The organism is Streptomyces sp. NPDC053432, assembly GCF_055585365.1.
This window is the reverse complement of record NZ_JBVJKF010000006.1, coordinates 64,382-295,067: the sequence shown is the minus strand read 5'-3', so window position 1 is coordinate 295,067 and position 230,686 is coordinate 64,382. Positions and strand designations below refer to the sequence as shown.

The 230,686-nt window shown below is 71.9% G+C and carries 178 protein-coding genes, 1 pseudogene and 1 riboswitch (1 of these 180 only partly in view); of the genes and pseudogenes, 115 read left to right on the top strand and 64 right to left on the bottom strand.

The genetic code is table 11. The features are described 5' to 3' along the window. Positions 1-167: 167 nt before the first annotated feature. A complete protein-coding gene (locus ACZ6Y1_RS13430) occupies positions 168-878 on the top strand; it encodes a ribonuclease HII (RefSeq protein WP_469627280.1) in 711 nt (236 codons plus the stop codon). Positions 879-929: 51 nt separating this feature from the next. After that, the gene (locus ACZ6Y1_RS13425) at positions 930-1,577 is read left to right on the top strand and encodes a hypothetical protein (protein WP_469627476.1); all 648 of its coding nucleotides are present in this window, start codon (positions 930-932) and stop codon (positions 1,575-1,577) included. A 177-nt stretch (positions 1,578-1,754) separates the two neighbouring features. Here the strand turns inward: ACZ6Y1_RS13425 and ACZ6Y1_RS13420 are convergent, their stop codons facing one another. Together ACZ6Y1_RS13420 and ACZ6Y1_RS13415 are read right to left on the bottom strand one after the other, a co-directional pair. Beyond that, the gene (locus ACZ6Y1_RS13420; protein WP_469627277.1) at positions 1,755-2,384 is read right to left on the bottom strand and encodes a hypothetical protein; all 630 of its coding nucleotides are present in this window, start codon (positions 2,382-2,384) and stop codon (positions 1,755-1,757) included. A 214-nt stretch (positions 2,385-2,598) separates the two neighbouring features. Then, a complete protein-coding gene (locus tag ACZ6Y1_RS13415) occupies positions 2,599-4,758 on the bottom strand; it encodes a RecQ family ATP-dependent DNA helicase (protein ID WP_469627275.1) in 2,160 nt (719 codons plus the stop codon). Positions 4,759-4,880: 122 nt separating this feature from the next. Here ACZ6Y1_RS13415 and ACZ6Y1_RS13410 point away from each other — a divergent pair, with 122 nt between their 5' ends. The 7 genes from ACZ6Y1_RS13410 (at position 4,881) to ACZ6Y1_RS13380 (ending at position 15,204) form a co-directional block, all read left to right on the top strand. Beyond that, on the top strand, positions 4,881-6,146 hold the full coding sequence (locus ACZ6Y1_RS13410; protein ID WP_469627273.1) for a DUF4192 domain-containing protein: 1,266 nt from the start codon (positions 4,881-4,883) through the stop codon (positions 6,144-6,146). Positions 6,147-6,355: 209 nt separating this feature from the next. Then, a complete protein-coding gene (locus ACZ6Y1_RS13405) occupies positions 6,356-8,344 on the top strand; it encodes a glycogen debranching N-terminal domain-containing protein (RefSeq protein ID WP_469627270.1) in 1,989 nt (662 codons plus the stop codon). A 69-nt stretch (positions 8,345-8,413) separates the two neighbouring features. After that, positions 8,414-9,160, top strand: coding sequence for an NUDIX hydrolase (locus ACZ6Y1_RS13400; RefSeq protein ID WP_469627267.1), 747 nt, complete (start codon positions 8,414-8,416; stop codon positions 9,158-9,160). A 102-nt stretch (positions 9,161-9,262) separates the two neighbouring features. Further along, positions 9,263-11,104 (top strand): ATP-binding cassette domain-containing protein, encoded by a 1,842-nt coding sequence (locus ACZ6Y1_RS13395; RefSeq protein ID WP_469627264.1) that lies wholly within the window; start codon positions 9,263-9,265, stop codon positions 11,102-11,104. A gap of 191 nt (positions 11,105-11,295) precedes the next feature. Continuing rightward, positions 11,296-12,183, top strand: coding sequence for a FadR/GntR family transcriptional regulator (locus ACZ6Y1_RS13390; RefSeq protein WP_469627261.1), 888 nt, complete (start codon positions 11,296-11,298; stop codon positions 12,181-12,183). 389 nt (positions 12,184-12,572) lie between these two features. Beyond that, on the top strand, positions 12,573-14,156 hold the full coding sequence (locus ACZ6Y1_RS13385) for an RNA polymerase sigma factor (protein WP_469627258.1): 1,584 nt from the start codon (positions 12,573-12,575) through the stop codon (positions 14,154-14,156). 109 nt (positions 14,157-14,265) lie between these two features. Beyond that, a complete protein-coding gene (locus ACZ6Y1_RS13380) occupies positions 14,266-15,204 on the top strand; it encodes a serine protease (RefSeq protein WP_469627254.1) in 939 nt (312 codons plus the stop codon). 155 nt (positions 15,205-15,359) lie between these two features. Here ACZ6Y1_RS13380 and ACZ6Y1_RS13375 read toward each other — a convergent pair whose 3' ends face one another. Continuing rightward, a complete protein-coding gene (locus ACZ6Y1_RS13375; protein ID WP_243631750.1) occupies positions 15,360-15,593 on the bottom strand; it encodes a DUF7455 domain-containing protein in 234 nt (77 codons plus the stop codon). Between the two features lie 447 nt (positions 15,594-16,040). Between ACZ6Y1_RS13375 and ACZ6Y1_RS13370 the strand changes: the two genes are divergently transcribed. The 3 genes from ACZ6Y1_RS13370 (at position 16,041) to ACZ6Y1_RS13360 (ending at position 20,367) form a co-directional block, all read left to right on the top strand. Continuing rightward, on the top strand, positions 16,041-18,161 hold the full coding sequence (locus ACZ6Y1_RS13370) for a DNA gyrase/topoisomerase IV subunit B (RefSeq protein ID WP_469627251.1): 2,121 nt from the start codon (positions 16,041-16,043) through the stop codon (positions 18,159-18,161). 137 nt (positions 18,162-18,298) lie between these two features. After that, complete coding sequence (locus tag ACZ6Y1_RS13365; protein ID WP_469627248.1) at positions 18,299-18,778, top strand: DUF485 domain-containing protein; 480 nt, start codon at positions 18,299-18,301, stop codon at positions 18,776-18,778. Continuing rightward, on the top strand, positions 18,775-20,367 hold the full coding sequence (locus tag ACZ6Y1_RS13360) for a solute symporter family protein (RefSeq protein WP_469627245.1): 1,593 nt from the start codon (positions 18,775-18,777) through the stop codon (positions 20,365-20,367). Before ACZ6Y1_RS13365 ends, ACZ6Y1_RS13360 begins: the two co-directional genes overlap by 4 nt. Positions 20,368-20,371: 4 nt before the next feature. Here ACZ6Y1_RS13360 and ACZ6Y1_RS13355 read toward each other — a convergent pair whose 3' ends face one another. The 3 genes from ACZ6Y1_RS13355 to ACZ6Y1_RS13345 form a co-directional block, all read right to left on the bottom strand. Then, positions 20,372-21,076, bottom strand: coding sequence for a response regulator (locus tag ACZ6Y1_RS13355; RefSeq protein WP_469627242.1), 705 nt, complete (start codon positions 21,074-21,076; stop codon positions 20,372-20,374). Further along, positions 21,073-22,746: a sensor histidine kinase gene (locus ACZ6Y1_RS13350; RefSeq protein ID WP_469627238.1), complete on the bottom strand. Its 1,674-nt coding sequence runs from the start codon at positions 22,744-22,746 to the stop codon at positions 21,073-21,075. Before ACZ6Y1_RS13350 ends, ACZ6Y1_RS13355 begins: the two co-directional genes overlap by 4 nt. Positions 22,747-22,927: 181 nt before the next feature. Beyond that, complete coding sequence (locus tag ACZ6Y1_RS13345; protein ID WP_469627235.1) at positions 22,928-24,190, bottom strand: citrate/2-methylcitrate synthase; 1,263 nt, start codon at positions 24,188-24,190, stop codon at positions 22,928-22,930. A 65-nt stretch (positions 24,191-24,255) separates the two neighbouring features. On the opposite strand from ACZ6Y1_RS13345, the gene ACZ6Y1_RS13340 reads away from it, so the two are divergent. Beyond that, on the top strand, positions 24,256-25,422 hold the full coding sequence (locus ACZ6Y1_RS13340; RefSeq protein ID WP_469627232.1) for a citrate synthase/methylcitrate synthase: 1,167 nt from the start codon (positions 24,256-24,258) through the stop codon (positions 25,420-25,422). 24 nt (positions 25,423-25,446) lie between these two features. After that, positions 25,447-26,550 carry a CobW family GTP-binding protein gene (locus ACZ6Y1_RS13335; RefSeq protein ID WP_469627229.1) on the top strand — a complete coding sequence of 368 codons (1,104 nt, stop codon included), beginning with the start codon at positions 25,447-25,449 and terminating at the stop codon, positions 26,548-26,550. A 19-nt stretch (positions 26,551-26,569) separates the two neighbouring features. On the opposite strand, the gene ACZ6Y1_RS13330 is transcribed toward ACZ6Y1_RS13335, so the two are convergent. After that, positions 26,570-28,315, bottom strand: coding sequence for a restriction endonuclease (locus ACZ6Y1_RS13330; RefSeq protein WP_469627226.1), 1,746 nt, complete (start codon positions 28,313-28,315; stop codon positions 26,570-26,572). 21 nt (positions 28,316-28,336) lie between these two features. On the opposite strand from ACZ6Y1_RS13330, the gene ACZ6Y1_RS13325 reads away from it, so the two are divergent. Continuing rightward, the gene (locus ACZ6Y1_RS13325) at positions 28,337-28,651 is read left to right on the top strand and encodes a RuvC family protein (RefSeq protein WP_469627224.1); all 315 of its coding nucleotides are present in this window, start codon (positions 28,337-28,339) and stop codon (positions 28,649-28,651) included. Between the two features lie 90 nt (positions 28,652-28,741). Here ACZ6Y1_RS13325 and ACZ6Y1_RS13320 read toward each other — a convergent pair whose 3' ends face one another. Next, entirely contained in the window at positions 28,742-31,198 is a 2,457-nt protein-coding gene (locus ACZ6Y1_RS13320) for a DNA gyrase/topoisomerase IV subunit A (RefSeq protein ID WP_469627221.1), read from the bottom strand. Positions 31,199-31,478: 280 nt separating this feature from the next. Here ACZ6Y1_RS13320 and ACZ6Y1_RS13315 point away from each other — a divergent pair, with 280 nt between their 5' ends. The 4 genes from ACZ6Y1_RS13315 (at position 31,479) to ACZ6Y1_RS13300 (ending at position 36,297) form a co-directional block, all read left to right on the top strand. Beyond that, a complete protein-coding gene (locus tag ACZ6Y1_RS13315) occupies positions 31,479-32,834 on the top strand; it encodes a M16 family metallopeptidase (RefSeq protein ID WP_469627218.1) in 1,356 nt (451 codons plus the stop codon). A gap of 20 nt (positions 32,835-32,854) precedes the next feature. Then, entirely contained in the window at positions 32,855-34,222 is a 1,368-nt protein-coding gene (locus tag ACZ6Y1_RS13310) for a M16 family metallopeptidase (RefSeq protein WP_469627473.1), read from the top strand. A gap of 220 nt (positions 34,223-34,442) precedes the next feature. Then, positions 34,443-34,601: riboswitch (cyclic di-AMP (ydaO/yuaA leader) on the top strand. A 13-nt stretch (positions 34,602-34,614) separates the two neighbouring features. Then, the gene (locus ACZ6Y1_RS13305) at positions 34,615-35,418 is read left to right on the top strand and encodes a M23 family metallopeptidase (protein WP_469627216.1); all 804 of its coding nucleotides are present in this window, start codon (positions 34,615-34,617) and stop codon (positions 35,416-35,418) included. Positions 35,419-35,619: 201 nt separating this feature from the next. After that, positions 35,620-36,297: a GntR family transcriptional regulator gene (locus ACZ6Y1_RS13300; RefSeq protein ID WP_469627213.1), complete on the top strand. Its 678-nt coding sequence runs from the start codon at positions 35,620-35,622 to the stop codon at positions 36,295-36,297. 508 nt (positions 36,298-36,805) lie between these two features. Here the strand turns inward: ACZ6Y1_RS13300 and ACZ6Y1_RS13295 are convergent. Next, positions 36,806-37,087 carry an HPr family phosphocarrier protein gene (locus tag ACZ6Y1_RS13295; protein ID WP_376656735.1) on the bottom strand — a complete coding sequence of 94 codons (282 nt, stop codon included), beginning with the start codon at positions 37,085-37,087 and terminating at the stop codon, positions 36,806-36,808. A 190-nt stretch (positions 37,088-37,277) separates the two neighbouring features. On the opposite strand from ACZ6Y1_RS13295, the gene ACZ6Y1_RS13290 reads away from it, so the two are divergent. From ACZ6Y1_RS13290 to ACZ6Y1_RS13275, 4 genes are read left to right on the top strand one after another with little or no spacing between them, the layout of a single operon-like run. Then, positions 37,278-40,154 carry a bifunctional acetate--CoA ligase family protein/GNAT family N-acetyltransferase gene (locus tag ACZ6Y1_RS13290; RefSeq protein WP_469627209.1) on the top strand — a complete coding sequence of 959 codons (2,877 nt, stop codon included), beginning with the start codon at positions 37,278-37,280 and terminating at the stop codon, positions 40,152-40,154. Between the two features lie 53 nt (positions 40,155-40,207). After that, positions 40,208-40,804, top strand: a complete 597-nt coding sequence (locus tag ACZ6Y1_RS13285; RefSeq protein ID WP_329378429.1) for a DUF5998 family protein — start codon at positions 40,208-40,210, stop codon at positions 40,802-40,804. Beyond that, positions 40,804-42,006 carry an alkaline phosphatase family protein gene (locus ACZ6Y1_RS13280; RefSeq protein ID WP_469627206.1) on the top strand — a complete coding sequence of 401 codons (1,203 nt, stop codon included), beginning with the start codon at positions 40,804-40,806 and terminating at the stop codon, positions 42,004-42,006. The genes ACZ6Y1_RS13285 and ACZ6Y1_RS13280 overlap by 1 nt, the downstream gene beginning before the upstream one ends. 47 nt (positions 42,007-42,053) lie before the next feature. Next, complete coding sequence (locus ACZ6Y1_RS13275; RefSeq protein ID WP_469627203.1) at positions 42,054-42,704, top strand: thymidine kinase; 651 nt, start codon at positions 42,054-42,056, stop codon at positions 42,702-42,704. A gap of 55 nt (positions 42,705-42,759) precedes the next feature. On the opposite strand, the gene ACZ6Y1_RS13270 is transcribed toward ACZ6Y1_RS13275, so the two are convergent. Beyond that, positions 42,760-43,551, bottom strand: a complete 792-nt coding sequence (locus ACZ6Y1_RS13270) for a VOC family protein (protein ID WP_469627201.1) — start codon at positions 43,549-43,551, stop codon at positions 42,760-42,762. 182 nt (positions 43,552-43,733) lie between these two features. On the opposite strand from ACZ6Y1_RS13270, the gene ACZ6Y1_RS13265 reads away from it, so the two are divergent. Further along, complete coding sequence (locus ACZ6Y1_RS13265) at positions 43,734-44,579, top strand: sulfurtransferase (RefSeq protein WP_469627199.1); 846 nt, start codon at positions 43,734-43,736, stop codon at positions 44,577-44,579. Between the two features lie 73 nt (positions 44,580-44,652). Here the strand turns inward: ACZ6Y1_RS13265 and sepH are convergent, their stop codons facing one another. Beyond that, entirely contained in the window at positions 44,653-45,705 is a 1,053-nt protein-coding gene (gene sepH, locus ACZ6Y1_RS13260) for a septation protein SepH (RefSeq protein ID WP_469627196.1), read from the bottom strand. A 527-nt stretch (positions 45,706-46,232) separates the two neighbouring features. Here sepH and ACZ6Y1_RS13255 point away from each other — a divergent pair. Further along, complete coding sequence (locus ACZ6Y1_RS13255; RefSeq protein ID WP_469627192.1) at positions 46,233-47,042, top strand: hypothetical protein; 810 nt, start codon at positions 46,233-46,235, stop codon at positions 47,040-47,042. 32 nt (positions 47,043-47,074) lie between these two features. Here ACZ6Y1_RS13255 and ACZ6Y1_RS13250 read toward each other — a convergent pair whose 3' ends face one another. Both ACZ6Y1_RS13250 and ACZ6Y1_RS13245 read right to left on the bottom strand, forming a co-directional pair. Then, a complete protein-coding gene (locus ACZ6Y1_RS13250) occupies positions 47,075-48,400 on the bottom strand; it encodes a D-arabinono-1,4-lactone oxidase (RefSeq protein WP_469627189.1) in 1,326 nt (441 codons plus the stop codon). Beyond that, complete coding sequence (locus ACZ6Y1_RS13245) at positions 48,354-49,607, bottom strand: MFS transporter (protein ID WP_469627186.1); 1,254 nt, start codon at positions 49,605-49,607, stop codon at positions 48,354-48,356. The genes ACZ6Y1_RS13250 and ACZ6Y1_RS13245 overlap by 47 nt, the downstream gene beginning before the upstream one ends. A 169-nt stretch (positions 49,608-49,776) precedes the next feature. On the opposite strand from ACZ6Y1_RS13245, the gene ACZ6Y1_RS13240 reads away from it, so the two are divergent. Both ACZ6Y1_RS13240 and ACZ6Y1_RS13235 read left to right on the top strand, forming a co-directional pair. Continuing rightward, a complete protein-coding gene (locus ACZ6Y1_RS13240; RefSeq protein WP_469627183.1) occupies positions 49,777-50,934 on the top strand; it encodes a ferrochelatase in 1,158 nt (385 codons plus the stop codon). A 27-nt stretch (positions 50,935-50,961) separates the two neighbouring features. Beyond that, entirely contained in the window at positions 50,962-51,762 is an 801-nt protein-coding gene (locus ACZ6Y1_RS13235) for an inositol monophosphatase family protein (RefSeq protein WP_469627470.1), read from the top strand. Positions 51,763-52,026: 264 nt separating this feature from the next. On the opposite strand, the gene ACZ6Y1_RS13230 is transcribed toward ACZ6Y1_RS13235, so the two are convergent. Further along, complete coding sequence (locus ACZ6Y1_RS13230; RefSeq protein WP_469627180.1) at positions 52,027-52,194, bottom strand: hypothetical protein; 168 nt, start codon at positions 52,192-52,194, stop codon at positions 52,027-52,029. A gap of 257 nt (positions 52,195-52,451) precedes the next feature. Here ACZ6Y1_RS13230 and ACZ6Y1_RS13225 point away from each other — a divergent pair, with 257 nt between their 5' ends. From ACZ6Y1_RS13225 to ACZ6Y1_RS13210, 4 genes are all read left to right on the top strand, one after another. Then, positions 52,452-53,105 carry a response regulator transcription factor gene (locus ACZ6Y1_RS13225; RefSeq protein WP_030036265.1) on the top strand — a complete coding sequence of 218 codons (654 nt, stop codon included), beginning with the start codon at positions 52,452-52,454 and terminating at the stop codon, positions 53,103-53,105. Positions 53,106-53,110: 5 nt separating this feature from the next. Then, positions 53,111-54,355 carry a sensor histidine kinase gene (locus tag ACZ6Y1_RS13220; RefSeq protein WP_469627177.1) on the top strand — a complete coding sequence of 415 codons (1,245 nt, stop codon included), beginning with the start codon at positions 53,111-53,113 and terminating at the stop codon, positions 54,353-54,355. A gap of 382 nt (positions 54,356-54,737) precedes the next feature. Beyond that, positions 54,738-55,034, top strand: a complete 297-nt coding sequence (locus tag ACZ6Y1_RS13215; RefSeq protein WP_403887474.1) for a DUF4193 domain-containing protein — start codon at positions 54,738-54,740, stop codon at positions 55,032-55,034. A gap of 12 nt (positions 55,035-55,046) precedes the next feature. Beyond that, complete coding sequence (locus ACZ6Y1_RS13210; RefSeq protein WP_469627173.1) at positions 55,047-55,955, top strand: hypothetical protein; 909 nt, start codon at positions 55,047-55,049, stop codon at positions 55,953-55,955. Here the strand turns inward: ACZ6Y1_RS13210 and ACZ6Y1_RS13205 are convergent. Beyond that, positions 55,952-56,422, bottom strand: coding sequence for a DUF3093 domain-containing protein (locus tag ACZ6Y1_RS13205; protein ID WP_469627170.1), 471 nt, complete (start codon positions 56,420-56,422; stop codon positions 55,952-55,954). The genes ACZ6Y1_RS13210 and ACZ6Y1_RS13205 overlap by 4 nt on opposite strands. Before the next feature lie 58 nt (positions 56,423-56,480). On the opposite strand from ACZ6Y1_RS13205, the gene ACZ6Y1_RS13200 reads away from it, so the two are divergent. From ACZ6Y1_RS13200 to ACZ6Y1_RS13170, 7 genes are all read left to right on the top strand, one after another. Then, positions 56,481-57,065 (top strand): PaaI family thioesterase, encoded by a 585-nt coding sequence (locus tag ACZ6Y1_RS13200; RefSeq protein ID WP_469627167.1) that lies wholly within the window; start codon positions 56,481-56,483, stop codon positions 57,063-57,065. Then, the gene (gene dut / locus ACZ6Y1_RS13195; protein WP_469627164.1) at positions 57,065-57,601 is read left to right on the top strand and encodes a dUTP diphosphatase; all 537 of its coding nucleotides are present in this window, start codon (positions 57,065-57,067) and stop codon (positions 57,599-57,601) included. Before ACZ6Y1_RS13200 ends, dut begins: the two co-directional genes overlap by 1 nt. 1 nt (position 57,602) lies before the next feature. Then, positions 57,603-58,379: a DUF3710 domain-containing protein gene (locus tag ACZ6Y1_RS13190; protein WP_469627161.1), complete on the top strand. Its 777-nt coding sequence runs from the start codon at positions 57,603-57,605 to the stop codon at positions 58,377-58,379. Positions 58,380-58,541: 162 nt separating this feature from the next. Beyond that, entirely contained in the window at positions 58,542-61,202 is a 2,661-nt protein-coding gene (locus tag ACZ6Y1_RS13185; protein WP_469627158.1) for a DUF4118 domain-containing protein, read from the top strand. Continuing rightward, complete coding sequence (locus ACZ6Y1_RS13180; RefSeq protein WP_384757016.1) at positions 61,199-61,885, top strand: response regulator; 687 nt, start codon at positions 61,199-61,201, stop codon at positions 61,883-61,885. The genes ACZ6Y1_RS13185 and ACZ6Y1_RS13180 overlap by 4 nt, the downstream gene beginning before the upstream one ends. Before the next feature lie 38 nt (positions 61,886-61,923). Continuing rightward, on the top strand, positions 61,924-62,352 hold the full coding sequence (locus tag ACZ6Y1_RS13175; protein WP_376656708.1) for an OB-fold nucleic acid binding domain-containing protein: 429 nt from the start codon (positions 61,924-61,926) through the stop codon (positions 62,350-62,352). Positions 62,353-62,355: 3 nt separating this feature from the next. Beyond that, complete coding sequence (locus ACZ6Y1_RS13170) at positions 62,356-63,084, top strand: DUF3159 domain-containing protein (RefSeq protein ID WP_469627154.1); 729 nt, start codon at positions 62,356-62,358, stop codon at positions 63,082-63,084. Between the two features lie 146 nt (positions 63,085-63,230). Here the strand turns inward: ACZ6Y1_RS13170 and ACZ6Y1_RS13165 are convergent, their stop codons facing one another. Both ACZ6Y1_RS13165 and ACZ6Y1_RS13160 read right to left on the bottom strand, forming a co-directional pair. After that, complete coding sequence (locus ACZ6Y1_RS13165) at positions 63,231-63,893, bottom strand: potassium channel family protein (protein ID WP_469627151.1); 663 nt, start codon at positions 63,891-63,893, stop codon at positions 63,231-63,233. After that, positions 63,890-64,558 carry a potassium channel family protein gene (locus ACZ6Y1_RS13160; protein ID WP_403878762.1) on the bottom strand — a complete coding sequence of 223 codons (669 nt, stop codon included), beginning with the start codon at positions 64,556-64,558 and terminating at the stop codon, positions 63,890-63,892. The genes ACZ6Y1_RS13165 and ACZ6Y1_RS13160 overlap by 4 nt, the downstream gene beginning before the upstream one ends. Before the next feature lie 220 nt (positions 64,559-64,778). On the opposite strand from ACZ6Y1_RS13160, the gene ACZ6Y1_RS13155 reads away from it, so the two are divergent. From ACZ6Y1_RS13155 to menC, 13 genes and pseudogenes are all read left to right on the top strand, one after another. After that, complete coding sequence (locus tag ACZ6Y1_RS13155; protein ID WP_469627148.1) at positions 64,779-66,830, top strand: APC family permease; 2,052 nt, start codon at positions 64,779-64,781, stop codon at positions 66,828-66,830. Positions 66,831-66,954: 124 nt separating this feature from the next. Beyond that, the gene (locus tag ACZ6Y1_RS13150) at positions 66,955-68,286 is read left to right on the top strand and encodes a class I SAM-dependent RNA methyltransferase (protein WP_469627145.1); all 1,332 of its coding nucleotides are present in this window, start codon (positions 66,955-66,957) and stop codon (positions 68,284-68,286) included. Between the two features lie 406 nt (positions 68,287-68,692). Then, positions 68,693-69,859: a serine/threonine-protein kinase gene (locus tag ACZ6Y1_RS13145; RefSeq protein ID WP_469627142.1), complete on the top strand. Its 1,167-nt coding sequence runs from the start codon at positions 68,693-68,695 to the stop codon at positions 69,857-69,859. Positions 69,860-69,944: 85 nt separating this feature from the next. Then, positions 69,945-72,926, top strand: a complete 2,982-nt coding sequence (locus ACZ6Y1_RS13140) for an SNF2-related protein (RefSeq protein ID WP_469627138.1) — start codon at positions 69,945-69,947, stop codon at positions 72,924-72,926. A 4-nt stretch (positions 72,927-72,930) separates the two neighbouring features. Beyond that, the gene (locus ACZ6Y1_RS13135; protein WP_469627135.1) at positions 72,931-77,859 is read left to right on the top strand and encodes an Eco57I restriction-modification methylase domain-containing protein; all 4,929 of its coding nucleotides are present in this window, start codon (positions 72,931-72,933) and stop codon (positions 77,857-77,859) included. A 9-nt stretch (positions 77,860-77,868) separates the two neighbouring features. Continuing rightward, positions 77,869-84,600 (top strand): DEAD/DEAH box helicase, encoded by a 6,732-nt coding sequence (locus ACZ6Y1_RS13130; RefSeq protein WP_469627132.1) that lies wholly within the window; start codon positions 77,869-77,871, stop codon positions 84,598-84,600. Next, positions 84,600-86,756, top strand: coding sequence for a UvrD-helicase domain-containing protein (locus ACZ6Y1_RS13125; protein ID WP_469627129.1), 2,157 nt, complete (start codon positions 84,600-84,602; stop codon positions 86,754-86,756). Before ACZ6Y1_RS13130 ends, ACZ6Y1_RS13125 begins: the two co-directional genes overlap by 1 nt. An 84-nt stretch (positions 86,757-86,840) precedes the next feature. Then, entirely contained in the window at positions 86,841-88,217 is a 1,377-nt protein-coding gene (locus ACZ6Y1_RS13120) for an AAA family ATPase (RefSeq protein WP_469627124.1), read from the top strand. Positions 88,218-88,261: 44 nt separating this feature from the next. After that, positions 88,262-88,960 (top strand): HNH endonuclease family protein, encoded by a 699-nt coding sequence (locus ACZ6Y1_RS13115; protein ID WP_469627122.1) that lies wholly within the window; start codon positions 88,262-88,264, stop codon positions 88,958-88,960. 194 nt (positions 88,961-89,154) lie between these two features. Next, positions 89,155-89,262, top strand: a pseudogene (locus ACZ6Y1_RS13110) (helix-turn-helix domain-containing protein); the annotation flags it as partial. A 221-nt stretch (positions 89,263-89,483) separates the two neighbouring features. After that, a complete protein-coding gene (locus tag ACZ6Y1_RS13105) occupies positions 89,484-90,566 on the top strand; it encodes a M20 family metallopeptidase (protein ID WP_469627467.1) in 1,083 nt (360 codons plus the stop codon). Then, entirely contained in the window at positions 90,563-91,333 is a 771-nt protein-coding gene (locus ACZ6Y1_RS13100) for a GNAT family N-acetyltransferase (protein WP_469627120.1), read from the top strand. Before ACZ6Y1_RS13105 ends, ACZ6Y1_RS13100 begins: the two co-directional genes overlap by 4 nt. A 25-nt stretch (positions 91,334-91,358) precedes the next feature. Beyond that, on the top strand, positions 91,359-92,471 hold the full coding sequence (menC, locus tag ACZ6Y1_RS13095; protein ID WP_469627117.1) for an o-succinylbenzoate synthase: 1,113 nt from the start codon (positions 91,359-91,361) through the stop codon (positions 92,469-92,471). A gap of 358 nt (positions 92,472-92,829) precedes the next feature. On the opposite strand, the gene ACZ6Y1_RS13090 is transcribed toward menC, so the two are convergent. From ACZ6Y1_RS13090 to ACZ6Y1_RS13065, 6 genes are all read right to left on the bottom strand, one after another. After that, positions 92,830-93,228 (bottom strand): PIN domain-containing protein, encoded by a 399-nt coding sequence (locus ACZ6Y1_RS13090; protein ID WP_469627113.1) that lies wholly within the window; start codon positions 93,226-93,228, stop codon positions 92,830-92,832. Then, positions 93,225-93,509 (bottom strand): hypothetical protein, encoded by a 285-nt coding sequence (locus ACZ6Y1_RS13085; RefSeq protein ID WP_469627111.1) that lies wholly within the window; start codon positions 93,507-93,509, stop codon positions 93,225-93,227. Before ACZ6Y1_RS13085 ends, ACZ6Y1_RS13090 begins: the two co-directional genes overlap by 4 nt. A gap of 344 nt (positions 93,510-93,853) precedes the next feature. After that, the gene (locus ACZ6Y1_RS13080; protein WP_469627109.1) at positions 93,854-96,055 is read right to left on the bottom strand and encodes a protein kinase domain-containing protein; all 2,202 of its coding nucleotides are present in this window, start codon (positions 96,053-96,055) and stop codon (positions 93,854-93,856) included. Between the two features lie 5 nt (positions 96,056-96,060). Continuing rightward, positions 96,061-96,996 (bottom strand): protein kinase family protein, encoded by a 936-nt coding sequence (locus ACZ6Y1_RS13075; RefSeq protein ID WP_469627106.1) that lies wholly within the window; start codon positions 96,994-96,996, stop codon positions 96,061-96,063. Positions 96,997-97,043: 47 nt separating this feature from the next. Further along, complete coding sequence (locus ACZ6Y1_RS13070) at positions 97,044-99,131, bottom strand: protein kinase domain-containing protein (RefSeq protein WP_469627104.1); 2,088 nt, start codon at positions 99,129-99,131, stop codon at positions 97,044-97,046. Positions 99,132-99,194: 63 nt separating this feature from the next. Next, positions 99,195-99,650 (bottom strand): Lrp/AsnC family transcriptional regulator, encoded by a 456-nt coding sequence (locus ACZ6Y1_RS13065; RefSeq protein WP_469627101.1) that lies wholly within the window; start codon positions 99,648-99,650, stop codon positions 99,195-99,197. Positions 99,651-99,789: 139 nt separating this feature from the next. Here ACZ6Y1_RS13065 and ACZ6Y1_RS13060 point away from each other — a divergent pair, with 139 nt between their 5' ends. Then, positions 99,790-100,791: an asparaginase gene (locus tag ACZ6Y1_RS13060; protein WP_469627098.1), complete on the top strand. Its 1,002-nt coding sequence runs from the start codon at positions 99,790-99,792 to the stop codon at positions 100,789-100,791. Positions 100,792-100,979: 188 nt separating this feature from the next. After that, entirely contained in the window at positions 100,980-101,816 is an 837-nt protein-coding gene (locus tag ACZ6Y1_RS13055; protein WP_469627095.1) for an alpha/beta fold hydrolase, read from the top strand. On the opposite strand, the gene meaB is transcribed toward ACZ6Y1_RS13055, so the two are convergent. The 4 genes from meaB to ACZ6Y1_RS13035 form a co-directional block, all read right to left on the bottom strand. After that, positions 101,804-102,796 carry a methylmalonyl Co-A mutase-associated GTPase MeaB gene (meaB, locus tag ACZ6Y1_RS13050; RefSeq protein WP_469627091.1) on the bottom strand — a complete coding sequence of 331 codons (993 nt, stop codon included), beginning with the start codon at positions 102,794-102,796 and terminating at the stop codon, positions 101,804-101,806. The two genes, ACZ6Y1_RS13055 and meaB, sit on opposite strands and share 13 nt — an antisense overlap. A gap of 7 nt (positions 102,797-102,803) precedes the next feature. Beyond that, a complete protein-coding gene (gene scpA / locus ACZ6Y1_RS13045) occupies positions 102,804-104,990 on the bottom strand; it encodes a methylmalonyl-CoA mutase (RefSeq protein WP_469627089.1) in 2,187 nt (728 codons plus the stop codon). Next, a complete protein-coding gene (gene mutA / locus ACZ6Y1_RS13040; RefSeq protein ID WP_469627086.1) occupies positions 104,987-106,858 on the bottom strand; it encodes a methylmalonyl-CoA mutase small subunit in 1,872 nt (623 codons plus the stop codon). The genes scpA and mutA overlap by 4 nt, the downstream gene beginning before the upstream one ends. 62 nt (positions 106,859-106,920) lie before the next feature. Then, on the bottom strand, positions 106,921-108,099 hold the full coding sequence (locus ACZ6Y1_RS13035) for an ROK family protein (RefSeq protein WP_469627083.1): 1,179 nt from the start codon (positions 108,097-108,099) through the stop codon (positions 106,921-106,923). Between the two features lie 1,270 nt (positions 108,100-109,369). On the opposite strand from ACZ6Y1_RS13035, the gene ACZ6Y1_RS13030 reads away from it, so the two are divergent. The 8 genes from ACZ6Y1_RS13030 (at position 109,370) to ACZ6Y1_RS12995 (ending at position 117,490) form a co-directional block, all read left to right on the top strand. Next, positions 109,370-110,338 (top strand): TauD/TfdA dioxygenase family protein, encoded by a 969-nt coding sequence (locus ACZ6Y1_RS13030; protein WP_469627080.1) that lies wholly within the window; start codon positions 109,370-109,372, stop codon positions 110,336-110,338. A 20-nt stretch (positions 110,339-110,358) separates the two neighbouring features. Further along, positions 110,359-110,916: an NADPH-dependent FMN reductase gene (gene ssuE, locus ACZ6Y1_RS13025; protein ID WP_469627078.1), complete on the top strand. Its 558-nt coding sequence runs from the start codon at positions 110,359-110,361 to the stop codon at positions 110,914-110,916. A 36-nt stretch (positions 110,917-110,952) separates the two neighbouring features. Beyond that, complete coding sequence (locus tag ACZ6Y1_RS13020) at positions 110,953-111,999, top strand: ABC transporter substrate-binding protein (RefSeq protein ID WP_469627075.1); 1,047 nt, start codon at positions 110,953-110,955, stop codon at positions 111,997-111,999. Positions 112,000-112,005: 6 nt separating this feature from the next. Further along, positions 112,006-112,830 (top strand): ABC transporter ATP-binding protein, encoded by an 825-nt coding sequence (locus ACZ6Y1_RS13015; protein WP_469627072.1) that lies wholly within the window; start codon positions 112,006-112,008, stop codon positions 112,828-112,830. Then, positions 112,827-113,828: an ABC transporter permease gene (locus ACZ6Y1_RS13010; RefSeq protein WP_469627069.1), complete on the top strand. Its 1,002-nt coding sequence runs from the start codon at positions 112,827-112,829 to the stop codon at positions 113,826-113,828. Before ACZ6Y1_RS13015 ends, ACZ6Y1_RS13010 begins: the two co-directional genes overlap by 4 nt. A gap of 412 nt (positions 113,829-114,240) precedes the next feature. After that, positions 114,241-115,572 (top strand): LLM class flavin-dependent oxidoreductase, encoded by a 1,332-nt coding sequence (locus tag ACZ6Y1_RS13005; protein ID WP_469627066.1) that lies wholly within the window; start codon positions 114,241-114,243, stop codon positions 115,570-115,572. Further along, entirely contained in the window at positions 115,569-117,140 is a 1,572-nt protein-coding gene (locus ACZ6Y1_RS13000) for an FAD-dependent oxidoreductase (protein ID WP_469627062.1), read from the top strand. Before ACZ6Y1_RS13005 ends, ACZ6Y1_RS13000 begins: the two co-directional genes overlap by 4 nt. Then, a complete protein-coding gene (locus ACZ6Y1_RS12995; protein WP_469627059.1) occupies positions 117,137-117,490 on the top strand; it encodes a 4Fe-4S binding protein in 354 nt (117 codons plus the stop codon). Before ACZ6Y1_RS13000 ends, ACZ6Y1_RS12995 begins: the two co-directional genes overlap by 4 nt. A 46-nt stretch (positions 117,491-117,536) precedes the next feature. On the opposite strand, the gene ACZ6Y1_RS12990 is transcribed toward ACZ6Y1_RS12995, so the two are convergent. Both ACZ6Y1_RS12990 and ACZ6Y1_RS12985 read right to left on the bottom strand, forming a co-directional pair. Further along, positions 117,537-118,457: an NADP-dependent oxidoreductase gene (locus ACZ6Y1_RS12990; RefSeq protein ID WP_469627057.1), complete on the bottom strand. Its 921-nt coding sequence runs from the start codon at positions 118,455-118,457 to the stop codon at positions 117,537-117,539. Positions 118,458-118,493: 36 nt separating this feature from the next. Further along, positions 118,494-119,198: a DUF2470 domain-containing protein gene (locus ACZ6Y1_RS12985; RefSeq protein WP_469627054.1), complete on the bottom strand. Its 705-nt coding sequence runs from the start codon at positions 119,196-119,198 to the stop codon at positions 118,494-118,496. 158 nt (positions 119,199-119,356) lie between these two features. Between ACZ6Y1_RS12985 and ACZ6Y1_RS12980 the strand changes: the two genes are divergently transcribed. From ACZ6Y1_RS12980 to ACZ6Y1_RS12965, 4 genes are all read left to right on the top strand, one after another. Then, the gene (locus ACZ6Y1_RS12980) at positions 119,357-119,752 is read left to right on the top strand and encodes a cell division protein SepF (protein ID WP_362055203.1); all 396 of its coding nucleotides are present in this window, start codon (positions 119,357-119,359) and stop codon (positions 119,750-119,752) included. Between the two features lie 67 nt (positions 119,753-119,819). Continuing rightward, positions 119,820-121,079: an AAA family ATPase gene (locus tag ACZ6Y1_RS12975; protein WP_469627051.1), complete on the top strand. Its 1,260-nt coding sequence runs from the start codon at positions 119,820-119,822 to the stop codon at positions 121,077-121,079. 75 nt (positions 121,080-121,154) lie between these two features. Then, positions 121,155-121,571 carry a nucleotide pyrophosphohydrolase gene (locus ACZ6Y1_RS12970; protein WP_469627048.1) on the top strand — a complete coding sequence of 139 codons (417 nt, stop codon included), beginning with the start codon at positions 121,155-121,157 and terminating at the stop codon, positions 121,569-121,571. Between the two features lie 123 nt (positions 121,572-121,694). Further along, complete coding sequence (locus ACZ6Y1_RS12965; protein ID WP_469627045.1) at positions 121,695-122,180, top strand: DUF6099 family protein; 486 nt, start codon at positions 121,695-121,697, stop codon at positions 122,178-122,180. A 72-nt stretch (positions 122,181-122,252) separates the two neighbouring features. Here ACZ6Y1_RS12965 and ACZ6Y1_RS12960 read toward each other — a convergent pair whose 3' ends face one another. Further along, a complete protein-coding gene (locus ACZ6Y1_RS12960; protein WP_469627042.1) occupies positions 122,253-122,522 on the bottom strand; it encodes a hypothetical protein in 270 nt (89 codons plus the stop codon). 273 nt (positions 122,523-122,795) lie between these two features. On the opposite strand from ACZ6Y1_RS12960, the gene mmuM reads away from it, so the two are divergent. From mmuM to argF, 8 genes are all read left to right on the top strand, one after another. Further along, positions 122,796-123,704, top strand: a complete 909-nt coding sequence (gene mmuM / locus ACZ6Y1_RS12955; protein ID WP_469627039.1) for a homocysteine S-methyltransferase — start codon at positions 122,796-122,798, stop codon at positions 123,702-123,704. Positions 123,705-123,898: 194 nt separating this feature from the next. Further along, positions 123,899-124,021, top strand: coding sequence for a hypothetical protein (locus ACZ6Y1_RS12950; protein ID WP_469627037.1), 123 nt, complete (start codon positions 123,899-123,901; stop codon positions 124,019-124,021). Between the two features lie 12 nt (positions 124,022-124,033). Beyond that, positions 124,034-124,447 carry a hypothetical protein gene (locus tag ACZ6Y1_RS12945; protein ID WP_469627034.1) on the top strand — a complete coding sequence of 138 codons (414 nt, stop codon included), beginning with the start codon at positions 124,034-124,036 and terminating at the stop codon, positions 124,445-124,447. A gap of 177 nt (positions 124,448-124,624) precedes the next feature. Then, positions 124,625-126,094 carry a 3' terminal RNA ribose 2'-O-methyltransferase Hen1 gene (locus ACZ6Y1_RS12940; RefSeq protein WP_469627030.1) on the top strand — a complete coding sequence of 490 codons (1,470 nt, stop codon included), beginning with the start codon at positions 124,625-124,627 and terminating at the stop codon, positions 126,092-126,094. Next, complete coding sequence (locus ACZ6Y1_RS12935) at positions 126,091-128,661, top strand: polynucleotide kinase-phosphatase (protein ID WP_469627027.1); 2,571 nt, start codon at positions 126,091-126,093, stop codon at positions 128,659-128,661. Before ACZ6Y1_RS12940 ends, ACZ6Y1_RS12935 begins: the two co-directional genes overlap by 4 nt. 179 nt (positions 128,662-128,840) lie before the next feature. Then, positions 128,841-129,347 (top strand): hypothetical protein, encoded by a 507-nt coding sequence (locus ACZ6Y1_RS12930; RefSeq protein WP_469627024.1) that lies wholly within the window; start codon positions 128,841-128,843, stop codon positions 129,345-129,347. A 44-nt stretch (positions 129,348-129,391) separates the two neighbouring features. Next, positions 129,392-130,621, top strand: a complete 1,230-nt coding sequence (locus ACZ6Y1_RS12925; RefSeq protein ID WP_469627020.1) for an arginine deiminase — start codon at positions 129,392-129,394, stop codon at positions 130,619-130,621. A 429-nt stretch (positions 130,622-131,050) separates the two neighbouring features. Further along, positions 131,051-132,067 carry an ornithine carbamoyltransferase gene (argF, locus tag ACZ6Y1_RS12920; protein WP_469627017.1) on the top strand — a complete coding sequence of 339 codons (1,017 nt, stop codon included), beginning with the start codon at positions 131,051-131,053 and terminating at the stop codon, positions 132,065-132,067. Here argF and ACZ6Y1_RS12915 read toward each other — a convergent pair whose 3' ends face one another. After that, positions 132,068-132,478, bottom strand: coding sequence for an ATP-binding protein (locus ACZ6Y1_RS12915; protein ID WP_469627014.1), 411 nt, complete (start codon positions 132,476-132,478; stop codon positions 132,068-132,070). It abuts the gene before it with no gap. A gap of 226 nt (positions 132,479-132,704) precedes the next feature. On the opposite strand from ACZ6Y1_RS12915, the gene ACZ6Y1_RS12910 reads away from it, so the two are divergent. Both ACZ6Y1_RS12910 and ACZ6Y1_RS12905 read left to right on the top strand, forming a co-directional pair. Next, the gene (locus tag ACZ6Y1_RS12910) at positions 132,705-133,532 is read left to right on the top strand and encodes an enoyl-CoA hydratase family protein (RefSeq protein WP_469627011.1); all 828 of its coding nucleotides are present in this window, start codon (positions 132,705-132,707) and stop codon (positions 133,530-133,532) included. A gap of 5 nt (positions 133,533-133,537) precedes the next feature. Further along, complete coding sequence (locus tag ACZ6Y1_RS12905; protein WP_469627464.1) at positions 133,538-135,772, top strand: bifunctional salicylyl-CoA 5-hydroxylase/oxidoreductase; 2,235 nt, start codon at positions 133,538-133,540, stop codon at positions 135,770-135,772. On the opposite strand, the gene ACZ6Y1_RS12900 is transcribed toward ACZ6Y1_RS12905, so the two are convergent. The 5 genes from ACZ6Y1_RS12900 to ACZ6Y1_RS12880 all read right to left on the bottom strand — a co-directional run bounded on the left by ACZ6Y1_RS12900 (position 135,756) and on the right by ACZ6Y1_RS12880 (position 140,047). Further along, a complete protein-coding gene (locus tag ACZ6Y1_RS12900) occupies positions 135,756-136,208 on the bottom strand; it encodes a hypothetical protein (protein WP_469627008.1) in 453 nt (150 codons plus the stop codon). The genes ACZ6Y1_RS12905 and ACZ6Y1_RS12900 overlap by 17 nt on opposite strands. Beyond that, the gene (locus ACZ6Y1_RS12895) at positions 136,205-137,044 is read right to left on the bottom strand and encodes a GNAT family N-acetyltransferase (RefSeq protein WP_469627005.1); all 840 of its coding nucleotides are present in this window, start codon (positions 137,042-137,044) and stop codon (positions 136,205-136,207) included. The genes ACZ6Y1_RS12900 and ACZ6Y1_RS12895 overlap by 4 nt, the downstream gene beginning before the upstream one ends. Positions 137,045-137,145: 101 nt before the next feature. Continuing rightward, positions 137,146-137,355 carry a hypothetical protein gene (locus tag ACZ6Y1_RS12890; RefSeq protein WP_469627002.1) on the bottom strand — a complete coding sequence of 70 codons (210 nt, stop codon included), beginning with the start codon at positions 137,353-137,355 and terminating at the stop codon, positions 137,146-137,148. A 220-nt stretch (positions 137,356-137,575) separates the two neighbouring features. Next, the gene (locus tag ACZ6Y1_RS12885) at positions 137,576-138,376 is read right to left on the bottom strand and encodes a PaaX family transcriptional regulator (RefSeq protein ID WP_469626999.1); all 801 of its coding nucleotides are present in this window, start codon (positions 138,374-138,376) and stop codon (positions 137,576-137,578) included. A 39-nt stretch (positions 138,377-138,415) separates the two neighbouring features. Further along, complete coding sequence (locus tag ACZ6Y1_RS12880) at positions 138,416-140,047, bottom strand: AMP-binding protein (RefSeq protein WP_469626996.1); 1,632 nt, start codon at positions 140,045-140,047, stop codon at positions 138,416-138,418. Positions 140,048-140,168: 121 nt separating this feature from the next. Here ACZ6Y1_RS12880 and ACZ6Y1_RS12875 point away from each other — a divergent pair, with 121 nt between their 5' ends. Both ACZ6Y1_RS12875 and ACZ6Y1_RS12870 read left to right on the top strand, forming a co-directional pair. After that, positions 140,169-141,296, top strand: a complete 1,128-nt coding sequence (locus ACZ6Y1_RS12875; protein WP_469626991.1) for an acyl-CoA dehydrogenase family protein — start codon at positions 140,169-140,171, stop codon at positions 141,294-141,296. Then, a complete protein-coding gene (locus ACZ6Y1_RS12870; RefSeq protein ID WP_469626989.1) occupies positions 141,293-141,691 on the top strand; it encodes a RidA family protein in 399 nt (132 codons plus the stop codon). The genes ACZ6Y1_RS12875 and ACZ6Y1_RS12870 overlap by 4 nt, the downstream gene beginning before the upstream one ends. A gap of 174 nt (positions 141,692-141,865) precedes the next feature. Here the strand turns inward: ACZ6Y1_RS12870 and ACZ6Y1_RS12865 are convergent, their stop codons facing one another. Further along, a complete protein-coding gene (locus tag ACZ6Y1_RS12865; protein ID WP_469626986.1) occupies positions 141,866-142,597 on the bottom strand; it encodes an SDR family NAD(P)-dependent oxidoreductase in 732 nt (243 codons plus the stop codon). Positions 142,598-142,702: 105 nt separating this feature from the next. Between ACZ6Y1_RS12865 and ACZ6Y1_RS12860 the strand changes: the two genes are divergently transcribed. Beyond that, positions 142,703-143,635, top strand: a complete 933-nt coding sequence (locus tag ACZ6Y1_RS12860; protein ID WP_469626983.1) for a LysR family transcriptional regulator — start codon at positions 142,703-142,705, stop codon at positions 143,633-143,635. Between the two features lie 17 nt (positions 143,636-143,652). On the opposite strand, the gene ACZ6Y1_RS12855 is transcribed toward ACZ6Y1_RS12860, so the two are convergent. Then, entirely contained in the window at positions 143,653-145,023 is a 1,371-nt protein-coding gene (locus tag ACZ6Y1_RS12855) for an aminopeptidase P family protein (protein ID WP_469626980.1), read from the bottom strand. A 196-nt stretch (positions 145,024-145,219) separates the two neighbouring features. On the opposite strand from ACZ6Y1_RS12855, the gene ACZ6Y1_RS12850 reads away from it, so the two are divergent. The 14 genes from ACZ6Y1_RS12850 to ACZ6Y1_RS12785 all read left to right on the top strand — a co-directional run bounded on the left by ACZ6Y1_RS12850 (position 145,220) and on the right by ACZ6Y1_RS12785 (position 161,714). Next, the gene (locus tag ACZ6Y1_RS12850; protein WP_469626978.1) at positions 145,220-147,601 is read left to right on the top strand and encodes a collagenase; all 2,382 of its coding nucleotides are present in this window, start codon (positions 145,220-145,222) and stop codon (positions 147,599-147,601) included. Positions 147,602-147,691: 90 nt separating this feature from the next. Further along, positions 147,692-148,831: an NAD(P)/FAD-dependent oxidoreductase gene (locus ACZ6Y1_RS12845; RefSeq protein WP_469626974.1), complete on the top strand. Its 1,140-nt coding sequence runs from the start codon at positions 147,692-147,694 to the stop codon at positions 148,829-148,831. Between the two features lie 223 nt (positions 148,832-149,054). Continuing rightward, positions 149,055-149,366 (top strand): (2Fe-2S)-binding protein, encoded by a 312-nt coding sequence (locus ACZ6Y1_RS12840; RefSeq protein ID WP_469626972.1) that lies wholly within the window; start codon positions 149,055-149,057, stop codon positions 149,364-149,366. Further along, complete coding sequence (locus ACZ6Y1_RS12835) at positions 149,347-150,816, top strand: FAD-dependent oxidoreductase (RefSeq protein WP_469626968.1); 1,470 nt, start codon at positions 149,347-149,349, stop codon at positions 150,814-150,816. The genes ACZ6Y1_RS12840 and ACZ6Y1_RS12835 overlap by 20 nt, the downstream gene beginning before the upstream one ends. Positions 150,817-150,892: 76 nt before the next feature. Next, positions 150,893-151,816 (top strand): dihydrodipicolinate synthase family protein, encoded by a 924-nt coding sequence (locus ACZ6Y1_RS12830; RefSeq protein WP_469626964.1) that lies wholly within the window; start codon positions 150,893-150,895, stop codon positions 151,814-151,816. Positions 151,817-151,832: 16 nt separating this feature from the next. Then, the gene (locus tag ACZ6Y1_RS12825; RefSeq protein ID WP_469626961.1) at positions 151,833-152,837 is read left to right on the top strand and encodes a proline racemase family protein; all 1,005 of its coding nucleotides are present in this window, start codon (positions 151,833-151,835) and stop codon (positions 152,835-152,837) included. Then, complete coding sequence (locus tag ACZ6Y1_RS12820) at positions 152,834-153,853, top strand: proline racemase family protein (RefSeq protein ID WP_469626959.1); 1,020 nt, start codon at positions 152,834-152,836, stop codon at positions 153,851-153,853. Before ACZ6Y1_RS12825 ends, ACZ6Y1_RS12820 begins: the two co-directional genes overlap by 4 nt. Positions 153,854-153,933: 80 nt before the next feature. Further along, positions 153,934-154,857 carry an ornithine cyclodeaminase family protein gene (locus tag ACZ6Y1_RS12815; RefSeq protein WP_469627461.1) on the top strand — a complete coding sequence of 308 codons (924 nt, stop codon included), beginning with the start codon at positions 153,934-153,936 and terminating at the stop codon, positions 154,855-154,857. A 56-nt stretch (positions 154,858-154,913) separates the two neighbouring features. Continuing rightward, the gene (locus ACZ6Y1_RS12810; protein WP_469626956.1) at positions 154,914-155,630 is read left to right on the top strand and encodes a GntR family transcriptional regulator; all 717 of its coding nucleotides are present in this window, start codon (positions 154,914-154,916) and stop codon (positions 155,628-155,630) included. A 244-nt stretch (positions 155,631-155,874) separates the two neighbouring features. Beyond that, positions 155,875-157,617: an ABC transporter substrate-binding protein gene (locus ACZ6Y1_RS12805; protein WP_469626953.1), complete on the top strand. Its 1,743-nt coding sequence runs from the start codon at positions 155,875-155,877 to the stop codon at positions 157,615-157,617. A 20-nt stretch (positions 157,618-157,637) separates the two neighbouring features. Then, positions 157,638-158,684, top strand: coding sequence for an ABC transporter permease (locus ACZ6Y1_RS12800; protein ID WP_469626949.1), 1,047 nt, complete (start codon positions 157,638-157,640; stop codon positions 158,682-158,684). Continuing rightward, positions 158,681-159,667 (top strand): ABC transporter permease, encoded by a 987-nt coding sequence (locus ACZ6Y1_RS12795; RefSeq protein ID WP_469626946.1) that lies wholly within the window; start codon positions 158,681-158,683, stop codon positions 159,665-159,667. The genes ACZ6Y1_RS12800 and ACZ6Y1_RS12795 overlap by 4 nt, the downstream gene beginning before the upstream one ends. Beyond that, entirely contained in the window at positions 159,667-160,695 is a 1,029-nt protein-coding gene (locus ACZ6Y1_RS12790; protein WP_469626944.1) for an ABC transporter ATP-binding protein, read from the top strand. Before ACZ6Y1_RS12795 ends, ACZ6Y1_RS12790 begins: the two co-directional genes overlap by 1 nt. Next, positions 160,692-161,714 carry an ABC transporter ATP-binding protein gene (locus ACZ6Y1_RS12785; RefSeq protein ID WP_469626941.1) on the top strand — a complete coding sequence of 341 codons (1,023 nt, stop codon included), beginning with the start codon at positions 160,692-160,694 and terminating at the stop codon, positions 161,712-161,714. The genes ACZ6Y1_RS12790 and ACZ6Y1_RS12785 overlap by 4 nt, the downstream gene beginning before the upstream one ends. Before the next feature lie 75 nt (positions 161,715-161,789). Here ACZ6Y1_RS12785 and ACZ6Y1_RS12780 read toward each other — a convergent pair whose 3' ends face one another. Next, a complete protein-coding gene (locus ACZ6Y1_RS12780) occupies positions 161,790-163,847 on the bottom strand; it encodes a S9 family peptidase (protein ID WP_469626938.1) in 2,058 nt (685 codons plus the stop codon). A gap of 116 nt (positions 163,848-163,963) precedes the next feature. Here ACZ6Y1_RS12780 and ACZ6Y1_RS12775 point away from each other — a divergent pair, with 116 nt between their 5' ends. Continuing rightward, complete coding sequence (locus ACZ6Y1_RS12775) at positions 163,964-165,511, top strand: MFS transporter (protein ID WP_469626935.1); 1,548 nt, start codon at positions 163,964-163,966, stop codon at positions 165,509-165,511. 57 nt (positions 165,512-165,568) lie between these two features. Here the strand turns inward: ACZ6Y1_RS12775 and ACZ6Y1_RS12770 are convergent, their stop codons facing one another. The 3 genes from ACZ6Y1_RS12770 to ACZ6Y1_RS12760 all read right to left on the bottom strand — a co-directional run bounded on the left by ACZ6Y1_RS12770 (position 165,569) and on the right by ACZ6Y1_RS12760 (position 168,018). Then, positions 165,569-166,117 carry a hypothetical protein gene (locus ACZ6Y1_RS12770; protein WP_469626933.1) on the bottom strand — a complete coding sequence of 183 codons (549 nt, stop codon included), beginning with the start codon at positions 166,115-166,117 and terminating at the stop codon, positions 165,569-165,571. Positions 166,118-166,140: 23 nt separating this feature from the next. Continuing rightward, positions 166,141-167,532: a cytochrome P450 gene (locus tag ACZ6Y1_RS12765; protein WP_469626930.1), complete on the bottom strand. Its 1,392-nt coding sequence runs from the start codon at positions 167,530-167,532 to the stop codon at positions 166,141-166,143. Between the two features lie 99 nt (positions 167,533-167,631). Then, positions 167,632-168,018 (bottom strand): hypothetical protein, encoded by a 387-nt coding sequence (locus ACZ6Y1_RS12760; RefSeq protein WP_469626926.1) that lies wholly within the window; start codon positions 168,016-168,018, stop codon positions 167,632-167,634. Positions 168,019-168,795: 777 nt separating this feature from the next. Here ACZ6Y1_RS12760 and ACZ6Y1_RS12755 point away from each other — a divergent pair. Further along, positions 168,796-169,710, top strand: coding sequence for a tyrosine-protein phosphatase (locus ACZ6Y1_RS12755; protein WP_469626923.1), 915 nt, complete (start codon positions 168,796-168,798; stop codon positions 169,708-169,710). 140 nt (positions 169,711-169,850) lie between these two features. Here ACZ6Y1_RS12755 and ACZ6Y1_RS12750 read toward each other — a convergent pair whose 3' ends face one another. Continuing rightward, positions 169,851-171,380, bottom strand: coding sequence for a helix-turn-helix domain-containing protein (locus ACZ6Y1_RS12750; RefSeq protein ID WP_469626920.1), 1,530 nt, complete (start codon positions 171,378-171,380; stop codon positions 169,851-169,853). A gap of 57 nt (positions 171,381-171,437) precedes the next feature. Further along, positions 171,438-171,920, bottom strand: a complete 483-nt coding sequence (locus ACZ6Y1_RS12745) for a MarR family winged helix-turn-helix transcriptional regulator (protein WP_469626917.1) — start codon at positions 171,918-171,920, stop codon at positions 171,438-171,440. 97 nt (positions 171,921-172,017) lie between these two features. On the opposite strand from ACZ6Y1_RS12745, the gene ACZ6Y1_RS12740 reads away from it, so the two are divergent. From ACZ6Y1_RS12740 to ACZ6Y1_RS12720, 5 genes are all read left to right on the top strand, one after another. Then, positions 172,018-172,887 carry a haloalkane dehalogenase gene (locus ACZ6Y1_RS12740; RefSeq protein WP_469626914.1) on the top strand — a complete coding sequence of 290 codons (870 nt, stop codon included), beginning with the start codon at positions 172,018-172,020 and terminating at the stop codon, positions 172,885-172,887. A 450-nt stretch (positions 172,888-173,337) separates the two neighbouring features. After that, a complete protein-coding gene (gene acnA / locus ACZ6Y1_RS12735; protein WP_469626911.1) occupies positions 173,338-176,055 on the top strand; it encodes an aconitate hydratase AcnA in 2,718 nt (905 codons plus the stop codon). Between the two features lie 303 nt (positions 176,056-176,358). Next, positions 176,359-177,783, top strand: a complete 1,425-nt coding sequence (gene ngcE / locus ACZ6Y1_RS12730; RefSeq protein ID WP_469627458.1) for an N-acetylglucosamine/diacetylchitobiose ABC transporter substrate-binding protein — start codon at positions 176,359-176,361, stop codon at positions 177,781-177,783. A 20-nt stretch (positions 177,784-177,803) separates the two neighbouring features. Beyond that, entirely contained in the window at positions 177,804-178,748 is a 945-nt protein-coding gene (locus tag ACZ6Y1_RS12725; RefSeq protein ID WP_469626909.1) for a carbohydrate ABC transporter permease, read from the top strand. 13 nt (positions 178,749-178,761) lie between these two features. Then, positions 178,762-179,688: a carbohydrate ABC transporter permease gene (locus ACZ6Y1_RS12720; protein ID WP_469626906.1), complete on the top strand. Its 927-nt coding sequence runs from the start codon at positions 178,762-178,764 to the stop codon at positions 179,686-179,688. Positions 179,689-179,695: 7 nt separating this feature from the next. Here the strand turns inward: ACZ6Y1_RS12720 and ACZ6Y1_RS12715 are convergent, their stop codons facing one another. Both ACZ6Y1_RS12715 and mgtA read right to left on the bottom strand, forming a co-directional pair. Next, positions 179,696-180,577 carry a hypothetical protein gene (locus ACZ6Y1_RS12715; protein WP_469626903.1) on the bottom strand — a complete coding sequence of 294 codons (882 nt, stop codon included), beginning with the start codon at positions 180,575-180,577 and terminating at the stop codon, positions 179,696-179,698. Between the two features lie 92 nt (positions 180,578-180,669). Beyond that, positions 180,670-183,390: a magnesium-translocating P-type ATPase gene (gene mgtA / locus ACZ6Y1_RS12710; RefSeq protein WP_469626900.1), complete on the bottom strand. Its 2,721-nt coding sequence runs from the start codon at positions 183,388-183,390 to the stop codon at positions 180,670-180,672. 562 nt (positions 183,391-183,952) lie between these two features. On the opposite strand from mgtA, the gene ACZ6Y1_RS12705 reads away from it, so the two are divergent. The 6 genes from ACZ6Y1_RS12705 to ACZ6Y1_RS12680 all read left to right on the top strand — a co-directional run bounded on the left by ACZ6Y1_RS12705 (position 183,953) and on the right by ACZ6Y1_RS12680 (position 192,432). Beyond that, positions 183,953-185,167, top strand: coding sequence for an ROK family transcriptional regulator (locus tag ACZ6Y1_RS12705; protein ID WP_469626897.1), 1,215 nt, complete (start codon positions 183,953-183,955; stop codon positions 185,165-185,167). Positions 185,168-185,284: 117 nt separating this feature from the next. After that, complete coding sequence (locus ACZ6Y1_RS12700) at positions 185,285-186,394, top strand: sugar ABC transporter substrate-binding protein (protein ID WP_469626894.1); 1,110 nt, start codon at positions 185,285-185,287, stop codon at positions 186,392-186,394. 161 nt (positions 186,395-186,555) lie between these two features. Continuing rightward, positions 186,556-187,344: an ATP-binding cassette domain-containing protein gene (locus ACZ6Y1_RS12695; protein WP_469626891.1), complete on the top strand. Its 789-nt coding sequence runs from the start codon at positions 186,556-186,558 to the stop codon at positions 187,342-187,344. A gap of 26 nt (positions 187,345-187,370) precedes the next feature. Further along, a complete protein-coding gene (locus ACZ6Y1_RS12690) occupies positions 187,371-188,660 on the top strand; it encodes a sugar ABC transporter permease (RefSeq protein ID WP_469627455.1) in 1,290 nt (429 codons plus the stop codon). 240 nt (positions 188,661-188,900) lie between these two features. Next, positions 188,901-190,817, top strand: coding sequence for a 1-deoxy-D-xylulose-5-phosphate synthase (dxs, locus tag ACZ6Y1_RS12685; protein ID WP_469626887.1), 1,917 nt, complete (start codon positions 188,901-188,903; stop codon positions 190,815-190,817). A 118-nt stretch (positions 190,818-190,935) separates the two neighbouring features. After that, on the top strand, positions 190,936-192,432 hold the full coding sequence (locus ACZ6Y1_RS12680) for an amino acid permease (RefSeq protein WP_469626883.1): 1,497 nt from the start codon (positions 190,936-190,938) through the stop codon (positions 192,430-192,432). A gap of 89 nt (positions 192,433-192,521) precedes the next feature. Here ACZ6Y1_RS12680 and ACZ6Y1_RS12675 read toward each other — a convergent pair whose 3' ends face one another. Beyond that, the gene (locus ACZ6Y1_RS12675) at positions 192,522-193,598 is read right to left on the bottom strand and encodes an LCP family protein (RefSeq protein ID WP_469626880.1); all 1,077 of its coding nucleotides are present in this window, start codon (positions 193,596-193,598) and stop codon (positions 192,522-192,524) included. Between the two features lie 173 nt (positions 193,599-193,771). Here ACZ6Y1_RS12675 and ACZ6Y1_RS12670 point away from each other — a divergent pair, with 173 nt between their 5' ends. The 4 genes from ACZ6Y1_RS12670 (at position 193,772) to ACZ6Y1_RS12655 (ending at position 202,457) form a co-directional block, all read left to right on the top strand. Next, positions 193,772-195,367: a PLL family lectin gene (locus ACZ6Y1_RS12670; protein WP_469626877.1), complete on the top strand. Its 1,596-nt coding sequence runs from the start codon at positions 193,772-193,774 to the stop codon at positions 195,365-195,367. Between the two features lie 159 nt (positions 195,368-195,526). After that, positions 195,527-196,711: a CDP-alcohol phosphatidyltransferase family protein gene (locus ACZ6Y1_RS12665; protein WP_469626874.1), complete on the top strand. Its 1,185-nt coding sequence runs from the start codon at positions 195,527-195,529 to the stop codon at positions 196,709-196,711. Continuing rightward, positions 196,708-201,147: a glycosyltransferase gene (locus ACZ6Y1_RS12660; RefSeq protein WP_469626871.1), complete on the top strand. Its 4,440-nt coding sequence runs from the start codon at positions 196,708-196,710 to the stop codon at positions 201,145-201,147. The genes ACZ6Y1_RS12665 and ACZ6Y1_RS12660 overlap by 4 nt, the downstream gene beginning before the upstream one ends. A 17-nt stretch (positions 201,148-201,164) precedes the next feature. Beyond that, the gene (locus ACZ6Y1_RS12655) at positions 201,165-202,457 is read left to right on the top strand and encodes a phosphodiester glycosidase family protein (protein ID WP_469626869.1); all 1,293 of its coding nucleotides are present in this window, start codon (positions 201,165-201,167) and stop codon (positions 202,455-202,457) included. Between the two features lie 72 nt (positions 202,458-202,529). On the opposite strand, the gene ACZ6Y1_RS12650 is transcribed toward ACZ6Y1_RS12655, so the two are convergent. The 3 genes from ACZ6Y1_RS12650 to ACZ6Y1_RS12640 form a co-directional block, all read right to left on the bottom strand. Next, entirely contained in the window at positions 202,530-204,218 is a 1,689-nt protein-coding gene (locus ACZ6Y1_RS12650) for a hypothetical protein (protein ID WP_469626866.1), read from the bottom strand. Positions 204,219-204,429: 211 nt separating this feature from the next. Then, positions 204,430-206,559, bottom strand: coding sequence for a 3-hydroxyacyl-CoA dehydrogenase NAD-binding domain-containing protein (locus ACZ6Y1_RS12645; RefSeq protein ID WP_469626863.1), 2,130 nt, complete (start codon positions 206,557-206,559; stop codon positions 204,430-204,432). Then, positions 206,556-207,782: a thiolase family protein gene (locus ACZ6Y1_RS12640; RefSeq protein ID WP_030960473.1), complete on the bottom strand. Its 1,227-nt coding sequence runs from the start codon at positions 207,780-207,782 to the stop codon at positions 206,556-206,558. Before ACZ6Y1_RS12640 ends, ACZ6Y1_RS12645 begins: the two co-directional genes overlap by 4 nt. A 344-nt stretch (positions 207,783-208,126) precedes the next feature. On the opposite strand from ACZ6Y1_RS12640, the gene ACZ6Y1_RS12635 reads away from it, so the two are divergent. Then, positions 208,127-209,320, top strand: coding sequence for an alpha/beta hydrolase (locus ACZ6Y1_RS12635; protein ID WP_469626860.1), 1,194 nt, complete (start codon positions 208,127-208,129; stop codon positions 209,318-209,320). Between the two features lie 38 nt (positions 209,321-209,358). Here ACZ6Y1_RS12635 and ACZ6Y1_RS12630 read toward each other — a convergent pair whose 3' ends face one another. The 3 genes from ACZ6Y1_RS12630 to ACZ6Y1_RS12620 all read right to left on the bottom strand — a co-directional run bounded on the left by ACZ6Y1_RS12630 (position 209,359) and on the right by ACZ6Y1_RS12620 (position 212,377). Further along, the gene (locus ACZ6Y1_RS12630; protein WP_469626857.1) at positions 209,359-210,642 is read right to left on the bottom strand and encodes an HRDC domain-containing protein; all 1,284 of its coding nucleotides are present in this window, start codon (positions 210,640-210,642) and stop codon (positions 209,359-209,361) included. Positions 210,643-210,769: 127 nt separating this feature from the next. Further along, positions 210,770-211,432, bottom strand: coding sequence for a helix-turn-helix transcriptional regulator (locus ACZ6Y1_RS12625; RefSeq protein ID WP_007267191.1), 663 nt, complete (start codon positions 211,430-211,432; stop codon positions 210,770-210,772). Between the two features lie 288 nt (positions 211,433-211,720). Next, positions 211,721-212,377: a DUF3000 domain-containing protein gene (locus ACZ6Y1_RS12620; protein ID WP_469626853.1), complete on the bottom strand. Its 657-nt coding sequence runs from the start codon at positions 212,375-212,377 to the stop codon at positions 211,721-211,723. Between the two features lie 91 nt (positions 212,378-212,468). Here ACZ6Y1_RS12620 and hemE point away from each other — a divergent pair, with 91 nt between their 5' ends. Next, positions 212,469-213,533, top strand: a complete 1,065-nt coding sequence (hemE, locus tag ACZ6Y1_RS12615) for a uroporphyrinogen decarboxylase (protein WP_469626850.1) — start codon at positions 212,469-212,471, stop codon at positions 213,531-213,533. A gap of 174 nt (positions 213,534-213,707) precedes the next feature. Here the strand turns inward: hemE and ACZ6Y1_RS12610 are convergent, their stop codons facing one another. Together ACZ6Y1_RS12610 and ACZ6Y1_RS12605 are read right to left on the bottom strand one after the other, a co-directional pair. Next, on the bottom strand, positions 213,708-215,120 hold the full coding sequence (locus ACZ6Y1_RS12610) for an FAD-dependent oxidoreductase (RefSeq protein WP_469626847.1): 1,413 nt from the start codon (positions 215,118-215,120) through the stop codon (positions 213,708-213,710). A 54-nt stretch (positions 215,121-215,174) separates the two neighbouring features. Next, positions 215,175-216,170 (bottom strand): DUF4349 domain-containing protein, encoded by a 996-nt coding sequence (locus ACZ6Y1_RS12605; RefSeq protein ID WP_469626844.1) that lies wholly within the window; start codon positions 216,168-216,170, stop codon positions 215,175-215,177. 138 nt (positions 216,171-216,308) lie between these two features. Here ACZ6Y1_RS12605 and hemG point away from each other — a divergent pair, with 138 nt between their 5' ends. Both hemG and hemQ read left to right on the top strand, forming a co-directional pair. Further along, positions 216,309-217,826 (top strand): protoporphyrinogen oxidase, encoded by a 1,518-nt coding sequence (hemG, locus tag ACZ6Y1_RS12600; protein WP_469626841.1) that lies wholly within the window; start codon positions 216,309-216,311, stop codon positions 217,824-217,826. Positions 217,827-217,830: 4 nt separating this feature from the next. Continuing rightward, positions 217,831-218,544 carry a hydrogen peroxide-dependent heme synthase gene (gene hemQ / locus ACZ6Y1_RS12595; protein WP_376656955.1) on the top strand — a complete coding sequence of 238 codons (714 nt, stop codon included), beginning with the start codon at positions 217,831-217,833 and terminating at the stop codon, positions 218,542-218,544. 113 nt (positions 218,545-218,657) lie between these two features. On the opposite strand, the gene ACZ6Y1_RS12590 is transcribed toward hemQ, so the two are convergent. From ACZ6Y1_RS12590 to ACZ6Y1_RS12570, 5 genes are all read right to left on the bottom strand, one after another. Continuing rightward, the gene (locus ACZ6Y1_RS12590) at positions 218,658-220,469 is read right to left on the bottom strand and encodes an alpha/beta hydrolase (RefSeq protein ID WP_469626837.1); all 1,812 of its coding nucleotides are present in this window, start codon (positions 220,467-220,469) and stop codon (positions 218,658-218,660) included. A gap of 85 nt (positions 220,470-220,554) precedes the next feature. Next, positions 220,555-221,355, bottom strand: coding sequence for a TIGR04222 domain-containing membrane protein (locus ACZ6Y1_RS12585; RefSeq protein WP_469626834.1), 801 nt, complete (start codon positions 221,353-221,355; stop codon positions 220,555-220,557). Between the two features lie 74 nt (positions 221,356-221,429). Beyond that, entirely contained in the window at positions 221,430-222,515 is a 1,086-nt protein-coding gene (locus tag ACZ6Y1_RS12580; RefSeq protein WP_469626831.1) for a TIGR04222 domain-containing membrane protein, read from the bottom strand. Beyond that, positions 222,512-223,807 carry an MbnB/TglH/ChrH family RiPP precursor modification enzyme gene (locus ACZ6Y1_RS12575; RefSeq protein ID WP_469626827.1) on the bottom strand — a complete coding sequence of 432 codons (1,296 nt, stop codon included), beginning with the start codon at positions 223,805-223,807 and terminating at the stop codon, positions 222,512-222,514. The genes ACZ6Y1_RS12580 and ACZ6Y1_RS12575 overlap by 4 nt, the downstream gene beginning before the upstream one ends. Positions 223,808-223,927: 120 nt before the next feature. Beyond that, positions 223,928-224,680, bottom strand: coding sequence for a peptidyl-tRNA hydrolase (locus tag ACZ6Y1_RS12570; protein WP_469626824.1), 753 nt, complete (start codon positions 224,678-224,680; stop codon positions 223,928-223,930). A 71-nt stretch (positions 224,681-224,751) separates the two neighbouring features. Between ACZ6Y1_RS12570 and ACZ6Y1_RS12565 the strand changes: the two genes are divergently transcribed. Both ACZ6Y1_RS12565 and ACZ6Y1_RS12560 read left to right on the top strand, forming a co-directional pair. Continuing rightward, complete coding sequence (locus ACZ6Y1_RS12565; protein WP_469626821.1) at positions 224,752-225,561, top strand: ATP-binding cassette domain-containing protein; 810 nt, start codon at positions 224,752-224,754, stop codon at positions 225,559-225,561. After that, complete coding sequence (locus ACZ6Y1_RS12560; RefSeq protein ID WP_469626817.1) at positions 225,558-226,196, top strand: ABC transporter; 639 nt, start codon at positions 225,558-225,560, stop codon at positions 226,194-226,196. Before ACZ6Y1_RS12565 ends, ACZ6Y1_RS12560 begins: the two co-directional genes overlap by 4 nt. On the opposite strand, the gene ACZ6Y1_RS12555 is transcribed toward ACZ6Y1_RS12560, so the two are convergent. The 4 genes from ACZ6Y1_RS12555 to ACZ6Y1_RS12540 all read right to left on the bottom strand — a co-directional run. After that, on the bottom strand, positions 226,197-227,186 hold the full coding sequence (locus ACZ6Y1_RS12555; RefSeq protein WP_469626814.1) for a hypothetical protein: 990 nt from the start codon (positions 227,184-227,186) through the stop codon (positions 226,197-226,199). It abuts the gene before it with no gap. Next, entirely contained in the window at positions 227,183-228,490 is a 1,308-nt protein-coding gene (locus ACZ6Y1_RS12550) for an MFS transporter (RefSeq protein WP_469626811.1), read from the bottom strand. Before ACZ6Y1_RS12550 ends, ACZ6Y1_RS12555 begins: the two co-directional genes overlap by 4 nt. Then, on the bottom strand, positions 228,490-229,839 hold the full coding sequence (locus tag ACZ6Y1_RS12545; RefSeq protein ID WP_469626808.1) for a discoidin domain-containing protein: 1,350 nt from the start codon (positions 229,837-229,839) through the stop codon (positions 228,490-228,492). The genes ACZ6Y1_RS12550 and ACZ6Y1_RS12545 overlap by 1 nt, the downstream gene beginning before the upstream one ends. Before the next feature lie 210 nt (positions 229,840-230,049). Then, positions 230,050-230,686, bottom strand: partial view of a polysaccharide deacetylase family protein gene (locus ACZ6Y1_RS12540; RefSeq protein WP_469626805.1) — the 3' portion only. Its footprint extends 281 nt past the window's final position; 637 of the gene's 918 nt are visible here — the last part of the coding sequence; its start codon lies beyond the right edge, outside the window; its stop codon occupies positions 230,050-230,052.

Sequence of the window (230,686 nt, the reverse complement as noted above, 5' to 3'; positions counted from 1 at the left end):
CTCCCGGCGGTCCCGCGGTCGTCTCACGGTGGCCTGTCGGCGGCTTGTCGGCGGCCCCGGAAAGGGACTCGCGGCAGCCCGGACGGGGCCCCGTCGCGGGCCGCGCCGCTGCGGGAGCCGGGCCGGGGTGTGCAGGCGGCGCGGGGCGGCGTAATCTTGCTGGCGCCATGCCGTACGAAGCACCCACCCACACCGTCGAACGCTCCCTCCGTGCAACCACCGGCGCCAAGGTCATCGCCGGGGTCGACGAGGTCGGACGAGGGGCCTGGGCCGGCCCCGTCACCGTGTGCGCGGCGATCACCGGTCTGCGCCGGCCGCCCGCCGGGCTCACCGACTCCAAACTGCTCACGCCCAAGCGGCGCGACGCCCTTGTCGGGGTCCTGGAGGAGTGGGTCACGGCGTACGCCCTCGGCGACGCCTCCCCGGAGGAGATCGACGAGCTGGGCATGACCGCGGCCCTGAGGCTGGCGGCGGAGCGGGCCCTGGAGGCCCTCCCCGTGCGGCCCGACGCGGTGATACTCGACGGCAAGCACGACTATCTCGGCCCGCCCTGGCGGGTTCGGACGGTGATCAAGGGCGACCAGTCCTGCGTCGCCGTCGCGGCGGCCTCGGTCATCGCCAAGGTGAGGCGTGACCGGATGATGGCCGGACTCGGCCAACAGGGCGACGGGATCGAAGACTTCGGTTTCGCCGCCAACGCCGGATATCCCTCGCCCGTACACCGGGCGGCACTTGAGGAACGGGGACCCACCCCGTACCACCGGCTCTCGTGGTCGTACCTCGACGCGCTGCCCCGGTGGCGCCACTTGAAGAAGGTGCGCCGCAGCGAGGAATCGATGGAGCTGGAAATCGGAGGCCAACTCGGCTTCGATTTCTGATCGCACCCATGTGCCACCAGCCGGTACTTTTCGTACCGGTGTCTGACAGACATCAACCCGCCTCTCACCCCCGCCATCGAGGAGCCTCAGATTCACGAGAGTGCCCAGGGTCCCCGCGTCACGCCGGCCGCCAGCCGCACCGCGCCGACCCCCCGTCCCGTCCCTGGTCCGCGTCCCGTAGCCGTACCTCGGCCCGGACGCCCCGGTCCCGCCCGGCCCGCACCGCCCGCGCAGCGTGCGCCGCAGGCCACCCCCGGACCCGTCCCCGCAGCCCCTGCCGCTCCCGCCGCGCCGTCCGTCTCGGCCGCGGTGCCGCAGATCCAGCTGATCCCGGCCTCCGCCGAGGGCGCGCTGGACGCGGCCGAAGAGGCCGTCGACCTGCTGCTCGACACCGGGCGCGCGCCCGGCGACATCCTGGTGCTCACGACCGGCGACCCGCACCCGTGGGCCGCGCATGAGCTGTCCTTCGGTGAGGCCGCGTACTGGGCCCTCCACGACGCCGGGGACGACGTCTTCTACGCGGACGCGGCGCAGGTCCAGCGCGCCGCCGGGCGCCCTGTCGTGGTCCTCGCGGCCAACGGCGGTGTGGTCGGCACGCTCGCCGGAACCCTGCCGGTCGCGCTCGCGCGGGCCGGTGCGCTGCTGATCGTGTGCGGCGATCCGCAGCAGATCAACTCCGTGCTGGGTGCGGGCGTCTGACGCCCCGTACCCAGGTGCGGGGCGTGGGGCGGGGCGGGGCGTGAGCCCGCCCCGCTGAAGCCCTGGGCCTGATCCGCCGTACGCCCGCTCCAGGGTGTACGGCCGTTGGGCCCGCCTACGTGCGGGGGCTCGCGGTGGACGGCTCCGCCTCGCGGCAGGGGCGGCCGCGCGTGGTGCTCAGCGTGCCGCGGTCCGGCGCAGGGCCTCGGCCGCCCCGCCACCGGTGTGCAGGGCGAGAGGGGCGAACTCGGCCACGGTGTCGCCGAGACGCTGCGGCCGCGAATCCGAGCTGGGCCGTCGGCCGCCCCGGCCCTCACCCAGTACCTGCCAGCCGTCGCGGGTCAGTGTGATGTACGCGCCGCACCGCAGGCCGTGCAGGGTGCAGGCGTCGCGCAGCCCCCACATCCAGGCCCCGTCCTCCTCGGTCCACCGCTCGTCGCCGTCGCGGCAGTAGAGGAGCACCGCGGTCCGCACCGGGGTGCGTCGCCGCAAGTCGTGCGGGAGGACGCGGCGCAGTCGGGACAGGAGGGCGTTGCGGTACTCCCAGCCGTCGGCCGAGACCGACCGCTGCACGAACGAAGCGCTCGCGACGAGTTGCTCCTCCGGGCCGAGGACGGCGATGACCGCCGTCGACGGGACCGGGGCGTGCCGGGAGTGCAGACCGCTGACGACTTCACGGGGATTGCGGAGCAGGGGAATGCCCGACGCCGTCCATTCGGCGGGTTCCAGCAGTCTGCCGTGCCGGCTGGTGCCGCCGGCGGCCATGGTCAGTGACGTGGTCGAGGGCGGGGCGGATCCGAAGGTCACGGTCCTCCCTTCGTGTACCGCCCGCGGACGGGCACTGCTGGAGTTCGGGCGCGCCGCAGCACGGCCCAGGAGAGCGCCGGGGAGCCGAGCGGGAGCAGTGCAATTCTCGCGTGGCCTCCGAGCATGCGGCAACGAGCAATTGCCGTCGCCGACCGGAATCCAACGGTATGCCGTTCATATCCTTGCCCCGCCGCGCCCGGGATGACGCATTCGGCTACCCCTGGAGCGCCAGTACCAGGGGGAACACCTCGCGCGCGCCCGCCCGTCGGAGCAGCCGGGCGGCCACGGCCAGGGTCCAGCCGCTCTCCGCGCGGTCGTCCACGAGGAGCACGGGACCTGCTGCCTCCGTGAGTGTCGCGGCCAGGGCAGGCGGCACGGTCAAGGCCTGGTGGAGTCCGCGCACCCGCTGAGCGCTGTTGGAGGACGGCAGGCCGAACTCCGGTGCCTGATCCGTGTACGCCATCGTCCCGAGCAGTGGAATCCGCCCGATCTCCGCGATCCGCGCGGCCAGCGAGCCGACCAGCTGGGGCCGGGAGCGCGAAGGCAGGGCGACCACACCCACCGGCCTCGGGGGTGCCTCGGGCGCCCCCGAGGCCCAGCCGCCCGGGCCCCGGGCCCAGTCGGCCAGGACCGCCACCACGGCCTGTGTCACATCGTCCGGAATCGGCTGGTCCACGGAGTGCGGGGCGAGCATCGGGCGCAGCCGGTTGCCCCAGCCGATGTCCGACAGCCGGCCCAAGGCCCGTCCCGTCGAGGCCTGTTCCCCGGCGGGGATCCGTCCCTTGAGGTCCACGCCGACCGCCGCGAGACCGGTCGGCCACATCTTGCGGGGCTCCAGCTCCACGCCGGGCCGGCCGAGTTCACCGCGGGCGGTGTCCAGGGCGGTGGTGGAGACGTCCGCGGTGAACCGGGCCCCCGCGCAGTTGTCGCAGCGGCCGCAGGGCGCGGCCTCCTCGTCGTCGAGCTGGCGGCGCAGGAACTCCATCCGGCATCCGGTGGCCGCCGCGTAGTCACGCATCGCCTGCTGCTCGGCGGCCCGTTGGCGGGCCACCCACGCGTAGCGCTCGGCGTCGTACACCCAGGGCTCACCCGTCGAGGTCCAGCCGCCCTTGACCCGGTGCACGGCGCCGTCCACGTCGAGCACCTTGAGCATCGTCTCCAGGCGGGTGCGGCGCAGGTCGACCAGCGGTTCCAGGGCGGGCAGCGACATCGGGCGGCCGGCCTGGGCGAGGACGTCGAGGGTGCGGCGCACCTGCTCCTCCGGCGGGAAGGCCACGGAGGCGAAGTACTGCCAGATCGCCTCGTCCTCGCGCCCCGGCAGCAACAGCACCTCCGCGTGCTCCACTCCACGGCCCGCGCGGCCGACCTGCTGGTAGTAGGCGATGGGGGAGGAGGGCGAGCCCAGGTGGACGACGAAACCGAGGTCGGGCTTGTCGAAGCCCATGCCGAGGGCGGAGGTCGCCACCAGGGCCTTGACCCGGTTGGCCTGCAGGTCCTCCTCGGCCTGCTGCCGGTCGGCGTTCTCCGTCTTGCCCGTGTACGAGGCGACGGTGTGTCCGCGGTGGCGCAGGTACGCGGTGACCTCCTCGGCGGCCGCCACCGTCAGCGTGTAGATGATTCCGGAGCCGGGGAGCTCCCCGAGGTGGTCGGCCAGCCAGGCCAGCCGGTGCGCGGCGTCGGGCAGGGTCAGCACGGCCAGGCTCAGGCTCTCGCGGTCCAGCGGGCCGCGGAGCACCAGCGCGTCCGTACCCGCGCCGGTGCCCAGCTGTTCGGCGACGTCGGCGGTCACCCGGGCATTGGCCGTGGCGGTCGTGGCCAGGACCGGGACGCCCGGGGGCAGATCGGCGAGCATGGTGCGCAGCCGGCGGTAGTCGGGACGGAAATCGTGTCCCCAGTCCGAGATGCAGTGCGCCTCGTCCACCACCAGCAGTCCCGTCGCGGCGGACAGCTTGGGCAGCACCTGGTCACGGAAGTCGGGGTTGTTGAGCCGTTCCGGGCTCACGAGCAGGACGTCGACCTCGCCCGCCGCGACCTCGGCCTGGATCCCCTCCCACTCCTCGGGATTGGCCGAATTGATGGTGTGGGCGCGGATTCCGGCCCGGGCCGCGGCCTCGACCTGGTTGCGCATCAGCGCGAGGAGCGGGGAGACGATCACGGTGGGGCCGGCGCCGGCCGCGCGGAGCAGCGAAGTGGCGACGAAGTAGACGGCGGACTTGCCCCAGCCCGTGCGCTGCACCACCAGCGCCCGCCGCTTGTGCGCGACGAGGGCTTCGATCGCCAGCCACTGGTCCTCGCGCAGCCGGGCGGTGCCCGTGGGGTCGCCCACGAGACGGGCCAGTACGGAGTCGGCCGAGGACCTCAGGTCTGCGTTCATGCCCCCATGCAACCCGATGCCTCTGACATCGCGCCAATGCGGACCCGACCCTGAGGATGTTGAACTGTAAACAGTTATCCACAGGGCTTTCGGGATCGGACCGGCGCCGGGATCTTCGTGGCATGACGAACAGCCACGAATCACGCACCCCGTCCGAGCGGCCCTCCGCCAGCGTGCCGGGAGCCGCGAGCGAACCGCAGATCACCCTGCGCAGCCCGGCCGAACTGGCCGACGCGCTGCCCTACATGCTCGGGTTCCACCCGACCGACTCCCTCGTCATGGTCGCCGTCCACGGTGAGGGCGGCCGCTTCGGCGGCCGGCTCCGCGTCGGCATCCCCACCTCCACCACCGAATGGGAGGACACCGCACGGCAGGTCGCGGACTGCCTGATCCGCGGCAGCGCACGGCGCGGCGGCAAGCCCGACGGCATCGTCGTCTTCCTCTGCCAGGAGCCGCGCGGGGAGGAGAGCGGGCAGCGGGTAATGACCCGGCTGCGCCCCCTCGCCCAGCGGATCAGGCTGGCCTGCGGCGAGCTGGAGGTGCCCGTACTGGAGGCCCTGTGCCTCTCCGCGGGCCGGTACTGGTCCTACGTCTGCCCCGACGGGCACTGCTGCCCGGCCGAAGGCAGCCCGATGCCCGCGGCGGGGACCTCGGTGCTGGCCGCCGAGGCCACGTACGCGGGGCTCCAGGTCCGGGGTTCCCTCAGGGAGATCGAACGGCGGCTGGCGCCGCTGAGCGGGACCGTCGCAGAGGAGATGGAGCGGGCCCTCGACCGGGCCGCCGGGGCCCTCGTGCCCAAGATCCTCGATGGGGCGACCAGGGAGGAGGTCGGAGCCGAGACCGTCGCACTGGCCGGGACCCTGATGCGGCGCATGGCCCTCGCCCTGCCCGCCGAGGGCGGACCGCTCGGCGACGACCGGGACGACGCACTGCTCACCCACGACGAGGCCGCCGCACTCATCCTCGGCCTCCAGGACCGCCAGATCCGGGACGTCGCGGCCGAATGGATGGAGGGCGACGAGGCGGCCCCCGCCCTGAGGCTCTGGCGGGCCCTGGCCCGGCGCTGTGTCGGAGCCTACGGCGAGCACGCGGCCGCCCCTCTCACCCTCGCCGGCTGGGTCTCCTGGTCCACCGGGGACGAACCGACCGCCCGCATCGCCCTGGCCCTCGCCCTGCGGGCCGACGCCGAATACCGCTTCGCCCAACTGCTCCACCACGCCTGCAACGAGGGCATCGACCCCGAGGGGCTGAGGCAGTGCCTCCGGGAGGAGCGCAGCCGCCGCGAGCCGCGGCGCAAGCGCCCGAAGCCGGGCAGCCGCCCTCCCGGCCGCCGGGAGCGAAGCACCACCCGCCGCGACTCCCGCCGCACCTCGAGGAGCGACCGGTGAGCCCGAGCCGACAGGTCCCCCGCGGCACCCCGGTGCGCCGCCTGCGGAGCAGCCTGAGCCTGATCCTGCGGCGCGGCCGGCGACCCGCTCTTCCGCGCCCGGGGCCGGGGCCCGTGACCCGCGCGGGGGTGGGGGCGTTCCCACGGAAGGCGGCGGTGGCCCGGCCGCGCCGCCCAGCCGAACCGACCGGAGCGCAGACAAGGCGACACATGTCCCACCCCGCACCTCCCCGCCCCGCAACGGTTCCCGGCGCCCGCAGGGCCGAGCTGCCGCCCGTGCACGGAGCCGTCATCTGCGTCGCCGCGCCCTGCCTGGTCATCTCCCCGGAGCACGGCCAGCTGACCGGGCGCGGTACCGACGGGATCTACCGCTCCGGACGGCGGCTGCTGTCCCGCTGCGTCCTGAGGGTCGGCGGCCGGGACCCCGTCTCCGTCCAGGGGCGCAGCCTCGGTGCCGACCGCGCGGCCTTCACCGCGACGGTCCGCACCGGGGCCGAGCCCGGCCCCGACCCCGACATCGGTGTGGAACGGGTCCGGCACGCGGACGGCACCGAGCGGATCACCCTGCGTAGCTTCGCCCTGCGGCCGGTGCGCCTTCCGGTGGAGGTGCTGCTCGGTACCGACCTGGCCGAGCTGGCCGCGGTGGCCGCCGGCCGTACCGGGCCGGAACTGCCCGCCGGGGTGCACGCCGCAGGGCTGCGCTGGAGCACGGGGGAGGCCCAGGCCGTCACCGCCGCCGACCCGCCGCCGGACGACGCGCTGGCCTCGGCCGGACTGCTGCGCTGGCAGCTCGAACTGGGCCCCGGCGAGTCCCGCACCATCGAACTGCGGACCACGCAGGACCGCTCGACGCGGGCGCCCGCCGGACAGGTGGCCAACCCGCTCGCCGAAGCCCGGGCCGAGGGGGACGATCCGAGGGCCGCGGCGTGGTTCGCCGGCAGCGTCGCCGACCTGGGTGCGCTGCTCCTCAGGGACCCGGAGGAGCCGGGTGACTGCTTCGCCGCGGCGGGCGCGCCATGGCGGCTGGGACTGGCCCCGCCCGAGGCGCTCTGGGCCGCGCGGATGGCGCTGCCCCTGGGTACCGGCCTCGCGGCCGCCACCTTGAGGGTCCTGGCCCGGACCCAGGCAGGCGGACGGGGCCTCGGGGCAGGGAAGATCCCCGGCCCCCTGCGCGGGGCCGGCCCGCAGCTCCCCCCGGGGTGCACCGGCACGGAAGCCACGCTGGCCTTCCCCACCGTCCTCGCCGAAGCCCGGCTGTGGGGCATGCCGGAGGAGGAGCTGGCCCGGCTGCTGCCGGCCGCCGAGAGGTGCCTGGAATGGCTCCGCGGAGCGCTGGGGGAGGACGGCTTCCTCGCCGACCCCGATCCGGGGCCGCGGCGCTGCGAGACCCAGGCCCACGCCCACCGGGCCGCCCTGCTGGGGGCCGACCTCCTCGACGCGTGCGGGCGCCCCGGGGCCGAGGAGTGGCGGGAGCGCGCGGCACGGCTGCGGGAGCGGTTCCGGGCCGCGTTCTGGATCGACGGCCCCGACGGCGGCCGGCCCGCGGCGGCCCTGCACCCCGACGGACGCCCGCTGCCCCGGCTCACGGGGGCCGCCGCCCACCTCCTCGACACCGGCCTGCTCGGGGGCGGCCGCCTCGCCCCGGGGCTCCTGGACGGGACCCGCACCGAGCAGCTGGCCCGGTTGTTCGGAGCCCCCGCCATGGACTGCGGATGGGGGCTGCGGAGCATGGCCGTCAAGGAGCCGGGGCACAACCCGTTCGGCCACCGCTCCGGTGCGGTGCGCGCGCACGAGAGCGCCGTGGCCGTGGCCGGCCTGGCCCAGGCGGGCTTCGAGAAGGAGGCGGCGGGTCTGCTCGGAGGCCTGCTCGACGCGGCCGAGGCCTTCGGGTACCGGCTGCCCGAGATGTTCGCCTCCGAGCAGCGCACCACGGCCGGTGTCCCGCTCCCGCATCCGGCGGCCTGCAGGCCCGCGGCCGTGGCGGCGGCGGCCGGGATCCACGCGCTCAGCGCCCTCGTCGGAATCCGCCCCGACGCCCCCGCCGGCACGGTCGCCCTGGTCCCGCTCCCCGGCGCTCCCCTCGGAGCGCTGCGGCTCTCGGGGCTGCGGGTGGCGGGAGAGCCCTTCGCCGTACGGATCAGCAGGATGGGGCTGGCCATGGTGGAGGAGGCGGCCGATGCGCTCCAACTGGGAGGCTAGCCTCCAGAACAGTGGTTCCAAGGTCACCAAAGAGCTGTTTATCGTCAGGCAGACGACTATGATCGCGTCATGTCGCCCTACGACCCGTCGGCCTATCCGCCCTTTGCAGTCACCGTCGACCTGGTCGTGCTCACCGTGCGGCGCCACGCGCTCTGCGCGCTGGTGGTCCGCAGGGGTGAGGCACCGTTCCAGGGGCGCTGGGCGCTGCCCGGCGGATTCGTCCGGGGGGACGAGGACCTGGGGGCTGCCGCGGCCCGGGAGCTCTCCGAGGAGACCGGTCTGTGCGCGCACGACCCCGCGGTACCGGGCGTGGACAACGGGGCGCATCTCGAACAGCTGGCGACCTACGGCGATCCGAAGCGGGATCCGCGGATGCGCGTCGTCAGCGTGGCGCACCTGGTGCTGGCTCCGGACCTGCCTGCGCCGCGGGCAGGGGGAGACGCCAACAGCGCCCGCTGGGCCCCGGTCGACGAGCTGCTGGCTCCCCCGGACCAGGCGTCCGCCGGGCTCGCCTTCGACCACGCGCGGATCCTCGCCGACGGTGTCGAGCGGGCCCGCTCGAAAATCGAGTACTCCTCGCTGGCCACCGCTTTCTGCCCGGCCGAGTTCACCGTCGGCGAGCTCCGCAGGGTCTACGAGGCCGTCTGGGGCGTCGCTCTGGATCCACGCAACTTCCACCGCAAGGTCACCGGGACGCCCGGATTCCTCGTACCGGCCGGAGGGACGACGACCCGTCAGGGCGGGCGCCCGGCACAGCTGTTCCGGGCCGGCGGGGCCACACTGCTCAACCCGCCGATGCTGCGCCCCGAAGTCTGACGCTCCGACGGGCCGGTTGCGTCGAAAATCGGACATATCGCGTTATCTTGTTTGCGGTACTCACGCTGCCGCAGAGCGGTCTCACACCCCGCGAGAGAAGCGATGCTCCAGGCCATCGGACTCACCAGCACCTCCCGCCACGACGGCCGGCCCCTCGTGGACGACCTCACCTTCGAGGCTCGCCCGGGGACCGTGACCGCCCTGCTCGGCGAGCCGGGATCGGGCAAGACCACCGCGCTGCGGCTCATGCTCGAACTCGAACCGGGCCGCGGCGTCACCTACTTCAGAGGCCGGCCGCTCCACCGGATCCCGCATCCCGGCCGTGAGGTCGGCGTGCTGCTCGGCGATGTCCCCGGCAACCCGGCGCGGACAGTCCGCAACCAGCTGCGGATGCTCTGCGCCGCCGCGGGCGTGCCGGCCTCACGGGCCGACACCATGCTGGAGGTCGTCGGCGCGGCGGGGCTGCGCGACCAGCGGCTCGGCTCCCTCTCCCTCGGCATGGAGCGCCGAGTGGCGCTGGCCGCGGCGCTGATCGCCGATCCGTGCACCCTGCTCCTCGACGAACCGGGCGCCGGGCTCTCCCCGCGCGAACGGGGCTGGCTGCACGGGTTGCTGCGCGGTCACGCCTCCCTCGGTGGAGCGGTGCTGTTCACCACCGACGACGCCAAGGAGGCCGCCCGCAGCGCGGACCGCGTGGTCAGTATCGCGGCGGGCAGGCTCATCGCCGACCAGGAGGCCGCCGAGTTCGCCCGGACCCGGCTGCGGCCGAGGGTCGCGGTGCGCACCCCGCACGCGGCCCGGCTGGCCGACGTACTGGGCCGCGAGGCCCGGGCCGCGCATCGAATGGTGGAGATCGTCGAGGAGAGCGGCAGCCGCCTGTCGGTGTACGGGAGCAACTGCGCCGAGGTCGGCGAAGCGGCGTTCCGGCACGGGGTGCTGGTCCACCGCCTCGCCGATGAAACGGGCGACGCCGGCGCGCCGCCGGCACTCCCGCACGCCCGCGCCGCGACCGGATCGCCGCCCCATTCCGGTCCTGCCCCCGACACCGCCTCCGCTTCCGATTTGCCGGGCGAGGGATCGGGGCCTGCGGCCGGGGAGGCCGCCGCAGGGGCGGTCGACGGTCGACCGGGGCGCGCCCGCTCGAGGCGGCCCGGCTCGGAGGTACGCCGCGTGGGCGGACCGCTCCGGCCGCTGCGCTACGAACTGCTCCGCGTCTTCGGAACCGCCACGCCCGCCCTCACCGCCGCCCTGGTCGTCGCCGTCTCCGTCCTCACCACCCTGGTGCTGGCCAGGGCCGGACACACACCGCAGAACCGGCTGCTCGCCGCCTGGCCGGGGCTGTTCCCGCTGCCGCCGGCCGCGCTCGGGGCGGGGCTGCTCGGCGCCCTGGCCTTCGGCGAGGAGTACCGCTACCCGGCGCTCGCCGCGGACCGCGGCACCGTGCCCCGCCGGATGGGGCTGCTCACGGCCAAGCTCGGCGTGGCCGCAGCCCTGGCCCTCCTGGTGGGCGCCCTGGCCGTCACGGCGGACGCGGCCGCGCTGGCCCTCGTCTTCGACAGCGGTCCGCTGCGCACCCCGGCGGAGTGGCTCGCCCCGGCCGCCAGCTGGGCCGGCCTGCTCATCGGCTGCGCCTGGGCCGGCGTCCTCGCCTCGGGCGTCTTCCGGTCCGCCACCGCCGGCCTGGCGGCGGTGCTCGCCGTACCGGTGGGTGTGGTCCCGCTCGTGCGCCGGGCGCTGGAGGGCTCGTCCGCGTACCCGATGACCGGACTCGGCCCCCGGCTGCGGGGTCTGGCCTGGGTGCAGTGGCCGCCGGAGGCCGACCGCCTGCTCCTCGGGGCCCTGCGGGTGATGGCCCAGCCCGTCGGAACCGCGCTCATGCTCTCGCTGATGGTCCTGTTGTGCGCCTATGGGTTCACCGGACTGCGCAGCAGGGTCCGTTGGTGATCGTTCCGGAGCAGGAGGAGTCGCGTGCGGGACCATTGCGTTCCGCCTCGCGTCAACCAGACCGCAACTCCCCGTAAAAGGCCCGGTTCTTTACGATAAGTCGTCAATTGCGTAGGTGGCACCGATCACCCTTTCGTGTGCTTTTCACCAAAGACCTCAAGGGCGGTGGAGGCACGGCCGACAAAGGATTCGTGAGTACCCTTGCGCACACCATGATGACCGCCGCCCGCCATGCCGATTCCGGCCTCGCCGGCCCGGGCGAACTCGACCGCTACCCCTACGCGGAGACCCCCGGGTCCGACCGCCCCGGCGCGCCCCAATGGGACGGCGGCGACGTCGAGTTGAGCCGTGTCGGCCGGCGCGCGGCGGGCAGCCGCGGCCGCGGCCTGCACGGCCAACTCGTCCAGCAGCTCGGCCAGATGATCGTCTCCGGCGACCTCGGCGCGGACCGCCCCCTGGTCCCCGAGGAGATCGGCCAGCGCTTCGAGGTCTCCCGCACGGTCGTCCGCGAATCGCTGCGGGTCCTGGAGGCCAAGGGCCTCGTCAGCGCCCGCCCCAACGTGGGCACCCGGGTCCGTCCCGTCGCCGACTGGAACCTGCTCGACCCCGACATCATCGAGTGGCGGGCCTTCGGCCCGCAGCGCGACGACCAGCGCCGCGAGCTGAACGAGCTGCGCTGGACCATCGAACCGCTCGCCGCCCGCCTCGCCGCGGGCCACGGCCGCCCCGACATCCAGCAGCGGCTCGCGGACATGGTCGAGATCATGGGCCACGCCCTCGGTCAGGGCGACGCGATCACCTTCGCGCGCGCCGACAACGAATTCCACTCGCTGCTCATCCAGGTCGCGGGCAACCGCATGCTGGAGCACCTCTCCGGCATCGTCTCCGCCGCCCTCCAGGTCTCCGGCAGCCCGGTCACCGCCTGCGACCGGCCGAGCGAGACCTGCGTCGCGCATCACGCCCGCATGGTCGAGGCCCTCGCCTCCGGTGACGCGGCGGGTGCGGAGAGCGCCATGCGCCAGCTCCTGACGGTGCACCCGGAGGTCGAGCGTGTGGTCCCGGCCCCGCGCGAGCACTGAGGAGTGGACGGACGGGGGTGCACGACCAGTCGCCGGGCCCGGTCGGGTCCGGCGACACCGGTGTGCGGCACCTTTCCGGCGCCCGCCGCACGGCCTGCCGTGCGCTCCGTCGGGGCTCCGGCGCGCCACGACCCGGGCGTATGACCCTATGACCGGCATCTATCCCCGGGTGGTGTGACTTGGGCCACGAATATTGGGCGTAACGCTCCGCGAGGTCCCGCGATGACCTAAGAGGTGATGGCCGACGGAGGGAACAGCAGCCCTTGTGGGTGCTGTGCAGCTCCCCGGCCCCTGCCCGCGCCCCCGGCCCATCCCCAGTCGGTGGTCGTCGGCTCCGGTCCAGCACCACGAGGCCCGGGGTCGGAAGCCGTTTCCATCGTTCCGAGAGGTTGTTCGTGTCGGCCAGCACATCCCGTACGCTCCCGCCGGAGATCGCCGATTCCGAGTCTGTGATGGCGCTCATCGAGCGGGGCAAGGCCGAGGGGCAGATCGCCGGCGATGACGTGCGTCGGGCCTTCGAGGCTGACCAGATTCCTGCGACCCAGTGGAAGAATGTTCTGCGCAGCCTCAACCAGATCCTCGAGGAAGAGGGTGTGACGCTGATGGTCAGTGCCGCGGAGTCGCCCAAGCGCACCACCCGCAAGAGCGTCGCAGCGAAGAGCCCGGCCAAGCGGACGGCCACCGAACCCGTAGCCAGGAAGACGGCGGCGAAGACGACGGCGAGCGCCGCCGAGGCCGCCGCGCCCGGGGCCGTGGACCCGGAGACCGCGGACGCCCTCGCGGAGGAGCCCGGAACCGAGCCCGTCGCGAAGAAGGCGGCGGCGAAGAAGACCACGGCGAAGAAGGCCGCGCCCGCCAGGAAGACCGCCGCGAAGAAGACCGCGGCGAAGAAGACCGCGGCCAAGAAGGACGCCGACGAGGCCGGTGACGAGGAGACCCCCGAGGAGGGTCCCGACGCCGTGAAGGCCGAGGCGGACGAGGAGGAGGAGGGCGGCGAGAACAAGGGCTTCGTCATCTCGGACGACGAGGACGACGCCCCCGCCCAGCAGGTCGTGGTGGCCGGCGCCACCGCGGACCCGGTCAAGGACTACCTCAAGCAGATCGGCAAGGTCCCCCTCCTCAACGCCGAGCAGGAGGTCGAGCTCGCCAAGCGCATCGAGGCGGGCCTCTTCGCCGAGGACAAGCTGGCGAACTCCGACAAGCTGGCGCCCAAGCTCAAGCGCGAGCTGGAGATCATCTCCGAGGACGGCCGCCGCGCGAAGAACCACCTGCTGGAGGCCAACCTCCGCCTCGTGGTCTCCCTCGCCAAGCGCTACACCGGCCGCGGCATGCTCTTCCTGGACCTGATCCAGGAGGGCAACCTGGGTCTCATCCGCGCGGTCGAGAAGTTCGACTACACCAAGGGCTACAAGTTCTCCACCTACGCGACGTGGTGGATCCGCCAGGCGATCACCCGGGCCATGGCCGACCAGGCCCGCACCATCCGCATCCCGGTCCACATGGTCGAGGTCATCAACAAGCTCGCCCGCGTGCAGCGCCAGATGCTCCAGGACCTGGGCCGCGAGCCCACCCCGGAGGAGCTGGCCAAGGAACTCGACATGACCCCCGAGAAGGTCATCGAGGTCCAGAAGTACGGCCGCGAGCCGATCTCCCTGCACACGCCGCTCGGCGAGGACGGCGACAGCGAGTTCGGCGACCTCATCGAGGACTCCGAGGCCGTCGTGCCTGCCGACGCCGTGAGCTTCACGCTCCTGCAGGAGCAGCTGCACTCGGTGCTGGACACCCTGAGCGAGCGGGAGGCCGGCGTGGTCTCGATGCGCTTCGGCCTCACGGACGGCCAGCCCAAGACCCTCGACGAGATCGGCAAGGTCTACGGCGTCACCCGCGAGCGGATCCGCCAGATCGAGTCGAAGACCATGTCGAAGCTGCGCCACCCGTCGCGCTCGCAGGTGCTGCGCGACTACCTGGACTGACCGGCGAACGACGCCGGGGACCGCCGTCGAGTGGCCGTGCGCGGGTGCGCACGGCCACTGGTCATCCCACTCTGAGTGGAGTCATGCACACTCGGAGTCAGGAGGCCTCATGCGTCGTCCCATTGCCCGTGCTCTGGCGGGAGCGCTGACCCTGGCGGCGGGAGCGGTCGCGGCGCCGCTGGCCCAGGCGCCGCGGGCGGCCGCGGACAGCGTGGTGATCGGCGGGAAGCCGGTGAAGGCGGCGGACAGCCCGTGGGTCGTGGCCCTCGCCAGCCGTGACCGGTTCGGCGGTACGCGGGGCGGGCAGTTCTGCGGAGGCGTCGTCGTGGCCCCGACCACGGTCCTGACCGCGGCGCACTGCCTGGGCAGCCAGGTGCTGGGCGGCCCCGTCGAGTCCGTTCCCGACCTCCGGGTGATCGCCGGGCGTACGGAGCTGCGGGCGACCGACGGCAGGGAGATCGCGGTGCGCGCGGCCCGGGTGAACCCCGCGTACGACCCCGGGAGCAACGCCGGAGACCTCGCCGTGCTGGAGCTCGTCGAGGCGGTACCCGCGCAGCACGTGATCCCGATGGCCGGCCCGGGGGACACCGCCTACGCGGCGGGGACGGAGGCCGCGGTGTACGGCTGGGGCGACACGAGCGGCTTTGGTGACTACGCGTACGCACTGCGTGCCGCCCGGGTGACGGTCCTTGCCGACGACATCTGCGGGCGGGCCTACCCGGGGGACGCCGACGGGCAGTACCGCGCCGAGTCCATGGTCTGCGCGGGGAGCGACCGGGGAGGCAGGGACGCCTGCCAGGGCGACAGCGGGGGCCCGCTCGTGGCGAGGGGGCGGCTGATCGGGCTGGTGTCGTGGGGGCGCGGCTGCGGGCGGGCCGACAGCCCCGGCGTGTACACGCGGATCGCTCCGCTGACGGAGTTCGTGACGGGCCCGCAGGCGGGCGCGCGGCCGGCCGGGGTCCAGGACCTCACGGCGGACGCCGCGAGGGGCTCCGTACCGGCAGCAGGGCCCGTGGAGGGGCATCGAACGAATGAGCCCGTCCTGTAGAACGGCCGGAGGCCGGCGGCCCTCGTCGGGCGGCCGGCCTCCGGGCGCGGACGGGCTTGGATGTGAGGACGGGCGGCCTCCCCGGGTCTCGGGGGTGCCGCCCGTCGACCGGCATGGCCGGTCCTGGCTCGTCGGATGCGAGGTACAGGCCTGTGTCAGCGGTCCTCGGTGTCGGCATTGGCAGCCGGAGCGGACGTGAGCCGCTCGGTCTCATCCTGTATTTCCGCGGCGATCTTCTTGAGTTCCGGCTCGAACTTACGCCCGTGGTGGGCGCAGAAGAGCAGTTCACCGCCGCTCAGCAGGACGACGCGCAGATATGCCTGGGCGCCGCAACGGTCGCATCGGTCAGCGGCCGTCAGCGGGGTCGCGGGTGTCAGAACAGTAGTCACGTCGCCTCTTCTCTAGCTCGACGAGCTGTCGTACCAGGGTCAACATCCAACCAGGCCGAAAACGTTCCCGCTCGCGGCTTTTCCTCGAAACTTCCTTCCGAAGCTGGCCGGCTGTTGCCGGTTGGCGGCGAAGGAGCCGTATTGCGTTGCTTTACGGTTTCGCGTTGTCAGTCGTGCGCTTGTCGCAGTTCCATCCTCCCCCGGCTGGGTGCCAGGTTGTTCATGAGGACGTGCCCGAACCCTAAATGGTTCATGCGCGGAAGGGAACGTGATGTTTGCTTCACCCCCACGGGGGATCGAACATCCGTGCGGATCTGGACTAGGCTGAAGAATGCGCGAGGGTGGCGTTGCATCGGCTCTACCTGGCCTCGGTACCCTTCGACCGGCACCCCAGCCACCCCTGCGCCCGACCGGGCCAGAAAAGAAATTCAGCGAGGAGCGAACTGCGTGACCGCCGACACGTCCGTGCCTTCCAGCGCGCTGCTGTCCGGAGCAGACCGGGACGGTTCCAACTACACCGCGCGGCACCTCCTCGTCCTCGAAGGGCTGGAGGCCGTCCGCAAGCGCCCCGGCATGTACATCGGCTCCACGGACAGCCGGGGCCTCATGCACTGCCTCTGGGAGATCATCGACAATTCCGTCGACGAGGCCCTGGGCGGCTACTGCGACCACATCGAGGTGATCCTCCACGAGGACGCCTCCGTGGAGGTCCGCGACAACGGCCGCGGCATCCCCGTGGACGTCGAGCCCAAGACGGGTCTGTCCGGCGTCGAGGTCGTCATGACCAAGCTGCACGCCGGCGGAAAGTTCGGCGGCGGCTCCTACGCGGCCTCCGGCGGTCTGCACGGCGTCGGCGCCTCCGTGGTCAACGCCCTCTCCGCCCGGCTGGACGTCGAGGTCGACCGGGGCAGCTCGACGCACGCCATCAGCTTCCGCCGCGGTGTCCCGGGCATGTTCACCGAGCAGGGCCCCGACAGCCCCTTCGATCCGGCCAACGGCCTGCGCAAGGTCAAGCGGATCCCCAAGGGCAGGACGGGCACCCGGATCCGCTACTGGGCCGACCGCCAGATCTTCCTCAAGGACGCCCGGCTCTCCCTGGACACGCTCTACCAGCGTGCCCGCCAGACCGCCTTCCTCGTCCCCGGCCTGACCCTGGTCGTCCGCGACGAGCGCGGCATCGACGGGGCCGGCAAGACCGAGGAGGTCTTCCGCTACGACGGGGGCATCAGCGAGTTCTGCGACTACCTCGCCCAGGACAAGGCCGTCTGCGACGTGCTGCGCCTGACCGGCTCGGGCACCTTCAAGGAGACGGTGCCGGTCCTCGACGACCGCGGTCACATGACGCCCACCGAGGTCACGCGCGAGCTCGGCGTGGACATCGCCCTGCGCTGGGGCACGGGCTACGAGACCAGCCTGAAGTCCTTCGTGAACATCATCGCCACCCCCAAGGGCGGCACCCACGTCACCGGCTTCGAGCGCTCCGTCACCAAGACCGTGAACGAGGTGCTGCGCTCGGCGAAGCTGCTGCGCGTCGCCGAGGACGACGTGGTCAAGGACGACGCGCTGGAGGGTCTGACCGCCGTCGTCACCGTCCGTCTCGCCGAGCCGCAGTTCGAGGGGCAGACCAAGGAGGTGCTCGGCACCTCGGCGGCCACCCGCATCGTCGCCGCCGTGGTCGCCAAGGAACTCAAAGCCTTCCTGACCTCCACCAAGCGCGACGACAAGCAGCAGGCCCGCGCCGTGATGGAGAAGATCGTCGCGGCCGCCCGGACGAGGATCGCCGCCCGCCAGCACAAGGAGGCGCAGCGCCGCAAGACGGCGCTGGAGACCTCCTCCCTGCCCGCGAAGCTGGCCGACTGCCGCAGCGACGACGTGGAGCGCAGCGAGCTCTTCATCGTCGAGGGCGACTCCGCGCTGGGTACCGCCAAACTCGCGCGGAACTCGGAATTCCAGGCGCTCCTGCCCATCCGGGGCAAGATCCTCAACGTCCAGAAGTCGTCCGTCTCGGACATGCTCAAGAACGCCGAGTGCGGGGCGATCATCCAGGTCATAGGAGCCGGCTCGGGCCGCACCTTCGACCTCGACGCCGCCCGGTACGGCAAGATCGTCCTGCTCGTCGACGCCGACGTGGACGGCGCGCACATCCGCTGCCTGCTGCTGACGCTCTTCCAGCGGTACATGCGGCCCATGGTCGAGGCGGGCCGGGTCTTCGCCGCGGTGCCGCCACTGCACCGGATCGAGCTGGTCCAGCCCAAGAAGGGCCAGGACAAGTACGTGTACACGTACTCGGACAACGAACTGCGCCAGACCCTGCTGGAGTACCAGCGGAAGAACATCCGCTACAAGGACTCGATCCAGCGCTACAAGGGTCTGGGCGAGATGGACGCGGACCAGCTGGCGGAGACCACCATGGACCCGCGCTTCCGCACCCTGCGCCGGATCAACATCGGCGACCTGGATTCGGCCGAGACGGTCTTCGACCTGCTGATGGGCAATGAGGTCGCCCCGCGCAAGGAGTTCATCACCAGCTCCGCGGCCACTCTCGACCGCTCGCGCATCGACGCCTGACGGGTCCGCCCGGATACGGGGGCCCTTCACTCCATCACCTGAAGGAGTGAAGAGCCCCCGGACACCGGTCTCGAAACGTCCGTTCCGCACATCCTTGTCAGCACGCGGCCAGTGCGGCGGCGGACAAGGAGAGTTCGGTGGACAAGCACGACGGTCCCGATGCCGGAACGATCCGGCTCGACGACCCCTGGTACGACGCGCTGGCCGTCGGGTGGGGTGAGAGCGAGAGCGAGCCGCCCGGCGCGGCCCCGGAACCCCCCACCCCCGGCGCGTCCGACATCTACCTCGAAGTGCAGCGCAGCGCGGCCTTCCAGGAAGTGCGCAGCCGCTACCGCGGGTTCGTCGTCCCCGCGACGGCGGGGTTCCTGCTCTGGTACGTGGCCTACGTGGTCGCCGCGACCGTCGCGCCCGGCGTCATGGCCCGGCCCGTGCACGGCGCGATCAACGTCGCCATGCTGGCGGGGCTCGGGCAGTTCCTCAGCACCTTCCTCCTGACCTGGGCCTACTCCCGGCACGCGCGGCTGCGCAGGGACCGGGCGGCGCTCGACCTGCGCTGGACCGTGTTCGAGCAGGAGCGCGGTCAGGAGCGGACCCGCGCGAGGAGGACCGGCCGGTGACCACCGAGCACCAGAGTCTCGCGCTGATCCTGTTCAGCGCCTTCATCGCGGTCACGCTGGGCATCACCACCTGGGTCAGCCGCAACCGGCACGGATCGGCGGAGGAGTTCTACGCGGGCGGCAGACTCTTCTCGCCGATGGAGAACGGTTTCGCCATCGCGGGCGACTACATGTCCGCCGCCTCCTTCCTCGGAATCTCCGGGCTGATCGCCCTCTTCGGATACGACGGCATGCTCTACTCGGTCGGCTTCCTCGTCGCCTGGCTCGTCGTGCTGTTCCTCGTCGCCGAACTCGTCCGCAACTGCGGGCGCTTCACCCTCGCCGACGTGGTCGCCGCGCGCATGAGCGAGCGGCCGGTGCGGATCGCGGCCGGCACCTCATCGGTCGTCGTCTCCGTGCTCTACCTGGTCGCCCAGATGGTCGGCGCGGGCAGTCTCGTCGGTCTGCTGCTGGGGAGTTCGAGCGCCGCCGCCCGGACGCTGGCCGTGGTCGGGGTGGGCGCGCTGATGGTGGTGTACGTGTCCTTCGGCGGGATGCGGGCCACGACCTGGATCCAGATCGTCAAGGCCGTCCTGCTGATGGGCGGGGCGATCGCCCTGACCGGACTCGTGCTGCTCCGCTTCCACGGGAACTTCGGCCAGCTGCTCAGCAGCGCCGCCGAACGCAGCGGGCACGGGGCCCGCTTCCTCGCCCCGGGTCTCAAGTACGGCGGGGACTGGACCGCCCGCGTCGACTTCATCAGCCTGGGTCTCGCCCTGGTCCTCGGGACCGCGGGCCTGCCGCACATCCTGTCGCGCTTCTACACCGTGCCCACCGCGAGGGCGGCCCGCCGTTCGGTGGTGTGGGCGATCGGCCTGATCGGCGGCTTCTACCTGATGACCATCGTGCTCGGCTTCGGGGCGGCCGCGCTGCTCGGGCCGGAGCAGGTACGGGCCTCCAACGCCTCGGGGAACACGGCCGTCCCGCTGCTGGCGGCGTTCCTGGGCGGCGGTGCAGGTTCCACCGGTGGCACGGTGCTGTTCGCCTTCGTGGCCGCCATCGCCTTCGCCACCATCCTCGCCGTCGTCGCCGGGATCACGCTCGCCTCCTCGGCCTCCGTCGCGCACGACCTGTACGCCTCCCTCAAGCGGCGGCACGCCAGGCAGCGCAGTGAGGTCGCGGTGGCCCGGGTCGCGGCCGTGGGCATCGGGGCGGTGGCCATCGCGGTCGGGCTGATCGCCCAGAACCTCAACGTGGCCTTCCTGGTGGGGCTGGCCTTCGCGGTGGCGGCCTCGGCCAATCTGCCGGTGCTGCTGTACTCGCTGTTCTGGCGCGGGTTCACCACCCGGGGAGCCGTCTGGTCGGTCTACGGTGGACTGATCCCCGCGGTACTGCTGGTCCTGCTCTCGCCGGTGGTGTCAGGCAGCCCGGAGTCGCTCTTCCCCGGGGCGGACTTCCAGTACTTCCCGCTCCAGAACCCGGGGATCGTCTCCATCCCCCTGGGCTTCCTGTCGGGCTGGCTGGGCACGGTCACCTCGGTGGAGGAACCGGACGAGGCCAAGCACGCCGAGATCGAAGTGCGTTCCCTGACCGGCGCCGGGGCCGTGTGAGCCGTCACGCCCCCTCGGACTGGGCCGGCAGCCAGGTGTACCGGTGCTCCGGGCGGCCGGTCTCGCCGTAGCGCAGGGCCAGGCTCACGCGGCCGGTGCGTTCGAGGAGCTTCAGGTAGCGCTGGGCGGTCTGGCGGCTGATGCCCGCGCGGTCCGCGATCTCCTGGGTGGACAGGGGACCTCCGGCGGAGCGCAGTACCTGGCGGACCAGTTCCGAGGTGGCGTGGGAGTGGCCCTTGGGAAGCTCGTTGCGGGACGCGGCTGTGGCCAGGGTCGCGAAGAGCCGGTCGACCACCGCCTGTTCGGCCTCACCGCCGGTGTCCAGGGTGCGGCGCAGGGCCCCGTACGCCTCCAGACGCGTGAGCAGGCCGGCGAACGTGAACGGCTTGACCAGGTACTGGAGCGCCCCGAGGCGCATGGCGGCCTGGACGGTCGCGAGGTCCCGCGCGGCCGTGACCATGATCACGTCGGTGCCGTGGCCGAGCTGGCGCATCCGGCGTACCAGGTCCAGGCCGTTCTCGTCCGGCAGGTAGTGGTCCAGCAGGACCAGGTCCACCCGGTGCGCGCCGAGGAACTCCAGCGCCTCGGTGGCGGAATGGGCCCGGGCCACCACGCGGAAGCCGGGAACCATCTCCACGTACGCCGCGTTGATCAGGGCAACACGCACGTCGTCGTCGACGACCAATACGTGGATCGGGGTCTCGTTCATCGCAGGGCCTCCGGGAGTACGACGGAGAATTCCGCCCCTCCGTCCTCTGTCCCGCCGGCCCGGGCCGTGCCGCCCTGCCGCTCAGCGAGGCGGCGTACGAGGGCGAGGCCCAGCCCGCGCTCGCGGTGGGCTTCGGGCTGCTTGGTCGACCATCCCTCGGTGAATATCTCCTCGCGGTGCGCGGCCGGCACCCCGGGGCCGCTGTCGCGCACCCTCAGGACCGCCGTCCGGCCTTCGGCGCGCAGCTCCACCTCGACCAGGGGCGAGGCCGAGCCGACGGCGGCGTCCAAGGCGTTGTCCACCAGGTTCCCGACGATCGTGACGAGGCCGCCGGGATCCACCAGGCGGTCGGGGAGGAGGCTGGCCGGGGCCAGACGCAGCGGGACCCCGCGCTCCGCGGCCACCGTGGCCTTGCCCACCAGGAGGGAGGCCAGCAGGGGGTCGTGGATCTTCTCGGTGACCTGCTCGGCGGTGCTGCGGTGCACTCCGACGACCTCCGTCACGAACTCCACCGCCTCCTCGTGCAGACCCAGCTCCAGCAGGCCGAGGAGGGTGTGGAGGCGGTTGGCGTGCTCGTGGTCCTGGGCGCGCAGCGCGTCGATCAGGCCCCGGGTGGAGTCGAGCTCGCGGCTGAGGTGCTCCAGCTCGGTGCGGTCGCGCAGGGTGGCGACGGCCCCGCCGTCCTCGGTGGGCATCCGGTTGGCGACCAGGACCCGGGGGCCCTGGACGGTCAGCAGGTCCCGGCCCGTGACCCGGCCGGACAGTACGTCGGCCGTGCGACCGGCGCCTAGCACCTCGTCGAGCGGGCGTCCGGTGAGACCGTCCGTCCGGTCCGGGGTGCCAGTGGTGGCTGCGCCGTGCGCCGTGCCGGGCGAGGCGGGGGAGTGCTGCGGGGGGAGGCCGAGCAGGCGGACGGCCTCGTCGTTGACCAGGCGGACCCGGCCGTGCCGGTCGAGGGCGATCACGCCCTCGCGGATGGAGTGCAGCATGGCCTCGCGCTCCGTGAGCAGCCCGGCGATGTCGGAGAAGGCCAGGTCCCGGGTCTGCCGCTGGATCCTGCGGGACAGCAGGTAGGCGACGAGCGCGCCGGCCGCGAGGGCGCCACCGGCGTAGGCGAGGAGGCCGGGGATGGCGCCGAGCAGCCGGTCGCGGACGCCGTCGTAGGCGATGCCGACCGAGACGGCGCCGACGATCTCTCCGTCGGCGGCGATCAGCGGGACCTTGCCGCGGGCCGAGCGCCCCAGGGTGCCTTCGTCGATCTCCATGACCTCGTGGCCGGCCAGGGCCTCGCTCGGATCGGTCGAGACGCGCAGGCCGATGCGTTCGGGGCTGGGGTGCGAGTGGCGGATCCCGTTCAGGTCGAGGACGACCACGTACTCGGCCCCGGTGGCCCGGCGCAGCCGCTCGGCGGTGGCCTGCACCGGGCTGTCCTCCGTCGGTTCGGAGGCCAGGAGGTCGGCGGCCAGGGACGGGTCCGCCGCCGTGCTCTGCGCGATGGCCAGGGCGCGGCGCATGGCCTGGTCGTCGAGCTGTGCGCCGAGCGGTGCCAGGAACAGTCCGGTGGCCAGCACGACGACCCCGGCGGCGATGGCCAGTTGGGTCAGCAGGATCTGTGAGACGGCCCGTCTGGGCAGCCCGAGGCGCCGAACGCTCGTGAGGGGGAACCGCATGGGTACCCACGGTAGGTCGGCTCCGGCGCAAGCGGAATGTCCCGGGTGCGCCGCCCATGTCACATCCCGGCGGGTGGGCCGGGCGCGGAGCGGCGGGGCGTGGCCGACGTGCTGGGCGACGAGCCGGGCGCCCCCGGCGACGACGGCCCGGGCCGGCGACGCCGCGGGGCCTCCCCGCGGGTCACGGGGTCGGCGTCGGCATCGGCTGCGGCGGTCGGGGGCCCTGGTACTGGCCGCTGGGCCGCATGCGCAGGGGGCGTTCCTGGTACTCCTCCAGCGCGTGCGCGATCCAGCCCGCCGTACGGGACACCGCGAAGACCGTCTCCCCCGCCTCGGCCTCCATCCCGCAGGACACCGTCAGCACCGCCAGCGCCAGGTCCACATTGGGGTGCAGCCCGCCCTGCCGGGCCATCAGCGCGGCCACCTCGCGTGCGGCGGCCAGGGCCGGAGCGGCCTGCGGGAGGCCCTCCAGCCGGTCGAACAGGGCCCGCGCCCGCGGGTCCTCGCCGCGGTACAGCCGGTGCCCCAGGCCCGGCACCCGGCGGCCCGCCCTGAGGTATTCCGCCACCACCGGCGCGGCCCCGCCGCGTTCCAGGACCTCGACGAGCATCCGGTGCGCGAGACGTCCGGCCGCGCCGTGCAGCGGACCCTCCAGCGCTCCGAGGCCCGCGGACACCGCCGCGTACGGATGGGCCCGCGCAGACGCGGCCACGCGCACGGCCAGCGTCGAGGCGGCCAGGTCGTGGTCCACCAGCAGCCCGAGCGCCAGGTCCAGCGCGCCGAGCGCGTCCGGGTCCGGCTCCCGCGCGGTCAGGCGCGACCACAACTGCCGGGTGATGCGGCCGTCCCCGGCCCACTGGGCGGGGCCGACCACCGGCAGCGCGCCGACCAGCGTGGGGATCAGGCAGCGCGCCGAGCCCAGTACCGACGTCTCCGAGAGGTCGAAGCGCAGTGGATCCGCCACGGCCGCGGCGGCGACCGCCACCCGGAGCCGGTCGAGCGGCCCGCAGTGCTCGGGCAGCGCGGCCACCGCCTTCCGGGCCGCGGCCAGCGGCTCCGGGGGAGCGGCGAACCGGGTGCCGGTACCGACCGCCCCCGTCCAGAGCCACTCCGCCACTTCCTCGAACCGGTACCGGGAAGCCAGGGCCACGGCGTCCACGCCCCGGAACCAGTACCGGTCGGACTCGATGAGCGTGAGGGAGGTGCGCACGGCCAGCTCCCCGCCCGCGGGCGCAGCCGCCTCCCGGCGGCTGCGCCGGGCCAGCTCCTCGACCTCGGCCGCATCGAAGGTGCTGCCCCGGCCCGCGGGATCGCGGCGGCTGGTGAGCTGGCCGCGGCTGACGTACGCGTACACCGTCGCCGGCTTCACCCCGAGCAGCCGGGCCGCGTCCTGCGTGCCGATCCTGCGCCCGTGATCCGTGCCGGCGTCGCTCTCGTCGCTCATGGCGGACACCTTACAGAGTCAGAGTTATATTGATCTAATCAACATTGACAAGGATTCAATCCATCATGGATGGTCGATCCATGAACACCACCGTCGAAGTACCCCGCGGTCTCGCGGGAGTCGTGGTCACCGAAACCGAGCTCGGTGACGTCCGGGGCCGTGAGGGCTTCTACCACTACCGCCAGTACTCGGCCGTGGAGCTCGCGGCCGGCCGCGGCTTCGAGGACGTATGGCACCTGATGTTCCGCGGCGCCCTGCCTGCGGACGCCGCCGAGCGCGCCGCCTTCACCGCCGAGATCGCCCCGCTGCGCCGGCTCCCCGAAGAGGTGCGCGACGCCCTCCCCGCCCTCGCGCGGGCCACCGCGCTCTCCGGCCCCCTCGCCGGTCTGCGCACCGGCCTCTCGCTGCTCGGCGCCTCCGCCGGCTTCCGCCCCGTCTACGACATCGACCCGGCCCGCCGGGCCGCCGACGCGCTCGCCGCCTGCGCCGCCGTACCGACCCTGCTCACCGCCCTGCACCGGCTGGGCCAGGGCCTCGAACCGGTCGAGCCGCGCGACGACCTGCCGTACGCCGAGAACTACCTGTACATGCTCACCGGGCGGGAACCCGACCCGGCCAAGGCCCGCGCGGTCGAGCGCTACCTCATCTGCACCATCGACCACGGCTTCAACGCCTCGACCTTCACCGCCCGCGTCATCGCCTCCACCGGCGCCGATGTCGCCGCCTGCCTGACCGGTGCGATCGGCGCGCTCTCCGGCCCGCTGCACGGCGGCGCGCCCAGTCGCGCCCTCGACACCCTCGACGCCATCGGTACCGCCGACCGGATCGGGCCGTGGATCCGCGAGCGGGTCCTGGCGGGGGACCGGATCATGGGCTTCGGTCACCCCGTCTACCGCACCGAGGACCCCCGCTCCCGCATGCTGCGTGACATCGCGCGCCAGTTCGGCGGCCCGCTCGTGGACTTCGCCGTCGAGGTCGAGCGCCAGGTGGAGGAGATCCTCGCCGAGCTCAAGCCGGGCCGGGAACTGCACACCAACGTGGAGTTCTACGCGGGCGTGGTCATGGAGCTGTGCGGACTGCCCCGGGAGATGTTCACCCCCACCTTCTGCGCGGCCCGCGTGGTCGGCTGGAGCGCCAATGTGCTCGAACAGGCCGCCGACTCGAAGATCATCCGCCCGGCCGCCCGCTACACCGGTCCCACTCCGCCGCAGCCGGTGCCGCCCCTCCAGTGACCGGTCCTGGCTACGATCGACCGGGTGAGCAGCAGTCAGACCATCCAGCCCATCCCCGTCATCGTCCTCTCCGGCTTCCTCGGATCCGGCAAGACCACCGTGCTGAACCACCTCCTCGCCCACCGGGGAGGCACCCGGATCGGAGTCGTCGTCAACGACTTCGGGTCGATCGAGATCGACGCCATGTCGGTGGCCGGGCAGCTCGGTGACTCGATGGTCTCCCTCGGCGGCGGCTGCCTGTGCTGCGCGGTCGACGGCAGCGAGCTCGACACGTACCTGGAGAAGCTCGCCGCACCCGTCCACCGCATCGACGTGATCGTCATCGAGGCGAGCGGGCTGGCCGAGCCCCAGGAGATGGTCCGGATGCTCGTCGCCAACGAGAACCCGGCCGTCCGTTACGGCGGACTGGTGCAGGTCGTGGACGCGGCGGAGTTCGACGCGACCCGGACCGCGCACCCGGAGTCCGACCGCCACCTCGCCGTCTCCGACCTCGTGGTGCTCAACAAGACCGACCGGGTGGACGCGGCCGAGCGCGCCCGCATCGAGGGACTCCTGGCCACCCTGTGCGCCCCGGGCACACCGGTCGTCGGCGCCGATCACGGCCGGATCGACCCCGAGCTGCTCTTCGACCGCCGCCCCTGGACCGAGACGCGCGGCCAGCTCTCCTTCGAGGACCTGCTGGCGGAGGCCGAGGACCACGGCGACGACCACGGCACACACGCGCACGCCGCCTACGAGGCCGTCGAGTTCGTCTCCGGGCAGGCCCTCTCGCCGCGCCGGTTCATCGACTTCCTCGACCGCCGGCCGGCCGGGCTCTACCGGATCAAGGGCTTCGTCCACTTCGGCGTCCCCGGGCACGAGGAGAAGTACGAGGTCCACGCGGTCGGCCGCTTCCTCCGCTTCGCCCCCGGGCCCTGGGAGCGGGGCGAGGAACGCCTGACCCAGCTCGTCCTGATCGGCTGCGGCACGGACGGGCCGGGCCTGCTCCGCGAGCTGGAGGCCTGCCGGGAGGAGGCGCCGCACGAGCTCGGCCCGGAGAGCATGTGGGGAGTGCTGCGGTACGTGGCGCGGCCCGCGCAGCACGCGCCGGAGGCCCCGGACTCCGCGGATCGGGCGGAGACCGCTTAGACGTGCTGTCCCGCCGCCCCTACTCCACCTCGACGCCGAACTCCCGCAGCAGGTCCTCCAGCCCGCCCCGGTAGCCCTTGCCGCCGATCACGAAGTCCCAGTCGCCGTTGGCCCGGCGCCGGAACGAGCCCAGCACCAGCGCGGTCTCACCCGCCCGCCCGTCGGAGACCTCCAGCTGCCCGAGCTCCGAGCCGGCCGCGTCGAGGAGCCGGATCCGGGCGTCCGTGAACCCCGCCAGGTCGGCGTGCGGATCGACCTCCGGGTCGACCGCGGCGACCAGGACCAGCCGGTCCGCCTCGCGCGGCAGGTCGTCGAAGGCGACCTCGACCGCCGCCTTGTCGGGCGCCGCGTGCGCGCGGGCCCGTACCGAACCGTCCGGCGTGCGCGGGTTGTTGAAGAACACGAAGTGCTCCTCGCTCAGCACCCGGTTGCCCGTGCAGACGAGAGCGCACACGTCGAGGGCGACCGAGCCGGCCCAGGACATGCCGAGCACGTTGTGCTCCGACGCGGGGGCCGCCGGCTCGGGCGTCCGCCGGGCCGGGCCGCCACCGAGGCGGCCGCGCAGGCCGTACTGGTGCAGCAGTTCCACGAGCTTGACGCCGGGGACCAACTCCAATGGCTTGCCGCTTGCGAAGGTGTACGACGTCGGCCCGAAGGACGCGGTGGTGACCAGCACCCCCTTGTTCGCCCCCTTGTCCTGGACCGTTCCGTACAGATCACGTACGGCTGTCGGCGACACGGTGTGCCGATAGCGCTTGACCTGCACCACGATCCGTCCGCCTCGGATCGGGGTGGGGTCGAAGGCCTCGACGTCGACCCCGCCGTCACCCGACCGCTGTGTCGTCACAGCCTCCATGCCCATGGCCCGGAAGAGCTCCGCCACCAGGTTCTCGAAGGCGATCGGGTCCATCGCGAAAAGGTCGGGCTCGTTCTCGTCGTCCGCGTGACCACCGTGGCTCACCACGGTGCCGACTTCGTCGGGCCTGCGCCCGGGGCGGACCGCCGTCAGCTGGTCGGGCCGCGCCGACAGCTGCCCACCCAGGCCCGAGACCAGACAGTCCACCCCGCTGACCTGTTCCAGCCGCAGCTCTTCGAAGGCCCGCCGGGGCGCCGACACCGTGGCGAGCACCAGTTGTGCCTCGCGGCCCGTCACCGGGTCGTGGTCGTCCACGAAACCGTTGACCACGACCGAGTCCAGCATGCCGAACTCGTCCGCCGCGTAAAGCTCGCGCACCACCAGCAGCACGCATTGCGCCAGCAGGTCCCGGTAGAGCGCCCGCCGTTGCGTGACCGGGCGGGCTGTTTCCTTGTCCTGGTCCGTGCTCGGCACGTACCGGACCGACTTCGTCTCCGGCACGACCTCGTACCGCGGCAGCTCCCAGTCGAGCACCAGCTGGCGCGCCGCCGGGTCGTAGGCTGCGGTCAGCTGCCTCGGCAAGTGGCCGGGCCACGCAGTGGACGCATAGAGGGCGGCCGAGAAATATTCGACCGCCGCCTCGGCGTCGCCGCCGCGCAACGCAGTGGTCAGCTCCGTGAGACCGGCGTTGTGGTCGCGGATCTCGGCGAGCCGCTCGGCCGCCCGCCGGTCGTACTGCCGGCGGTACTCGGCCAGCCGCTCCTGGCGTCGCGTCTCCGCCGCCTGTGCCTTCTGCAGGGCACGTGTGTACTGGGCGTTCGCCTCACGCTCCGCCTGGGTTCGACGGTAGGAACCGAGCGCCATGCCGCTGCTCTGCTGCAGGAATTGCTCCAGGCGGGGTGTCGGCACAGGATGTGCCAAGTCACCCGGATGGAAAGGTTCGAGCTGCTCGCTCCGGACCAGGGACGCCATCCGGAACGCCGCCGCCCGACAGCCATCGGCCAACAGGTTCTGCAACGCCGTGACCTCGGCCTCGATCCCGGCCGTACGGCGGAGAGCCTCGGCCTCGCGGTGCTGACGGTAGGCGGCCTGCTGCTCGCGCTCACCGCGGGCCACGTCCCGGTCCCACGCCCGTCGGCGGCGCTCTGCCTCGCGCTGCTGCACCAGCTGAGTCCGCTGCTGCCGGCGCTGGGACTCGGCCCAATCCCCGATCAATCCGCCCGACCGACGACTCATCAGCTGTGACTCCCCCCACCAACGCCAAGAGGGAAAACACTAGTCGCCATTCGGGTGGTACGTCCCCCGAGCCGTACCACCCGAATGCCGTCGTCCGCCCTACAGCGCCGGACCCGCCAGCGCCGCGACCACCGCCGGCAGTGCGGTGCCCGAGCCGTCGCGGCGCGGGTCCGGGGCCGGGAGTTCGGCCGGGGTGCCGTTCGCCGAGGCCGCGCGGGCCGGGGTGCCGCCCGCCCAGGCCAGCACCAGCATGTCCTCGCCCTTCAGGAACCGCTGGCAGCGCACACCGCCGGTGGCCCGGCCCTTGCGCGGGTACTGGTCGAAGGGGGTCAGCTTGCCCGACAGCACCGAGCCGTCCAGCGTCCCCTGCGAGCCCGCCACCGTGAACACCACCGCGTCCCGGGCCGGGTCCACGGCCGAGAAGTGGATCACCTTGGCGTTGTCGGAGAGCTTGATGCCCGCCATACCGCCCGCCGGGCGGCCCTGCGGGCGCACCTGGCCCGCCGGGTAGCGCAGCAGCTGGGCGTCGTCGGTGATGAAGACCAGGTCCTCCTCACCCGTGCGCAGCTCGACCGCGCCCACGATGCGGTCGCCCTCCTTGAGGGTGATGACCTCCAGCTCGTCCTTGTTGGCCGGGTAGTCGGGCACGACCCGCTTGACCACACCCTGCTCGGTGCCCAGCGCCAGGCCCTGCGAGGACTCGTCCAGCGAGGTCAGGCAGACCACCTTCTCGTCCGCCTCCAGCCCGGAGAGGAACTCCGAGACCGGGGCGCCGCCCGCCAGGTTCGGCGCGGCGTGCGTGTCCGGCAGCTGCGGCAGGTCGATCACCGACAGCCGCAGCAGCCGCCCGTACGAGGTGACCACGCCGACGTCGGCCCGTGCGGTCGCCGCCACCTGGGAGACGATCAGGTCGTGCTTCGCGCGGGCGCCGCCCTCGTCCGCGGGGAGCGGGTCACCGGTCGCCGTGCGCGCCAGCAGGCCCGTCGAGGACAGCAGCACCCGGCACGGGTCGTCCGCGACCTCCAGCGGAACCGCCGCCACCGCGGTGCCCGCCGACTCCAGCAGGACCGTACGGCGCTCGGTGCCGAACTTCTTCGCGACCGCCGCCAGCTCTGTGGAGACCAGCTTGCGCAGCTCGGTGTCGGACTCCAGGATCCCGGTGAGCTCGTCGATCTCGCCGTTCAGCCGGTCGCGCTCGGACTCCAGCTCGATCCGGTCGAAGCGGGTGAGCCGGCGCAGCGGCGTGTCCAGGATGTACTGGGTCTGCGTCTCGCTCAGGGAGAAACGCTCCATCAGGCGTTCCTTCGCCTGGGCGGAGTTGTCGCTGTCCCGGATGAGGCGGATGACCTCGTCGATGTCGAGCAGGGCCACCAGCAGGCCCTCGACCAGGTGCAGCCGGTCGCGGCGCTTGCCGCGGCGGAACTCGCTGCGGCGCCGGACGACCTCGAAGCGGTGGTCGAGGTAGACCTCCAGCAGCTCCTTGAGGCCCAGGGTCAGCGGCTGGCCGTCCACGAGCGCCACGTTGTTGATGCCGAAGGACTCCTCCATCGGCGTCAGCTTGTACAGCTGCTCCAGCACCGCCTCGGGGTGGAAGCCGTTCTTGATCTCGATGACCAGGCGCAGGCCGTGCGCGCGGTCGGTGAGGTCCTTGACGTCGGCGATGCCCTGGAGCTTCTTCGAACCGACCAGGTCCTTGATCTTCGCGATGACCTTCTCGGGGCCGACCGTGAAGGGCAGTTCGGTGACGACCAGGCCCTTGCGGCGCGCCGTGACGTTCTCCACGGTCACCGTCGCGCGGATCTTGAAGGTGCCGCGGCCGTTCTCGTAGGCGTCCTTGATGCCCGAGAGCCCGACGATCCGGCCGCCCGTGGGCAGGTCGGGACCCGGCACGAAGCGCATCAGCGCCTCCAGGTCCGCCTGCGGGTAGCGGATCAGGTGGCGGGCCGCCGCGATGACCTCGCCGAGGTTGTGCGGGGGCATGTTGGTGGCCATGCCGACCGCGATCCCGGAGGCGCCGTTGACCAGCAGGTTCGGGTACGCCGCGGGCAGCGCGACCGGTTCCCGCTCCTGGCCGTCGTAGTTGGCGGTGAAGTCGACGGTGTCCTCGTCGATCGACTCCGTCATCAGCGACGTGGCGTCCGCCATCTTGCACTCGGTGTAACGCATGGCGGCCGGCGGGTCGTCGTTGCCGAGCGAACCGAAGTTGCCGTGCCCGTCGACCAGCGGGAGGCGCATCGAGAAGGGCTGGGCCATGCGCACGAGGGCGTCGTAGATCGACGCGTCACCGTGCGGGTGGAGCTTGCCCATGACCTCGCCGACGACGCGCGCGCACTTCACGTAGCCGCGGTCGGGGCGGAGCCCCATCTCGTTCATCTGGTAGACGATGCGCCGGTGGACCGGCTTCATGCCGTCCCGGGCGTCGGGCAGGGCACGGGAGTAGATCACCGAGTACGCGTACTCGAGGAAGGAGCCCTGCATTTCGTCGACGACGTCGATGTCGAGGATCTTCTCCTCGAAATCCTCCGGCGGCGGGGTCTTCGTGCTGCGGCGGGCCATCGCTGCGCGGCTCCTTAACCAAGAATGGGTGTGCTGGGGTGCGGCTCGGTCTTGCTGAGTGTGACGGGTGTGGCGTCGTCTGGCTGATTCGGGGCTGTCGGTCGGTACGACGCGGACCATTGTGTCCCGAGGCACCGACAACGCCGACTCCGACCCCGGGGGTCCCCCCATACGGAGTGCGGGGGAGTGACCCGGGAACTTATCCGGTGGGCGACGCGCTTGCATACAGTGGCAGGTCGAGAAGAAATCTCTGCATCGCGATCGAAGGGACCACATGCCCATGGGTCACACGGCCACAGCTCAGGCCGGCTCCGGCGGCCTGACAGCGACCGAGCACCGGCTGGCCAACGGCCTGCGCGTGGTGCTCTCCGAGGACCACCTGACCCCGGTCGCCGCGGTCTGCCTGTGGTACGACGTCGGTTCGCGCCACGAAGTCAAGGGGCGTACCGGTCTTGCTCACCTCTTCGAGCACCTGATGTTCCAGGGCTCGAAGCAGGTACCGGGCAACGGTCACTTCGAGCTCGTCCAGGGCGCCGGCGGCTCCCTCAACGGCACCACCAGCTTCGAGCGCACCAACTACTTCGAGACCATGCCGGCCCACCAGCTGGAGCTCGCGCTGTGGCTGGAGGCGGACCGGATGGGTTCGCTGCTGGCCGCCCTGGACGAGGAGTCCATGGAGAACCAGCGCGACGTCGTCAAGAACGAGCGCCGCCAGCGGTACGACAACGTCCCCTACGGCACGGCGTTCGAGAAGCTGACCGCCCTCGCCTACCCGGAGGGCCACCCGTACCACCACACCCCGATCGGCTCCATGGCCGACCTGGACGCCGCGTCCCTGGAGGACGCCCGCAACTTCTTCCGTACGTACTACGCGCCCAACAACGCCGTGCTGTCGGTCGTCGGCGACATCGACCCCGAGCAGACCCTGGCGTGGGTCGAGAAGTACTTCGGCTCCATCCCCGCGCACGACGGCAAGCAGCCGCCCCGCGACGGCACGCTGCCCGAGATCATGGGCGGGCAGCTGCGCGAGGAGATCGTCGAGGAGGTCCCGGCGCGTGCGCTGATGGCCGCCTACCGGCTCCCGCACGACGGCACGCGCGAGTGCGACGCGGCGGACGTGGCGCTGACGATCCTGGGCGGCGGGGAGTCCTCCCTGCTGCACAACCGTCTGGTACGCCGCGACCAGACGGCCGTGGCGGCCGGCTTCGGCATGCTGCGGCTGGCGGGGGCGCCCTCGCTGGGCTGGCTGGACATCAAGACCTCCAGCGGGGTCGAGGTGCCCGTCATCGAGGCCGCCGTGGACGAGGAGCTCGCCCGGTTCGCCGCCGAGGGCCCCACCGCCGAGGAGATGGAGCGCGCGCAGGCGCAGCTGGAGCGCGAGTGGCTGGACCGGCTGAGCACGGTGGCCGGCCGCGCGGACGAACTGTGCCGGTTCGCGGTGCTGTTCGGCGACCCGCAGCTGGCGCTGACCGCCGTCCAGCGGGTGCTCTCCGTCACCGCGGAGGAGGTGCAGGCCGTGGCCGCTGCCCGGCTGCGCCCCGACAACCGCGCGGTGCTGGTCTACGAGCCGCTGCCGGGCTCCGAGGAGTCCGCCGAGTCCGACGAGAGCGACGAGAACGAGGGGGCGGAGCAGTGAGCGACACCGCAGCCGTCACGATGACCTTCCACCCGCGGCCGCAGGCCGGCGAGGCCAAGCCGTGGGCCTTCCCCGCCCCCGAGCGGAGCGTGCTGCCCAACGGCCTCACCCTGCTGCGCTGCCACCGGCCGGGCCAGCAGGTCGTCGCCGTCGAGATCAACCTCGCCGCCCCGCTGGACGCGGAGCCCGAGGGCCTGGACGGCGTGGCCACCATCATGGCCCGCGCGCTCTCCGAGGGCACCGACAAGCACTCCGCCGAGGAGTTCGCCGCCGAGCTGGAGCGCTGCGGCGCCACCCTCGACGCGCACGCCGACCACCCGGGCCTGCGGGTCTCCCTGGAGGTCCCGGCCTCCCGCCTGCACAAGGCGCTGGGCCTGCTCGCCGAGGCGCTGCGCGCGCCCGCCTTCGCCGACAGCGAGGTCGACCGGCTGGTGCGCAACCGGCTCGACGAGATCCCGCACGAGCAGGCCAACCCGCAGCGCCGGGCCGCCAAGCAGCTCTCCAAGGAGCTCTTCCCGGCCACCCTGCGGATGTCCCGCCCGCGCCAGGGCACCGAGGAGACGGTCGCCCGGATCGACGCGACCGCCGTACGCGCCTTCTACGAGGCCCACGTACGCCCCGCCACCGCCACCGCGGTGATCGTCGGCGACCTGACCGGCATCGACCTGGACGCCGTGCTGGCGGACACCCTGGGCACCTGGACGGGCGACCTCGCCGACCCGCTCCCGGTGCCCGCCGTCACCGCGGACGACACCGGCCGTGTGGTCATCGTGGACCGTCCCGGCGCGGTCCAGACGCAGCTGCTGATCGGCCGCATCGGGCCGGACCGCCACGACCGGGTCTGGGCGGCCCAGGTGCTCGGCACCTACTGCCTGGGCGGCACCCTCACCTCACGCCTGGACAAGGTGCTGCGCGAGGAGAAGGGGTACACCTACGGCGTGCGCGCCTTCGGCCAGGTGCTGCGTTCCACCGCGGACGGCAAGGGCGCCTCCATGCTCGCCATCAGCGGCTCGGTGGACACCCCGAACACCGGACCGGCCCTGGAGGACCTCTGGAAGGTGCTCCGCACCCTCGCGGAGGGCGGACTGACCGACGCCGAACGGGACGTGGCGGTGCAGAACCTGGTGGGCGTGGCCCCGCTGAAGTTCGAGACGGCGGCCTCGGTCGCCGGCACCCTCGCCGACCAGGTCGAGCAGGAACTTCCGGACGACTTCCAGGCGCAGTTGTACGCCCGGCTCGCCGAAACCGGCACCGTGGAGGCCACTTCCGCGGTCGTGAGCGCCTTCCCGGCGGACCGGCTCGTCACGGTCCTGGTGGGTGACGCGTCGCTGATCGAGGAGCCGGTGCGCGCCCTCGGTATCGGTGAAGTGAGCGTCGTCACCAACTGAGATACCCCACCGGCGTCCTCAACTGGCGCTTGAACGGCGGTCCTTGGAGGGGCCCGGGCGGCTTGGCCGCTCGGGCCCCTTTTGTCCGTTTGGTGGCGAGGTTGCTTGTTTGCGGTGTGGCGTACGCAACAAAAGGGCGTGTCTGTTTGGTGATTGGCTGATGATCCGCCTAGCGTCGGCCGTGCTGTCCGTCAGTTGTACGCGCCGCATCCGCGGCACCGGGCAGCGATCGCCGAGTCCCCGTCAGGCGCGAGCCTGGGGAGCCGGGGACCCACATCAGTCCCTGGGGTGAATCGGACCGCCTCGCAAGAGGGGGCCCGTAGGAGACCTTCCTGCTCCGAACCCGTCAGCTAACCCGGTAGGCGAGAAGGAAGGAAAGGATCAGCCCCTTCATGGCGTTTGGCAGTCGTCCCGCCGGCTCCGGCAAGCACCGTGGTTCCAGCCGTCTGAGCCGCAAGACCGCCGGTTACGCCGGCATAGCCGCCCTCGCCACGACCGGCGTCGTCGGCACCATCGCCGCCCCGGCCTTCGCCGCGGACAACGGTGGCAACAACCACTCCCAGGACAACACGCTCGGTGCCGTGGTCGTCGCCGAGGAGCTCCCGAGCGACATCGCCGAGCAGGCCGACTCCCAGCAGCGCGCAGCCGAGCACGCCGCCGCCAAGGCGCAGGCCGAGGCCGACGCCAGGCAGCAGGCGGCGGAGGCCAAGCGTCTCGCCGAGGCCAAGGCGAAGGCCGAGCGCGAGGCCGCCGAGCGCGCGGCCCGCGAGGAGGAGCGCAAGCGCCTCAACACCTTCGTCGCCCCGGTCGAGGGCTCCTACGTCTCCACGCAGTACCACGCGGGCGGCGGCATGTGGTCCTCCGGCAGCCACACGGGCATCGACTTCCACGCCGACGAGGGCACCTCGGTCCACGCGGTCGGCGCCGGTGTCGTCGTCGAGGCGGGCTGGGGCGGTGCGTACGGCAACAACGTCGTCATCAAGCACAACGACGGCACGTACACGCAGTACGGCCACCTGCTGCAGCTGAACGTCTCCGTCGGCCAGCAGGTCACCGCGGGCCAGCAGATCGGCCTGTCGGGCTCCACGGGCAACTCCAGCGGCCCGCACCTGCACTTCGAGGCCCGTACCGGCGCGAAGTACGGCTCGGACATCAACCCCCTGGCCTACCTGCGCTCGCACGGCGTCGACCTCTGATCGACTCCACCGCACCGCTGCGCCACCGAAAGACCCCGGCTCCCCGAGCCGGGGTCTTCGTGTTTCGGCAGGCTTCCCGGGGCTGCCCCGGGTTTCCCATTTCCGGCCGCTCTCGGAAATCATCGTGTGTTGCAATAGAGTCGCAGCAGTAGTGGCACGGCACCGATGAGGGTGTGAGTCGGAAAAGGCGGAGGTCCGGTCTTGCGTATTCCTGCGCACGCGGTATGCACGGCAATTCGCGACGACATCGTCTCCGGGGTCTTCGGGCCGGGCAGCAGACTGACGGAGGAGGTGTTGGCCCGCCGGTACGGGGTCTCCCGCGTCCCGGTCCGTGAGGCGCTGCGGACCCTGGAGTCCGAGGGGTTCGTGACCACGCGGCGGCACGCGGGGGCCTGCGTGGCCGAGCCGACGGAGCAGGAGGCCGCCGATCTGCTGGAGCTGCGGATGCTGCTGGAGCCGCTCGCCGCGGCCAGGGCCGCGCGGCGGCGCACCGAGGCGCACCTCAAGGTGCTGCGGGGCCTGGTCAGGCTGGGTCAGGAGCGCGCCAGGCGGGGCCAGGGGGAGGACCTGAGGTCCCTGGGCGGCTGGTTCCACGAGACGCTCGCGCAGGCCTCGGGCAGCCCGGGGCTGATCGCGCTGCTCACGCAGATGCGGCACAAGGTCGCCTGGATGTACGTGGTGGAGGCGCCGGCCCGGCCGGTGGAGTCCTGGGCGGAGCACGGGGCGGTGGTGGACGCGGTGGCCCGGGGCGACGCCGAGCGGGCCCGGGCGCTGGCGGCGGTCCACGCCGAGCGGGCGGCGGGGGCGCACCGGCTGCGGATCAGGGCGGCGGTGAGCACTTCGCAACCTGCCGTAAACATGTCGAGCGGCCGGCATTAACAGGCGCCGTATACAAAGGTCAGGTATCCCGGTCCCGCGGGCGGAATTCCGGTCCCCGTTTAATTCGGTGCGGGCCGCCGCCCAGGGCCGGTGAATTCGGGCGCACGGAATTCCGGTGTGTGTAATTCGGCTGCGCTTTTACGGGGCCAGGCCCGGGTCGGCGGGTCGGCGAGCCGGCGGGTCCGGGTGCGGCTCCGCCGCCGGGGGTCCGCCCCGGACCCCGCTCCTCAAACGCCGGAGCGGCTGGATCGTCCTCGCTGCCGGCTCGCAGGTGCGGGCCGGAGAGGTGGGTCGTGCTCCCGAAACCGGCAGATGCGCGCCCGCCCCGGCAAAGGCGGGCAAGAGGTGCCGGCCGCGCCCGGAGGCGTGCGCGCCGACCCCACCTCAGCCCCTCGGGCGTTCGAGGAGCGGCGTCGCGCCGGACAGGGGTGCCGGCGGACGCGCCGAAGCCGCGGCCTCCACGAGGAGGGCGCGGCTTCGACGGGTGCGGTGTGGCGAACCCGAAGGGTCAGACGGTCTCGGGGAGCTCCTCGAGACCCTCGGCGACCAGCTTCGCGAGGCGGTCCAGCGCGGCCTCCGCGCCATCGGCCTCGGAGGCGAGGACGATCTCCTCGCCGCCCTGGGCGCCCAGGCCCAGAACCGCCAGCATGGAACCGGCGTTGACCGGGTCGCCGCCGGCCTTCGCGATGGTCACCGGGACGCCGGAAGCGGTCGTCGCACGGACGAAGATCGAGGCGGGACGAGCGTGCAGGCCCTCGGCCCAACCGACGTTGACGCGGCGCTCTGCCATGGTGATGCCCTTCAGGTTCTTACGGTTGTCTAGACCAGTCTCTCACGAAGCCCGGAATGCTCGGACCGACCTTCGTCACGAACCTCCCGCCGTTCGGCCCTCCCCAGCTTGCACCGCTTCGTCCCGGATTGCCTAGAGCGCCGCGCGAGCGCGACCCGCCCCGCCCAGGCGCCCGTCAGGCCCGTAAGGTATGGGCATGACCAACGAGTCGGACCCCTCGTACCCGGCCCACTGGGAAGCGGACGTCGTCCTGCGCGACGGCGGCACCGCCCGCATCAGGCCGATCACCACCGCGGACGCGGGCCGCCTGGTCAGCTTCTACGAGCAGGTCTCCGACGAGTCGAAGTACTACCGCTTCTTCGCGCCCTACCCCCGCCTCTCCGACCGCGACGTGCACCGCTTCACGCACCACGACTACGTCGACCGCGTCGGACTCGCCGCGACCATCGGCGGCGAGTTCATCGGCACCGTCCGCTACGACCGCATCGGCCCCGACGGGCGGCCCTCCTCCGCCCCCGCCGACGAAGCCGAGGTCGCCTTCCTCGTCCAGGACGCCCACCAGGGCCGCGGCGTCGCCTCCGCCCTCCTGGAACACATCGGCGCCGTGGCCCGGGAGCGCGGCATCCGCCGCTTCGCCGCCGAGGTGCTGCCCGCCAACAGCAAGATGATCAAGGTGTTCACCGACGTCGGCTACGAGCAGAAGCGCAGCTTCGAGGACGGCTCGGTCCACCTCACCCTCGACCTCGAACCCACCGCCGCATCCCTCGCCGTGCAGCGCGCCCGCGAACAGCGCGCCGAGGCGCGCTCGGTGCAGCGCCTGCTCGCCCCCGGCTCGGTGGCGGTCGTCGGCGTCAGCCGCTCCGGAGCGGGCGTCGGCGCCGCCGCCCTGCGCAACCTGCGCGACAGCGGTTTCCACGGCCACCTCTACGCCGTCAACGAAGCCGTCACCCGCGACCTGCTCGACGGCGTCCGCGCCTACCGCACCGTCGAGGCCATCGGTGCGCCCGTCGACCTCGCCGTGATCGCCGTCCCCGCCGACCGGGTCCCGGAGGCCGTGGCCGCCTGCGGCGAGCACGGGGTGCAGGGCCTCGTCGTGCTGTCCGCCGGATACGGGGAGAGCGGCCCCGAGGGGCTGGCGCGCCAGCGCGAACTGGTGCGCCAGGTGCGCTCGTACGGGATGAGGCTGATCGGCCCGAACGCCTACGGGGTGATCAACACCGCCCCGGAGGTGGAGCTCAACGCCTCCCTCACCCCGGCGCCGATGCCCATGCGCGGCCGGATCGGCCTGTTCACGCAGTCCGGGGCTATCGGCATCGCCCTGCTCTCGGCCCTCCTCCGGCGCGGCGAGGGGCTGTCGTCCTTCGTCTCGGCGGGCAACCGGGCCGACGTCTCCGGCAACGACATCCTCCAGTACTGGTACGACGACGAGGCGACCGACGTCGCCCTCATGTACCTGGAAACCCTCGGCAACCCGCGGAAGTTCACCCGCCTCGCCCGCCGCACCGCCGCCGTCAAACCGGTGGTCGTCGCCAAGGGCGGCCGGCACACCCCGGCCGGCCATGTCGTCCCCGGCACCCGGCTGCCCGACGCCACCGTCTCCGACCTGCTGCGGCAGGCGGGCGTCATCCGGGTCGACACCGTGACGGAGCTGGTGGACGTCGGCCTGCTGCTGGCCGCGCAGCCGCTGCCCGCCGGGCCCCGGATCGCGATCCTCGGCAACTCCGAGTCCCTCGGCGTCCTCACCTACGACGCCTGCCTCACCCAGGGCCTGAGCCCGCTGCCGCCGCTGGACCTGACGACCGCGGCCTCCCCGGCCGATTTCCGCGACGCGCTGGCCGCCGCGCTCGCCTCCCCGGACAACGACGCCGTCGTCGTCACCGCCATCCCCTGGGTGAGCGAGCGCGCCCTCGCCGACGACCTGGCCGATGCCCTGCGGGACGCCGTCACCGAGGTGCCGGGCAAGCCCGTCGCGGTCGTGCACGTGGAACTCGGCGAACTGGTGGCCGCCCTCTCCGCCGCCCGGGCCTCCGACCCCGAAGAGCCCCTCCCGGCCGGGCCGGTCCCCGAGGTGCGCACCCCCGCCGCGCCGCCGGCCGGGGCCAGGTCCGCACCGCAGGCCGGGGCGCCCGCCCCCGCCGCGCTCCCGCCCTTCGCCACCGCCCCCGCCGAGCCGGCGGCCGGGTACCCCGGCCGGATCCCGAGCTACCCCGCCGCAGAGCGGGCCGTACGGGCCCTCGCCGAGGCCGTCCGCTACGGCCAGTGGCGGCGGGCCGCCGCGGACACGGCCGGGCAGGTCCCCGAGTACGAGGACATCGACGAGGCCGGCGCCGCCGCCCAGCTGACCGCGCTGCTGGCCGGCCTCGACCCCGACGGCGGAGGCGTGCTGACCCTGCCCGACTGGGACGGCCGCGAGCTGCTCGCCCGCTACGGGATCCGCGTGCTGCCCGCCCTGCCCGCGCCCAGCCCCGACGCCGCCGTCCGGGCCGCCGGGGTCCTCGGCTACCCCGTGGCCCTCAAGACCACCGCCCCGCACCTGCGCCACCGCGCGGACCTGGGCGGCGTACGGCTCGACCTCGCCAACGAGACCGAGCTGCGGCGTTCGTACGAGGAGCTCACCGAGGGGCTCGGCAAGCCCGCGGAGCTCCTGCCCGTGGTGCAGGCCATGGTGCCGCGCGGGGTCGACACCGTCGTCCGGTCCGTCGTGGACCCGGCCGTCGGCGCGGTCCTGTCCTTCGGGCTGGCGGGCGTCGCCTCGGAGCTGCTCGGTGACACCGCCCACAGGCTCGTCCCCGCCACCGACCGGGACGCCGCGGGACTGATCCGGTCCATCCGGACCGCTCCCCTCCTCTTCGGCTGGCGCGGCAGCGACCCCGTCGACACCCCCGCCCTGGAGGAGCTGCTCCTGCGCGTGTCCCGCCTGGTGGACGACCACCCCGAGGTGGTCGGGGTCGCCCTGGAGCCTGTGGTGGTCGCGACCGAGGGGTTCTCCGTGCTCAGCGCCACCGTGCGGATCGCGCACCCGCCGGCCCGCGGCGACCTCGGCCCTCGGACCCTTCCCAGCTACTGAGCGCGGTGCGCAGGAAGGCCGGGGCGCCCCGAACGGGCCTTAGGATGGACCTCATGGCGAAATCCGGTACGACGACCCAGGGGCTGCGCACGGCGATCGAGCGCAGCGGCTACTACCCGGCCCTCGTGGCCGAGGCGGTGGAGGCCGCGGTGGGCGGCGAGCCGATTTCGTCGTACCTGGTCCACCAGGAGACGACCTTCGACTCCAACGAGGTGCGCCGCCACGTCACCGTGCTCGTCCTGACGGGCAACCGTTTCATCGTCAGCCACACCGACGAGCAGGCCGCCGACGCCGGGTCCCCCTCCCCGTACGCGACCACCTCCACCGAGTCGGTCAAGCTGTCCAGCATCTCCTCCGTGGTCCTCAGCCGGGTCGTCGCGAACCCGGAGTCCTACACCCCCGGGACCCTGCCCCGCGAGGTCGTCCTGACCATCGGCTGGGGCGCGGTCTCCCGGATCGACCTGGAGCCGGCCGCCTGCGGCGACCCGAACTGCGACTCCGACCACGGCTACACCGGCAACTCCACCGCCGACGACCTGAGCCTGCGCGTCAGCGAGGCCGGCGACGGCCCGGAGGCGGTGCGCCAGACGCTCGTCTTCGCGCAGGCACTCTCCGAGGCGACCGCGGCGACGTCCTCCTCCGCCCGCTGATGTCCTACTCCGCACCGCAGGACTGGGACGAACCGGAGCTGCTGGACCTGGCCGCCGCGCCCGTCCCGCACTACGGCACCGGTTCGCTCGCCGACCTGCTGCCCACTCTCGTGGCGGGCCAGGGCGTACCCGGTTTCACCGCGTCCATCGCCGAGCTGACGCCGGCCGACCGGAACTGCGTGTTCCTGGTCGACGGCATGGGCTGGGAGCAGATCAAGGCCCACCCGGACGAGGCCCCGTACCTCACCTCCCTCCTCGGGAGCTCGCGCGGCGGCACCGGCCGCCCGATCACCGCGGGCTTCCCGGCGACCACCGCCACCTCGCTCGCCTCCGTGGGCACCGGTCTGCCGCCGGCCCTCCACGGCCTGCCCGGCTACGCCGTCCGCAACCCGGCCAGCGGCGAGCTGATGAACCAGCTGCGCTGGCAGCCGTGGACCCCGCCGAAGCCCTGGCAGCCGTACCCGACCGTCTTCCAGCTGGCCGACAAGGCCGGGGTGCACACCGCGCAGGTGTCCTCGCCCGCCTTCCAGACCACCCCGCTCACCAAGATCGCGCTGTCCGGGGGCACCTTCCACGGCCGGATGACCGGCGAGGAGCGGATGGACCTCGCGGCGATCCAGCTCGCGGAGGGCGACCGCTCGCTCGTGTACACGTACTTCAGCGAGCTCGACGGGGCCGGCCACCGGCACGGCGTCGACTCCGACGCCTGGCGCGGCCAGCTGATGTACGTCGACCGGCTCGTCCAGCGCCTCGCCGAGCAGCTGCCGCCGCGCACCGCGCTGTACGTGACCGCCGACCACGGCATGGTCGACGTCCCCTTCGACGAGGAATCGCGCATCGACTTCGACGAGGACTGGGAGCTCGGCGCGGGCGTGGCCCTGCTCGGCGGCGAGGGCCGGGCCCGGCACGTGTACGCGGTACCGGGTGCCGAGGCCGACGTCCTGACCGTGTGGCGCGAAGTGCTCGGCGACCGCTTCTGGGTCGCGGGCCGCGAAGAGGCCCTCGAACTGGGCTGGTTCGGCGCACCGGGCGAGTGCGACGAGCGCGTGCTCGGCCGTATCGGCGACGTCGTCGCGGCCGCCCAGGCCGACGTCGCGATCACCGCCTCCCGCAACGAGCCCAACGAGTCGGCGCTCGCCGGAATGCACGGCTCGATGACGGCGGCGGAGCAGCTGGTCCCGCTGCTCGAAGTCCGCTCCTGACCCTTCCTCCCCCTCCCGCCCACGACCCGAAAGGTCCCGCACTTCCCATGCCCGAGCTGGTGTTCTTCTCCGGAACGATGGACTGCGGAAAGAGCACTCTGGCTCTGCAGATCACCCACAACCGCTCGGCGCGCGGACTGCAGGGCGTGATCTTCACGCGGCAGGACCGGGCGGGCGAGGGCAAGCTGTCCTCGCGCCTGGGCCTGGTGACGGACGCGGTCGAGGTCACGGACACCATGGACGTGTACGCGTACCTGGTGGCGGAGCTCTCGGCGGGCGGCAGGGCGGACTACGTGATCGTGGACGAGGCGCAGTTCCTGGCCCCCGACCAGATCGACCAGCTGGCCCGCATCGTCGACGAGCTCGGCATGGACGTCTTCGCCTTCGGCATCACGACCGACTTCCGCACCAAGCTGTTCCCGGGCTCGCAGCGCCTCATCGAGCTGGCCGACCGCCTGGAGCAGCTCCAGGTCGAGGCCCTGTGCTGGTGCGGAGCCCGCGCCACGCACAACGCCCGTACGGTGGGCGGCGACATGGTCGTGGAAGGCGCACAGGTGGTGGTGGGGGACGTCAACCGCCCCTCGGAGGAGATCGGTTACGAGGTCCTCTGCCGTCGGCACCACCGCAAGCGGATGACCTCCGCCTCCGCCCACGCGGGTGCGCTCTCCCCGGACGTCCTTCCCGTCAACCACAGCTGACGGGCCGCGCCGGTCCCCGTCGTCCGCGCCCGGCGGCCGGCCCGCGCCCCCGAAGTCAGTCCCGGTCGCGCGAGCGCACGAGGGTGAACACCGCGCCCTCCGGGTCCGCGACCGTGGCCACGCGTCCCCGGGCGCCCTCGCGGGGCGGTTCGACGACGCGCCCGCCGAGCTCGGCGACCCGGGCGGCGGCCGCGTCGGTGTCCTCCACCTCGAAGTACGCCATCCAGTGCGGCCCCCGGTCGTGCGGCAGCGAGCGGCCGACCCCGTGCACGGCGGCGACCGGCCGGCCGCCCAGCTGGAGGGTCAGCTGGTCGAAGTCTTCGCTGCCCGTGTCGTCGGCCGGCACCTCGTGGCCGAAGACGTGCTGGTAGAACTTGCCGACCGTCGAGGTGTCCTGGGTGATCAGCTCGTTCCACACCGGGGTGCCCGGCGGGCCCGGCAGCCGGGTGCCCGGGTGCTCCAGCGCCTGCCACAGCCCGAAGATCGCCCCCAGCGGGTCGGAGCAGATGGCCATCCGCCCCGCCCTGCCGCCGTCCAGCGGACCCACCGCCACCGTGCCGCCGCACGAGCGGATCGCCTCCGCACTCGCGTCGGCGTCGTCGGTGGCGAAATACGTGGTCCAGGCCACCGGCAGGTGCCGGTCCGGCGGCATCTCGCCGATCCCGGCGACCTCCCGCCCGTTCAGCACGGCCCGGACGTACGGGCCCAGTTGCTCGGGGCCCGGCTCGTACTCCCAGCCGAACAGATCGGCGTAGAAGTCCTCGGTCGTCCCGAGGCCGTGCACCATGAGACTCACCCAGCACGGGGTGCCGGGCGTGTGCCGGGTCGATGTCGCTGGCTCGGTCATGTGAGCCGTCTCCTCTGTCGAGTTCGAGTCCCTCGCCGGTGCTGATGCTTCCACTCCGGAAGGCCCGGCGCGCCCCGACCGGGCCGCATGGACGAGCCCGGGGACATAGATGACCGGATCGGTGCGCCCGTGCGGTGACGGGCGTGTTACGCGGGGCCCGGGCGGGGAGGAAGATGGGCCGCATGACTGCGAATTCTGCGATCCTCTCCGCCGCCGAGCTCCAGACCGAGCTGGCCGGCCCCAGGCCGCCGGTGCTGCTGGACGTCCGCTGGCAGCTCGGTGGCCCCGACCAGCGCCCCGCCTACGAGGCCGGGCACCTCCCCGGCGCCGTGTACGTCGACCTCGACCGCGAACTGGCAGGTCCGCCCGGTGCGGGCGGCCGCCACCCGCTCCCCGACACGGACGCCTTCGGCGCGGTGATGCGCCGGGCCGGCGTCACTTCCGACGGGCCCGTGGTCGTGTACGACGGCGGCCAGGGCTGGGCCGCGGCCCGCGCGTGGTGGCTGCTGCGCTGGACGGGCCACCCGGACGTGCGGGTGCTGGACGGGGGCCTGGCCGCGTGGGTGGCGGCCGGCGGCACCGTCTCGGCCGACCGGGTGACGTCCATGGAGGGCGATTTCAAGCCAACTCCGGCGACTTCGGGTCTGCTGGACGCCGACGGCGCGGCCGCACGGGCGCGCGCGGGGCTGCTCCTGGACGCCCGGGCGGGGGAGCGGTACCGCGGCGAGGTCGAGCCGATCGACCCGGTCGGCGGCCACATCCCGGGCGCGGTGTCGGCCCCGACCACGGAGAACGTCACGGGGGACGGCCGTTTCCGCCCGGCGGACGAGCTGCGCGCCCGCTTCGAGGCGCTCGGCGTCAGCGAGGGCACGGCGGTGGGCGTGTACTGCGGCTCGGGCGTGTCCGGGGCCCACGAGGTCCTGGCCCTGGCCGTGGCCGGCATCGATTCCGACCTGTACGCGGGCAGCTGGTCGGAGTGGTCCTCCGACCCGGCCCGCCCGGTGGCCACGGGCCCGGACCCGCAGTAACCGCGCACCACATGGGCCGAGCCGCCGCCGGGAGGTCCCGGCAGCGGCCCGGCCGACGCGCGTCGCTCCCGCGCTACTCCTGCTTCTTGCGCCGCGTCCCGAAGACGATCTCGTCCCAGCTCGGCACGGCCGCGCGGCGGCCCGGACGGACCCCGTCCGCCTCGGCCTGGCGGTCCGTGGTGCCGGTCAGGCGGTCCCGGTGGCCCGCCACCGTGCGGGGCATCAGGACGTCCGCGTACGCCGCGCCCGCGCCCGCCGAGGCGGCCGGGGCCGGCGGCTCCTCCACCTCGGACTCCGTCGCGGGAGTCTCGGTGCGGTCGGGCACCACCAGGTCGCCGCGGAAGCTCGGGACGGCCTCCAGCAGGCTCGTCAGGGTGTCCCGTTCCTCCTCCGGCTCCGGCTGGGGGGCGGCGGCCCTGGCCTCGGCCCGTTCCAGCTGGCGGTCGAGGGCGCGGTCCAGCGGCCGGTCGAGGGTGCGGTCGAGCGGGCGGTCGCGCGGCAGCCGCGCGATCCTCGGCACGAACGGGAAACTCGGCTCCGGTGCCGCCGGGAGGTCCTCCGCCTCGCCGATGAGGGAGCGGGCCTCGTCGTCCACGGCCACCACCAGCCGGCGGGGCGGATCGTAGGTCCAGCTCGCCGAGTGCGGCTCGCCCGCGACCCGGTAGACGAGGAGGACCTCCCAGGTGCCGTCGTCGCGGCGCCACGAGTCCCACTGGACGGATTCCTTCTCGGCCCCGCGCAGGGTGAGCCGTTCCTGCACGGCCTCGCCGAGCTGCGGCCCGGTGTTCTCGCCGGGACGGCGCACGGGCGTCTTGCGGGCGCGCTCGGCCATGAACGCGCGCTCCGCGAGCACCGGGCCCTCGAAGCGCCGTACGCGGTCGACGGGGATGCCGGCGAGTTGAGCGACCTCCTCAGCGGAGGCACCGGCCCGTATGCGGGCCTGGATGTCGCGGGGGCGGAGGTGGCTCTCGACCTCGATCTCGATCTGGTTCAGGCGTGCTCGATCGTTGCGTACGGCGGCCCGAAGCCGCTCGTCGATCGGAAGCGTGTACTCCGTGCTGTCCGCAGCCTTGAGCACCAGTCGTGTGCCGTCATTGGAGACGGCCACGACACGCAGTTCGGGCATGGGGACCTCCCGGGTGGTGCCTGCCGACGTCACGTGCGTCGCTGCTTCCGCTAGTCGAGTGTGGCCTGCCCGGGTGCAGCCTGCCACAACCTTGCCGAGTTAAACCGGCGTGTCGGGCATGCGCCCTTGATCGCCGTTATGGCACGGTTACCTGTTGGGCACGCACAGTGACCGACTGGTTACTGTGCGCAGCAGGAGCCCGTGCGATATCGCGGCATCACCGGTCTTCGAGTGCCGTTTTCCATCAATCGGCCCCCTCTCCCGAGTCCGGACATCCGTAAGGAAGGACAGCCCCAGGGATCGCCACAGTACTCCATTCGGGCCACCTGGGTGGACCGCCGCGCCGCCGAACTTCTCCCGGACGGCGGGAGTTGGCGTGCCCTCTGGCGGGTCCCACCTGCACCCGTGTCCGATTCGGGGTGTCTTGCTTCACAGAATCCACAGAAACGGAACTTTTCATTTCGTTCAGCTGTCAGTAACCGCTGAGGGATTCGACACGCAAGGGGCGCGACGCGCAGGGGATGGCGATGGGTCAGAAAGCAGCGCACGAGACCGAACCGGACATACGGCGGCCGGCGGAGCCGGCGGAGAAGAAGAAGCTCGACCTGAGCGCGACCCAGGTGGCGGGCAGTTCCCTCGCCACCGTCGCGGCCGCGCTGCTGGCCTCCAAGATGGGCGTCTACGGGACGATCCTGGGCGCGGGCGTGGTGAGCGTGGTCGCGACCGCCGGCGGACCGGTCATCCAGCACCTCTTCCGGCGCACGGGCGACCAGCTGCGCGCGAGCGCCCGCCCCGGGGCCCGCCGGGTGCCGGTCCCGGCTCCGGAGGGGGAGTTCGGCGAAGCCACCGTGCACGGCACCCGGGTACGGGGCCGGAAGCGCACGGCGGTCGCGGCCGGCGCCGCCTTCGCCATCTCGCTCGGCGCCCTCGGGACGTACGAGGCCGTCGCCGGAACCTCCGTCAGCAGCGGCGGCGGGACCATCTTCTCCGGCGGTACGCGCACCGCGGGCCGGGAACGGCACGACCCGGGGCCCGAGTCGGGCACCGGCGGCAAGCGGGAGGGCGGTGAGAACGGGCGGGGCAAGGAGCCGGAGGACGGGCGCAGCCCCGGCGCCGGCGCCTCCCCGGACCCCTCCGGCGGGGCGGACGGCACCGGCGCCGGCCGCGGCCCGACCCCGGACCCGGGCCGCTCGCGGTCCGGCACCCCGGCGCCCACCGCCACGCCCACCCCCACGCCGACCCCGTCCGCCCCCACCACCGCACCGGCACCCAGCCGGACACCGGCCGCGGACCCGTCACCGCAGACGGGCCCGGGGCGGCCGGGCGCCACTCCCTGAACCGGAAGGGGCTGACCCGGACGGCCCGCGGCTCAGTCGCCCAGGACCCGCCGCAGGTAGTCGTTGCCGAACACCCGGTCCGGGTCCAGGCGGTCGCGCAGCGCGGTGAACTCGCCGAACCGCGGATAGGCCTGCGCGAAGTACTCCGCGTCGCGCGTGTGCACCTTGCCCCAGTGCGGACGGCCGCCGTGCGCGGTGAAGATGCGCTCGGCCGCCGTGAAGTAGGCCTGGTACGGGGTGCCCTTGTACATGTGCACCGCCACGTACGCCGACTCGCGCCCCGAGGCCGTCGACAGGGTGATGTCGTCCGCCGGAGCCGTCCGCACCTCCACGGGGAAGCTGATCCGCAGGTTCGAGCGGTCGACCATGGCCCGCAGCTCCCGCAGGGCCTCGACGAGCCGCTCGCGCGGGAGGGCGTACTCCATCTCCACGAACCGCACCCGGCGCGGGCTGGTGAACACCTTGTACGGGATGTCCGTGTAGGTGCGCGCCGAGAGGGCGCGGCTGGCGACGCGGGCGATGGAGGGGATCGTGGCCGGGACCGCGCGGCCCAGCGAGTTGACGGCCTGGAAGAGGCCGTTGGACAGCAGCTCGTCCTCGATCCAGGCGCTGACCGGTCCGGGCGGGGCGGCGGGGCCCTGGCTGCGGTTGTTCCGCTTGGTGTTGCAGTTGCCGGTGTGCGGGAACCAGTAGAACTCGAAGTGCTCGTTCTCCGCGAAGTGCTGGTCGAACTCCGCCGTCACCCGGTCGAAGCGCATGGGCTCCTCACGGGCGGTCAGGAAGAAGAGCGGCTCCACGGCGAAGGTGATCGCGGTGACGATGCCGAGCGCCCCGATGCCGACCCGGGCCGCCGCGAAGACCTCCGGATTCTCCTTCTCCGAGCAGGTCAGCAGTTCACCGTCGGCCGTGACCAGCTCCAGGCCGCGGATCTGGGCGGCGATCGAGGCCGAGTCGCGGCCGGTGCCGTGCGTTCCCGTGCTGGTGGCGCCGGAGACGGTCTGCTCCATGATGTCGCCCATGTTGGTGAGCGAGAGGCCCTCCCTGGCCAGGGCCGCGTTCAGGTCCTTGAGGACCGTGCCCGCCGCCACCGTCACCGTGCCGGCGGCCCGGTCGATCTCCCGGATCCCGGCCAGTGCCTGCGGCCGTACGAGCAGGCCGTCGGTCGCGGCGGCCGAGGTGAAGGAGTGGCCGGTGCCGACCGCCTTCACCCGCATGCCCTCCTGGGCCGCCCGGCGCACCGCCTCCTGAAGCTCCCCGACCGAAGCCGGGGTGACGGTGCGGGCGGGCGTGGCGGTGACGTTCCCCGCCCAGTTACGCCACGCGGTCTGCGCGCTCTTCCCTGCTGTCGCCGTCGCCATCGCTGACGCGCTCCTCCCCTTGCGCCGGCCTCGTCAGCCGGCGGTATCCCGCGAACGCCACCGCCGCCGCGGCCACCCCCGCCGAGATGGAGACGACGTACCCGCTGCGCGCCCCGGCGGCGTCGATGACCAGCCCGGTCACGGACGAGCCGACGGCGACGCCGACCGCGAGGCCGGTGCTGATCCAGGTCATGCCCTCGGTCAGCTTCGCGCGTGGGACGTGCGCCTCTATCAGGGCCATCGTGGTGATCATCGTGGGAGCGATGGCGAGGCCCGAGACGAAGAGCGCCACGGCCAGAAACGGCAAGTTCCCGGCCAGTAGGAGGGGGATCATACTCACGGCCATCGCACATATGCCCAGTACCCAACGGCGTTCCGCCCGGCCCTTGAGGTGGAGCAGGCCGAAGACGATTCCGGCGATACAGGACCCGAACGCCCAGATGGCCAGGACGACGCTGGCGGCGGACTTGTGGCCCTGCTCCTCGGCGAAGGCCAGCGTGGACACGTCGATGGAGCCGAAGATCGCTCCGGTCGCCACGAAGGTGGCCGTGAGTACCTGCAGGCCGGGGGAGCGCAGGGCCGAGGTGTGCTTGCCGGTGGTCCCGCGCGGGTGCGGCTCCGGCTCGGTGGAGCGCTGCGCGGTGAGCAGCCAGACGCCGGTCATGAGGCAGACCGCGGCGATGAGCGGGCCCGCCTCCGGGAACCAGGTGGTGGACAGGCCGATGGCGATGATCGGGCCGAAGATGAAGCAGATCTCGTCCACCACGGACTCGAAGGAGTACGCGGTGTGCAGCTCGCGCGGGGAGTCCGCGTAGAGCACCGTCCAGCGGGCGCGGACCATCGAGCCCACGCTCGGCACGCAGCCGGCGACGGCGGTGAGGACGAAGAGGGTCCAGTCCGGCAGCCCGTTCGCGGCGGCGAGCAGCAGACCGGCGACGGCCGCCACCGAGATCAGGGTGGCGGGCCGCAGGACCCGGCGCTGCCCGTACTGGTCCACCAGGCGGGACACCTGCGGGCCGATGACGGCGGCGGAGAGCGCGAGGGTGCCGGTGAGGGCGCTGGCCATGGCGTAGCGGCCGGTGATCTCGGAGATCATCGTCAGGATGCCGACGCCGACCATCGAGATCGGCAGCCGGCCGATCAGCCCCGCGGCGCTGAAGGCCTTGGTTCCGGGCGCCGTGAAGATGGCGCGGTAGGGACTGGGCAAGGGCTCTCCGTAAGGGACGTAATCGACCGGTACAGCTTACGACCGGTGGGTGGACGCCGCACGCGGATCTTCCGGATCATGGAACTTAGGCTGACCTTACCTGCTCACCGGGGCGCGCCGGGGCCGGGCCGGTTCCCGCGCGAGGACGCCGGGTGGCAGGATTCGGGGCATGTCAGACCAGCTCCTCCCGCCCGCCGGCGGGCCCGCCGCCCCGTACGACGCCCTCCTGCTGCTGTCCTTCGGCGGCCCCGAGGGGCCCGACGACGTCGTTCCGTTCCTGGAGAACGTCACGCGCGGCCGCGGCATCCCGCGCGAGCGCCTCAAGGAGGTCGGGCAGCACTACTTCGGCTTCGGCGGGGTCAGCCCCATCAACGCCCAGAACCGCGAGCTGCTGGACGCCCTGCGCAAGGACTTCGCCCAGCACGGGCTGGACCTCCCGGTCTACTGGGGCAACCGCAACTGGGCCCCGTACCTGACCGACGTGATGCGGGAGATGGCCGCCGACGGGCGGCGCCGCATCGCGGTCCTCGCGACCAGCGCGTACGCCTCGTACTCGGGCTGCCGCCAGTACCGCGAGAACCTCGCCGACGCGCTCGCCGCGCTCGCCGGGGAGGGCGTGACCGAGCTGCCGAAGGTGGACAAGCTGCGGCACTACTTCAACCACCCCGGCTTCGTGCAGCCCATGATCGACGGGGTGCTCGCCTCGCTGGAGTCCCTGCCGGAGGAGGTCCGGGCCGACGCCCGGCTGGTCTTCACCACGCACTCCATCCCCACCGCGGCGGCCGACGCCTCCGGCCCGGTCGAGGAGCACACGCAGGACGGCGAGGGCGGGGCCTACGTCAAGCAGCACCTGGACGTGGCCAAGGTGATCGCGGACGCGGTGCGGGCCGAGACGGGCACCGAACTGCCCTGGGACCTCGTCTACCAGTCGCGCAGCGGCGCCCCGCACATCCCGTGGCTGGAGCCGGACATCTGCGACCACCTGGAGGCCCTGCACGGGGCGGGCACCCCTGCGGTGGTCATGGTCCCGATCGGCTTCGTCTCGGACCACATGGAGGTGCTGTACGACCTCGACACCGAGGCGACTGCGAAGGCCGCGGAGCTCGGCCTGCCGATCGCCCGCTCGGCCACGGTCGGGGCCGACCCGCGGTTCGCGGCGGCGGTGCGGGAGCTCGTGCTGGAGCGGGCCGCGGCCGAACGGGGCGAGAGCGTCGAGCGGTGCGCGCTCGGGCTGCTGGGCGCGAGCCATGACCTGTGCGCGGTGGGCTGCTGCCCGGCGCGCAGCCTCCGGCCGGCGGCCGCGGGCGCGGACAGTCCGTACGCGTAGGGAACGCAGAGGGGTAGCGGGACCGTGATCTCTGAAGAGCTGAAGGCCGAACTGCTGGCCGTGGGCCTGGACGCCGCCCGGCAGGCGGGTGCGCTGCTGCGCGACGGGCGGCCGGCCGACCTGGCGGTGGCCGCGACCAAGACCAGCCCGATCGACGTGGTGACCGAGATGGACATCGCGGCGGAGAAGCTGATCACCGGCATCCTCGCGGAGCGGCGGCCCGCGGACGGGCTGCTCGGCGAGGAGGGGGCCGACACCGCGGGCACGAGCGGGGTGCGGTGGGTCGTGGACCCGCTGGACGGCACGGTGAACTACCTCTACGGGCTGCCGAGCTGGGGCGTGTCCATCGCGGCCGAGTACGGGGGCGAGACCGTGGTCGGCGTCGTGGCGGCGCCGATGCGCGGGGAGACGTACCACGCGGTGCTCGGCGGCGGGGCGTGGCTGGAGGGAGCGCGGCTCGCGTGCCGGGCGGCCGCGCCGCTGGACCAGGCGCTGGTGGGGACCGGCTTCGGGTACCTGCAGAGCCGGCGGGCCCACCAGGCGGAGGTGGTGGCGCGGATCATCCCGCTGGTCCGCGACATCCGGCGGGGCGGGTCGGCGGCGCTGGACCTGTGCGACGTGGCCGCCGGGCGGCTGGACGGGTACTACGAGCGCGGGCTGAACCCGTGGGACCTCGCGGCGGGTGACCTGATCGCCCGCGAGGCGGGGGCCCTTACGGGCGGCCGGCCGGGGGAGCGGGCGTCGGGCGAGCTGGTCCTCGCCGCCACGCCCGCCGTCTTCGCCTTGCTGCAGCCGCTGCTCGACGAGGCGGGGGCCTGGCACGACTGACCCCGCGGCCCGGCTTCCCGGGGCTCCGCCCCGGGCCCCGCTCCTCGAACGCCGGAGGGGCTGGCTTCGCCGCCGGGCCCAGGCCCCCCGGGGGTGTCGAACGCCGGACGGGCCGGAGCCCCGGCGGTGGAGCGGGCCGTGCGCAGCGGGACCCCGGTCGCCCTCGGGGCGGGCCGGAGGCCGGGGCGGCGGAGGACCCGGACAGCGCCGAACCCCGGCGCCCGAGAGGGGCGGCCGGGGTTCGGCGGTGTACCTGACCGGAGGTCAGACGGCGGACACGGCTACGCCGTGTTCCGCGGCGAGCCGCTGGAGGTCCTCCAGCTCCGCCTGTTCCACTTCCGCGAGGAAGTCGTCGCCCGTCTCGCGGGCCTGCCTGAGGTCCGACTGCGTGGCCCTGATGCGCTGCAGGAGACCCGCGGTGAATGCGTCCATGATGGGTTCGCCCCCTCTTCGTGGGTCGGCGGCGGCACGTGGCTCTCCGCCGTCAGGGAGTGGATGGGGTGTGCTGTCGTCCTCCCCAGCGCCCCGGGCCGGGAAACCTCACCACGTGAGCCAATCCTCACTCCCGCCCCGCCCGCACCCCTCCGCGCGGTGCCTTACAGCCGGTTTACCGGCGAAAAGGGCAGGATGGACGACGCAACAGACGCAATACACGTGTGCCCTGAAGGGGCCCGGAGGAAGGAAACGACGTGCGCGTACTCGTCGTCGAGGACGAGCAGCTGCTCGCCGATGCGGTGGCCACCGGGCTGCGCCGGGAGGCCATGGCCGTGGACGTCGTGTACGACGGCGCCGCCGCCCTGGAGCGGGTCGGCGTGAACGACTACGACGTGGTCGTGCTCGACCGGGACCTCCCGCTCGTGCACGGCGACGACGTGTGCCGGAAGATCGTCGAGCTCGGCATGCCCACGCGCGTGCTGATGCTGACCGCCTCCGGGGACGTCAGCGACCGCGTGGAGGGCCTGGAGCTCGGGGCGGACGACTACCTGCCCAAGCCCTTCGCCTTCACCGAGCTGACCGCCCGCGTACGGGCGCTCGGGCGGCGTACCACCGTCGCCCTGCCGCCCGTGCTGGAGCGGGCCGGGATCAAGCTGGACCCGAACCGTCGCGAGGTGTTCCGCGAGGGCAGGGAGGTGCAGCTCGCGCCCAAGGAGTTCGCGGTGCTGGAGGTCCTCATGCGCAGCGAGGGGACCGTCGTTTCCGCCGAGCAGCTGCTGGAGAAGGCATGGGACGAGAACACCGATCCCTTCACGAACGTGGTGCGGGTGACGGTCATGACCTTGCGTCGCAAGCTGGGGGAGCCCCCGGTCATCGTGACCGTCCCTGGCTCCGGGTACCGGATCTGACGAGGGTGGCGACGACTCCGGCGCCGCCCGCGGCGCCACCGAAACCGACCTGGGACCCCGGCCAGCCCGAGGGTCCCTTCCCATGGCTGAGGCCGACCATCCGGATACGGCTCACGCTGCTGTACGGCGGAATGTTCCTGATCGCCGGCATCCTCCTGCTGTCGATCATCTACCTGCTCGCGGCGCAGGCCCTCCGCGAGGGCAACATGATCCCGTACAAGATCATCAGCGGTCAGAACGTGCAGGTCACCAGCGATTCCTGCCCCGGTGTCGCGAACATCAAGCAGTGGGACCAGTTCGACGTCGCGATCAACCAGTGCATGGCCGCACAGCGCCGGCACTCGCTGGACGATCTGCTGAGCCGGTCGCTGATGGCCCTGCTGGGCCTGAGCATCATCGCCTTCGCCTTCGGCTACGCGATGGCCGGCCGGGTGCTCTCTCCGCTGGGCAGGATCACCCGCACCGCCCGCAGGGTGGTCGGCTCCGACCTGACCCGGCGCATCGAGCTGGACGGGCCGGACGACGAGCTCAAGGAGCTCGCCGACACCTTCGACGAGATGCTCGACCGGCTGGAGCGGGCCTTCACGGCCCAGCAGAGGTTCGTGGCGAACGCCTCGCACGAGCTGAGGACGCCACTGGCGATCAACCGGACCCTGCTGGAGGTGCACCTCTCCGATCCCGGGGCCCCGGTCGAGCTCCAGCAGCTCGGCAAGACCCTGCTCGCCACCAACGAGCGCAGCGAGCAGCTGGTCGAGGGCCTGCTGCTGCTCGCCCGCAGCGAGAACCAGATCGTCGAGCGCAAGCCCGTGGACCTGGCGGAGGTCGCCTCGCGCGCCGTCGACCAGGTGCACGGGGAGGCCGAGGCGAAGGGCGTGGAGATCCGCGGCGAGCGCGCGCTGGCCGTCGTGCAGGGCAACGGTGTGCTGCTGGAGCGGATCGCCCTCAACCTGGTGCAGAACGCCGTGCGGTACAACGTGCCGGAGGGCGGCTGGGTGGAGGTGACGACCGGCGTCCAGCACGGGCAGGCGGTGCTCCTGGTGTCGAACACGGGTCCCGTCGTTCCCGCGTACGAGGTGGACAACCTCTTCGAGCCCTTCAGGCGGCTGCGTACGGAGCGAACGGGCAGCGACAAGGGTGTCGGGCTCGGCCTGTCGATCGCGCGCTCCGTGGCGCGCGCACACGGCGGGCGGATCCAGGCGGTGCCCAGGGAGGGCGGTGGCCTCGTGATGCGTGTCACTCTCCCCTTGTGAGAACCCACCCGCGTGTTCGCTGTTGGCTGAATACTTGCCCTGTGCAGTCGGTCGCCCTTGTGTGATCGATCACAGTGTCACGTGTCCGGCCATGTGCGTTCGGTGACCCCCGGGGAGCCGGAAAGCCCGCAAAGTCCGGGTTTCCGGCCCCCCTGATGGCGGGAAATAGACGGGGTGGCGTTTGTGCGCGACGGCCCCCGGACCGTGTACGGTCCCGGTCGTCATCCCAGCCAATCGGCTCTTCAGGCGTGCGGCTGGGTGTCGATTGAGTAACAGACCTTGATGTGAGGCAAAATCTCCGCCTCAGGTCGGGCACAAGTCCGGCCTCTCGCGCGTTACCTGCGCTGAGACACCGCTAACACCCAGAGGGGGAGAGCGAAAAATGGCAACGGACTACGACACCCCACGCAAGACCGACGACGACGTCGACAACGACAGCATCGAAGAGCTGAAGGCGCGGCGCAACGAGAAGTCGTCCTCGTCTTCGGACATGGACGAGTTCGACTCGGTCGAGAGCATGGACCTGCCCGGTGCGGACCTCTCCAACGAGGAACTGGCCGTCCGGGTCCTGCCCAAGCAGGCCGACGAGTTCACCTGCATGAGCTGCTTCCTGGTCCACCACCGCAGCCAGCTCGCACGAGAGAAGAACGGTCAGCCGATCTGCCGCGACTGCGACTGAGAGGCGTCGGCCGTGGCTGGCTCGACACCGTTTCGCAGGCTCGGCTTGCGCAAACGTGGTGAATCGGCGGAGACGCAGGTGGGAACCACGGACCCGGAAACGGGTCCTGGAGCCCCCGGCGGATCCGCCGTGTCCTCGGGCGCCGCGACAGTGGTGCCGTCGGCCACAGGGGCCGACGAGGCGTCCGGACAAGGGTCCGGGGCCCGTCGGCTGCAAGCCGTCAAGAACGGTGTACGCAAGGGCGGCGCGGGCGTCAGGGCCGCCGCCCTGTACATCGCCGACCGGGTCATCGAGATCGCGCCTCGCGTTCCGGTCAGAGACCTCGCGACCCTGCGCGCCCAGTTTCCGGGCCTCGACGCCGATCAGCTCGCCGACAAACTGATCACCGGCGCCGCCAACGGCACCTCCACCGTCGGTGCCGGCATCGGAGCGGCGGCCATGCTGCCCGTCCCGCCCGCCATGCCGATGGAACTGGCCGCCGAGATCACCGGAGTCGCGGCCATCGAGCTGAAGCTCATCGCCGAGCTCCACGAGGTGTACGGCCTGCGGGCACCCGGCACCCTCACGCAGCGCAGCTTCGCCTACCTCACCTCCTGGACCGAGGAGCGCGGGGTGGACCTGACCAAGCCGACGACGCTGAACGCGGCACTCGGCGGCCAGATGAAGCGCGAACTGCGCCAGCAGATCATGAAGCGGATGTTCCGCAACCTGCCGAACCTGATGCCGTTCATGATCGGTGCGGCGGTCGGCGCGGTGATGAACCGCCGCGACACCCGCAAACTCGCCGAGAAGGTCCGTGGCGACCTCCAAAGACGCGCGGTGCCCTGGGACGCCCTGCCGCAGCTGCCGCCCCTGGAACAGCCCTCCCAGCCCCTTCCCGAGGCCGCCAGGGCCGCACTCGAAGGGTCCACCGACCACTAGGGGGTCAGGCGGTCCGTCTTCGCGGCGAGGACGGCCGCCCGCAGGGCCTCCGGCTCGCGGGTGGAGACGTAGACGTACGGTGTCGGGTCCGCCGGGTCGGTGACCTCGATGCGGAGCGCCGTGGGCACGTAGCTCCGCATCAGCATGAAGGCGCGGGTGTCGGCCTTGTACGTGCGCCAGGCGCGGGCCTCCTCGGCGTCCAGGACCTCGGGCTCGCCCAGGGCCGTCACCGGGATCCGCGCCTCCCCGGCCGCCAGCGCGCCGTTCACCACGCGCACGCGCGCGGAGCCGTACGAACTCACCAGCAGCCCCGCCAGCGCGGTACCGCCCACCAGCCCGGCCAGCAGCGGCAGCGTGCCCAGCGGCAGCAGCATCAACGCGCAGGCCAGTCCGATGAGTACGGAGATGAACCACCAGGAGCGGGGGGCGGTCAGGCGTTCGTCGTGGTGCGCGGGGGAGAGCTGCATGCCGTCAAGCCTGCCACGAGGCGACCGGCGGGTAGCCGCGCGGGTAAGGTCTGCGGCTGTGAGTGGACGAAACACAGCGTTGACGCCCCCGGCCGATGCCGTCGCACCGGTCCGGCACCCCGACGCCCCGGCGCCCGGTGAGCTGCTCGGTGCGCACTACGAGCACTGCTTCGGCTGCGGCGGAGGCCAGCCGCACGGACTCCACCTGGAGGCCCGAGCGGGCGAGGGCGTGCGCGTCACCGCCGAGTTCACCGTCAAGCCCGCACACCAGGGCGCCCCGGGTCTCGCCCACGGCGGGGTGCTGGCCACCGCGCTCGACGAGACGCTGGGTTCCCTGAACTGGCTGCTGCGCGTCATCGCCGTGACGGGCCGGCTGGAGACCGACTTCGTGCGGCCGGTGCCCGTGGACACCGTGCTGTACCTGGAGGCCGAGGTCACCGCCGTGGCCGGGCGCAAGATCTACTGCAGTGCGGTCGGCCGCATAGGCGGGCCGGAGGGACCGGTCGCCGTGCGCGCGGACGCGCTGTTCATCGAGGTGAAGGTCGACCACTTCATCGACAACGGTCGGCCCGAGGAGATCCAGGCGGCGATGGCCGACCCGGACCAGGTCAGGCGCGCACGCGCCTTCGAGGTGAACCCCTGATGGCTCTGAACAACCACGCTCCCGTCGACGTGCTGATCCGCCGCGTCGACCCCGAGGTGCCCATCCCGGCCTACGGCCACCCCGGTGACGCCGGCTGCGACCTGGTGACCACCCAGGCCGCCGAGCTCGCCCCCGGTGAGCGGGCGGTCCTGCCCACCGGAGTGTCCATCGCGCTGCCCGACGGGTACGCCGCGTTCGTGCACCCGCGCTCCGGGCTCGCCGCCCGCTGCGGGCTCGCGCTCGTGAATGCCCCGGGGACGGTGGATGCCGGGTACCGTGGGGAGATCAAGGTGATCGTGGTCAATCTCGACCCTCGCGACAGCGTCCGGTTCGAGCGTTTCGACCGCATTGCCCAGCTGGTTGTCCAGCGGGTCGAGAAGGTGCGCTTCCACGAGGTGGCGGAACTTCCCGGCTCGGCCCGGGCCGAGGGGGGTTTCGGCTCCACCGGCGGTCATGCGGCCGTGGCCGGATCAGGCGCTGGTCAGCAGGGTGGGAATGGCTACGCTTCGGTCGTAACCGACCGGGAAGGACAGTGACGTGTTCGGACGTCGCAAGAAGAACGACTCCGCCAAGGACGGCGGCGCGGCCGAGCAGGTCGTCGACAGCGTGGACGGCGCTGCGGCCGACGCCGATGAGCAGGATGCCGCGCCCCGCCGTGTGAACCTGCCGCCGGCCCCGCGGCCGGACGGCCCCTGGGACGTCTCCGAGGTACCCGGCAACCCGGCCGAGGGCCGGGTCGACCTCGGCGGCATCCTCGTACCCGGTGTCGAGGGCATGGAGCTGCGCGTCGAGGTCGCCGGTGACGCGATCGTGGCCGCGACCGTGGTGCTGCGCGACAGCGCCGTACAGCTGCAGGCCTTCGCCGCTCCCAAGAAGGAAGGCATCTGGGGGGAGGTCCGCGAGGAGATCGCCGCGGGCATCACCCAGCAGGGCGGCATCATCGACGAGGTCGAGGGTCCGCTGGGCTGGGAGCTGCGCGCGCAGGTCCCCGTACCGCTCCCGGACGGGCAGACCGGCGCCCAGCTGGTCCGCTTCGTCGGCGTCGACGGCCCGCGCTGGTTCCTGCGCGGTGTGATCTCCGGCCAGGGCGCGGTGCGCCCCGAGTCGGCCGGCCTGCTGGAGACGATCTTCCGGGACACCGTCGTCGTCCGCGGCGACGGCCCGATGGCCCCGCGTGACCCCATCGTCCTGAAACTGCCGAACGACGCCCAGATGGTGCCGGACGGCGTGCAGACGGAGGAGCAGGAAGGCTCCCGCTTCGGCGGTGGCATGGGTCAGCTGGAGCGCGGCCCGGAGATCACCGAGGTCCGCTGACCCCCGCCTCGCGAGGGCCGCGAACGTTTCAGGCCGTGGGCCGTACTCCCTGGGGGTACGGCCCGCGGTGCTTCGCGGCGCCCGCGTCAGAGATCCGTCAGGGATCGGCCCGGGGACCGCCAAAGGTACGTGAACGGGGCAAACGTCCCTGAGAATGGGCCCATGGGACGCGGCAGGCTAAGGATCTATCTCGGCGCGGCACCCGGTGTGGGCAAGACCTACGCGATGCTCTCCGAGGGCCACCGCAGGGTGGAGCGGGGTGCCGACTGCGTCGTCGGCTTCGTCGAGCACCACGGGCGGCCGCGGACCGAGGTGCTGCTCCACGGGCTGGAGCAGGTCGGGCGCAGGGAGCTGACCCACCGCGGCGCGGCCTTCACCGATATGGACGTCGACGCGCTGCTGGCCCGCCGGCCGGCGATAGCCCTCGTGGACGAGCTGGCGCACACCAACGTGCCCGGCTCGCGCAACGCCAAGCGCTGGCAGGACGTCGAGGAACTGCTGCGGGCCGGCATCGACGTCGTGACCACCGTCAACATCCAGCACCTGGAGTCCCTCGGGGACGTGGTCGAATCGATCACCGGGGTCCGGCAGCGGGAGACCGTCCCGGACGAGGTGGTCCGGCGGGCCGACCAGATCGAGCTGGTCGACATGGACCCGCAGGCGCTGCGGCGGCGGATGGCGCACGGGAACATATACAAGCCCGACAAGGTCGACGCGGCCCTGTCGAACTACTTCCGGCCCGGCAACCTCACCGCCCTGCGCGAACTCGCGCTGCTGTGGGTGGCCGACCGGGCGGACGAGTACCTCCAGCAGTACCGGGGCGAGCACGGCATCCGCTCCACCTGGCAGGCGCGCGAACGGATCGTCGTGGGGCTTACCGGCGGGCCGGAGGGGCGCACCCTGATCCGGCGCGCCTCCCGGATGGCGGCCAAGGGCTCCGGCAGCGAGATCCTCGCCGTGTACATCGCCCGCAGCGACGGTCTGACCGCTGCCTCGCCGAAGGAGCTCGCGATCCAGCGCACGCTGGTCGAGGACCTCGGCGGAACGTTTCACCATGTGATCGGCGACGACGTCCCGGAGGCGCTCCTCGAATTCGCCCGCGGGGTCAACGCCACCCAGATCGTGCTCGGCTCCAGCCGCCGCAAGACCTGGCAGTACGTCTTCGGGCCGGGCGTGGGCGCCACCGTGGCCCGGGACTCCGGCCCCGACCTCGACGTCCACATCGTCACGCACGAGGAGGTGGCCAAGGGGCGCGGGCTGCCGGTGGCCCGTTCCGGGGCCCGCCTCGGCCGGGCCCGGATCCTCGCCGGGTGGGCGGTGGGAGTGGTCCTCCCCGTACCGCTGTGCCTGCTGCTCACCCACGTCGAGGCGGACCCGGGGCTCGCCAACGACATGCTGCTCTTCCTGGCACTGACCGTGGCGGCGGCGCTGCTGGGCGGGCTCTGGCCGGCTCTGGCGTCGGCCGCCTTCGGCTCGCTGCTGCTGAACTACTACTTCGCCCCGCCCCTGCACCGGTTCACGATCTCCGACCCCAAGAACATCGTGGCCATCGCCATCTTCTTCGGGGTCGCCGTCTCGGTGGCGTCCGTGGTGGACCTGGCCGCCCGGCGCACCCACCAGGCCGCCCGGCTGCGCGCCGAGTCCGAGATCCTCTCCTTCCTGGCCGGCAGCGTGCTGCGCGGCGAGACGGCGCTGCCCGCGCTGCTGGAGAGGGTCCGCGAGACCTTCGCCATGGAGTCCGTGGCCCTGCTGGAGCGCGCGGGCGACACGGAGCCCTGGACCCGGGCCGGCAGCGTCGGCCCGGCGCCCGTGGACCGGCCCGAGGACGCCGACGTGGACATGCCCGTCGGCGATCACATGGCGCTGGCCCTGTCCGGCCGGGTGCTGCCCGCCGAGGACCGCCGCGTGCTGGGCGCCTTCGCCGCCCAGGCGGCCGTGGTCCTGGACCGCCAGCGCCTCGTCGGGGAGGCCGAGGAAGCCCGCCGCCTCGCCGAGGGCAACCGGATCCGGACCGCCCTGCTGGCCGCCGTCAGCCATGACCTCCGTACGCCCCTCGCGTCCATCAAGGCCTCCGTGAGCTCCCTGCGCTCCGACGACGTCGAGTGGTCCGAGGAGGACCGGGCCGAGCTCCTCGAAGGCATCGAGGACGGCGCAGACCGGCTCGACCACCTGGTGGGCAACCTGCTGGACATGTCCCGGCTGCAGACCGGCACCGTCACCCCGCTGATCAGGGAGATCGACCTCGACGAGGTGGTCCCGATGGCGCTGGGCGGAGTACCGGAGGACAGCGTGCTGCTGGACGTGCCCGAGACCCTGCCGATGGTCGCGGTGGATCCGGGCCTGCTGGAGCGGACCGTGGCCAACGTGGTGGAGAACGCCGTCAAGTACAGCCCGGCCGGCCAGCCGGTGCTGGTGGCCGCCAGCTTCCTCGGCGACCGGGTCCAGGTGCGGGTGGTCGACCGCGGACCGGGCGTGCCCGACGAGGCCAAGGACCGCATCTTCGCCCCCTTCCAGCGGCACGGGGACGCCCCCCGAGGCGCCGGAGTGGGCCTCGGGCTGGCCGTGGCCCGGGGCTTCGCCGAGGCCATGGACGGCACCCTGGCGGCCGAGGACACCCCCGGCGGCGGGCTGACCATGGTCCTCACGCTCAGGGCCGCGACGGACGGCACGGCCTCCACGCGGGAGGGCCCGCCGCCGCGCGTCACGGTGGCCGGCGGGGCCCGCGCCACCGGACCGGCAGCAGACATGATCACGGAAGACCTCGAAGACCCCGAAGATCTCGAAGACCTCGAAGCGGAACGACAGAAGGCAGGACCTCAATGACCCGGGTGCTCGTGGTGGAAGACGAGCCGCAGATCGTCCGAGCCCTCGTGATCAACCTCAAGGCGCGCAGGTACGAGGTCGACGCGGCCGCCGACGGCGCGAGCGCGCTGGAGCTCGCGGCCGCCCGCCACCCCGACGTGGTCCTGCTCGACCTGGGCCTGCCCGACATGGACGGGATCGAGGTGATCAAGGGCCTGCGGGGCTGGACGCGCGTGCCGATCCTGGTCCTCTCCGCCCGCCACACCTCCGACGAGAAGGTCGAGGCCCTCGACGCGGGCGCCGACGACTACGTCACCAAGCCGTTCGGCATGGACGAGCTGCTGGCCCGGCTGCGCGCGGCCGTCCGCCGTGCCGAGCCGTCCGCGGGCGCGGGCGAGGACGAGGTGGTCGTCGAGACCGCCGGTTTCACGGTGGACCTGGCCGCCAAGAAAGCCGTACGGGAGGGGCGTGACGTACGGCTCACGCCCACCGAATGGCACCTGCTGGAGGTCCTCGTCCGCAACGGCGGCAAGCTCGTCAGCCAGAAGCAGCTCCTGCAGGAGGTGTGGGGGCCCTCGTACGGCACCGAGACGAACTACCTGCGGGTCTACATGGCGCAGTTGCGCCGCAAACTGGAGGCCGATCCCTCGCACCCGCGGCACTTCATCACCGAGCCGGGCATGGGGTACCGCTTCGAGAGGTAGCTTCGGTGGGCGGCCCGCACGCCGGTAGGCTTCCTGTTATGAGTGCTGAACCGCGTCCCGAGAAGTCCGTCAAGCCGGCCAGGGCGGCCAGGCCGGCGGGCCGGTTCCGCCGGATGATCGAGAGGCTGTCGTCCTCGCAGGAGGAGCTGCATTCGGCGGAGCTGCAGGAGGACGCAGAGGCCGCGGGCTGCACGCGGATCTGCGACTGCCACGACCGCCAGATAGTCAAGGTGACGGGCACCCTGCGCACCGTCACCCTGCGGCCCCGCGCGGGCGTGCCCGCCCTGGAGGCCGAGCTGTTCGACGGCTCGGCGGCGCTGGACGTGGTCTGGCTCGGGCGTCGCTCGATCGTGGGAATCGAGCCCGGCCGCCGCCTGATCGCCTCCGGGCGCATCTCGATGAGCCACGGCCGTCGGGTGCTCTTCAACCCGAAGTACGAACTCCGACCGCTCGGACAGGAGCACTGACCGGTGATGTCACTCGACGGACCGAACACCCCGCCTGAATCCGCCGCCGCGCCCGCCGACGACCAGAGGGCGGTGACGCAGGCGGCGCTGTTCGACGCGTTCGGGGGCATCCGGGGCACGGTGGAGACGATGCTCCCCGGGCTGCTCTTCGTGATGATCTACACGATCAACAAGGACGTGAAGCTCTCCGCGATCGCGGCGGGCGCGGTGGCGGTGCTGCTGGTGATCGTCCGGCTGCTGCGCAAGGACACCGTCAAGCACGCCTTCAGCGGGGTCTTCGGCGTGGGCGTGGGCGTCGCCTTCGCCCTGTTCACGGGCAGCGCGAAGGGCTTCTACCTGCCGGGCATGATCTACGGCGTCGGCCTGGGCGTGGCCTTCACGGTCTCGGCGCTGGTGGGCTTCCCGCTGCTGGGCGTGATCCTCGGGCCGGTCTTCAAGGAGAACCTGTCCTGGCGCACGCGCAACCCCGGGCGCAAGAAGGCGTACGTGAAGGCCAGCCTCGCGTGGGGGCTGATCTTCCTCGCCAAGTACGCGATCCTCTTCCCGCTCTACTGGTGGGGTGACGCGACGCAGCTCGGCTGGGTGCTGATCGCGCTGAAGCTGCCGCCGATGGTGCTCGCGGTGTACTTCACGTGGGTGTTCCTGGCGAAGGCGCCGCCGCCGATCGACGTGATCGCCGAGTGGGAGGCCAAGGAGGCCGCCGAGGCTGCCGCTGGCGAGAAGCGGGCCTGAACGAACGTGAAGGGGCGGGGTGACCGAGTCGGTCACCCCGCCCCTTCGGCGTTCTCGGGTGCGGCGCCGTTGCCGGGGCTCTGCCCCGGACCCCGCGCCTCGAACGCCGGCGGGCCCGGAGGGGTCCGCCGGCGAGGCTGAAACCCCTATCGCCGGGACTGGAGGAGGTCCTCCAGCTGTTCCTCGCGGGCCTGGGCGGCCACGAAGAGGAGTTCGTCGCCCGCTTCCAGGGTCTCCTCCGCGTGCGGCGTGAGGACCCGGTTGCCCCGGATGATCGTGACCAGCGAGGTGTCCTCGGGCCAGGCGATCTCGCTGATCTGGGTGCCCGCCACCGAGGAGTCCGCCGGCAGGGTCAGCTCGACCAGGTTCGCGTCGCCGTGGCTGAAGCGCAGCAGCCGCACCAGGTCGCCGACGCTGACCGCCTCCTCGACCAGGGCCGACATCAGGCGCGGCGTGGAGACCGCGACGTCGACGCCCCAGGACTCGTTGAACAGCCACTCGTTCTTCGGGTTGTTCACCCGCGCCACGACCCGGGGAACCCCGTACTCGGTCTTGGCGAGGAGGGAGACGACGAGGTTGACCTTGTCGTCACCGGTGGCGGCGATGACCACGTTGCAGCGCTGGAGCGCGGCCTCGTCCAGCGAGGTGATCTCGCAGGCGTCGGCCAGCAGCCACTCGGCCTGCGGCACCCGCTCCACCGAGATGGCGGTCGGCGCCTTGTCGACGAGGAGGACCTCGTGGCCGTTCTCCAGCAGTTCACCCGCGATGGAGCGGCCCACCGCGCCGGCTCCGGCGATCGCGACCCTCATGCGTGTGCCTCCTCGGGCCCCTCGGCGAAGGCGGCCTCCACCTTGTCGATCTCGTCCGTGCGCATCATCACGTGGACGAGGTCGCCCTCCTGCAGGACCGTCTGCGACGTCGGCAGCATGGCCTCGCCCAGGCGTGTGAGGAACGCGACCCGCACGCCCGTCTCGTCCTGGAGCTTGCTGACCTTGTGCCCGACCCAGGCCGCGGAGGTGTGCACCTCGGCGAGCTGTACGCCGCCGCTCGGGTCGCGCCACAGCGGCTCGGCGCCCGAGGGCAGCAGCCGGCGCAGCATCTGGTCGGCGGTCCACCGTACGGTCGCGACCGTGGGGATGCCGAGGCGCTGGTAGACCTCGGCCCGCTTGGGGTCGTAGATGCGGGCGGCGACGTTCTCCACGCCGAACATCTCGCGCGCCACGCGGGCGGCGATGATGTTGGAATTGTCACCACTGCTGACCGCGGCGAAGGCTCCCGCCTCCTCGATCCCGGCCTCGCGCAGGGTGTCCTGGTCGAATCCGACTCCGGTGACGCGGCGGCCACCGAACCCGGCGCCCAGGCGACGGAATGCGGTGGGGTCCTGGTCGACCACGGCGACCGTATGCCCCTGCTGTTCCAGGGTCTGCGCGAGAGCGGAGCCCACTCTTCCGCAGCCCATGATGACGATGTGCACGGCCGTCCTTCCGGCTGTCAGCGGCTCGCTGGTTCCCAGCCTCATTGCATGCTCTGGCTTAACAGGGTCTCAGACCATGGCCCAAGCTACACACGGGCGGTCACGAGTGTGACCTCTTGTGCTGCGGTTGGGGTCCTGCGGAGGAGGAAATGGGGTGGGATTGCAGTGTGAGGGGGTGGGGGGTTCGTCAGCCTCATTTCGAACGCATACGATCCTCTGCGTGTCCAAACTGACCGACCTGCCCAAACGGATCCTGATCGGCCGGGCGCTACGCAGCGACCGTCTGGGAGAAACACTCCTCCCCAAACGGATCGCCCTTCCCGTCTTCGCCTCCGACCCGCTCTCCTCGGTGGCATATGCCCCGGGCGAAGTCCTGCTGGTGCTCTCGATCGCGGGCGTCTCGGCGTACAGCTACAGCCCGTGGATCGCCCTCGCGGTCGTCGTGCTGATGTTCACCGTCGTCGCCTCCTACCGGCAGAACGTCCACGCCTACCCCAGCGGCGGCGGCGACTACGAGGTCGCCAACACCAACCTCGGGCCCAAGGCCGGTCTCACCGTGGCCAGCGCCCTGCTCGTCGACTACGTGCTGACCGTCGCCGTGTCGATCGCCTCGGGCGTCGAGAACCTCGGCTCGGCCATCCCCTTCGTCGTCGAGCACAAGGTGTTCTGCGCCATCGGGATGATCGTTCTGCTGACGCTGATGAACCTGCGCGGCATGAAGGAATCCGGAAAACTCTTCGCGATTCCGACCTACGTCTTCGTCGCCGGCGTATTCATCATGATCGCTTGGGGTGCCTGGAAGGGCCTCGTCCTCGGCGACACGATGAAGGCCCCGACCGCCGATTTCGAGATCAAGGCCGAAAAAGCGGGACTGGCGGGCTTCGCGCTGGTCTTCCTGCTGCTGCGCGCCTTCTCCTCCGGCTGCGCCGCGCTCACCGGCGTCGAGGCGATCAGCAACGGCGTCCCCGCCTTCCGCAAGCCCAAGAGCAAGAACGCCGCGACCACCCTGGCCCTGATGGGCGCCCTGGCCGTGACCATGTTCTGCGGCATCATCGCGCTGGCCATGGCCACGGACGTCAGGATGGCCGAGAACCCGTCCGAGGACCTGCTCCTGGGCGGCGTCCCGGTCGGCCCCTCGTACGTCCAGAACCCGGTGATCTCCCAGGTCGCCGAGGCGGTCTTCGGTGACGGCTCGTTCCTCTTCATCCTGCTGGCCGCCGCCACCGCCCTCGTGCTGTTCCTCGCCGCGAACACCGCCTACAACGGCTTCCCGCTGCTCGGCTCGATCCTCGCCCAGGACCGCTACCTGCCGCGCCAGCTGCACACCCGCGGCGACCGTCTCGCCTTCTCCAACGGCATCGTGCTCCTCGCGGGCGCCGCGGCACTGCTGACCTGGCTCTACGGGGCCGACTCGACGAAGCTCATCCAGCTCTACATCGTCGGCGTCTTCGTCTCCTTCACGCTCAGCCAGACCGGCATGGTCCGGCACTGGAACCGGCACCTGAAGTCGGAGACGGACCCCGCCAAGCGCCGCCACATGATCCGATCCCGCGCGATCAACGCCTTCGGCGCCTTCTTCACCGGCCTGGTGCTGGTCGTCGTCCTCGCGACCAAGTTCACCCACGGCGCCTGGGTCGCCCTGCTCGGCATGGTGATCTTCTACGCCACGATGACCGCGATCCGCCGGCACTACGACCGGGTCGCCGTCGAGATCGCCGCGGCCGAGGAGCGCCCCGACGAGTACGTGCGCCCCTCGCGCGTGCACTCCGTCGTCCTGGTATCCAAGCTCCACAAGCCCACCCTGCGCGCCCTCGCCTACGCCAAGCTGCTGCACTCCAACCGTCTGGAGGCCCTCAGCGTCAACGTCGACGAGGCCGAGACCAAGGCCCTCAAGGCGGAGTGGGAGCGGCGCGGCATCAACGTCCCGCTCAAGATCCTCGACTCGCCGTACCGCGAGATCACCCGCCCGGTGGTCGAGTACGTCAAGAGCCTGCGCAGCGAGAACCCGCGCGACGCGGTCAGCGTGTACATCCCCGAGTACGTCGTCGGCCGCTGGTACGAACACCTCCTGCACAACCAGAGCGCGCTGCGCCTCAAGGGCCGGCTGCTCTTCACCCCCGGTGTGATGGTCACCTCGGTGCCCTACCAGCTGGAGTCCTCCGAGCTGGCGAAGAAGCGGGCGCGGAAGCACGCGGAGTGGAACGCCCCGGGCGCGGTGCGCCGCGGACCGGTGGACGCCCCGCGGGCGGCGAAGGACCCGGCGGCGAAGTAACCGGCGGCGAAGTAGCCGGCGGCCCGACCCCCGACCTGTTGGCGAACGGCCGGACGAGATCCACGTAAACTGGTGGGTCGGTCGTCCGGCCGTTCCTTTTTTGATCCCTTGGAGTCTCCCCACCATGACCGAGCAGAACGAGAAGCAGTCACTGGTCGGGGAGGAGTACGAGGTCGAGGTCGGCCCCGTCGCGCACGGCGGCCACTGCATCGCCCGGACCGCCGACGGACGGGTCCTGTTCGTCCGCCACACCCTCCCCGGCGAGAAGGTCGTCGCGAAGGTCACCGAGGGCGAGACGGACTCCCGCTTCCTGCGCGCCGACGCGGTCACGATCCTTTCGGCCTCCAAGGACCGCGTCGAGGCCCCCTGCCCGTACGCCGGCCCCGGCAAGTGCGGCGGCTGCGACTGGCAGCACGCCAAGCCCGGCGCCCAGCGCCGGCTCAAGGGCGAGGTCGTCGCCGAGCAGCTGCAGCGGCTCGCCGGACTCACCCCCGAGGAGGCGGGCTGGGACGGCACCGTCATGCCCGCCGAGGGCGACAAGCTGCCCGCGGGCCAGGTCCCGCAGTGGCGCACCCGGGTCCAGTACGCGATCGACGAGACCGGCCGCGCGGGCCTGCGCAAGCACCGCTCGCACGAGATCGAGCCCGTCGACCACTGCATGATCGCGGCGCCCGGGGTCTCGGAGCTCGGCATCGAGAAGCAGGACTGGCCCCAGATGGCGACGGTCGAGGCCATCGCCGCTTCGGGCTCCAACGACCGCCAGGTCGTCCTCACCCCGCGCCCCGGCGGCCGCCTCCCGCTCGTGGAGCTCGACAAGCCGGTCTCCGTCCTGCGCGTGGAGGAGAAGGACGGCGGCGTCCACCGCGTCCACGGCCGCCCCTTCGTCCGCGAGCGCGCGGACGGCCGTACGTACCGCGTCGGCATGGGCGGCTTCTGGCAGGTCCACCCGCAGGCCGCGGACACCCTGATCAAGGCCGTCATGCAGGGCCTGATGCCGCGCAAGGGCGAGATGGCCCTCGACCTCTACTGCGGCGTCGGCATCTTCGCGGGCGCCCTCGCGGAACGCCTGGGCGAGACCGGCGCGGTGCTCGGCATCGAGTCGACGAAGCGCGCCGTCGAGGACGCCCGCCACAACCTGGCCGACTTCCCCCGCGTCCGCATCGAACAGGGCAAGGTCGAGACGGTCCTGCCGAAGACCGGCATCACGGAGTGCGACCTGGTCGTCCTGGACCCGCCGCGCGCGGGCGCGGGCAAGCAGACGGTCCGCCACGTGGCCGGCCTCTCGGCCCGCCGCATCGCGTACGTCGCCTGCGACCCGGCAGCCCTGGCCCGCGACCTGGGCTACTTCAAGGACAACGGCTACAAGGTGCGCACGCTGCGGGTCTTCGACCTGTTCCCGATGACCCATCATGTCGAGTGTGTCGCGATCCTTGAACCCATTGCAAAGGGCCTCTGACCTGCAGGTGAGGTCGGTGTGCATGATGTGAGCTGTGTGCGTTGTGGGCGATATCTCGACGCTGATTCGACGCTCGTGACGCACGCCTGACGCACAGGGTCGGCGATTCTTGATGGTTCGTCAGTCACGGATGAGCGCCTCTCGCGGCAGATCGTGATCTTGCTGCGGGAGGCGCCCTTCGCATCGTTGGCCCTGGGCTGCGATGGTGTACGGGGGCGGGAGCTCCAGCGGAAGCACGGCGAGGCCTTCCGGCGCCTGGCGGCTTTCGAGGAGCTGCCGAGCGAGGCGACTGCCATCACCGGCCGGGCGAGCGGGCTCGCGTACGACGGGCTACTCAAGGGCGCCCTGCCTCCGCCGGCTACCGGTACGTCTCCGGGGAAGGGGAGTCTCAGGAGGCGCAGGCACAGTGAGCCGACCCACTGATAACCTCGCTATTGTCCAGCCAGGTCAGGGCATCTCGGGGGAAAAAGTGTTGCAGCCGCTCAGAGCGGGCGACCCGACGACGGTCGGGGATTTCCGACTGGTCGGCCGACTCGGGCAGGGCGCGATGGGTGTCGTGTACCTGGGTTACCGTTCGACCCGCGCGGTCGCGGTCAAGGTTGTCAGACCACAGCTCGCGGAGGACGAATACTTCCGCAAGCGCTTCGCCCTAGAGCTGGAGGCGATCCGTCGCGTCGGCGGTTTCCACACCGCCGCTCTGGTCGACGCCGATCCTCAGGCCGCAACCCCGTGGATCGCGACCCAGTACATCAACGCACCCTCGCTGTTGGAGCTGTTGGAGCAACACGGCCCGGTCAGCGAGCTGGGCGCGTGGTGGCTGGCGGCGGGGCTCGCGGACGCCCTGATGCACATCCACTCGGTGCGTTTACTGCACCGGGACCTTAAGCCGGGCAACGTCCTGGTCTCCGCGGACGGCGTCCGGGTCATAGACTTCGGTATTTCCCACGTCAGCGGCGGTACCGGCCTGACCACAGGGAGTGCGGCGCTGGGCACCCTGTCTTACATGGCACCGGAGCAGGCCGCAGACTCCCGCAAAGCCAGTGAGGCGGCGGACGTCTACAGCCTTGGCGCCACGCTGGTGCACGCTGCGACCGGCCATGTCCCCTTCTACGCGCAGATGCCCGTGCAGCGGACGCTGGACATCCAGCCCGACCTGACCGGCCTCCCGCCCGCCCTGCTCGACTTGGTCACCCACACCCTGGCCTTCGGCGCCGAGGACCGGCCGACGGCACAGACCGTGCTGGAGGAGGCGATGGGACGCCTGCTCGACTTCGGCATACCGACGGAGGCGCAGGCGCACCCGCCGCTGCCGGAGGCGTTCCTCGCGGACGTCCTGGAGCGGCAGGCCACACCGGTCGAGGCGATAGACGCCATACCGGATCCGGATCCCGTGGTGTACGCCGAACCGGACGACGCTGAGGACATGGCCCCCGAGCCGGAGCCCGAGGCCCGGCCGTTCCCACGGCCCGCGGGCCCATTCGATCCCGGGCCCCGGCCCTCTGCCACGCCGGACCGTTGGGCCGCGCGATGGCGCAGCCGTATCGAGGACCGTCGCAGCGACTACGGCGGCTGAGCCTCCGCGGACCCTCCCACAAGACCGCAAACCCACAGTGCTCGAACCGCGCAGAAGTAGAGCATCAACCGAAGGAGACCCGCCGATGGCCACCGTCGCGGACAGCGCGTCAGGCAACATCCCGGGCGATGCGCCCGTCGGCGCGAAGTTCGCCGCCGGGATGCAGGTCCGCGCCCGCGACGAGGACTGGCTGGTGGTGGAGGTCGACGAGACCACCAAGGACGGCACCCGCCTCGACGTACGGGGCATCTCGCCCCTGGTCCGCGATCAGCGCGCGGTCTTCTTCGCTCACGAGAACCTCGACAGGGTGACCCCGCTGCGCCCCGAGGACACCGAGCTCGTCCCTGACGACTCCCCCGAGTGCCGCCGCACGCGCCTGTTCATCGACGCGCTGATCCGCAAGACGCCGCTGCCCCTCTCCGAGCAGCGTCTCGCCACCGTCGGTACCCATCTCGTCGACGACCTCGCCTACCAGCGCGAGCCCGCCAAGGCCGCCCTGCGCGCCCTTCGCCCCCGGCTGCTGATCGCGGACGCGGTCGGCCTCGGCAAGACCCTCGAGGTCGGGCTGCTGCTGTCCGAGCTGATCAGGCGTGGACGCGGCGAGCGTATCCTCGTGGTGACACCGAAGCACATCCTGGAGCAGTTCCAGCACGAGCTGTGGACGCGCTTCGCCATCCCGGTGGTGCGGCTGGACTCGGCCGGTATCGAGCGGATCAAGAACGACATCCCCGCCGGCCGCAACCCCTTCTCCTACTACAAGCGGGCGATCATCTCGATCGACACCCTGCGGTCCGACCGCTGGCGCAGCCACCTCATGCAGGTCACCTGGGACGCCGTCGTCATCGACGAGTCGCACAAGCTCATCAACACCGGGACGAAGAACAACCGCCTCGCCCAGCTCCTCGCGCCGAAGACCGACGCCCTGATCCTGGCTAGCGCCACCCCGCACAACGGTCAGCGGGAGTCCTTCGGTGAATTGCTGAGCCTGCTTGACCCGACGGCCATCCCTGACACCAGTGACTACGACGAGACACAGCTCCAGAACCTCTACATCCGGCGCCACAAGATGTCCCCCGACGTCTCGGCCGAGATCGGCCACATGTGGGCCACCCGTAAGCGGCCGGTAGCTCTCGACTGCACGGCGACGCCAGCCGAGCAACGGGTCTTCGATGAGCTGTACGACGTCTGGATCGACCCGAAGGACGGTCGCACGGCCCCTGTTTCCGGGAAGGGCGCCAGGCTGTTCCCATACACCCTGCTGAAGTCCTTCCTCTCCTCCCATTCCGCGCTGGTCGAAACGGTCGACAACCGGATCAACACCATCGATGGGAGTTCCGACTCGCAGGAGCGGCAGGCCGAACGCGACGCACTGATCAACCTCGGCACCATCGCCGAGGCCATCGACATCGAGGAAGCCGCCAAGTTCCGGCAGTTGGTGAAGGTCCTCAAGGAGGAGGTCAAGGTCGGCCCCGGATCTGACGCTCGCGTCGTCATCTTCTCCGAGCGCCGTGCCACGCTGCAGATACTGCAAGACACCCTGCCCTCGGCCCTCGGTTTCGCCCCGAGTCGGGGCAAGACCAGCGGAGCCGTCCGCCAGCTTCACGGCGGCCTGTCGGACGATGAGCAGCAGCGGACCGTCAAGGACTTCGGCCTGGCCGGCAGCGACCTGCGTATCCTGCTCACCGGTGACATCGCCGCCGAAGGCGTCAACCTGCACCGCCAGTGCCACCAGATGATCCACTACGACCTGCCCTGGTCTCTGATCACCATCGAGCAGCGCAACGGCCGTATCGACCGCTACGGCCAGCAGCACTCCCCGGAGATCCGTGCGCTGCTGCTGCTCACTGACGACGAGGACCCCGAGCGCCCGTCGGCCGACCGGGCCGTGTCCGAGCGGCTGCTGAAGCGTGAGGACGAGGTCCACCGCACGCTCGGCGAGGCGGCCTCCATCCTCGGGCTGCGGGACGAAGACGCCGAGACGACCGCGATCATGGAACGCCTCCTGGCGAAGGAGGAACCGTTCGACACGGTCGTGCCGACGGTCCCGTTGGACCCCTTCGAGGCATTCCTGGCCGACCACACCCCGGAGGGCGACTCGCCCGGCTACCAGGTGCCACAACTGTTCGCGTCCACCCGTGCGTTCGTCGAGGAGGCCCTGGAGGAGGTCTACGACAACCCGGAACAGCGCATCGGCAAATACTGGGACGAGGACCACCCCAAGATGATGGTCTTCACCCCGGACCGCGAACTCCAGCGACGCCTGCTGGTTCTTCCCAAGTCGTATCTGGACGAGCGGCGGGTTCTGGAACAGCTTCGGGTCACCTTTGACAAGGAGTTCGGCCAGGACCGGCTGGACAGGGCCCGAGAGCGCAGTGGAAAACGCACCAAGGGCGCGATCACCAAACAGGAGCGCACCGAGACCTCCGGTTGGCCCGATGTCAGCTACCTGACGGACCAGCACCCGGTGGTGGAGTGGCTCACCGACAAGGTCCTCGTCCGGCTCACCCGCAACACCGCCTCGATCATCACGGCGGACGTGACCGAACCGGTGTTCCTCACCCAGGGCATGTACTCCAATGCCAAGGGCCACCCGACCGTGCTGGCTTGGACCTGCGTGACGGGCCTAGCGAGCGGCACACCTGTCTTCGACGACGACTTGGTAGGCGTACTCGATCGGGCTGGGGTGAAGCCGAAAATGCTCAACCGGCCCTTCACCGGTGACACGTCGGCCTTGCAGGAAATGGTCCCCGCGGCGGTACGGGCGAGCCGCGAGCACATCGCCGTGCTGCGCAACGAGCAGGAATCGCCTCTCGTGGAGCAACTCGCCGAGTACGAGCAACGTTTGGGAGCCTGGCGAAAGGCCAGCCTGTCTACCTTCGAGCAGCTCAGCTTCAGCGGCATCCGGCGGAAGCACGAGGAGACGCGCGTGCAGAAGACCGCGGTGGAGGTCGAGCACCTCATCGAGCAGTTGGCCACGCAGGGCGAGGCGATGGTACGGGTGATCGGGGTCCTCGCTCCGCCCGCAGCCGCCGGCGGTAACGAAGTTCAGCAGCAGAGGGGCGTGTGACACCGTGGCATTCGAAGCGATCACCAATCGCGGTGAGTACATCTCCGCCCACTACCTCGCCGAGCTGTTCGCCCGTGACCTCACCGAGCTGCGCAAGCGCTGGACCTCCTCCGACCGGGCGGGCGCGCCGTCGTCCCGCTCGGGTGTGAAGGGTCTTCGCCGTGAGTACTTCAAGGCCAAGGTCCGCATCACCGAGAACAAGGCTTTCGAAGGTCCTGAGGTACGGCAACTCAACGACCATCTGCTGGCAGCGCTGGCGTATGTCAAGCCGGAGGGCGAGAACAAAGACGCCGAGGCCACGCCGGAGCCCGAGGGCTCCACGCACACCCGACTGCGCCGTGGCGACTTCGGCGTGATGCAGGGCGACAAGGAACGGTCGGTGCCGGTTGCGCTCGCCGTCACGGGTCCCGGTGGCCTGGAACTCGTCGCTCTGGACGTCACTTGGGAGGTGGACGGCGAACTCGTCGTCGCAGATGTCGAAGACGGCGGGGCACAGCTCCTCGACCCGATCCAGCTCGACGGCAAGCAACTCATCACCGGCGCGGCCGACGCCGTCACCTTCCTCTTCGGCTGCGAGGAAGGCTACGCCCCGCGCTACGTCCTGCTGCTCGCGGGTGGCGTGGTACTTCTCGCCGACCGCACGGCCTGGCACGAGGGTCGGTTCCTCGCGGTGAGCATCGACGAGGCCCTGGACCGCAACCTCAGCGCGGACGGCGAGGAACTGGAAGCGGTGGCCGCGCTGTTCGGTGCGGAGTCGCTGCTGACGGCGGGTGGAGTCGCCGGCTACCTGGACGGCCTGGTCGACAAGGGCCGCAAGCACGCGGTGGGCGTCTCGAAGGAGCTGCGGGAGGGACTCCGGCAGTCCGTCGAGCTCATCGCCCAGGAAATCCTGGACCGGCTCAATGAGGGCGGCGCCGACCCGGCGGAGCTGGGCGACCCGGCTGACCTGGCAAGCCGGCTCACTCGCGAGTCGTTGCGCTACCTGTATCGGATCCTGTTCCTGCTGTATGCGGAGGCCCGGCCCGAGCTTGGCATCCTGCCGAGCAAGGACGACGCCTATCAGGACGGCTACGGCCTGGCCCGACTCGGTGAGCTGGTCTCCTATGACCTCCCTGAGGAGACCCGGAACGGCTTCCACTTCGCCGAATCGCTGGATCTGCTGTTCCGGCTCGTCGACCAGGGGCACCGACCGCTGGGCAGGGACGAGGGAGCGTCCGAAGACGGCGTGACCGTGCTCGACGCGGACGGCCTGCGCTTCGAGGCGCTGCGCAGCGACCTGTTCGCGGCTGGCGCGACTCCGCTGATCGGCTCGGTCTCGGTCGAGGGCGAGCGGATTGACACACGTCTGCGGAACAAGGTGCTGTGGCGGGTACTCAATCTGCTGATGCTCACCCAGGGGCGCCGCAGCGGGCGTGGAAAGGCCGGCGGCGGTACGGGCAAGGGCTTCATCTCGTACGCGCAGCTCGGCATCAACCAGCTCGGTGCGGTGTACGAGGGCCTGATGTCCTACACCGGATTCTTCGCTTGGGATGACCTGTACGAGGTTGCCAAACCGGATTCGGACGGGCTGAGCGGCACGTGGGTCGTGCCGCTGAAGGACGCCGACAACTACGACGAGGACGTCTTCGTCAAGCGGACGGACGAGCTGACAGGCGTCAAGAAGCGGATCCTGCACAAGAAGGGCACCTTCGTCTACCGCTTGTCGGGGCGCGAGCGGCAGCGGTCGGCTTCGTACTACACGCCGGAGGTGCTGACCCGGAGCACGGTCAAGCACGCGCTGGCCGAGTTGCTGGACCAGGACGGCGTGACGACGCCGGCACGGGCGATCCTTGACCTGACGGTGTGCGAGCCTGCTCTGGGCTCGGGGGCGTTCCTCAACGAGGCCATCAATCAACTGGCGGCGGAGTACCTGAAGCGCAGGATGGCGGAGCTGGGCGGTGAGCAACTCCCGCCGGACCGGTACGAGGCGGAACTGCAGAAGGTCAAGGCCTACCTTGCTCTGCACAACTCCTACGGCGTCGACCTCAATCAGACGGCGGTTGAGCTGGCGGAGGTCTCACTCTGGCTTAACTCGATGCACGAGGGGCTCAAGGCTCCCTGGTTCGGCTTGCACCTGCGTCGCGGCAACTCGCTGATCGGGGCTCGGCGAGCGGTGTATGCGGCGGAGGCGCTGAAGCGAAAGGCATGGCTGACGACGATCCCAACTGACCGGCCACTGCGGGCGGGAGATGAAGAAGGCCAGTTCCAGGCGGGCAAGGAGATCCACCACTTCCTACTGCCGGCCAAGGGCTGGGGCGCGGTCGCGGATGCCAAGCCGGCCAAGGAGCTGGCCAAGGAGGACCGCGATGCTCTGGCGAAGTGGCGAACGGCTGTCACGGCAACGCCTTCAGCCGCTCAGGGGAAGCGTCTGCTTGCACTGGCGACCCGCGTCGAGCGCCTATGGGAACTGACCCGGCGCCGCCTGATCGTGAGCGAGCGCGAGGTACGGCGCCAGATCGACGTGTGGGAGGTCGACACCAGCCAGCCGCTGGAGAAGGCGTCGGAAGACGTGACCCGCGAGCAGATCGAGAGCGCGCTGAACGAGCCGGGCTCGCCACGCGGTCGGCTGAAGCTGGTCATGGACGCCTGGTGCGCCCTGTGGTTCTGGCCAGTGGGCCAGCCTGATACACCCGCGCCGCCGAACATGGATGAGTGGTTGTCGTTCTGCGAGGCCGTAGCGGGGATTCCGGCTGCTAAGGCAAAGGCACGGCCATCCGGTCGGGTCGGTGGCGGCGCAGCGGGACTGGACGACGAACTCGGGCTGTTTGCCGATACTGGTGTTTTCGAGCAACTGGCAACGGACGATGAGTTCGACAGGGTAATGAGCAAGAGCATTGACTTGCCGTCGGTGATGGTGCGGTTCCCCTGGCTGGGTGAGGTAGATGGGATCTCACGCCGTGAGGGGTTCTTCCACTGGGAGCTTGAGTTCACACACATCTTCGAACAGGGAGGGTTCGACCTTCAGGTAGGAAACCCGCCCTGGGTCAAGTTCGAATGGGATGATGAGCTCGCTGTCGCGGAACACGACGCCTGGTTTGGCTTGGTCGATAATGCGCCTGTGCAAGTGAAGGTTGACCGGAAGGAGAAGGCGCTCCTCGAACAATCCGCAATGATGGAGTACCTGCTCGACCTAGCTTCCTGGGCAGGGATCAGTGAGCATCTTGGGTCGCCTGTGACCCATCCGCTACTGTCTGGAATGAAGACAAATCTTTACATGAGTTTCATGGAGCGGGTTTGGCGAAACATTAAAAAACGAGGGTCTGCAGCACTGATTCACGAGGAGAATCACTTCACGTTTCCGACGGGAGGTTTGTTTCGTGCGGCAACGTACGCGAGACTCCGGCGTCACTTTCAATTCGGTAACAACGTCCTCCTGTTCGAGGATGTAGATAATAACAAGAATTTTGGCATCAGTGTCTACGGCACCCAAAGGGAAATGCGGTTCGTGCAGATCGCGCGAGCTATCCATCCGTCTATGGTGGATGGCTCGTTTGAACATGACGGTCGCGGCGAGCTGCCAGGGATCCAATTCTCGGAAGGTGGCTGGGACTTGCGGCCGCACCGGGAAAGAATTGTGCACGTAACGCGCGAAACTCTCGCCGACTGGGCAGCGCTCGTGGACCCGCCGGGAACGCCGGCTCCGCAAGCCCGCACGCTTCGTCCGGTGACGACAGCCGAAAATCAGGTGCTCCGAGCCTTGTCGCGTTTTCCGGAGCGAATTCAAGACAATAAGTACTGGTGGTCTCTGGAGCTCGATGAAGGGAAGGCTAAGAGGGAGCGAGTGATTGAGTGGCATACGCACACGCCGGGTTCGTGGTATGAGGCGGTGCTGCAGGGGCCACACTTCTCGGTGGCCACCCCATTTGCAAAGCAGCCAAACGTGGAATGTAGGTCTAATAAAGATTATTCGGCTTGGGACCTGGAATCTCTGCCGGCAGCTGTCATTCCCCGAGTGAACTATAGAAGGTCGTGTACGTCAGACGAATTCGTAGCAGCACAGCGCGCATGGGATGGGGTCCCTTCGCGTGATCGCTTTCGGCTCGCGTGGCGCCGCATGGTCACCTCGAACACTGAGCGATCTTTGCATGCCGCACTTTTGCCGCCCGGCCCGACGCATGTGCACGCGGTGCATACCATGGCGATGGAGAATAACCGTAGCACTGCAATTATTGGTGGCCTTTGGTCCTCAATTGGTCTCGATTATTTGGTTAAAGTCTCCGGAACGACGGCGGTCAACTTCGAGCTGGCTCGTCGCTTCCCTGCGCCACTGGAACATCTCCTGAGCACGCCGCTCCTCCTCCGCACGCTTCGCCTGAACTGCCTGAGCCGCGACTACGCCTCCCTTTGGGACGAGCTCTTCGAGGCTGCCTGGCTCACCGACCACTGGACTGACCTCGGTTCCTCCCGGCCGCCAATCCAGGCCGTCGAGCCCACCTGGTCAATGGCGACGCCTCTGCGCACGGAGTACGACCGCCGCATGGCCCTAGTCGAGGTCGACGCGCTCGTCGGCGTCATGCTCGGGCTTACCGCCGAGCAGCTCTGCGCGATGTACCGCTCTCAGTTCGCCGTACTGCGTAAGTACGAGTGGGAGATGTTCTTCGCGCCCGACGGCCACAAGATCGGCGCGGCTACCCACAACGTGGGAATCCGCCAGACCCCCGAAGAGACAACCTTCGTCAAGGCATGGGCCAAGGCCGCTCGCGCGGGCGACCCCACCCCCGCCGTCCCCCAGGGCTGGGTGAAGCCCAACCGCGAAGCCGAGATGACCCGTGCCCACGCGGACTTCACCGCGCGCCTGCACGCCGGTGAATACGGCGACTACGCCGCCTATCTCGCCGAGCACCCCCTCACCACACCCGAAGCCACGCCCACCCCCGCCCCGGAAAGCAGGTAGCACCCAGCCATGCTTCCCTCCCTGGCCGCCGAGGATCTGCGTCGTGCCCTCGCCGCGTACCTGACGACGAGTTTCGCGCTCGCCGACGACGACGTTCGCGAGGAGCTCGAGGCATTCCTTGAGCGGCCGGAGAGCAGGCTCTTCCGCGGCCCGTACCTCCGTGTCCGTACTCCCTTCCGGGAAGCGCCCCCCGGCTGGGAGATGGCCCTGGACTGGTGCCCCACCGGCTTCCGCCCCTACACCCACCAGGCGACCGCCTGGCAGCGGCTGTCCAGCAAGTCGGGCCACGCTCCCGAGCCGACGATCGTCACGACCGGCACCGGATCCGGCAAGACCGAGTCGTTCCTCATCCCGATCCTGGATCACTGCGCCCGCGCCCGCGCCGCCGGGGTGAAGGGCGTCAAGGCGCTGCTCCTCTACCCGATGAACGCCCTGGCCGACGACCAGGCCCGCCGCATCGACGAGCTGCTCGCCAAGAACGGCGCTCTCTCCGCCGTCACCGCCGGCATCTACATCGGCGGCGCCTCCGGCAACCGCCCCCCGGACGACGAGGACGAGAACGCTCCCGGTTCCTACGCCCGGGAGTCCGGCGCAAGCACGATCACCCCGACCCAACTGTCGCCGGACAGTCGATTGATCACCGACCGTGAGGCCATCCGGGCCAACCCACCGGACTTGCTGCTCACCAACTACAAAATGCTGGACCTGCTCCTCCAGCGCATCCCGGACGTCCCCCTCTGGCAGGACGGCGGCTTGACGTACGTCGTCCTGGACGAGTTCCACACCTACGACGGCGCGCAGGGCACCGACGTGGCGATGCTGTTGCGTCGCCTGGGGGCAGCCACCGGCAAGGCCGAGCCCGGTCGCCCTCTCGGCACGATCACCCCCGTCGCCACTTCCGCCACGCTCGGGGGTGGGACCAGTGCAGCCGGCGGAACCGCCCCCACCGGCAGCATGCGCTCCCTCGACGCCGCCTCCACCACCGACGGCCCTCATAAGTCTGACCGCGAACTCCTGCTCGAATTCGCCGAGAAGGTCTTCGGCACGCCTTTCCCGGACACCGCTCTGATCGGTGAGGACCGTCAGACACCCGGCGAGTTCGTCGCCGAGCCCGACTTCCTGCTCCCCGTTCCCTCACCGGCCGCCCTCGCTGCCGTCCCTGACCCATTGAACGACCCGTCTGCCCTCCAGCAGCTCGCCGAGCTCGTCGTAGGTGTGGACTTCGCCGACCCCGTCCAACTCGGCCGGAAGCTCCGTCAGCACAACCTCGTCCGCGCCCTCCTCGACGTAGCGGGCGACACCCCCGTCACCGTCCCGGAGATCGCTCGCGAATTCGCGAAGCGCGGCGGCGGCGCGGCCTGGGACGAGGCGGCCAGGACCGACATCAGCCTGGTCGCCACCGGCCTCGCACGGCTCCTCGCTCTGGTCTCGACCGCCCGTGTCCAGGACCCGGACACAGGTCGCATCAGTCCCTTCCTCCGTGTCGAAGCCCAGCTCTGGGTCCGTGAAGTCCGGCGCGTCATCCGCGCCGCGACGCCGACACCCCACTTCCGCTGGTTCGACGACGACGGCCCCACGGGTGACACCCGCCCCAACCCAGCGAACCTCGCCATCTATCCCTCCGCAGAGGTGGACAGCACCGCCGACGCCGAGTCCGACGACGGCACGGGCATCCCAGGCCTCGCTTCGAACAGCGCCGTGCCGTTCGTCCGCCCCGTCGGCCCGGCCTATCGTGCCCATCTCCCCGCTGTGTACTGCCGCCACTGCGGACGCTCCGGCTGGGCAGCACTGTCTACGGACCTGGAGTGGCAGCAGCTCAAGACCAAGCCGCTGGACATCTACCGTGCCTCCGCCCAGGGCAACCGTGCGGTCCGCTGGATGATCCGCGCCAGGCCCGGCGAGGACACCCCTGTCTTCCTGCACGCCGAAGAAGCCGAATTGCGTACGGTTCCGAGCGCCCAGACCGTACCCGTCATCACCGTCGCCGGGCCTGTCCCCGCGAACACGGGCGACAAGTGCCCGTCCTGCGACCTGACCGACGGCATGCGCTTCCTCGGTGCGGGCACCGCCACCCTCGCCTCCGTCACCACCACGCAGCTCTTCTCGGACCGCGGCCTTGCCAAGGACGAACGGAAGCTGCTGGTCTTCACCGACTCCGTCCAGGACGCCACCCACCGGGCTGCGTTCATCGCCAACCGCAGCTTCGGCTTTACGTTCCGCGGGCTGCTGGCCGAGCAGCTTGAGCCAGGCGCGCCGGTCGCCGTACACGACCTGGCCACCGACGCCGCCCAAGCCGTCGTGACGACTGCCGAGAAGGGCTCCGAGGAGGGCGAGATGAGCAAGCTCGCCTCGATCGTGCCTCCCGATCTGCGCGACAACCCGGAGATCCGTACGCTCCTCAGCGGTGACGGGTTCAGCGACGCGGGCGCGTACATGCTGCAGGACCGTATGGTCTTCCAGACATTGATGGAGTTCGGTCTGCGTTCCCGCCTGGGCCGCACCCTCGAACTGACCCGGACCTCGGCCGCAGAGGTGCACCTCCCCGACGCGGCCGCCGTAGCAGCCTTGCTGCGGGAAGCCCATCAGCGTCTCCCCGGACAGATCACCCTCCCCACCGACGACGCCGACTACGTCATCTTCCTGCGCGGGTTGCTGGAGCGGATGAGGCTGCGCGGGGCACTGTTCCACCCCTGGCTGAAGGAATACATCGCCCAGGCCGGCGCCCGGCGCTGGCCGATCTGGGGTGGCCGTCCGACAGGCATGCCCGCCTTCCCTCGTGGACTGGCCGCACCCACCTTCCCGATCCTCGGGCGAGTCGGTCCGACCGACTTCGACTCGCTCAACCGTGACAACACCTGGTTCGCCGATTGGGGCCACCGGACCCTCGGCTGCGACCGACGCGAAGCCCGCGCCCTCGCCGAACAAGCCATGAAGCTGCTCGCGCAGCGCGAAGTACTGGCGACCTACCCGGCCGACGGCGGTTCGACCGTCTTCGCCCTCAAGCCGCGCACCATCCTGGTGCACAGCCTCGCCACCGACCCGTCGGCTCCTGAAGAGGGCAGCAGAACTGCCCCGGCCGCCGCAACCAGCATCAACGACCACGGCGTCCGCTGCGACAGTTGCACTTGGCGGCAGACCGTCCCGCCCGGCCGACGCGAGGACTGGCTCGATACGCCCTGCCTGCGCTTCCAGTGCAAAGGCCGCTTCACCACCGACGACCGCGACTACAGCGACGACTATTACCGCCGCCTCTACACGGTCGACCGGCCTGGTGACGTGCTCACCGCCGAGCACACGGGCGCGCTCAGCCGGGCCCGCCGCGAGGAGGTCGAGCACGCCTTCAAAAACCGTCCCTCGCCGTTCGACCCCAATGTCCTGACCTGCACGCCCACCCTCGAACTCGGCATCGACATCGGCGACCTGTCCGCCGTGCTGCTCGCCTCCTTGCCGCCCGCTCCCGCCAACTACGCGCAGCGCATCGGCCGCGCCGGCCGCAGCACCGGCAACTCGCTCACCGTCACTTTCGTACCGCGCGGCGCTCGCAACCAGTACTACCTTCACGCGCCCGAGGAGATGCTCGCGGGCCGGATCATCCCGCCGGACTGCTACCTGGATGCCTCCGAGATCCTGCGCCGCCAGTACCTCGCGTTCCTGCTCGACCGGGCCGCCGACCGCAGCCTGTGGCAGGCAACGATGATGCCCGAGGAGCCCATGCCGCACCGCATCGGCGCTCTCTTCACCAAGGGGCTGGCCGAGGACGGCTGGTTCCGCCGCTTCCTCGACGTCGCCCAGACCCGTCACGTCGACCTCGCGGACTCCTTCATCCGGCTCTTCCCCGGGATGTCACCTGAGGTCGATCAGGGTCTGCGGCAGTTCGCGCAGCTGGAGTTGGAACAGACCGTCGGCCAGGCCGCCACCGCCTGGCGCAAACGCCTGGAAGCACTGCGCTCTCGGTCCCGGCAGATCGGCCGGGCCTTCGACGCCCTGGCCACCGCCTCCGGCGACCGAGAACGCGACGAACAGCGCCGCCAGCTCTACGCGGAACGCAGGTCCGTCAGCAGGCGCAGAGACGCCCTGGTTGGCGAGAACTCGGTCAACGCCATGGTCCGCCTGGGCCTGCTGCCCAATTACACCCTCCACGACGACGCCACACTGCTCGACGCGACACTGTGGTGGAAGGACGCCGACGGCGAGTTCCAGGACCAGCTGACCGAGTACGGGCGCGGCTCACGCATGGCCCTACTGGAACTTGCGCCCGGCAACACCTTCCACACCGACGGCTACAAATACATCGTCAACGGCCTGGATCTCGGCGCCGGCGAGGGCGACACCGCCTACGCCAAGTGGCGGCTGTGCCCGGAGTGCGGCTACGTCGCCACCGCCGAGTCCGGGCTGGACCTGACCGCCTGCCCGCGCTGCGAGGCCGTCCAGATCGCGGACCCGGGCGCACTCCACACCGTGCTCGTGCCCGAGCGTGTCACCGCCCGTGAGCGGCGGGAGGATGCGCGGCTCACCGACGAGCGCGACGAGCGCGAGCGACGTCGATTCAACGACATCACGCTGGTGGACATCGACCCGGCCCAGCCCCAGGGGCTGCGCGCCTGGAAACGGATCGGGGAGCTGCCGTTCGGTGTGGAGTTCGCGCGGGTGGCGACCATCCGCACGCTCAACCTGGGCCCGGCTTCCGCCGCGGGCCCCGAGCACCAGATCGCCGGTGACGACCACCAGGTCCCCGGTTTTGAGACCTGCCTGGAGTGCGGGTCCGTACGCGGCGTGCATCCGCAGGCATGGGACCGGGCCGCCGAGCGGATCGGTACCCGGCACGCGTACTGGTGCAGCCACAAGGATGACGGGATCACCGCCGAGACGGCTTCGATGCAGAGGCTCGTACTGGCGCACGAGCTGACCACTCAGGCGCTGCGGATCCTGTTGCCTGTCTCCACGATGGAGCTGCAGACCCGGCTCGTGTCGTTCAAGGCCGCGCTGCTGCTGGGCATAACCAAGCACTTCGGCGGCGCTCCCGACCATCTGCGCGTCGTGCCAGCGACCATGCCGGGCGGAACCCGGGACCTGCGCCGCCGCTTCCTGGTGCTGCACGATTCCATGCCGGGCGGCACCGGTTATCTGGAGCACCTCGCCGACGCCACCGTGCTGCACCGGGTACTGACCCTCGCCCAGACCGCCCTGCGAGACTGCCCCTGCGGCAAGGAGAACCTGCGCACCCCGTGCCATCGCTGCCTGCTGCCGCACGTCAACAGCAGCGAGCATCCCTTCGCATCGCTGCGCGTGGCCAGGGAGCTCCTGGACGAGATCCTTACGGGCTGGGACACCGAGCGTGTCGATACCCTGTCCGGAGTGCGCATCGACCAGCTCGCCGAGAGCGAGCTGGAGAAGCAGTTCGTCCGCACCCTCGTCGAGTGGGGCAGCCGCCGTCCGGAGTCCGGCTCAGTGACGCCCCGTGCCGGGGAACGTGGCATGGAGTACGAGCTGCGCTTCACCCGCCCGGACGGCGGCAGCACCCGCTGGCTCTTTCAGGACCATGTGCGACAGCTGACGTCCGCGCCCAGTGAGCCGGACTATCTGCTGACCCGGATCGACGGACCGTCGACACGTATCGCGATCTTCCTCGACGGCTACGCCTTCCACGCCAGTACCGGCATCAACCGGATCGCCGACGACGCCACCAAGCGGGAAGCACTGCGGGCCGAGGGCATGCAGGTGTGGCAGTTCACGCACCCGGACGTCATGGCCTGGAAGGCGGCGGTGGAGGGGACCGCGGCCGACCGTCAGGTGCGTACCCCTGCCGCACCACTTCTCGGCGAGGGCGCATTGCGCGCGGCCCGGCAGATCCATCAGATGCTGACGGACGGCCCGCAGCCCGACGACACGCTGGATCCGGTGCTGCGCAACCCGATCGAGACGCTGCTCGAGGTACTCGCCGAACCCGACGCGGAGCAGTGGTCCCGTAGGGCGGCAGCGTTGGTCGGCGGTTTCGCCGGAGGCGGCGCGGCGCGGGTGCCGGTCGACCGGCGTTCGGTGGGTGAGCGGCTGCTGGACGTACTGGCGGGCGGCACCCTGCCGGTGCCCGCCGGCCCGGCCGCCGCCGACGCCATCGCGATGGACGTCCGTACCCTGGGCGGGCTGCGCATCATCGGGCTGCTCGACAGGCGGCCCGAGCCCGCGACCGGTCAGCCCGGGATGTCGGCCTGGTCGGCCTTCACCGTGCTGGACGACCGCGACGAGGCGGTTGCCGAGCCGGGCCATCGGGCACGGTGGGCCGACTGGTTGCGATGGTCGAACCTGCTGCAGCTGCTGACGGATGACCGGGGTTCGGCACTGCCATGTTCGTTCCACCAGGTCGCGACGTCCACGGCTGGACAGCTCGACCCGCACACGGTCGCCCTCCTCGCGGGGGCGCTGCCCACCACCGCGGGCCTGCCCGAGCAGCTGCCGGAGCCCTGGGCGGAGGCGGTCGAATGGGCCTCTTCGCAGGCCGAGGGACTGCTGTTCGCCCTGTGTCGGGAAGCCCGTACTCGTCATTTCGGTGCGCCGGAGGTCGGCTTCGAGCTCGACGACCGGGTTGCACAGCAGGCGGAACTCGCCTGGCCGGACGCCAAGGTGGCGGTGTTCCTCGATACCCACGAGCAGCGTGACACTGCTTTCGAGGCGGCCGGCTGGTACGTCGTACATGCCAAGACAGTTGATGTGGCCGAGTTGGCCGAGCGTTTGGAGAATGCGTGATGTCCAAGGCCCAGGTCGTCATGGCGGACGTCTTCGGCAAGTATTACGACAAGCTTGACGGGTCGGTCCAGGCGCAAGTGCTGCAGTTCATCATGAAGATGCAGCGCGACCCGGACGCCAACGGGCTGAACCTCAAGCCGCCGAAGGGCGCTGAGGACAAGCGGGTTCGTACGGCAAGGATCAACGACAACTTCCGTGCGGTACTGATGCATTACGCCGACCGGATCTACTATCTCGTCGCGGTGCTGCCGCACGACGACGCCTACACGCTCGCATCCCACATCATCTTCGACATCAACAAGGTCACCGGCGGCGTCGAGCTGATCAACCTCGCGAGCCTGCACGGCACCCTCAGCGGGCAGCCGGCCCAGGCTCCTGTCACCGCAGAACCCTCCGTCTTCGCCCATGTCTCCGACTCCGATTTCGACCGGCTCGGCGTGCACCCCTCGGTCGTACCGGCGTTGCGTGAGATCCGCAGCATTGACGCGATTCTCGGCTTCGTGGAGCATCTGCCCAAGCTCGCCAGGGACGTGATCCTCTGCCTTGCCGACGGTATGACCGTCGAGGACGTGTGGGAGCACGTCAGCTCCGTCGCGGCGACCAGCGACACGATCGACCCGGATGACTACGAGGCCGCGAACGGGCGCCCCGCGACCAAGGAGTCCTTCGTAGTCACTGGTGATGTAGCCGAGTTCGGCCGGATCATGTCCGAGCCGTTGTCGGCCTGGCGGATCTTCCTGCACCCGGCACAGCGCGCCCTGGCCGAGCGCAAGACCCCCAACAAGGGACCGGTACGGGTCACCGGCGGCCCCGGTACCGGCAAGACCGTCGTCGCGCTGCACCGGGTCAAGGCGTTGGCCGACCGGCTGCCGCCCGGCCAGGCGATCCTGCTCACCACCTATACCACCACCCTTGCCGAGCTGCTGCGCTCGCTGCTGGAGGACCTCGGAGGCGCACAGCTCACTGCGAAGGTGGACGTTCGCAACATCGACAAGGTTGCTTACGGCATCGCCAAAGAGATCTTCGGCGCGAAGACTCCCAGGTCCCTCGGCGACGATGAGATCCGCCAGCGTTGGGACGACCTGGCCGACGAACAGCAGCCACACCGCTGGGACGCACGTTTCCTGGAGGCGGAATGGAAGCAGGTCGTTCTCGCCCAGGACATACGCAGCCGTGACGACTACCTGGCCGCGAGCCGGGCCGGTCGCGGCCGACGTCTCAACCGCCCGGAACGGGCACAGGTGTGGAGCTTGATCGAATCCTTCGAACACCGCTTGGACGCGGCGGGTGAGGTAGGTGTCACTCAACTCGCCGCGCAGGCGGCCCGGATCGCCTCCGGCTGGAACGACGAGACCCGGCCGTACCGGCACATCGTCGTGGACGAAGCTCAGGACCTGCATGCCGCCCACTGGAAGCTGTTGCGGGCGCTGGTCCCGGTCGGCGAGGACGACCTGTTCATCGTCGGCGATGCCCACCAGCGGATCTATGACAACCGGACGACGCTGAGTGCTCATGGCATCAATGTGCGAGGGGGACGCTCCAAGCGGCTGACCCTGAACTACCGCACGACTCGCCAGATTCTCGGAACGTCGCTGAGCCTGCTGGGCGACGCGAGCTTCGACGACCTCGATGATGCGGCCGAAGACCTGGGCGGCTACCGTTCGGTCCTCGGCGGGGCGAAGCCCGAGCTGATCGAGTACCCCTCCATTGCCGCCGAACTTGGCGGCTTGACCGGACGGATCGAGGAGTGGCTGGGTGAGGGCCTGAAGGAGGACGAGATCGTCGTCACCGCCCGGACCAACAAGCTCGCGGACACGGCGGTGGCGGCGTTGCAGGATGCGGGAATCAAAGCCGTCAAGGTGAGGCCGCGACAGACTCCGGCGGTCGGCTCCGGGGTGCACGTGATGACGATGCACCGGATCAAGGGCCTGGAGTACCGAGCAGTAGCGATCATCGGTGCGGGCGCGGATCAGGTGCCTCAACCCAGTGCTGTCATCCCGGTCTCCGAAGACCGTACCCAACACGATCGCGACCTGCAGCGTGAGCGCTCGCTGCTGTTCGTCGCGGCCACCCGGGCCCGCGAGCAGCTCGCCATCACCTGGGCGGGCCCGCGCAGCCCCTTCCTGGAGGGAGCTACTGACCTCCATGTGCGGTGACTTGGCGCAACGCCACGTTAGAGTCACCACGGAGTCTGTAGTTATCCGACTCTCACCTCAGAACGGGATCCCGGCGGACCAGACATGTACCTGAAGAACCTTCGCCTACGGAACATCAGGTCGTTCCACGGTGCGCGCAACGTCGACCTGGACCTGACCAGGCCCGACGGCTCGTACGCCGGTTGGACAGTACTGGCGGGCCGCAACGGCTCGGGCAAGACGACCCTGCTGCGCGCGATCGCGCTGGCGATCAGCGGTCCGGCCGTGGCCCGCAGCCTCGTTCCCGGGTTCGATACCTGGGTATCCCGGGGCCAGACCGTGGCGAAGGCCGAGGTGTGCCTGGTCCATGACCCGGAACGGGACCAGTTCACCACGGGCCGACGTCCGGTCCGGCCGATCTGGGCAGGGCTGCGCTGGACCGCGGCGGACCAGGCGTCGCTCTCCGGCAAGCCAGGTTCCAGCCGGTCCGGACAGCCGGCCCTGAACACCATCGGCTACCAGAAGGAACGCCCCGTCGCTCAGCGCGGCCCATGGGCTGACAACCCGGTGGGATGGTTCTGTGCAGGGTACGGACCTTTCCGCAGGCTCGCCGGAGGCTCGAGCGACATCCAGCGGCTGATGTCCGGCTCAGGCTCGGTCGCCCGGCTGACAAGCCTCTTCCACGAGGACGCATCGCTGGCGGAGGGTGTGAGCTGGCTCATCGAGCAGCACTTGCGCGCGTTCGAGGACAAGGACGGTGCCCGGGACATGAAAGCGGCTGCCTTGGCCATCCTGGGTGACGACCTGCTGCCCGACGACTATCAGATCGACAACGTCGACTCCGAGGGCCTGTGGGTCATCAACAGCAACCACCGGTTCCCACTGAGGGAGATGAGCGATGGCTATCGCACGGTGGCGGCCCTGGTCGTGGACATCCTCAAGCAGATCCACGACGCCTACGGTGAACTTGCCCTGGACACGACGGACGGCAGACCGAACGTTCCTAATTCCGGGGTTGTCATCATCGATGAGATCGACGCCCATCTGCACGTTTCCTGGCAGAAGCGAATCGGCGGCTGGCTGAAGGCGCACTTCCCGAACATTCAGTTCATCGTCACCACGCACAGCCCGTACATCTGCCAGGCAGCGGACCCTGGGGGCCTCATCCGGCTGCCGGGCCCGGACGAGGAGAGCCCCGTGGAGGTCGTACCCCAGCACCTCTACGACCGCGTCATCTTCGGCAGCGGTGACGACGCTGTGCTCTCGGACCTGTTCGGGCTCGACACTCCCTACTCGGACCAGGCCGAACAGAAGCGGGAGGAGCTCCTTGCTCTGGAGCTGGACGTGGTGCGAGGCCGAGCCAGCGAAGAGGACAAGGTCCAGTACCGTGATCTGAAGCGCCAACTGGCCAGCTCCCCGGCTGCTCGCGTCGACGAAATCGCAGCCCGGATCCACTCCCGTCACCCCCGGCGCGATTCATGATCCGGCTAAAGAGAGTGCCACTCCTACAGGCAACGCTGACCTCAATGGCTGGCTACACCGGAGACATCGGGCAGGCGGCCGTCCCCAAGCAGCGAGCCAAGCAGTTATGGAAGCACACCACTGTCCGGAGGCACATACACCCTGCGCTGAAAAGTGCTCTGGCGGAGATGGCACCAGGGCTGGAGCGGTGCATGTACTGCGGGGACAACCAGGGAACCGACATCGACCACTTCGAGCCCGTCCGCGTGAATCCGTTGCGCACCTTCGACTGGCACAACCACCTTCTGGCGTGTTCCCTGTGCAACAGCCACCTCAAGCGTGACCAATTCCCCCTCGCCGACGACGACACACCCCTGCTCATTGACCCAGCCAGCGAGGATCCCGCTCCGCATCTGCACCTCTCACTTGCTGCGGGCGCATACATCGACCTCACAGACAGGGGCGACGCGACAATCAAGGTCTTCGGCCTCAACCGGAGAATCCTTGTCCGGGGGCGGCTCAACGCCTATCGGATCACCCCGCTTCTGCTGGACAAGTGGCGTACTGCCTTTGAAAGGGACGACCTAGCGGAGGCGGAGGCCTATGCAGAAACGATCTGGGAACAGCCCACCGCTGACGTCGTCCACGCCATGTTTCACCAGGCTCTAACCCCAGGAGCCGAGGACATTTTCGCGGACGCGCCCGAAACCCTCGCTCTGCTACGCGACCAGGCGATCCGCACCGGGCTGCTGGGCATCTGCTGAGTCAACCCAGCACAAGCACGTGACCTGGCGGCCGAAAATCTCGCCGTCAGTATCGGTACGGTGCCGCCCAGCCGTTCCTCAGGGCGGTGACCACTCCGCGTCTGTCGGTGACGGGTGAAAAGTGGGCCGTTGGCGACGGATGAAAGTTGACCCCCATCGAGGGGCTGGCTCGTTGAGTCAGACCGGGAGGATGGGTGATCAGCGTGGAGGACTGGGCGGAGATCCGGCGGCTGCACAGAGCCGAGGAGATGCCGATCCGGGCGATCGCGAGGAAGTTGGGGATCTCGCGGAACACGGTCCGCAGGCGGGACGTACGACCCGCCGGGCACCGCCCGTTCCATGGTCATTGGGTCCCCGGCACGAATCGGGCGCCCAGGTTGTCACGGCGCCACCAACCGGGCCGTGTCCGGCCTGCCTAGCGTGGCGGTCATCCCGACCTGGAGGAACCACCGTGCCGGTTGACCAAGAACCCCACCCCCTGCGAGCGGACCACGCGTCCGCCCCCGTATTCGAGCTCGACGCCATGCTCGCCGACCTCGAAGAACTCGTCACCTGCGAGTCGTACTCCGCCGACCACGCCGCTGTGGCCCGCAGCGCGCGGGTGGTCGCCGAGCAGGGCGACCGGCTGCTCGGCGCCCGCCCGGAGACGCTTGTGATCGACGGCGTCACGCACGTCCAGTGGACCTTCGGGACCCCGCGCGTCCTGCTCCTGGGCCACCACGACACCGTCTGGCCGATCGGCTCCCTCAAGACCCACCCCTGGTCGGTGGAGCAGGGCATCGCCCCCGGTCCCGGCGTCTTCGACATGAAGGCCGGCCTGGTCCAGATGTTCCACGCACTGGCTGCCCTGCCCTCCCTCGACGGGGTGTGCGTCCTCGTCACGGGCGACGAGGAGGTCGGCTCGGACACCTCCCGCCCGCTCATCGAGGACCTGGCGCGTCAGTGCACGGCCACCTTCGTCCTGGAGCCCTCCGCCCCCGGAGGAGCGCTCAAGACAGGCCGCAAAGGCGTCTCCCTCTACGACATCACGGTTCACGGCCGCGCCGCCCACTCCGGGCTCGAACCCGAGAAGGACATCAACGCGGCAACCGAACTCGCCCACCAGATCTTGGCCCTGAGCCGGATCGCAGACACGGTGACCGCCGAGACGGGGCCCGGGACGACGGTCACCCCCACGCTGGCCTCGGCAGCTACCGCGAACAACACCGTGCCCGCCCGCGCCGACCTCAGCGTCGACGTACGTGTCCCCAGCGCTGCCGCCCAGGACGCGGTCGACCAGCTGATCAGGACTCTGCGGCCCGAACTCCCCGACGCGCATCTGGACGTCACCGGCGGCCCCAACCGCCCGCCTCTGGACCCCGATGCCTCACGCGGGCTCTTCGCCCTGGCGGGCGACGTCGCCGCGCGACTCGGCCTCGGCCCCCTGCGGCAGGCAGCCGTCGGCGGCGCGTCCGACGGCAACTACACCGCCGGAGTCGGCTGCCCCACCCTCGACGGCCTCGGCGCCGTCGGCGACGGCGCCCACGCCGACCACGAACACGTCCTCACCGCCACCATGCCGGCCCGCGCCCGGCTCCTGGCCCACCTCGTCGGAGCGATGCTTTGACCGCACTCGACGTCAGGGAACTCCACGCCATGGAGGACCTCGACACCGTCAGCCGCCTCTACGCCGGCATATGGGGCACGGCCGCCGACAGCCCACCTGTCTCCGCCGAGGTGATGCGAGCCCTGTCCCACGCGGGCAACTACGTGGCCGGCGCCTACGAGCAGGGCCGCCTGGTCGGCGCCTCCGTCGGCTTCTACGGCGACCCCGTCGGCACCACTCTGCACTCCCACATCACGGGCGCCGCCCAGGGCCGCGGCATCGGCCTCGCCCTCAAATTGCACCAGCGCCAATGGGCCCTCGCCCGCGGGCTCAAGCGCATCACGTGGACCTACGATCCACTGATCCGCCGCAACGCCTACTTCAACCTTGTCAAGCTCGGCGCCCGCCCCGAGGAGTACCTACGGTCCTTCTACGGCGCGATGGACGACGCGATCAACGGCGGCGACGAGTCCGACCGCGTCCTGACCGCCTGGGATCTGACGGCGCCCGAGGGGCCGTGCACCTTCGACCTGCCCGCCGGAGCCGCCCGTGGCGTGCGCAACGACGACGGCCGCCCCGTGATCGGCCCGACCGACGCCGACACCGTCCTGATCGACCTCCCTGACGACATCGAGTCGCTGCGCCGCACCGACCCGAGCGCCGCACACGACTGGCGGCTGGCCGTGCGCCACACCCTGGGCGGCCTGCTCGCCGAGGGAGCCCGCGTCGCCGGCTTCCACGATCGCCGCAGCTACGTCATCCACCGCACCACCAGTACCGCCGCCTGAACACCCCACCAGGAGCCACCCGCACATGAAGACCACGATCTCCGGCGTCGAACTGCGCCGCATCGCGATGCCGCTCGTCGCCTCGTTCCGCACCTCCTTCGGCGTCGAGACCAGCCGGGACGTCCTGCTGGTCCGCGTCGTCACCTCCGACGGCACGGAAGGCTGGGCCGAGTGCGCGGCCATGTCCGAGCCGCGCTACTGCTCCGAGTACGTCGACGGGGCCCAGGACGTCCTGCGCCGCCACCTCGTCCCGGCCCTGCCGAAGCACGGCGTGGACGCGGCCGCCGTCGGCCGCGCCCTGGAACCCTTCACCGGCCACCACATGGCGAAGTCGGTCCTGGAGACGGCGGTCCTCGACGCCCAACTCCGCTCGGCCGGAGAATCCTTCGCCTCCCACCTGGGCGCGTCGCGCGACCGCGTCCCCTGCGGCGTCTCCGTCGGGATCATGGACTCGATACCCGAGCTCCTGGACGCCGTGGAAGGGTACGTCGCCGAGGGCTACGTCCGGATCAAGCTGAAGATTGAGCCGGGCTGGGACGTCGCGCCCGTCCGCGCCGTCCGCGAGCGCTTCGGTGACGACCTCCTCCTCCAGGTCGACGCCAACGCTGCCTACACCCTGGTCGACGCCCAGCAGCTCGCCAAGCTCGATGACTTCGGCCTCCTGCTGATCGAACAGCCCCTCGCCAACGACGACATGGTCCAGCACGCCCAGCTCGCCAAGCTCCTGCGCACCCCGATCTGCCTGGACGAGTCCATCGAGTCCGCCGCCGACGCCGCGGCGGCCATCTCCCTCGGCGCCTGCTCGATCATCAACATCAAGCCGGCCCGCGTCGGCGGCTACCTCGAAGCCCGCCGCATCCACGACATCGCCCGCGCCCACGGCATCCCCGTGTGGTGCGGCGGCATGCTGGAGACCGGCACCGGCCGCGCCGCCAACGTCGCCCTGGCGGCCCTCCCCGGCTTCACCCTCCCCGGCGACACCTCGGGCTCCCACCGCTACTTCGCCACGGACATCACGGAGCCGTTCGTCCTGGAGAACGGCCACCTCGACGTCCCTACGGGCCCGGGCCTCGGCATCGAGCCGCTCCCGGACGTCCTGAAGGAGGTCACCACCTCCACCGAGTGGATCGCGCTGTAGTCCTTCGTACGGGACAAGCGACCTTCCGGGTCCCTGGGCGCGCACCGCGCCCAGGGACCCTTCGCTGTATCTCGTCGCACGCGACCGAATGACCGGATCGAATTCGGTGTAGGACACGAACCAAAGGGGTCACTGGTCCGGCACGGTAATACCACCGCACAGCGTGGCATCGTGGGCACTTGCACCGGCGAGTGCCCACGACGCCACGCAGCCCGCCCGCCCTCCGGTAAGCATCCTTCTCGGCAGTGGGCGGGCGCCCAGACGACGGCGGCAGTCGATACCGCCCGCAGCCGATCCGTCCTACACGGCCCCCTGCCGGGGCATCCCGAGGCTGCGTGGCCCGAAGCGGTGTTACGAATCAGACCTTCTCGGCGGTCACGCGGGGATGGGCGGCGGTGAGCACGGTGATGTCCTCGACGTCGGACGTCAGGATCGTGACGCGTCCCGGCTGGGCGAGGGCGGTGGCGCAGAGCATGGCGTCGATGGCGTACTTGTGGCCGTGGAGTCCGGCCGCGAGCAGCAGAGTGGCGGCGGACTGGGCGAGGGCCTGGGTGACCGGCTCGACCCGCAGGCGGGACAGAGTCCACTTCAGTGCGGCGTCATTGATCCGGGGATGAATCACCTCGACGAGGACCGCGGCGGAGGTGATCACCGGAAGGTCGGCCTCACGAGCGGCAGTGAGCCACTCGTGGACCTCACGGTCGCGTTGCACGGCCTTGGCCAGGCCCTCGCTGTCCAGGAGGAGGGCGCCGCTCACGCGGCCGCCCCGGCGCCGGACGCGGTGCCGCCAGTGAGCTTGGCCCGCTTGGCTGCGACGGCTTCCGGGTCGGCGGGGCCGAGGGCCTTGTCGAAGTCGGCGATCAGCTCGTCCAGGTTGTCCCGCTCGATCTGCCGCTGCGCGGCCTTCTCCAGATACGCCGACACGCCCCGCTTGCCCACTCGCTCACGGATCGCTTGCAGGGTGCCGGCGGTCAGGGAAACGGAGATGCCGCTGGTGGGGCCATCACCGGGCGGGAAGTCGGTGTCATCGTCAGCCATGACATGAGTATGGCATTTCGAATGCTATTCGGCGAGCTTCGCGGTGGCGCGGAGCTCTGGACGCCCTTGTCGTGCGTCAGGCATCGCACGTAGCGCCCGTCATGCACGTAATGCACATTGATCTTGCGCCCGTTTTGCGTCGAGCAAGTCTCTGACCTGTGGTTTTCTTTGACCTGTTTTGGCTCTACATGTTTGCGATGACGCACCACATGGAGTGCGTGGCGATCCTGGAGCCGGTGCGCGAGGACGCGTGACCCGCGGTCCTCGGCTCGGAGTCCTGCTTCGAGCCGGACCGCTGCACGTTCCCCCCGGCATCCGGCGGGCGCGGATCCCGAGCCTGCGCGCTAGGTGATCGGGAGGGCCGTCAGGCGGCTCTGCTCGCGGACGTAGAGGAAGGCGCCTGTGGGGTTGGTGGTGAGGGTGAGGGCCTGGGCCTCGTAGCGCCAGGCCGTGCGGTGGGTGCGGGTGTCGACGGCCCGGACGCCGTGGGTGTCCACGCCGTAGACGTGGCCGGCCGTGGCCAGCAGGGCCGTCTCGCGGTTCGGGACGGTGCCGGCGGGCGGGTTTTCGCGCCAGCGTTCGGTGCCGGTGCGGGCGTCGAGGGCGACGATGCCGAGGCTGCCCTCGACGGCGTGGACGACACCGTCGCGGACCGTCGGGAGGCCGTAGCGGCGCTGCTTGTCCGGTACCCGGCCCACGTCGCGGCCCGCGCCGAAGGACCAGGCGGGCTTGCCGTCCTTGAGGCGCAGGGCCTGCAGTTCGGCCGCGCCGATGTACACGTGGTCGTCGTCCGTCGCCGGCTGGTCCGGGGTGGCGCCCGGGGCGGTCACCGTCGTGGTCCAGCGTTCGGCGCCGGTGGCCGTGTCGTGGAGGGAGAGGCGTACGTCGTCGCCGCGTTCGGAGTGCTGCCACACGAGCACCCCGTCGCGCACGGGTCGCAGGCGGATGACGGCCGGCTGTCTCAGTTTGATCTGGTTGGCGGTGGGGGCCGTGGACGGCTGCCGCCAGAGTTCCTTGCCGGACTTCACGCTCGCGGCGACCAGGGACCACTGTGCTCCGCTTGCCGCCTTGGCGTGGAGGTAGACCGTGTCGCCGTCCACGCACAGGATCTGGGTGAGCAGCTGCGTGCCGTCGTACGCGGGCAGGCTCATGAACGGGGGGAAGACCTCCTTGCCCACCTCGATGTCCTTCTGGGGCAGGACGCAGAGGGTGACGGCCTTGTCGAGGGCGTCCTGGGCCCCGAGTCCGTACAAGGTCCTGGCCTCGGTGCCGATCCGCCAGCGGTCCGCGTACCCCTTGTAGTAGAGCGGCAGTTGCCTGCCGGTGCTGGGGTCGACCATTCGGATCACGGTCTTGTCGGCGAGCGCCAGGGAGCCGTTCACCCACAGGGGCTCAGGCATGACCGGGGGACTCTGCAGGTCGGACCACCACGAGGCCCGGGGCGCCGGAGCCAGTTCGGGGCCCGTCTTCGCGGGCTTCTTCCGCGGCCGGCTCGCCCGCCAGGCCCACCAGCCGCCGCCCGCCGTCAAGGCGGTTCCCGCGACCACCGCCGCGCCGCTCAGCCGCAGCATTCGGCGCCGCGAGAGGTCCGGCTCCGCCGGGGGCACGGTGTCCGGTGCGGTGGCGGGGGCCGGGAGCCGGGGCGGCGGGTCCTGCCAGACGGCCGCCGCGCGCCGGGCGATGTCCGCGAGCACCGGCTGCGGCAGTGCGTCCGCGAACATGGCAGGGCCCGGGCCGAGCAACTCCGCCAGTTCGGCGGTGCCCGGCCGCAGCTCCGGGTCCTTGGCCAGGCAGCGGGCGAGGAGCGGTACGAGGCCCGCCGGTACTCCGGTGAGATCGGGTTCGGCGTACCGGACCCGGTAGAGCAGGTCGGCGGCCTGGCCGCCACCGAAGGGGCCGTGCCCGCAGGCGGCGAAGACCAGGACGCCCGCCAGGGCGAACACGTCGCCGGCCGGTGTGTGTTCGAGTCCGCCGGCCTGCTCGGGAGACATGTAGGCGGGGGTGCCGGCGGCGGCGCCGGTGCTGGTCAGCCGCTGGTCGCCGAGGGCGCGCGCGATGCCGAAGTCGATGACCTTGGGCCCGGCGGCGGTGACCATGATGTTGGAGGGTTTCAAGTCGCGGTGCACTACCTCCGAGCGATGCAACTGGCCCAGGGCGTGGGCGAGGCCGGCGCCCAGGGCCCGGACCAGGGTCTCGGGCAGGGGGCCGGCGAGGCGGACCGCCTCGTCGAGCTGGGGGCCGATGACGTACTCGGTGGCCAGCCACGGCGTCGGCGCGAGCGGGTCGGCGCCGAACACGCGGGCCCCGTACCGGTCACCGATGACCCGGGCCGCGTCCGACTCCAGCCGGAACCGGGTGCGGAACGCGGTGTCGGCGGCGATCCGGGCGTGCACGGTCTTCAGCGCGACGGTACGGCCGCCCGCGCCGCGGGCGAGGTAGACCGTGCCCATCCCGCCGCTGCCGAGCCGGGCCAGTAGCCGGTAGTCGCCGAGCTGCGCCGGGTCGTCGTGCGTGAGCGGGGCGAGCGGGGCCGGAAGGGGAGGCATCGGGGTCAGCGCACTTTCTGGGGCGACGGCGACGTGAACGGCTCCTGCGCCGAGGGCAGTTCGGCGGCGAGCAGCCACGCCGCCTGGGCGGCGAGCGCGGCGACCACCCGCCCGGGCATCGGCGCGGGAGGAGCGGGTGCAGGTGCGGGGGCGGATGGCAGGCGCGGATCGGGCACCCGCACCGACGCGTTCAGCAGGGGCGGCAGCTCCGCGGCCGAGCGGGGCCGGTCCGCGGGGTCGCGCGCCAGGCACCGGCCCACCGCCTCGCGCAGCCCGGCCGGCAGTTCGCTGTGCTCGGGCACGGTGTGGCCGGTCGCCGCGAAGGCCAGTACGGACCCCAGCGCGAAGAGGTCGCCGAGCGGCCCGGGAGCCGCCGCTCCCGAGGCCTCCTCGGGGGCCAGGCAGCCCGGATCGAGCCCCGGCAGACCGGCGCGTGCCACCCCGGCGGGGGCCGCGGCGCGCGCGGCGCCGAAGCAGGACAGCAGCGGGCCGGCAGGGGTGACCAGGACGGCGGCCGGTGACAGACCGCCGTGCACGACCCCTTGGGCGTGCGCGTCCGTGAGCGTCTGCGCGAGGGCGGCGCCGAGGCCGCGCACGACGTCCTCGGGCAGCGGCCCGCCGTGGGCGGCGAGCACCGCCGGGAGCGGCAGCACCGGCGTGTAGGGGGCCGCGTACCAGGGGAAGCCGGCCGTGCCGCCGACCTCGGCGACGGTGAGGAGCCCCGGCAGGGCCAGCCGCCGGGCGCCTTCGGCCTCCAGTGCCCACCGGGAGGGGTCGGCGCCGACCCGGGGAACACCGACGAGGACGGTGCGTTCCCCGTCGGCGCTGCGCGCGAGGTACCGGCGGTCGGGGACGGTGCGTTCGGCGGATTCGGCATCCAGCCGCCCCAGGGTCGCGAACGGCCCGATCCACGAGGGGTCGTCCTGCCGTAGGCGGTCCATGCGCTCTGTCTCCCCGTTCGGTCGGTCGGCCCGAGCCTAGGCGATGTTCAGTTCACCACCGGCAGGGCGGTCAGCTTCCGGTTGTTGACGGTGAAGAGGCGGTTGCCCGCGCCGGCCATCGCCCAGAGGCCGCGTGAGTCGGGGGACCAGGTCCAGAACCGCTGGCCGCCCTCGATGTCGAATGCGGAGACGCCCCGCCCCTCCCCCTCGACGGCGAAGAGCGTGCGCGCCTGCATGACGGGCGGGACGTACGGAAGCGGGCCGTGGAGCGCGCTGCCGAGCGGGACCGTCCGTCCGGTGGCGAGCGGCACCCGCGTCAGCCGAGTACCGTCCACGGCCCACAGGTTGTCGCCGGAGCGTGCCGGCGGGCGCCAGCCCGCGGTGTTGTCCGTGCGGAGTCCCTGCGCGTCGACGGGGTCCCACAGCTCCTTGCCCGTCTTGAGGCTGACACCTTTGAGCCAGCGGCCGCCGAGGTACACCGCGTTGTCCACGATGAGCGGCTGCGTGGCGTAGCGCGCCTGGGAGGGGACCTCCCAGGCCTTGGCGCCGGTGGTGGTGTCGAAGGCGAGGACGTTGCCGTCGTCGCCGACGAGCACGAGCCGGTCCGCGCCGGCCGCGGCGTACGGGCCGGGCGTCGTGAGCGCGAGTTCCGGCAGTGTCACGGTCCATCGGACCGTGCGGGCGGCGGTGTCCACGGCGCGCAGCCGTCCGTCCCGGGTCACCAGGTACACGCCCGTCGCGTCCGCGGCCAGGACGCGACGGGTGTCGGCTTCGGCGACGGTCCACAGCCGCTTGCTGGTGGAGGCCTCGTAACAGAGCAGGGCGCCGCTGGGGCCGCCGGTGACGAACCGGTGCCCGGGCAGGGCGACGAGACCGGCCGCGGGAGTGGTGCCGGGCAGCCGCCACTTCTCCGTGCCGTCGGTCGTCAGCCGGGCCGCCAGTCCGCCCTCCTTGGCGGCGAAGACGACCACGTCGAGCACTGGCAGCGGGGCCGTCAGCATCTCGTCGGCCGCCTGATCCGCCACGGGCAGCGGTCCCCAGAGCGGCTTCGGGGGCTCCCCGGACCTGGCGGTGAGCGGGGACAGCGGCTTCGCGTCGGTGGCCTTCCCCGCTGGGGGGAGCCCGTCCCCCCGTGTCAGCCACCAGCCGCCGGTGGCCCCGCCGGCGGCGGCCAGGACCCCGCCGGCGGCCAGGGAGAGCCGCAGGACCCGGCGGCGAGAGGGTGCGGCAGCGGAGCCCTCACCGATGACGGTGGCGGCCTGTCGTTCGGCGTCGCCCGCGCGCCGGGCGATGTCCTCGGCCAGGGGCCCCGTGTGCCAGATGCGGTCGGCGCCGGGGGGCGGGGCGAAGGCGGTCGCGATCTGGTCGGGGGTCGGGCGGTGCGCCGGGTCCTTGGCCAGGCAGGGGGCGATCAGGTGGCGCAGCCCGTCGGGCACGTCGTCGAGCCGCGGCTCCCCGTGGACCACCTCGTACTGGACCGCCGCCACGTGCGTGCCGTCGAACGTGCGCCGGCCGGTCGCCGCGTAGGCGAGTACCGCGCCGAGGGAGAACACGTCCGCGGCCGGGCCGACCCGCTGCCCGAGCACCTGCTCGGGCGCCCCGTAGCCGGGGGTGACCGGCACCTGGCCGGTGGTGGTCAGCGTCATCCCGTGCTCGGGGCGGGCGATGCCGAAGTCGATGACCCGGGGGCCCGCGGCGGTGATCACGATGTTCGGCGGCTTGAGGTCGCGGTGCACCAGGCCCGCCGCGTGGATGTCGCGCAGGGTGGCCGCGAGCGAGGCGGCGAGCGCGCGGACGGCGTCGGGGCCGAGCGGGCCGTACGTGCGCACCGCGTCGTCGAGGGTGGGTCCGGAGAGGAACTCCGTGGCGATCCAGGGCCGGCTGTCCTCGCTCTCGGCGCCGAGGACACGGGCCACGCCGCCGCTCGTCACCGCCTGGGCGGTGTGCGCCTCGCGCAGGAAGCGCTGGGCGAGGTGGGCGTCGTGGGCGAGTTCGGGCAGCAGCACCTTCACGGCGGCGGTCCGGCCGTCGTTGTCCCGGCCGAAGTACACCTTGCCCATGCCGCCCGCGCCGAGGACGCCGAGGATGCGGTACGGGCCGAGCCGGACGGGGTCTCCGGCGCCGAGGGGTTCCATGGTGTGTGCTGCTTCCTGTCGGGGAGGGGCGGGGAGAGCCGGGGAGAGGCGGGGAGAGGTGTTTCAGCGTTCGATGGGCAGGCCCGTCGGCTTCTTGATGCGCTTCATGATGATCTGCGAGTTGACCTCGGTGACACCGGAGAGGGCCGTCAGCTTCTCGATCCAGAGGCGTTCGTACGCGCGAAGGTCCGCGACGGCGATCCGCAGGAGGCAGCCGGGGCTGCCGAAGAGGCGGTAGGCCTCGATGACGTCCGGGATGTCCTGGAGCGCGGCCTCGAAGGACTCGACGGCCTCCCGGTCGCGGCGCACCTCGACCGAGACGAGCACCTCGAAGCCGCGGTCCACCGCCTCGGGGGAGATCACGGCGCGGTACCCCTGGATCACCCCGTCCTGTTCGAGCTGGCGCACGCGCCGCATGCAGGGGGAGGGGGTCAGGCCCACGCGCTGGGCGAGCTCCTGGTTGCTGAGCCGTCCATCGGCCTGGAGCTCGCGCAAGATATCTCGGTCAATGGCATCCACCGCGCAATTATCCCCCATCAGGCGTTACAGAGGCGCCTGAACACGCAATCGCATTGCGCGTAGATCGCTCTATGATTGCTGCTTTGGGCACATACGTGCGGACGCTGTTTGGGGTTCGAGGGAAGGGCGGCCAACGGCCATGGGACGGATCGTCGTCATCAGCACCGGCGGAACGATAGCCAGCCGCTGGCAGGGCTCCGGCTTCGCGGCGGACGCGGACGGGAACGAGGTCATCGCCACCGCGCCGATGCCCGAAGGGGTCACCGTCGACGTGGTGGACCTGTTCAGCGTGAACAGCCCCCGGCTCACCACCGCCCACCAGCTGACCCTGCTGCGCACCGTGCACGAAGTGCTCGCGGACCCCGCCGTCGACGGCGTCGTCGTCACGCACGGCACGGACACCCTGGAGGAGTCGGCGTTCCTCGTCGACCTCCACCACCGCGACGCGCGCTCCGTGGTGTTCACCGGCTCGCAGCGCCCCATGGGCACCGCGGACGGGGACGGCCCGGAGAACCTCTACGACGCCCTCCTCACCGCCGCCAACACGCGCGGGCTCGGCGTGCTGATCTCCTTCGCGGGACGGGTGCACGCCGCACGGGGCACGGTGAAGACCCAGGCGGTGGCGCTGGACGCGTTCGCGGACCCGTCGAAGGAACTGCTCGGGAAGATCGGCTTCGGCAAGGTCACCATCCTGCGCACGCCGCAGCGGCCCGAGGCCCTCCCGCTGCCGGCGATGCCGGAACTGCCGCCGCGTGTCGACGTCGTGGTCCACCACGCCGACGGGGACCCGGTACTGCTCAACGCCGCCGTCGCGGCGGGCGCGCGCGGTGTCGTCCTGGTCGGCACCGGCGCGGGCAACGCGACGCCGGAGATCGTGGAGGCGGTCAGGGCCGCCGTCGAGAGCGGAGTGCTGGTCGCGCTCACCACGCGGGTCATGGCCGGACCGGTCACGGAGATCTACACGCACGGGGGCGCGGTGGACCTCGTCGCCGCCGGCGCCGTCCCCACGGGCACCCTGCGGGCGGGCCAGGCGCGCATCGCCGTACTCTCCGCCCTGCTGGGCAGTGACGACCCGGTGGAACAGACGGCGCTGCTGCGCCAGGCGCTGTCCGCGGCCGGATCGGTCCTCGTCGAGGCCTGACGGCTGGAAGCCGACGGCGGGTGGCCGACGGCCGGTAGCCGCGGGCGGCGGGAGATTGCTGGTCAGAGCGCTTCGGCAGACCGTCAGGCGTCTCAGGGGACGTCTTCCGTGGCGTCCTCGGTGGCGTCCTCGGGGGCGCCACGGAAACGGATTGACCGTCCGGCGACGGGGCTGTCAAGATCCGCGCCATGCCCCTCTTCTCCGCGTACGACGGCACCGAACTCGCCTACCGCGAGTTCGGTGACGGCGCCCCGCTGGTCTGCCTCCCGGGCGGCCCCATGATCGACGCCGCCTATCTCGACGAGCTGGGCGGACTGTCCGCGCACCGGCGCCTGATCGTCCTCGACCTGCGCGGCACCGGCCGCTCCGCGATACCCCGGGACCCGGCCGGCTACCGGTGCGACCGGCTCGTCGACGACGTGGAGGCCCTGCGCGAGCACCTCGGCCTCAGGCACGTCGATCTCCTGGCACACTCGGCCGGCGCGAACCTCGCCGCGCTGTACGCCGCCCGCCACCCGCACCGGATCGGCCGGATGGTCCTGGTCACCCCGAGCGTCCACGCCGTCGGCATCGAGGTCACCGCCGAGACGCGGCTCAAGAGCGCGCGGCGCCACTCCCACCAGCCGTGGTTCGCCAAGGCCTACGCCGCCCTCGAAGCCATCCTGGCCGGCCGGCCGACCCCGGAGAACTGGCAGGCGATCGAGCCGCTCTCGCACGGCCGTTGGGACGCCCAGGCGCAGGCCCGCAAGGAGGTGGAGGAGGCCTCGCGGAACCACGAGGCCGCCTCCGTCTTCGGCTCCGAGGGGGCCTACGACCCGCCCGCCACCCGGGCCGCGCTCGTCGAATTCGACCGGCCCGTGATGCTGCTCGCGGGCAAGTCCGACGCGGGTGCCCCGCCGGAGGCCGTGGCGGAGTACGCGGAGCTCTTCCAGGACCCCCACCTGGTCGTCCAGCGCGGAGCCGGGCACTACCCGTGGCGCGACGACCCGGCGGCCTTCACCGCCGAGCTCCTTCAGTTCCTCTGACCGGACGCGAAGGCCGCCAGGATCCGGTACGCGGCCGAGGTGGGCGTGACGGTCCCCGCGCGCACCGAGTCCTCCAGGGCCGGTGCCAGGCCCCGGACGGCCGGGTCCGCCCGGAGGCGTTCGAGGAGTTCGTCGCGGACCATCGACCAGGTCCACTCCACCTGCTGCGCGGCCCGCTTCGCCGCCAGCCGGCCGCCCGCGTCCAGGAGCGTGCGGTGTTGTTCGAGGCGGTTCCAGACCTCGTCGAGTCCGGTTGACTCGCGGGCGCTGCAGGTGAGGACGGGCGGGGTCCAGGCGGCGTCGGCGGGGTGCATCAGGCGCAGTGCCCCGGACAACTCCCGTGCGGCTGCCTTCGCGTCGCGTTCGTGCGGGCCGTCGGCTTTGTTGACGGCGAGGACGTCGGCGAGTTCGAGGACGCCCTTCTTGATGCCCTGCAACTGGTCGCCGGTGCGGGCGAGGGAGAGGAGGAGGAAGGAGTCGACCATGCCGGCGACGGTGGTTTCGGACTGGCCGACGCCGACGGTTTCGACGAGGACGACGTCGTAGCCGGCGGCCTCCATGACGATCATGGATTCGCGGGTGGCCTTGGCGACTCCGCCGAGGGTTCCGGCGGAGGGGGAGGGGCGGACGAAGGCGGCGGGGTCGACGGCGAGGCGTTCCATGCGGGTCTTGTCGCCGAGGATGGAGCCGCCGGTGCGGGTGGAGGAGGGGTCGACGGCGAGGACCGCGACCTTGTGGCCCAGTCCGGTGAGCATCGTGCCGAAGGCGTCGATGAACGTGGACTTGCCGACACCCGGCACCCCGCTGATGCCGATGCGGCGCGCGTTGCCCGCGTACGGCAGGAGCTGGGTCAACAGGCTCTGCGCCAGCACCCGGTGAGCGGGCAGGGTGGACTCGACGAGGGTGATCGCGCGCGCGATCAGCGCGCGCTTCCCGTCGAGCACTCCCTTCGCGTACGCCTCGATGTCGATCCGCACCATCGCCGGCCTACAGCTCGTGACCCAGATCCGCGGCGAGCCGCGTCACCAGGTCGTGGGCCGCGTCCGGAATGACCGTTCCGGGCGGGAAGACGGCCGTGGCGCCCATCTCCAGCAGCGTGGGGACATCGGCCGGCGGGATGACGCCGCCGACGACGATCATGATGTCCTCGCGTCCCTCTTCCGTCAGCTGCTCGCGCAGTGCCGGCACGAGGGTCAGGTGGCCGGCGGCGAGCGAGGAGACGCCCACGACGTGGACGTCGGCCTCGACCGCCTGGCGGGCCACTTCCGCCGGGGTCTGGAAGAGGGGGCCGACGTCGACGTCGAAGCCCAGGTCGGCGAAGGCGGTCGCGATGACCTTCTGGCCGCGGTCGTGCCCGTCCTGGCCCATCTTGGCGACCAGGATGCGCGGGCGACGGCCTTCGGCCTCCTCGAACCGGTCGACGAGCGTGCGGGTGCGCTCCACGGACGGGGACTCGCCTGCCTCGGTTCGGTACACACCCGAGATGGTACGGATCTGGCTCGCGTGCCGTCCGTAGACCTTCTCCAGTGCGTCGGAGATCTCACCCACGGTCGCCTTCGCGCGGGCCGCGTCCACCGCCAGGGCGAGGAGGTTGCCGTCGCCGCGCTCGGCCGCGTTCGTCAGCGCCCGCAGGGTGTCCTGCGTGACCGCCTCGTCGCGTTCCTCGCGCAGGCGCCGGAGTTTGGCGATCTGCTGGGCGCGGACGGAGGAGTTGTCGACCTTGAGGACGTCGATCGCCTCGTCGTTCTCCACCCGGTACTTGTTGACGCCGATGACGGGCTGGCGGCCGGAGTCGATACGGGCCTGGGTGCGGGCCGCGGCCTCCTCGACGCGGAGCTTGGGAATGCCCGCGTCGATGGCCTGGGCCATACCGCCGGCCGCCTCGACCTCCTCGATGTGCTGCCAGGCGCGGCGGGCCAGGTCGTAGGTGAGCTTCTCTACGTAGGCGCTGCCGCCCCAGGGGTCGATGGAGCGGCAGGTGCCCGACTCCTGCTGGAGGAGGAGCTGGGTGTTGCGGGCGATGCGCGCGGAGAAGTCCGTGGGCAGGGCGAGGGCTTCGTCGAGGGCGTTGGTGTGCAGGGACTGGGTGTGGCCCTGGGTGGCGGCCATGGCCTCGATGCAGGTGCGGGTGACGTTGTTGAAGACGTCCTGCGCGGTCAGGGACCAGCCCGAGGTCTGCGAATGAGTGCGCAGCGAGAGCGACTTGGCGTTCTTCGGGTCGAACTGCCTGACCAGTTTCGCCCACAGGAGGCGGGCGGCGCGGAGTTTGGCGACCTCCATGAAGAAGTTCATGCCGATCGCCCAGAAGAAGGACAGGCGAGGTGCGAACGCGTCGACGTCGAGGCCGACCGCCTGGCCGGCGCGGAGGTATTCGACGCCGTCGGCGAGGGTGTAGGCCAGTTCCAGGTCGGCGGTGGCTCCGGCTTCCTGGATGTGGTAGCCGGAGATGGAGATCGAGTTGTACCGGGGCATCTTCTGCGAGGTGAACGCGAAGATGTCGGAGATGATCCGCATCGAGGGCTTGGGCGGGTAGATGTAGGTGTTGCGGACCATGAACTCTTTGAGGATGTCGTTCTGGATGGTCCCCGCGAGCTTGTCCGGCGAGACGCCCTGTTCCTCGGCCGCCACGATGTAAAGCGCCAGGACCGGGAGGACCGCGCCGTTCATCGTCATCGACACCGACATCTTGTCCAGCGGAATCCCGTCGAACAGCTGCCGCATGTCGTAGATGGAGTCGATCGCGACGCCCGCCATGCCGACGTCGCCGGTGACGCGGGGGTGGTCGCTGTCGTAGCCGCGGTGGGTGGGCAGGTCGAAGGCGACCGAGAGGCCCTTCTGGCCGGCGGCCAGGTTGCGGCGGTAGAAGGCGTTGGATTCCTCGGCCGTGGAGAAACCGGCGTACTGCCGGATCGTCCAGGGCTGGTTGACGTACATCGTCGGGTAGGGGCCGCGCAGGTACGGGGCCACGCCCGGGTAGGTCTGGAGGAAGTCCAGGCCTTCGAGGTCACGGCCGGTGTAGAGGGGCTTGACGCCGATGCCCTCCGGGGTCTCCCACAGCAGGTCGGCGGGGGCCGTCCCGGTGGACTCCTTCACCGAGGCGCGCCACTGCTCCTCGGTGGCGCCCCCGGGGGCGGCGGGGCCGAGCGCGAGCTCGGAGAAATCGGGGATGCTCATGCCTGCACTCCCATCCGGTCGAGTACGGAGGACAGCACGGCGACGGCGTCACAGCCGGCGAAGACGTACTCGTCCACGGAGGATTCCGCGGTGCCGGGGCGGCCGGCCAGGAACACCGTCGAGGCACCGGCCGCGCGCAGTGCGTCGGCGACCGCCTCGGCCTGCTCCTCGTACAGCGCGTCACTGGAGCACAGCACGGCGATGCCGTCCGCGCCCGAGGCGGCGTAGGCCGGGCCGGCCGTCTCCGCATCCACGGACACGGGGTCGTGGACGGGTTCGATGCCGCCTGCCTGGAAGAGGTTGGAAGCGAAGGTGGCGCGGGCGGTGTGCGCGGCCGCCGGGCCGAGCGCGGCCAGGAAGATCCGGGGTCGGGTGCCGGTCGCGGTGAGGTGCGCGTCGCTGCGGGAGCGCAGTGCCTCGTAGGCCTCGTCGCGGCGGACACGGGGCAGGCCGCCGGCGGGGGCCGCGGGGGCGGGTTCCCGTACGACGGGCTTCTCCGAGAGGAGGGGGAACTCGCTGACTCCGGTGATCGGCTCGCGGCGCTTGGCCAGCTTCTTCGACCGCTCGGCCCAGGTGGCGGCGAGGCGGTCGGCGACCAGGCCGGAGCGCAGGGCGGCGGCCTGGCCGCCGGCCTTCTCCAGGGTCTGGAAGAACTCCCAGGCGGCCTGGGCCAGTTCGTCGGTGAGCTGCTCGACGTAGTAGGAGCCGCCGGCCGGGTCGATGACCCGGGCCAGGTGGGATTCCTCCAGCAGGATGGTGGAGGTGTTGCGGGCGATACGGCGCGCGAACGCGTCCGGGAGGCCCAGCTCGTGGTCGAAGGGCAGGACGGTGACCGAGTCCGCGCCGCCCACGCCCGCGGCCATGCAGGCCACGGTGGTGCGGAGCATGTTCACCCACGGGTCGCGGCGGGTCATCATCACCGGCGAGGTCACCGCGTGCTGCCGCTGCGCGCCCGCGGCGGGGGCGCCGCAGGCCTCGGCGACCCGGGCCCACAGCCGGCGGGCGGCGCGGAGCTTGGCGATGGTGAGGAACTGGTCGGCCGTGGCGGCGTAGCGGAACTCGATCTGGGCGAGGGCCGCCTCGGTGCCCAGTCCGGCCCCGGTGAGGGCGCGGAGGTAGGCGACGCCGGTGGCCAGGGACAGGCCGAGCTCCTCGGCCGCGCTGCCGCCCGCCTCGTGGTACGGCAACGCGTCCACCGTCAGGGCCCGTACGTGCGGGTGGTCCGCGACGGCCTTGGCCAGCTCCGCGGCCTCCGCGAGGTCGAGGGCTTCGCCGGTGCGAGCCTCGTGGCCCAGCGGGTCGGCGCCCAGCGAGGCGTGCACGGCCTCGGGGGCCACACCGCGCTCCGCGTAAAGGGCGAGCAGCGTCCGTGCCGCTTCGGCGTACGCGGCCCCGGCGTCCAGGGAGACGGGGGCGAGGTCGAGGTAGACGCCGTCCAGGGCGCGGGCCAGGCCCTCGACCGGGACACCGCCCCGCCCGACGGTCAGCCACAGCGAGGTGACCCCGTTCTCCAGGTCGGCCAGGACCGCCTCGTTGACCCGTGCCGGGTCGGTGCCGAGGTGGCGCTGGCGGACGTCCCAGCCGGACGCCGCGTTCCCCTCGGCCCTGCCTCCGCGTACGAAGGGCGCGAAGCCGGGGTAGCCGGAGAGCCCCGAGGGGGCGTCGGCGTCCGGTGCGGGCGCGGTGTACAGCGGGCGGGTGGTGAGCCCGTCCTCGAGCTTCGTGGACAACGCTTCTTCCGCGGCCTCGCCGGAGGCTTCCTTGCCCGACTTGCGCAGCACGCCCTCTACCAGGCGCTGCCACTGCTCATGCGTCGCGTCAGGGAACTCGGCGGCCAAGGAGAGCCCGTCGTCAGGCAGGACCGTCATGGCTCGAATGCTAGGGGGGCGTCTGTGAACGACCAATAACTACTCGATGTGATCTCCCCCTCTCAATTGAGGTGGGAGGGGTCACGAAAGAGCGGGCCGAGCAGGACGGTGGCGGCGGCTCCGGAGAGTACGTCGGGCCCGGCGTACGGCGCCAGGATGCGGCCCGGGTGGCCGGGGGCCGCGCCGGTCCGGGAGACGGCGGCGGCCGCCGTGCGGATCTCGTCCAGGTAGCCGTCGTGCAGCACGCTCGACAGCTCGGTGATCACCATGACGGCCGGGTTGAAGACGTCGAGGAGCACGGCCGCCGCCCTGCCGACGGCGCGGGCCCGCTCGCGCAGCAGCCGGTCGGCGCGCGGGTCGCCGGCCGCTGCCGCGTCCACGAGCAGGTTGACGGACGGCTCCGGGACGATCCCGAGGCGGAGGGCCTCGGCGCCGAGCGCGGCGTCGGAGGCGGTGGCCTGCAGGCAGCCGGTGCGGCCGCAGGGGCAGACCGTACGGCTTCCCGGCACGGGGAGGTGGGCCACGTCGCCGGCCGCCGCGCCCGGGCCCTGGTGCACGGTGCCCTCGATGCCGAAGGCGGCGTCCACGACGGTGCCGATGAAGAGGTGGACGATGCTGCGGTGGGCCTCGGGGCGGCCGAAGAGGATCTCGGAGTGGGCGACGGCGCGGGCGTGGTTGTCGACGGAGACGGGCAGCCGGAGCCGTTCGGAGAGCTGGGCGGCGAGGGGGCGGTCGTGCCAGCCGAGTGCCTCGTGGCGTACGACGGTCCCGTCGGCGGGACGCACCCATCCGCCGAGGGCCACGCCGAGGCCGAGGAGGGGGCGGCCGGTGTCGAACTCGCGGAGGAAGGCGGCGAGTCGGTCGGCGAGGGCGGTGACGTCGACCGGGCCGGGGGAGGAGTGCGGGGAGGTACGGCGGGCGAGGACCGTGCCGCGCAGGTCGACGAGGCTGAAGGTGGCGGAGGGCACGCCGATGTGCAGCCCGGCGGCGACGGGGCCGCCGATGGCGCCGGTGTGCAGGTCGAGGGGGATCCGCGGGCGTCCGACGCCCGCGGCGGGGCCGGGGAGTTCGCGCAGCAGGCCGCTGCGGAGGAGGCCGGTGGTCTGCCGGGACACCGCGGCGGGGCTGAGTCCGCACAGCCGGGCGATGGCGCTGCGCGCGACGGGCCCGTGGGTGAGGACGGTACGGAGCACGGTGGCGGCGTTCGCGGCGGCGCGGCTGTCGCCGGTGGTGGGGGGCATGGGAGCTCCTGGCGGGGTGTGTCCCCCGATCATGCCGGGTCCCTGGCGGGGGCGGCGGGCGCGGCCGGAAGACCCGGGGCTCCGCCCGGACCCCGCGCCTCGAACGCCGGCGGGGCTGGATGTACCCCGTGCGTGTTCCGCACGAAGCTCCTGCGGGGACGCCGCAGCGCGCGGCGGGAGTCCGCACCCGTGGCGGGCGCGTTGCGGGGGTATGAAATCAAGCCATGGTTTTCGGCCGACCGCAGAGGTGGCCGGATGGCGTGAAAGTGCAGCTCACGGGGGGTGAGTGGGGGGCGGTACGGGTTCGTGGCCGGGCTGCGGAAGAGGGTTGACCGGGGGCGCGGGCGCTGACACGCTCCGGGACATGACCGCGACCGAACTCCTTGTCCCGCGGCTCCACACCCTCGGCCTCTGTACCGCGCCGGGTGGCTGTCCGGGCCGCTGTAGCGCCCCGCTCCAGGCCTGAGACCCGCAGGGTCCCCGCGTCGAACGTCCGTCCGGGTCCCACCGGGTGCCGGTCCCGTCGCCGGGGCCGAGCCCGCAGGGCCACGCCGCCCGGGTCGGATCCGGCCCCGAGTCGGGTCCGGCTCCCGGACCGGTCCCCGGGTCCGGGTCCCTGTCCCAGTGCCGGTCCCTGTGCCGGACCCGTACCGGGATCGGGCTCGGATCCCGAGCAAGTCCCGTACCCGGCTTGGTTCCGGTCCTGTCGGGACCTGTGTCCCGATGCCTGGCCCGAGTCCCGCGAGGTGCCCGGGTCCCGGGTGGGGGCCGGACCCCGCTCTGGCCCGAGTCCCGCAAGGTGCCCGGGTCCCGGGTGGGGGCCGGACCCTGCTCTGGCCCGAGTCCCGCGAGGTGCCCCGGTCCCGGGGCGGGACCCGGACCCCGCGTCAGGTCCGGGTCCCGTAGGGCCCGTGTGCCGGCGCTCGGCCCGGGTCCCGCGACCGGGCGTGTGCCCCGACGCGGGCCCGAGTGCCGGGAGTCCGCGTCGGCCGCGGGTCCCGCGGGGCCCGTGCCCGGTGTCCGGCCGGCCGGGTCCGTAAGGGATCGGGTCCCGGCCCGGCCCCGCACGGGACCCGGGCGCCGGTGCCCGTCGTCCCGAGGAACCGCGCCACCGTTCCCGCGTCGCCCCGTACTCGCCTTCCTCCCCGCCGTCACGCCTCCCCGCCGTCACGCCGCCCCGCCGCCCCGCCGTCCGCGGTGGCACGCCCCGTACGCCTATTTCTTCCGCTGCGGAAGTAACCCCCGCAGCCCTGTCGTCCAAGGAGTCCCCATGACCACCGTCACCCCCTCCATCACCGTCACGAAGATCGGCGGCCGCATCGGCGCCGAGATCGGCGGCGTCAAGCTCGGAGGAGACCTCCCCGAGGCGGCCGTCGCCGAGATCCGGGCCGCGCTCCTCGCCCACAAGGTCGTCTTCTTCCGCGACCAGGACCACCTCGACGAAGCCGGCCACGAGGCCTTCGCCCAGCTGCTCGGCGCACCCGTCGCGCACCCCACCGTCCCTTCCGCGGACGGCCGTTACGCCCTCGGCATCGACTCCCACCACGGGGCCCGCGCCAACCAGTGGCACACCGACGTCACCTTCGTGCCGGCCTACCCCGCCTTCTCCATCCTGCGCGCCGTCACCATCCCCCCGTACGGCGGCAACACCCTCTGGGCCAACACCGCCACCGCCTACAGCAACCTCCCGGCACCCCTGCGGGCCCTCGCCGACGGCCTGCGCGCCCTGCACTCCAACGAGTACGACTACGCCGCCCTCAAGCCCGACGCGGTGCCGGAGGCCCTGGCGCAGTACCGCGAGGTGTTCACCTCGACCACGTTCCTCACCGAGCACCCGGTGGTCCGCGTCCACCCCGAGACCGGCGAGCGCACGCTCCTGCTCGGCAACTTCGTGCAGCGCATCGACGGTCTCACCGGACGCGATTCGCGTGCCCTGCTCGACCTCTTCCAGTCCCACATCGAGAGCCCCGAGAACACCGTCCGCTGGCAGTGGCGGGCCGGTGACGTCGCCATCTGGGACAACCGCGCCACCCAGCACTACGGCGTGGACGACTCCGACGACCACGAGCGCACCCTGCGCCGCGTGACCGTCGACGGGGACGTCCCGGTCGGCCCCGACGGCGAGCCCTCGCGGCTGATCACCCCGCAGACCGTCCCGGACCCGGCCTTCGGCATCGCCTCCGGTGCGTCCACCGCGTCCACCGCGTCCCGCGCGTCCACCGCCGACACCGCCGCCTGACCGTCCCGCAAGGAGTCACCGTGCCCAGCCTGCTCGCCATCACCGGCAGTCCCTCCGCCCACTCACGTACCGCCGTGGTCGCCGATCACGTGCTGGGCCGCCTGGCCCACTCAGGCTTCGAGACCGCGCACCTCTCCGTACGCGACCTGCCCGCCGCCGACCTTCTCGCCGCCCGCCGCGGGGAGCCGGAGATCCGCCGCGCCCTCGAAGCCGTCGCCGAGGCCGACGGCCTGGTCATCGCGACCCCGGTCTACAAGGCCTCGTACACCGGTCTGCTGAAGGCCTTCCTCGATCTGCTCCCCCAGGACGGGCTGGCCGGCAAAACGATCCTGCCCCTGGTCACCGGCGGCAGCCTCGCCCACGTCCTGACCATCGACTACGCCCTGCGCCCCGTCCTCTCCGCCCTCGGCGCCCGGCACGTCACCGCCGGCCGGTTCGTCCTCGACTCCACCGTGGAGCGGGGCGACGGTCCCGACCGGCTGCGGCCCGAGGCGGAGCTGGACCTCTACCAGGCCGTGGACGAGTTCGCCGACGCACTGCGCTCCGTCCCCGCCACCGCGCTCACCGCCGCCTCCTAGCCCGTAGCCCCGTAACCGCACCGACAAGGAACCGTCATGGCCGCAGCCTTCACCTCGACCTCCACCTCCCGTCGCCAGTTCCTCACCCTTCTCGGCATCTCGGCGGCCGCGGTGAGCTGCGGCACGGCCACCGCCACCGGCGGCGGTTCGGGCTCCGGCTCGGGCTCGCAGATCAAGACCCTGAAGTACCAGGGAGCGGTCGGCTCGGTCTCGCTCCCGGAACTCGCCGCGGACCTCGGCCACCTCGAGGACCTCAAGCTCGAATGGGTCGGCAACACCATCAGCGGCCCGCAGGACATCCAGTCCGCCGCCACCGGCCAGACCCACTTCGGCAGCGCCTTCAACGGCGCGGTCATCAAGCTCGCCGCGGGCAACGCCCCGATCAAGGCCGTCATCTCCTCCTACGGCTCCGACCAGTACTCCTACGGCGGCTACTTCGTCCTGGAGGACAGCCCGATCCGCTCCGCCCGCGACCTGATCGGCAAGAAGGTCGGCATGAACACCCTGGGCGCGCACTACCAGGCCCTGCTCGACCTCTACCTGAGCCGCAACGGCCTCTCCAAGGCGGACGCCGGCAAGGTCGAGCCCCTGGTGGTGCCGCCCGTCAACACCGAACAGGCCCTGCGGCAGAAGCAGATCGAAGTCGGGGTGCTCACCGGCATCCTGCGTGACAAGGCCCTCGCCGGCGGTGGTCTCCGCCCGCTGTTCACGGACGTCGAGCTGCTCGGCCCGTTCAGCGCGGGCACCTACATCATGACCGAGCGCTTCATCAAGCAGAACCCGGACACCGTACGGACCTTCACGACCGGCGTCGCCAAGGCCATCGAGTGGTCCCGCACGACCCCGCGCGAGGAGGTCGTCGCGCGGATGACGGAGATCGTCAAGAAGCGCGGGCGCAACGAGGACACCGCCGCCCTGCAGTACTGGCACTCCTACGGGATCGCCGAGCACGGCGGCCGGATACCCGACAAGTCCTTCCAGCTGTGGCTCGACTGGCTCGGCGAGCGCGGCGAGATCAAGAAGGGCCAGTTCAAGCCCTCCGACCTCTACACCAACGAGTTCAACGGCTTCGGGAAGGGCTGACCGGACATGGCGAAGATCGTGTTCGAGGGGGTGGGCAAGACCTTCCCGGCCAAGAACAGGAACCGGCGCGGGGAGGAGTTCACCGCCCTCGACGGCATCGACCTGGAGATCGGGGCGGGCGAGTTCGTGGTCGTCGTGGGCCCCAGCGGCTGCGGCAAGTCCACCCTCCTGGACCTCCTCGGCGGCCTGTCCAGGCCGACGTCGGGGCGGATCCTGCTCGACGGCAAGCCGATCACCGGGCCGGGTCTGGACCGGGGCATCGTCTTCCAGCAGTACGCGCTGCTGCCGTGGCGGACGGCGCTCGGCAACGTCGAGTTCGGTCTGGAGGCGACCGGCGTACCGAGGCGCGAACGGGCAGGCCGCGCCCGCGAGTTCCTCGACCTGGTCGGACTGGGCGGATTCGAGGACCGGCACCCGCACGAGCTGTCCGGCGGCATGCGCCAGCGCGTCGCCATCGCCCGCTCGCTGGCGTACGACCCGGACGTGCTGCTGATGGACGAGCCGTTCGCCGCGCTCGACGCGCAGACCCGCGAGTCCCTCCAGGACGAGCTGCGCCGCATCTGGCAGCGCACCGGCAAGACCGTCGTCTTCATCACGCACGGCATCGAGGAGGCGGTCTACCTCGGCCAGCGGGTGGCCGTCATGACCTCGCGCCCGGGACGCGTCAAGGAGATCGTCCCCGTCTCCTTCGGTGAGCGGGGCACCGGTCTGCAGGGCGAGGAGCTGCGCTCCAGCCCGGAGTTCGCCCGCTACCGCCACGAGGTCTGGACGCTGCTCCACGACGAGGTGGCCCGCGCCCAGCAACTGGAGAAGGAGGAGGCCACCGTATGAGCACCGGAACCGGCACCACCGTCGGCACTGCCACTGCCACTGCCACTGCCCCGGCCACTGTCACCGCCACCGCAACCGTCGAAGCCCCCGTGGAATCCCGGGTCGAAGCGGCCGTGCCGGAGTCCGCCGTACGGGCCCCCGCCGACGCGGTACGCGACCCCGCGGCCCCGGAGTCCGCCGATGCCGGGCGGACCGTCCGTCCGGCCCCGGCTGCCGGCCGGCAGCCCCTCCGGGCCGTGGGACGGTGGCTGCGCGCCGCCGCCCTGCGCTCGGCGGCCGTCCTCGCCCTGCTCGCCGTATGGGAGTTCGCACCCCGGCTCGGCCTGGTCGACGCCACCTTCCTGCCGCCCTTCAGCGTCGTGGCGCAGGCATGGTGGGACCTCCTGGGAAACGGTCAGCTCGCCGAGCACACCTCGGCCAGCCTCACCCGCTCCTTCGGCGGCTTCGGGATCGCCGTGGTCGTCGCGGTCCCGCTCGGCCTGCTCATCGGCTGGTACCGGCCGGTCGCCGCACTGCTCGGCCCGCTGCTGGAGCTGTTCCGCAACACCGCGGCCCTCGCCCTGCTGCCGGTCTTCGTGCTCCTGCTCGGCATCGGCGAGACCTCGAAGATATCGATCGTCGTCTACGCCTGCGTGTGGCCGATCCTCCTGAACACCATCAGCGCCGTCGGCAACGCCGACCCCACCCTCGTCAGGCTGGCCCGTTCGATGGACCTGTCCACCCCGAGGCTCTTCCAGAAGGTGATCCTCCCCGCCTCGGTACCGGTCATCTTCACCGGGATCCGGCTCGCCGGCGCCGTCTCCATCCTCGTCCTCGTCGCCGCCGAGATGATCGGCGCGAAGGCGGGCCTCGGCTACCTGATCAACGCCTCCCAGTTCAACTTCGCCATCCCGCAGATGTACGCGGGCATCATCACCATCTCCGCCATCGGGGTGGCCTTCAACCAGCTGCTGGTCACCATCGAACGCCGCCTCAGCCTCTGGCGCGTGCCGGCCTGACGCCGCCTCCGGGCGCGGGTGGCGGACCGCAGCACCGCCCCTGCCCCCGTGCCCCGGCCCCGCCCCCCGACCCACGGCCCAGGCCCGGACCTGGATCCCGGCCCAGCCCCGGCCCCCGGACCCACGGCCCAGCCCCGGCCCCCGGACCCACGGCCCAGGCCCGGACCCGGGTCCCGGCCCAGGCCCGGCCCGGCCCCGGATCGCGGCCCAGGCCTGGCCCCGGATCGCGGCCCAGGCCCGGCCCCGGCGCCCATGCCGCGGCAGGGACCGGTGCCGGGGCCGGGCCGGGACAGCCCGGCCCGGCCCCCGGCCCCGCTTCCCGCTCCCCGCGCCTCCACCCTCGCGCTCGCGCTCCCAGTGGCACCCACGCCCGCGCAGCCACCGGCCCCGCCATCGAACCCAGGACACGGACATGACCGCATCCCGCACCCTCCACCTCAACGCGTTCCTCATGAACGCCGGGCACCACGACGCCGCCTGGCGCCACCCCGACAGCACCCCCGAACGGGCCACCGACCTGCGGTACTTCCAGGAACTGGCCCGCACCGCCGAGCGCGGCAGGCTCGACTCGATCTTCTTCGCCGACGGGGTCGCCCTGTGGGGCAAGGCCCGCTACAACGCCCTCGGCGGGTTCGAGCCGATCACCCTGCTCTCCGCGATCGCCGCCGTCACCGAGCACATCGGGCTCATCGCCACCGTCTCCACCACCTTCAACGAGCCCTACAACCTGGCCCGGAAGTTCGCCTCCCTCGACCACATCAGCGGCGGCCGCGCCGGCTGGAACATCGTCACCTCCGGCACCGTCGACGAGGCCCGCAACTTCAACCGTGACGAGCACCTGGAACACGCCCGCCGCTACGAGCGCGCCCGCGAGTTCCTCGACGTCGCCACCAAGCTCTGGGACAGCTGGGAGGACGACGCGATCGTCCTCGACAAGGAGCGCGGCATCTACGCCGACACCGACAAGCTCCACCCCGCGGCCCACCGCGGCGAGCACTTCGGCGTCGCCGGACCGCTCAACGTGCCCCGCTCCCCGCAGGGGTACCCGCTCCTCGTGCAGGCGGGCTCCTCCGAGGACGGCAAGGAGTTCGCAGCCCAGTACGCCGAGGCCGTCTTCACCGCCCAGCAGACCCTCGCCGACGGCCAGACCTTCTACAAGGACCTCAAGTCCCGGCTCGCCCGCTACGGCCGCGCCGAGAGCGACCTGCTCGTGCTGCCCGGCATCGCCCCCGTCATCGGCTCCACCGAGGCAGAGGCGAAGGCCCTGGAGCAGCAGCTCACCGACCTCCAGATCCCCGAGTACGGCCTCGCCCAGCTCTCCGGGATGCTGGGCGTGGACCTCACCGGCCTGCCCCTCGACGGCCCGCTGCCCGATCTCCCCGAGGAGCGGGACATCAACGGCAACAAGAGCCGCTTCACCCTCGTCGCCGAACTCGCCCGCCGCGACGGGCTGACGCTGCGCGAGCTGATCGCCCGCCTCGGCGCGGGCCGCGGCCACCGCACCTTCGCCGGCACCCCCGAGCAGATCGCGGACCAGTTGGAGGAGTGGTTCACGCAGGGCGCCGCGGACGGCTTCAACATCATGGCCCCGATCCTGCCGACCGGCCTGACCGACTTCGTCGACCACGTCGTGCCGATCCTCCAGCGCCGCGGCCTCTTCCGCACCGAGTACACCGGTGGCACCCTCCGGGAGAACTACGGCCTGCCGCGCCCCGTCAACCGGTACACGAGGGAGTCGGCATGAGCGATCACCAGGCCGACGTCCTCGTCGTGGGCGGCGGGCCCGCCGCCACCTGGGCCGCCCTGAAGGCGGCCCGGGCCGGGGCCCGCGTCGTCCTCGCCGACAAGGGCTACTGCGGTACCAGCGGCGCCACCGCCGCCGGGGGCACCGGCGTCTGGTACGTCCCGCCCGAGCCCGCCGCCCGCGAGGCGGCCATGGCCAGCCGCGAGGGCCTCGGCGGATACCTGGCCGACCGGCGCTGGATGACCCGGGTCCTCGACGAGACCTACGAACGGATCAACGAGCTGGCCGTCGACGGCCGTTACCCCTTCCCCACCGGCCCGGAGGGGCAGCCGCTCCGAGGCGGCCTCCAAGGCCCCGAGTACATGCGGCGGATGCGCATCCGGATCCGCCGCGCAGGGGTGCGGATCCTGGACCACAGCCCGGTCACCGAACTGCTCACCGACGCGGACGGCGCCGTCGCCGGGGCCGCCGGTTACCGCCGCCAGGCCCGCGAGGCCTACCGGGTCCGGGCGGGCGCCGTGGTCCTCGCCACCGGTGGCTGCGCCTTCCTCAGCGGGGCGCTCGGCACCAACACCAACACCGGGGACGGCGCGCTGTTCGCCGCCGAGGCCGGGGCGGAGCTCTCCGGGATGGAGTTCTCCAACGCCTACGGGATCGCCCCCGAGGGCACCTCCGTCACCAAGACCGCCTTCTACTCCTTCGCGACCTTCTACCAGGAGGACGGCAGCGTCCTGGAGGGCGCCGCCAGCCAGGGGGGTCGCTCGGTCATCGCCCGTGAACTCCTCACCGGGGCCAAGGTGTACGCCCGCCTCGACCGCGCCGACGAGAAGGCCCGGACGGCGATGCGCAGCGCCCAGCCGAACTTCTTCCTCACCTTCGACCGCCTCGGCATCGACCCCTTCACCGACCGGTTCTCCGTGACGCTGCTCGCCGAGGGCACCGTACGCGGCACCGGCGGGATCCGGATCACCGACGACGGCTGCTCCACCGGGGTGCCCGGCCTGTACGCCGCCGGGGACGCCGCCACCCGCGAGGAGATCTGCGGCGGCTTCACCGGAGGCGGCAGCCACAACGCCGCCTGGGCCATCTCCTCCGGCAGCTGGGCCGGCCGGGCCGCGGCCCTGCACGCGCTCGCCCTCGGACCGGGGCGCGCGGCGTCCCGCCCCGTGAGCGGCGCCGGCGGCGCGGGCCTGCGCCCGACGGGGACCCCCGGACCCGCCGGGGAGCACCGCGCGGCCGTGGCCCTCGTACAGGAGGAGGTCCTGCCCTACGACAAGAACTACCTGCGGCGCGGTGACGTCCTGGCCGCGTCGCTGCGCTCCCTCGACGAGACCTGGTCGCGGCTGCGGACCACGCTCCACGGCGAGGGCCCGGAGCTGGTCAGGGCCCGGCAGGCGGCCGCGATGACGGCGCACGCCCGCTGGATGTACGCGGCCGCGCTCGCCCGGACGGAGTCACGGGGCATGGCCCGGCGCCTGGACCACCCGGGGCAGGACCCCGCCCAGCACCACCGGATCACGGTGGGCGGCCTGGACCGGGTGTGGACGCGGGCGGCGGTGGCGGCGTGATCGAACTGGTCTCGGCCGAGCGGTGCATCGCCTGCGACAAGTGCGTGGAGGTCTGCCCGACGGACGTCTTCGAGCGCGGGCCCGTCGGGATCCCGGTCCTGGCGCGGCAGGAGGACTGCCAGACCTGTTTCCTGTGCGAGGCCAACTGCCCGGTGGACGCGCTGTTCGTGTCCCCGCTGACCCGGCCGGCGACGGACGACCCCGCCGTACGGGACGAGGCCGGACTGGTGCGCCGGGGGCTGCTCGGCAGCTACCGGAGGGAGATCGGCTGGGGTGAGGGGCGCACGCCCGGCGCGCTGCGGGCGGTCGGGCCGTCCCTGGCACCGGCGTCGCCGCCGATCACCTCCTGAGGGGCGAGGGGGCGGCCCGCCGCGGGCCGCCCCCCTCGCGCGTACCTCAGACCGTCAGGACGATCTTGCCCCGGGTGCGGCCCGCGGCGCTCAACTCCCAGGCCTTGGCGGCCTCGGCGAGCGGCAGCGCGTGCTCCACGTTGACCGTGAGCCTGCCGGAGTCGGCCAGCTCGGCCAGGAAGGTCAGGCCGGCGGTGTCGGGGCGCACCCACAACTGGTGCGCGCCCTTGGCGGCGGCCTCGTAGTCGGCGATGGAGACGACTCGCGCACGCTCCTTGACCAGCGACTGGAGGATCTCGACGGCGCCGTCCCCGTAGAAGTCCAGGCCCGCGTCGACGCCTTCGGGCGCCAGCCCGCGGATCCGGTTCGCCATGCCCTCGCCGTAGAGGACGGGTTCGGCGCCGAGCGAGCGCAGGTAGTCGTGGTTGTGGGCGCCGGCGGTGCCGATGACGCGCAGGCCGAGGGCGACGGCGATCTGCACGCCGAGGGAGCCGGTGCCGCCGGCCGCGGAGTGAATGACGACCGTCTCGCCCGCCGTCAGGCCCGCCCGGGTGAGGGACTGGTAGGCCGTCAGACCGGCCAGCGGGATGCCGGCGGCCTGCTCGAAGCTCAGCTCGCGGGGCTTGTGCGCGAGGGTGCGGACGGGGGCGCTGACCAGCTCGGCGTAGGTGCCGAGCTCCACCCATTCCTTGCGCACGTAGCCGTACACCTCGTCGCCGACGGCGTAGTCGAAGGTGTCCGGGCCGACGGCCTCGACGACTCCGGCGACGTCCCAGCCGGGTATGACGGGGTGGCGGACTTCGAGGATCGGGTCGAGGTATCCGGCGGCGAGCTTCCAGTCCACGGGGTTGACGCCGGCGGCCTTGACGCGGACGAGCACCTCGCCCGGTCCGACCTTGGGCTCTGGCACCTCAACGAGCTTCAGGGAGTCGGGAGTTCCGTATGCGTCGTACGTAATCGCTTTCATGATCAACGCCAACGGGGGAGCCCGCGCGGCTATTCCTCAGGCCGGCAGGGTGTTGTGGTGCGAGCGCCGCCGGGCCGCGCTGACGAGTGCCTGGATCTGCGCTCCGGCCTGCTCGACGTGGTCGAGCGGGGAGGGGAAGGGCAGCCGCACGTCGTGGTGGCCGTGCCGTTCCTCCAGTCGCAGGGTGATCCCGTACCGGTCCAGGGCCACCGGCAGGGCGCGGACCGCGGCGGCGGTGGGCAGCGGCCGGACCAGGCGCAGCAGGAGGGTGACGAGGTCGGGGTGGTCGTCCTGGAGGTGCGTGAGCATGCCCGCCTCGTAGGGGGCGAGCGGGTCGGGGGCCGCCGCGTCGAGTTCGTCGAGACCGGTGTACGTCACTCCGCGGGAGGTTTCCAGGACGGCCCGGCCGAACTCCATGCAGGTCGAGTCGGCGGACTCGTCGGAGTAGGGGGTGAGCAGCCGGCCCAGCAGGGTGACGCGGGCGCGCACCCGGTCGCGTACGGGGGTGGGGGCGATGTCGGTGAACTGCAGCCGGATCGAGGGGCGGTGGCCGTGGCCGCCGTGGCCGCCGTCCGGTCCGGCGGGGTGCAGGTGCAGGCGGCCCATCGGGTCGGAGCCGTCGAGGTGGCGGACCTCGCTGCGCAGGCCGTCGGTGACCACGGTCATGGAATGGGCGGCGGCCAGGACGGACCGGATCAGCTCGGCGTCGGTGGGGGCGCAGCGGGCACCGGACATGCGCATCGGGTCTCTCCATCCTGCGAGGATTACTTAGGCATGCCTAACCTAACTTATCTGTCCTCTCGGGGGTAGCCGGGGCGTCTCGTGTCGGTGTTGGGCTGAACGGGTGAAACACGAGAGGATGGGGGGATGCACAAGAAGCCAACGGCCGAGGCGGTCCGGTGAGCAGGTACGACGTCACCGACGAACAGTGGGAGGGGCTCGCGCAGGTGGTCCCCCTGCGCAGCCGCAACGAATGGCCCTCCCGGGTGGACCACCGCACGATCCCCAAGGCGCCCGGCGCGTCGGCGGTGGAGCAGCGGCGCTTCGTGGTGATCCGGGTCCAGATCTTCGCGGACGCCCGGGAAGTGGCCGAGTACCTGATCGCGCAGATCCCGGTGCTGCTCGACCTCACCGGCGCGGACAGCGAAGTCGCCAAGCGCATCCTGGACTTCAGCAGTGGCGTGGTCTTCGGCCTGGGCAGCGGGATGCACCGGGTGGACCGGAACGTCTTCCTGCTGGCGCCGGTCGGCACGGAGGTCGAGGGGATCGCGGCCGCGGCCGTCCCCCGATCGTAGGAAGGTCCGTACGAGGTAACGGTTCGCCGGGCCCACGGGGCACCCGGCGGCCCGTACCGTCCGCCGCATGGACGCCACCCTGCCCGCGGCAACGCCCCGCCCCGCCCCCGTCCCCCTGTTAGCCGACGCCCCGTCACGCCCGGCCGGAACGCAGCTCCCGGCCGGGCGTGACGCTGCCGGACGGGACGGGTCCGCACAGCGATACCTGCGGCCCGTCATCACCGAGCTGCGGCTCTCCGCCTTCGGCCCGCACCGGGCCGCGGTCTTCCCCGTCGGGCCCGTCACCCTCTTCGCGGGGCCGAGCGGCAGCGGGAAGTCCCAGCTCCTGGCCGCCTGCGAGGCCCTCGCTGCCCTCGGTTCCGGGGCCGCGCTGGAGGAGGCCTTCCCCGACGCCCTCGCCCGGATTCCGGACCGGGCCGTGCCCGACGCGGAACGGCGGCGCGGGTTCCGGCTCGGCTGCACGGTCGACGGCCCCGCCGGGCCGGTCCGCCTCGACCTCGCCGTACAGGCGGAACCCGCCCTGCGGATCGTCGGCGAGCGGCTCTCGCAGGGCGGACAGATCCTGCTCGCCACCGCCCTGCGCGACCCGGGGCGGCGCTCCGTGCAGGCCGCCTGGCTGACCGGCGGCTCCGTCGGCGTCACCCGCGCCCCGCTGCCCGACGACCGGCTGGGCACCGCCCTGCTCCCGCTGCGCGTCGCCGGGTCCACGGCCGGACAGCGGCAGGTGCTGGCCGCGGCCGAGCAGGTGGTGGTGGCCCTGCGCTCGGTGTTCCCCTGCGACCCCGGCCCGGACCGGATGCGCGCGCCCGTCCCGCCCGGCGAGGGCCGGCTGCTGCGCGACTGCGCCAACCTGGCCGACGTACTGCGCCGGACCCGCAACGAGTGCGGCACCCGCCACGCGCTCCTGACCGAGGCGGCCCGCACGGCCTGCTCGGGCACGGTCGCCGGGCTGGACGTACGGGCCCCCGCGGGCGGCGCCCCCGTCACGGCGGTACTCGACCGCGGACCCGGCCGGCCCGCCACGGAGCTGGCCCGCCTGGGCTCCGGCGAGCTCCGCTTCCTCGCACTCGCGCTCGTCCTGCTGACCGGACCGGGCGTCCTCGCCATGGACCCGGCCGCCGAACTGCCCTCGGCGCGGCAGGTGCTGACCGTGCTCGCCGACGACTTCGACCGGGGCCTAGACCGCCGCCAGAGCGAGGAACTGCTGCGCCTGGCCCTGCTCTCGTGCGGCCGCGGCCACATCAGGCTGGCGGCCTCCGTGGGGGAGGAGACCGCCGATGCCGCCCGCCGGCTGCAAGGCGTCGCGGTGGTGGACCTGCCCGCCTGAATCCCGTCCCCTCACGGCCGGGGGGATACCGTGATGCCCCCGGCCGAGGCCGGGGGCACGCGCGAGGAGGCTTCGATGAACGACACGCACGACGACCGCGGGGGGCGGCCCGAGGAGCGGCGGCCCGAGGAGCGCCGACCCGAGGAGCGGCTGGACCGGCTGCAGCGCCGCCTCGCGGACTTCGCGGCCGCGCGCGGATGGGAGCCGTACCACACCCCCAAGAACCTGGCGGTGGCGCTGAGCGTGGAGGCCTCCGAACTGGTCGAGATCTTCCAGTGGCTGACGCCGGAACAGTCCGCGAAGGTCATGGAGAAACCGGAGTCCGCCCACCGCGTGGCCGATGAGGTGGCCGATGTGCTCGCGTACCTGCTGCAGTTCTGTGAGGTCCTGGGGGTGGATGTGCTGGATGCGCTCGCCGCGAAGATCGAGAGGAACGAGCTCCGCTTCCCCGTGACGGGCCCTCCGGCGCCAAATCGTCACTCTTCGGAGTGATGGAGTCATCCACAATCACGTTTCTGTCCACATTTTCCGAATACCCCTGGCTTTACTGGCCGGTTGCCCTCACTCTGGGTAGTGGCGAGAACGGCGGGATGTCGTGCGGACGGGGGACGGCATATGGATGCGGTACGGCTCATCGCGGCCGGCCGGCACGCGCTGGCACAGAGCGGGGCTGCGTGGGACATCGTGGGCGAGGCCTGGCAGGCACAGGCGCTCGCGCAGGGCATAGGGGGCTACCTGGCGGTCACCGGGCCGCAGGAGCTGAGATCGGAGGCGAGGGGGCTGGGGGAAGCGGGGAGCAGAGGCTGCGGGGTGCTCGACAGAGCGGCCCTGCGCGGCGAGGGCGTCGTGCCCGAACGACCGCCCCGGGCTGCGCAGTTGAGCGGGATATCGGATGCCCGGCAGGCGCTGCTCGGACTGCAGGCGCTGCTGGGCGAAGTGGGCATAGCCCTCGTCGGGGTGGCCTGCGGGACGGATGACGAGACCTTGTACTGGCAGTGCATGGAGTCGCTCGACGCGGCCGACGAGTCGAGCGACCGGGTACGGGCGCTGCTGCGGCGCATGACGGTCCGTGAGCCGGGGTCCGCCTCGGGCGTCGCCTGACGGGCCGTCCGGCGAAGCGGTGGTCCGGCCTCGGCGGCACGGGTCCCGCCGCGCGCGACGGGACCCGCCCGGTCAGTACGCCCGGTGCGCCGGGAGCTCGGTCTCGGCGCCGACGCCGGCGGCCGGCGCGCGCTCCGTGGAGGACTGGAGGTCGGCGTCGAGCTGCGAGAGGTCGGCGTTCAGCGCCGCCATCAGCTCTTCCATCTGCTGGAGCAGGCCCTTCGGTGCGCCGCCCTGGGCGGGTACCGCGGGCTCCTGGTGCGCGTCGTCGTGCGCTGCCTGTCCGGTCTGTCCGGTCTGGCCGGTGAGTCGATGGGGCTCCGGCACGGACTCGTGGGACATGGCGGCCTCCTCGGCCCTGGCCCTTCCGGGAGGGGAAGGGTGCGGTGGACGCACCGGCGTAGGGTCCGCCGGCGCGCGGGCCGGGCGGTCCGGCTCCCTCCGAGCAACGATCCCCGTCCGGGCTGGTCACTGGCGCGGCCGGGGACCGACACATCCGGTTGACGAAGATTCACTCGGCAGGGGCGGGGGAAGCGGTGTCGGACGCGGCACACCGCGCAATCCGGGACAATGGGACACGGCCACCGCAGCCGTACTCAGAACGAGGTAGCCCCGATGCCACGCGCGTCCGGCCCGCTCGCCAGGGCCCTGAAGCACAGGACCCTGCTCCTGGACGGCGGGCTGAGCAACCAGCTCACCGCCCAGGGCTGCGACCTGTCCGGCGGCCTGTGGGCGGGCCGGGTGCTCGTCGAGCGGCCCGAGCAGGTGGAGGCCGCCCACGCCGCGTACGTACGGGCCGGCGCCGAGGTGCTGATCACCGCCAGCTACCAGGTCGGGTACGAGACCTTCGCCGCCCGCGGCCACGACCGCGAGCAGACCTCCGCCCTGCTGCGCCGCAGCGTCGACCTCGCGGCCCGCGCGGCCGAGGCGGCCGAGCACGAGGTGTGGGTGGCCGCCTCGGTCGGCCCGTACGGGGCGGTGCTGGCGGACGGCTCCGAGTACCGGGGCCGGTACGGGCTGAGCGTGCGCGAGCTCGTCGCCTTCCACCAGCCCCGCGTCGAGGCCCTGCTCGACGCGGGTCCGGACGTCCTCGCCCTGGAGACCGTCCCCGATCCGGACGAGGCCGAGGCCCTGCTGACCGTCCTCGCGAGGACCGGCGCACCGGCCTGGCTGAGCTACACCGTCGCGGGCGGCCGCACCCGCTCCGGCACCCCGCTCCCCGAGGCGTTCGCCCTCGGCGCGGCCTCCCCGCAGATCATCGCGCTCGGCGTCAACTGCTGCGACCCGGCGGAGGTGCTCCCCGCCCTGGAGGCCGCGGCCGGCGTCACCGCGAAACCGCTCGTGGCCTACCCCAACGACGGCTCCTTCTGGGACGCGACCGCGTCGACCTGGCACGCCCCCGACACCGAGGCCCCCTGGCCCACCGCAGCCTGGCACGCCACCGGAGCCCGCCTCATCGGCGGCTGCTGCCGCATCGGCCCGGTCCGCATCGCGGAGCTGGGTACGGGCGTGCTCGACTACTGACGCCAGCGGTTCGGGGTGGGGCCCTTGCAGGTGTAGATGCGTCCGTTGTACGTGCCGGTGGCGCCCGCCGGGGAGCAGACCCGCCGGGATGGACGGTACCGACGCTGCCGGAGCCGCCCGCGGTGCTGCCCGACTCGTCCTCGTGCGCCGCCGGTTCGGGGGAAGGGGAAGGGGCGGGCCTCGGGTGCAAACTGGTGCCCTTCTCGGCAGGGCACTTCGTGCCGGGTGCGACGAGATGGACGGTGGTCGTGGCCGACTTCGCGACGAGCGTCACGCCGTTCTCCGGGCCCTGGAAGCACACGATCCAGCTCGTGTAGTCGGCGGGCAGCGTGACATCGTCGTACGCGCTGAGGGCCGTCAGCTCGGTGTCGACGAGGCCCTCCACGGCCTTCTCCGCCTCGCCGAAGGACGTGCCGACGACCTTGGGCATGGCGGGGTCCGGGGTGCGCGTCGGCGTCGGCGTCGGTGAGGGAGTCGCCGAGGGCGCCGCGCTTACGGTCGCCGAGGGCGTCGGTGCTGCGGCGGCCGAGGGCTTGGAGTCGGCGGCCGTTTCCTTCGCCGGGTCCGCCACGAGAACCACCAGGAACCACAGCCCCGACAGCACGGTGGCGATGATCTTCTTCTTCTGGTCCCACTGGCTCGTCCAGGCCAGCGCTATACCCGCCGGGGGAAAGATGACGAGCGCGGTGATGATCAGTGCCGGGTGCTGCCACCAGCGGCGTATCGGCTGTGGGGACATGTAGGCATGCGGAGGCGGGTACACGGGCGCTCCTGGGTGCACGAAGGGTGAACGTTGAACGAGCCCGAGCAGAATGTCAGAGGGTGACCGTTCGTGTACGCGAAACGGGAACCCCGCTGCGGCCGTCGCGGCGCGTAAAACACGTTGGTCCGGCAGGAAGCCGCGGCTGATACTCGCTCGTGTGTTCCTGACGATCTCCACCACCGGTACCCCCGAACGACCCGCGACCGACCTGGGCTTCCTGCTGCACAAGCATCCCGGCAAGACGCAGGCGTTCTCCACCTCCCACGGCACCGCCCACGTGTTCTATCCCGAGGCCACGGCCGAGCGGTGCACGGCGGCCCTTTTGCTGGAGGTGGATCCCGTCGCGCTCGTGCGGCGCGGGCAGGGCAAGGGGCGGGGCGGGGCTCCCGACGCGGCGCTCGCGCAGTACGTCAACGACCGCCCGTACGCCGCCTCCTCGCTGGTCGCCGTCGCGCTCAGCGGGGTGTTCCGCAGCGCCCTGAAGGGTCAGTGCGCCGCGCGGCCGGAGCTGCCCGCGCAGGAGCGGCCCCTGCGCGTCGAGATCCCCGTACTGCCCGCACGCGGCGGGGCGGAGCTCGTGCACCGGCTGTTCGACCCGCTGGGCTGGGACCTCGTGGACGTGGAGCCCGTACCCCTCGACGAGCGGTTCCCCGAGTGGGGGGACTCCCGGTACGTGCGCCTCGTACTGGAGGGGGAGCTCAGGCCGGCCGACGCCCTGCGGCAGCTGTACGTGCTGCTGCCCGTCCTCGACGACGCCAAGCACTACTGGATCGCCCCCGACGAGGTGGACAAGCTGCTGCGCGCCGGGGACGGCTGGCTCGCCGCCCACCCCGAGCACGGCCTGATCAGCTCCCGCTACCTGGCCCGCCACAAGCGGCTGACCCAGGACGCGCTGGAGCGCCTCGAGCTGGTCCGCCTCGCCGAGGCCGACGGCAGCGAGGTCGAGGAGCTCGACAACGCGGTGGACGACGAGGTCGCGGAGCGGTCCGTGCCGCTCGCCGTGCAGCGGCGGGAGGCGATCCTGACCGCACTGCGGGCCGCGGGCGCGGCACGCGTCCTCGACCTCGGCTGCGGCCAGGGGCAGTTGGTGCAGGCCCTCCTCAAGGAGGTGTCGTTCACCGAGATCGTCGGCATGGACGTGTCCGTGCGGGCGCTGAACCTGGCCGCCAAGCGGCTGCGGCTGGAGCGGATGGGCGAACGGCAGAGCTCGCGCGTGACGCTCCTGCAGGGTTCGCTCGCCTACACCGACAAGCGGCTGGCCGGCTACGACGCGGCCGTGCTGAGCGAGGTCGTCGAACACCTGGACCCGGAGCGGCTGCCCGCCCTGGAGTACGCGGTGTTCGGCTCGGCCCGCCCCCGCACCGTCCTCGTGACCACGCCGAACGTCGAGTACAACGTCCGCTGGGAGACCCTGCCCGCCGGGCACGTCCGCCACGGCGACCACCGCTTCGAGTGGACCCGCGAGGAGTTCCGCGCCTGGGCCGGCGGCGTCGCGGACCGGTACGGCTACGGCGTCGGGTTCGTCCCCGTCGGCGACGACGACCCCGAGGTCGGGCCGCCGACCCAGATGGCCGTCTTCACCCAGGCCGACACCACCGACACCCCGAAGGAGGGCGAGGCAGCATGACCACCGAGACCGGCACCGGCACCGTGACAGCGAAGCACCGCGTACTTCCCGTCACCGATCTGTCCCTCGTCGTCCTGATCGGGGCCACCGGATCGGGCAAGTCCACCTTCGCCCGCAAGCACTTCAAGCCGACCCAGGTCATCTCCTCCGACTACTGCCGGGGGCTCGTCTCCGACGACGAGAACGACCAGAGCGTCAGCCGGGACGCCTTCGACGTCCTCCACTACATCGCCGGCAAGCGGCTGGCCGCGGGGCGCCTGACCGTCGTCGACGCGACGAGCGTCCAGGCCGAGGCCCGCCGCGGCCTGGTCCAGCTCGCGCGCGAGCACGACGTACTGCCCATCGCCATCGTGCTCGACATGCCCGAACAGGTCTGCGCCGAGCGCAACGCGGCCCGCCCCGACCGCGCCGGACTGCCGCGTGCCGTCATCCAGCGCCACCGCCGCGACCTGCGGCGCTCCTTGCGCGGCCTGGAGCGCGAGGGGTTCCGCAAGGTGCACGTGCTGCGCTCGGTGGAGGAGGCCGAGAACGCCGAAGTGGTGCTGGAGAAGCGCTTCAACGACCTCACCCACCTCACCGGCCCCTTCGACATCGTCGGTGACATCCACGGCTGTTCGTCCGAGCTGGAGACGCTGCTCGCCAAGCTGGGGTACGAGAACGGCGTCCACCCCGAGGGGCGTACCGCCGTCTTCGTCGGCGACCTCGTCGACCGCGGCCCCGACAGCCCGGGCGTCCTGCGCCGCGTCATGGGCATGGTGAAGTCCGGCAACGCCCTGTGCGTGCCAGGGAACCACGAGAACAAGCTCGGCCGTTTCCTCAAGGGCTCCAAGGTCCAGCGGACCCACGGGCTCGCCGAGACGATCGAGCAGCTGGAGAAGGAGCCGGAGGAGTTCGTCCAGGAGGTGCGGGAGTTCATCCGCGGCCTCGTCAGCCACTACGTGCTGGACGGCGGCAGGCTGGTGGTCTGCCACGCGGGCCTGCCCGAGAAGTACCACGGCCGCACCTCCGGCCGGGTCCGCTCGCACGCCCTGTACGGGGAAACCACCGGCGAGACGGACGAGTTCGGGCTGCCCGTGCGCTACCCGTGGGCCGAGGACTACCGCGGCAAGGCCGCAGTGGTCTACGGCCACACCCCGGTGCCCGACACCACGTGGATCAACAACACCATCTGCCTGGACACCGGCGCGGTCTTCGGCGGGAGGATGACCGCCCTGCGCTGGCCCGAGCGCGAACTGGTCGACGTACCGGCCGAGAAGGTCTGGTACGAGCCGGTCAAGCCGCTCGCCGCCGAGGCGCCCGGAGGTCACGACGGGCGCCCCCTCGACCTGGCCGACGTACAGGGGCGCCGGGTCGTCGAGACCCGGCACCTGGGCAACGTCAGCGTGCGCGAGGAGAACGCGGCAGCCGCCCTGGAGGTCATGAGCCGCTTCGCGGTGGACCCGCGCCTCCTGCCGTACCTGCCGCCGACCATGGCGCCGACCGAGACCTCGCGGGAGGACGGCTACCTGGAGCACCCGGCCGAGGCCTTCGCCCAGTACCGCAAGGACGGCATCGCCCAGGTCGTGTGCGAGGAGAAGCACATGGGCTCCCGCGCCACCGTCCTGGTCTGCAAGGACGCCGACGCGGCCCGGACGCGCTTCGGGGTGGACGGGCCCACCGGCTCCGTCTGCACCCGCACCGGGCGGCCGTTCTTCAAGGACCCCGAGGTCACCGAGGAGGTCCTGACCCGGCTGCGCTCGGCCGTCACCGACGCCGGCCTCTGGGAGGAGCTCGGTACGGACTGGCTGCTGGTCGACGGGGAACTGCTGCCCTGGTCGCTGAAGTCCACCGGCCTGCTGCGCAGCCAGTACGCCGCCGTGGGCGCGGCCTCCGGCGCCGTCTTCCCGGGTGCGCTCGCCGCACTGGAGGCGGCCGCCGCCCGCGGCATCGACACCGGTGAGCTGCTGGCACGCCAGCGCGGCCGGGCCGCCGACGCGGCCGCGTTCACCGAGGCGTACCGGCGCTACTGCTGGACCACCGACGGGCTGGAGGGCGTACGGTTCGCGCCCTTCCAACTGCTGGCGGCGGCCGGGCGCTCGCTGGCCGCCGTACCCCACGACGAGCAGCTGTTCTGGCTGGACCGGCTGGTGGCCGCCGACGAGGCCGCGGGGACGGGACTGCTGCGCCGCACCGGCCGGATCCTCGTGGACACCGCGGATGAGGCCTCCGTACGGGCCGGCACCGACTGGTGGCTGGAACTGACGGCCGCCGGCGGCGAGGGCATGGTCGTCAAGCCGCTCCAGGCCTACGCGCGGGACGGCCAGGGCCGCCTCGTGCAGCCGGGGGTCAAGGTGCGCGGACGCGAGTACCTGCGGATCATCTACGGGCCGGAGTACACCCGTCCGGACCACCTGGAGCGGCTGCGCCAGCGCTTCCTCGGGCACAAGCGCTCGCTCGCCCTGCGCGAGTACGCGCTCGGCCTGGAGGCGCTGGACCGGCTGGCGGCCGGGGAGCCGCTGTGGCGGGTGCACGAAGCCGTCTTCGCGGTGCTCGCCCTCGAATCGGAGCCGGTCGACCCCCGGCTCTGACACCGGGCGGCACCCGCCGACGGCCGCCCGGAGCGTCAAGCCGAGACCTCCGGGCGGCCGCTCTTTAGGTCGTATGGGGGAACTTTCGCCGAGAACGCCGGGAAACCGCCCGGCGGGATCGTTCATCCAGGGCAGCGGAATGTCCGCGACCCTGGAAGGACGGAACGTCACCTATGAAGATGACCGCGCGCGGAAGCATTGCGGCGCTCATGACCTGTATGGCCGCGGCCGGCGCTGCCACCCCGGCCGTCGCCGACTCGGTGCCGGTCGGTGTCCCCCTGGACGCCGTGAAGACCACACTGGGCGTGGACACCCCGCGCGTGGCGACCGGGATCCCGGTGCCGGTCGTCGGAGCGCCCGAGACGCCGGTCCAGCACATGGGGGACATGCTTCCGACCCCACTGCTCCCGACGGTCCCGCTCAGCACCGAGCTCGGCCGCACGCTGGTCTCCACGCCCGTCCCGAACCTGCTGGGCGACAAGGCGACGGACGGCGAGGGCTCACTGACGGCCCCCGACACGGACATGCGCGCCCGCACCCCCGGCGCGGTCGTCGGTGCTCCGCTGACGATGCCGAACGCCGCCAACTACGGTCTGCCGGACGTCACGCTGCCCAAGCTGGGCGTCGTCGCCCCGGATCTCACGGGCGCGCCGTCGGCGCTGCTCGGCCTCACCCCGGCCCGCTGAGCCGACGCCGGATCAAAGCCGCCCCGTCTGGGAACGTGTACGGCATGGGATTCCATGTCGACTCCGAGACCGGGCGGCTCCGCCGCGTCATCCTCCACCGGCCCGACCTGGAGCTGAAGCGGCTCACACCGAGCAACAAGGACGCACTCCTCTTCGACGACGTGCTGTGGGTGCGCCGGGCCCGCCAGGAGCACGACGGCTTCGCGGACGTGCTGCGCGACCGGGGCGTGGCGGTCCACCTGTTCGGCGACCTGCTGGTCGAGGCCCTGGACATCCCGGAGGCGCGGCACCTCGTACTGGACCGGGTCTTCGACGAGAAGGAGTACGGGCCGCTCGCCACCGATCACCTGCGGTCGGACTTCGACGGGCTGTCCTCGGCCGAGCTGGCGGAGGCGCTGGTCGGCGGGATGACCAAGCGCGAGTACCTGGAGCGGCACGCGGAGCCGCTGTCCGTGCGCTTCCACGCGCTGGACCTGGACGGCTTCCTGCTCGGGCCGCTGCCCAACCACCTGTTCACCCGGGACACATCGGCCTGGATCTACGACGGCGTGTCCATCAACGCGATGCGCTGGCCGGCCCGCCAGCGCGAGACCGTCCACTTCGAGGCGATCTACCGGCACCATCCGCTGTTCACCTCCTCCGGGGCCTTCCACTACTGGTCGCAGGGGCAGGCGGACTACCCCTCGACGATCGAGGGCGGGGACGTACTGGTCCTCGGCAACGGCGCGGTGCTGATCGGGATGAGCGAGCGGACCACCCCGCAGGCGGTGGAGATGCTGGCGCGGGGCCTGTTCGCGGCCGGCTCGGCGCGCAGCATCGTGGCCCTCGACATGCCGAAGCGGCGGGCCTTCATGCACCTGGACACCGTGATGACCATGGTCGATGGAGATACGTTCACTCAGTACGCGGGGCTCGGCATGCTCCGCTCCTACACGATCGAGCCCGGCGATCACCCGGGCGAGCTGAAGGTGACCGACCATCCGGCGGAGCACATGCACCGGGCGATCGCGGCGGCCCTCGGCTTGGACTCCATCCGGGTGCTGACCGCGACCCAGGACGTGCACTCGGCGGAGCGCGAGCAGTGGGACGACGGGTGCAACGTGCTGGCGGTGGAGCCGGGGGTGGTGGTCGCCTACGAGCGGAACGTGACGACCAACACCCACCTGCGCAAGGAGGGCATCGAGGTCATCGAGATCCCGGGCAGCGAGCTGGGCCGGGGCCGGGGCGGCCCGCGCTGTATGAGCTGCCCGGTCGAGCGGGACGCCGTGGCCTAGGGGGTGTTGCGGAAGTCCTGTGCGGTGCCCGCGGTGTCCGGTGCGTGCTCTCGGCGTGCCGGGCGAAGGTCCTCGTACTGGGCGTACTCGGGGCTTCGTCCGGTGCGGCGAGAGTGCGTGCCGGGCGCCGTGGGCGCCGTGCGGGACTTTCGCAACACCCCCTAGGCCTGGCTCAGGCCGGCCGGGTGTGCGCGGGGCCGGTGCGGGCGGGGTACCGGTGCGGGCGGGGTACCGGTGCGGGCGGGGCGTCGGCGGGGTGCGGAGCCGGGGCGGACCGCGGCGCCGGGGGCGGCGAACCCCGGGGCGAACCAGGGCCGAACCCGGAGCGGGGCGCGGCGCCCGAGGGCCGGCGACCCCGGGCTGTATATCAATGCAGAGGATCGTATAGACTTCCAACATCCCCTGTCACCGTGACGCTGGAGCGACCCCATGGCCACCGACCTCACCGGCCGCAGTTTCCTCAAGGAGCTCGACTTCACCGCCGCCGAGTTCCGCGGTCTGGTCGAGCTCGCCGCCGACCTGAAGGCGGCCAAGAAGGCCGGGATCGAGCAGCGCCAGCTCCGGGGCAGGAACATCGGCCTGATCTTCGAGAAGACCTCGACGCGCACCCGCTGCGCCTTCGAGGTCGCCGCCGCCGACCAGGGTGCCCACACCACCTACCTCGACCCCTCCGGCTCCCAGATGGGGCACAAGGAGTCGGTCAAGGACACGGCCCGGGTGCTGGGCCGGATGTTCGACGCGATCGAGTACCGGGGCGACAGCCAGGAGACCGTGGAGGAGCTCGCCGCCCACTCCGGCGTGCCCGTCTTCAACGGCCTCACCGACGACTGGCACCCCACCCAGATGCTGGCCGACGTCCTCACCATGACCGAGCACAGCGCGAAGCCGCTGGAGCACATCTCCTTCGCCTACCTCGGCGACGCCCGCTTCAACATGGGCAACTCGTACCTCGTGACGGGCGCGCTGCTGGGCATGGACGTACGGATCGTCGCGCCGAAGGCCTACTGGCCGACCGAGCCGGTGGTGGCCGAGGCGCGCAGGCTCGCGGCGGAGAGCGGTGCGCGGATCACCCTGACCGAGGAGATCGCGGAGGGCGTCGCCCAGGCCGACTTCGTCCTGACGGACATCTGGGTGTCCATGGGCGAGCCCAAGGAGGTCTGGGACGAGCGGATCGCGGCCCTGTCCCCGTACGCCGTCACCATGGACGTGCTGCGGGCCACGGGGAACCCGGACGTGAAGTTCATGCACTGCCTGCCGGCCTTCCACGACCTCGGGACCAAGGTCGCCCGGGAGATCCACGAGAGCCACGGGCTGGAATCGCTCGAAGTGACGGACGAGGTCTTCGAGTCGGAGCACTCCATCGTCTTCGACGAGGCGGAGAACCGGCTGCACACCATCAAGGCCGTACTCGTGGCCACACTGGCGAAGCCGGGCTCCCGCGCATAGTCATACGCGTGCGGCCAAGGTGAACCAGACCGCCTTGCCGTGCGCGGTGCGGCGGTGGCCGCAGGCGGAGCTGAGGGCGCGGATCAGCAGCAGGCCGCGGCCGTGCTCCTGCCAGGGGTCGGGGTGGCGGTCGTCCCTGCGGGCCGTCAGATCGCCGGGCGGCCGCGGATCGCCGTCGTGGACCTCGACCTGGCAGCCGTCCGCCAGCAGTTCCACGACCAGTTCGATCGGGCCGCCGCTGTCGGTGTGCGCCACGGCGTTGGCGACCAGCTCGGCCGTCAGCAGCTCCGCCGTGTCGCTGTCCGCGGGCTCGTCGACCTCGGCCAGTGCGGTACGGACGAGCGCGCGGGCCATCGGCACGGCGGCCGCCGTGTGCGGCAGCGCGATCCGCCAGGCGGAGGGGTCGGGCACGGTGGGACCGTCCTTCCGTAGGGGGCGCGGGAGTCGCGGGAGGTCCTGGATTCAACGATACGAAGTCGAAATCCCATCCCGTGGGGCACCCCGGCGGGACGGCGGGGGAGCATGGCCGGCAAGAGGCCTGGACCATTGGCCGGCGTGGCGTCCGGCCGGACGAGGGGCTGGGTGTCGTGTTGCGTTTCCGTGACGGTAGTCAGGATGCGGTGATACCGTCGAGGGCGTGAGCCCCTTCACCGGTTCCACAGCAGCGACCGAACGGTGGCACCACCTCCGGCTGACCCGGCAGGACGGCGTCGCCACCGTCACCTTCGACCGCCCCGAGAAGCTGAACGCGCTCACCTTCGGCGCCTACGCCGACCTGCGCGATCTGCTCGCCGAACTCTCCCGCGACCGCTCCGTGCGCGCCCTCGTGCTGGGCGGCGAGGGGCGCGGCTTCTGCTCCGGCGGAGACGTGGACGAGATCATCGGCGCCACCCTCGCCATGGACACCTCCCAGCTCCTCGACTTCAACCGGATGACCGGTCAGGTCGTGCGCGCCATCCGCGAATGCCCCTTCCCGGTGATCGCCGCCGTACACGGGGTGGCCGCCGGGGCCGGGGCCGTCCTCGCCCTCGCCGCGGACTTCCGCATCGCCGACCCCACCGCCCGTTTCGCCTTCCTCTTCACCCGGGTCGGCCTCTCCGGCGGCGACATGGGCGCCGCCTACCTGCTGCCCCGGGTCGTCGGCCTCGGCCACGCCACCCGGCTGCTGATGCTCGGAGAGCCCGTACGCGCCGCCGAGGCCGAGCGGATCGGCCTGCTCAGCGAGCTCACCGAGGAGGGCAAGTCCCTCGTGCGGGCGGGCGAACTCGCCGCGCACCTGGCCGCGGGGCCGGTACTCGCCTACGCGCAGACCAAGGCCCTGCTCACCGCCGAACTCGACATGCCGCTGGCGGCGTCGGTGGAGCTCGACGCCGCCACCCAGGCCCTGCTCATGAACGGCCGGGACTACGCCGAGTTCCACGCCGCCTTCACCGGGAAGCGGCCGCCGCAGTGGCAGGGCAGGTAGCCGCCATGCGGGTGGCCGTCGTCGGCGGCGGACCCGGCGGGCTCTACGCGGCCGCGCTGCTGGCCCGCCAGGGCCACACCGTCGAGCTCTGGGAGCGGGGCGCCCCCGACGACACCTTCGGCTTCGGCGTCGTCCTCTCCGACGAGACCCTCGGCGGCATCGAGCGGGCGGACAGCCTCGTGCACGCCGCCCTCGGCGCGGAGTTCGTGCGCTGGGACGACGTGGAGATCGTGCACCGGGGCCGGCTGCTGACCTCCGGCGGCCACGGCTTCGCCGCCATCGGCCGGCGCCGGCTGCTGGAGATCCTGCACGAGCGGTGCGCGGGCCTCGGCGTCCGGCTCCGGTTCCGCACGCAGGCCCCCGACCCCCGCGCGCTCTCCGCCTCGTACGACCTGGTCGTCGCGGCCGACGGCGTGCACAGCGCCGTCCGCGAGGCGGGCGCCGCTCACCACCGGCCGTCCGTGACGCCCGGGCGCTGCCGCTACATCTGGCTCGCCGCCGACTTCGCCTTCGAGGCCTTCCGCTTCGAGATCGCCGAGACCGAGCACGGCGTCATGCAACTGCACGCCTACCCCTACTCCGCCGACTCCTCCACCGTCATCGTCGAGATGCGCGAAGAGGTGTGGCGGGCCGCCGGGTTCGACCTGTGCGACGAGACCGAGTCCGCCGCCCGCTGCGCCAAGATCTTCAGCGAGGCCCTGCGCGGGCGGCCGCTGCGCGGCAACCGCTCCGCCTGGACGCGGTTCCGCACCGTCGTCAACGAGCACTGGTCGCACGGCAACGTGGTCCTGCTCGGCGACGCGGCCCACACCGCGCACTTCTCCATCGGCTCCGGCACCAAACTCGCCGTGGAGGACGCCCTCGCCCTCGCCGAAGCGGTGCGCGCACATCCCGGCGTACCGGACGCCCTCGCCGCCTACGAGGCCGAGCGGCGCCCCGCCGTCGCCAGCACCCAGCGCGCGGCCGCCGCCAGCATGCGCTGGTTCGAGGAGATCGAGGGGTACGTCGGCCAGCCCGCCCGGCAGTTCGCCTTCAACCTCCTCACCCGCAGCCGCCGGGTCACCCACGACAACCTGCGGATGCGCGACGAGCGGTTCACCCGGGCCGTGGAACGGGACTTCGGCTGCCCGGACGAGAACACCCCGCCGATGTTCACCCCGCTGCGCCTGCGCGGCCTGACCCTGCGCAACCGGGTCGTCGTCTCCCCGATGGACATGTACTCCGCCGAGCGGGGCGTGCCGGGGGACTTCCACCTCGTCCACCTCGGCGCCCGCGCCCTCGGCGGCGCGGGACTGGTGATGACCGAGATGGTCTGCGTCAGCGAGGAGGGCCGCATCACCCCCGGCTGCACCGGCCTGTGGACGCAGGAGCAGGCCACCGCCTGGAAGCGCATCGCCGACTTCGTCCACACCTCCGCCCCCGGCACCGCGCTCGGCGTCCAGCTCGGGCACGCCGGGCGCAAGGGCTCGACCCGGGTGATGTGGGAGGGCATGGACGACCCCCTCCCCGAGGGCAACTGGCCGCTGGTCGCCGCCTCCCCGCTGCCGTACCGGCCGGGCGTCTCCGCCGTCCCGCGGACCCTCGACGGAGCGGACCTGGCGGCGCTGCGCTCGGAGTTCGCGGCGGCCGCCGTCCGCGCCGCCGACAGCGGGTTCGACCTGCTGGAACTGCACTGCGCCCACGGCTACCTGCTCTCCGGGTTCCTCTCGCCGCTGACCAACCACCGCGAGGACGCCTACGGCGGGCCGCTGGAGAACCGGCTGCGCTTCCCGCTGGAGGTCTTCGACGCGGTCCGCGCCGTCTGGCCGCAGGACCGCCCGATGACCGTGCGCCTCTCCGCCACCGACTGGGCGCCCGGCGGCACCACGCCCGAGGAGTCGGTACGGATCGCCGCCGCCTTCGTGGAGCACGGCGCCGACGCCATCGACGTCTCCACCGGGCAGGTCGTCGCGGACGAGACCCCCGAGTACGGGCGCTCGTACCAGACCCCGTACGCCGACCGGATCCGGGGCGCCCTCGGCGTCCCCGTCATCGCCGTCGGCGCCATCTCCTCCTGGGACGACGTCAACTCCCTGCTCCTGGCGGGCCGCGCCGACCTCTGCGCCCTGGGCCGGCCCCACCTCTACGACCCGCACTGGACCCTGCACTCGGCCGCCGAGCAGTCCTACGAGGGCCCGGCGGCACCCTGGCCCGCGCCCTACCGGGCGGGCAGCCGCAAGCCGCCTACCGGCCGGGGTTGAGGCACTCGTGGCACAGGCACGGCTGGGGGTGGTGCCAGTCGAGCCAGCGCTCGGAGCGCAGGGCCCTGGCGTGCCGCTCCATGAACGGAGCCGCCTGCGCCGCGTCCACCTCACCCGTCGCGCCCCAGAAGTGGGACCACTCGGTGGTCCGGAGCACGGCCGGGCTGCGGACGAACTTCGTGCGGAAGGTGTGCAGATGGCGGGTGTGGACGTGCGCCTCGACGTAACGCGGGGAGTTGCGGGGCCGGCCGACGACCTTGCACACGTCCCGGCCGTCCGCGAAGCCGTAGACGTACAGCTTGGCGCCGCCCTTGAAGGTCTTCGTGCCCGGGCGCTGTCCCTGGCCGCCCTCACCGCAGCGGCGCCACTCCACCACGTTCGCCACCAGCATCCAGAGCGGTTCCAGCGGCTCGTCCGGCTCGTCGGGCGTGCTCATGCCGCGACCACCTCGGCCCGGTCCTCGACCGGGGTGTAGCCCAGGCGCAGGTAGACGCCGTTGCTGGTCGGGTTCGCCAGGTCCGTGAAGAGCAGCACCTCGGAGGCGCCGGCCTGGTACGCCGCCGCGCTCGCCGCGTGCGTGACCCCGGCGGCGTAGCCGCGGCCGCGGAGCGCGGGCGGGGTGTAGACCGACCCGATGCGGGAGGCCGAGCCGATCGGGCGGGTGAAGGAGGCGAGGGAGACGGGCACCCCGGCATCCTCCCAGAGCAGGACCCCGCCGTACGAGAGCCGGTCGCGCAGGCCCGCCTCGGAGCCCGTGCCCGGCTGGCCCAGCTCCTCGTCGAAGGCCCCGACCCACTCCAGCAGCAGCGGAAGGTCCTCCTCGGCGGCGAGCCGGGGCCGCCCGGAGGGGGCGGGATCCGGGTCGACGAGCCCGGCCAGCCGGTAGAGGCGGTTCTCCTCGGCGAGGCGGGTGGGCCGCCCCCACGCAGCGGCGAGCGTGTCCGTGTCCCGGCGCCGGGCGCTGATGCCGCCGACCGCGGCGAGCAGCGGCTCGGTGCGCAGGGCGGCCGCCAGTGCGAGCACCGCCTCCTCGGGCAGCGCGCCGAGCTGCAGGGGGTGGGGAGGGGTGCACAGCAGGGCCCCGGAGACCGTGCCGTCGGGCCCGGTCCACCAGCCGAAGACGGGATCGGCGTCCCCGTACGTGTGCGGCCCGCGCCGTCGCAGCGCGTCGGCGACGGTGATCAGGAGGGTGTTGGAGACGGGATGCGCGGCCACCGCCGGGCCCGTCGCGGCGAGGTAGGCGTCCAGGTCGGTGCTGAAGGTCCAGGTCATGGCCCATCCTGGCGCGCCGCGCGCACCGCACGCACCCCGATTTCCGCGCCCCGGGTCTGCACGCCGGGTCTGCACGCCGGGACGCCGCGCCCGGGTCCGCCTCACGCGGGCAGCCATCCCGGCCACCACGGAGGCACGTTGCCCGGCCCGCACCTCTCCAGGTCCCCGGGATACCCGTCGAGGGTGCCGCGCACGGCGAAGTACAGCACCGTCGGACCGGCCGGCACGGCCAGGACCGCGCCCAGTTGCAGGGCCACGGGCCGCCGGTCCAGGAGGAAGGCCACGAGCAGCGCCACCACGCCGAAGACCACGGCCAGGGGCAGGAGCGTGAGGGACAGCTCCAGGCGGCCGCCCGCGTCCGCGCCCGCGTCGCAGTACTCCCGGGAGTGCGCGGCCAGCGAACGGCCGCGCAGCCCGCCGCGAGGCCGGCGAGCAGCGCCGGGCCCAGGGTGAGACAGCGCTTCCTGAAAGAGGGCATCTTCGGGGAGGGGCGCGCAGCGCGTGGCGTCATAACGGTCGTGGCGGAACGCCTCAGCCCCGCGCGAACAGCATGCCCCGGTCGCGCAGGCGTGCGTGCAGTTCGGCGAAGACGGCCGCCGCGCGGTCGCCCGGCCAGTCCGCCGGAAGCAGCTCACGGGGCAGGCCCGGGTCCGCGTACGGGAGCCGGCGCCAGCTGTCCAGGGCCAGCAGATAGCCGCGGTAGGCCTCCTCCGGCGTCGGCTCGGGGCCCGACCGCAGGGCGCGCAGGCCGGGCCCGTGCCGGTCCAGGAACTCCTCGTGCTGCTTGGCCAGGGCCGCCAGGTCCCACCACCGCGCCACCGCCTCCGCGGTCGGCGCGAAACCGAGGTGGGCGCCGCGGAACAGCTCCACGTACGGCGTCAGCCGCAGTCGCTCCAGCGTGTGCGCGGTCTCCTCCACGAGCCGGGCCGGGGCGATCCACACGCCCGGCGCCACCGAGCCGAAACCGAGCCGGGCCAGCCGCGAGCGCAGCAGGTGCCGTTTGCTCCGCTCCTGCTCCGGCACGGAGAACACCGCCACCAGCCACTCCTCGGAGGGCTCGGGGCTGCCGTAGATGCGCCGGTCCCCGTCGTCCAGGAGCTGCTGGGCCTCCTCCGAGAGCACGTACGCGGCCGAGCCGTCCGCGGCGCGCTGGGGCAGCAGGAAACCGCGCCGCTTCAGCCGGGACACCGACGAGCGGACCGAGGGGGCGTCCACGCCGGCCGCGCCCAGCAGGCGGATCAGCGCGGACACCGGGACCGGCCCCTCGAAGGCCCGCCCGTAGGCGCCGTAGAAGGTGACGATCAGGGATCGCGGGGTGTGCTGCTCGGCCACGGGTTCATGCTAGTGCCGCGACCCGGTGGACCCTGCCGGTCACAGCACTGGATCGCGCAGCCGGAAGCGTTGCAGCTTGCCGGTCCCGGTGCGGGGGAGCTCGGAGAGGAAGACGAAGGCGCGCGGGCACTTGTGCGGGGCCAGCTCGGCCCGCATGAAGGCGCGCAGCCCCTCCTCGGTCAGCGTCGCGCCCGGGCGGGGCACGGTGTACGCCACCACGATCTGCCCGCGCTGCTCGTCCGGACGGCCCACCACCGCGGCCTCGGCCACGTCCGGGTGGCGCAGCAGGGCCTCCTCCACCTCCGGGCCCGCGATGTTGTAACCCGACGAGATGATCATGTCGTCGGCGCGGGCGACGTAGCGGAAGTAGCCGTCCGCGTCGCGGACGTAGGTGTCCCCCGTCAGGTTCCAGCCGTCCCGTACGTACTCCGCCTGGCGCGGGTCGGCCAGATAGCGGCAGCCCACCGGGCCGCGCACGGCCAGCAGCCCCGGCTCGTCGTCCGGGACGGGCATGCCGGACCCGTCCACCACCCGCGCCTGCCAGCCCGGAACCACCCGGCCCGTGGTGCCGGGCCGGATGTCCTCGTCGGCGGCCGAGATGAAGATGTGCAGCAGCTCGGTCGCCCCGATGCCGTTGATGATCCGCAGGCCGGTGCGCTCGTACCAGGCCTGCCAGGTGGCGGCGGGCAGGTTCTCCCCGGCCGAGACGCAGCGCCGCAGCGCGGAGAGGTCGTACATGCCCACGTCGTACGGGCCCAGCGCGTCGAGCATCGCCCGGTAGGCGGTGGGCGCCGTGAACAGCACCGTCACCCGGTGCTCGGCGAGGGCGGGCAGCAGCCGGCGCGGCACCGCGTCCTCCAGCAGCAGCGCGCAGGCGCCGGCCCGCAGCGGGAAGACGACCAGTCCGCCGAGGCCGAAGGTGAAGCCGAGGGGCGGGCTGCCGGCGAAGACGTCGTCCGGGCGCGGGCGCAGCACGTTCCGCGAGAAGGTGTCGGCCACGGCGAGCAGGTCGCGGTGGAAGTGCATGCAGCCCTTGGGCCGGCCCGTGGTGCCGGAGGTGAAGGCGATCAGGGCCACGTCGTCGGCCGAGGTGGGCGCGGCCTCGAAGGGCCCGGTGCGTCTTTCGGCCAGCCGGAGCAGATCGTCCCCGGCCCCGCCCCCGTAGACGGTGATCCGCAGCCCCGGCACCTCCGCCTTGACCAGGTCGTCCAGCGCGCCCGCGTGGCACAGCGCGTACTGCACGCGGGCCATCGAGCACACCGTGGCCAGCTCCTGCGCGCGCTGCTGCGGCAGCACGGTCACCGCCACCGCGCCCGCCTTCATCACCGCGAGCCAGCACGCGGCGAGCCAGGGACCGGTGGGTCCGCGCAGCAGCACCCGGTTGCCGGGGACGACGCCGAGGTCGGCGGTGAGCACGTGGGCGATCCGGTCCACGCGCTCGCGCAGCTCCCCGTACGTCCACACCTCGCCCGCACCGCTGCGGAAGGCGGGGCGGCCGGGGCCCTCGGGCCCGAACCGGGCGATGGTCGCGTCGAGCAGCTCGGCCCCGCAGTTGAGGCGGTCCGGATAGGCCAGTTCGGGCAGCTCGAAGAGGAGTTCCGGCCACGCGTGCGCGGGTGGCAGGTGGTCGCGGGCAAAAGTGTCGGTGTGAGCGGAAGGCTTCAGGTCCAAGGCGGGTTCGCCCCCTTGCGACGGTCCCGGGTGGGGTGGAGCGGGCCGTGCGGTCACCGTGACGAGCGTATCGTGATGGTGACGGCAGTCAACAGGACGCGATAGAAGCGGGGATGTTCGGATGAACGGATTCGCGCTCGGGGCGGACCAGGAGGAATGGTGCGGGCAGTTGCGCGCACTGTCGGCCGGGCGGCTCCGGCCGCTGGCCGAGAAGGGTGAGCCGGGCCGGGTCAACCGGCCGCTCCTGGCGGCGCTGGGGGAGCTGGGCCTGCTGGACCGGGTGTTCACGGCCGGGGCGCTGGAGCTGTGCCTGCTCCGGGAGTCGCTCGCCTACGGCTGCACGGAGGCCGAGACGGCGCTCGCCCTCCAGGGGCTGGGGGCGTACCCCGTACTGCGGGCGGGCAGCGACGAACAGCGGGAGCGGTGGCTGCCGCGGGTACGCGCGGGGCGGGCGGTGGCCGCCTTCGCGCTGAGCGAGCCCGGCGCGGGATCGGACGCGGCGGCGCTGGAACTGGCGGCGGCCCCGGCCTCCGGGGGCGGCTGGGTGCTGAGCGGGGAGAAGCGCTGGATCTCCAACGCCCCGGAGGCCGATTTCTACACCGTCTTCGCCCGGACGGGTGAAGGACCGGGCGCCAGGGGGGTCTCCGCCTTCCTGGTCCCCGCTGACCGGCCCGGACTCTCCGGCGAGGCGCTGGACATGCTCTCCCCCCACCCCATCGGGGCCCTCGCCTTCGACGGGGTGGCGGTCGGCCCCGGGGACCTGCTCGGCGAGCCGGGCCGGGGCTTCCGCGTCGCGATGGACACCCTCAACCTCTTCCGGCCCAGCGTCGGAGCCTTCGCGGTGGGCATGGCCCGGGCGGCGCTGGACGCCGCCCTCGCCCACACGGCGGCCCGCACCGCCTTCGGCGGGACGCTCAGCGACCTCCAGGCGGTCGCGCACCGGGTGGCGGAGATGGCCACCCGCACGGAGGCGGCCCGGCTGCTGGTGTACGCGGCCGCCGGGGCGCACGACAGGGGCGCGGGCGACGTACCGCGCCGCGCGGCGATGGCGAAACTGCTGGCCACCGAGACGGCCCAGTACGTCGTGGACCACGCGGTCCAACTGCACGGCGCGGTCGCCCTCCAGCGCGGGCACCTGCTGGAACACCTCTACCGCGAGGTGCGGGCGCCGAGGATCTATGAGGGGGCGAGCGAGGTGCAGCGTTCGATCATCGCGAAGGAGCTCTACCGGGCGGTGGCGGCCGGATGACCCCCGAGCGCATCAACCCGGCGGAGCTCTCGCCGGCGACGGGCTTCTCCCACGCGGTGGTGGCGACCGGCTCGCGGCTGGTGTTCCTGGCCGGGCAGACCGCGCTGGACGGCGCGGGCAAGGTGGTGGGGGAGGGTCTCGTCGAACAGTTCGAGGTGGCGCTGGCCAACCTCCTGTCCGCCCTCGCCGCCGCGGGCGGCTCCCCGCAGGACCTCGCCCGGGTGACGGTGTACGCGGTCGACGTGCCGTCCTATCGCGAGCAGGCGGCCGAACTGGGCCGGATCTGGAGGCGGTTGGCGGGACGCGACTATCCGGCCATGGCCGTCATCGGCGTGGTCCGCCTGTGGGACGAGCAGGCCCTCGTCGAACTCGACGGCTTCGCGGTCCTGCCGTAACCAGCGGACCCCTCCGCCGGGCCCCGGCCCGGGAGCCCCGCGCCTCCGACGCCGGCACGGCTGACGCCGCAGCCGCGGCCGACGTGGGAGGCGCGGGGCTCGGGAGGCCCCGCGCGGCGCGGTGACGGCCGCGCGCCGGCCCGGCCGCGGGGTCTCCTCCCGAGGGGGCGGGGATCAGGCGGCGCGGCCGGTGACGTAACCGCCGTCCACCCGCAGGGCGTGTCCGGTGACGAACTCGGCGCCGGCCAGGTACAGCACGGCCTCGGAGATCTCGGACACCTCCCCGACCCGGCCCAGGAGGTGGACCCCGCCGAAGGAGTCCACGTCGCTACCCGAGTGCAGCGGGGTGCGGATGATGCCGGGGGCCACGAGGTTGACGCGGATCCCGTCCCCGGCGAGCTCGGCGGCCAGGCTCGTCGTCAGCGCGTGCACGCCGGCCTTGCTGACCACCGGCGCGGAGGCCGGGAAGCCGGCGATCGCGTGGTCGACCAGAACGGTGCCGATGTTGACGATGCTGCCGCCCCCGCCCTGTGCGCGCAGCGCCCGCACCACGGCCTGGGTGGTGACGTAGGTGCCCTTGAGGTTGCCCGTCAGGAAGCCGTCGAGTTCGTCCTCGGTGACCTCGGCGAAGGGCTTGGAGGCGAAGGTGCCTGCGTTGTTGACCAGGACGTCGATGCGGCCGAAGCGCTCCAGCGCCGTACGGACGAGGGCTTCGCCGGTCTCGCGCTCGGCGATGCCGCCCGCGACCCACGCCGTGCGCTCCGGGTGGCCGAGGTCCGCGGCGGCCTTGGCGAGGCGGTCGGCGTTCCGGCCGTTCAGGACGACGTTCGCGCCGCTCGCCAGGAAGGCGCGGGCGATGTCCAGGCCGATGCCGCTGGAGGATCCGGTGATGAGGGCAGTGGTCATGGGTGGGTGCCTTTCGGGCGAGTCGTTCTGCTGACACCCAGAAACGTATGAGTACTCAACCCATAACACCACGACGGAAATTGGAGCATGTGATAATCCGGCGTTATGGATGTGGACCTGCGTGACCTGGAGCTCCTGACCGCCACCGCCGACGCCGGCTCGCTGACCGCCGCCGCCGAGCGGCTCTACGTCAGCCAGCCCGCCCTCAGCCAGCGGCTGACCCGGATGGAAGGCCGCCTCGGCATGCCCCTGTTCGACCGCGAGGGCCGCCGGCTGGTGCCGAACGAGGCCGGCAGGCGGCTGCTGGTCGCCGCCCGCCAGGTCATCGGCGAACTGCAGTCGGCCACCCGCGACCTGCGGGAGATCCGCGACGGGCGCGGCCGGCGGGTCCGCTTCACCGCGCAGTGCAGCACCACCTTCCCGTGGCTGCCGCCCGTGCTGCGCGCCTTCCGGGAGCGGGAGCCGGACATCGAGGTGCGCATCGAGACCGTCGCCGACGACGCGCCGGTCCCCGCGCTCCTCGCGGACCTGGTCGACGTCGCGCTGGTCACCAAACCCGACGTGCAGATGGACCGGGTGTCGCTGACCCGGCTCTTCGACGACGAGATGGTGGCCGTGGTGCCCGCGGGGCACGCCTGGGCCGGCCGCGGGCACCTGACCGCCCGTGACTTCGACGGGGCCGACCTGGTCCTCTACGACTTCTACGACCAGAAGCGCATCCCGTCGCTGCCGCTGCCGCTCCCCGCCGGGGCCCGGCCCGGCCGGATCACCACGATGCCCGTGGTGACCGACCTGGTCGTCGAGATGGTGGCGGGCGGCCAGGGCGTGACGGTGCTGCCCAACTGGGTGGCCGCCCCGTACGTGGCCTCCCACGGCCTCGCGCTGGTGCAGATCGGCGCGCAGCCGCTGACCCGCACCTGGTTCTGCGCCACGCGGACCGGCGAACTCCCGCCCCACCTGGAAGTCTTCGTCGAGGAACTCGTCGGCCGTCTCGGAGCGCCCCGCCCCGTCACGGCACTAGGCGTGTTTCGTCCCTGATCCGCCGGGCCCCCCTCCTAACCCTCCAGCAGCCGGCCCATCCACTCCTCGATGCCCGCCACCGTGCGCGGCAGGGCGCCCGACATCAGGCGGGCGCCGTCCGCCGTGATCACCAGGTCGTCCTCGATGCGGACGCCGATGCCGCGCAGCTCCGCCGGGAGGGTCTCGTCGTCCGGCTGCAGGTACAGGCCCGGCTCCACCGTCAGGACCTGGCCCTCTTCCAGGACACCGTCCAGGTAGGTCTGCGACCGGGCCTTCGCGCAGTCGTGGACGTCCAGGCCCAGCATGTGGCCGCTGCTGCACAGGGTGTAGCGCCGGTACAGGTCGCCCTCGGCGTCCTTGAGGACACCCCACTCCGCGAGGCCCTCCGCGATCACCCGCATCCCGGCCCGGTGGAAGTCGCGGAAGCTCGCGCCCGGGCGCAGCGCCGCGATCCCCGCGTCCTGCGCGGCCAGGACCAGTTCGTACACCTGCCGCTGGAGGGGGGAGAAGCGCCCCGACAGCGGGAGGGTGCGGGTGATGTCCGCCGTGTAGAGGGTGTCGGTCTCCACGCCCGCGTCCAGGAGCAGGAGTTCGTCCCGGTCCAGCCGGCCGTCGTTGCGGATCCAGTGCAGGACGCACGCGTGGGCGCCCGAGGCCGCGATCGTGTCGTACCCCGTGCCGTTGCCGTCGGCCCGGGCGCGCAGGCCGAACACCCCCTCGACCACGCGCTCCCCGCGCGGATGGGCCAGGGCGCGCGGCAGGGCCCGTACGACGTCCTCGAACCCGGCCGCCGTGTGGTCCACGGCCAGCTGGAGCTGCCCGACCTCCCAGGTGTCCTTCACCAGTCGCAGTTCCGAGAGGGCGGCGGCGAGTTCCGCGTCGCGGGAGGCGTCGCGCCCCGCCGGTGAGCCCAGGGAGTCCAGGTGGGCGCAGCGCAGGCCGGTCAGGCGTTCCGCCTCGGCCAGGTCGGGGCGGCGGCCCACCCAGAACTCCCCGTACCGGCGGTCCCGGTAGAACTCCTCCGTCCCGTCCGAGCGCGAGGAGCGCGGCCGCAGGTACAGGACGGCCTCGTGTCCGTGCGGGCCCGAGGGCTCCATGACCAGGACGTGGCCCACCTGGTCCTCGCCGGTCAGGCCGGTCAGCCAGGCGTACGCGCTGTGCGGGCGGAAGCGGTGGTCGCAGTCGTTGGAGCGGACCTTCAGCTCGCCGGCCGGGACGACCAGCCGCTCGCCCGGGAACAGCGCCGAGAGCCGGGCCCGGCGCGCGGGAGTGACGGCGAACGAGGGCACGCGCGCCGAGGTGGGCAGCGGCGAGGGGGCCCAGTCTCCCGCCATGAACCGGGACAACTCAGGGGATACGGGGAGGTCGTGGCTGCCGGTGTTCAGGCGGGAGGGGGTGTCGGTCACAGGGGCTCCCTCAAGAAGGTGCGAACTGATGGGCGCACAGGTCTTGTCAGTGCAATTTCACATTACTATGTTACAGCTCACACCGCGGCACGTTAATCCCCGTCAAACGCCGTGTGACCCGGGGCAGTTGGACCGGGTCTTCCACGCACCACCCCCCACGCACCACCCCCCACTTCTCTCCACACAGGAGTCCTCGGTGTTCAAGCACAAAACCGTGCGTTCGACCCTTCTCGCCTCCGCCGTGACGGTCACCCTCCTCGCCTCCGCCGGTCAGGCCGTGACCCAGGCGGCTGACCGCGGGACCGCGGCCGCCGCGGGCAGCGCCGCGTCCGGCACGTTCTCCGGCGGGGCCCCGGCCGCGAACCCGTTCGACGAGGTCGACCGCGTCGCCGACGCCAAGGCCGCCACCCCGGCGGACGCCCCGGCCCCCGGCGGCAAGGACCTCGCTGGGAAGGTCCCCGGTGCCGCCACGGCCGCCGCCGCGCCCTCCGAGCGCGGCGAGAAGAGCCGCAAGGCCGCCGCCCAGGCCACCCCGACCGCCAGGAGCGTCGCCGCGGGCGTCCCCTGCACCCTCGACGGGATCACCGGCCTCGGCCCGGAGCAGTTCGCCGACTTCCTCGCCGACCAGGCCGTCACTGCCGACGGCTGCCTGCGCGGGCTCATCTGGACCTGGGACGCCCGGCTGGCCCCGGTGATGTCGGACGCCCACGTCCAGGCCGTCTCCCGGCGGATATCCGGCCTGGCCGCCGCGCACGACGGCCGTAACTCCTCCCACCTGGAGGAGATGTTCACCTACCTGCACGCGGTTGCCTACCACGACTACTCGCGCTCCGAGATCGACGTCACCGACGCCCCGACCGTGGACGCCATGCGCCGGGCCATCGCCGACTTCGGCAATGCCGCCCGCACCTTCGACGTGACCGCCTCCAACGCCCGCACCCTGCGCGAGGCCCTCTACGCGGGCAGCGCCCCGGGACTGCGCCAGCACCAGCTCGGCCTCATCAAGAAGGTCCTGGCCACCATGGACCCGGCCCACCCGGCCACCCACCTCGACGCCGGCTGGGCGGGCGCCGCCCTCGCCGCCCTCTCCGTGAACTACCTCGGCGTCTACCCGGGCAACCAGGACGCCGCCTTCCACGCCGCCGTCGCCGCCGATCCCGCCTACCGGGCGACCTTCAAGGCCTTCGCGACGTACACCCACCTCAAGGGCACGGGCAACGCCTGGGTGGCGCGCGACGCCCTCGGCGAGTACGGCCGGTTCGGCCAGGTCGCGGGTCTGCAGGAGCAGGTCGTCGCCGACCTCGGCGCGATGCTGGAGCCGGTGAAGAGCGGACTGGGCACCGAACCCTGGGCCAAGGTCGTCTCCTGGCTCAACTTCTACAACGCGTGCAAGCCGTACGGGGTCTGCAAGGAGGACATCGAGAAGCAGCTCTTCCCGAACACCTACACCTACGACAACGGCGGCATCAAGGTCCGCACCGCCCTCGACCGGGCCACCGTGGACCAGCTCTACTACGCCAGCAAGCAGGTCAAGACGCAGTTCCACCGGGTCCTGGGCACCGACCAGCCGCTCGCCGGTGACCCCAACACCACGCTGAACATCGTCCTCTACGCCTCCCGCGCCGACTACGAGAACTACCACCCGATCCTGACCGGCTACGGCACCAACAACGGCGGCATCTACATCGAGAACGGCGCCACCTTCTACACCTACCAGCGCCGCGTCCCGCAGGACTCCTCCCTCACCCTGGAAGAGCTCTTCCGCCACGAGTACACGCACTACCTCAACGGCCGCTTCGCCGTCCCCGGCTTCTTCGGCCAGGGCGACTGGTACCAGGGCGACCGTACGACGGCGATGGACGAGGGCACCGCCGAGTTCTTCGACGGCGCCACCCGTGACAACGGCATCGCCGTCCGCAAGTCCCTGGTCAAAAGCATCATCAACGACACCGCCGGCGGCGGCCCCCGGATGTCGGTCGAGCAGCTGCTGAACGCCCGATACGACGTCGACGGCTTCCGCTTCTACAGCTACGCCGGAACCTTCTTCGAGTTCCTGTGGACCGAGAAGCCCTCCCTGCTGCGCGAGATGTACACGCACCTGCGCAACGACGACGTGGCGGCGTACGACGCCTGGCGCAACCGGATGGGCGCCGACGCCTACCTCCAGCGCGACTACGACCGCTTCCTGGACGCGCAGATCGCCAAGGTCGACCAGCTCTACGTGCCGAACACCGTCTTCACCCCCAACGAGCGGCTGCGCGACGCGGCGCTCGCCGACGTGAAGTCGTCCTTCGCCACCGCCACCTACAACACCCCGGACTGCGTGGAGAACGGGGACCCCGGCAAGCGCCGCTTCACCTGTACCGGGCGCATCACCGCGAACCTGAAGAACTGGCGCAGCGACGACCAGAACTTCAAGGACATGTCCGAGACGGTCGACTACTTCATCCTCGACCGCGCGGGAGCCGCCTCCAACAACCTCGCCGACATGAACTGCTCCTTCGGTCCGGTGGAGATCTGGAGCAACAAGGTCGCGGGCACGTCGAGTTACAGCTGCGAGGGCCCGCTCCGCAGCTGATCCGCACCGGCCCGCCCGGACCGGTCCCGCGCCCGCGACGGGCGCGGGACCGGCCTGGGCAGCCACTGAAGAATGTGACATATTACTGTCGTGCTCAAGAGACACTCCCTGGACGCCGTCATCATCGGCGCCGGCGTCGTCGGAGCGGCCTGCGCCTACTACGCGGCCCGCGCCGGACTCTCCGTGGCGGTCGTCGACCGCGGCCCCGTCGCGGGCGGTACGACCGGCGCCGGCGAGGGCAACCTGCTCGTCTCCGACAAGGAGGCCGGGCCGGAGCTCGACCTGGCCCTGCTGTCCACCCGCCTCTGGCGCGAACTCGCGGCCGCCCTCCCCGAGGAGATCGAGTACGAGCCCAAGGGTGGCCTCGTCGTCGCCTCGGCCCCGGCCGCGGTGGAGGCCCTGCGCACCTTCGCGGAGGGCCAGCGAAAGGCGGGCGTCGAGGCGGTCGAGGTGCCCGCGGACGCCCTGCGCGACCTGGAACCCCACCTCGCCCCCGGACTCGCGGGCGGATTCCACTACCCCCAGGACGCCCAGGTCCAGCCCGCCCAGGCGGCGGCCCGCCTGCTGGCCGCAGCCGGCGCCGAGGTCCACCTCGGCGAGGAGGTGACCGAGGTCCTGCTGGACGCCTCGGGCGCGGTACGGGGCGTCCGCACCCCGCGCCGCGAACTGCTCGCCCCCGCCGTCGTCAACGCGGCCGGGACCTGGGGCGGCCGCATCGCCGAACTCGCCGGTGTGGAGCTGCCGGTCCTTCCGCGCCGCGGCTTCGTGCTGGTGACCGAACCGCTGCCGAAGGTGGTGCGGCACAAGGTGTACGCCGCCGACTACATCGCGGACGTTGCCAGCGGCTCCGCCTCGCTCCAGTCCTCCGCCGTGGTGGAGGGCACCCCCTCCGGGCCGGTCCTGATCGGCGCCACCCGCGAGCGCGTCGGCTTCGACCGCTCGCTGTCCACGGAGGCGCTGCGCCGTCTCGCCTCCCAGGCGGCGGCCCTCTTCCCGCTCCTCGCGGACGTGCGCGTCCTGCGCACCTACCACGGGTTCCGCCCCTACCTCCCCGACCACCTCCCGGCGATCGGGCCGGACCCGCGGCGCCCCGGGCTGCTGCACGCCTGCGGGCACGAAGGCGCGGGGATCGGGCTGGCGCCGGCGACCGGGCTCCTCCTCGCAGCGGTCCTCGCGGGGGCCGAACCCGCGCTCCCGCTCGCCCCGTTCCGGCCGGAGCGGTTCGGGTGACCGGGGCCGGCTGTGGGCGCCGCCGCCGCGCGGAGCCGTTCCCCACCCCGCCCTTCCACCGTTCCCCGGGACTCCGCCCCGGGCCCCGGTCCTCAAGCGCCGGACGGGCCGGAAGGTCCGGGTTCCGTCCCGGGGCCTGGTCCTCAAGCGCCGGGCGGGCCGGAAGAGCCGGGCCCCGTGCCCCACACGTCGGCGATGCTGGAAACGAGAGGAAGACCCCCTGATGCGCAGCCCCCGTTCGCTGGTCGGCGGCAGCCCGCAAGCGCAGTACACCATCGGCTTCGACGGCCGGGAGCTCCCGGCGCAGGACGGGCAGTCCATCGCCGCCGTGCTGTGGGCCGCCGGCATCCTCGCCTGGCGGACCACCCGCGACGGAGCCGCCCCGCGGGGCGCGTTCTGCGGGATCGGCAGCTGCTACGACTGCCTCGTCACCGTCAACGGCCGCCCGAACCAGCGCGCCTGCCTCGTCCCCGCCCGCGCGGGCGACACCGTCACCACCCAGGAGGGAACCGGCCATGCCGACCTCGCCGTCTGAGCCGGAAGCCCTCGCGGGAGGCCGGGCCTCCGCCGAGGCCCCCGCTGCCCCGGGCGCGGCCGAGCTCCCGCCCCGGGTCGACCTCGCCGTCGTCGGGGCCGGGCCCACCGGGCTCGCGGCCGCCGTCACCGCCGCCGGGCTCGGCCTGCGGGTCGCGCTGCTCGACGCGGGGGAGCAGCCCGGCGGGCAGTACTACCGCCACCCCGCGCCCGGGCTGGGCGCCGCCCGCCCCGAGGCCCTGCACCACGGCTGGGCCGCCTTCGCCCGCCTCGACGCCGCCCTGCGCGCCCACGTGTCGGCCGGGCGGATCGCATACCTCCCGCTCCACCACGTGTGGACGGTCGTCCCCGGTGCGGGCGGCGGGTGGACCCTGCACGCCGTGGCGGGTCCCGAGGAGCGCGCCGCAGGCGTCACGGCCGGCGCCGTGCTGCTCGCCACCGGCGCCTACGAGCGCCAACTGCCCTTCCCCGGCTGGACCCTCCCCGGGGTCGTCGGGGCCGGCGGGGCCCAGGCCATGCTCAAGGCCGGGCTCGTGCTTCCCGGCAAGCGGGTGGTCGTGGCCGGCAGCGGCCCGCTGCTGCTCGCCGTGGCCGGGTCGCTCTCCGCCGCCGGAGCCACCGTCCCCGCCGTGGTCGAGGCGGGCGCGTACACCGCGTACGCCGGGCACCTCCCCGCCCTGCTGCGCAACCCCGGCAAGCTCGCCGAGGCCGCCGTCTTCGGCGGAGCCCTCGCCCGGCACCACGTCCGCCTCCTCACCCGGCACGCGGTGACCGAGGCGCACGGCACCGACCGGGTCGAGGCCGTCACCGTGACCCGGCTCGACCGGGACTGGCGGCCGCTGCCCGGCACCGCCCGCCGGATCCCCTGCGACGCCCTCGCCGTGGGCCACGGCCTCGTCCCCCAGCTGGAGCTGGCCACCGGCCTCGGCTGCGCCACCCGCAGGAGCCCGGACGGCGCGGTCGCCCTCGAACTGGACACCGCACAGCGGACCTCCGTCCCCGGCATCCTCTCCGCGGGCGAGACCGGCGGCATCGGCGGGGCCCAACTGGCCCTCGCCGAGGGTGAGATCGCGGCCCACACCGCCGCCGGACGGCCCGCCCCGGCCGCCCTCACCCGCACCCGCGCCCGGCTGCGCGCCTTCGCCGGCGCGATGGCCGCCGCCCACCGCCCGGGCGGCGCCTGGACCGGCTGGCTCCCGGACGACGCCCTCGTGTGCCGCTGCGAGGAGGTTCCGGCCGGCCGGATCCGCGAGGCGGCGGACGAGCTCGGCGCGCGGGACGCCCGTACGGTCAAACTCCTCACCCGGGCCGGCATGGGCTGGTGCCAGGGCCGAATGTGCGGGCCCGCCGTCGCCGCCCTCGCCGGGGAGGAACCCGCCCCCGACCGGCGCCCCTTCTCCTGTCCGGTCCCGCTGCGCCACCTCGCCGAACTTCCCGCCGCCGACGGCTGATCCGGCCCCTCCGGGGCCTTGTGGCCGCCTCGCACCCACTAGTAAAATGTCACACATCACTCTAGGGAGCTCACCCATGACCCACGCGCACGCCACCGCGTCCACCCCGCCCCGCACCCGCCCCTGGCACGGAATCATGGTCGCCACCGCGCTTCCCCTGCGCGAGGACCTCAGCGTCGACTACGACGCCTACGCCGAGCACGTGGCCTGGCTCATCGCCAACGGCTGCGACGGCGTGGTCCCCAACGGTTCCCTCGGCGAGTACCAGACCCTCACCGATGAGGAGCGCGCCCGCGTCGTCCGTACGGCGGTCGAGGCCGCCGGCGACGGTGCCCGCGTCATGCCCGGCGTCGCCGCCTACGGCAGCGCCGAAGCCCGCCGCTGGGCCGACCAGGCCGCCGAGGCCGGCGCCGGATCCGTCCTGCTGCTGCCGCCCAACGCCTTCCGCGCCGACGAGGCGACCGTGCGCGCCCACTACGCCGAGGTCGCCGGCGCCGGACTGCCCGTCGTCGCGTACAACAACCCGTACGACACCAAGGTCGACCTGACCCCGGACGTGCTCGCCCGGCTGCACGCCGACGGCTCCATCGTCGCCGTCAAGGAATTCAGCGGCGACGTGCGCCGCGCCTACGAGATCGCCGAGCTCGCCCCGGGCCTCGACCTGCTCATCGGCGCCGACGACGTCCTCCTCGAACTCGCCCTCGCCGGTGCGGTCGGCTGGATCGCCGGCTACCCCAACGCCCTCCCGAGCTCCTGCGCCACCCTCTACCGGGCCGCCGTCGCCGGCGACCTCGACACCGCGCTGCCGCTCTACAAGTCCCTGCACTCCCTGCTGCGCTGGGACTCCAAGACCGAGTTCGTCCAGGCCATCAAGCTCTCCATGGACCTGGCCGGGCGCCCCGGCGGCGCCACCCGACCGCCGCGGTTCCCGCTGACCGGCGAGACCGAGGCCGCCGTCCGAGCCGCCACCGAGAAGGCCCTCGCCGAGGGCCTCAACTGACACCCCGGGGGGACCCATGCGTACGCGTCACATCTACCACGCGGTGGACTCGCACACCGAGGGCATGCCGACCCGGGTGATCACCGGGGGCGTCGGGGTGATCCCCGGCGCCACCATGGCCGAGAAGCGGCTCCACTTCATCGAGCACATGGACCACGTCCGCACCCTGCTCATGTACGAACCGCGCGGGCACTCCGCGATGAGCGGCGCCATCCTGCAGCCCCCCACCCGCCCCGACGCCGACTACGGCGTCGTCTACATCGAGGTGTCGGGTCTGCTCCCCATGTGCGGGCACGGCACCATCGGTGTCGCCACCGTCCTCGTCGAGACCGGCATGGTGCCGGTCGTCGAGCCGGTCACCACCGTCCGGCTCGACACCCCGGCCGGACTGGTGAGCGTCGACGTCCGCGTCGAGGACGGGGCGGCGACCGCCGTCACCCTCACCAACGTGCCCTCCTTCAGCGTCGGGCTCGACCTGAAGACCGAGGTCCCCGGCTTCGGCACCCTCACCTACGACCTGGCGTACGGCGGCAACTTCTACGCCTTCGTCGAACTCGACGCCCTCGGACTGCCCTTCGACCGGGCCCGCAAGGACGACCTGATCGCCGCCGGCCTCGCCGTCATGGACGCGATCAACGCGGGCGACGACCGGCCCGTCCACCCCGAGAACCCCTCCATCGCCGGGGTCAAGCACGTCTACCTCGCCGCCCCCGGCTCCGACGCCCGGCGCTCCCGGCACGCCATGGCCATCCACCCCGGCTGGTTCGACCGCTCGCCCTGCGGGACCGGTACCAGCGCGCGCATGGCCCAACTGCACGCCCGCGGCCTGCTCGCACTGGGCACCGACTTCGTCAACGAGTCCTTCATCGGCACGAAGTTCACCGGCCGGCTCGTCGGCGAGACCACCGTCGGCGGCCTGCCCGCCGTGGTCCCCACCGTCACCGGCCGGGCCTGGGTCACCGGAACCGCGCAGTACTTCCTCGACCCGACCGACCCGTTCCCCGGAGGCTTCCTGCTGTGATCACCGTCAGAACGGTGGACTACCACACCGCCGGCGAGCCCTTCCGCGTCGTCGACACGTCCGCCGAGGGCATGCCCCCCGTCCCCGGGGACACCGTCGCCGAACGCTGCGCCACCGCCCTCGGCCCGGGCGGCTCCGGGACCGCTCCGCGCAGGGGCGCGCTGGACGACGTACGGCGGCTGCTCGTGCAGGAACCGCGCGGGCACGCCGGGATGTACGGCGGGTTCGTCGTCCCGGCCGACGACGACGGGGCCCACTTCGGGGTGCTGTTCTGGCACAAGGACGGCTACTCCACGGCCTGCGGCCACGGCACCATGGCCCTCGGGGCCTGGGCCGTGGACAGCGGCCTGGTCCCCGCCCCCGACGACGGGGACGCCCCGGTGCGCATCGACGTGCCGTCCGGCCGGGTCACCGCCACCGTGCACCGGGCCGGCGGCCGCACGACCGGGGTCACCTTCCGCAACGTCCCGGCCCGGGTGAGCGCCCGCAAGGTGCCCGTCGCCACCACCCTCGGACTCGCCGAGGCGGACATCGCGCACGCCGGGGCCTGCTACGCGTCCGTCCGCGCCCGGGACCTCGGGCTGGAGGTCACCCGGGCCGCACTGCCCGACCTGGTGCGGGCCGGCCGGGAGATCCGGGCCGCGCTGGCCACCCACCCGGCGACCTGGCACCCCGACGGCCCGCTGCTCTCGGGGGTGTACGGGGTGATCCTCCACGAGGAGCTGCCCGAGACCCCGTTCGGGCCGCACCAGCGCAACGTCACCGTCTTCGCCGACGGGCAGATCGACCGCTCGCCCTGCGGTTCCGGCACCTCGACGCGGCTCGCGCTGCTCGCGGAGGACGGACGGCTCGCGGCGGGGGAGGACCTGCTGCACGAGTCGGTCACGGGCACGGTGTTCACCGGGCGGGTGCTGCCCGGCGGAGTCACCGAGGTCACCGGCACCGCCTACCGCACCGGCGAGCACGCCTTCACGGTCGACCCGCACGACCCCTTGGGAACGGGGTTCCTCCTGTGAACGGGCCGGGCGCGGGCGGACCCGCCGGGCCTGCCGCCGGGCCCGCCGCCGCCGGGCTCCCGCAGTTCGGCGCCGCCGACATCGCCGGACTGCTCACCCCGGCCGGGGCCGCCGACGCCCTGGCCGCCGCCCTGCTCGGCGGGCTCGACCCGGAGAGCTGCCCGCAGCGCACCGCGCTCCCCGTGCCCGGCGGCGGCGAACTCCTGCTGATGCCCGCCGCGTCCGCCGCGTACGCGGGGGTGAAGATCGCCGGGGTGGCGCCCGGGAACCCGGCCCGCGGGCTGCCCCGGATCACCGGGTCGTACCTGCTGCTGGACGGGCCGACGCTGAGCCCGCTGGCCCTGTTCGACGGCGCGGCCCTCACCGCCCTGCGCACCCCGGCGGTCTCGGCCCTGGCACTGCGCCGGCTGCTGCCGGCCGGAGGGCCGCTGCGACTGGTGCTCTTCGGCTCCGGACCGCAGGCGTACGGGCATCTGGAAGCGGTCCTCGCGGTGCGGGAGCCGGCGCTGGTGGTGGTCGTCGCCCGCGACCCCGCCGGTGCGGACCGGCTCGTCGCGCACGCCCGCCGGCTCGGGGTGCCGCAGGCCCGTACCGGCACCGCGAAGGACGTGGCCGACGCCGACCTCGTCGTCTGCTGCACCACCGCCCGCGAACCCCTCTTCGACGGGAGCCTGGTCCGCCCGGGAGCCACCGTCGTCGCCGTCGGCTCGCACGAGCCGACGGCGCGGGAGACGGACACCGCCCTCGTGCGACGGGCGGCGGTGTACGTGGAGTCGCGCGCGGCCGCCCTGCGCGAGGCGGGGGACCTCCTGGTCCCGGAGGCGGAAGGGGCGATCGGGCCCGGTCACATCACCGGTACCCTCGCCGACCTGGTCGCCGGACGGATGCCGCCCGGCGGGCCGCGGAGTTGTCCACAGCTCTTCAAGAGTGTGGGCATGGCCTGGGAGGATCTTGCCGTGGCGGTCGCGTTGTTCGAGGCCGCGGGGGCAAGTGGCGCAACGTGACATTGTACGCTGTTCCTCTGCCCATCGAGGGTGTACGGGCCATCGGAGGAAGAGCAATGGGTGACCTCAAGCAGCACAGTCTCATCAAGGCCCAGGAGCGGCTGCGCGACCAGGTCGGCCACGCCCTCCGGGCCGCCCTGATAGCGGGCGAACTGCGCCCGGGCAGCGTCTACTCCGCCCCCGGCCTCGCGGCCGAACTCGGGGTCTCGGCCACCCCCGTGCGCGAGGCGATGCTCGACCTGGCCCGCGAGGGCCTGGTGGAGCCCGTCCGCAACAAGGGGTTCCGGATCACCGAGGTCAGCGAACGCGACCTGGACCAGTACACCGAGCTGCGCACCATGATCGAGGTCCCCACCATCGGCCGGATCACGAAGACGGCCACGGCCGAGCAGCTGGAGGAGCTGCGCCCCATCGCCGAGGAGATCGTCACCAGTGCGCGCGAGCACAACCTCATCGGCTACCTGGAGGCGGACCGCCGCTTCCACCTGACCCTGCTCGCCCTCGCGGGCAACGACCGCCTCGTCGAGACCGTCGGTGACCTGCGCAAGCGGTCCCGGCTGTACGGTCTGACCGGTCTGGACGAGGCCGGCAAGCTGGTCTCCTCGGCCGAGGAGCACATCGAGCTGCTCGACCTGATGATCAGCGGCGACGCCGAGGCGGCCGAGGCGTGCATGGCCCGCCACCTCGGCCATGTCCGCTCCCTCTGGGCCCAGGGCCGCGACGAGCCGGTGGGCCGCACCCCGGGCGTCCTCGGCGGCACCGCCAAGAGCTGACCGCCAAGGGCCGGCCGCCAAGAGGGACCGCATCGCCAGAAGCTGACCGCCCAAAGCTGAACCCGGCACCTCCGCAGGCGCCCCACCTCGGGCCCGGACCTCCTCGGTCCGGGCCCAACGCGCTTTCTGCGCAGGGGATTTGGACACGGCTGGATAACGGCGGCGCCAACCCCTTGTCAGTGCAATTTCACATTACTATGTTACCGGTCACATCGTAGAGCGCGGCCCTTCACTGGAGTGACCCATGACCAAGCGCACCCAACTCGCCCTCGCCACCGCCCTGGTGGCGGCACTCGCACTCGGCGCCTCGGGCTGCTCCGACCCCAAGAAGGGCAAGGAGGGCGCTCCCGCCTCGAACCCCGCCGCCGCCAACGACGGCAAGATCATCGGCGGCACCCCGGTCAAGGGCGGCACCCTCACCGTCCTGTCGAACCAGGACTTCTCCCACCTCGACCCGGCCCGCAACTGGACGATGCCGACGATGGACTTCGGCACCCGCCTGCTCTACCGCACGCTCGTCACCTTCAAGGCGGAGCCCGGCAAGGCCGGCAGCGAGCTGGTCCCCGACCTCGCCACCGACCTCGGGACCCCGTCCAACGGCGGCAGGACCTGGACCTTCACCCTGAAGGAGGGCCTCAAGTACGAGGACGGATCGCCGATCAGGGCCCAGGACGTCAAGTACAACGTGGAGCGCTCCTTCGCCCCCGACCTGACCGGCGGCCCCGACTACGCCGCCCAGTACCTGGCCGGCGCCGAGGGCTACAAGGGTCCGCTCCAGGGGCAGCACCTGGACTCCGTCAAGACCCCCGACGACCGCACGATCGTCTTCGAACTCAAGCGCCCCGTGGCCGAGTTCTCCCAGACCGCCACCCTCCCCACCTTCGCGCCCGTCCCGCAGTCGCAGGAGAAGGGCACGCAGTACGACGCCCGCCCGTTCTCCTCGGGCCCGTACAAGATCGAGACGTACGACCGCGACAAGAAGCTCGTCCTCGTCCGCAACGAGCACTGGGACCCGAAGACCGACACCGTCCGCAAGGCCTACCCGGACAAGTTCGTGGTCGTCATGGGCCTCAAGGGCGGCCAGATCGACGACCGCATCATCGCCGGCGAGGGCGCCGACGCCTCCGCCGTCGAGTACGCCAACATGCGGCCCGAGAGCGCCCCCAAGGTGCTGCCCAAGCCCGAGATCAAGGGGCGCCTGCTCGCCGAGTCGCAGGGCTGTACGGTCATGCTCCACCTGAACAACTCCCGCGCCCCCTTCAACGACCCCAAGGTCCGCGAGGCCATGCAGTACGCGGTCGACAAGGAGGCCATCATCACCGCGGCCGGCGGGCCCGCCCTCAACGAGGTCGCCACCGCCTACCTGCCCCCGGCCCTCTCCGGCGGCAAGCAGGCCGACACGCTGAAGATCCCCCCGGCCGGCGACCCGGCCAAGGCCAAGGAAATCCTCAAGGCCGCAGGCAAGGAGCACCTCAAGGTCTCCCTCGCGGTCTCCACCGGCGACAAGGGCCGGGCGGAGGCCATCCAGCAGGGCCTGTCCCGGGCCGGCATCGAGGTCGTCATCGACACCGTCGACCCCGGTGCGTACTACGACGCCATCGGCGACCTCTCCACCACCCCCGACATGAGCTACACCGGCTGGTGCCCCGACTACCCCTCCGGCTCCACCTGGATCCCGTTCGTCTTCGACGGACGCACCATCAAGGACAAGGGCAACCAGGGCAACTACGCCCAGTTCCGCGACGAGGCCGTCATGAAGCGGATCGACGAGATCAACGCGATGGCCGACGCGAAGCAGGCGAGCCAGGCGTGGACCGACCTCGACGCCGAGATCATGAAGAAGTCCCCGTCGATCCCGATCCTCATGGAGCGCAAGCCGCTCCTCGTCGGCCCGAACATCGCCGGCGCCTACGGCCACCCCGTGTGGACCGGCACCATCGACTACGGGACGGTCGGCCTCAAGGACCCGTCGAAGAGCCAGGGCTGAGGAACCCGAGGCCTGCGACCATGACCACCACAGCACCCGTCCCGGACGACCGGGCCGCCCCGGACCCCGACGGCACCCCGGCGCCCGGCCCGGCTCCGGCCTCCGGCCCGGCCCCGGCGCCCCACAGCGAACCGGCCCCTGAGGTGACCACAGCCCGGCTCGCGGCAGCGCACGGCAGTCCCTGGCAGCTCGCGCGGCGGGAGCTGGGCCGGCGGCCCGCCGTACGGGTCAGCCTCTGCGTCGTCCTCCTCTTCGTCCTGATGGCCGCCGCCGCGCCCTGGCTGGGCGCGCTCGGCGGCTGGTCCCCCGAGGAGTTCGACAAGACCGCCATCGACCCCTACCTCGGCGGCCAGCCCCTCGGCTCCTTCGGCGGGATCGGCCCCGACCACTGGCTCGGCGTCGAACCCGTCACCGGACGCGACCTGTTCGCCCGCGTCGTCCACGGCGCACAGGTGTCCCTCCTCATCGCCTTCGCGGCCACCGCCATCGTCGTCGTCACCGGCACCGCCGCCGGGATCGCCGCCGGCTACTTCGGCGGCCGCACCGACACGGTCCTGTCCCGGCTCATGGACCTGACCATGTCCTTCCCGTCCCTCATCTTCATGATCGCCATGCTGTCGGTGGCCAAGGACGTCAACCGGCTCCTGCTGATGACCGCCGTGATCGGCCTCTTCGGCTGGCCCGGTGTCGCCCGCGTCGTCCGCGGCCAGACCCTCTCCCTCAAACACCGCGAGTACGTCGACGCCGCCCGCGTCGGCGGCGCCGGCCCCTGGCGGATCCTGACCCGCGACATCCTCCCGGGTGTCTCGGGGCCGGTCATCGCCTACACCACCCTGCTCATCCCCGGCATGATCAGCACCGAGGCCGCGCTCAGCTACCTCGGCGTGGGCGTGCGCCCGCCCACCCCCTCCTGGGGCCAGATGATCGCCGAGTCCGTGGCCTTCTACGAGACCGACCCCATGTACTTCGTCATTCCGAGCGTGTTCCTCTTCCTCGCCGTGCTCGCCTTCACCCTGCTCGGCGACGCCCTGCGCGACATCCTCGACCCGAGGGGCGGCCGCAGTTGATCCTCTACCTCGCCCGCCGGCTGCTCGCCCTCGTCGGAGTGCTGCTCGCGATCGCCGCCGTCACCTTCCTCATCTTCTACGTCCTGCCCTCCGACCCGGCCGCGGCCGCCTGCGGCAAGACCTGCAGCGCCGAGCGGGTGGCCGACGTGCGCGCGTACCTGGGGCTCGACCAGCCCCTGTGGCGGCAGTTCGCCGACTTCCTCACCGGGATCTTCACCGGCCGCACCCTCGGCTCCGGCCAGTACGCCGTCCAGTGCGACTTCCCCTGCCTGGGGTACTCGTACGAGAACTCCCTGCCCGTCTGGGACCTGCTCATGGACCGGCTCCCGGTCTCCGCCTCCCTCGCCGTCGGCGCCGCCGTGCTCTGGCTGGTCCTCGGACTCGGCGCCGGTGTCACCGCCGCCCTGCGCAAGGACACCGCCACCGACAAGGCCCTGATGGTGGGCGCGGTCGCCGCCGCCTCCCTGCCGGTCTACTTCACCTCCGTGATGCTGATCTACGGCGTGATCCGCATCGCGGGCCTCCTGCCCTACCCCACCTACCAGGCCTTCACCGACGACCCGCTCGCCTGGGCGGCCAACCTGCTGCTGCCGTGGACCGCCCTCGCCCTGCTCTACGCGGCCATGTACGCCCGCCAGAGCCGCGGTTCGATGATCGAGGCGATGGCCGAGCCGTACATCCGCACCGCCCGCGCCAAGGGCATGCCCGAGCGCACGGTCGTCGTCAAACACGGGCTGCGCTCCGGGATGACCCCGATCCTGACCATCTTCGGCATGGACCTCGGCGGGCTGCTCGCCGGAGCCGTCATCACCGAGTCCATCTTCGGACTCCCGGGCATCGGGCGGCTGTTCTACGGGGCGCTCGTCAACTCCGACCAGCCCGTGGTCCTCGGCGTCACGCTGCTCGCCGCCTTCTTCATCGTCGTCGCCAATCTCGTCGTCGACCTCCTGTACGCCGTCATCGACCCGAGAGTGAGGTACTGATGGCCGCCCTCCTCGAAGTCCGCGACCTGAGCGTCACCTTCACCACCCCGCACGGGACCGTGCGCGCCGTCGACTCCCTCGGGTTCACCGTGGAGGCGGGCCGCACCCTCGGGATCGTCGGCGAGTCCGGATCCGGCAAGTCCGTCACCTCGCTGGCCGTCATGGGCCTGCACCGGGGGGCCGTCGAGGTCGGCGGCTCCGTCGCGCTCGACGGACGGGAGCTGACCGGCCTGTCCGAGCGGGAGCTGTCCCGGATCCGCGGCCGCAGAATGGCCATGATCTTCCAGGACCCGCTCTCCAGCCTGCACCCCTACTACACGGTCGGCGAGCAGATCGCCGAGCACTTCCGGGTCCACTTCAAGGCCGGCCGGGCCGCCGCCCGCAAGCGGGCCGTGGACATGCTCGGCGAGGTCGGCATCCCGGAACCGGCCCGCCGGGCGGGGGAGTACCCGCACCAGTTCTCCGGCGGCATGCGCCAGCGCGCCATGATCGCCATGGCGCTGGCCTGCGAGCCCGAACTGCTGATCGCCGACGAGCCGACCACCGCCCTGGACGTGACCGTGCAGGCGCAGATCCTGGAGCTGATCGCCCGGCTCCAGCAGGAGCGCGGCCTCGGCGTCGTGATGATCACCCACGACCTGGGGGTCGTCGCCCGCGTCGCACACGAGGTCCTGGTGATGTACGGCGGCCGGGCCGCCGAACAGGCGCCGGTCGACGCCCTCTTCGCGGAACCCGCCCATCCCTACACGCGCGGCCTGCTCGACTCGCTGCCCCGCCTCGACAGTGCGGACGACCTCCCGCTGCCGTCCATCCCCGGCTCCCCGCCGTCCCTGCTCACCCCGCCGCCGGGCTGCGCCTTCGCCCCGCGCTGCGCGGTCGCCGCCGCGGCTCCGGCCGGGGACGCGGGCCGCTGCACGGGCGAGCGGCCCGAACTGCGTCCGTACGGCTCGCCGGACCGGCTGGCGGCCTGTCACTTCGCCGGCGCGGTGCCCGCTGCCGCCGCCCCCGCCCCGGAGGTGTCCCGATGACGGCCCCGGCCGCCCGCCCCCAGCCCGTCGCCGAACGGGAGGGGCCGCCGTCCCGGCCGCTGCTGAGCGTCCGCGATCTGACGATGACCTTCCCCGGGAAGCGGTCCGTGACCGGGCGCCGGGGGGCGCCCGTGCGCGCCGTGGACGGGGTCTCCTTCGACCTGGAGGCCGGCCGGACCCTCGGCCTGGTCGGCGAGTCCGGCTGCGGCAAGTCCACCACCGGCCGGATGCTCGTGCGGCTACTCGAACCCACCTCCGGCAGCGTCGAGTTCGAGGGCCGCGACATCAGCAGGCTCTCGCAGAGCGCCCTGCGGCCGCTGCGCAAGCACATCCAGATGGTCTTCCAGGACCCGCACTCCTCCCTCAACCCACGCCAGACCGTGGCCCGGATCATCTCCGACCCGCTGATGGTGCAGGGCTGGAGCGCGGGTGACGCGCGCCGCCGCGCCGCCGAACTGATGGACCTGGTGGGGCTGATCCCCGAGCACATCGACCGCTACCCGCACGAGTTCTCCGGCGGTCAGGCCCAGCGCATCGGCATCGCCCGCTCGCTGGCCACCAGCCCGCGCCTGGTCATCGCCGACGAGCCGGTGTCCGCCCTCGACGTCTCCGTCCAGGCGCAGATCGTCAACCTGATGGAGCGGCTGCGCGCGGAGCTGGGCCTGGCGTACGTGTTCATCGCGCACGACCTCTCGGTCGTCAAGCGGGTCAGCGACCGCGTCGCCGTCATGTACCTCGGCAGGATCGTCGAGATCGGGGACAAGGAGTCCCTCTACGAGAACCCTCAGCACCCGTACACCCGGGCGCTGTTGTCCGCCGTTCCGCTGCCCGACCCGGCGGCGGAACGGCGACGGGAGCGGATCGTGCTGCTCGGCGACCCGCCGAGCCCGGCCGCCCCGCCCCCGGGCTGCACCTTCCACCCGCGCTGCCCCAAGGCGCAGGAGGTCTGCCGCACCGAGCGGCCGCTGCTGCAGCTCACCGCCTCCCGGGAGGTGGCGTGTCACTTCCCCGGTGACTGACGGGGATCTTGGGGAAGGGGAAGGGCCCCGGGGACAACGGCGTCCCCGGGGCCTTTCCGTGTCTCCGCGAGGCGCTCAGGCCAGTTCGCGGCGGAAGAACTCCAGCTCCAGCGCCATCAGCTTCTCGCGCGTGCCGCCCGGGGTCATGTGGGTGACGCCCGGCAGGGCCAGCAGCTGGTGCGGGCGGCCCGCGTCCGTCAGGGCCCGGGACAGGCGCAGGGTGTGGGAGGGGTGGACGTTGTCGTCGGCCAGGCCCGTGCTGAGGAGCAGGGGACGGGTCAGCTTCGGTGCGTCCGGGATCAGGGAGTCGCGCTCGTACACCTCCGGGTGCTCCTGGGGCAGGCCCAGGTAGCGCTCGGTGTACGCGGTGTCGTAGTGGCGGAAGTCGGTGGGCGCGGCCCCGGCCGCCGCCGCGTGGAAGACGTCCGGGCGGCGCAGCACCGCCATGGCCGCGAGGTAGCCGCCGTAGGACCAGCCGCGGATGCCGACCCGGCCGAGGTCGAGATCGGGGTGGCGGGCGCCGAGCGCGCGGAGGGCCGCGACCTGGTCCTCCAGGGTCACCTCGGAGAAGCCGCGGTACATGGCGTGCGTGTGGGCCGGGGAGACGTACGCGGTCCCGCGGTTGTCGACGGTCACCACGGCGAAACCCTGGTCGGCCCACCACTGGCGGGCCTGCCAGCGGCGCGGTTCGGAGCTGACGTCCTGCGCGCCGGGGCCGCCGTAGCTGTCCATCAGTACGGGCAGCCGTCGGCCGGGAACATGACCGCGGGGGAGGACCAGGGCGGTGGGCAGGCCGTGCTCGGTCACCCGCTCCAGGAGCGGGACCACCCGGTGGGGCAGCGGCTCGGACAGGTCCGCGGGGGAGAACTCCCGCCCGTCCGCGGTGCGTACGGTGCGCCGGATCCCGTCCGCGTCGGCCGAGGTCAGCAGCAGGGTCCCGGCCGAGGCCAGGGCGGAGTGCACCCCGGGCCCGTCGGCGAGCGGGGTCCGCTTCCCGGTGACGGGGTCGATCAGCAGCACCTGCTGGTCGGCGGGGTCGCTCTGGGCGGCCTCGACGAGCAGGGAGCCGGCGTGGATCCCGGCGACGCGGCGGATCTGGATGTCCTCGCCGGTGAGCAGCACACCGCCGACGGCGAGCGCGCGGGCGGCTCCGTTCGGGGTGTCGGCGCCGGTCAGCATCCGCCCGTCGGGGAGCCGGGCCGGGGTGCCGGGTAGCAGCGGGTCCACCCAGCGGGGGTGCACGGTGCGGGAGAGCTCCCGGGTGCGGCCGGTGGCGGGGTCGGCGGAGAGCAGCAGGACGCGCTGCTGGAGGCGGTCCTGGACGGTGAGCAGGATCTCCGTCTGCGACTCCCAGCCCGCGTCGGAGACGTACGGGTAGGTCCCGGAGTCCCAGTCGAGCCGTATCCGCTCCCCGGCCTGGCCCAGGACCCAGAGCTGGACGTCGGCGTTGGGCCCGCCCGCCTCGGGGTAGGCGAAGTCCTCGGGCGGCAGCTCGGGGTGGGCCGGATCGGCGAAGTGGCGCCGCTGGAGGCGCGATTCGTCGACCCGGGCGGCGAGCAGGGCGGTCCCGTCCGGCGACCACCAGTGGGCCCGGGCCCTGCCCAGCTCCTCGGCGGCGGCGAACTCGGCCACGCCCCAGCGGGCCCCGTCGTCGGGGCTGACGCGGCCGCCGGGGGAGACGTACAGGGCGTCGTCGCTGACGTACGCGGTGCGGGTGCCGTCGGCGTTGGGCCGCGGGTCCCAGGCCGGGCCCTCGGCCGGGATCTCCTCGGGCGCGCCGGAACCGGCCGGGTCGACCCCGTACAGCCGTCCGTACAGCGCGAAGGCGGCGCGCAGGCCGTCCCCGGAGAGCGCGTACGAGCCGATGCCGGCGGCGACGAGCCGGATCCGCTCGCGCAGCCGGCGCTCGGCGGTGGGCAGGGGGCCCGGCTCCGGGCACAGTTCGCGGGGGTCGGCAAGCCGCGTTTCGGTTCCGGTGGCGGTGTCGAGCACCCACAGAGCGTCGAAGGCGTCGGTGGGACCCTCCGAGCGGAGGAACCAGAGCAGCCGCCCGTCGTCCCCGAAGGAGAAGGCGCGCGGGGCTCCGTGCGTGAACCGGGCCGTTTCGGCGGAGAGCCTGAGGAAGTCGTCCATGAATGTAGTTTGACATGTGAAATGGCACTGCCCCGGCTCTCCGGCCCAGGTTTGCGACGCCCGGGACTGGGCCGTTCGAGTGGTGACCCCGTAGGAGCGGGCTTAGCGTCGAAAGGGTGGACGCGAACGCATCGGCCAACACCAAGAGGACCGACGGCAAGGTCCGAGGGAGCGGAAACGGACTCGCGCTGTTCGTCATCGCCTCCTGCCAGCTCATGGTGGTCCTCGACATCACCATCGTGAACATCGCGCTGCCGCACATCCAGACCGCGCTCCACTTCTCCACCGAGAGCCTGTCCTGGGTCGTCAACGCCTACACCCTCGCCTTCGGCGGCCTGCTGCTCCTCGGCGGCCGGACGGGCGACATCCTCGGCCGCAAACGCGTCTTCATCTTCGGCGTCCTGCTCTTCGGACTGGCCTCCCTGCTCGGCGGACTCGCCCAGAACGAGGGCCAGTTGCTGGCGGCCCGGGCCCTGCAGGGGGTCGGCGGCGCCGTCGCCTCCCCGACCGCGCTCGCCCTGATCACCACCACCTTCCGGGAAGGCCCGGCCCGCAACCGGGCGTTCGGCGTGTTCGCGGGCGTCTCCGCCGCCGGCGGCGCCATCGGGCTCCTCGCGGGCGGCATCCTCGTCGAATGGCTCAACTGGCGCTGGGTGTTCTTCGTCAACGTCCCCATCGCCGTGCTGATCGCCGTGCTGGCCAGGAGGGTGATCCACGAGTCCGAACGCCGCCCCGGACACTTCGACCTCGCCGGTGCGCTGCTGTCCACCACGGGCATGGTCGCGCTCGTGTACGGCTTCATCCGAGCCAGCCAGGACGGCTGGCGCGACCCCGTCACGCTCGGATCCTTCGGCGCCGCCGTGGTCCTGCTGACCCTCTTCATCCTCAACGAGCGCCGCTCGCCGCAGCCGATCACCCCGCTGCACATGTTCGCCGACCGCAACCGGGCCGGGACCTACGGGATCATGCTGATGCTCGCCTGCGCGATCTTCGGCATGTTCTTCTTCCTCACCCTGTTCGTGCAGATCGTGCTCGGCTTCAGCCCGCTCCAGGCCGGCCTCGCCTTCCTGCCGGTGAGCGCGATCATCGCCGTGGGCGCCGGCCTCACCTCGCAGCTCCTCCCGAAGTTCGGGCCCAAGCCCTTCATGGTCACCGGCGCGCTGTGCACGGCCGCCGGACTCGCCTGGCTGACGCAGACCGACATCCACTCGACGTACCTGGGCAGCATCCTCGGCCCGCTGCTCGTCTTCGGCCTCGGCATGGGCCTGCAGTTCGTGTCCCTGACCCTGATGGCCCTGTCCAACGTCCCCGAACGGGAGTCGGGCGCGGCCTCCGGCCTGCTCAACTCGATGCAGCAGATCGGCGGTTCGCTCGGCCTGTCGATCCTGGTGACGGTCTTCGGCACGGCCAGCCGCAACGAGGCGAGGGAGCAGGCGCCGGTCTTCCTGCGCAGTGCCACCCCCGAACAGCTGCTCCAGTTCCGGCGCACGGGGCAGTACCCGAAGCCGTGGAGCGACCAGGTGCTCACCTCGGGCATCAGCGCGGCCTTCGTGGTGGCGGCCGTGTTCACCCTGGTCGGTGCGCTGATCGCGCTGCTCGTCATCCAGGTCCGCCCCTCGGACCTGGCGCGGCTCCAGGGCAACCACGCGCCGACGAGCGCATAGGCGGCAAGGCGGCAGTCGGTGGGCAGCAGGCGGCCCTGACGCGGCCCCGAGGCGGTCCTACGGTTGCAGGAGCGTCCGGAGCCGGACGGCGTCCGCCCGGGTGGTCATCCGCAGCGACAGCCAGGAGCCGTCCGCGAACAGCAGGTCCACCCGCGCCGGGCGGCGCAGGAGCGGGGCCAGTGGACGCAAGGAGCAGGCGGCCGACCGGCTCTCCCGGGCCGGGTCCCCGCGACCCCAGGGCGGCCGCACCGTGATCTTGCCCGGGGTCGCGGTGAAGGTGCCGCGCGGGCCCCGGGTCTCGGCGTGCCAGCGCGTCCAGTGGAAGGCGTGCAGGGCCAGCGCGAGCCGGCCGGCCTCGCTGCCCCAGCCGCCGCGCAGGGCCGGACCGTGGAAGAGCCGCCCGATCAGCCGGGCGGCCCGTTCGAACGGATCGAGGAGCGCGGCCACCGCGTCGGCGAGGTCGTCGGGCAGCGCCTTCAGGAACCGGACGAGGAAGAAGTCGCCGATCCTCCGCGGCAGCGGCGCCCGCGCCGGCGACCCGGGCAGCAGTGCACGCGCGGGCCGCCGTACATAGGTGGACAAACGGCCTGGAATCTCCTCGTCCATCCGGCCATGATGGCCGGGCGCCCTCAGCCTTCCAAGCTCCTCACCCGGCAGCGCGTCGGGCCCTGCGTGACCAGGGTGATGCCCGCGCTCACCGGGATGTCGGTGTCCACCGCCTCGAACTCGTACGCCCGCAGGATCATGGCCAGCGCGATCACCGACTCCAGCATCGAGAAGTGCTGCCCGATGCAGGCGCGCGGACCACCCCCGAAGGGGAACCACGCGTAGCGCGGACGCCCGGCCTCCGCCTCCGGGGTGAAGCGCTCGGGGTCGAAACGCTCCGGATCCGGCCAGTGGTCGGGGTGGCGGTGCGTCACCCACGGCGCGAGTATCACGTTCGCGCCGGCGGGGATGGTGTGCCCCGCGATCTCGGTGGCGGCGACGGCGTTGCGGCCGATGACCGGGGCGGCCGGATAGAGCCGCATGGCCTCCTTGAGCACCTGGGTGAGGTACGGGAGCCGGTCCAGGTCGGCCGCCTCGGGCGTACGGTCGCCGAGCACCCGGGTGATCTCCTCGCGGGCCCGGCGCTGCTGCTCAGGGTGGCGGGCCAGCAGGTGGAGGGTGAAGGCCAGGGAGGTGGCGGTGGTCTCGTGCCCGGCGAGCAGGAAGATCAGCACCTGGTCGCGCAGCTCGGAGGCGTCGAACTCCCCGTCGTCCGAGCTCCTGGCGGCGGCGAGCAGGCTCAGCAGGTCCTTGGCCTCCCCCTGCTCCGAGTCCGCCGCCCGCCGCCGCCCGGAGATGATCTCGTCGCAGACCCCGTACAGCTCCTCCATCGCCGCGGCCGCCCGCCGGTTGCCCGGACTGGGCCAGGCGCGCGGGATGTTGACGGGGGAGTACCCGCGGCGCAGCACGTAGTCGGTGATGACCGGAAAGCACCGGTCGACGACGTCGACGGTGGCCTCGACGTCCGTGCCGAAGAGGATCCGGGCGACCGCGCGCAGGGCGAGGTGCATCATCTCCTCGGACACGTCGACCACCCCGTCGGCGGCCTCCTTCCACGCCTTGATCACCGACTCGGTCTCGGAGGCGACGGCCCCGGCGTACCCGTCCACCCGCCGCTTGGTGAAGAGCGGCTGGACCAGTCGGCGCTGACGCAGGTAGTCCTCGTCCTGGCTGGTCAGCAGTCCGTTGCCGAAGGACGCCCGGATCTCCTGGTAGAAGGGGTTGTCCTTGCGGAAGTTGGCCGACTGCGTGGCGAGCACCTGCTGTGCCCCCTCGGCCGAGAACACGCAGTACAACTCGGCGCGCAGCCCGGGCGGGCCGACGCTGACCCGTACGACGTCACCGTGCTCGCGCTGCGCCCGCAGATAGGTGCCGAGTGCATCCGTCTTCAGGTCGAAGAGCGATCCGACCACGGGCACCCCCGCGAGCACGGGGATCTCCCTCCCCGCCCCTGCCTGCGCCGTACTCACTGCCATGGCCGCCCCCCTCGTCCGTACCGACGTCCCGATTCTGCCGTTCCCCCGCCGCACATGGCGAGTGCCGCCTCCCGCGAGGCCGAATACCGGCCAGGGGCCTCACCTCGCGTCCCGCGCGATCTGCTCCATCTCGGCCTCCACGAAGGCGAGTTCCTCTTCCCGCCCCATGAGCTCCAGCTGCTCCCGGTAGCGCCCCAGCGCGCCGACGAGCAACGACTCCCAGCCCGCCTCCGCCGCGCACATCCGCCGCGCGGCGGCGACGCCTTCGGCCCGCAGCGCCAGCGCGATGTCCGGGCGGTGGGCGAACTCCAAGCGGCTGTACTCGTACAGGGCCGGAGCCAGCAGGGGCAGGTACGCGAGCGGACTGACGTGCACGAGGGTGCGGTAGGCGGCGACCTGATGCCGGATCGGCAGTACCCCGGACCCGAGGAGGGCGACCCGGGCTCGCAGGACCTCGTCGTGGCTGATGTTCCCCGTGTGATTCATGACGCCGATTCTGAAAGCCGCAAGGGGGGTCTCACCAGGGCAAACGGCTATGCCGTTCGTCCTACGAAAAACCCCGCCGAGCTGTCATGATTGATACGTCATCACCCCTCGGCCCGGCAGCGGTTCACCCGGCCGGGCAGATCAGCAGCCCCAGCGCTGGCCCACGTTGCTGTCGTGACGGCATTAGATCGTGCGGCCGTTGGCGTCGCGGCCGGACGTGCCGACATCGGCCTTCCGGCATATCTGTCCCGCCTTGCAGCAGTTCCCGGCGTTGGAACGGGGGTAGCGGTCGGAGGACGCCTCGGTGGGCTCGGGCGGGGGTGCCTGGGTGCGGGTCCGAGCGGGCGCCGGCGGTGCGGGGGCCGGGGCGGCCTTGGTGGGAGCCGGCGCCTCGACGGCGGGCGGAGGCGGCGGCGTCGTGGTGGGAGCGGCGCTGGGGGTGGAGCCGGCACTCGGACTCGACGCCGGGGTGGGGCTGCTGCTCGCGCTCGCGCCCGCGGTGGCGCCGATGCTCGGGGTTGCTCGCGGGGTGGCCGGCGACACCCCTTGGTGGTCCCTGTGGCGTGCGGGGCGGCCCGACCGCGTCGGAGAGTCGCATGCACCGCGCCCGCGATCCTCCGCGATCCTCCGCGAACATGGCGCCGCAAGCCGGTGTGGCATGGATTGCCGCATCCCGATATGCTGACTGTTCGTCAGTTGATCACCGGAACAACCTCTTCAGATCTGAGGATCCACGGGCTACCGTCCCCGCCCTCAGCTCCAGGAAGGAACATCCGCGTGAGATCCATTTCCCGTGCCGTCGGCGCGTCCGCAGTCGCCCTGGCCCTCGCCGTCACCGTCGCGCCCGTGGCCGCCCACGCCGCGATCACCGCACCCGCGCAGACCGTGTCCGCCACCAGCGCCCCGGCCCGCGTCCTGTCCGTCCCCGGGCTCGTCAACGCCCGCGACCTCGGCGGCTACACCACGTACGACGGCAAGACCACCAAGTGGGGCACCGTCTACCGCACCGAGACCCTCTCCAAGCTCACCCCCGACGGCGTCAACGCCCTCGGCGCGCTCGGTCTCGGGAAGGTCATCGACCTGCGCACCGGCCCGGAGATCTCCGCCGACGGCACCGACAGGCTCCCGGCCGGCGTGACCCCGGTGGCCCGTCCCGTCGACGACACCTCCCTCTTCGCCTTCATCGGCGGTGTGGTCCGCTCCAAGGACCCCGTCTACCAGCAGGCGCAGCTCGGCAACGGGGCCGCGGAGGAGCGCATGCGCACCCTCTACAAGGGTTTCGTCACCAACCCCGCCAACCGTGCCGCGCTCGGCGCCGCGATCAAGGACGTCGCCAACTCGACGAAACCGGTCGCGTTCCACTGCTCGGCGGGCAAGGACCGCACCGGCGTCCTCGCGGACACGATCCTGCGCGCCGTCGGCGTCCCCGCGGCCACCTCGGAGCAGGACTACCTCCTCTCCAACACCCTGCGGGCCGCGACGGACAAGGCCCTGCGCGACCAGGTGAAGGCGGCCGGGTACATGCAGGACCCGGATCTGCTGATCCCGCTCCAGGAGGTGCGCAGCGAGTACCTCGCCGCCTTCCGCGACCAGGCGGTGGCCGACTACGGCAGCTTCGGCGCCTTCCTGACCGACGGCCTCGGCCTGACCCCGTCGGACCTGCTCAAACTGCGCTCCCGCACCGTCTCCTGACCCGCGCGACGCCAAAGCCCCGCCCGCGCGCCGACCGGCGTGACCGAGGGCCCGCCACCCCCGTAACGGGTGGCGGGCCCCCGGCCGGGCGGAGCCGCTCCGCTGCCGACGGGCCGTCAGCGGCGTGGGACCCCGCGTCTCTAGATGTCTCGGAAGATCTCGATCTGGGCGCCCACCGAGTTGAGGCGTTCGGCCAGTTCCTCGTAGCCGCGGTTGATCACGTAGACGTTGCGGAGCACCGACGTGCCCTCGGCCGCCATCATCGCCAGGAGGACGACCACCGCCGGGCGCAGGGCCGGGGGGCACATCATCTCGGCCGCGCGCCAGCGGGTCGGGCCTTCCACCAGGACGCGGTGCGGGTCCAGGAGCTGGAGGCGGCCGCCCAGGCGGTTCAGGTCCGTGAGGTAGATCGCGCGGTTGTCGTACACCCAGTCGTGGATGAGGGTCTGGCCCTGCGCCACGGCGGCGATGGCCGCGAAGAACGGGACGTTGTCGATGTTCAGCCCGGGGAACGGCATCGGGTGGATCTTGTCGATCGGGGCTTCGAGCTTCGACGGGCGGACCGTGAGGTCGACCAGGCGGGTGCGGCCGTTGTCCGCGTTGTACTCCGCGGAGCGGTCGTGGTCCAGGCCCATCTCCTCCAGGACCGCGAGCTCGATCTCCATGAACTCGATCGGGACCCGGCGGATGGTGAGTTCGGACTCGGTGACGACGGCGGCGGCCAGCAGGCTCATCGCCTCGACCGGGTCCTCGGAGGGGGAGTAGTCGACGTCCACGTCGATGTTCGGGACGCCGTGGACGGTGAGGGTGGTCGTGCCGATGCCCTCGACCTTCACGCCCAGCGCCTCCAGGAAGAAGCACAGGTCCTGGACCATGTAGTTGGACGAGGCGTTGCGGATGACGGTGACGCCCTCGTGGCGGGCCGCGGCCAGCAGCGCGTTCTCGGTGACCGTGTCTCCGCGCTCGGTCAGGACGATCGGGCGGTCGGGGCTGACGCCGGGCTCGACCTTGGCGTGGTAGATGCCCTCGGTCGCGGTGATGTCCAGGCCGAAGCGGCGCAGGGCGATCATGTGGGGCTCGATGGTGCGCGTGCCGAGGTCGCAGCCGCCGGCGTAGGGCAGGCGGAAGCGGTCCATGCGGTGGAGCAGGGGGCCGAGGAACATGATGATGCTGCGGGTGCGGCGGGCCGCGTCCGCGTCCATGGCGTCCATGTCCAGGCGGGCCGGCGGGACGAGCTCCAGGTCCACGCCGTCGTTGATCCAGCGGGTGCGGACGCCGATGGAGTTCAGGACCTCCAGGAGGCGGTAGACCTCCTCGATGCGGGCCACGCGGCGCAGCACCGTACGGCCCTTGTTGAGCAGCGACGCGCACAGCAGGGCGACGCACGCGTTCTTGCTCGTCTTGACGTCGATGGCGCCGGACAGACGGCGCCCCCCGACGACCCTCAGGTGCATCGGGCCGGCGTAACCGAGGGACACGATCTCGCTGTCGAGCGCCTCGCCGATCCGGGCGATCATCTCAAGGCTGATGTTCTGGTTGCCGCGCTCGATCCGGTTCACGGCGCTCTGGCTGGTGCCCAGGGCGTCTGCGAGTTGACTCTGTGTCCAGCCCCGGTGTTGCCGGGCGTCACGAATGAGCTTGCCGATGCGTACGAGGTAATCGTCTGCCATGGGTGCACCGTATCTCAGATATGAGATGTTGATCGCGACGGGTGTGGCATTTGGGTGTTATTGAGTGTCAGGTCCCATAGTGGGGCCGCTCGTGGCGTGATGCTCGACGAGCCGGCCGAGGAGCCGGACGAGCTGCTCGCGCTCCTGTGCGGACAGTGGGGAGAGGAACTCCTCCTGGGTGGCGTCGAGCAGGTGTTCCAGCTTGTGGAGCCGCCGTCGGCCGAGCGGCGTGAGGGTGATGACGTTGCGCCTGCGGTCGGCGGGGTCGGGGGCCCGCTCCACCAGTTCGCGCCCGGCCAGTTCGTTGAGGACGCCGACGAGGTCGCTGGTGTGGATGCCGGTCCGAGTGCTCAACGCCGCCTGGCTCACCGGCCCGGATTCCTCCAGTGCGACCAATACCGCGTAATGCCATTTATGGGCATCTGCCCTGCCGAGGCTTTCCGTCACCAGCCGCTGCGCGTGGGTCGAGGCCTGGGCCAGCAACCGGCTGGGGAGCTCGCGCAGGCGCGCCGGGACGGCCTCGTTCTCGTGCGTGGTCATGGGGTGATGTTAGCCATTGCGTTGGTGGCACCAACGGTTTACATTCGTTCGTGCCACCAATGTTAGTCGCCCAAACGAATAGTGAAAGGGGCCTCCCATGGCCACGATCGACGTGCTCGACTCGACGATGTACTACGAGGAAGCGGGTGACCCCGCAGGCGTTCCGTTCGTCTTCCTGCACGGCAACCCCACCTCCTCGTACCTGTGGCGCGGCGTGCTGCCCCGGATCGAGGGTCCGGTCCGCGTCCTCGCCCTGGACCTCATCGGCATGGGCCGCTCCGGCAAGCCCGGCGGTGAGTACCGCTTCGCCGACCACGCCCGTTACCTGGACGCCTGGTTCGAGGCCCTCGGGCTGGAGCGGGTCGTCCTGGTCGGCCAGGACTGGGGCGGGGCGCTCGCGTTCGACTGGGCCGCCCGCCACCCCGGGCGGGTCCTCGGGACCGCCTTCATGGAGACGATCCTGCGACCGATGAGCTGGGACGAGTACTCGCCCGAGGGGCGCGCCCGGTTCGAGGCGATCCGCGCGCCGGGCGTGGGGGAGGAGATGGTGCTGGAGCGGAACCTCTTCATCGAGGACAGCATCGGCAGGACGATGATGCGCTCCCTGAGCGAGGCCGACCACGCCGTCTATGCCGCCCCCTACCCCACCCCCGAGAGCCGGCTCCCGATGCTCCGCTGGGCCCGCTCGCTGCCGATCGACGGCGACCCGGCGGACGTGGTCGCCGTGGTCGAGCGGTACGACGCCTGGCTGGCCGACAGCCCGGAGGTGCCCAAGCTGCTGCTCACCTTCGACGGCGGGCCCGTGCTGATGGTCGGGCCCGAGCGCATCGCCTGGTGCGAGGAGAACGTCTCCGCGCTGGAGACCGAGTACTGCGGGCGGGCCGCCCACCTCTGCCCGGAGGACCGGCCCGAGGAGATCGCCGCCGCGGTCAACTCCTGGGCGAAGCGGCACGACCTCCTCGGGTGACCCGGACGGCGAAATCCGTACGATGACCGCGTGCCAGGACCCGCCGTCGCCCCGCCCCGGGTGCCCGTGATCCCCTTCGGGCCTTCCGCCGGTCCGCGCGGGCGGGGATCCCGCGTACGCGCGGAGCGATCCGCCCGTGACCACCGTCACCCCGGACCCGGAGCGGACGGGCGCATCCCCGAGGTCCGCGCTGGTCGCGATGGTGGATCCGGGGCAAGCGGAAGCGGCCGGTCGGCTGACCGTCCCGGCGGGCCCCGGGGTGCGTGCCTCGTCCTCGCCCCCGGACATGTACTAGAGTTATCTCGACATCGAGATATCTGCCGAAGGCGAACCGCAGCCGCCCCCGCTGGTAAGGGTTACCTAACTTAGCCTTACCTCAGCGGATTGGCCAAGGGGCGTGGCGGCAGGATGCGGTAATTACGCGCGAATTCATGCATGAAGGAGACTGTCGTGTCGGCGAACAGCTTCGACGCCCGCAGCACGCTGCAGGTGGGCGACGAGTCGTACGAGATCTTCCGGCTGGACAAGGTCGAGGGCGCCGCGCGCCTTCCCTACAGCTTGAAGGTCCTGCTGGAGAACCTGCTCCGCACCGAGGACGGCGCGAACATCACCGCCGACCACATCCGGGCGCTCGGCGGCTGGGACTCCCAGGCCCAGCCCAGCCAGGAGATCCAGTTCACGCCGGCCCGCGTGATCATGCAGGACTTCACCGGCGTTCCCTGCGTCGTGGACCTCGCCACCATGCGCGAGGCCGTGAAGGCCCTCGGCGGCGACCCGGCGAAGATCAACCCGCTCTCGCCCGCCGAGATGGTCATCGACCACTCGGTCATCGCCGACAAGTTCGGCACGGCCGACGCGTTCGCCCAGAACGTGGAGCTGGAGTACGGCCGCAACAAGGAGCGCTACCAGTTCCTGCGCTGGGGCCAGACCGCCTTCGACGACTTCAAGGTCGTCCCCCCGGGCACCGGCATCGTCCACCAGGTCAACATCGAGCACCTGGCCCGTACCGTCATGGTCCGTAACGGCCAGGCGTACCCCGACACCCTCGTCGGCACCGACTCGCACACCACCATGGTCAACGGCCTCGGCGTGCTCGGCTGGGGCGTCGGCGGCATCGAGGCCGAGGCCGCGATGCTCGGCCAGCCGGTCTCCATGCTGATCCCGCGCGTCGTCGGCTTCAAGCTGACCGGCGAGCTGCCGACCGGCACCACCGCCACCGACCTGGTGCTCACCATCACCGAGATGCTGCGCAAGCACGGCGTCGTCGGCAAGTTCGTCGAGTTCTACGGTGAGGGCGTCGCCGCCACCTCCCTCGCGAACCGCGCCACCATCGGCAACATGTCGCCGGAGTTCGGCTCCACCGCCGCGATCTTCCCGATCGACGACGAGACCCTGAAGTACCTGCGCCTGACGGGCCGCGACGCCCAGCAGGTCGCGCTGGTCGAGGCGTACGCCAAGGAGCAGGGCCTGTGGCTGGACCCGGCCGCCGAGCCGGACTTCTCCGAGAAGCTGGAGCTCGACCTCTCCACGGTCGTCCCCTCCATCGCCGGCCCGAAGCGCCCGCAGGACCGCATCGTCCTCGCGAACGCCGCGCAGCAGTTCGCCCAGGACGTGCGCAACTACGTCGACGACGTGGACGAGGCGGGCAAGGAGTCCTTCCCGGCCTCCGACGCCCCGGCGAACCACCCCAACGGCGCCCCCTCGAAGCCGACCCGGGTCACCCTGGCCGACGGCACCTCCTTCGAGATCGACCACGGCGCCGTCACCGTCGCCGCGATCACCTCCTGCACCAACACCTCGAACCCCTACGTCATGGTCGCCGCGGCGCTCGTGGCCAAGAAGGCGGTCGAGAAGGGCCTGTCCCGCAAGCCGTGGGTCAAGACCACCCTGGCCCCGGGCTCGAAGGTCGTCACCGACTACTTCGACAAGGCCGGCCTGACCCCGTACCTCGACAAGATGGGCTTCAACCTCGTCGGGTACGGCTGCACCACCTGCATCGGCAACTCCGGTCCGCTGGACGAGGAGATCTCGAAGGCGATCAACGAGCACGACCTCGCGGTCACCTCGGTGCTCTCCGGCAACCGCAACTTCGAGGGCCGCATCAACCCCGACGTCAAGATGAACTACCTGGCCTCCCCGCCGCTGGTCGTCGCGTACGCCATCGCGGGCTCCATGAAGGTGGACATCACCAAGGACGCCATCGGCACCGACACCGAGGGCAAGCCGGTCTTCCTCAAGGACATCTGGCCCTCCGAGGCCGAGGTCAACGACGTCGTGGCGAACGCCATCGGCGAGGACATGTTCTCCAAGTCCTACCAGGACGTCTTCGCGGGCGACGCCCAGTGGCAGGCGCTGTCGATCCCGACCGGCAACACCTTCGAGTGGGACCCGCAGTCCACCTACGTCCGCAAGCCCCCTTACTTCGAGGGCATGACGATGGAGACCACCCCGGTCTCCGACATCGCCGGCGCGCGCGTGCTGGCGAAGCTGGGCGACTCGGTCACCACCGACCACATCTCCCCGGCCGGTGCGATCAAGGCCGACACCCCGGCCGGCAAGTACCTCACCGAGCACGGCGTCGAGCGCCGCGACTTCAACTCGTACGGTTCCCGCCGCGGCAACCACGAGGTCATGATCCGCGGTACGTTCGCCAACATCCGCCTGCGCAACCAGATCGCGCCGGGCACCGAGGGCGGCTTCACCCGCGACTTCACCGTCGAGGGCGCGCCGGTCTCCTTCATCTACGACGCCTCCCAGAACTACCAGGCCGCCGGCATCCCGCTGGTCATCCTGGCGGGCAAGGAGTACGGCTCCGGCTCCTCCCGCGACTGGGCGGCCAAGGGCACCGCGCTGCTCGGCGTCAAGGCCGTCATCGCCGAGTCCTACGAGCGCATCCACCGCTCCAACCTGATCGGCATGGGCGTCCTGCCCCTGCAGTTCCCCGAGGGCGCCACCGCGGCCTCCCTGGGCCTCACCGGCGAGGAGACCTTCTCCTTCACCGGTGTGGAGGAGCTGAACAACGGCACCACCCCCCGCACGGTCAAGGTGACCACCGACACCGGTGTCTCCTTCGACGCGGTCGTCCGCATCGACACCCCCGGTGAGGCGGACTACTACCGCAACGGCGGCATCATGCAGTACGTGCTGCGCAACCTCATCCGCGGCTAGTCGCCACGGAGCAGGGCGGCACCCGAGGGCCGTATCCCCGTCAAGGGGGTACGGCCCTTCCGCTTGTGCCCGGCCGGTCCAGATGACGGACAGGTCTCAACTCGGAAAAGCTGGCCGCCATCCGTGTGCATGATCTTGCTCACACGAGCGGAAGTGGACTATACCTGTGCGCGTCCGGATCACCGCGGGACAAGCGGCCCGGACCCGGGGGATGGGCGGGGACCTGCGGCGATGTCCGCATGCACGGCAACCGCCGTGACTTCCGGCCTCCTTCACACTTCTGACGAAGGCGAGGACATGAGCATGGGATCCACGGGTGAAGGCCTCGGACGCCGCGATCTGATCAAGCGCTCCGCAGCACTCGGACTTATCACGGTGCCGACGATGAGCTTCCTGTCCGCCTGCGCCTCCGGCGGCGACGCGTCCACCAAGGGCCCGGACAAGGGCGTCGTCTCCAAGGAGAACCCCTTCGGCCTGGCCAAGGGCGGCAAGGTGGACGTGGTCGTCTTCAAGGGCGGGTTCGGCGACGACTACGCGAAGGCCTGGGAGGCCGCCTTCGACAAGAAGTGGGGCACCACCAGCTCCCACCTGGGCACCCAGGAGATCACCTCCAAGCTCCAGCCCCGCTTCAACGGTGGCACGCCGCCGGACGTCGTCGACGACTCGGGCGCCCAGCAGATCAAGCTCGACGTGCTCGCCAAGAGCAACCAGCTCGCCGACCTGACGGCCGTCCTGGACGCGCCCTCGCTCGACGACCCCACCAAGAAGGTCCGGGACACCCTCGTCGAAGGCGCGTACGAGCAGGGTCTGCTCGGCGGCAAGTTCGTCGCCCTCAAGTACGTGTACGCCGTGTTCGGCTTCTGGTACTCGGGCAAGCTCTTCAAGGAGAAGGGGTGGGCCCCGCCCAAGACCTGGGACGAGTTCCTCGCCGTCTGCGCCAAGGCCAAGGAGGCGGGCATCGGCGGCCTCGCCCACCAGGGCAAGTACCCGTACTACATCAACGTCGTCATCATGGACCTCATCGCCAAGAAGGGCGGCATGGACGCCGTCAAGGCGATCGACAACCTCGAACCCAACGCCTTCGAGGGCAACCCGGCCGCCCTCGCCGCGGTCGAGGCCGTCTACGAGGTGGTCGAGAAGGGCCTGCTGATGCCGGGCACCAACGGCCTCACCCACACGGAGTCCCAGACCGCCTGGAACCAGTACAAGGCCGCCTTCATCCCCTCTGGTTCCTGGCTGGAGAACGAGCAGCTGAAGCAGACCCCGGACGACTTCGACATGAAGTTCCTGCCGGTTCCCCTGCTCGCCGACAGCAAGCTCCCGCTGGAGGCCATCCGGGCCGGTGTGGACGAGCCCTTCATCGTCCCGGAGAAGGCCGCCAACAAGGCCGCCGGCCTGGAGTTCCTCCGCTCGATGCTGTCCCGCGAGTGGTCTACGATCTTCGCCCAGCAGGCCAACTCCCTCACGGTCGTCAAGGACGGCGTGGACCCGAGCGTCAAGCTCCGGCCGGGCACCCAGTCCGCGGTGGAGGCCCTCAAGGCGGCCGGCAGCAACACCTTCGCCTACCGCTACCCCGACTGGTACAGCGAGATGGACACCGAGATCCAGAACGCGTCCAATGAGCTGATGGCCCAGCGGATCCAGCCGAAGGAATGGATCAAGCGGGCCCAGGCTGCGGTAGACAAGGCGGCCAAGGACCCGAACGCCAAGAACAACAAGCGCAGCTGACCACCCAGGGGACGGACACCATGAGCCACGTAGCCCAGGGGAGAAGGAAGGGCGGTTTCATCGCCGCCTTCCTCTTCGCACCCCTCGCGCTGTACCTGACCTTCGTGATCTGGCCGTACGTACAGACGTTCGGTTACTCCTTCACCAACTGGACCGGGCAGTCGCCGACGTTCGACTTCGTCGGCGTGGACAACTACTCGGCCCTGCTGGACGACGAGGTCTTCCGCGGCGCGCTCTGGCACAACCTGCTGCTCGTGGTGTTCGTCCCCGTGATCACCATCCTGCTCGCCCTCTTCTTCGCCTTCATGGTGAACGCGGGAGGGCGCGGCGGGGCCGGCGGGGTCCAGGGAGTCGCCGGCTCGCGCCTCTACAAGGTCGTCTACTTCTTCCCGCAGGTCCTCTCCCTGGCCATCCTCGCCGTGCTCTTCGGCGCGATCTACCGGAGCGACGAGGGCGGCCTGCTCAACGGCTTCCTCATCAAGCTCGGCCTGATCTCCCCGCAGCACCCCGTCGAATGGCTCAACGAGCCGGACTTCGTCCTGTGGTGCCTGCTGCTCGTCGTCGTCTGGCACGGCGTCGGCTTCTACCTCGTGCTGTTCTCCGCCGCCATGCAGTCCGTGCCCAAGGACATCTACGAGGCCGCGCTGCTCGACGGTGCCGGACGCGCCCAGACCTTCTTCAGGGTCACGCTGCCCCTGCTGTGGGACTCTGTGCAGACCTCCGCGGTCTACCTCGGCATCGCCGCCATGGACATGTTCGTCCTGGTGGGGACCATGACCTCGGGCCAGTTCGGAGGCGGACCCGACCACCACAGCGAGGTCATGTCGACGGTGCTGATGCGCAACTTCCTCTTCTTCGGCAAGAGCGGCTACGCCTGCGCCATGGGCGTGGTCATGCTGCTCCTGACCATGATCCTCTCCATCACCACGCTGCGCGCCACCCGCCGCGAGCGCATCGAGTTCTGAGCGGGAGACCATCATGACCACAGTGATCAAGGCTCCGGGCGAATCGGCCGCGGAGCGGTCCGGCGGAACCGGACGGGCGAAGGAGCGGGACGGACGCCGCTCCGAGGGCGTGGTCCTCAACGTCTTCTCCCACGGCTTCCTCGTCCTCTGGGCGATAATGATCGTGCTGCCGCTGGTCTGGCTCGCCCTCGGCGCCTTCAAGACCGACGCGCAGATCGGCGGCTCGGCCCTCAGCTGGCCCTCGAACTGGCATTTCGACGCCTTCGGCCGGGCCTGGACCAAGGGCATCGGCGGCTACTTCGCACACACCCTCATCGTGCTGGTGTTCTCGGTCCCGCTGACCATGCTGTTCGGCTCCATGGCCGCGTACGTGCTGGCCCGCTACCCCTTCCCCGGCAACCGGGTCATCTACTACTTCTTCGTCAGCGGCGCGATGTTCCCGGTGTTCCTGGCGCTCGTACCGCTGTTCTTCATGGTCAAGCGCTTCGACATGCTGAACACCTACCAGGGCCTGATCCTGGTGTACGTCGCGTACTCGATGCCCTTCACCGTCTTCTTCATGCACTCGTTCTTCCGGACGCTGCCGACGGCGATCCACGAGGCGGCCGTCATCGACGGGGCCTCCGACACCCGGATCTTCTTCCAGGTGATGGTGCCGATGGCCAAGCCCGGCCTGATCAGCGTCGGGATATTCAACGTCCTGGGCCAGTGGAACCAGTACATCCTGCCCGCCGTGCTGATGCAGCCGCAGAACAGTGCGGACCCCGAGCGCTACATGCTCACCCAGGGCCTGATCCAGCTCCAGTACCAGATGGGCTACGAGACGGACCTGCCGGTGCTGTTCGCCGGCGCCACCATCGCCATCATCCCGATGCTGGCGGTCTACCTCTCCTTCCAGCGCCAGATCCAGGCCGGACTGACCTCGGCGACGCTGAAGTAGCCCCGCGTCAGGAGCCGTCGGCGGCCTTCCGGAGCTCGTACACCCGGCCCGCACCCGGACGGCCGAAGTCCCGCAGGAGCCGGGGCTCCCGGGCGGTGCCGCCGACGGTCCACGCGGACCAGGAGCACTCCGGGATGCGGACCCGGACCTCCTGGGTCCGGGCGTCGCGACCGCGCTCGTACGACCAGGTGCCGGAGCCCGAGCACCGCCGCGACGGGCCGCTCGGATGGTCGTCCGGGGCGTGTTCGCCCACGCCGTCGGCCGTGACCCGGCCGTCCGGGGTGAACACCAGCCTTCCGCTCGTGTGGTCCACCCAGGTGCCCGGCACGGTCTCCGGGCCGATCACCGGAGGCTCGTAGGCGGGCAGCAGGCCGACGGCGAGGCCCAGACCGCCGAGCAGGCCCGTCCCCGCGACCACGGCCGCGCCCCACAGCGCCACTCGCCGGCCCAGTCCGCTCACCCGGGGCCGGGCGATCAGGGCCCCGAGGGAGAGCGACGCCGTGGCCTCGGCCCAGAAGACCAGGACGGTCCGCGTCTCCACGTGGTTGTACGCCGCGAAGGCCCAGATCGGGGGCGCCACGACGGCCGCGACCGTCAGCGGCACCCACCACCACGACTCGCGGCCGCCGGCCCGGCGGCCGATCAGGCCGGCCAGTGCCACCGCCGGCAGCACGAAGACCAGCGACAGCAGGAACGCGACCACCGCGACGATCATCATGAAGTTGATCAGGGCGGCCGTGACGTGGGTCCAGTCGACCGGACGGTCCGCCGGCGGCTGCGTCCGGACGTACAGCAGGCCCACCACGACGGCGAGTGCGACCTCCAGCCAGCCCACCATGGTCGAGACCAGCAGGATCCGTCCGTACGACCGTTTCTGATGCACGGTCATTCCCCCCTCGTGGCACGGCGGACGGACACGGCCGCCCGGCCCGCAGCGTCGGATCCATACTGCCAGCCGGGCTGAACGTGTTCAATTCATTCTCAGAGCCAGGTGCCGAACCTGCGGATGTACCAGGTCTTCACGAACTGGGTCAGCGTGCAGTACGCGAGGAGCACCCCGGTCAGCCACGGGAAGTAACCCGCCGGCAGGGCGACGAAGCCCAGTGAGGAGGCCAGCGGCGAGAAGGGCAGCCAGAGCCCGGTCAGCACCGCGAGGACCGTCATCACCATCACCGGCCAGGAGGCGCGGGACTGGATGAAGGGGATCTTCCGGGTGCGGATCATGTGGACGATCAGGGTCTGCGAGAGCAGGCCCTCGATGAACCAGCCGGACTGGAAGAGGGACTGGCTCGCCGCGCTGTCGGCGGCGAAGACGTTCCACATGATCACGAACATCGCGATGTCGAAGACGGAGCTGATGGGGCCGATGGTGACCATGAAGCGGAGGATGCCCTTGGCGTCCCAGTTGCGGGGCTTGCGCAGGTACTCCTCGTCCATCCGGTCCCACGGCGTCGCCAGCTGTGCGATGTCGTAGACCAGGTTCTGGACCAGCAGCATGATCGCGAGCATCGGCTGGAACGGGATGAAGGCACTCGCCACCAGCACCGAGAAGACGTTGCCGAAGTTCGACGAGGCCGTCATCTTGATGTACTTGATCGTGTTGCCGAAGGTGGTGCGGCCCTGGAGGACGCCCTGCTCCAGGACGGTCAGGTCCTTCTCCAGCAGGATGATGTCCGCCGACTCCTTGGCGATGTCGACGGCCGTGTCCACCGAGATGCCGACGTCGGCGTCGCGCAGCGCCGCCGCGTCGTTGATGCCGTCCCCGAGGAAGCCCACCGTGTGCCCGCCCGCCTGCAGGGCCCGTACGATCCGGGCCTTCTGGACCGGGTTGACCTTGGCGAAGACCGTCGTACGGGCGGCCAGTTCGCGCAGTTCCGTCTCGTCGAGGCGGTCGGTCGAGGCGCCGAGCACCACCTGGCCGACGTCGAGGCCGACATCGGCGCAGACCCGGGCGGCCACGAGCTCGTTGTCCCCCGTGACCACCTTCACCGCGATGCCCTTGTCGGCGAGCCCGCGCAGGGCCCGGGCGGCGTCGGCCTTCGGCGGGTCGAGGAAGGCGAGGAAGCCGACCAGGGTCAGCCCGTCCTCGTCGGCGACCGTGTAGGTGTCGCGCGGGCTGTCGACCGTACGGGTGGCGACGGCGAGCACGCGCAGGCCGCGGCGGTTGTTCTCCTCGGCGATCCGGGTGACGTGCCACCGCAGCTGCTCGGTCAGCTCGACCCTCTCGCCCCGGTCCCGCATGTGGGTGCAGAGGTCCAGGACCTCTTCGACCGCCCCCTTGGTGATCATGACGTGTTCGGGGCGGCCGCGGTCGCCCACCAGGGACCTCCGGTCCAGCACGACGGACATCCGGCGCCGGGCGAAGTCGAAGGGGATCTCGTCGACCATCGAGAAGCGTGCGTCGACGACAACCTCCTCGGCCTCGCCCACGCGGTCGATGACCGCCCGGTCCATCAGGTTGCGCAGGCCCGTCTGGAAGTGCGCGTTGAGGTAGCCGTACTCCAGGACTTCGTCGTCCTCGTCGCCGTGCACGTCCAGGTAGCGGTCGAGGACGATCCGGTCCTCGGTGAGCGTGCCGGTCTTGTCCGTGCAGAGCACGTCCATCGCGCCCAGGTTCTGGATCGCGTTCAGCCGCTTGACGACCACCTTGCGCCTGGCCATGGCGACCGCGCCGCGCGCCAGGTTGGCGGAGACGACCATCGGCAGCATCTCGGGGGTCAGCCCGACGGCGACGGCGATGCCGAAGAGGAAGGCCTCGTCCCAGTCGCCCTTGGTCAGGCCGTTGATCATGAAGACCACGGGGACCATGACCAGCATGAAGCGGATCAGCAGGAAGCTGACCCTGCGCACGCCGGTGTCGAAGTTGGTCTGCGGGCGCTCCCCGACGAGCGAGCCGGCCATCGAGCCGAAGTAGGTGTCGGAGCCGGTGGCGACGACGACTCCGGTGGCGGTGCCGGAGGTGACCGAGGTCCCCATCAGGCAGAGGTTGTCGGCCTCGACCGGGTCGGTGGTCTCCCGCTGGCCGAGGTCGTCCGCGCGGGTGTCGGCCTTCGGGACGGGCAGGGACTCCCCGGACAGGGCGGCCTGGCCGACCATCAGGTCCTTGGAGGCGATCAGCCTCAGGTCGGCCGGGATCAGGTCCCCGGCGGCCAGCCTGACCACGTCGCCCGGGACGACCTGGTCCATCGGCACCTCGGAGGTGGTGGGCGCGGACCCGCTGCCGGCCCGGCGCTGCACCGCGCAGGTGGTGGTGACGAGCCTCTTCAGCGCGTCGGCGGCCCGGCCCGAGCGGTACTCCTGCCAGAAGCGCAGCAGCCCGCTGATCCCCACCATCACGGAGAGGATGACGACGCCCGGATCCGCCGGGTCCTGCCAGTACATGACGGCGGCCAGGAAGACCAGGACGCCGATGAAGGGGTTCCAGTACGCCTTCCCCAGCTGGACGAACCAGGCGGGGGTGCGCTCCTGGGCGACGGTGTTGGCGCCGTGGCGCTCCAGGCGCACCGCGGCCTCGGCGGCGGTGAGGCCGTCCAGGGAGGAGTCCACGTCCTGGAGCACCAGGGAGCGCGGGCGGGCGCTGAACCCGGCGAGGCGCTCGCCGGCGAGCCGGGTACGGGACTCCAGCTCGGCGGCCTTGCGCTCGCGGCGGGTCCGGCCCGGCGGCGCGAGCTTCGCGGGGGTACGAGGGGTGAGCACGGTCATGGCGAATACCTCCCTCCACGTGTCCGGGCAGCGCGGAGCCGAGCGGTCACGTGGAGTGGTCATGGGTCGGCGCGGAACGGCACGTGAGGCCGCGGGCGGCGCCGGTGGGCATGGGTGACACAGGCCTGACAGGACAGTCAGGGCATGCGGAGGGAATACTGAGGAGCACGGAAGCGCGGCGTACCGCGGCCGTGCGCAGCTCGATGAAAGGTCAGCCGATCACAAAGGGTCAGCGGACAGGAGCGCAGCGAAGACTTCGATCGGGACTCATCCCGAACACCTCCTCGCGCAGCGCCGTCAAGACATGGCGCCCGATCCGGCCGGAAAGGCCGCAGAGGACCGGCGCCTCGTCGACCGTAACACGGTCACGGCGGTCGGTTCTCTCCCCCTTTTGACCAGTACTGGCCGATTCGTGGTGCGTCACCCTCTTGACGGGCCGATGCGCAAAGGCTCGACTTAAGGTTCACAAGTTGGAGACGCCGGGGTCTCGGGGCGTGAAGCCGCGACGGTTCCGGCCGGGGGGCGACGCTGGCCGTCGCTTATGGGCAGGAGTGGATGAGTCGTGCAGACTCCCGGATCGCAGTCCTCACTGCATCGCGCGAATCTCGAACGGGTCGTGCGGGCGGTGCGGCTCTCGGGTTCGCTGACCCAGGCGGAGATCGCCCGCACCACCGGACTGTCGGCGGCCACGGTCTCCAACATCGTCCGGGAACTCAAGGACGGCGGGACCGTCGAGGTCACGGACACCTCGGCCGGCGGCCGGCGGGCGCGCAGCGTCTCGCTGAGCGGCGACGCGGGCATCGTCATCGGCGTCGACTTCGGCCACACCCACCTGCGGGTGGCGGTCGGCAACCTCGCGCACCAGGTGCTGGCCGAGAAGGCGGAGCCGCTGGACGTCGACGCCTCCTGGACGCAGGGCTTCGACCTGGCGGAATCGCTGGTCGGGCGGCTGGTCGCGGACATAGGTGTCGGCCTGGAGAAGGTCATCGGCGTGGGACTCGGCGTCCCCGGCCCGATCGACGTGGAGTCCGGGACCCTGGGATCGACCGCGATCCTGCCCGGCTGGGCGGGCATCAACCCCCGCGAGGAGCTCGCGCGCCGGCTAGGGGTGCCGGTCTACGTGGACAACGACGCGAACCTCGGGGCCCTCGGTGAACTCGTATGGGGGAGTGGCCGGGGAGTGAAGGACCTCGCCTACATCAAGGTGGCCAGCGGCGTGGGCTCCGGCCTGGTGATCAACGGGCAGATCTACCGCGGACCGGGGGGCACCGCGGGCGAGATCGGGCACATCACGCTGGACGAATCGGGCCCGGTCTGCCGCTGCGGGAACCGCGGCTGCCTGGAGACGTTCGCCGCGGCGCGGTACGTGCTGCCGCTCCTCCAGGGCACGCACGGGCCGGAGTTGACGATGGAGCGGGTGGTCGAGCTGGCCCGCGGCGGGGACCCGGGCTGCCGCCGGGTGATCACGGACGTGGGCCGCCACATCGGCAGCGGCGTGGCCAGCCTGTGCAACCTCCTGAACCCGAGCCGGGTGGTGCTGGGCGGATCGCTGGCGGACGCCGGTGAACTCGTCCTGGCCCCCATCCGTGAATCAGTGGGGAGGTACGCGATTCCGAGCGCCGCACGGCAATTGTCCGTGCTCACGGGCTCCCTGGGCGGCCGCGCGGAGGTGCTGGGCGCGCTGGCCCTCGTCCTCAGCGAGATGGGCGATTCGACACTTTTGTCGGACCATGGAAGTGGAGTGCGAGCTCCCGCCGTCTTGCCTTCAGGTAGATAACGGATGGCACCGTTGTCATCTCGTTAAGGATTCACTCCTTGACGGCAAAACGCGGCCGGGGTTGACTCACATCCACCTCGGCCGCAGGGTTGCGGCCTCGTCAGGGAGGTTCAAGTAATGAACACGCGTATGCGCAGAACCGCGGTTGCCGTCGCCGCCGGTGCCATGGCCGTCTCGCTCGCCGCCTGTGGCAGCGCCAAGGAGGCCGGAGGCGGGACCAAGGAGTCCTCCGGCGCCGCGGCCGGTGACGCGATCAAGGTCGGCCTGCTTCTGCCCGAGAACCAGACCGCGCGCTACGAGAAGTTCGACAAGCCGCTGATCGAGAAGCAGGTCAAGGAGCTGACCGGCGGCAAGGGAACGGTCGTCTACGCGAACGCCAAGCAGGACGCGACCACGCAGAACTCCCAGGTCGACACGATGATCACCAACAAGGTGAACGTCCTGATCATCGACGCCGTGGACTCCAAGGCCATCGCCGGCTCGGTCAAGAAGGCCAAGGACGCCGGTATCCCGGTCGTCGCCTACGACCGCCTGGCCGAGGGCCCGATCGACGCGTACACCTCGTTCGACAACGAAGAGGTCGGCAAGGTCCAGGGCAAGGCGCTCCTGGAGGCGCTGGGCGACAAGGCCAAGGACGGCCAGATCGTCATGATGAATGGTTCCGTCACCGACCCGAACGCCGCGCTGTTCAAGAAGGGCGCGCACTCCGTCCTCGACGGCAAGGTGAACATCGGCAAGGAGTACGACACCGTCGAGTGGAAGCCGGAGAACGCCAACACCAACATGGCGGGTGCCCTCTCGGCGCTCGGCAAGGACAAGGTCATCGGCGTCTACTCCGCCAACGACGGCATGGCCGGAGGCATCATCACCGCCCTCAAGGCGGCCAACCTCTCCCCCCTGCCCCCGGTCACCGGTCAGGACGCCGAACTCGCCGGTGTGCAGCGGATCGTCGCGGGCGAGCAGTTCATGAGCGTCTACAAGCCGTACGCCCCCGAGGCCGAGGCCGCCGCGAAGATGGCCGTCGCCCTCGCCAAGGGCGAGAAGGCCGGCGGTACCTCCACGGTCGACAGCCCGTCCGCCAAGGGCATCGCGTCCGTGCTGATCCCGGTCGTCTCGCTCACCAAGAACAACATCAAGGACACCGTCGTCAAGGACGGCGTCTACACGGTCGACGAGATCTGCACCGACAAGTACGCGGCCGCCTGCGCCTCCCTCGGCCTGAAGTAAGGCCCCCGCCGCCTCCCCTGCGGGAGGCCGGCCCCCCACGTGTCCGGCGCTCCGCGCCTTCTCCCCCGCCATGCGCGGGGCGCCGGACATCCCCTCGTTCCCCCATTCGCCCCGCTCCTGCTCTTTTGCACGACATCCCCGCCGGTCAGGCGGCGAAGGAGATGGTTCATGTGTCCGCTGCGCCCGTGCTGGCGTTGCGAGGGGTCTCGAAGCGGTTCGGCGCCGTTCAGGCCCTGACCGACGTAGAACTCGAGATCCACTCCGGTGAGGTGGTCGCCCTGGTCGGCGACAACGGCGCCGGCAAGTCCACGCTGGTCAAGACGATCGCCGGCGTGCACCCCATCGACGACGGCGTCATCGAGTGGGAAGGCCGCCCGGTCTCCATAGGCAAGCCGCACGACGCCCAGAACCTGGGAATCGCGACGGTCTACCAGGACCTGGCGCTGTGCGACAACATCGACGTCGTCGGCAACCTCTTCCTCGGCCGCGAGCTCAAGCGCCGCGGTGTCCTCGACGAGGTGGAGATGGAGCGCCGCGCCCGCGAGCTCCTGACCACCCTGTCCATCCGGATCCCCAGTGTCCGGATCCCCATCGCCTCGCTCTCCGGCGGTCAGCGCCAGACCGTGGCGATCGCCCGCTCCATGCTGGGCGAGCCGAAGCTCGTCATCCTCGACGAGCCGACCGCCGCCCTCGGCGTCGAGCAGACCGCACAGGTGCTCGACCTGGTGGAGCGGCTGCGCGAGCGCGGCCACGCCGTCATCCTCATCAGCCACAACATGGCCGATGTGAAGGCCGTCGCCGACAAGGTGGCGGTTCTGCGGCTGGGCCGCAACAACGGCGTCTTCAAGGTCGCCGAAACCTCGCAGGAAGAGATCATCTCCGCCATCACCGGAGCCACGGACAACGCCGTGACCCGCCGGGCGGCCCGCACCGGGGAGGCCGGCAAGTGAGCACCCAGAACCCCGCCACCGATCCACTGGGCAAGGGCCCCGTCGACGGGCACCAGCACATCGACCCGGTCAACCCGGCGGCCGCTCACGACGCGATCCCGGCCGTGGACCCCCGTCTGCTCGTCAGGGAAGAGGGTCTCGCCGGGTACGTCGGCGAGTTCAAGCGCAGGATGAAGGCCGGCGACCTGGGCTCCCTCCCGGTCGTGATCGGTCTGATCATCATCTGGTCCATCTTCCAGAGCCTGAACTCGAACTTCCTCTCCCCCGAGAACCTCAGCAACATCGCGATCACGATGACCGCCACCGGCATGATCGCCATCGGCATCATCTTCGTGCTCCTGCTCGGCGAGATCGACCTCTCGGTCGGTTCCGTCAGCGGCGTCTCGGGCGCGATCGTCGCGGTCCTCGCCGTCACCCACGGCGTGAACGAGTGGCTGGCGATCCTGGCCGCCATCGCCGGCGGTGCCCTGATCGGCTGCATCCACGGCTTCTTCTTCGCCAAGGTCGGAGCTCCGGCCTTCGCCGTCACCCTGTCGGGCCTGCTCTTCTGGCTGGGCGCGATGCTGCAGATCCTCGGCAGCAACGGCACGATCAACATCGACTCCGACGGCGTGGTCGGCCAGCTGACCACGTACTTCTTCTCGGACGTGGCCGTCGCCTACGGGCTGGCCGCGCTCGCCGTGGCCGGCTACTTCATCGCGGCCTTCCTCGACGCGAGGCGACGCGACGCCGCCGGGATGCCCTCCCGGCCGCTCGCCGAGATCCTGCTGCGCACCGGCATGCTCGCGGTGTTCACCTTCGGCCCCGCCGTGGTGTTCAACCAGTACAAGGGCCTGCCGCTCGCGGTGGTGCTGTTCCTGCTGGCCCTGGTCGTCACGGACTTCGTGCTGCGCCGGACGACCTTCGGGCGAAACGTTTTTGCGCTCGGTGGCAGCGTCGAGGCCTCCCGTCGCGCGGGCATCAACGTCACCCGGATCCGGATCACGGTCTTCGCGATCTCCAGCACCTTCGCTGCCATCGGCGGTCTCTTCTGGGCCTCCAAGATCGCGGCGGCCAACCAGAGCGCCGGCGCCGGCGACCTGCTGATGAACGTCATCGCCGCGGCCGTCATCGGCGGCACCAGCCTCTTCGGCGGCCGGGGCCGGACCTGGAACGCCCTCCTCGGCGTGATGGTCATCATCTCGATCCAGTACGGTCTGGCCCTGGAGGGCATCGCCACTCCGATCCAGTACATGATCACCGGTGCGGTGCTGCTGGCGACCGTGGTCATCGACTCGGTCACCCGCAAGACGCAGAAGACGGCCGGACGCGCCTGACGGTCACCCCGCCGACGCGCCCGACAGCACATGCCCGGTGCCACCACGTGTGGCGCCGGGCATCTGTGCGTACATATGTACGTACGTCTGTGCGGGTATACGCCCGTATGTGAGGTATGACTTCACGCAGGTGCGTCCATGTATGACAAAGGCGTGACTCGGGCGGGACGGCCCGATGACCGCATCCGCGAGCGGAACATTAGACTCGACAGACCAGCAAGCAACTGCAAGGAGGCACGGGTGCTGCTGACCCGCATCAAGGGACCGCGCGATCTGGACCGGCTCAGCCAGGAGGAGCTCGAACAGCTCGCCGCCGAGATCAGGTCCTTCCTCGTCGACGCCGTCTCCAAGACCGGCGGGCACCTCGGCCCCAACCTCGGTGTGGTCGAACTGACGATCGCCCTGCACCGGGTCTTCGACTCGCCCAAGGACAAGGTCCTCTTCGACACCGGCCACCAGGCCTACGTCCACAAGCTGCTCACGGGCCGCCAGGACTTCGGCAGCCTGCGCGCCAAGGGCGGCCTCTCCGGCTACCCCTCGCGCGCCGAGTCCGACCACGACGTGATCGAGAACTCGCACGCCTCCACCGTGCTGGGCTGGGCCGACGGCATCGCCAAGGCCAACGAGGTACTCGGCCGCGAGGACCACCACGTCGCCGCCGTCATCGGCGACGGCGCGCTCACCGGCGGCATGGCCTGGGAGGCGCTGAACAACATCGCCGCCGCCAAGGACCGCCCGCTCGTCATCGTGGTCAACGACAACGAGCGCTCGTACGGCCCCACCATCGGCGGCCTCGCGAACCACCTGGCGACCCTGCGCACCACGGACGGCTACGAGCGTTTCCTCGCCCGCGGCAAGGACCTGCTGGAGCGCACCCCGGTCGTCGGCAAGCCCCTCTACGAGACCCTGCACGGCGCCAAGAAGGGCCTCAAGGACTTCATCGCCCCGCAGGGCATGTTCGAGGACCTGGGCCTGAAGTACATCGGCCCCATCGACGGCCACGACATCGAGGCCCTGGAGTCCGCCCTGCAGCGCGCCAAGCGCTTCAGCGGTCCGGTCATCGTGCACTGCCTCACGCAGAAGGGCCGCGGCTACACCCACGCCGAGCAGGACGAGGCGGACCGTTTCCACGGCATCGGCCCCATCCACCCGGACACCGGTCTGCCCGTCAGCACCGATGCCGCCAGCTGGACCTCCGTCTTCGCCGACGAGATGGTCCGGCTCGGCAAGGAGCGCAAGGACATCGTCGCCATCACCGCGGCCATGCTCCAGCCCGTCGGCCTGAAGAAGTTCGCGGACGCCTACCCCGACCGCATCTTCGACGTCGGCATCGCCGAGCAGCACGGCGCCACTTCGGCGGCGGGCCTGGCGACCGGCGGCGCCCACCCGGTCTTCGCGGTGTACGCCACCTTCCTCAACCGCGCCTTCGACCAGGTCCTGATGGACGTGGCCCTGCACAAGTGCGGGGTCACCTTCGTGCTGGACCGCGCCGGTGTCACCGGCACCGACGGCGCCTCCCACAACGGCATGTGGGACATGTCCATCCTCCAGGTCGTCCCGGGCCTGCGGCTCGCCGCCCCGCGCGACGCCGAGCAGCTGCGCGCCCAGCTCAACGAAGCCGTCCTGGTGAAGGACGCGCCGACCGTGGTGCGCTTCTCCAAGGGCGTCGTCGGCCCGGCCGTCCCGGCCGTCGGCCGGATCGGCGGCATGGACGTACTGCGCGCCCCGGCGCCCGAGGTCACCAGTCCGGACGTACTGCTCGTCTCGGTCGGTGCGCTCGCCCCGATGTGCCTGGAAGTCGCTGACCTCCTCGACAAGCAGGGCATCTCCTGCACCGTGGTCGACCCCCGTTGGGTCAAGCCGGTGGACGAGGCGCTGGCGCCCCTGGCGGACCGCCACCGCGTGGTCGTCACCGTCGAGGACAACGGCCGCGCCGGCGGCGTGGGCTCGGCCGTCGCACAGGCCCTGCGGGACGCGGGCGTCGACGTACCCCTGCGCGACTTCGGCATCCCGCAGCGGTTCCTCGACCACGCGACCCGCAAGGAGGTCATGGCCGAGATCGGGCTGACCGCCCCGGACATCGCGCGCCAGGTCACCGGCCTGGTGGCCAAGCTGGACGGCCGCTTCGACAGCGAGCCGGCCGCCGCCGTCGACTAGGCCGGACGGCGGCCCCTAGATCGCCGCGCGGTTGCACGTCACGGGCCGGGAGATCACTCTTGAAGAGTGGGCCTCCCGGCCCGTTCGCGTGCGTCGACACCTGTTCGGAGGTGTGTCGGTGAGCAGGGATATCAACAGCCCCTTCCGCACCAAGACGGTGGAGCAGTCCATCCGTGACACGGAGGAGCCGGAACACGCGCTCCGCAAGTCGCTCTCCGCCTGGGACCTGACGGTGTTCGGTGTGGGTGTCATCATCGGCACCGGCATCTTCGTCCTCACGGGCATCGCGGCCCGCAACAACGCCGGCCCGGCCACGTCCCTCTCGTTCGTGGCGGCCGGTATCGTCTGCGCCCTCGCGGCGCTCTGCTACGCCGAGTTCGCGTCCACCGTGCCGGTGGCCGGTTCGGCGTACACCTTCTCGTACGCCTCGATCGGCGAGCTGCCCGCATGGATCATCGGCTGGGACCTGGTGCTCGAATTCGCGCTGGGCACCGCGGTGGTGGCGGTCGGCTGGTCCGGCTACGTGCGCCACCTCATGCACACCAACCTGGGCTGGGACCTGCCCACCGCGCTGTCCGGCCCGGACGCGGGAGGCAGCTTCGACCTGCTGGCCTTCCTGCTGATCCTGGCGCTGACCGCGATCCTGGTCGTCGGGACGAAGCTCTCGGCCCGCATCACCGCGATCGTGGTCGCCATCAAGGTCACCGTGGTGCTGCTCGTCATCATCGCGGGGCTGTTCTTCATCAAGGCCGACAACTACTCGCCGTTCATCCCGCCGGCCCAGCCGCAGGAGGCGGGCGGCGACCTCCATGCGCCGCTGGTCCAGCTGCTGTTCGGCTACGCACCGACCAACTTCGGTGTGATGGGCATCTTCACGGCGGCCTCGCTCATCTTCTTCGCCTTCATCGGCTTCGACGTCGTGGCGACCGCCGCCGAGGAGACGAGGAACCCCCAGCGGGACATGCCGCGAGGCATCCTCGGCTCGCTGTTCATCTGCACCTTGCTCTACGTCGCCGTGACGATCGTGGTCACCGGCATGCAGAAGTACTCGGAGATGTCACCGACCGCCCCGCTGGCCGAAGCCTTCAAGTCGGTGAACCAGCCCTTCTTCTCCGGTGCGATCAGCCTCGGTGCGGCCGTCGGCCTGATCACCGTCAGCATGATCCTGCTGCTCGGCCAGACGCGTGTGTTCTTCGCGATGAGCCGTGACGGACTGCTGCCGCGCACCTTCTCCGTCACCCACCCCAAGTACCGCACGCCTTACCGGGCGACGATCCTGCTCGGCGTGATCATCGCCGTGGTAGCCGGCTTCACCAGCCTGGAGAAGCTCGCGGAACTGGTGAACATCGGCACGCTGTTCGCCTTCGTGCTCGTCGCCCTCGGCGTGATCATCCTGCGCCGGACCAGGCCCGACCTGCACCGGTCGTTCCGCTGCCCCTGGGTGCCGGTGATCCCGATCCTGTCCATCCTGGCCTCGCTCTGGCTGATGCTCAACCTGCCGGCCGAGACGTGGATCCGCTTCGGCGTGTGGATGGTGATCGGCATCGTCGTGTACTTCCTGTACGGACGCAGCCACAGCCGCCTCGGCAAGGTCGGCCAGGAAGCGAAGTTCTAGAGAGGGGCGGGCCGGGCGCGCCCCACGCGCGAGAGCCGGCCGTACGGGTCGTCCGTACGGCCGGCTCTCGTGTGCGCGGGGTACGGCCGTCAGCCGGTGCCCTTGGCGGGGGAGTCCTTCGCGGAGGCCGGGATCTTCTGGTCGTTGCGCAGGGCCTCCCACAGCTGGGTGGCCTGCGGCTCGGCGACGACCACGCGGTTCTTGTCCACCTTGTCGTAGGCGACCGGCAGCATGATCGTCTCCATGGTGTCCGGGTCCACGCCCTTCATGCTCTTGGCGAAGTCGGCCAGCGCGGTGAGGGAGGCGAGATCGGAGTCGGTGGTCAGGGACTTCGTGCCGGCGTCGGCGAGCTTGTAGAGGCGGGCCGGGTTGCCGAAGGCGTCCTGGTTCTTGATCTCCTTCAGCATCGCCATCATGAAGGTCTGCTGGAGGCTGATACGGCCGAGGTCGCTGCCGTCGCCGTAGCCGTAGCGGGTACGGACGAACTTGAGGGAGTCGGTGCCGTTCAGCCGGTGCTCGCCCGCGTCCAGCTTGAGCCCGCCCTTGGCGCCGCTGATCGGCTTGTCCAGCTTGACGGTCACGCCGCCGAGCGCGTCCACCAGGCCCTTGAAGCCGGCGAAGTCGACCACGACGAAGTGGTCCACGCGGACCCCGGACATCTGCTCCACGGTGTTGACCACGCAGGCCGGGCCGCCCACCGGGAAGATGCTGTTGAACATCACGCGCTTCTGGGACGGCAGTGCCTTGCCGTCCTCGTCCTTGCACTCGGGCCGGGTCACCAGGGTGTCGCGGGGGATGCTTATCGCGGTCGCCTTGGAGCGGCCCTCGGGTATGTGGATCAGCATCGTGGTGTCCGAGCGGGCGCCGCTGACGTCGCCGTGATCGAGCTCACCGTTGGCCCCGGCCCGGGAGTCGGAGCCGAGCACCAGGACGTTCTGCGCGCCGGCTACCACCTTCTGGGGACGGTTGTCGCCGATCGCCTTGTCCAGGTCGACGCTGGAGATGTTGCCGTCGAGGTGGCTGTACGCCCACCAGCCGGCGCCGGCCGTGCCCAGGAGCAGCAGGACGAGCACGAGGAGCACGATTCTCAGCACGCGCCGCTTGCGAGGGCGTGCTCCGCCGTCGTCGGTCCGGCGGCGACTGGGTGCGGCGGTGTCTTGGGTCATACTGCTCGAATCCTTGGGAGGCCTGGGCGGACGCAGGTGGGGTGATCGTCCGGATGCCGCTGCACTATAAGCAGATTTCCGAGTCCAACGGGAGAGCGCTTATCGTCCTCCTGGTCTGTCGTGAAGCGGAAATCCCGGAGTCCGAGAGGTGTCAAGGAGGAGGAGAGGAAGCCATGGCCCGAGCAGCCAGACGTCGTTCGCGACGGGGCGAGGCGTCCCGTGAGCCGCTGACCGGTACCGGCCCGCAGCCGGGCCGGACGGCCCCGGTGGCCATCGTCGTGGCCGGGCCGGCGGATGCCGTTCCCCTCATCCACTCCGAACCGCCCGGCTCCGTGATCGAGATCATCTGCTTCGACCACGGTGACGCCGAGTACCGCGCGATGGAAGAGGCCGTCGCGCAGGCGCGGCGGCGCGGGTGCACCTTCCCCGGAGAACCGTTCTTCCTCGACGCCGAGGCGGGCGACCTCACCGGCCAGATCCTCGACGCACTGCACGAGATCGGGCCGCTGCGGGTGCGGACCCTCGATCCGGATCCCGTGCACGACGACGTCGACCTCGAGCGCCAGGTCCCGATCGTGACCGAGCCGGTGGTGCGCGGCCAGGTGGCCCGCAGTGCCCTCAGGGCCGCCCGCCGCTACCAGCTGGACGTCGGGACGCCGGTCTTCGTCGACTGCCGCAGGGCCGGCGCACAGGCCGGCCTGCCGTCCCAGGCGTGCACCCGCTACCCCCTTCCCACCCAGTGGCTGTCGGCAGGCACGGACGGACGGCTGACCGCCTTCCTGCCCACGGCCGCCGGCGTCGTCCGCTGGACCGAGGGGGCCACTGAGGCGGAGGGCTGGCGGGGGCCCGAGCTGCTCGACGGTCCGGAGCTGATGCCCGGCCTGACCGTGCTGCGGGGTCCCCAGGGCTACGCCCATCTGATCGGCCTGAGCCGGACCAAGCGCAAGGAGGGCGGGGTCGACGTCGCAGTGGTCTGCGCCACCCAGTACCAGACGGGCCGGCCCGTCGGGACGTGGCTCGAGATGGGCAATCCCAACGCCGCGGGCTGGCGGAAGGCCCGCGAGGTCGGATTCCCCGCCGCCGCCTTCGACGCCAAGGGGACCCTGCACCTCTTCGTGCGCAACTTCGGGCACAGCGTCAGTACACGGAGGCAGGCGCCATCGGGCGGCCTGTCCGGCTGGGAGACCCTGAGCGGCCTGAGGGTGGCCGACGAGCTGACGGCCTTCGCGGCGCCGGAGGGCGGCGTGCACATGGTGGCGAGGGCCCGCGACCTCCAGGCCGCCGTGCACTGGTACCGGCGGGACACGAGGTCCGAGTGGACGGAGAACCGCCAGATCCCGGTGAACCCGTACCCGGGCAGCCTGTCGGCGGCCCCCGAGTCCGGCCTGGTGCGCTTCCGCTACGCGGGGACCAACGAGGTCTGCGTCTGGTGGCCGGGCGCGCAGGCGCCCATCGGTCTGGGCGGGCCGGACGGGGTCGGTCCGGTGGCCGGGGTGGTGGGTGCCGACATCCAGGGGTGGGGCTGCACCGTGCTCGTGCGCGGCGGCGCCGGGGCGGTCACGGCCATCGGAGCCCACCCGGACGGTAGGCCGGACACGGGTGTGTGGTGGTCCCAGACGGGGGAGCCTTCGCTGGTGCCACCCGCTGCGGCGTTCGACAGCAGAGGCCGTGTGGTGATCGCCACAGTCGGTATGGACGGAAAACTCCGTGTCACACGCCAACAACTGGTGTCCAATGGCCTGGAGTTCACTGCTTGGAGTGTCCAGTAATAGACGTTTGGTGGCGCTCTTTGACACTTTGAGTACTGGCTGTGACCGGATCTCGCTTGTTATGGTCACGAGGCGCCTTTTACTTAAACCATATGTGAACGTTCGGCGTCAGGGCGGCGAAGGGGCCGTCATCGGGTTCGCTTTGACGACTGAGGGGTTATGTCCAAGCTGTCACTGAAGGCCGTTCAAAAGCTCACGTGCAAGAAGCGGGATGCTTGGTGGACGGTCCTTCTGGTCGACCCCGTGGCGACCCGCCTCGTCTGCGTGCTCGCCCGGTGGAACTTCGTGACGCCGAACCGGGTGACATGGGCCGCCCTCTACATGGGCTTCGGGTCGGCCTGGTTCTTCCTCCAGGGCGACTGGACGTCCCTGTGTATCGGGGCCGCCCTTTACCACGTCAGCTTCATCCTCGACTGCATCGACGGCAAGCTCGCCCGACTCAAGGGCAACGGAACCGTTTTCGGCGGCTGGCTCGACTACGTGTTCGACCGCATACGCGTGCTCTTCTGCGCGCTGGCCCTCATGGGCGGGCAGTTCCTGCGTGCCGACGAAGAGATATTCCTGCTCGCGGCTCTCGTCGTGATCTTCCTCGACATGCTGCGCTACGTCGACGCCCTCCAGATCTACAAGATGCGCATGTCCATGCGGAACAAGATCGAGGCCGTAACCCTCGCCCGCCAGGAGGAGCAGGGCCTGGAAGAGGAGGACCGCAAGGTCGTCTTCATCGAGGACCTGCTGCGCGAGAACCCCCTGGGCCAGGCGGACGAGCTCAAGCGCCGGAGCGCCGAGGCCGAACAGGCCGAAGTCATCGACCTGCACCAGCAGTTCCGCGAGCGCTTCCCCTGGTATGCGCGGGTCCGCCACGCCCTGGTGCAGAGCCGTATCCGGCCACACCTCATCAGCGGCATCGAGTTCCAGATGTTCATCTTCATCGTCGGCCCCGTCATCGGCCACGTGCTGTGGACCACGGCGGTGTCGGCCGTGCTGATGGGCGGCTTCGAGCTCGTGATCATGTTCAAGTTCTGGCTGTCCACCCGGGACTTCACGCGCACGATGGAACGCCTCGACCCCGGCAGCACCCCGACGCGCGCCGGCTCCATCGCCCCCCACCTGCACGCGGGACGCCACCGCCGCCGCGCCGAGGGGGACTACTTGGAGGCCGCGGAGGCCGATCGGCGGTTCCCCGCCCCGGATCCGTACGAGGACCCGGGCTTCCAGCCGTACCCGCACCCTTACCCGGACGAGTACACGGGCGGCGTCACCGACACCATGCAGTTGACCAAGATCCCGTCACAGGCGGTGCCGCGGCCCGACTACGCCGGACCGGAGCGCCACCCCAGATGAGCTTCCCGGTCGACACTTCGCAGTACTGCGTCACCATCGTCATCCCAGCCTTCAACGCGAGCGCCACACTCGCCCGGGCACTCCAGTCGGCACTGGCCCAAACCCATCGCGGCGTCGAGGTCCTCGTCGTCGACGACCGGTCCACCGACAGCACCGTGGCCGTCGCCCGCCAGTTCGCCTCGCAGGACGGCCGGGTCCGCGTCATCGAGAGGCCGCAGAACAGCGGCGGCTGCGGTGCACCCCGCAACAACGGCATCGATGCCGCGTCCGGCCATTTCGTGATGTTTCTCGACGCGGACGACGAGCTGCCGCTGAAGGCCGTGGAGACGCTGCTCTCCTCCGCCCTCGCCACGGGCTCGGAGGTCACCGCGGGCCGTGTGCTCCGCATCAACCAGGCCACGGACGAGATCACCGTCTGGCAGCCCCAGCTGTACCCGGCCGACCAGACCGTCGCGGGACTCGGCGCCATGCCCGAGCTGATCGACGACCCGATAGCCACCGGCAAGCTGTACCGCCGGGACTTCCTCGACAACCACGGCATCCGCTTCCCGGAGGGCGTCTATTTCGAGGACACCTACTTCTCCACCGTCGCGAACTTCCGTGCCACGTCGTTCACCATCCTCGCCACCCCCGTCTACCGGTGGCTGTGGGAGCGGGAGTCCGACCAGCCGTCGATCACCAACCGGCGCCACGAGCTGCGCAGCATCCGCGACCGCGTCATGGTCCACCAGTACACGGACAGCTTCCTGTACAGCGTCGGGCGCCCCGACCTGCTCGCCCGCAAGGGCGCCAAGTTCCTCTCGCACGACCTGCGGCTGTACACCCCCGAACTCCGCACCGGAGACCACGCCTACCACGACGGGTTCGTCCAGGCCGTCGCCCCGTACCTGTACAACCTCGACCCCGGTACGTTCGAGCTGTGCGGCCCCATGGAGCGGATCCGCGCCTTCGGCCTGATGCACGGCCGGATCGACATCGCCGTGTCGGCCTCCGACTACATGAAGCGCCGCAGTGTCATCAGCTCCGACATCGTGGAGCGGGACGGCCGCGTGTTCTGGTCGGGATCGCTGCTCGGCTACCCCGACGCGGAGAAGTTCCTCGAGGTCACCGAGCTGGAACTGACCGGCCACAAACTGGCCGACTCCCGCATGTACAACCAGGCCGTCTCGATCGAGTTGGTCGACGGCGAGCTCCACATCGCCGGTGCGATACGCAACCAGTTCAGCCGCTTCGACCCCGAAGACAAGATCGAGCTGATCGCGGTGCTGCGCCGCCGCAGCACCAAGACGGACCACCGCTTCCCCGTCTCGGGGGTGGAGATCGACGCGGACTGGATCCACTACCACACCACGGTCGACCTGAAGTCCGCCCTGGACAAGGCCGACCGCGCGGACCACTGGAACTTCTTCGTCCAGCTCCGGCACGACGGCGAACGCGCCTCCACCGCCCTGAACATCAGCGGTGTCGATGTCGCCAGCCTGCGCCACTTCTGCGAGACCGGCGTCTTCGAGGCCTACGAGACCGTCAGCGGCAATCTCGGCCTTCGCCCGGAGACCGAGGAACTGCGGGTCAAGGCCTCGGAGCGGGGAACGCCCTGGCTGTGGTGGCAGGACGCCGCCCCGGCCGCCCCCGTCAGCCCGCCCGACCAGTACGCCGCCGCGATCGTGGTCCACTGCCACAACGACGAGTACCACCTGCGCGAGTTCCTCTCCTCGCTCGTCGCGCAGGCCAGCTTCCCCCGCACCCAGGTGGTCTTCGTCGACGACGGTTCGAGCGACAGCACCGCGCAGCAGCTGGCGGCCTTCGCCGCCCACTACCCCAACGCGGGCGTCGTCACCCAGAACCGCCTCGGCCTGCGCGCCGCGTTCGGCAACGGGCTGCAGTACGTCGCCGCGCCCTACGCGATGTTCGCGCGCGCCCGGGACATCCTCGGCGAGGACTCCGTGGGCCGGCTGCTCTCGGCCGCCCGCCGGGTCAAGGGCGCCGACGTCGTCGTCGGCCAGAGCGACAACTTCCCCGGCCCGTGGCGGAGTGCGGACGAGCCGTGGCAGCGCTACTTCAGCAGCAAGGAACCCGTCCGCAGGCTGGGGGACGCCCCGTACCTGGTGTTCTCCACCCAGCTCGGTGCCAAGCTCTTCAAGACCTCCTTCATACGGGAACACGGCTTCCGCTGCGGCGACGGCCCCGGCCCCGAGGACGACTGGTTCACCGTGCCGGCCGTGCTGTACTCGCGGTCGGTGACCATCGCACCGGGCGCCCGCTTCTTCGCGCGCGACGAGCAGAACCAGAACTCCCTCTTCGACCGCCCGTGGAACGACCCCGTCAAGGCCGTGGAGCGGGTCCGCCTGGCCTCCTACGTCCTCGCCTCGGTCGAGGGCGCCCCGCCCCGGGTCGTCGTCCTCGCCCAGCGCTTCGTCGTCCGCACGCTCCAGCCCTACGTGCGCAACATGTACCGCATCATGAGCAGGCCGGAGCTCGCCGCGGTCCTCCCCCTGCTGCAATCGGTCTACGGCCGGATCCCCGACGAGGTGATCCTCCAGTACGCCTCCCACCCGCAGTCCAAGATCCAGCACCACGCGATCATCACGGGCAACCTCGACCTCTTCGCGGACCCGCTCGCGGCGCAGGAGTACCTGCCCACGCTGTTCCTGGACCGGGAGGGCATCTACCGGAGGCTGGCCAGCGACCCGGTGCAGTCGAGCCTGCTGCGCGTACCACGGGCCAACGCCGTCCTGGAGACCTTCGAGTGGGCCGACGACGAGTTCCGCTTCGAGGGGCTCCTCGTCTTCTCCGGCGTGGACATCAAGGCGAAGTTCACGAACCGGATCGAACTGGTGCTCTCCGACGGCGAGCGCGAGGTGACGCTCCCCGTGGAGCAGGTCTACCGCCGTGACCGCTGGCGTACCCGCAAGAACCAGGACTGGTTCTCGGGCTGGCGGGCCACGGCCCGGCCGGCGGCGTTCGACCCGCTGGCCAACAGCGAGCTGACGCTGGTCATGAGGGTGCACAACGGGGAGTACCACCACGACCTCCCCCTGGCGGCCCGGCAGATGCTGCACCGTTTCAAGGGCGTGCACACCTCGGGCCGGCAGCGCTTCGTCCTTTCCATCGACGACGACGAGCAGGTCGCCGTCCGCTGGGTGCGCGGCTTCGCGGCCCGGCGGCGGGACAAGCTGCGGCGCTTCCGCTGGGAGCTGCGCAACTCGCTGCCCGGCCGCCCCGGTTGGCGCACCCGCCTGATGTACTGGCTCACCTACCCCTACCTGCACAACCGGGGTATCTGGATCATCGGTGAGCGCGAGGACACCGCCCAGGACAACAGCTACCACCTGTTCAAGTGGATCCGGCAGAACCGGCCCAGGACGAAGGTGTACTACTCGATCAACCGCGACTCCCCGGACTGGGACAAGGTCGCCCGGTACGGGCAGGTCATAGACCGGCTGTCGTGGAGGCACCGCGCCTACCTGCTCCACGCCGAGCGGCTGATCAACGCCTACGACCTGGAGGCCTACCTGGGCTTCCCCGGCCTCCTCAAGAGGGCCTTCCTGCGGGGCTACGGCGACCTGCTGCGCTACAAGCGGGTGTTCCTCCAGCACGGCGTCGTCTACAACGACGTCGTCGCCTCGATCCACGGCCAGGCCACCAACGTCGACATGGTGCTCACCACGGGACGCAGCGAGCGGTCGTACTACGCCGAGCACTGCGGCTACGGCTACGACCGGGTCGCGGCGACCGGACTGCCCCGGTTCGACGCCCTGGAGCCGGTGCACGGCCTCAGGCGGATCCTGGTCATGCCCACCTGGCGCCGGGACATCGTGGCCCCCTCGTACAACAAGGCCGCCAAGCCGGAGATCCCGTTCCCGGCGTCCGAGTACTACCGGTTCTTCTCCGCGTTGCTGCGCAACGAGAGACTGCTGAGCGCCCTGCAGTTCCACGGCGTCGAGCTGGAGTTCATGCCGCACTACGAGATCCGCCCGTACCTGAGCCACTTCAAGATCGACCACCCGTCGATCACCGTGTCGACGACGGGTCGCGACGTGCAGCTCGCGATGCGCGAGTGCTCGATGCTGGTCACCGACTATTCCTCGGTCTTCTTCGACGTGGCCTACATGGGCAAGCCCATCGTCTACACGAACTTCGACGACGAGTCCTTCTACAGCAAGCACTACAAGCGGGGCTACTTCGACCTGGCCCGGGACGGCTTCGGCCCCGCCTGCCGCACCGTCGACCACGCGGTCGACGAGATCATCGCGATCGTGGAACGGAACTTCCAGGTCGAACCCGAGTACCGGCGCCGTGCGGAGGCGTTCTTCGTCCTGCGCGACACCTCCAACTGCGAACGCGCCTTCGAGGTCATCGACACGATGGACGCCAACGTCGTCGGCGACCAGCGGGCGCAGCTGTACCTCGGCGCACACGGCTTCGGCGAGTTCTAGTGGGAAGTACGCAAGGGATGACGAGAACCCCGGCCCCGGAGCTCCGCCGGTCCGCCACGGCCAGGCGCGGCACTCTCGCGGTCCTGCTCTGCCTGGCCCTGGCCGCGACCTCCTGCACCTCCTCCGCGCCGGACGACAACCGCCCGGCGCCCACGCCCCCTGACTTCCACCTGCCGGCGGGCGTCGAGTACCGCGAGACCTCGCAGGAATTCGGCAGCAGGGGACCCTCGGCCGTCAAGATCCTCAGCGTGCGTCCCGATGCCAAGGCCCGCGTGGGCGGCATCCACGGCAAGGAGCTCGCCGGGACCGCGACCGTGAAGGACCTGGCCAAGCAGTCCGGGGCCCGCGCGGCAGTCAACGGCTCCTTCTTCGACATCGCGACGGGACGGCACCACGCCGGCTTCGAGGGCGATCCGCTGGGGCTCTACGCCGAGAACGGGAAGGTCCTCAGCGAGGCGAGCAACGGCCGGGCGGCCCTGATCCTCGGTTACGACCAGGGGCGGCTGGTGGCGCGCGTCGAGGAGACCCAGACCTTCGGCAGGCTGGTCGCGCAGGACACCGCGCAGCGTGAACTGGACGGAGTCAACCGCGTTCCCGGCCGTGTGTTGGGCTGCGGTGGCGTCGGCGGCGACCGGATCGCCACGACCGAGGAGCCCATGGACGCGCCGTACTCGGGGCTGTGCACCGACGCCGACGAAATCGTGCAGTTCACCGAGCAGTGGTCGGGCCGGACCCCGCCCGGCCCGCCGCGCAGCGCGGAGGCGGTGCTGGCCGCCGACGGCACGGTCCGCGAGGTGAGGGTCCCGGCGGGCGGCCGGATTCCGGCCGGCGGCAGCACCCTCTACGGCATCGGCGCGGCTGCGGGGTGGCTGCAGGGCCACGTGCTCAAGGGCAGCCGGATCGAGGTGCCGGAGGAGATAACGGACAGCGCGGGCCTGGCCGTCACGGGGCCGGTCGACACGGCTGTCGGCGGCAGCCACCGACTGCTCAAGGACGGCGCCGTCACCGTCGCGCCGAACGCGGCGGGGGGCAAGCCCAACCCGCGTACCGTGGCGGGCGTGAAGGCGGACGGCACCCTGCTGCTCGTCACCATCGACGGCAGGGAGGTCGGCGTGAGTGCCGGCGCCACCCTCGCCGAAGCGGCCCGGTTCCTGGCCTCCCTGGGCGTCGTCGACGCGATCAACCTGGACGGGGGCGGGTCCACCACCATGATCGTGAACGGCGAACTCCGCAACCGCCCCAGGGGTGGTGCGGACGACGACGTCACCGAGCGGCCGGTCTCCAACGGGATCGGGATCTTCGGCGGATAGCGCACGGGGACAAGCGACGTGCAGGGGGAGTCCGGGCCCGGGCTCCCCCCGCACGCTGCGCGCGAGGACAGGTCAGTCCAGGCGGACCGTGCCCGCCGGTGCGGAGAACAGGGCCCCGTCACGGCTCATCGAGATGAAGACCTCGTAGTCTCCCGGCTCCGCGCTCTTGGCCTCGATGCCCTTGTAGCCCGAGGTCGCGAAGTAGCCGTAGTCGTAGCTGTTGTAGTCGCCTCGCCGCACGTGCTTGCGTACCACCGCGGGCTTGCCGGACATGCCCAGCCGGTACGAGTAGGTGCCCTGGGGATTGCGCAGCACGAGGTAGTACGAGGCGTGGCTGTGCTGGGCGGCGCTCAGGCCGTGGACGAAGAACACACCCTCGACGTGCAGGAGGCGCCCCTTCTGCCAGGTCTTGTCCAGCGAGAACGCGGTCTCCGGCGATACGTGCCCGATGATCGGGCGCCGCACCAGCTTGACGCTCGTGGCGTCGCCGGTCAGGCAGATCTCGGTCCCGCGGAAGGGGCGGCGCAGGTCGAAGGGCCGCTTGGCGACCAGCGGGGTCCGCCGGTCGATGCCCTCGGACGGGCTGGTCAGGCGGATGGACAGGTCGAACCTGCCGTTGGGTATGCCGGTCATCGGGATGCCGTTGGGGTGCTCCGGTGCGAAGCCGCCGTCGGCGTAGTCGCTGGCGTACTGGTCGAAGTAGAAGCTGTAGGTGTGTTCGGCGGGCGTGACAGCGAGCGGGAATTCCCAGCTCTTTCCGCCGCCTTCGACGACCAGGTGTTTGAGGGTCTGGACCTCGCCGTAGGCCGATTCACCGGGAATGAACGCGTCGCCGCTGAGCTGGAGGTAGTTGGCGCGGATGTCCTGCTTCTTCAGCACCGCCAGCAGCGTGTCCGATTGGCGCCGCTCCAGCATGGCGTGCCGCCGCGCCCCCGGGTCGGGGGTGAATCCGTTCTCCAGGAATCCGAGCCGGGGTTCACCGCCTTCGGTGAGGGCCGAGAGAATGCCGTTCATCAGCGGCATGTTGTATCCCGAGACCTCGCCGTGCGCACGGACCATATCGGACTTCGTGCGGATCACGTTGAAATTCTGGCAGTTCCAGAAGAGGTTCAGATGAGGTGCGATCTCCACCGGGTACTGTTCGTCCGCCTCCGACGTGATGAGGTAGACGTTGTGGCCCTGGGCGCCGTATGCCTTCAGCATGTCGGGAATGGCGTGGTTGAGCGCGTCCACGTTCTGCTGCGGCATGTCGGCACCCAGCATGTACCGGCCGGTGGTCGCCCTCCTGGGGTCGCTCACGTAGTCGCCGATGAGGAACTGCGGCACCACGGAGACGATGTTCCGGAACCCGTACTTCAGTCCGTAGTACAGCGCTGCGCTGCCGCCCTTGGAGACTCCGAACAGACTGACGTCGCCGCGGGTCAGGTTCAGGCCGGCCAGCGTGCGGTCGATGAGCGAGAGCACCGAGAACTCGATGTCGAACGACATGTTCCGGCACATGTAATAGCTGTAGTGCTCGTCGAAGTGGTCGCGGATCCAGAGGATGTTCGCGCGCTGCCCCTCCAGCGATTTGCCGGCGAAATGGTAGCCCTTGGGCGCGCCCAAACCGGAGAAGACGACGATGAGGTGGCGGGCGTCGCCATCGGCGGGGCGGAACTTGTACTCCACGGGCACCAGGCCGGCCGTGTCGGTTCCCGAAACGAGCGCGCGCCGGTCGATGGCCGCGGCATTCGGCACGAGCGGAGGGAGTACTGAGTTCATGGAGTGTGCTTTCCTGCCCCTGTCGATATCCGCCGCCGCCGTCTGCCGGAAGCCCCGGAAGTCTACCGAGAGCCCGCTCCCGAGGTCGACCCCGTAACTTCCGTCCCGTCTGTGATGTTTCAGACGAATAAGGACGACACCCCGGACACAACTGCTCCCGCACCCGGCCCGAAGGCCCAGTACGGGAGCAGTGGCAGTGATGGGTCCGGTGTTACGCCGGGACGCTCGCCACGCCCGGGGCCAGGAACTTCTTGCCGTTCACGCGCTCCGAGACGCCCTCACGGTCCAGGTACGGCGTGATGCCGCCCAGGTGGAAGGGCCAGCCGGCGCCCGTGATGAGGCAGAGGTCGATGTCCTGGGCCTCGGCCACGACACCCTCCTCCAGCATCAGGCCGATCTCCTGCGCCACCGCGTCCAGGACGCGGATGCGGACCTGCTCCTCCGTCAGGACGGAGTCGCCCTGCACCAGGAGGGCGGCGACCCCGGGGTCCAGCTCCGGCTTGCCGGAGTCGTAGACGTAGAAGCCGCGCTTGCCGGCCTTGACGACGGCCGCCAGGTTCGGGGAGACGGTGAAGCGCTCCGGGAAGGCGCGGTTCAGGGTCTCCGAGACGTGCAGGCCGATCGCCGGGCCCACGAGCTCCAGCAGCACCAGCGGGGACATCGGCAGGCCGAGCGGCTCGATGGCCTTCTCCGCCGTCACGACCGGGGTGCCCTCGTCGATGACGTTCTGGATCTCGCCCATGAAGCGGGTCAGGATGCGGTTCACGACGAACGCCGGGGCGTCCTTCGTCAGCACCGCGGTCTTCTTCAGCTTCTTGGCGACACCGAAGGCCGTGGCCAGCGAGGCGTCGTCGGTCTGCTCACCGCGGACGATCTCCAGCAGCGGGAGGATCGCGACCGGGTTGAAGAAGTGGAAGCCGACCACGCGCTCCGGGTGCTGGAGCTTCGAGGCCATCTCCGACACCGACAGCGAGGAGGTGTTGGTGGCGAGGATCGCGTGCGCCGGGGCGACCGCCTCGACCTCCGCGAACACCTTCTGCTTGACGGACATCTCCTCGAACACGGCCTCGATGATGAAGTCCGCGTCCGCGAAGCCCTCGGCCTTGTCCAGGACACCCGTCACCAGGGCGGTCAGGCGGTTGGCCTTGTCCTGGTTGATGCGGCCCTTGCCGAGCAGCTTCTGGATCTCGGCGTGGACGTAGCCCACACCCTTGTCCACGCGCTCCTGGTCGATGTCGGTGAGGACCACCGGCACCTCCAGGCGGCGCAGGAACAGCAGCGCCAGCTGCGAGGCCATCAGGCCCGCGCCGACGACGCCGACCTTGGTGACCGGACGGGCCAGGGACTTGTCCGGGGCGCCGGCCGGGCGCTTGGCGCGCTTCTGGACCAGGTTGAAGGCGTAGATGCCCGAGCGCAGCTCGCCGCCCATGATGAGGTCGGCCAGGGCCTGGTCCTCGGCGTCGAAGCCGGCCTGGAGGTCGCCGTCCTTGGCCGCGGCGATGATCTCCAGCGCGCGGTAGGCGGCCGGAGCGGCGCCGTGCACCTTGGAGTCCGCGATGAAGCGGCCCTTGGCGACGGCCGCGTCCCAGGCCTCGCCGCGGTCGATCTCCGCGCGGACGACCTCGGTGTCGCCCTTCAGGACCTTCGCGGTCCACAGCAGCGACTGCTCCAGGAAGTCGGCGCCCTCGAAGATCGCGTCGGCGATGCCGAGCTCGAAGACCTGCTTGCCCTTCAGCTGGCGGTTCTGGTTCAGCGAGTTCTCGATGATGACCGAGACCGCGCGCTCCGCACCGATCAGGTTCGGGAGGAGGGCGCAGCCGCCCCAGCCCGGGACCAGACCGAGGAAGACCTCGGGCAGCGAGAAGGCCGGGATGGCCTTGGAGACGGTGCGGTAGGTGCAGTGCAGACCGACCTCGACACCGCCGCCCATCGCCGCGCCGTTGTAGTACGCGAAGGTCGGGACGCCCAGCGCGGACAGGCGCTTGAAGACGTCGTGGCCGCCCTTGCCGATGGCGAGCGCCTCGTCGTGCTTCTTCAGCAGCTCGACGCCCTTGAGGTCGGCGCCGACCGCGAAGATGAACGGCTTGCCGGTGATGCCCGCACCGACGATGGAGCCCGCGAGGGCCTCCTGCTCGACCTGGTCGATCGCCGCGTTGAGGTTGGCGAGCGACTGCGGACCGAAGGTGGTCGGCTTGGTGTGGTCGAAGCCGTTGTCCAGCGTGATGAGCGCGAAGCGCCCGGCGCCGAACGGCAGGTCCAGGTGACGGACGTGCGCGGACGTGACGACCTCGTCCGGGAACAGCTCGGCCGCGCCCTTCAGGAGCTCAGCGGTGGTGCTCACTTGGAGTCTCCCTCGGCGTTGAAGTTCGGGTTCTCCCAGATGACCGTGGCGCCCATGCCGAAGCCGACGCACATGGTGGTCAGGCCGTAGCGGACGTGCGGCTGCTCCTCGAACTGGCGGGCCAGCTGCGTCATCAGACGGACGCCGGAGGAGGCGAGCGGGTGGCCGAAGGCGATGGCGCCGCCGTACTGGTTCACGCGGGCGTCGTCGTCGGCGATGCCGTAGTGCTCCAGGAACGCGAGCACCTGGACCGCGAAGGCCTCGTTGATCTCGAAGAGACCGATGTCGTCGATCGTCAGGCCGGCCTGGGCCAGGGCCTTCTCGGTCGCCGGGATCGGGCCGTAGCCCATGACCTCCGGCTCGACACCCGCGAAGGAGTACGAGACCAGGCGCATCTTGACCGGGAGGTTGTTCTCCCGGGCGAAGTCCTCGGAGGCGATGATCGCGGCGGTGGCACCGTCGTTGAGACCGGCGGCGTTGCCCGCGGTGACCCGGCCGTGCGTACGGAACGGGGTCTTCAGGTTCGCCAGGTTCTCCAGCGTGGTGCCCGGGCGCATCGGCTCGTCGGTGGTGACCAGGCCCCAGCCCGTCTCGCCCGCGGCCTCGTTGGTGTTGCGCACCGAGATCGGGACCAGGTCCTGCTGGATCTTGCCGTCGGCGTACGCCTTGGCGGCCTTCTCCTGCGAGCGCACGGCGTACTCGTCGGCGCGGAGCTTGGTGATCGTCGGGTACCGGTCGTGCAGGTTCTCGGCGGTCATGCCCATGAACAGGGCGGACTCGTCGACCAGCTTCTCGGAGACGAAGCGCGGGTTCGGGTCGACGCCCTCGCCCATGGGGTGGCGGCCCATGTGCTCGACACCGCCGGCGAGGGCGACGTCGTACGCACCGAAGGCCACGCCGCCCGCGACGGCGGTCACGGCGGTCAGCGCGCCGGCGCACATGCGGTCGATGGAGTAGCCCGGGACGGACTGCGGCAGGCCCGCGAGGATGCCGGCCGTGCGGCCCAGCGTCAGGCCCTGGTCGCCGATCTGCGTGGTCGCGGCGATGGCGACCTCGTCGATCTTCTTGGGGTCCAGGTCCGGGTTGCGGCGCAGCAGCTCCCGGATCGCCTTCACGACGAGGTCGTCGGCGCGGGTCTCGTGGTAGATGCCCTTCGGGCCCGCCTTGCCGAACGGGGTGCGGACGCCGTCGACGAAGACGACGTCCCTGACGGTACGAGGCACGTTGGCTCTCCTCCAGGTACGGGATGGCGCTGCTGCGCGGGGGCATGCTCGGCGTACGTCACTGAGCGCCCGCTCACCCGGCCCATGCTACTTGCGGGTAACCCTTGTGCACACCCCCTCCCCGAACAGCGGCGAACGTCACACCGCCCGGCACTCGCCCGGCACTCCGTGAGCCCCCTCGCGCCCCCGTGGTGCGCCCGGCCGATCGGCATGCGGGGGGACACTCGTACGGGTCGCCGGCCGGGGCCGGCCGGTCACGTCGGTGGCATCGGGCCCGGGCCCGGGCGAAGGCTGGGTCGGCCCGGGCGACCGCCCGGGGCCCACCGGCGGAAACGGAGCCATCGATGGCGGCCCAGACAACCTTCAAGGACCACTACGTCGACCACAGGTCGACCATCCCGGCCAATACCGGGGACATGGTCAAGCTCTTCGTACGGGAGCGCAGGCCCGTGACCGGCCCGCGAAAGCCAGTCCTGATGCTGCACGGCCGGAGCGTCCCGGCCCTGGCGGGCTTCGACCCCCCGAACAAGAGCTACAGCTGGGCCGAGCAGCTGGCCAGGGCGGGCTACGACGTCTTCGTGATGGAGCTCCAGGGGTCAGGGCTGTCGACCCATCCCGCCGTGATGGACCAGCCGCTCAACGTCAGCCCCGCGCAGCGCCCGCTGCTCTGCCCCAACCCGATCCCCCCGGCCGACCTGCCGGCCCCGGACGCCCCCGCGCAGTACGCCTTCCAGCTGAACAACTCCAAGAGCGACTGGGACGAGGTCGACACGGTCGTCGAGTTCATCCGCAAGGAGATCGGCGACCCCACGGCCAAGATCGACCTGATCGGCTGGTCCGCGGCCGCGCAGCAGCTCGGGCCGTACACGATCCAGCACGCCGACAAGGTCAAGAGCCTCTTTCTGGCGGCGCCGATCTTCCCGCCCCACGGAAGGGCGAGCAAGGAGAACACCGACTTCGGCGCGCCGGTGGACATGCCGGTGGGTACCCCGGCGGCGGCCTTCGGCTACCCGATGTCCGTCACCTCGAAGAACGGGCTCGCGGCGTCGTGGGCCAGGGACCTGAAGTGCCCGGACCAGCGTGAGAACGGTGTGCTCGACGAGGTGTGGAAGGCGATCCAGGACGTCGACGCGCTCGGTGCCACGTGGGGCGGTCCGACGCCCGGAGCACCGACGGGGTTCGTCAGGGTGCGCAACTCGTTCTGGTGGGGGTGGAACTCCCGGACCGTCCCGCTGCACAACGTCCTCGGCCAGACGGTGCCCGTGTGCCTCGTGTACGGGGAGCACGACTCCATCGTGAACACGGCGTCGGACCTGGGACTGCTGTACTTCTCGGTGCCCGAGCTGTACCGGTTGATCCCAGGGAAGAAGAAGCTGATGTTCCGGCTCGCCTGCGCGGGCCACCAGATCGTCTGGGAGCGGGCGGCGAGTCACCTCCACGGCATGTCCGAGCAATGGCTCAAGAACGGCAAGGTGTTCGGCGAGAAGGGCGGGAGCTTCCACCGGGACGAGGACGGGGGCCTCACTTCGCTGGAGTGAGGCCCCGTCGGTCCGGCGTGGCTTCGGCGCGGCCCGGGTCAGGCGGTCGCGGCCAGGGCCGTGACCAGGGCCGGGGTGACCTGCTCGATCTGCCACGGGCGGGCGCCGTAGCCCGCCAGGGCCGCGGCCACCGTGTCCGCGTCGACGCGCTGCGGCGGCTCCCAGCACAGCCGGCGGACCGTGTCCGGGGTGATCAGGTTCTCCTGCGGCAGGTTCAGTCCCTCCGCGAGGGCCGACACGGCGGTGCGGGCCGCTGCCAGCCGGGCCGCGGCGGCCGGGTCCTTGTCCGCCCAGGAGCGCGGCGGCGGGGGTCCGGCCGGGCTCGCGCCCGGCTGCGGCAGCTCGTTCTCGGGCAGTGCCTTCGCCCGGTCCACCGCCGCCATCCACTGCTCCAGCTGGCGCCGGCCCATCCGCTGGCCGTAGCCCGGAAGCGCCGACAGCGCCTGCGCGTTCACCGGCAGCGCCAGCGCGGCCTCCACGATCGCGGCGTCGCCCAGCACCTTGCCCGGCGACACGTCACGCCGCTGCGCGATCCGGTCCCGGGACTCCCACAGCTCCCGTACGACCGCCATCTGCCGGCGCCGGCGCACCTTGTGCATGCCCGAGGTGCGCCGCCACGGGTCCCTGCGCGGCGGGGCGGGCGGGGCCGAGGCGATCGCGTCGAACTCCTGGCGGGCCCACTCCAGCTTGCCCTGGCGGTCCAGCTCCTTCTCCAGCGCGTCCCGCAGGTCCACCAGCAGCTCCACGTCCAGCGCGGCGTAGCGCAGCCACGGCTCCGGGAGCGGGCGGGTGGACCAGTCGACGGCGGAGTGCCCCTTCTCCAGCGCGTAGCCGAGCACGCTCTCGACCATCGCGCCCAGTCCGACCCGGGGGAAGCCGGCCAGCCGGCCCGCCAGCTCCGTGTCGAAGAGGGAGGTCGGCCGCATGCCTATTTCGCGCAGGCACGGCAGGTCCTGGGTGGCGGCGTGCAGGATCCACTCGGTACCGGACAGGGCATCGCCCAGCACGGACAGGTCGGGGCAGCCCACCGGGTCGATCAGCGCGGAGCCCGCGCCCTCGCGGCGCAGCTGCACCAGGTAGGCGCGCTGGCCGTAGCGGTATCCGGAAGCGCGCTCGGCGTCGACGGCGACGGGGCCGGTGCCCGCGGCGAAGGCCGCGACCACGGCGGCGAGGGCGTCGGCGTCGGCGACCACCGGAGGAATGCCCTCACGGGGCTCCAGCAAAGGAATCGGCGGCCCATCGGACGAACTGACGACTTCGTCCGGGGGGCCGCCCCCGGTGGTGGTGCGCAGGTCTGCTGCGGTCTCTTGGGCGTCGGTCACCGCTCAAGGGTATCCGTGGATGCGCCGCGCCCGTCGCCGGAACGTTCCGTCGACGGGCGCGATCGGTGTGCGGGGAGGCTGCCGGGGGGTTCCCGGCCGTCTATCCGGGGGTCCCGGCCGCCCGCGCTCAGTGGATGATCCCGGTCCGCAGGGCGACGGCGACCATGCCGGCGCGGTCGCCGGTGCCCAGCTTGCGGGCGATGCGGGCCAGGTGGGACTTGACGGTCAGGGCGGACAGGCCCATCGAGACGCCGATGGCCTTGTTGGACTGGCCCTCCGCGACGAGGCGCAGGACCTCGACCTCACGGCCGGAGAGCTCGCGGTAGCCGCCCGGGTGGCTCGGGGCACCCGGGGGGCGGCGGTGCATGCGGGCGGCGGCGGCACCGATGGGGGCGGCGCCGGGCCGGGTGGGGAGCCCGATGTTGGTCCGCGTACCGGTGACGACGTAGCCCTTCACTCCGCCCGCGAGGGCGTTGCGGACGGCGCCGATGTCGTCGGCGGCGGACAGGGCCAGGCCGTTGGGCCAGCCGGCGGCGCGGGTCTCGGAGAGCAGGGTGAGACCGGAACCGTCGGGCAGGTGGACGTCGGCCACGCAGATGTCGCGCGGGCTGCCGACGCGGGGGCGGGCCTCCGCGATGGACGACGCCTCGATCACGTCACGTACTCCGAGGGCCCACAGATGACGGGTCACGGTGGAACGCACGCGCGGGTCGGCCACGACGACCATGGCCGTCGGCTTGTTCGGGCGGTAGGCGACCAGGCTTGCGGGCTGCTCGAGAAGAACGGACACCTAGGCCTCCTGGGGGAGTGGCGGGACGGCCGGCTCGGGGAAGGAAGCCGGTGCGAACCGTGCGGATGGTCACTGACTCCTTCGGCACGTCACCCGCCCGGCTTTAGGGAATGATCACGATTTGGTGAGTAACAATTCGGGCAATTCGGACGCACGATCGATCATAGGGTGATCAGAAGCCCGCAACGGATGCCGCGTTCCGACACCCCGTTGCGGGCCTCGACCAGTTGTTCCCAGGCTTTCCGTACGTCCGTACGGCGCTCCTCGCGCGTCCGTACGGCCCCGCGGCTACGGGTGGTGCGGACCCCGGCGCTGTGGCAGGGAGACCACACCCGTGACCGTGTCCGTCGGACCCACCGGCGGCAGCCCCGCGACCTGGCAGAGCAGCTCGCACCACGCCGACAGGTGCGCCGGGGTGTCCGGCACCCCGCCCACCCCCTCGCGGGGCGTCCACGAGGCCCTGATCTCGATCTGCGTCGCCGGCCGCCGCTCCGCGAGCCCGCCGAAGTAGTGCGAGCCCGCCATGGTCACCGTGCCGCTCGCCTCCCCGTACGCCAGGCCGCGCGCCTCCAGCGCCCCCGTCAGCCAGGACCAGCACACCTCGGGCAGGAGCGGGTCCGCGGCCATCTCCGGCTCCAGCTCCGCCCGTACGAGCGTCACCAGCCGGAAGGTCCCCTGCCAGGCCTCGTGCCCGGCCGGATCGTGGAGCAGGATGAGCCGGCCGTCGGCCAGATCGTCCTCGCCGTCCACGACCGCCGCTTCCAGCGCGTAGGCGTACGGCGCCAGTCTCTGCGGCGGTTTCGTGGGGTCGATCTCGATCCCCGTGCGCAGCCGCGCCTTCTTCAAGCCGTCGACCGCCCGCCGGAACGGGAGCGGGACCGAGCTCTCCTTCGCGCTGTCCGTACCGTCAGCGCCATCTGAAAATCGTCCCTGAGCCGCAGCCATGCCGGGAAGACTAGGCGGAACGGGCGCCCGTACGGCGCAGCCACACCCGCGCCGGGCCGGGCACTTCTTCATACGTGCGAAGATTTGGGTCGTGAGTGCCAACGAGACGCCCCAGCGCCAGCCGAGCAAGACGTACGACTCCGCCTTCCTGAAGGCGTGCCGGCGCGAGCCGGTGCCGCACACCCCGGTGTGGTTCATGAGGCAGGCCGGGCGCTCGCTCCCCGAGTACCGCAAGGTGCGCGAAGGCACGGCCATGCTGGAGTCCTGCATGCGCCCGGACCTGGTCACCGAGATCACCCTGCAGCCGGTGCGGCGGCACGACGTCGACGCGGCGATCTTCTTCTCCGACATCGTGGTCCCGCTGAAGGCCATCGGCGTCGACCTGGACATCAAGCCGGGCATCGGCCCGGTCGTCGCCCAGCCGATCCGCCGCCGCGAGGACCTCGCACAGCTGCGCGACCTCACCCCGGAGGACGTCACGTACGTCACCGAGGCGATCGGCATGCTCACGGGTGAACTGGGCTCCACGCCGTTGATCGGTTTCGCCGGCGCGCCTTTCACCCTCGCGAGCTACCTCGTCGAGGGCGGCCCGTCGAAGAACCACGAGCACACCAAGGCCCTGATGTACGGGGACCCGCAGCTGTGGGCGGACCTGCTGGACCGGCTCGCGGAGATCACCTCCGCCTTCCTGAAGGTCCAGATCGAGGCCGGCGCCTCCGCTGTCCAGCTCTTCGACTCCTGGGTCGGCGCGCTGGCCCCGGCGGACTACCGGCGCTCGGTGATGCCGGCGTCGGCGAAGGTGCTGGAGTCCGTGGCCTCGTACGGCGTCCCGCGGATCCACTTCGGCGTGGGCACGGGCGAGCTGCTCGGCCTGATGGGCGAGGCGGGCGCGGACGTGGTGGGCGTCGACTACCGCGTCGCACTGGACGAGGCCGCGCGCCGGGTCGGCCCGGGCAAGGCGCTCCAGGGCAACCTGGACCCGGCGGTCCTCTTCTCCACCGAGGAGGCCGTGCGGGCGAAGACGGACGAGGTCCTGGCGGCGGCCTCCGGCCTGGAGGGCCACGTCTTCAACCTTGGCCACGGCGTCCTCCCGACGACGGACCCGGACGCGCTGACCCGCCTGGTGGACTACGTCCACACGAAGACGCAGCGCTAGCCCCTCCGGTCCGCCGCTGCGCGGAGCCCCTCCCCGCCCCGCCCTTTCTCCGGTTCCCGGGCTCCGCCCGGACCCGTTCCGGGCGCTGCGCGCCCGTGCGCTCAAACGCCGCGCGGGCTGGAATCTGCCCTCCGGGCAATCCAGCCCCGCAGGGCCCGCCCGCGTCGGGCCGCCCTAGCCGCCCGCCGCGCGGACCGCGGCGACGGCCTTTCTGGCCGCCACCAGGATCGGGTCCCAGACCGGGGAGAACGGCGGGGCGTAGCCCAGGTCCAGGGAGACCATCTGCTCCACCGTCATGCCCGCCGTCAGGGCGACCGCCGCGATGTCCACCCGCTTCGCGGAACCGGCGCCGCCGACGATCTGCACGCCCAGGAGGCGGCCGGTGCGCCGCTCCGCCAGCATCTTCACCGTCATCTCCTCCGCGCCCGGGTAGTACCCCGCCGTGTTCGTCGAGCGGATCGTCGCCGTCACGAAGCGCAGCCCCGCCTCCCGGGCGTCCTTCTCGCGCAGCCCCGTACGGGCGATCTCCAGGTCGCAGACCTTGCTCACCGCCGTGCCGACGACACCCGGGAACGTCGCGTAGCCGCCGCCCACGTTCGAGCCGATCACCTGGCCGTGCTTGTTGGCGTGCGTGCCCAGCGGGATGTGCCGGGTGCGGCCCGCGACCAGGTCCAGGACCTCCACGCAGTCACCGCCCGACCAGATGTTCCCGTGGCCCCGGACCCGCATCGAGAGGTCCGTGAGGATGCCGCCCGAGGGGCCCAGCGGGAGCCCGGCGTCACGGGCGAGGGCCGTGCGCGGCTCGACGCCGATGCCGAGGACGACCACGTCCGCCGGGTACTCCTCGCCCCCCGCCGTGGCCACCGCCCGGGCGGCCCCCTCCTCGTCGGTGAGGATCTTCGTCACCTCGGCGCGCGAGACCGTACGGATCCCCATACGGTTCATCGCGCCGTGCACCAGGCCACCCATGTCCGGGTCCAGGGTGGACATCGGCTGCTCGCCCCGGTTCAGGACGGTGACCTCGAAGCCCCGCCCGATCAGCGCCTCCGCCATCTCCACGCCGATGTATCCGGCGCCCACGACGACGGCCCGGCGGCCCCGCGTGCGCTCCGACCCCTCCTGCCGATTCAGAGTGGCCATCAGGCGCTGCCCGTCGTCCAGGGTCTGGATGCCGTGGACCCCGTGCGCGCCGATGCCCGGGAGCGAGGGGCGGACGGGCCGGGCGCCCGTCGCCAGGACGAGCTCGTCGTATCCCGTCCAGGATTCGGATCCGGTGTCCAGATCGCGGGCGCGCACCCGCTGCCCGGCCAGGTCGAGCTCCACGACCTCCGTGCGGGTGCGCAGGTCGATGTCCCGGGCCCGGTGTTCCTCGGGCGTACGGGCGATCAGCTCGTCCGGCCCGGCCACCTGACCGCCGATCCAGTACGGGATCCCGCACGCGGAGTACGAGGTGAAGTGCCCGCGCTCGAAGGCGACGATCTCCAGCTCCGCCGGGCCCCTGAGCCGGCGGGCCTGCGACGCGGCGGACATCCCCGCCGCGTCCCCGCCGACCACCACCAGTCGTTCCCTCGTCGCCATGGTCCCCATCGCCCCTTCGCAGCCGCCCGCCAGATGGTGAACACGCTACGGGCGAACGTGCGTTCAGTCCTGCACCCGGGCCCCCGTTTCCGAAGTCCCCGCCGTGCGGGCCGCCTGGGCCGGGACCCTCTCCGGGGCCGGGGCGGCCTTCGGCGCCGCCGGCCGCAGCCGCCGGTACAGCCGCCACCCGAGCCCCGCCACCGCCGCCACCGCCGCGAACGGCAGCAGCGCGCCGACCGCCACCAGCAGGTAGCGCACGAGCCGTGTGAAGACGTCCCAGCCGCCGTGCAGGGCGCCCAGGAAGGTCGGCTCCTCCTCCTTCTGCCGCGCCGCCGGCTTCGCGGCCGGCTCCGAGACCTCCAGGGTGATCGTGCCCATCGAGGTCTGGTCCTTCAGCGCCGTCTGCTGCGCCAGCAGGGACTCCAGGTCGGACTGGCGCCGGCTCAGCTCGCCCTCCAGCATCACGACGTCGCCCAGTGCCGAGGCCTTGCCCATCATCTCCCGCACCCGCGCCACACTGGCCTGCTGCGAGGCCACCCGGCTGCCGATGTCGGCCACCTTCTCGGTCACGTCCTGTGCGTCGACCTTGCGGTGCAGGAGCTTTCCGCTGCCCTCCATCGCGCCGAGCACCGCGTCGTACCGGTCGCCCGGGACCCGCAGGGTCAGCGTGGAGGTCATCCGGCCGTCCCCGCCGCGCCGGGTGGACTCGGCTCCGACGTAGCCGCCCGCGCCCTCGGCCGCCGTGCGGGCCGTCGCGAGGGTCTTCTGCGGGTCCGCCGTCTCGATGCCGAGCGTCGCCGTTCGGATGACGTTCGGGCGGACCGCGGCCGGCGGCTGCTGTTCCTTGCCGTCCGCGGCCCGGGGCGCCGCCGCGCCCGCGCCCCCCTTGCCCTGGGACGCCGGGGCCGGGGCCTGGGCCGCGCCCTCCCGGGGTGCGACGGCCGCCTTGTCGGCGGCGGCGCCGTCCGAGCCGCCGGCGCAGCCGGTGAGGGCCAGCGCCCCCGCGAGCGAGAGGGCGGCCAGGGTGGCCGCGGAACGGTGTCCGAGTGGTGCGCGCATCGTCGAAACCCCCGAGGATCGGCTGGTGTTGCCGTTTCGACGTGCGCCGTCCCGTCCCGGGTTTCGCTTCCGCGGTTCCGGGCCGGTCCCGATGCGGTCACGGTCCGGCCTCGGAGATCGGTCTGAGACGATGTGTCCATGCACGAAGCGGACATGCGTACGGATCGCCCCGGCCACGGCCGGCACGTCGTCGTCATCGGCGGCGGCATCGCGGGCCTCGCGGCAGCCCACCGGCTGCTCGCCGAAGGCGTCCGCGTCACGCTGCTGGAGGCCGGGGACCGGCTCGGCGGCAAGCTGTACGCCGGTGAGCTCGCCGGGGCCCCCGTCGACCTCGGCGCCGAGTCCCTGCTCGCCCGCCGCCCCGAGGCCCTGGAACTCGCCCGCGCCGTCGGCCTCGGCGAAGCCCTCCAGCCGCCCGCCACCGCCACCGCCCACCTCTGGACCCGGGGCGAACTGCGGCCGATGCCGCGCGGGCACGTCATGGGCGTCCCCGGCGACCTCGAACCGCTCGCCGCCTCCGGAGTGCTCTCCCCCGAGGGACTGGCCCGGATCCGGGCCGACCGGGACCTGCCGCCCACCGAGGTCGGCGAGGACGTCGCCGTCGGCGAGTACGTGGCGGCCCGAATGGGACGCGAGGTCGTCGACCGGCTCGTCGAGCCCCTGCTCGGCGGGGTCTACGCGGGCGACGCGTACCGCATCTCGATGCGCGCCGCCGTGCCCGCCCTCTACGAGGCCGTACGCACCCACCCCACGCTCACCGGGAGCGTCCGCGCCCTGCAGGCCGGGGCGGCGAGCCGCGCGGCCGCGGAGCGGACCACCGTCACCGGCGCGGCCGCCACCGGTGCCTTCTTCGCCGGGATCGAGGGCGGCGTCGGACGGCTCCCGCTCGCCGTGGCCGAGGCCTGCCGGGCCGCCGGAGCCCGCCTGGTCACCGGAACCCCCGTGCGCGAGGTCACGCGGACGGCCGAGGGCTGGCGGGTCGTCGCCGGCGGCGAGGCCGTCGAGGTCATCGACGCCGACGGCGTGGTCCTGGCCACCCCCGCGGGGCCCGCCGCCCGGCTGCTCGACGGCCTCGCGCCGGCCGCCGCGGCCGAGCTGCGCGGGATCGAGTACGCCTCCATGGCCCTGGTCACGCTGGCCTTCCGCCGCTCCGACCTGCCGGCGTCCGTCACCGCGGGCGGCGCCAGCGGGTTCCTCGTACCGCCCGTCGACGGCCGGACCATCAAGGCCTCCACCTTCTCCAGCAACAAGTGGGCCTGGTCGGGAGCCGATCCGGAGCTCTTCCTGCTGCGCACCTCGGTCGGCCGGTACGGCGACGAGGCCGATCTGGAACGGGAGGACGGAGAACTCGTCCAGGTCTCCCTGGCCGACCTCGGCGAGGCCGTGGGCCTCGCCGCCCGGCCGGTGGCCTCCACCGTCACCCGCTGGGACGGCGGCCTGCCCCAGTACCCGGTCGGCCACCTCTCCCGCGTCGGGCGGATCCGCGGCGCGGTCGCGTCCCTGCCCGGCCTCGCGGTGTGCGGGGCGGTGTACGACGGAGTGGGCGTTCCGGCCTGCATCGCCAGTGCCGGCAAGGCCGCGGACGCGGTGACCGGATCGTTCCGGGCGCGTTCCGCACCCCTGGCACGGACCACTGATCAGCACACGGGACAATAGGCACATGACTGCACCAGAGAAGATTCCCAACGCGGGGAAGAAGGCGAAGGACCTCAACGAGGTCATCCGCTACACCCTGTGGTCCGTCTTCAAGCTGAAGGACGTTCTTCCGGAGGACCGCAGCGGTTACGCCGACGAGGTCCAGGAGCTCTTCGACCAGCTGGCGGCCAAGGACATCACCGTCCGCGGCGCCTACGACGTCTCCGGCCTGCGCGCCGACGCCGACGTCATGATCTGGTGGCACGCCGAGACGGCGGACGAGCTGCAGACCGCCTACAACCTGTTCCGCCGCACCAAGCTGGGCCGCGCGCTGGAGCCGGTGTGGTCGAACATGGCCCTGCACCGCCCGGCCGAGTTCAACAAGTCCCACATCCCGGCCTTCCTGGCCGACGAGGTCGCGCGCGAGTACGTCAGCGTGTACCCCTTCGTACGCAGCTACGACTGGTACCTGCTGCCCGACGAGGACCGCCGCCGCATGCTCGCCGACCACGGCAAGATGGCCCGCGGCTTCCCGGACGTGCGCGCCAACACCGTCGCCTCCTTCTCGCTCGGCGACTACGAGTGGCTGCTGGCCTTCGAGGCCGACGAGCTGTACCGGATCGTCGACCTGATGCGCCACCTGCGCGCCTCCGAGGCCCGTATGCACGTCCGTGAAGAGGTGCCCTTCTACACCGGGCGCCGCAAGTCCGTCGCCGACCTGGTGGCCGGGCTCGCCTGATACCTCCCCTGGGGGGAAGGACCGGAGGACGACCACACCGTTCGGTGAGTTCCTCCGGTGGATCGGGAGGCCCTGCCCCCGAAACGACGCAGCCGGAGATCCCGCCCGGAAGTTCAGACGACTGGCGACAGCAGTGCCCCGGGGGTGGCCCCGCGGGTGCTCGCCGTCCGGTCGTCCAGCGACACCGGTGCGGGCTCCGGATGCGGCGCACACGTGACACGCCAACCCGAGGTGTCACCCGTCAGCAGATACCGCTCCACGTGCCGGTCCACGCAGTCGTTGCGTCCGCCGGCCACGCCGTGCGAGCCGGACCCCTTCTCCGTGACCAGCGCGGCCTGACCGCCGAGCCGCCGCTGGAGCTCCAGCGCGCCCCGGTACGGGGTCGCCCCGTCGCGCTCCGCCGCCACGATCAGGGTGCGGGGGAGCGCCGCCGGCCCCGGCCGCTCCCCGACCGGCACCGGCCGCTGCCGCTCGCGCACGGGCCAGTAGGCGCAGGGCAGGTTCAGGAAGGTGTTGGCCCAGGTCCCGAACGGGGCCGTACGGGCCTGCGCGGTGCCGTCCCGGTCCCAGACGGCCCACTCCCCGGGCCAGGGAGCGTCGTTGCACAGCACCGCCGTGTAGACGGCCGTCGCGTTCTCGGCCTCCGCCGCCCGCGCCGGGTCGGGCGCGGCCTGCCGTACCAGTTCCGCCGGATCGCCCCGCAGGAACGCCGCGAGCGCCGCCGCCCGGTCCGGCCACACGTCGTCGTAGTACGCGGCCCGCAGGTAGGCGGCCCGGAGCTCGCCGGTACCGACCCGGCCGGCGGCGGGCGTACGGGCCAGCGCCTCCCGGACGCGCTCGTAGGAGGCCTGCACGGCCGCCGGGGTGCTGCCGAGGCGGTACACGGAGTGGTGGCGGGCGGCCCAGGAGCGGAAGTCGTACCAGCGGCGCTCGAAGGCGGCGGCCTGGCCGAGCTGTGAGCGGTACCAGATGCCGGCCGGATCGGGATCGACCGCCGAGTCGAACACCATGCGGCGCACGCGGTCCGGGTGGAGGGTGGCGTAGACGGCGCCGAGGTAGGTGCCGTAGGAGCCGCCCATGAAGGTCAGCCGGCGCTCGCCGAGGGCGGCGCGCAGCACGTCCAGGTCGCGGGCGTTGTTCAGCGTCGTGTAGTACGGCAGGGAGGCGCCGGCGCGCCGTGCGCAGCCCTCGGCGTAGGCCCGGGCGGCGGCGACGCGCTGCCGCTTGTACGCGGGGGAGGGCACGGCGGGGACCTGGGTCGGGCCGCTGCGGGCGGCGGGGTCCTGGCAGGACAGCGGGGCGGAGCGGCCGACGCCGCGCGGGGCGTACCCGACGAAGTCGTAGGCGGCGGCGACCCGCCGCCACTCGGGGAGCCCGGCGGCGAGCGGGAAGGCCGTTCCGGACGCCCCGGGCCCGCCGGGATTGCTGACGAGCGCCCCCTGCCTGCGCGCCCCGCCCTCCCCGGTCGCCGGGACCCGGCTGACGGTGAGGACGATCTGCGGCCCGTCGGGGCGCGCGTAGTCGAGCGGCACGCGCAGCCCGGCGCACCGCACGCCGCCGGGCAGGCCCTCGGAGGCGGGGCAGCCGCCGAACACCAGCGGCCCGGCTCCGGCGGGGCGGGTGGCCCCGGCGGCCTCGCCTCCGGCGGGGTGTACGGGCGGAGGGGGCCAGCCGCGGGCCGCAGCGGCGGCGGCGCGGCGGGCCACGAGTTCGGCTCCCGCGGCTTCCGCGGGATCGCCCGCGGCGGGGTGGCCGGGAGGGGCGGCTTCACCGGGGGCCGGGCCTCCGCCCGCCGGGACCTCGACGGCGGCGGCCCGGCGGGCCGTGTGCCCGACGCCGGTGGCTCCGGCAGCCGGACAGGCGGTGACGAGGAGGGCCAGGGCGAAGGCGGCGGCGATGGTGGGGCGGGGCGGGGGCGTGGGCATGAGGGGTCGGCCCTTCGGGTCGTCCGATGAGCCGACTAAACGGTCGGGCGGTGCCCGTGTAAAGGATCGGCGGCCGGTGTCGGCCTCATTGGTCCCGTTGCCCCGGGATCGGCCCCCGGTTGCCGTACCCCAGGGCCGCCCGGAGCCGGGGGTCGCCGACCGCGCGTACGCCCCGTACGGCCACCACGGCCAGTGACTCCTCCCCGCCCTCCTCCTCGTCGTGCTCCTCCTCCAGCGCGAGGAGCAGCCGCTGCCCGGCGGGGGAGGCCCAGGACGAGTGCAGGTGCCCGTCGAAGCGGGCTATCCCGAGACAGCTCAGGGACAGGATCAGCGGCAGCAGGAACCACACCAGGACGATCGTGGCCGACGTCCCCGCGGGTGGGACGGCGAGCGCGGCCGCCGCCATCGCGAGCACCAGCAGGGTGGCCCCCTGGACGGCCCGTACCCCCGCGCCGATGCCGCTCCGTACGCCCTCGCTCAGCGCGAGCCCCGCCTCGCCCAGCCGGTCCGCGAGGTCCCGTACGGCGTCGTCCTCCGCCACCGTGTACCGCAGCGCCGGCACGGGCGACTGACCGTCCGGGCCGAACGCCCCCAGTACCGACCGCTCGTGCGGATCGCGTCCTACGGGATCGACGACCGTCGCCCAGCCCGTGTGGGCGAGCAGCAGCCGCCGCTCGCGCTGCATCGAGAGCAGTGTCAGGTCGGCGACCCGCAGGGGGCCGCCGGCGAGGTAGGCGGCCTCGTACAGGCTCAGGCCGCCGTGGTGGTGGTGCGGGGCGGCGGAGCCCGGCGCGGGCTCCGCCGCCCGGGTGGCGGCCCTCAGGAGACGGGCGCACGACACGAGCACCCCGGCCCAAGCCGCCAGCAGGAACAGGACCCAGAACATGTCCGCTTTCTACAAGCAGATGATGTGCCTGGTCAGGGGGTGCGAACAGCTTGTAATGGGACCGTGATGGGCCGTCAGGAGCTGCTGGAACAGCTGGAGCTGGACGAGCTGCCGCAGCTGGAGCTGCTGCAGCTCGAACTCGAACTGCCGCAACTGGAGCTGCTGCTGGAACAGCTGGAACAGCTGGAGCCGCTGCCGCCGCAACTGCTGCCCGAGGAACCGCAGCCCGACCCCGAGCCGCAGCTCGCTCCGGTCCCGCAGCTCGAACCGCTCCCGCCGTCACCGCCCGCGCACCAGACGATCGGCACGAGGGCCTCGGAGGAGGAGTCGGAGCCGTGCGAGTGGTGCGAGCGGTGCGAGCCCGGCGAGCCGTGCGTACGGCTCCTGGACTGGGCCGCCGCCAGCCGGGTGCTCCGGGCCGCGGGTACCAGCTGCCGGCGCAGGTGCGGGTCCCGCAGACCGCGCAGCCCGGACAGCGAGATCCGCACGTACGGGCTCTGGTCGTGCTGGTACGCGCGGCGCACCGTGAACAGCGCCCGCGCCCCCGCCGGGGTGAGCCGGCTCCTGGCCCGGCGCGCGCCGATCACGCCCATGACGATCCCGCCCGCCAGCGCGGGCAGCACCACCAGGATGAACGGCACCGAGTCCGACAGCACGACCATGCCCACGATGGTCAGCGGGATCGACACCGGGACGAGGACCGCGCACACGACGGCCTGGACCACGCCCCAGCGCCGCCGGGACGGGGCGTGGCCGGGCGGGTTGAGCAGCCCGCGGGCCGCGAGGGCGTCCCCGATCTCCTGTACGGCCGGGTCGCACATGGCCGCGTACCGCACCTGGTACAGCCACCCCGAGGGCGCCGCCTGGTGGGCCCGGAGGACGGCGCGCTCGGCGGGATCGCCGCCCCGCGCCCCGGGCCGTACCTGGACGATGCCGGGACCGCCGGCCACCAGCCGCCCGTCCGAGAGCATGGCGGCGAGCGCGGCGTCCACTACGCCGCCCGGCCCGCCCACCAGGAACGCGGCCTCGGACAGGTCGAGCGGGGCGGCCGGGGAGCCGCCGGACCGGGGCCGGGGGCCGCGCAGCCCGCTCACGAGAAAGAGGGAGGAGGCCAGGACCCCCACCCAGACCACGACGGCCAGCACGTTCGTGAAGCTCATGCCGCCCTCCCCACGAGCGTCCGGGCCCAGCGCACGACACGGCCGGGCGGCCGCACCCCGGCCCGCTCCCGCCACCAGGCGGTGAGCCGCCGCCTCGCCGCCGCATCGGCCGGGAGGTCCCGGATCAGCAGGTGCTCGGCGAAGTCGAGCGCGTCGCGGCGGTAGCCGCCGGTCATCGGGCGGCCCTTGGCGTACGCGAGGAAGGCCTCGCGGTACGGCTCGGCGCCGCCGAGGACCTCCCGCAGTTCGGGCGCCACCCTGGCCACCACGTCGGCCCGCTTGGCGGCCAGCGCCCGGGCCTGCACCCGGACCCGCCGCCGGTCGAAGCCCTCGGGCACGGGCGTCCCGGCCACCAGCGCGGACAGCAGTGCGGCCTGCCCGAGCCCCACCCGGGTCCGGACCGCCCCGGTGACGTCCGGGGAGGCGCCCCGGTGCGCCGCCGGCCCCGCCGCGGCCCCCGCGGCCGCCGGAGCCGGCGCTGCCTCCAGCACGGCGCGGACCGCCGTCAGTTCGGCCGCGAGCTCCGCCTCCGGCGGGAAGTCGTCGTCCCGTTCCAGCAGCACCCCCGGCGGGTCCACGCGTGAGCACAGCCCGGCCAGCACGTCGAGCACCACGGGCGGCACCGGGTGCGCGTGGGTGTCGTGCCACACGCCGTTCTTCTCCACGCCGCCCGCCACGTGCACGTACGCCAGCGCCTCCAGCGGGATCGCGTCCAGCACGGCGGCCGGGTCCTCGCCCCGGTTGACCCGGTTGGTGTGCAGGTTGGCGACGTCGATGAGCAGCCGTACGCCGGTCCGCTCGACCAGCTCGGTCAGGAACTGCCCCTCCGTCAGCTCCTCGTCCGGCCAGGAGACCAGCGCGGCGATGTTCTCCAGCGCCAGCGGCACCGGCAGGGCGTCCTGCGCGATCCGCACGTTCTCGCACAGCACGTCCAGCGCGTCGCGCGTGCGCGGCACCGGCAGCAGGTGGCCGGCCTCCAGGGCGGGCGAGGAGGTCCGTACGAACGCGATGTGCTCGGTGACGAGCGGCGCCCCCAGCGCCACCGCCCGCTCGCCGAGCGCCGCGAGCTTCTCCGGGTCGGGGCGGTCCGCGCCGCCGATGCCGAGCGAGACCCCGTGCGGCACGAGACGGACCCCGCGCTCGCGCAGCCGCACCAGGGAGTCGGGCAGATGGCCCGGGCAGATGTTCTCGGCCACCACCTCGACCCAGTCGAGGCCGGACAGCCGCTCGACGGCGTCCGCGATCTCCGGCCGCCAGCCGATCCCCACTCCCAGTCGTTCCATGGGCTTCATGTCCCCCGCCCCCTTCGTCCGGCCGTGTGCCGATGACATCCGTGTGATGGCCCCGCCGAAGCCGGGCCAATCCGCCGGAGGGGACGTTCAGAGCAACATTTGAGGTTGCGGCCCGGGAGGCTAGAGCCGTGCCCGCAGCGCCGGGTGGTCCGCGACCACGGTGCAGGAGCCGGGTGCGATCTCGGTGAATCCGGCGTCCCGGACCACGGGCAGCCCGCTCCCGCTCAGCTCCGCCCACCGCTCGCGCGGGGCCGTGCGCACGGCCAGGCGGAAGCCGCCGGCCCGCCACAGCCCGCGCTCCGCGCCGGTCAGCTCCCACCAGGCCAGCTGCGCCCCGTGCCCGGCCTGCGCCATCGCCTTGCCCGCCGACATGGCGAGGTCGGGATTCAGCCACAGCACGGGCAGTCCCGGCTCGGTGTCCGGGCCGACCGGTTCGGGGTCGTCGAGGTCCGTGCCGGACACCTGGAGCTTCGCCAGTTCCTTGGGCCAGCCGTCGAGCGGCACCGGCGGGAAGACCCGTACCTCGGACGTGTCGCCGTGCACGGTGACGCCCGGCAGGGTCTCCGCCTTGCGCCACTCCGCCCCGCGAGCCCGCCGGACCACCTTGCGGATCCGCGCGTCCTGCCAGTCCCGCACCGCCTCGGCCCACTCGCCCTCGCCGTGCGCCCGCTCGTCGGAGAGCAGCACGAGCACCGCGCGGGCCGCCGTCTCCAGGGCGTCCGTCCGGCCCGGCGGTACGGTCTTCTCGATCCGGACCACCAGCGGGAGGACGAACTGCGGGGCCTCGTCGCGCAGGGCGTGCTCCTGCCGGAACGGGCTGTCCGCCCCGACCGCGGGTACCTGGGAGGCGTCGTGCGCGTGCTGGCTGCTCATCCGGCCAAGGATGCCAGGCTCCCCCTCCAGGATGATGCCGAGGGTGCCCGGTCACGGCGAAGATCGGCGGCATGGACCTCACCTCCGTCGGCCGCCGCTACGGACCCCGCCGCCCCTGGGTGCTGCGCGGGGTCTCGATGGAGCTGCCGCCCGGCGCCCTCGTACGCATCGAAGGCGGCAACGGGGGCGGCAAGTCCACCCTGCTGCGCCTCGTCGCGGGGATCGACACCCCGAGCGAGGGCCGCATCAGCGGGCGCCCGCGCCGCACGGCCTACGTACCCGAGCGTTTCCCCGCGGCCCTGCCGCTGTCCGCCGAGGCCTACCTGATCCACCTCGGGCGGGTGCACGGGCTGTCGCGGGCCGGGGCGGCCCGGCGGGCGGGGCAGTGGCTGGAGCGGTTCGGGGCGGCCGGGCACGCCCGCACCCCGATGGCCGAACTGTCCAAGGGCACCAGCCAGAAGGTGGCCGTGGCCCAGGCCCTGCTCGCCGAGCCGGGCCTGCTCGTGCTCGACGAGGCCTGGACCGGGCTCGACGCCCCGGCCCGGGCCGAGCTGGACCGGGCCGTCGTCGAACGCACCGCCGCCGGAGCCACCGTGGTCTTCGTCGACCACGACCCGCGGCGGCTCGCGGGCGCCGCCGACGCGCACCACCGCATCCGGGGCGGCGCCCTGACCCCGGTGTCCGGCGCGGCCGGTCCCCTCGTACGGATCCACGCCGCCGCGCCGCCCGGCCAGCAGCTGCCCCCCGGCCTGGCCGGCACGGCCGCTCCCGACGGCGGGGTCCTGCTCACCGTGGAGGCCGGCCGCTCCGACGAGGTGCTGCGCACCCTGCTGACCGCCCGGCCGTCCTGGCACATCCGCGCCGTGGAGGAACCGAAGTGACCGCGCTGCTCCGCTACCAGGGGGCGCTGCTGCTGCGCTCCCAGCGGTGGATCGCCCCGCTGGTCGTGTACGCGGCCTTCGTGGCCGCGGGGATCCGGCCGGGCGATCCCGTGCTGGACTCCCTCGGCTTCGCCGCCGCCGGGCTGGTCCCGGCGGCGGCCTGGCTGGTTCGGATCTGCGTCACCAACGAGCCCGACGCGGCCCGTGACTGCGCGGCCGCCGCGGCCGGTCCCGTACGGGTCCACGCCGCTGCCCTGGCCGTCGCCCTCACCGGATCGCTGCTCGCCGGGGCCGCGGGAGGCGCCGTGGCGCTGCTGCTCGGCGCCCCGGCGGGAGCCGGCGCCGTGCGGGCTGCCCTCGCGGGGGCCGCGGCGGTGGCCGCCTGCGCGCTGACCGGGGCTGCCGTCGGGGCCCTGTGCAGCCGACCGCTGATCCGGCGGCGCGGCTACGCCGTGCTGGCGGGGGCCCTCGGCTCGCTGCTGGCCTGGGTGCTGGCCGGCTCCCCGGCCCGCGTGGCGGTCTCCGCGCTGGTCACGGGCTCGGCGCGGCCTCCGGTGGGGGCCCTGGCGGGAGCGCTGCTGCTGGCGGGCGCCGCGGGTGCGGCGGCCTGCCTCCTCGCCGCCCGGCGCGGGTGATCAGGGCACGGCGACCGGTGACGAGCCGTTCGGTACGAGCAGCCGGGACGCCCCGGTTCCGTCCGCCGGGACCGACCGGATGTCGCTCGCGCGGCCGTCGGCCCCCGGCAGCGCGTAGGCGACGGTCGCGTCGTCCAGCCAGGCCGCCTGGTCGTCGACGCCGTGCGGCTCGGCCAGCGGACGCTCCGTCATGGCCGCCAGGTCCAGGACGTACAGCCGCCAGGGGTCCCGGGGATCGTCGGAGACCTTCTTCTTGAAGGCGACGCGGGTGCCGTCCGGTGACAGGGAGGGGCATTCGACGTTCTCGCGCAGTGCCTTCGCCGACCACTCGCGCAGGTCGCCCTCGACGAGGTGGGTGCGGCCGCCGGTGGAGACGGTGGCGTAGAAGCGGTTGTCGTCGGGGGCGAAGCTGACGCCCCAGTAGTTGACGTCGGGGCTGTGGTGGCGGGCCCCGCCGAGGGTGAGCGGGATCTGTTCCATGGACTTGACGAGGTAGCCGGTGCGCAGGTCCAGGATCGACGTCCGGGTGGAGAAGCCGGAGGCGGCGTACGAGTCGCCGGCCGCGAAGGTCGTCCAGGCGAGGAGCTGCCCCGAGGCGGAGACGCGGGCCCGGTTGGGGACGCCGGGAACGGTCACCCTGCGGACCTCCCGCAGCCGCCGGTCGAGTACGAGGGCCTCCGTCCGGGCGGGGGCGCCGGGCAGCCCGCGCAGGCACAGGGCGTGGTCCCCGGCGGCGTGGAAGCGGTCGCAGGAGGGCCCGCCAGCCACGCGCCCCGGGCCGTCGCCGGCCTGCCGCGCGACCCGCCCGGTGGCCGCGTCGCGGAAGTACAGGCCGGGCTCCGCGATGCCGAACGAGGCCTCGGCACCGGCCTGCCGGAGCGGTGCGGCGCGGTGTCCGGCGTGCAGCACGTAACCGAGCGAGCCGCCCGCGAGGAGGAGTACGGCGGTGAGGACGAGGGCGACGCGCAGCCGCCGCGGGCGGAGGATCATGACGGCTCCACGGGAGGGACGGGGGCGGCGGCAGTGGCGGGGGCGGTGACTGGGGCAGGAGCGGCGGCGGCGGTGGCGGGGGCGGCGGCGGTGCGGGCGGGCAGGACGCGCCGGGCGGCCGCGAGGGCCCCGGCCAGTGCGAGGGCGGCGGCCCAGAGCGCGGGCCGCGGCCCCCAGAAGGTCCACGCCGCCCCGAATCCGGCGGCGCCGAGCAGCCGGGCCAGTGCCTGCCCGGTCTGCAGCACGGCGAGCCCGCCCGCGCGGCCGTGGGCGGGCAGCACGGGCGCGGCGAGCGCCATCAGGACCCCGTCGGTGGCGGCGTAGAAGACGCCCAGGAGGGCCAGTACGCCCACCACGGTCGGCCAGGCGACGGGGGCGAGCAGCAGGCCGTACGCGCCGAGGAGGGCGAGGTGCCCGAGCAGGTAGGCCGCCGCCCGCCCGGTCCGGTCGGCGATCCGGCCCGCGGGGACGGCGAGCAGCAGGTAGACGGCGGCCGCGCCGAGCGGCAGGAGCGTGAACAGGGCGGGCGACAGGTCGAGTCCGCGCAGGAGCAGGAGGTAGAGGAAGGCGTCGCCGATGGTGGTGGCGCCCAGCAGGGCCGCGGCGTACAGGATGCGGCGGAAGGCGGGGTCGCGCAGCGCGGTGCGGCTGGGGGCGGGCCTGCGGGGGGCGGCGGCCCGGGGCACGGACGGGACGTACACGGCGAGCAGGAGCACCCCGAGCAGGCCCGTGCAGAAGCCGACGGCGAACACCGCGTCGTAGGCGTCGGCGGTGGCCCACAGCACGGCGAAGGCGGCGAGCGGGCCGAGCAGGGCGCCGGTGGTGTCCATGGCGCGGTGCACGCCGAAGGAACGGCCCAGCGACTCCGGGGGCCCGCTGAGCGAGATCATGGCGTCCCGCGGCGCGGTGCGGATGCCCTTGCCCAGCCGGTCGGCGGCGAGCGCGGCCGCGATGCCGGCGGTGGCACCGCCCGCGAGGAGCAGGCCGAGCCGGGACAGCGAGGACAGCAGGTAGCCGGCCCCGGCGACCCGCTTGTGGTGGCCGCCGCGGTCGGCGAGCCGCCCGCCGAGCAGCCGTACCAGGGCGGTCGCGCCGCCCAGCATGCCGTCCAGGAAGCCGAACTGGAGGGGGGACAGGCCGAGGCCGAGGACGAGGTAGAGCGGCAGGACCGCCGTGACCATCTCCGAGGAGACGTCGGTGACGAGGCTGACCGTGCCGAGCGCGAGGACGGCGGCGGGGACGCGCCGCCCGGCCCCTGGGGTGCGGGGCGGCGCGTCCGGGCGGCCGTTGGCGGCCAGGTACATCAGTGGCAGCTGTAGGTGGGGCCGGTGTCCTTGACCTGTCCGTCGGTCCCGACGTAACTCCATCCGTAGCCGCTGTCGGTGAAGTCCAGCTTCAGGACGCCGTACGGTCCGCTGATCCGCTTCTGGCTGTTGGGCTGGACCTGTTCGATCGGGTAGGGCTCGGCGCCCCCCATCCCGCCGACGATCTCCACGATCCCGTCGGCGGTCGCCCGGCCCTCGGGGTCCTGCGGGGCGAACCGCTCGTAGTGGTGGTCGTGCCCGTTCAGGACCAAGTCGGCCTTCGCGCCGTACAGGATCTTCCACACCGGCTTGGAGACCGGGTCGTTGCCGTGCCCGCCGGAGGAGAACAGCGGGTGGTGCCAGTAGGCGGCGACGCACTTCTTGCCGTTGGCGGCGAGGTCGGCCTTGAGCCAGTCGATCTGGGCGGCCCGGTCGAAGGAGTTGGAGTCGAGGGCGATGAAGTGCCAGTTGCCCTCGTCGTAGCTGTACCAGCTCTTGCCCTGGGGGAAGGCGATGCTCCCGAAGTACGCCTTGTACCCGGCGAGGGAGCCGGCCGGGTCGTACGTCTCGTGGTTGCCGGGGACCGGCCGGGTCCGGTCCTTGAACGCGCCCCAGCTCTTGTCGTAGTAGGCGCGGTAGTCGGAGAGCCGGGCGTCGTCGTACTGGTTGTCACCCATCGTCAGGTAGAACTTCGGGTCCAGCCGCTGGGCGAGCGCGGCGGTCTTCGGGTGCGCGCAGCCGCTGTCGGAGGCCGTGCACTGCGCGGCGATGTCGCCGGCCGCGACCACCGTGAAGGCGACGCCGGGCTGCGGCCCGCCGGGGACGGTGCCGTACACCTCGGCCTCGAAGAGCGAGTAGCCGTACGAGGTGCCGCGCGCGGTCCCGTACACGCGCAGGTAGCGGCCCTTGCCGGACAGGCCGGTCCAGTCGTCGGTGCCGCCGTTGCCCGCGGACTCGGTGGCGAGCGTGCTCCAGGCGGCGCCGTCGGCGGAGATCTCGACGCGGTAGGCCTTGGCGTAGGCGGCCTCCCAGCTCAGCCGTACCCGGGAGACGGTGGCGGAGGCGCCGAGGTCGACCCGGATCCACTGCGGGTCCTTGCCCTCGGCGCTGGCCCAGCGGGTGGTGGCGCTGCCGTCGAAGGCGTTCTTGGCGCCCAGCGACGAACTCTCGGTGGAGGAGGCGGTCGCGGGCTTCCCGCGCGATATGAGGGGGTCGGCGGCGGACCCGGAGGCTCCGGCCGCCCCGGCCCGTTCGGGCCAGGAGACGAGGAGGCCGCCGGCGAGCGCGAGGACGGCGGCGCCGACGAGCAGGAGGGTGCGGAGTTTGGTGCGGAAGGTCTTCAGGTGCATACCTGGACTCCCTGGCCTTGGGGGCGGCGAGAGCTGGACACCGGTGCGGGACGCCGCGCCCCGGCCCGCGGGCGGGCAGGAGGCGGCGCCTGGCGGCCGGGTCAGAGCTCTCACTGAGCGCGTCATGCCGAGGGGGGAACCGGCACCGCGCCAAGCCGCCGCCGCGGACACTAACAGGAAGGAAAGTTTCCTACCAGTGTCCCGGCGGGCCTACTTCCCGATCAGCTCGGAGACCTTCACGAAGCGGTAGCCCCGCTTGCGCAGCTCCGGGACGATCTTCTGGATGGCCTCTTCCGTGACGGGGGCCGCGCTGCGCGTGCAGTGCATGACCACCACCGAGCCCGGCTTCACCCCGGCGAGCACCTGTTCGGCCACCGCCGCGGGGTCCTTCGCGAAGGCGTCCCCGCTCACCACGTCCCACTGGACCGCCGTGACCCTCGCCGTGGACAGGGCGCGCAGCGCGGCGTCGTCGTAGCAGCCGCCCGGGAAGCGGAAGTAGGGGACGGTGTTGACCGCGCCCGCCTTGCGGAACGCCTCGAAGGCCCGGTCCACGTCGGCCCGGGCGGCGGCCTCGTCGAGCGCCGGCAGCCCGTAGCAGGGGGACTTGAAGGCGTGGTGGCTGTAGGAGTGGTTCGCGATCTCGAAGTTCGGGTCGGTGCCGATGGACTTCGCCTGGTCCGGGTACTCCTCGGCCCAGCGGCCCGTCATGAAGATCGTCGAGGGCACCTTGAGGGCGCGCAGCGTGGAGATCAGCTGGGGGTTGTCGAAGTGCTCGCCGGCGTCGGCGCGCGGACCCTGATCGGAGGTCATGTCGGCGTCGAAGGTCAGGGCGACGGTCTTCTCGGTG

Bases quoted from the DNA above. Each gene is read 5' to 3' on its own strand.
- ACZ6Y1_RS13430 (WP_469627280.1), top strand. From the start codon at position 168: ATGCCGTACGAAGCACCCACCCACACCGTCGAACGCTCCCTCCGTGCA.
- ACZ6Y1_RS13415 (WP_469627275.1), bottom strand. From the start codon at position 4,758: ATGAACGCAGACCTGAGGTCCTCGGCCGACTCCGTACTGGCCCGTCTC.
- ACZ6Y1_RS13410 (WP_469627273.1), top strand. From the start codon at position 4,881: ATGACGAACAGCCACGAATCACGCACCCCGTCCGAGCGGCCCTCCGCC.
- ACZ6Y1_RS13405 (WP_469627270.1), top strand. From the start codon at position 6,356: ATGTCCCACCCCGCACCTCCCCGCCCCGCAACGGTTCCCGGCGCCCGC.
- ACZ6Y1_RS13400 (WP_469627267.1), top strand. From the start codon at position 8,414: ATGTCGCCCTACGACCCGTCGGCCTATCCGCCCTTTGCAGTCACCGTC.
- ACZ6Y1_RS13395 (WP_469627264.1), top strand. From the start codon at position 9,263: ATGCTCCAGGCCATCGGACTCACCAGCACCTCCCGCCACGACGGCCGG.
- ACZ6Y1_RS13380 (WP_469627254.1), top strand. From the start codon at position 14,266: ATGCGTCGTCCCATTGCCCGTGCTCTGGCGGGAGCGCTGACCCTGGCG.
- ACZ6Y1_RS13355 (WP_469627242.1), bottom strand. From the start codon at position 21,076: ATGAACGAGACCCCGATCCACGTATTGGTCGTCGACGACGACGTGCGT.
- ACZ6Y1_RS13350 (WP_469627238.1), bottom strand. From the start codon at position 22,746: ATGCGGTTCCCCCTCACGAGCGTTCGGCGCCTCGGGCTGCCCAGACGG.
- ACZ6Y1_RS13345 (WP_469627235.1), bottom strand. From the start codon at position 24,190: ATGAGCGACGAGAGCGACGCCGGCACGGATCACGGGCGCAGGATCGGC.
- ACZ6Y1_RS13340 (WP_469627232.1), top strand. From the start codon at position 24,256: ATGGATGGTCGATCCATGAACACCACCGTCGAAGTACCCCGCGGTCTC.
- ACZ6Y1_RS13325 (WP_469627224.1), top strand. From the start codon at position 28,337: ATGGAAAGGTTCGAGCTGCTCGCTCCGGACCAGGGACGCCATCCGGAA.
- ACZ6Y1_RS13320 (WP_469627221.1), bottom strand. From the start codon at position 31,198: ATGGCCCGCCGCAGCACGAAGACCCCGCCGCCGGAGGATTTCGAGGAG.
- ACZ6Y1_RS13315 (WP_469627218.1), top strand. From the start codon at position 31,479: ATGGGTCACACGGCCACAGCTCAGGCCGGCTCCGGCGGCCTGACAGCG.
- ACZ6Y1_RS13310 (WP_469627473.1), top strand. From the start codon at position 32,855: ATGACCTTCCACCCGCGGCCGCAGGCCGGCGAGGCCAAGCCGTGGGCC.
- ACZ6Y1_RS13305 (WP_469627216.1), top strand. From the start codon at position 34,615: ATGGCGTTTGGCAGTCGTCCCGCCGGCTCCGGCAAGCACCGTGGTTCC.
- ACZ6Y1_RS13295 (WP_376656735.1), bottom strand. From the start codon at position 37,087: ATGGCAGAGCGCCGCGTCAACGTCGGTTGGGCCGAGGGCCTGCACGCT.
- ACZ6Y1_RS13290 (WP_469627209.1), top strand. From the start codon at position 37,278: ATGGGCATGACCAACGAGTCGGACCCCTCGTACCCGGCCCACTGGGAA.
- ACZ6Y1_RS13285 (WP_329378429.1), top strand. From the start codon at position 40,208: ATGGCGAAATCCGGTACGACGACCCAGGGGCTGCGCACGGCGATCGAG.
- ACZ6Y1_RS13280 (WP_469627206.1), top strand. From the start codon at position 40,804: ATGTCCTACTCCGCACCGCAGGACTGGGACGAACCGGAGCTGCTGGAC.
- ACZ6Y1_RS13275 (WP_469627203.1), top strand. From the start codon at position 42,054: ATGCCCGAGCTGGTGTTCTTCTCCGGAACGATGGACTGCGGAAAGAGC.
- ACZ6Y1_RS13270 (WP_469627201.1), bottom strand. From the start codon at position 43,551: ATGACCGAGCCAGCGACATCGACCCGGCACACGCCCGGCACCCCGTGC.
- ACZ6Y1_RS13265 (WP_469627199.1), top strand. From the start codon at position 43,734: ATGACTGCGAATTCTGCGATCCTCTCCGCCGCCGAGCTCCAGACCGAG.
- sepH (WP_469627196.1), bottom strand. From the start codon at position 45,705: ATGCCCGAACTGCGTGTCGTGGCCGTCTCCAATGACGGCACACGACTG.
- ACZ6Y1_RS13255 (WP_469627192.1), top strand. From the start codon at position 46,233: ATGGGTCAGAAAGCAGCGCACGAGACCGAACCGGACATACGGCGGCCG.
- ACZ6Y1_RS13250 (WP_469627189.1), bottom strand. From the start codon at position 48,400: ATGGCGACGGCGACAGCAGGGAAGAGCGCGCAGACCGCGTGGCGTAAC.
- ACZ6Y1_RS13240 (WP_469627183.1), top strand. From the start codon at position 49,777: ATGTCAGACCAGCTCCTCCCGCCCGCCGGCGGGCCCGCCGCCCCGTAC.
- ACZ6Y1_RS13230 (WP_469627180.1), bottom strand. From the start codon at position 52,194: ATGGACGCATTCACCGCGGGTCTCCTGCAGCGCATCAGGGCCACGCAG.
- ACZ6Y1_RS13215 (WP_403887474.1), top strand. From the start codon at position 54,738: ATGGCAACGGACTACGACACCCCACGCAAGACCGACGACGACGTCGAC.
- ACZ6Y1_RS13205 (WP_469627170.1), bottom strand. From the start codon at position 56,422: ATGCAGCTCTCCCCCGCGCACCACGACGAACGCCTGACCGCCCCCCGC.
- dut (WP_469627164.1), top strand. From the start codon at position 57,065: ATGGCTCTGAACAACCACGCTCCCGTCGACGTGCTGATCCGCCGCGTC.
- ACZ6Y1_RS13185 (WP_469627158.1), top strand. From the start codon at position 58,542: ATGGGACGCGGCAGGCTAAGGATCTATCTCGGCGCGGCACCCGGTGTG.
- ACZ6Y1_RS13180 (WP_384757016.1), top strand. From the start codon at position 61,199: ATGACCCGGGTGCTCGTGGTGGAAGACGAGCCGCAGATCGTCCGAGCC.
- ACZ6Y1_RS13175 (WP_376656708.1), top strand. From the start codon at position 61,924: ATGAGTGCTGAACCGCGTCCCGAGAAGTCCGTCAAGCCGGCCAGGGCG.
- ACZ6Y1_RS13165 (WP_469627151.1), bottom strand. From the start codon at position 63,893: ATGAGGGTCGCGATCGCCGGAGCCGGCGCGGTGGGCCGCTCCATCGCG.
- ACZ6Y1_RS13150 (WP_469627145.1), top strand. From the start codon at position 66,955: ATGACCGAGCAGAACGAGAAGCAGTCACTGGTCGGGGAGGAGTACGAG.
- ACZ6Y1_RS13140 (WP_469627138.1), top strand. From the start codon at position 69,945: ATGGCCACCGTCGCGGACAGCGCGTCAGGCAACATCCCGGGCGATGCG.
- ACZ6Y1_RS13130 (WP_469627132.1), top strand. From the start codon at position 77,869: ATGCTTCCCTCCCTGGCCGCCGAGGATCTGCGTCGTGCCCTCGCCGCG.
- ACZ6Y1_RS13125 (WP_469627129.1), top strand. From the start codon at position 84,600: ATGTCCAAGGCCCAGGTCGTCATGGCGGACGTCTTCGGCAAGTATTAC.
- ACZ6Y1_RS13120 (WP_469627124.1), top strand. From the start codon at position 86,841: ATGTACCTGAAGAACCTTCGCCTACGGAACATCAGGTCGTTCCACGGT.
- ACZ6Y1_RS13115 (WP_469627122.1), top strand. From the start codon at position 88,262: ATGGCTGGCTACACCGGAGACATCGGGCAGGCGGCCGTCCCCAAGCAG.
- ACZ6Y1_RS13105 (WP_469627467.1), top strand. From the start codon at position 89,484: ATGCTCGCCGACCTCGAAGAACTCGTCACCTGCGAGTCGTACTCCGCC.
- menC (WP_469627117.1), top strand. From the start codon at position 91,359: ATGAAGACCACGATCTCCGGCGTCGAACTGCGCCGCATCGCGATGCCG.
- ACZ6Y1_RS13085 (WP_469627111.1), bottom strand. From the start codon at position 93,509: ATGGCTGACGATGACACCGACTTCCCGCCCGGTGATGGCCCCACCAGC.
- ACZ6Y1_RS13080 (WP_469627109.1), bottom strand. From the start codon at position 96,055: ATGCCTCCCCTTCCGGCCCCGCTCGCCCCGCTCACGCACGACGACCCG.
- ACZ6Y1_RS13075 (WP_469627106.1), bottom strand. From the start codon at position 96,996: ATGGACCGCCTACGGCAGGACGACCCCTCGTGGATCGGGCCGTTCGCG.
- ACZ6Y1_RS13070 (WP_469627104.1), bottom strand. From the start codon at position 99,131: ATGGAACCCCTCGGCGCCGGAGACCCCGTCCGGCTCGGCCCGTACCGC.
- ACZ6Y1_RS13060 (WP_469627098.1), top strand. From the start codon at position 99,790: ATGGGACGGATCGTCGTCATCAGCACCGGCGGAACGATAGCCAGCCGC.
- ACZ6Y1_RS13055 (WP_469627095.1), top strand. From the start codon at position 100,980: ATGCCCCTCTTCTCCGCGTACGACGGCACCGAACTCGCCTACCGCGAG.
- meaB (WP_469627091.1), bottom strand. From the start codon at position 102,796: ATGGTGCGGATCGACATCGAGGCGTACGCGAAGGGAGTGCTCGACGGG.
- scpA (WP_469627089.1), bottom strand. From the start codon at position 104,990: ATGAGCATCCCCGATTTCTCCGAGCTCGCGCTCGGCCCCGCCGCCCCC.
- mutA (WP_469627086.1), bottom strand. From the start codon at position 106,858: ATGACGGTCCTGCCTGACGACGGGCTCTCCTTGGCCGCCGAGTTCCCT.
- ACZ6Y1_RS13035 (WP_469627083.1), bottom strand. From the start codon at position 108,099: ATGCCCCCCACCACCGGCGACAGCCGCGCCGCCGCGAACGCCGCCACC.
- ACZ6Y1_RS13030 (WP_469627080.1), top strand. From the start codon at position 109,370: ATGACCACCGTCACCCCCTCCATCACCGTCACGAAGATCGGCGGCCGC.
- ACZ6Y1_RS13020 (WP_469627075.1), top strand. From the start codon at position 110,953: ATGGCCGCAGCCTTCACCTCGACCTCCACCTCCCGTCGCCAGTTCCTC.
- ACZ6Y1_RS13015 (WP_469627072.1), top strand. From the start codon at position 112,006: ATGGCGAAGATCGTGTTCGAGGGGGTGGGCAAGACCTTCCCGGCCAAG.
- ACZ6Y1_RS13010 (WP_469627069.1), top strand. From the start codon at position 112,827: ATGAGCACCGGAACCGGCACCACCGTCGGCACTGCCACTGCCACTGCC.
- ACZ6Y1_RS13005 (WP_469627066.1), top strand. From the start codon at position 114,241: ATGACCGCATCCCGCACCCTCCACCTCAACGCGTTCCTCATGAACGCC.
- ACZ6Y1_RS13000 (WP_469627062.1), top strand. From the start codon at position 115,569: ATGAGCGATCACCAGGCCGACGTCCTCGTCGTGGGCGGCGGGCCCGCC.
- ACZ6Y1_RS12990 (WP_469627057.1), bottom strand. From the start codon at position 118,457: ATGAAAGCGATTACGTACGACGCATACGGAACTCCCGACTCCCTGAAG.
- ACZ6Y1_RS12985 (WP_469627054.1), bottom strand. From the start codon at position 119,198: ATGCGCATGTCCGGTGCCCGCTGCGCCCCCACCGACGCCGAGCTGATC.
- ACZ6Y1_RS12975 (WP_469627051.1), top strand. From the start codon at position 119,820: ATGGACGCCACCCTGCCCGCGGCAACGCCCCGCCCCGCCCCCGTCCCC.
- ACZ6Y1_RS12970 (WP_469627048.1), top strand. From the start codon at position 121,155: ATGAACGACACGCACGACGACCGCGGGGGGCGGCCCGAGGAGCGGCGG.
- ACZ6Y1_RS12965 (WP_469627045.1), top strand. From the start codon at position 121,695: ATGGATGCGGTACGGCTCATCGCGGCCGGCCGGCACGCGCTGGCACAG.
- ACZ6Y1_RS12960 (WP_469627042.1), bottom strand. From the start codon at position 122,522: ATGTCCCACGAGTCCGTGCCGGAGCCCCATCGACTCACCGGCCAGACC.
- mmuM (WP_469627039.1), top strand. From the start codon at position 122,796: ATGCCACGCGCGTCCGGCCCGCTCGCCAGGGCCCTGAAGCACAGGACC.
- ACZ6Y1_RS12935 (WP_469627027.1), top strand. From the start codon at position 126,091: ATGACCACCGAGACCGGCACCGGCACCGTGACAGCGAAGCACCGCGTA.
- ACZ6Y1_RS12930 (WP_469627024.1), top strand. From the start codon at position 128,841: ATGACCGCGCGCGGAAGCATTGCGGCGCTCATGACCTGTATGGCCGCG.
- ACZ6Y1_RS12925 (WP_469627020.1), top strand. From the start codon at position 129,392: ATGGGATTCCATGTCGACTCCGAGACCGGGCGGCTCCGCCGCGTCATC.
- argF (WP_469627017.1), top strand. From the start codon at position 131,051: ATGGCCACCGACCTCACCGGCCGCAGTTTCCTCAAGGAGCTCGACTTC.
- ACZ6Y1_RS12905 (WP_469627464.1), top strand. From the start codon at position 133,538: ATGCGGGTGGCCGTCGTCGGCGGCGGACCCGGCGGGCTCTACGCGGCC.
- ACZ6Y1_RS12900 (WP_469627008.1), bottom strand. From the start codon at position 136,208: ATGAGCACGCCCGACGAGCCGGACGAGCCGCTGGAACCGCTCTGGATG.
- ACZ6Y1_RS12895 (WP_469627005.1), bottom strand. From the start codon at position 137,044: ATGACCTGGACCTTCAGCACCGACCTGGACGCCTACCTCGCCGCGACG.
- ACZ6Y1_RS12875 (WP_469626991.1), top strand. From the start codon at position 140,169: ATGAACGGATTCGCGCTCGGGGCGGACCAGGAGGAATGGTGCGGGCAG.
- ACZ6Y1_RS12870 (WP_469626989.1), top strand. From the start codon at position 141,293: ATGACCCCCGAGCGCATCAACCCGGCGGAGCTCTCGCCGGCGACGGGC.
- ACZ6Y1_RS12865 (WP_469626986.1), bottom strand. From the start codon at position 142,597: ATGACCACTGCCCTCATCACCGGATCCTCCAGCGGCATCGGCCTGGAC.
- ACZ6Y1_RS12860 (WP_469626983.1), top strand. From the start codon at position 142,703: ATGGATGTGGACCTGCGTGACCTGGAGCTCCTGACCGCCACCGCCGAC.
- ACZ6Y1_RS12840 (WP_469626972.1), top strand. From the start codon at position 149,055: ATGCGCAGCCCCCGTTCGCTGGTCGGCGGCAGCCCGCAAGCGCAGTAC.
- ACZ6Y1_RS12835 (WP_469626968.1), top strand. From the start codon at position 149,347: ATGCCGACCTCGCCGTCTGAGCCGGAAGCCCTCGCGGGAGGCCGGGCC.
- ACZ6Y1_RS12830 (WP_469626964.1), top strand. From the start codon at position 150,893: ATGACCCACGCGCACGCCACCGCGTCCACCCCGCCCCGCACCCGCCCC.
- ACZ6Y1_RS12825 (WP_469626961.1), top strand. From the start codon at position 151,833: ATGCGTACGCGTCACATCTACCACGCGGTGGACTCGCACACCGAGGGC.
- ACZ6Y1_RS12810 (WP_469626956.1), top strand. From the start codon at position 154,914: ATGGGTGACCTCAAGCAGCACAGTCTCATCAAGGCCCAGGAGCGGCTG.
- ACZ6Y1_RS12805 (WP_469626953.1), top strand. From the start codon at position 155,875: ATGACCAAGCGCACCCAACTCGCCCTCGCCACCGCCCTGGTGGCGGCA.
- ACZ6Y1_RS12800 (WP_469626949.1), top strand. From the start codon at position 157,638: ATGACCACCACAGCACCCGTCCCGGACGACCGGGCCGCCCCGGACCCC.
- ACZ6Y1_RS12790 (WP_469626944.1), top strand. From the start codon at position 159,667: ATGGCCGCCCTCCTCGAAGTCCGCGACCTGAGCGTCACCTTCACCACC.
- ACZ6Y1_RS12785 (WP_469626941.1), top strand. From the start codon at position 160,692: ATGACGGCCCCGGCCGCCCGCCCCCAGCCCGTCGCCGAACGGGAGGGG.
- ACZ6Y1_RS12780 (WP_469626938.1), bottom strand. From the start codon at position 163,847: ATGGACGACTTCCTCAGGCTCTCCGCCGAAACGGCCCGGTTCACGCAC.
- ACZ6Y1_RS12770 (WP_469626933.1), bottom strand. From the start codon at position 166,117: ATGGACGAGGAGATTCCAGGCCGTTTGTCCACCTATGTACGGCGGCCC.
- ACZ6Y1_RS12765 (WP_469626930.1), bottom strand. From the start codon at position 167,532: ATGGCAGTGAGTACGGCGCAGGCAGGGGCGGGGAGGGAGATCCCCGTG.
- ACZ6Y1_RS12760 (WP_469626926.1), bottom strand. From the start codon at position 168,018: ATGAATCACACGGGGAACATCAGCCACGACGAGGTCCTGCGAGCCCGG.
- ACZ6Y1_RS12750 (WP_469626920.1), bottom strand. From the start codon at position 171,380: ATGGCAGACGATTACCTCGTACGCATCGGCAAGCTCATTCGTGACGCC.
- ACZ6Y1_RS12745 (WP_469626917.1), bottom strand. From the start codon at position 171,920: ATGACCACGCACGAGAACGAGGCCGTCCCGGCGCGCCTGCGCGAGCTC.
- ACZ6Y1_RS12740 (WP_469626914.1), top strand. From the start codon at position 172,018: ATGGCCACGATCGACGTGCTCGACTCGACGATGTACTACGAGGAAGCG.
- ngcE (WP_469627458.1), top strand. From the start codon at position 176,359: ATGGGATCCACGGGTGAAGGCCTCGGACGCCGCGATCTGATCAAGCGC.
- ACZ6Y1_RS12725 (WP_469626909.1), top strand. From the start codon at position 177,804: ATGAGCCACGTAGCCCAGGGGAGAAGGAAGGGCGGTTTCATCGCCGCC.
- ACZ6Y1_RS12720 (WP_469626906.1), top strand. From the start codon at position 178,762: ATGACCACAGTGATCAAGGCTCCGGGCGAATCGGCCGCGGAGCGGTCC.
- ACZ6Y1_RS12715 (WP_469626903.1), bottom strand. From the start codon at position 180,577: ATGACCGTGCATCAGAAACGGTCGTACGGACGGATCCTGCTGGTCTCG.
- mgtA (WP_469626900.1), bottom strand. From the start codon at position 183,390: ATGACCGTGCTCACCCCTCGTACCCCCGCGAAGCTCGCGCCGCCGGGC.
- ACZ6Y1_RS12700 (WP_469626894.1), top strand. From the start codon at position 185,285: ATGAACACGCGTATGCGCAGAACCGCGGTTGCCGTCGCCGCCGGTGCC.
- ACZ6Y1_RS12695 (WP_469626891.1), top strand. From the start codon at position 186,556: ATGGTTCATGTGTCCGCTGCGCCCGTGCTGGCGTTGCGAGGGGTCTCG.
- ACZ6Y1_RS12675 (WP_469626880.1), bottom strand. From the start codon at position 193,598: ATGACCCAAGACACCGCCGCACCCAGTCGCCGCCGGACCGACGACGGC.
- ACZ6Y1_RS12670 (WP_469626877.1), top strand. From the start codon at position 193,772: ATGGCCCGAGCAGCCAGACGTCGTTCGCGACGGGGCGAGGCGTCCCGT.
- ACZ6Y1_RS12665 (WP_469626874.1), top strand. From the start codon at position 195,527: ATGTCCAAGCTGTCACTGAAGGCCGTTCAAAAGCTCACGTGCAAGAAG.
- ACZ6Y1_RS12660 (WP_469626871.1), top strand. From the start codon at position 196,708: ATGAGCTTCCCGGTCGACACTTCGCAGTACTGCGTCACCATCGTCATC.
- ACZ6Y1_RS12655 (WP_469626869.1), top strand. From the start codon at position 201,165: ATGACGAGAACCCCGGCCCCGGAGCTCCGCCGGTCCGCCACGGCCAGG.
- ACZ6Y1_RS12650 (WP_469626866.1), bottom strand. From the start codon at position 204,218: ATGAACTCAGTACTCCCTCCGCTCGTGCCGAATGCCGCGGCCATCGAC.
- ACZ6Y1_RS12635 (WP_469626860.1), top strand. From the start codon at position 208,127: ATGGCGGCCCAGACAACCTTCAAGGACCACTACGTCGACCACAGGTCG.
- ACZ6Y1_RS12620 (WP_469626853.1), bottom strand. From the start codon at position 212,377: ATGGCTGCGGCTCAGGGACGATTTTCAGATGGCGCTGACGGTACGGAC.
- ACZ6Y1_RS12610 (WP_469626847.1), bottom strand. From the start codon at position 215,120: ATGGGGACCATGGCGACGAGGGAACGACTGGTGGTGGTCGGCGGGGAC.
- ACZ6Y1_RS12605 (WP_469626844.1), bottom strand. From the start codon at position 216,170: ATGCGCGCACCACTCGGACACCGTTCCGCGGCCACCCTGGCCGCCCTC.
- hemG (WP_469626841.1), top strand. From the start codon at position 216,309: ATGCACGAAGCGGACATGCGTACGGATCGCCCCGGCCACGGCCGGCAC.
- hemQ (WP_376656955.1), top strand. From the start codon at position 217,831: ATGACTGCACCAGAGAAGATTCCCAACGCGGGGAAGAAGGCGAAGGAC.
- ACZ6Y1_RS12590 (WP_469626837.1), bottom strand. From the start codon at position 220,469: ATGCCCACGCCCCCGCCCCGCCCCACCATCGCCGCCGCCTTCGCCCTG.
- ACZ6Y1_RS12585 (WP_469626834.1), bottom strand. From the start codon at position 221,355: ATGTTCTGGGTCCTGTTCCTGCTGGCGGCTTGGGCCGGGGTGCTCGTG.
- ACZ6Y1_RS12580 (WP_469626831.1), bottom strand. From the start codon at position 222,515: ATGAGCTTCACGAACGTGCTGGCCGTCGTGGTCTGGGTGGGGGTCCTG.
- ACZ6Y1_RS12575 (WP_469626827.1), bottom strand. From the start codon at position 223,807: ATGAAGCCCATGGAACGACTGGGAGTGGGGATCGGCTGGCGGCCGGAG.
- ACZ6Y1_RS12570 (WP_469626824.1), bottom strand. From the start codon at position 224,680: ATGAGCAGCCAGCACGCGCACGACGCCTCCCAGGTACCCGCGGTCGGG.
- ACZ6Y1_RS12565 (WP_469626821.1), top strand. From the start codon at position 224,752: ATGGACCTCACCTCCGTCGGCCGCCGCTACGGACCCCGCCGCCCCTGG.
- ACZ6Y1_RS12555 (WP_469626814.1), bottom strand. From the start codon at position 227,186: ATGATCCTCCGCCCGCGGCGGCTGCGCGTCGCCCTCGTCCTCACCGCC.
- ACZ6Y1_RS12550 (WP_469626811.1), bottom strand. From the start codon at position 228,490: ATGTACCTGGCCGCCAACGGCCGCCCGGACGCGCCGCCCCGCACCCCA.
- ACZ6Y1_RS12545 (WP_469626808.1), bottom strand. From the start codon at position 229,839: ATGCACCTGAAGACCTTCCGCACCAAACTCCGCACCCTCCTGCTCGTC.